Source organism: Streptomyces sp. 63XJN7_1_ISO-PGPR-S23-121 (assembly GCF_056173025.1).
The window spans coordinates 7,566,683-7,792,982 of record NZ_CM149653.1; the positions used below are offsets into that span (position 1 = coordinate 7,566,683).

Genomic DNA, 226,300 nt, shown 5'->3' on the forward strand with positions numbered 1-226,300 from the left:
CTCGTCATGGGAACACCGACCGGCTGCGTGTTGCGCGGACGGCAGGGAATTCCGGACGACACGCCTGCGCCTGGCGGTCCTGGACGTCGGGTTACGCCTTTCAATCCCTGTGGGTCACTCTTCTGCCTGCATGCTGTGGCCGGTCGGGACTGCGAAGTTCTAGTGGATGTTCCCTGACGGAAGGAGTGGCAGTGGTAACGACACAGACCAAAGAAAAGGTGCAGCTGGAGCCTGAAGATGTGGCACGGCTGCGTCGACTCCAAGAAGAGGTCACCGGGCGACTGGAGGAGATGGCTCTGATCGTGAGTCGCTACCTCGGCTTCGATGCGTCGGAGCCCAGGACCGTGAAGTTCGAACCGTCACCGGACGGCGGAAAGCGGATGCGCAACATCCAAGTCGTGTGCACGAAGACGGGCTGCGGCTGCTGGGCCTACGACAACGGCACCTGCTGGCCCTGTTGACGGGAAAGTGACACCGCAAGGAAAATCCTCACGCAACTCAGACGCCGTGACGGCTCCGAGTCGAGCTCGGCGCCGTCACAGGTTCCCTGGAGCATCCCCCCAGGGGAATCCGGTCACGCCTCAGCCGGTACCCGGCCGACTTCTCCGTAACTGAGGGCGCGCCCTGATCAGGGGTCCCACGTCTTGTTGCCGATTCACCATCCTTTCCCCAAGTGGCACCGCTCTCAACCGGGTGTGACGATAGGAGTAAGAAGCTTGGAAGGAGGGCGAGATGACGTCCCAACAAGCGGGTGACGGCAACGCCCTGATGCCCAACATGTGCGTCTCCAACGCTGACGTTCGACAGTCCACGTGGTACAAGTCCGCGTTCCGCGGTTCGTTGTTCGCCGAGTCCCTCATGGACGACTCCCAGTTCCTCTGGGTCAACACCCGACGATCAACATTCGCCGGTCTCAATATGGACGGCAGTCGTCTGGTGGGCTGCTCGATGCGCGATGTCGTCATGGAGGACTGCGACCTCCGGGGTCTGACCATCAACGGCGTGAAAGTTGAGGATTTGATCGCCTCGCGGGAAGGGGCACAGTGATGTCCACACCCATGATATTCATTCGTCCAGAGCTGCGTCCCGAATTGGCTGGCACATACGGCATTGAGCCGGTCGGTATCGAAGACGCGATCCGCGACGCAGTGGCGCGCGGAGAACGTCTGGACGACAAGAAGGACGGTGTAGACCGGCGCTTCCTGGAGGACGGCGGCACGGAGACCCGCGGCTCCGGCAAGGTGTTCCTCGCCGGCGGCACAGGCAAGGAGACCTGCGACACCGGCAAGGAGGCCTGCGATCAGTTGCGCGTCGTCGTCTACGGCGAGATCGAGGCCGTGCACGACTTCATCCGTCCGATCATCTAGCGAGACGACGTGATCCTGCTGCTGGGCGCCGATCCAGGGGATGCGGCAATGGCAGGATTCGCCGACTACCTGGCGAGTCATTCGATCCCGCATCTGGTTTGCAGTGATCTCGGTCAGCTCGGATTCGGTGTGTATCTGGATGCCTGCGGCCGGACGGGTGTCCGGCTGCACGTGCCAGGACACGGGACCCTACGTGGCGACGAGGTGGCGGTGTTCGTCCGTAATCCGTGGATGTTCGCGCTGGCCGAGGAGGTCAGCGCTGATGCCCGCTTCGCCGCCAACGAGTACTACGCGGCGTTGTGGGCTGTGTGCGCCTTGCTCCCCAAGGTGATCAACCGGCCCGGTCCGCAGGCATGGCAATACGATCGCGAAGTGCGCCGCAGCCTTGAGCGGTCGTCACTGCTGCCGGAGTACTGGACTACCGACCCGGGGCAACTGCTCGATCGGCGGGATGCCTGCACGTCACCCGAGGTGCATGTCGAGGACCTGCTCACCCATGAGTGCCGGATCATCGAAGACCCCGGCAATCTCGGCGGGCGGCTGAACCCGGGCGCCTCTCACCTGCGAGCGGTATTCGCACCATCGAGCCGATACGTAGTCCACGTATGTGTCGGGCAGAAGTCGTTCACCGTCCTCAACGAGCCCGATGTCGATGTCGACGAGGAGCGGCACAGGACGCTCCTGCGTGACCTCGCCGACACCCTGAGCCAACGTGGCATTCGCTTCTTCGCGGTCGCTCTGGTCACCGACCACCAGCAGAGGCCCATGGTGAGCCGCATCCTGACCGACCCTCCATTCTCCTGGTACCGCGCGCACGCCGACGCGGTGCATGAGCAGCTGTGTGTGGAGCTTGCCCGCCCATTCCCGGTGGTCTTGGAGGCCGCTCGGTGAGCGTTCTTATCGTAGGGTCCCCACATGACCGCACAACGGTCCACACTGTGCGCGCCGCACGACAGAGCCGCGTGCCCCACATCTTTTTCGACATCGTAAGATTTCTGCGGTTCGGCACCTACTGCTGGGACTTTCAGAGCAGATGCGGTCGATTGAGCGACGGCACCCTGAGGGTTGACCTTCCCGACACCGGTATCACCGGCATCTACGTTCGCATGGTCGACATCATCGACAATCTCGACAGCCGGGAACGCGCCGCAGCATCGGCGCGACTTACCGCGCTCACGGAAATTCTCGCCACCGTCGACACTTTCGTAGTCAACCGCCCTGGCTCCGACATGAGTAACTGGTCGAAGGTTTATCACCTCAGCCTGCTCAGCCGCTGCGGCTTCACCGTGCCCGAGTCGCTGCTCACCAACAACGAGAACGAAGCACGCGCATTCCTAGCCGCGACACCGAGCACTGTCTTCAAGGGGGCCAGCGGCGAGAAGACGATCGCGTCGGCGCTCGAACACGATCAGGTGAGCGAATTGCGACTGCTGCCCCACAGCCCAGTCCTGTTTCAGGAGCGTGTGCGAGGTGCCGACGTGCGCACGCATCTGGTCGGCAAGCAGCACTTCTCTGAACGGATCGACAGCGAAGGCGTCAACTACCAGTACTGTGAGGGCGTCAAGACCTTCACCCCGGCACGTGTGCCGCCGGACGTCGTCGAAAAGTGCCTGGCATACCAGGCGATGAGCGATTTGACCTTCATCGGGTTCGACTTCATGGTTGGTGAGGATGGCCGCCACACGGTCCTGGAAGCCAACCCGATGCCCGGTTACGACGGATACGATCGGCGCTTGGGTCTCCGCATCTCCGGCGCTCTGCTGAATCTATTGCAAGGATGCTAGACACCATAACCACACGACCGTCGGCACTGAGCCGTTTCCAACCTGATCCCTGTACTGCTCATCGACCTATGGTCAGCGGCGCTGACAGCCGGGTTAGCAGGGGCCTAGCCCTCCGGCAGCTCCCGTGAGGCGAACCAGTGGGGGAACGGTCCGGCGGAAGGCGAACGGCGGGGTGCGGTCGGTGAGCTGGCGCAGCACGAACTCACCGGTGCCGCAGTCGAAGCGCTGCCACTCACCGTCGTACCGCACCAGAACCGGCCAGTCGTCGGGATCGGCCGGTCCGGTCAGCCAGTGGAAGGTCAGCTCCTGCTCGGTGGTCCCCCATATGAGCACGCCGCCGGGCGCGGGGTGGACCGGGTATGGCCGGTACAGGTCGGCGTACCGCGCCATGTCCTGGCCCCAGGCGACTAGATCCGTGCCCAGCGCACCCGGTACCAGCAGGTCCAGGTACTCGTCGAAGCTGCCCGCACCGAAGGCGTCGACGATGTCCTTGTAGTCACCGGGCAGCGCGGCGCCCAGCGCTGCCTCCGTCGCGGCCCAGTCGACGCCGCACCGATCGGGCTCCGTCCGCCCGGTGGCCTCCCGCAGCAACGCCACCCACCCGACCCCGGGCGGGCGGGTGAACGCGCGCCGGGCGAGGATCACGACGCGGCGCGGGCCATCGGCGGTGGCCGTCACGCCGTATCCGAACCAGTGCTCGTACCAAGCCGCGCGGCTCAAGGGGGTCGAGCTGTCCCCGTCCGCGTACGTCTTCACCACCCGCACCGGCCGCCCGATCGACCCGCAGAACATCAACCGGTCGTTCTTCCGCATCACCGACACTGCCGGCCTTCGCGCATCGGACGTCACGTCGTGGATGTCGAACGCCCCGGACCGATCATCGGCCGGGGCGTTCTCGCTGTTCAGCGACAGAGCCCCCTGTCGGATTCGAACCGACGACCTTCGCTTTACAAGAGCGGCGCTCTGACCAGCTGAGCTAAGGAGGCAGGCATCGCGCGGCGGCGCGCGCGGAGGCTGCTCCACTGTACACAGAGCCGGTGAACGATGGGATTCGAAAAGATCGGCGAAGTTCACAGGCCCGCAGGTACTGACAGATCAGGTGAACGCCGGGTACCGTCCTGAGCCAGTTCACTCGTGTGGACTACACCAACCACCTTCCTACAACGGATCGTCCGGCACGTTCCTGCCGGTAGAAGGGGGCCCATTCATCATGGCCACAGTCCAGTTCGACAAGGCGACCCGCGTGTACCCGGGTTCCGACAAGCCCGCCGTCGACGGTCTCGACATCGACATCGCGGACGGCGAGTTCCTCGTCCTGGTCGGCCCGTCCGGCTGCGGCAAGTCCACCTCGCTCCGCATGCTCGCGGGGCTCGAGGACGTCAACGGCGGCGCCATCCGCATCGGCGACCGCGACGTCACCCACCTGCCGCCGAAGGACCGGGACATCGCCATGGTGTTCCAGAACTACGCGCTGTACCCGCACATGACCGTCGCCGACAACATGGGCTTCGCGCTCAAGATCGCCGGCGTCAACAAGGCGGAGATCCGGCAGAAGGTCGAGGAGGCCGCGAAGATCCTCGACCTCTCCGAGTACCTGGACCGCAAGCCGAAGGCGCTCTCCGGCGGTCAGCGCCAGCGTGTCGCGATGGGCCGCGCGATCGTGCGTGAGCCGCAGGTGTTCCTCATGGACGAGCCGCTGTCCAACCTGGACGCCAAGCTCCGCGTCTCCACGCGTACGCAGATCGCCTCGCTCCAGCGCCGCCTGGGCATCACCACCGTCTACGTCACCCACGACCAGGTCGAGGCCATGACCATGGGCGACCGGGTGGCGGTGCTGAAGGACGGTCTGCTCCAGCAGGTCGACTCGCCGCGCAACATGTACGACAAGCCCGCCAACCTCTTCGTCGCCGGCTTCATCGGCTCCCCGGCCATGAACCTGATCGAGGTCCCGATCACCGACGGCGGTGTGAAGTTCGGCAACAGCGTCGTCCCGGTCAGCCGGGACGCCCTGCAGGCCGCCGCCGACAAGGGCGACCGCACGGTCACCGTCGGCGTCCGCCCCGAGCACTTCGACGTGGTGGAGCTGAACGGCGGCGCGGCCGCGTCGCTGACCAAGGACTCCGCGAACGCCCCGGCCGGCCTCGCCGTCACGGTCAACGTCGTCGAGGAGACCGGCGCCGACGGCTACATCTACGGCACGGTCGAGGTCGGCGGCGAGACGAAGGACCTCGTGGTCCGCGTCAGCAGCCGCGCGGTGCCGGAGAAGGGCGCGACCGTCCACGTCGTGCCGCGGCCGGGCGAGATGCACGTGTTCTCGTCCTCCTCCGGTGAGCGCCTCTCCGACTGAGGACCCGTGCGCACCGGGGACTCGCGTCCCCGGCACGGGTGAATTCGCCCCGCGTCGACCAGAAGGGCCCCGCAACCTGCTGCGGGGCCCTTTTCGATGTCGACAAATACCCCGCCACAACGGACGTTTCGAGCAGTGTGCGTCAACCCGTTACCCATTTTCCGGCCCTTTCCCATCCCCCGAACCGGTGACTAAATGTCGCCAAATCATCACCGGGCGCTACCCTCACTCGCGTGAAGCACTCCGTGAAGCACTCCGCCTCCCAGCAGACGCGCAGCGGCCGGGGCCCCGCCCGCCGGATCGGCCGTTCGCTCGCCTTCGTCCTGCCCGTCGTCCTGGTGCTCTCCGGGACCCTCGCGGTCACCCGGGTCAACTGGTCGGGGGACCCCTCCAACTCGGTGCTCACCGCGTCGGACGCCTCCGCCGCCGGGGCCTCCACGCACGCCGCGCCCCGCGCCCCGCACGAGGTGCTGCGCGACCGGCTGCTGACCGAGCTTCAGGAGGAGGACCCGGGCGTCGCCCTCACCCACCTCCAGCAGGCGGTCGACGACCGCCCCTCGCTCGCCCGGCACTGCGCGTCCATCGCCCGAGCCCTCGGCCGGGCCGCGGTGAAGGTCTACGGCCCGACGCGTGCCCAGTCGTACGCGCGCCCCGTCTGCGACACCACCTTCGCCTCGGGCGTGCTGGCCGCGCACCGCTGAGCACCCCCGGCCGAGCACCCCCACGGGGCCGACGGGACGCCACGTACAGTTCGGGGCATGACCGATCCGAACGCCGCGTCCCGCCGCCCCGTTCAAGCCGTCGTCCTGGCCGGCGGGCAGGGTTCCCGCCTGCGCCCCTACACCGACGACCGGCCCAAGCCGATGGTCGAGATCCCGGGTACCGGAACCCCGATCATCGGCCATCAGCTCGCCTGGCTCGCCGAGGAGGGCGTGACCGACGTGGTGGTCTCCTGCGGCCACCTCGCCGAGGTGCTCCAGAAGTGGCTGGAGACCGCCGACCTCCCGCTCTCCGTCACGACCGTGGTGGAGCCCGAGCCCCTCGGCCGCGGCGGCGGCCTGAAGTACGCCGCCGCGCGTCTCCCCCACCCGGACCGGCCCTGGTACGCCACGAACGGCGACATCTGGACGCGCTTCTCCCTGCGCGACATGGCCGACTTCCACGCCGAGCGGGACGCCGTCGCGACCCTCGCCCTGGCCCGCCCCCGGCTGCCGTGGGGCGCCGTGCAGACGGACGGCTTCGGGCACATCACCGACTTCATCGAGGCACCCCCGTCGACCTTCGAGATCAACGCGGGTGTCTACGTCTTCTCGCCCGCCTTCGCGGAGATGCTCCCGGAGCGCGGCGACCACGAGCGGACGACGTTCCCCCGGCTGGCCCGTGAGCACCGGCTGGCCGGTTTCCCGATCCCGCAGGGCTCCTACTGGCGGGCGATCGACACCGCCAAGGACCTGACGGAAGCGGCCCGGGAGCTGGCCGCGCTCAGCCGCTGAGCCACGGCCGCCGGGCCACCGGGCGTACACGTGGACGGGTCCCGCACGGATGACGTGCGGGACCCGTCGTCGTAGGTGCCCGGGCCGGCGGTCCGGCCCGGCCCGGGGCGGGGCCTAGCCCAGGAGGCCGCCCACCAGGCGGCTGCCCGGCTGTCCCCCGGAGGAGGAGCTGCCGCCGTCGCCGTCGTCGTCGCTTCCGGTGGAGCCGGCGGAGCCGTCGCCGCTGCCGCCGGTGGCGGTGCCGCCGGAGGTCGGGCCGGCGGTGGTGCTCGGGGCCTGCCCGGCCGGGGAGGTCCGCTCGGGCGGTGCCTGGCCCGTGGTGCCCTGGGGCTGGCTGGGGGCGTCGCCGGGCGTGGTGCCGCCCTCGTCGGTGGCGCCGGGGGTGGTCCCGTCCTTCTCGGCGGGGGCGGTCGCGCCGGAGGTGGCGCCCTCGGTGGACGCGGAGGAGGAGACCTCCGGCGTCTCCTGTTCCCGCTCCCCGGACTTCCGGGGCAGCGGGGTGCCGGGGAGTTCGTTGCGCGGGCCCTCGCCGGGCCCCGGGACGACCACGCGGTCGGCGTCGCGCACGGCACCGCCGAGCAGCGAGCCGACGAGGAGGGTGACGCCGGCGACGAGGAAGGTGACCAGGGCGCCGCGGCGCAGCACGTACCGGCGCAGGTCCCAGATGTCGGCGCGGGGGCCGAGACGGCGCCACGCACCCCCGGCGAGGCGGCCGTCGACGGAGTAGACGGGTGCCCCGGCGATGATCAGCGGGGACCAGGCGGCCAGGTAGATGATGTCGGGGGCGTCGTAGACGGGCGTGCTCTTCCAGCTGACGGTGACCAGCAGCGCGGCGGACAGGATCGCGCCGATGACGGCGGCGACGCGCTGCCAGCAGCCCAGGACGGTCAGGACGCCGACGACGACCTGCAGGAAGGCGATGACCAGGCCGGAGCCGACGGGGTGCGCGAGGGCGAACTGGCGCAGCGGTTCGGCCACGTCCCAGGGGTGCAGGGTGTTGAGCCACTTCACCATGGACCCGCGCTCGCCGCCGTCGAAGTAGACGGGATCGCAGAGCTTGCCCATGCCGGCGTAGACGGAGATGAAGCCGAGGAAGACGCGCAGGGGCAGCAGCACGACACCGAGGTTGATGCGGCGGCCGGGGTAGTAGGCGTGCCGTGCCGGGTCGTCGGCGTGGCGCCTCGAGCGCGGCTCGGGGTCCGTGCCGTCGCCGTACTCGGGGGACGGGTCGAAGTCGTCGTCGCCGTAGGCCGGTTCGTCGTAGGCGCTGCCGACGGTGCGCATCGCGGGCAGCAGCCGGCCCCCGTCGCGGGCGAGGCCGCGCTGGGCGCCGACGAGAGGGGCCTGGAGGGGCTGGGTGTCGAAGTCGTCGTACGGGTCGTGGCCGGGGCGGCCGCCCCCGCCGACGCGGGGGATGACCTGGGTGGCGCCGGCGTCGGCGGAGGTGCCGGCGAGCGGGTCCTCGGCGTGCCGGCCCGCTCCGGCCCGCACCGCCTGGAGCAGCCGGTGGGCGCCGGTGTCGTCCGGGTCGGACCGGCCGCTCCAGACGACGGGGCGGCGCCGGGCGGGCGTGGGGACCCCGGTGCCGGCGACGGGCATGCGGGCGGCGTCCTGGGTGGCGCTCAAGTGCCGCGCGATCCGCGGGGACCGGGTCCGCCGCGCGGAGGCACCGAGCTGCACGCGGAAGCTCGCGTGATTGACGATGACCTGGGCCGGATCGCTCGGCACCTTCACCATGCTCAGCGCGGGAGCGTCGTCGTATCCAGACGAGCGGTCCCCCGTGGGTGTGCGGGGTGTTCTGGTGTCCACGCTCAACTAACCGAGTGATGTGTCGTTAGGACACTGCCTCCGCCCGCCGGATGTGTCCGGACCGCGTCAAGCTTGTCCGGACCACCCGGAACGCCCCGTTCGGGGGACCGCACCGAACGTACGATCCCCCGCGGCGGTCACCCGCTCAGGCGCGCCGGCGCGCGGCCTCGTAGAGCACGATGCCCGCCGCCACACCGGCGTTCAGCGACTCGGCGCCGCCGGGCATCGGGATCCGGACCCGGAAGTCGCAGGTCTCGCCGACCAGGCGGGACAGGCCCTTGCCCTCGCTGCCGACCACGACGACCACGGGCCCACCCAGGGCCTCCAGCTCGCCGAGCTCGACCTCGCCGTCGGCGGCGAGACCCACGACGACGATCCCGGCCTTCTGGTACGCCTCCAGCGCGCGCGTGAGGTTGGTGGCGCGGGCCACCGGCGTCCGGGCGGCCGTGCCGGCCGACGTCTTCCAGGCGCCCGCCGTCATGCCGGCCGCGCGCCGCTCGGGCACGACGACGCCGTGGCCGGCGAAGGCGGAGACGGAGCGGACGACCGCACCGAGGTTGCGCGGGTCGGTCACGCCGTCGAGGGCGACGATCAGCGGGTCCGCGCCCTCGTCGTGGGCGGCGGCGACCAGGTCCTCGGGGTGGGCGTACTCGTACGGCGGGACCTGGAGGACGAGCCCCTGGTGGTTGAGCCCGTTGGTCATCCGGTCCAGTTCCGGGCGCGGCGCCTCCATGAGGTTGATGCCGCCGCGCTCGGCCGCGAGCTGGAGCGTCTCACGCACCCGCTCGTCGTTGTCGATGAACTGCTGGACGTAGAGCGTCGTGGCGGGCACGCCCTCGCGCAGCGCCTCGTAGACGGGGTTGCGGCCGACGACGAGTTCGGACGTCGACCGGCCGCCCCCGCGTCGCTGCTGGGGGCGCCCCCCCGTGGCACGGCGGGCCTTCGCGTTGGCGGCGCGCTGCTTGGCGTGCCCCTTGCGCATCTCGGCGGGAGGCGTCGGCCCCTTGCCTTCCAGGCCCCGGCGTCGCTTGCCGCCGCTGCCGACCTGCGCGCCCTTCTTGCCGGACATGCGGCGGTTGTTCGCGGCCATGAGTTACCTGTCTCCGCTCTCTGCGTCTGCACGGGGTGTGCGTGGTGCTTGCGTCGTATGCAGTGTGCCGCCCGGGAGGCCGGGCGGCACACTCGATCTTCCCGGGACCGCGGGGGCTCAGCGGGAGCCGAGGCTCCAGCGGGGTCCCTGCGGGCCGTCCTCGATGGCCAGGCCCGACTCCTTGAGCTGGTCGCGGATGGCGTCCGCGGTGGCCCAGTCCTTCCGCGCCCGGGCGGCCTCCCGCTGGTCGAGGACGAGGCGTACGAGGCTGTCGACGACGTCGTGCAGGTCCTCGCCCTTCTCGCCCTCGCCGGCCCAGTGCGGCGCCTGCGGGTCGAGACCGAGCACGCCGAGCATCGCCCGGACCTCGGCGAGGCGGGCGACGGCGGCCTCCTTGTCGTCGGCGGCCAGCGCGCTGTTGCCCTGCCGGACGGTGGTGTGCACGACGGCGAGCGCCTGCGGGACGCCCAGGTCGTCGTCCATCGCCTCGGCGAAGGCCGGCGGCACCTCGGCGGCGGGCTCGACGGTCCCGGCCAGCTCGGTGACACGCTGCGCGAAGCCCTCGATCCGCGCGAACGCCGACTCGGCCTCGCTCAGGGACTCCTCGCTGTACTCGATGGTCGAGCGGTAGTGCGGCGTGCCGAGGTAGTACCGGAGCACGACCGGGCGCCACTGCTTGACCATCTCGCCGACGAGGACGCTGTTGCCGAGCGACTTCGACATCTTCTCGCCGCTCATGGTGACCCAGGCGTTGTGCACCCAGTACCGGGCGAAGGCGTCGCCGAAGCCCCTGGCCTGGGCGATCTCGTTCTCGTGGTGCGGGAAGATCAGGTCGATCCCGCCGCCGTGGATGTCGAACTCGGTGCCCAGGTACTTGTGCGCCATGGCGGAGCACTCCAGGTGCCACCCCGGCCGCCCCCTGCCCCACGGCGTCTCCCAGCTCGGCTCCCCGGGCTTGGCCGCCTTCCACATGGCGAAGTCCCGCGGGTCCCGCTTGCCGGTCTCGCCCTCGCCCGCGGGCTGGCGCAGCTCGTCGATGTCCTGGTTGGACAGCGACAGGTACCCGGGCAGGGAGCGCACGTCGAAGTAGACGTTGCCCTCGGCCTCGTAGGCGTGCCCGCGCTCGATGAGGCCGCGCATCATCTCGACCATCTCGGTGATGTGCCCGGTGGCGCGCGGCTCGTAGGTCGGTGGCAGGCAACCGAGCGCGGTGTAGGCGTCGTTGAACGCCCGCTCGTTCTCGTAGCCGATGGACCACCAGGGGCGGTTCTGCTCCGCCGCCTTCCGGATGATCTTGTCGTCGATGTCGGTGACGTTGCGGATGAACGTGACGTCGTAGCCGCGGTACGCGAACCAGCGGCGCATGATGTCGAAGTTCAGGCCGGAGCGGATGTGCCCGATGTGCGGGGCGGCCTGCACGGTGGCACCGCACAGGTAGATCGAGACACACCCGGGCGTGAGGGGGGCGAAGTCACGGATCTGCCGGGCGCTGGTGTCGTACAGGCGAATAGTCACGAGTCCAGGGTAGTGGGCCCCGGGCAGTGCCACGGGCGCACGGCCCGCCTGTCGCCGCACCGGTTCCGATTCGCGCCGCCGCCCGTCCGGCGGGAGCCACCGCTCGGCCCGGTGGGTGGGCGCGGCCCGGGGCCCGGGGGCGGAACCCCCGGCGGCCGGACGCGCGCCACGCCCGTCAGCCCACCCGCGCCACGAGCGCCGTGGCCACCGCCATCAGCCCTTCCCCCCGGCCGGGGAACCCGAGCCCGTCCGTCGTCGCCCCCGACACGGACACCGGCGCCCCCGCCGCCTCGGACAGCACCTTCTCCGCCTCCGCGCGCCGCTTGCCGATCTTCGGCCGCGGCCCGACCACCTGCACCGCGACGTTCCCGATCCGGAAACCGGCCGCGCGCACGATCCGCGCGGCCTCCGTCAGCAGGGTCACCCCCGACGCGCCGGACCACTCCGGCCGCCCGGTGCCGAAGTGCTGTCCCAGGTCTCCGAGCCCCGCCGCGGAGAACAGCGCGTTGCACGCCGCGTGCGCCACGACGTCCGCGTCGGAGTGCCCGGCCAGCCCGGTCCCCTCGCCCTCCCACTTCAGCCCGGCGCACCACAGCTCGCGCCCGTCCTCGAAGGCGTGGATGTCGGTACCAATGCCGACCTGGGGCAGCACCGGGGGGACGTCCGTCTCAGAAGCCATCGTTCAGCCTCCTGCGTGCCAGTACCGCCTCAGCGAGCACCAGGTCGAGGGGGCGGGTCACCTTGAACGCCTCCTCGTGCCCCGGCACGACCACCACCGTCCGGCCCAGCCGCTCGACCATGCTCGCGTCGTCGGTGACGTCACCGGTCACCGTCTCGTGGGCCCGCACCAGCGTGGCCCGGTCGAAGCCCTGCGGGGTCTGCACCGCCCGCAGTCGCGCCCGCTCCGGTGTCGCCACCACCGGCTCCGGCTCGCCCGGCACCGCGGCGGGCTCGACCTGCTTGACGGTGTCGGTGAGCGGCAGCGCGGGCACCACGGCGGGCGCGCCGTCCCGTACGGCCTCGATCACGCCGTCCACCGTGTCCACCGGCACCAGCGGCCGGGCCGCGTCGTGCACGAGGACGATGTCGTACTCGGGCGGCAGCGCGTCCAGGCCGAGCCGGACGGACTCCTGCCGCGACTCGCCGCCGGGGACGACGAGGAAGTCGGTCCGCTCGGGCAGCGCGTGCACGTCGAGGAGGTTCTTGACCTCCGCGGCGCCGTCGGGCGGGGCCACGACGACGACCAGGGAGACCGCGCGGGACGCGGCCATCGCGCGGACCGCGTGGATGAGCATGGGCGTGCCGCCCAGGGCGCGGAGGGCCTTCGGGGCCCCCGGGCCGAGGCGTACACCGCGGCCGGCGGCCGGGATCACGGCCGCGGTCCGGGCGTTCGTACGGGTTCCGGCGGGCGGCTGCGCGGGCGTGGGGCGCGATTCGTCAGACATCGGTTCCTGTCAGGTTTGTGTGCTCGACCTAGTTGGGTATGGCCTCACCGTGCCGGGCGCGACGCCTTGACCGGACCCTTCCGTGACCCTGGTCGAGCCTGCAGCCCGGGCCCGGCACGCCAGGACCGGGGGGAAGCCCCCGGGAGGAGCGTACGAAGGCGTTCGGCGTCGGGGTATGAAGATGCCGCAGCGCCCGGCGACAGCAAAGATGTCATCGGGCACCGCGGCATTTCGTGCGCTGTACCGAGTGGGCCTGAGCCGAGCGGCCGGTGGGCGGCCGTGCGTGTCAGGTCCCGCGCGGGTCTCGCCTCAGGAGGCGAGCACCTCGTCGAGCAGGGCCTCCGCCTTGTCCTCGTTGGTGTTCTCCGCGAGGGCCAGCTCGCTCACCAGGATCTGGCGGGCCTTGGCGAGCATGCGCTTCTCACCTGCGGAGAGTCCGCGCTCGCGCTCACGGCGCCACAGGTCACGCACGACTTCCGCGACCTTGATGACGTCGCCGGAGGCGAGCTTCTCCAGGTTTGCCTTGTAACGACGCGACCAGTTCGTGGGCTCCTCGGCGTACGGCGCGCGCAGCACCTCGAAGACCCGGTCCAGCCCGTCCTGACCGACCACATCACGCACGCCGACGAACTCCGCATTGTCCGCTGGCACACGTACCGTCAGGTCACCCTGGGCGACCTTCAGCACCAAGTAGGTCTTGTCCACGCCTTTGATCTGGCGAGTTTCGATAGCCTCGATCAGCGCGGCCCCGTGATGGGGATAGACCACGGTGTCGCCAACCTTGAACGTCATGTGACAGGTACCCCTTCCGTGGCTATCCAGGGTAACACGGATACGGCGTCTTCTGAATGGCGTTTTCGCAGGTCAGGGCATATCTCGGGGCTTGACAACAGCAACAGGAACGTGCTGCGCCGGGTGAGCGGAAGAAGGTATTCGCAGGTCGGAGCGGCTCTTCAGGCCGGACGAAACAGACACGTCACACACGCCGACAGGGGTCTCCAGACGCCTGAATATCCCCATATGTCTGGTTCCATGCGTGCGACTTCCGCTACTCCGTTCGGTCCCCGGCGCGGGCTTCCGGACGATTCCGGAATTGATCACTGGTCCTCCCGACGCGCCCCCGTCGTTGATCAATTTCGGCTCGGTCCGCGCATTCCTTCACACGGAATTCGCGTGCGGGCGGGCACCGGTATGGCGGTGCTTCTTATCCGAATGGCGGATCGGGGTGTGTCGACTCCGCACACCAATGCGACTCCTGATGCCAGTGCGCCCGACGCCCTCCCGAAGCGGCCGGCCGGGCCCCGGATCTACCGCCTGCCGGGCTAAGCCGAGCCCCTCCGGGGAGGGTCGGGTGCGGCGGCCCGGGAACGGCTCGGTAACCTGAGGCCGCTGACAGTCACTTAGGGCGGCTTTATCCGTGCCGCCGCCTCGCTCGAGTCCAAGGAGTTGCCGCCGCCGTGAGCAGCAGCCTTCGACGCGGTGCCCTCGCCGCCGCCGCCATCGCGTTCTCGATCGCCTCGCTCGCCGCGTGCGGTGCCGGTCACAACGCCCAGACCCTGAATATCAAGCCGGACAACGCCGCGACCTCCGTCGGCGACATCAAGATCCAGAACGCGGTCGTCATCACGCAGCCCGACCTGGAGTCGACCGGCCCGGCCGTGGTCTCCGGCACCGTGTTCAACAGCAGCTCGACCGACCAGACGCTCGACTCCATCACCGTGGCCGGCAAGTCCGCCGAGCTGAAGCCCGCCAAGGGCGGCAAGGGCCTGACCGTCCCGGCCGGCGGTTCCCTGATCCTGGGGGGCAAGGACAACGCCTCCGCGGTGCTGCCCAGCAGCCGCGAGGCCATCCAGGACGGCGACGTGCAGAAGGTCACCTTCGCCTTCAGCGAGACCGGCGACGTGAGCCTCAACGCCTTCGTCGTCCCGGCCGGGAGCTACTTCTCCTCGTGGGGCCCGAGCGAGGTCCCGTCGGCGCCGGCCGCGGAGACGCCGTCCGCGGAGACCTCCGGGGAGCCGGCCGCCGGTGAGGGCTCGGGCGCCCCGGCCGACGGCGCGTCCGCGGACGCGACCGGCGCGGAGGCCGACGCCGGCACGCAGGAGTCGGCCGGCCACTGAGCCCCGTACCCCTCGGCTCGCAGCACGGCGAAGGGCGGGACCTCCCTCACGGGGGTCCCGCCCTTCGCGCTGCGTCCCGGGGGCCGGAGCCGGTCCGGTTACGGCTCGAACTTGTAGCCGAGGCCGCGCACCGTCACCAGGTAGCGGGGCGCGCCCGGGTCGGGTTCGATCTTGGCGCGCAGCCGCTTGACGTGGACGTCGAGGGTCTTGGTGTCGCCCACGTAGTCGGCGCCCCACACCCGGTCGATCAGCTGCATGCGGGTCAGCACGCGGCCGGCGTTGCGCAGCAGCATCTCCAGCAGGTCGAACTCCTTCAGCGGCAGGTCGACCTTGGTGCCGCCGACGGTCACGACGTGCCGGTCGACGTCCATACGGACGGGGCCGGCCTCCAGCGCGGCGGGCGTGACCTCCTCCGGCTCGCCGCGGCGGCGCAGGACGGCGCGGATGCGGGCGACCAGCTCGCGGGAGGAGAAGGGCTTGGTGACGTAGTCGTCGGCCCCTATCTCCAGCCCGACGACCTTGTCGATCTCGCTGTCCTTGGCGGTCACCATGATCACGGGGACGTTCGAGCGGCCGCGCAGCTGACGGCACACCTCGGTGCCCGGCAGTCCGGGCAGCATCAGGTCGAGGAGGACGAGGTCGGCGCCGTTGCGCTCGAACTCGTCGAGTCCGTCGGGCCCGGTGGTCGCGACAGCGACCTCGAAGCCCTCCTTGCGGAGCATGTAGGACAGGGCGTCGGAGAAGGACTCCTCGTCCTCGACGACGAGCACACGGGTCACGGAAGGACCTCCGGGGAGGGAAGCGTTTCGTACGGGGATGTGGAGGGGGTGGCGGAGGACCGTCCGCCGCCGGCGATCTCGCCGTGCTCCACATGGCCCAGGTCGAGCTGTTCCACCTGGTCCACGTGGTCGGCGTCGTGGGGGGCCCGCCGTGCCGCGCGGTCGCGGGCGGTGCCCGACTCCGGCAGCCGCAGGGTGAACGTGGAGCCCTGTCCTTCGGCGCTCCACACCGTGACCTCCCCGCCGTGCGAGGCGACCACGTGCTTGACGATCGCGAGACCCAGACCGGTGCCTCCGGTGGCCCGGGAGCGGGCGGGGTCGACGCGGTAGAAGCGCTCGAAGACGCGCTCCTTGTCCTTCTCGGAGATGCCGATGCCCTGGTCGGTCACGGCGATCTCGATCAGGTCGCCGCCGGGAGCGCCGACGCGCCGGGCCGCGATGCCGACGCGGGTGCGGGCGGGCGAGTAGTTGACGGCGTTCTCGACGAGGTTGCCGAGCGCGGCGGCGAGCTGGCCGCGGTTGCCGCGGACGTGCAGGTCGGCGGAGCCGCCGGCGGCCATGGTGATCTGCTTCGTACCGGCCGCCTGCCGGCAGCGGTCAATGGCCTCGGCGACCAGTTCGTCCACGCGGACGGGCTCGGCGTCGTCCAGCGGATCGTCGTTCTGGACCCGGGACAGGTCGATCAGCTCCTGCACCAGGTTGGTGAGCCGGGTCGCCTCGATCTGCATGCGCCCGGCGAACCGCTCCACGGCCTCCGGGTCGTCGGAGGCGTCCATGACGGCCTCGGAGAGCAGGGAGAGCGCGCCGACCGGCGTCTTCAGCTCGTGGCTCACGTTGGCGACGAAGTCGCGCCGCACCGCCTCGATGCGGCGGGCCTCGGTCAGGTCCTCGACCAGCAGCAGCACCAGCCGCGACCCCAGGGGCGCGACGCGCGCGGAGACGGCGAGTGCCTCGCCGCGCCCGTTGCCCCGCCTCGGCAGGTCCAGCTCGACCTGCCGTATCTCCCCGTCCCGCCGCGTGTCCCGCGCCATCTGCAGCATCGGTTCGACGGCGAGCTTGCCGCCCCGGACCAGGCCGAGGGCGTACGCCGCCGAGCTGGCCTTGACGACGCCGTCGGCCTCGTCGAGGACGACGGCGGAGGACCGCAGCACCGACAGGACGGTGTCCACGCCGGGCGGGAGCACCGGGTCGGTGTGCAGGGAGGTACGGGTGGGGCGCTTCTGGTCGCGCTCGCTCCAGCGGAACGCCAGCATGGCGATGACGCCGGTGAGTACTCCGGCGATCGCTGCCGCTGCGGCGACCGCCGCGTTCACGTCCATGCGTCAAGGTTAGGCATGGCGAACCGCCCCGCATCAGCCATCGGGGTGCGACCTCGGACACTCGTCGCCCAGAGTTCACCTTGGAGCCAGGGTCGGTTCACTCGGGGTGCCGGAATCGGACGCGTACGGGCCGGAACGTGTAAGCGTGGGGGTGCGGAGAGGGACCCGAGCCCCCTCCCAGGACGCACGAGAGGGAACCTGATGCGGGACGCGTACCACGAGGAACTGGACTCGATCGGCGACGGTCTGGTGGAGATGGCCCGGCTGGTCGGGTCGGCGATCGGGCGCGCCACGACCGCCATCCTCGACTCCGACCTGAAGCTGGCCGAGCACGTGATCGAGGCCGACCAGAAGGTCGACGAGCTCCAGCACGAGCTGGAGGCGAAGGCGATAGCCCTGCTGGCCCGGCAGCAGCCGGTGGCGACGGACCTGCGCATCGTCGTCACCTCGCTGCGGATGTCGGCGGATCTGGAGCGCTCGGGCGACCTGGCCCAGCACGTGGCCAAGCTCGCCCGGCTGCGCTACCCGGCGCGTGCGGTCCCGCACGACCTGCACGCCACGATCCTGGAGATGGGCCAGCTCGCGCAGCGCCTGATGGCGAAGGCGGCCGAGGTGATCATCACCAAGGACGTGGACCTGGCGCTCCAGCTGGAGCAGGACGACGACGAGATGGACCTCCTGCACCGCACCCTCTTCCAGCACCTGATGGACGACCGCTGGAAGCACGGCATCGAGACGGCGGTGGACGTGACCCTGCTCGGCCGCTACTACGAGCGCTACGCCGACCACGCGGTCGCGGTAGCCAAGCGGGTGGTCTACCTGGTCACGGGCGAGCACGCGGACGAGCTCCAGGCGGACATCCAGCCGGTGACGGGGGTGGAGGGGGCCTGACGAGGGGCTCGACCGGCGCCCGGTGCCGTCCCCGCCGGGTGCCGGGGCGCGCGGGAGCGCCCCAGTGCGCCGTTGATGCGACCGGGGCTTCGGGCGTCCAATGGGCTCAGGCACCAGCCTCGAGGAGGGACCCATGGCCGATTCCCCCAGTACGACGCCCGACCCCGCGCAGGAACGCCGGACCGAGCAGCCCACCGACCTGCGCAGCCTGCCCCTGATCGCCGCCTGCGGCTGCGGTTCGGGCTGCGGCTGCGGCTGCCAGTCGGGCAACCCGTGCCAGTGCGGCTGACGGGACGATGACGCGGTGACCGTAGGACGGCCGGGGTGCACCCGGCCGCCCTACGGTCTTTCGCTGCCCGCGCCGGCGGGCGATGTCCCCGCGTCCCGCAGGTCAGATGCCGAACGCCGGGGCGTAGCGGACGGTTCCTGCGGGGAGCGGGTGGCGGGCGTCGAGGCTGAGTGCCATGAGGGCCTCGTCCGGGACGTCGATGGTCACGCCGATGCCGTACCGCGAGGCCCGGGAGAACCCGAACCGGGGGTAGTACGACGGGTGTCCGAGGACGACCACGTGGCGTTCGCCCTGTGCCCTCGCCGCGGCCAGGGCCGCGCGGACGGCCGCGCCGCCCGCGCCGGTCCGCTGCCGTTCCGGGTGGACGGCGCACGGCGCCAGGCACAGGGCCGGCGTGGTGCCGATGTGGCAGCGGGTCAGGAGGGCGAAGCCCACCGGGCGGCCGGTCCCGTCCACCGCGATGAGGGAGAGGCCCTCGATCCAGGCGTCCGGGTCGGCGCGCAGGGCGTCGACAAGGTCGGCCTCCATGGCGGTGGGGAAGGCGGCGAGGTTGATGTCGCGGACGGCGGGGATGTCGGAGCCGGTTTCGGCGCGCGTGATCCAGGTGTTGCCCATGACGACGGATGATCCGTTCCAGGAGAGTTTCGTGTGGTCGCCCCGCGAGTTCACGCGCTCGGCGGGGGAGGGCCCGAGGGTCAGGCCACGGCCCGGGACATGAGGGAGACCCGGACGCTGCGCACGGCGTCACTGAACGCGGCCATCAACCTCACCTCCCTGATCCTCGACCCTGCTCACACGAGACGGAACAACCCTACAACGACCGCGGCGCCCAACGCCGTTGCTCACACCGGCTTCCGGCCTACTGGCTGACGCGCCTCTGCCGCATGTACCGGAGGATCACGAAGACGATCGCGGCGAGCTGTGCGACGAACCAGATGCTGATCTCCACCGCTCCCATGCCGCTGCCGACTGCCAGCAGCACCAGGGCGAACACGACGATGACCAGTAGAAGATTCACGATCAAGCTGCGCAACGTCCCGCCCCCGGACTCATGGCCTTGTGCCTGGGTGAGCGTGATCGCAGGTGGTGATCATCATGTACAGATCATCGCGGACCACCGGTGCGCAGCGGTCCCCTTACCTGTCAGGTCATCGACTCCCCTGCTCGGGGCATGCCATCCTCCCGGCGTACGGAGCTCGACCGACCGGAAGGACGCCATGCCCGCCTACGTCATAGCTCACCTGCGAGAAGCCGCTCCGCACCCGGAGATCGTCGAGTACATCGAGCGCATCCCGGCCACCTTCGAGCCCTACGGCGGACGCTTCCTCGTGCACGTCACGCCGCACGAGGTGAAGGAGGGCGACTGGCCCGGGCACGTGGTGATGATCGGCTTCCCCGGTATCGCCGAGGCACGGGCCTGGTGGGACTCGCCCGCCTACCAGGAGATCGCACCGCTGCGCTCGCGGCACATCCAGGGCGACATCATCCTGGTCGAAGGCGTCCCGGCCGGCTACGACGCGACCGCCACCGCGAAGGCCCTGCGAGAGACCCTGCCCACGGAGTAGCCCCGCCGGGCCGCAGCAGCGGCCCGCCACCGCTGCGAACCCCCAGGGGGCACCGGCCGGCCGGCACGCGGCGACGCCCGCCGCCTTCGGACCCCGTACCGCCTCCGAGTGACACATGCCCACCGCCCTGCGCTCGTCGGACGGGGAGTCGACAACGACCGCCCCAACTTCTAGGAGGCTGCTTCAAGTTGCGCATGCACAAAGGCACGTCCGTCGCAGTGGCAGCGGCACTGCTCGGCTCGCTGACCCTGCTCGGGACCGGGACAGCGACCGCCGTGGCCGAAGAGACGAGCGTGGCGCTGCCCAGCGCCTCGTTCCGGGACATCGTCGTCGACGGAGTGCACGACCGGGTGTTCGTCAGCGACCCGGACGGCGGCAGCGTCGTCGTCACCGACTACGAAGGCACGGTCGTCCAGCGGATCACCGCCGAGGAAGGGGCCGCGGGCCTCGTGCTCTCGGCGGATTCCAGCAGGCTGTACGTGGCCCTGTCGACGGCCGACGCGATCGCCGAGATCGACACCGCCACCCTCACCGAGACCGACCGCTACCCGACCGGCGCGGACACCTCGCCCCAGACACTGGCGATGGCGGGCGGCAAGCTGTGGTTCGGCTACGCGGTCGGCAGCAGCGGTGGCATCGGCTCGCTCGACGTGGCCTCCCCGGCCCCGGTGGCGACGCTCGTCCCGAGCGGCCGTTACTGGTACTACGCCCCGGCTCTGGCGTCCTCCCCCGCCGACCCGGACGTCCTGGTGGCGGGCGAGGAGGGCGTCAGCCCGGCCACCCTGGCGGTCTACGGCACGGCGGACGGCGGCCTGCAGAAGCGCACCGAGCGCCTCTTCACCTCGTCGCCGTCGATCTCGTACCTCAACGACTTCGCGGTGACGGCGGACGGCCAGAACATCGTCGTGGCGGCGAACAACCCGTACGACCACCAGATCGTCCGCCTGTCGGACCTGTCCTCGAACGGCTCCTACTCGAGCTGGCAGTTCCCGAACGCGGTGGCCGTGGCGGCCGACGGGACGGTGGCGACGGGCGCGACCGACGACTTCGTGAAGACCTACCGCCCGGGTTCCACCTGGCCGGCGTTCCGCGAATACGCCGTGAACGACCTCCAGCGCGACGGCCTCGCCTGGGCCCCGGACGAGAACCGGCTCTTCGCGATCACGGGCCTGTCCTACGGCAGCGCCCCCACGCTCCACGTCCTCCCGGACGCCGGCAAGCTGGACACCACCCTCAGCCTCGAGGCCCCCGCGACCTCCCGCAAGGGCAAGGACCTGACCGTCACCGGCCGGCTGTCGGCAGCGGAGCCCCTTCCGGCGGGCACGACGGTGGAAGTGACCCGGACGGACGCGGAACACCCGACCGGCACTCCGGTCGGCACCTTCCCCGTCGCCACGGCGACGGGCGAGTTCACGTTCACGGAAAGCCCGCGCGAGACGGGTGACATCACCTACACCGCCACGTACGCGGGCGACGGCGGGCACCTGCCCGCGACGGCCCAGGCGACGGTGACCATCACCAAGTAACCAGCCCGAGGACCGCGACCGGAGGCCTCGGACCGTGATCGCGTGATCGGTCCGAGGCCTTCCGGCTGCCGCGTGCCACCCCGAGCGGGGCAGTGCTTCACCGGCCATGGCACACCCTTCCGGATCCTCCACAAACTGAGCCGGGTGGGACGGCGTGGGTGACGGAATCCGGGGACGGCCTCGCCGAAGATTCATCCGGAACGTTTCCACGACGCGGCCGACGACACGCTTCCGCGGTCACGCGGGACCGGAGGACCCACCATGCAGTCGGACGACCAGATCATGCAGGGCCCCGGGGAACGACGAGTCGCCGAGGCCGCGGAACGAATCGTGGCCGAGGGCCGGCCGCGGCTGCACCGCACCTGGACGTCGCTGGCAGCCACCTCGCTGCTCGGCGGCATCGACGTGGGTGTCGGCATCATGGTGCTGCTGTTCGTGCGGCACGAGAGCGGCAGTGAACTGCTGGCCGGACTGGCCTTCTCCGTGGGGCTCATCGCCCTGCTGCTCGGCCACAGCGAGCTCTTCACGGAGGGCTTCCTGGTACCCGTCACCACCGTGATCGCCGGCGCGGCCACCTGGCTCGACCTGGCGCGGATGTGGGCGACGGTCCTGATGATGAACCTGATCGGCGGATGGGTCTTCACCTGGATCGTCATGCAGGCATTCCCCAGCCTTCACCGCACCGCGGCCACGGCGGGCGCGCACTTCGTCGACGGCGGGTACACACTGAGCACCTTCTGCCTGGCCGTGCTGGGCGGCAGCGTCATCACGCTCATGACCCGTATGCACCACGGCACGGATTCCATGACCGGGAAGATCACCGCATCGGTCATCGCCGCGTTCGTCCTGGCCGGACTCGGGCTGTGGCACTCGATCCTGGACTCACTGATCGCGTTCGCCGGCCTGCACACCGGCCGGACGCCGTACGGTTACGCGGACTGGCTGGTGTGGCTGGCCTGGGCGGTCCTGGGCAACGTCGTCGGCGGCCTCCTGCTGACGACGGGACTGCGTCTGGTGCGCAGTGCCCCGATGTTGCACGACGACGGGCCACCGGCCGAATCCGGTTCCTGAAGGTCGTACGAGTGCCGACGTGACCGCCGCCAGCCACGAGCCCCCTGCTCGCGAGGAGTTCGCGAGCAGGGGCTCGAAGCGTTCGGGCTACTTCTTCTTGCCCTGGTTCTTCACGGCCTCGATCGCCGCCGCTGCCGCGTCCGGGTCGAGGTACGTGCCGCCCGGGTTCAGCGGCTTGAAGTCGGCGTCGAGCTCGTAGGAGAGCGGGATGCCCGTCGGGATGTTCAGGCCCGCGATGTCGGCGTCGGAGACGCCGTCGAGGTGCTTGACCAGGGCGCGCAGGCTGTTGCCGTGGGCGGCGACCAGGACCGTGCGGCCGGTGAGGAGGTCGGGGACGATGCTGTCGAACCAGTACGGCAGCATGCGGACGACGACGTCCTTGAGGCACTCCGTCTGCGGGCGCAGCTCCGGCGGGAGCGTGGCGTAGCGCGCGTCGGAGAACTGGGAGTACTCGGCGTCGCGGTCCAGCGGCGGCGGCGGGGTGTCGTAGGAGCGGCGCCACAGCATGAACTGCTCCTCGCCGAACTCGGCGAGGGTCTGGGCCTTGTCCTTGCCCTGGAGGGCGCCGTAGTGGCGCTCGTTCAGGCGCCAGTGGCGGTGGACGGGGATCCAGTGGCGGTCCGCGGCCTCCAGCGCGAGCTGGGCCGTGCGGATGGCGCGCTTCTGCACGGAGGTGTGGACCACGTCGGGCAGCAGGCCGGCGTCCTTGAGCAGCTCGCCGCCGCGCGTCGCCTCCTTCTCGCCCTTGGGGGTGAGGTTGACGTCCACCCAGCCGGTGAACAGGTTCTTCTCGTTCCACTCGCTCTCGCCGTGGCGGAGGAGGATCAGCTTGTACGGTGCGTCGGCCATGGCTCCGAGCGTAATCGACCCCTTCGGCCGACCGCGCGCCGCGCCCGGTGGGCGGACGGTTGACGGGAAGTGTTAATCGAGTGGCCTGCGGCAACCCTCCACTCGTAAGTTGTGCTCACCACTTGAGCCACTTACACGCCATCGGGGGTCCCCATGTCCGTCGCCGGGCTGAGACATGCCGCGCGCGAGTCCGTCTCCGGGCTCCCGCGCGAGTTCTGGTGGCTGTGGACCAGCACCCTGGTCAACCGGCTGGGCGCCTTCGTCGCCACCTTCATGGCGCTGTACCTGACCCTCGACCGCGGCTACTCCGCCTCGTTCGCCGGTCTGGTCGCCGCCCTGCACGGGCTCGGCGGGGTCGTGTCCTCGCTGGCGGCCGGGGTGATGACGGACCGGCTCGGGCGGCGGCCCACGCTGCTCGTCGCGCAGATCTCCACCGCGGCGTCCGTCGCGCTGCTCGGCTTCGTGCGCGACCCGGCCGCCATCGCCGCCGTCGCCTTCCTGGTCGGCATGGCGAGCAACGCCTCGCGACCGGCCGTGCAGGCGATGATGGCGGACATCGTGCGGCCCGAGGACCGCATCCGGGCCTTCTCGCTGAACTACTGGGCGATCAACCTCGGCTTCGCGGTCTCCTCCATGGCCGCCGGCTTCATCGCAGAGTTCAGCTACCTCGCCGGCTTCCTCATCGAGGCCGGCATGACCCTGGTCTGCGCGGTCCTCGTCTTCCTGAAGCTGCCCGAGTCGCGGCCCGCGAAGACCGCCGTGCACGAAGCCTCGGCGCCCGAACCGCCCGTCTCCCTGATGACCGTCCTGCGCGACGGGCGCTACATGAGCGTCGTCGGGCTGTCCTTCCTCGTCGCCCTGATCTTCCAGCAGGGCTACCTGGGCCTGCCGGTCGCCATGGGCGAGGCCGGGTTCACGCCGGCGGACTTCGGCCTGGCCATCGCCGTCAACGGACTGCTGATCGTCGTCCTGCAGCTTCCGGTCACCCGGTTCATCGAGCACCGGGACCCCCGGCGGCTGCTCGTCGTCTCGTCGCTGCTCGCCGGGTACGGCTTCGGCCTCACCGCGTTCGCCGGGTCGGTCGGGGTGTTCGCCCTCACCGTGTGCGTGTGGACGCTGGCCGAGATCGTCAACGCGCCGACGCAGACGGGGCTGGTCGTGCGCCTGTCCCCCGTGCACGGGCGCGGGCGCTACCAGGGCATGTACACCATGTCCTGGGCCGTCGCCTCGCTCGTCGCCCCGCTGATGTCGGGCTTCGTCATCGACCACTGGGGCGCGGAGTGGCTGTGGGGCATGTGCTCGGTCGTCGGCACGGCGGCCGCCGTCGGGTACGGGGCGCTGATGCGGCGGCTGCCGGACGAGGAGGCGGCGCCCGTCGGGTCGCCGGTCGCCGGGAAGCCCGCGGAACCCGAGGTCAGCGCGGCCTGACGGCCACCCGCCCGGCAGCCGGCGCCCGGCGCCCGCCGTCCGTCACGGGTGCATCCGCGCCCCCTTCAGCACCTTGTCCACCGCGTTCCTCGGGCCGTACACCGCCAGTCCGACGAGGTCCAGCCCGGCGGTCGCCACGGCCCGGACCGCCGCCCGGTTGTCACGGTCGTTGCCGGTGCCGAAGAGGTCGGAGGTGAACACCGCCCGGGGCAGGGCACGGGACAGCGCCCGCGTGTGGGCATGGGTCAGCGTCTCCTTGGTGCCCTCGAAGACCAGCACCGGCTGCCGGAACATCGGCAGGTAGGCGGTCGCGTCGGCGTCCTCGTAGGGCTCGCCGATCACCTCGGGGACCTGGGTGCCCAGGCCGCTGACCAGGAAGGCGGTGACGTTGAGGCGCTGCCAGGTCTCCAGGTCCTCGCGGAGCAGGACGGCGATCCTGGTGTCGAAGCGGACGGGGCTCTCGGTGGCGTGCGTGCTCATACCGTGAGACTGCCGGTCGCCGCCCGGCCCGGTCTTGTACGTTCTTTGCATGGCCGACCAGCGGAGAGTCTCCGCCTGGCGTCCCCGGGTGCCGGGCGTCGTCGAGGTCTTCCACGCCCACTACACCGAGTACAGCTACCCGATGCACGTCCACGACGCCTGGACGCTGCTCATCGTGGACGACGGGGCCGTGCGCTACGACCTGGACCGGCACGAGCACGGCACGCCGCACGACACGGTGTCGCTGCTGCCGCCGCACGTGCCGCACAACGGCTCCCCCGCCACCGCGGACGGCTTCCGCAAGCGCGTCCTGTACCTGGACGCCTCCCGGCTCGGCGAGGAGCTGATCGGGCGCGCGGTCGACGCCCCCGACCTGCGAGACCCGGTGCTGCGGCGGCGGGTCGGGCAGGTGCACGCGGCGCTGGCCCGGCCCGGTGACGAACTGGAGGCCGAGAGCAGGCTGACGCTGATCGGGGAGCGGCTGCACGCCCACCTGCGGCCCCGGGGCGCACCCCTCGCCCCGCGGCCCGACCCGGTCCTCGCCCGCCGGCTGCGCGAGCTGCTGGACGAGCGGGTCGTCGAGGGCGTCGGGCTGGAGGAGGCCGGCGGGCTCGTGTCCGCCCATCCCGCGCACCTGGTGCGGGCGTTCGGCGCGGCGTACGGCATCGCCCCGCACCAGTACCTGATGTCCCGTCGGGTGGACCTGGCCCGGCGGCTGCTCCTCGAGGGACGCGCGCCGGCCGACGTGGCGGGCGCGACCGGGTTCTACGACCAGGCCCATCTGACCCGGCACTTCAAGAGGCTGGTGGGGGTCACGCCGGGGCGCTACCGCACCGGAGCACGGGGGCGCTGACCGGGCGTCAGTCCCCGGAGCGCTCGATCAGGTGCTGGAACGCCTCCAGGTTCCGCGTCGACTCCCCGCGCGAGGTCCGCCACGCGTACTCCTTGCGGATCGCGGACGCGAAGCCCAGCTCCAGCAGGGAGTTGAAGGCGCCGTCGGCGGCCTCCAGGACCTGTCCGAGGAGGCGGTCGACCTCGTCGGCGGTGACGGCGGCCAGCGGGAGCTTGGCGGTGACGTAGACGTCGCCGAGGCGGTCGACGGCGTAACTCACCCCGTACAGCTTGAGGTTGCGCTCCAGCAGCCAGCGGTGCACGGCGGGTTCGTTCTCGTCGGGGTGGCGTACGACGAAGGCGTTGAGGGAGAGGGAGTGCCGGCCGACCAGGAAGGAGACCGTGGTCGACAGTTTGCGGGTGCCGGGGAGCTTCACGACGTAGTTGCCGGACTCGGGGCTCTCCCACTCCAGCTCGGCGTCCTTCAGGGCGCCTTCGAGGATCCGCGCTGCCTTCTGTGCCTCAGCCATGGTGGGAGCGTACGCGACGGCGGTGGGACTGGACCGCGGCCGTGTACACGTCGGCCGTGGCCGCGGCGGCGCTGTCCCAGCCGAAGGACTGGGCGTGCCGGGCGGCGGCGTCGCCCATGCGGGGGACAAGGTCCGGCCGGTCGGCGAAGTCGCGCAGCACGCGCGCGTAGGCGGCGGGGTCGTGGCCCTGGACGAGCCGGCCGGTGCGCCCGTCGCGCACGGCGACCGGGAGGCCGCCGACCGCCGCGGCGAGCACGGGCGTACCGGCCGCCTGGGCCTCGATGGCGACCAGGCCGAAGGACTCGCTGTAGGACGGCATGACCAGCACGGACGCGGCCCGGAACCAGTCGGCGAGCTGCTCCTGCCCGACCGGCGGGCGGAAGAGCACGACGTCGGCGATGCCGAGCCGCGCGGCGAGCTTCTGCAGGCCCTCCGGCTTGGCGAGGCCGCTGCCGCTGGGGCCGCCGACGACGGGGACGACGATGCGGGAGCGCAGCTCGGGGCGTTCGTCCAGGAGGACGGCGACGGCGCGCAGCAGGATGTCGGGGGCCTTCAGCGGCTGTATGCGGCCGGCGAAGAGCGGGATCAGCGCGTCCTGCGGCAGGCCGAGGCGGGCGCGGGCGGCGGCGCGGCCGTCGGCCGGGCGGAACCGCTCGAGGTTGACGCCGGGGTGGACGACGGCGACCTTCGCGCGGTCGGCGGAGTAGTGCCGGACGAGTTCGTCCGCCTCCTCGGCCGTGTTGGCGATCAGCCGGTCGGAGGCGGCGACGACCTGGGTCTCGCCGATGACGCGGGCGGCCGGTTCCGGGGTGTCGCCGTCGGCCAGGCTGGCGTTCTTGACCTTGGCCATGGTGTGCATGGCGTGCACCAGGGGGGCGCCCCAGCGCTGGGCGGCGAGCCAGCCGACGTGGCCGGAGAGCCAGTAGTGCGAGTGCACGAGGTCGTAGTAGCCGGGGCGGTGCCCGGCCCAGGCCTGCATCACGCCGTGGGTGAAGGCGCACAGCTGGGCCGGCAGCTCCTCCTTGGCGAGCCCCTCGTAGGGGCCGGCGTCGACGTGCCGGACGAGGACGCCGGGGGCCAGTTCGACGGCGGGCGGGAGGGCGGCGGTCGTCGCGCGCGTGAAGATCTCGACCTCGATGTTGATCGCGGCGAGGCGCTGGGCGAGCTCCACGATGTAGACGTTCATGCCGCCGGCGTCGCCGGTGCCGGGCTGGTGGAGCGGTGAGGTGTGCACGGAGAGCATGGCGACGCGGCGGGGCCTGCGGTGCAGCCGCAGCCGCGGGGGTGCCGCCGGTGAGCGACGCCCGAGCCTGCTGACGTACTGGCTCACGAGCCGATCCTCCTCGCTGCGGGCATGCCGGTCGGAGGACACGCGCCGCCCTCCACCGTGGGGGAACACCGGATGCCTGCGCTCCATTTCCGGTTTCGCGCCCTTTGCCGAATCATTACCGGCTTTCGCTCAACCGTTCGAGGACTGTGCGCGTACGGGCTCGCGCGCACGGAAGCCCCCTAGGGGCGCAGCGCCCGTACGCCCTTCTCCCACGCCGGTGTCAGGTCCGCCCCGGGGGGAAACCGGCCGTGGATCTCGAGGACCACCATCCCGTGGGCGAACGCCCAGAACGCGCGCGCGAGATCCCCGTCCCCGGCGCAGACCCGCAGCACCGGGGCGGCGGTCCGGTCCTCCAGGCCGGCCGGGAGGGACGCGCGGGGCAGGGGGCGTTCGTTGGCCAGGCAGTACAGGTAGGGGTGCGCGAGCGCGTAGGCCCGGTACGCCCGTGCCAGCTCCTCCGGCGAGCCGGGCTCCCGCTCCTCGGCGGCCTCGAACGCCTCGGCGGCCTCGGTGAGAAACTGGACGACCAGCTCGACCTCGACGGCCTTCTTGTCCGGGAAGTGCTTGTAGAGGGAGGGCGCCTTGATGCCGAGCCGGTCGGCGAGCGCCCGCAGGGTGAGCGCGGCGGGGCCGGCCTCCTCCAGCAGGGCGCGTGCGGCCGCGACGATCTCACGGGCCCGTGGGGACAGGCGGTCGGTCACGCGGGGGCCCTCCTTGGTACGCGGTCCATTGACCGCACCGTAAGGCTAACGCCGTTAGCCGTCAAGTGGCGGCCCACGCCCCCGGCTCGGGGACGGCACGCTCCGCCCGGCCGCATACCCTCGTACGCATGACAGCCCGCGCCACCTCCCGCCCCGTGGGCACGGTCACGCGCGGCACGACGAATCCGAACCGGCTGCGCCGCATGGACCGCTGGATCGCCGCCGCGCACGGGGCCGAACTGCGCCGGGCCGCCGATCCCGTCGCCGTCGACCTCGGCTACGGCGCGGCCCCCTGGACCGCCGTCGAGCTGCTGCACCGCCTGCGCACGGTCGCGCCGCACACGCGCGTGGTGGGCGTGGAGATCGATCCGGCGCGGGTGGCGGCGGCCGAGCCGTACGCGCGCGAGGGACTCGTCTTCCGGCACGGCGGCTTCGAGGTCCCGGTGCCCCGGCCGCCGCTGCTGATCCGCGCGGCGAACGTGCTGCGCCAGTACGACGAGAGCGAGGTCGCCGCCGTCTGGCAGCGGCTGTGCGCGCGGCTCGCGCCGGCGTCGGCGCACTCCCGCGGCGGGCTCCTGGTCGAGGGCACCTGCGACGAGATCGGCCGACGGCACGTATGGGTCGCGCTCGGCCCCGAAGGGCCGCGCACGGTCACCTTCGCGACCCGGCTCGGCTCGCTCGACCGCCCCTCCGACCTGGCCGAACGGCTGCCCAAGGCACTCATCCACCGCAACGTCCCCGGCGAGCCGGTGCACGCCTTCCTGCGCGACTTCGACCGCGCCTGGGCCGCCGCGGCACCCTACGCCTCCTACGGCGTCCGCCAGCGCTGGATGCGGGCGGTGCGGGACCTGGGCGCCGACTGGCCGGTGACGGACGGTCCGGCGCGGTGGCGGCAGGGCGAAGTGACGGTGCGCTGGGAGGCGCTGGCCCCTCGCGGCTGAGAGGTGAGCCGTACCGCGGGAACGATCTTCGTGCGGCGTTCGTCACACAGCGGGAAGGGCGCCCGCGCGGGAGACGGCGGGGGGAGGCGGCCGGAGCAAGCGGGGGGAAGCCCTCCACAACCCCCGGAAGTATCCCCTCTGTCGCTTTCCGCGCCGGCATGGCACGATCCCTCGAGCGACCGTAAGTTACTGACGGTAAATCAGATGTGGGGGCGAGGTATGCGTACGGGGAAGCGTGGCTTGACGACCGCCGCCGTGACCGTGGTCTGCGCGGTCACCGTGCTGGCCGCCCCGGGCACGGCCTTCGCGGCCCCGGACCCCACCCCGTCACCGACCGCCTCCTCGACGGCCCCGCCCGCGCCGGCCCCCGGCAAGGACCTGGAGGCCGTACGCAAGAAGCTCGACTCGCTCTACCGCTCGGCGGCCTCGGCCACGGACGAGTACAACGCCGCCGAGGAGAAGGCGCGGCAGCAGTCCGCCGAGCTCGTCGAACTGGCGAAGAAGATCGTCGAGGGCCAGGCCGAGCTGGACCGCCTCAAGGACCGCGCGGGTGCCGCGGCCCGCGCCCAGTACCGCACCGGCGGGCTGTCCGACGAGGCCAGGCTGGTACTGAGCGAGGACCCCGAGGAGTTCCTCGACGGCACCGGCCGGGTGATGCAGGGCCAGCGCGCCACCAAGGGCCTGCTCGGCGAGCTGGCCCGCGCCCAGGAGGACCTGAAGGCCTACCAGGCGGACGCCTCCGCCCAGTGGAAGCGGCTGGAGGCCAACCGCAAGGCGAAGGCCGCCGCCCAGAAGAAGATCGAGAAGCAGATCGCGGAGGCCGAGAAGCTCGAGTCCGAGCTGGAGCAGGAGGAGAAGGAGCGCCTCGCCCGGCTCGAACGGCTGGCCCAGGAGAAGGCCCAGGCCGCCTGGCTCGGCTCCGGCGCCGTCCAGGACCTCGACGCCGGCACGACCGAGCAGGGCAGGAAGGCCGTGGAGTACGCCACCGCCCAGATCGGCAAGCCGTACCAGTGGGGCGCCGAGGGCCCGAAGGCGTACGACTGCTCCGGCCTGACCTCGCAGGCGTGGGTGGCCGCCGGGCAGGCGATCCCGCGCACCTCGCAGCAGCAGTGGCAGCAGCTCGGGCACGTCGACATCAAGGACATGCGCCCCGGCGACCTGATCATCTACTTCGACGACGCCAGCCACGTCGGGATGTACGTCGGCGACGGCAAGGTCGTCCACGCCCCGCGCCCCGGCCGCACGGTGACCATCACGGGCGCGGGCACGATGCCGATCCTCGGCGTGGTGCGGCCGGACACGGCGGCCGCGCCCGCGCGGTGACGCGGACCACGCGGCCCGCGCCCGGGGCGTGACACCGCCCACGTGACCCAGTCCACGCCGGACGCCCGCCCCGCGTGACGTTCGTCATCCCCGCACCGCGGTCGACGTGTCCAACTGCGCCACGGAACGCGGCATATGACAATGGCCGATGGCCGTCCGACGTGTGGTGGACCATTCCGCAGCGGCGCCGTCACCCGCTATGGTCCCCGTCGTTGGGTCGAGGTCCCTCGCCCCACCATGCCCTCGGGGGGAGGGAAGGAACCCAGACGATGCCCGTACCCGTACCGCGGCAGAGGGCGATCCCGGCCGCGGAGTGCGGTCAGGCGCCCGCCGCGTCCCCGCGGAGCGGCCGCTCCCAGGAGCAGGCCCCGCCCGGGACGAACCCGGCCGAGAACCCCACCGACCGGCGCGAGAACCCGACGGAGAAGCGCGAGAAGACCACGGACCAGCGAGAGAGCACCACTCCGACGAACCTGACGCTGCTGCTGATCGAGGACGATCCGGGCGGCTCGCCGATCGTGCCGGACCTGCTCGACCAGTCCGGCAAGCCGATCCGCGTCCGCACGGCCCGCAACCTCACCGAGGCCGAGCGGCTGCTGACCGACGACGTCCACTGCATCCTGCTGGACCTCGCGCTGCCCGCCCCGGCACGGACGGGTGACGGCGAGGACGACGACGAGCTGGTGGTGCTCAAGCACGTGCTGGAGCTGGCGCCCCGGCACGCGGTGCTCGCGCTCACCTCCTCCAGCGACGCCGAGCGCGGCGCGGAGGCGGTGGCGGTCGGCGCGCAGGACTACCTGTTCCGCGACGAGCTGGACGGCCGGCTGCTGAGCCGGGCCATCCGCTACGCCGTCGAGCGCAAGCGGTCCGACTCGGCGGAGCGGCGCCTGGCCGAGGGCCGGCTGCGCGCGCAGGAGAACGCGCGCCTGGAGCGCGGCCTGCTGCCGACGCCCCTGCTCGAGGGCTCCCCGCTGCGCTTCGCCGCCCGTTACCGGCCGGGCCGTTCGCGCGCCCTGCTGGGCGGCGACTTCTACGACGTGGTCCGCACCCCGGACGGCACCGTGCACGCCATGATCGGGGACGTCTGCGGGCACGGCCCGGACGAGGCGGCGCTCGGCGTGGAGCTGCGGATCGCCTGGCGCGCGCTGACGCTGGCGGGACTGTGCGGTGACCAGCTGCTCGGCACGCTCCAGCAGGTGCTGGAGCACGAGCGCTCGGACGACGAGATCTTCGCGACCCTGTGCACCGTGGACATCGCGCCGGACGGCCGCCGCGCCGGCCTGTGCCTGGCCGGGCACCCGGCGCCCCTGGTCGCCGGCCCCGGCCTGCCCGCGCGTCTGCTGCCGTACGACAACAACGGCCCGGCGCTCGGACTGCTGCCGGGCGCCCGCTGGCCGCGCATGCAGGTGGAACTGGGCGCCGAGTGGAGCCTGATGCTCTACACCGACGGCCTGATCGAGGGCCACATCGGCGAGGGGCGCGAACGGCTCGGCCAGGACGGCATGGTGGAGATGGTCCGCCGCCGCTTCGCGGACGGGCTGCGCGGCGAGGAACTGCTGCAGACGGCGGTGAACGAGGTCCGCGACCTCAACGGCGGCGAGCTGACGGACGACGTGGCCGTCCTGCTGCTGGACCGGATTCCCTGACCGCCCCGCGGGGCGGCACGGGGGTCAGCGCCCGCCGTTCCACGGTCCGTACGGGCCGTCGCTGCTGGAGCCGCGGCGGCTGTTGCGGCCGCCGCCCGGCAGGCCACGCAGCACGGGCCGTACGTCGACCATGTACACGATCGTCGCGATGAGGCCGATGACCGGGAGGAACGACAGGATCGGGAAAAGCAGGTTCACCACGAACGCCAGCCCGAGGACGATCAGCCAGAACGGCTTGGTCTTCTTGTCGGCCGCGCGGTAGGCGTCCTCCCGGCGCGTGGCGGCGTCGATCAACGCGAAGCCGCTGAAAACGATCAGGGCGGTGCTCAGCAGCCACATGAAGCCTGCGAACCCCTGCATCAGCACAACGTCCACCACCAGACTCGGGTCGTCTCTACGCGGTCACCGTACCCGGAGAACGGGCCGGACACCCCAAGGGTGCCCGGCCCGCGTGTGCTTCCGCTCTCCTACTTGGCGGGCGGCGTCGTCTTCTTGGCGGTGACGGGGGTGACGGTGGTGGGGGTGGGCTTCTTCGCCGGAGCCTTGCGGGCGGCCGGGGCGGCCTTCTTCGCCGCGGCCGGCTTGTCCTCCGTGACCGTGACGGGCTCGCGCTTCGGCTCGACGGCCACGGCCACCTCCTCCACGCCCTCGGCGATGTCCTCGATGCCGTCGGCGGCCTGGCCCCGCCAGGTGCGCACGGCCTGCTCACCGTGCTCGGCGACCTTCTCGTAGGTCTCCCGGGCCTTGACGGCGTACTCGGCGGCGACGCCGACACCGCGCAGCGCGAGGTCCTGGGCGGTCTCGCCGAGCTTCTTGAAGTCGGCGTCGAGGGACCCGAGGAGCTCGTTGACCTTGGTCTGGAGGGTGCCCTGCGTCTCCTTGACGCGGGCCGTCGCCTTCTCCTGGACGGCCTTCGGGTCGGTGTTGCGCACGGCCTCGATGCGCGCCGGCGCCTCGGTGCGCAGCTGCTCGACCAGCACCGGCACCTTCTTGGCCTGCTGGAAGGCCAGGTCGGCGGTGCCGGCGGCGAAGTAGAGGGGGGTGGGGTCGCTGAAGGTCTTGCGCAGGTCGTCGGTGATGGCCATGGTGCTGGTCCTCCCGGAATGCGTGGCTGAGGGTTGGGTGGTGGTCCCGCGCCCGGCCGGCTGCTCGCTCCTGCTCAGCCTGCCGTCTGCCGCGGGGCGGCGTCGCTGCCGCTCGTACGGGGGTGGCGGCCGGGTATGGAGCCGCCACCGCCGGGGCCGCCCTCGGCGGCGTCGCCGGCGGCTTCGCCCGGGGTGTCGTCGGTCCCGAACCCGTTCTCCTTGCGGAAGGACTCGTAGATCTGGAGCAGCACCTGCTTCTGCCGCTCGTTCAGCGTGGGATCGGCGAGGACGACCGCACGCGTCGCGCCCTCCCGTCGGCGCTCCTCCCCGTCCCGTTCCGCGTCCAGGATCCCGGCGCGCACGTACAGCGTCTCGGCGGAGATGCGCAGCGCCTTGGCGACCTGCTGGAGCACCTCCGCGCTCGGCTTGCGCAGCCCGCGCTCGATCTGGCTCAGGTACGGATTCGACACCCCCGCGGCCTCGGCGAGCTGCCGCAGCGACAGCTGCGCGTTGCGCCGCTGCTCGCGCAGGTACTCACCGAGATTGCCGACGTTGAGCGAAGCCATGACTCCACCATGCACCAGCGTGCTAACTATTGCAAGCGGGTGCTTGCAAGAGTGTTCCTGCCGTCGGCCGGCTCACACCAGCTCGGGCTGGGGTCGCGCCGGCGGTGCCGGTACCGGCGCGGCGCCGGTGTCCCACGGTCTGGTGGTCCGCAGGTACCCGTGGACCACCGACGCCATCGCGAGCAGCAGCAGCGGCCCGGCCACCCACGGACGCGCGGCCATCTCCACGGGCAGGTACCGGTACGCGAGCAGCAGGGCGGCGAAGACCGCCGTGCCGTGGGCGACCAGCCGGACTCCCGGCCAGTCGAGACCGCGGTCGAACGTGCGCAGCGCCGCCTCGACCGTATACGCGAACACCACGCCGGCCACCAGGTCCACGCCGTAGTGGTAGCCGAAGCCGAGGGTCGCGGAGAGCGTGGCGACCAGCCAGGCCGTGCCCGCCCACCGCAGGGCGCGCGGGGCCGTTCGGGAGTGGATGAAGATCACGACGGACCAGGCCGTGTGCAGGCTGGGCATGCAGTTGCGCGGGGTGAACTCGTCGTACGGCATGTGCCGCGGGGCGCCGGCCGACGGCAGCGTGTGCGGCCACAGGTGGGCCAGCGCCCATTGTCCGCCGCCGGTGCCCCAGGCGCCGTCGCCGTAGGCGAAGATCGGCCCGACCACCGGGAAGACCATGTAGACGGCCGGTCCCAGCAGGCCGACGGCCAGGAAGGTGCGCACCAGGTGGTGGCGCGGGAAGCGGCGCTCGGCCGCCACCCCGCGCAGTTGCCAGACGGCGATGACGACCGCGGCCACGGGGAGCATGACGTAGACGAAGTCGAGGACGTGGTGGCCGACCGGCCCGGTGGCCTCGACGATCCGGCCGGCCACCCACGACGGGTTGCCCAGCGCGTGGTCGGCGCTCGCCAGGTACTGGTCGAGCACCATGGGGCGGGTCTTCGACGTGATGAGCAGCCAGGTGTCGCCGGTCTTGCGGCCGGCCACCAGCAGCAGCCCCAGCCCGACGCCCTTCAGCAGCAGGACGCGTTCCCGCCCGGTGCGGCGGGTGAGGGCGAGGACCGCGTGGCCCAGGATCACCCACAGCGCGCCGTTGCCGTAGTTCACCTCGGCGCCGGCCGCCCACCGCACCAGGACGAGGACGACGTCGATGCCGATCGCGACGCCGGCCGCGACGAACCGCTGGCGCCAGGTGAGCACCACCATCATCAGCGCCATGCTGGCGTACAGCAGCGGTCCGGAGGCGGGCGCGAAGACCACCTCACGAGCCTGGTTGGTGATCGGCCCCGGCACACCGTAGTGGCGGGCGGCGATCTCCAGCGCGACCATGAACCCGAGGACCGCCACCGCCGCCGCGGTCCACAGCATCACCCGTGGCCCGCGCCACGCGGCGAACGTTCTTCTGACGCTTATTCGCGACAACAGGCGCGACGCTGCAGGTATCAATTTTGGGCCGATGTGTGAGGTATAAGACGGTTAACACCACTCGAACGAGTGATGGGCGGTCATCGTAAGTTCGGACATGCTAGCGAATCGGATGTGGGGTACGTCGACGGCTTCCGGCCGTGCTCAGAACGGCAGGGGCCGCGAGTGCACCACGTCCAGCCGGGACACCGCCCGGGTCAGCACGACGTACAGCCGGTGCGCGCCGCGCTCCTCGGCCTCGGCGATCGCCGCCGGTTCGACGGCGACGACGTGGTCGTACTCCAGGCCCTTGACGAGGCTCGCCGGGACCACGGACACCGGGGCGCCGAGTTCGTCCGGGCCCGCCGCGACGATGCCGGCCGCGTCGAGGGCGGCCCGCACCCGGTCCACGTCGGCGTCGGCGGCGACGACCCCGACGGACCCCTCCCGGGCCAGGGCCTGCCGGACGGCGTCGGCGACCTCGTCCGGCACGCCGTCGGGCGCGGCCGGACGCAGCGTCAGTTCGCCGTCCTCGCGCAGGGAGCGGGCCTCGGGCACGTCCACGTCGAGCCGGGAGAGCAGCCGGTTGGTGAGGCCGACGACCGCCCGCGGCACCCGGAATCCGGTGGTCAGCGGCACCACGGCCGCGTCCGGCCGGCCCAGGTGGGCGAGGAGCTCCGGCCACGACCGCGCCGCCCACGGGGTGGTGCCCTGGGCCAGGTCGCCGAGGACGGTGAGCGAGCCGAAGGCCGCACGCCGCGCGATGGCCCGGCACTCCATCGGGGACAGGTCCTGGGCCTCGTCGACGACGATGTGGCCGTAGCCCTCGGGGTGTTCGAGGAGCCCGGCGACCTCGTCCAGGAGGACCAGGTCGGCGGCCGACCAGCGCGCCGACCGCCACGACCGGGCCGCCCCCGCCGTGCGGCACAGCGCCCGCTGCTCGTCGGCGTCCAGCAGCCCCTCGGCGGCCCGCGCCAGTTCCGCCGGGTCGCCGAGCAGCCGGACGACGACCTCCTCCGGCCGCACCCTCGGCCAGACGGCGTCGAGGCACGCACCGACCGGCCGGGCCCGTTCCGCCCGGCGCACCCAGGCGCCGCCGCGCGGCCCGCTGCGCCGTTCGGCCAGGTCCTGGACGTACCGCACGATCCGGGACCGCACCCGCTCGCGCCCGACGGCGTACGGCGGCTGCTCCTGGCGTACGTCCGTCACGATCCGCGCGAGCACGTCGCCCGGCACCCGCCAGCGGTACGAACCGTCCGGCACGATGAGGGACTCGGCGGCATCGGCGGCCACGCGCGCGTACAGGGCGCGGCGCAGCACCTCGGCCATGCGGACGTCGTGCTTGACGGCGGCGGCGCGCTCGCCGTCACGGGAGGTGACCGGGTGCCGGGCGATCTCCCGGGGGAGCGTGGACTGCCGCACGCCGGTCTCGCCGAGCGCGGGCAGCACCTCGGCGATGTAGGAGAGGAAGGTGGGGTTGGGGCCGAGGATCAGCAGGCCGTCGCGCCGGATGCGCCGCGGGTGCGTGTAGAGCAGGTAGGCGGCCCGGTGCAGGCCGACGGCGGTCTTGCCGGTGCCGGGGGCGCCCTGCACGCAGATCGAGGCGGTCAGTCCGGCGCGGACCAGGTCGTCCTGCTCGGGCTGGATGGTGGCGGCGATGTCCCGCATGGGCCCGACGCGGGGCCGTTCGATCTCGCGGGCGACGATGCCGCTCGGGCCGGACTCCCCGCGGCCGAGGTGCTCGTCCTCCAGCCCAGTGAGGTCGGCCGAGTCCCCGCGGCTGCCGGGTGCCCAGCCGAAGCGGCGGCGGACGGCGACGCCCCGCGGTTCGCGGGCGGTGGCCTGGTAGAAGGCGCGGGCGACGGGGGCGCGCCAGTCGACGACGAGCGGCGGCGCGGCGACGTCCTCGGTGATCCGCAGCCGGCCGATGTGCAGGGTCCGGCCCTCGTCACCTTCGCCGTCCTCATCACCTTCGCCGCCCTCGGCGCCCGCTCCGCCGGCGAGATCGAGCCGCCCGAAGAACAGCGGCCCCTCGGGCAGTTCGCCCAGGGCCTTCGCCCGGCTGCGCAGCCGGTGGCCGAGGACCTCGGCGTCCGCGCCGGAGGCGGAGACGTCCTCGCCGGTGACGACGTGCTCCCGGGCTCCGTCAACCATGGCGGCCAGGGCCGTCCGGCAGTGCTCGTGGTGGGCGCGTTCGCGGGCGAGGGCATGCCGGAGGGCGGGGTCGGGTGAGGTCATGGCGGCGAGCGTAACCGAGAAAGCGTTACTCGGTTAAATTAATTACCCAGTCCTGATCAGGCGAGGTGCGGCAGACCCGCCGCCAGCCGCCCGAACGCGCGCTCCGCCGCCGCCACGGCGTCCGCCCGCACGTCCGCCACCCGCTCCCCGGCCTCGATCCGCCGCCAGTTCTCCTGGGCGAGGACCCGCTGCACGGCGATGATCTGCCCGGCGGCCAGCCTGGCGTCCAGGTCGCCGCCGAGGGCCCCGGCGAGCGCGGCCTCCGACCGTTCCAGGTGGCCGTGGAGCCGGGCCACCAGGGCGGGGGTGCCGTAGAGCAGCCGGTGGAAGGCGAGCACCTCGGGGCGGTCGTCGAGGCCGGTCACCGGGTCCGACCGCTCCAGCCCCGCCAGGAAGTGCCGCCGCAGCGCGGTGAGCGGCGCGGGCCCCTCCCCCGCCACCCGGGCCGCCTCGCCCTCGTGATCGGCGATCCGGTGCAGGACGAGGTCCTCCTTCGCCGAGAAGTACCGGAAGAGCGTCGGCTTGGAGATCTCGGCCGCGGCGGCCACCTCCGCGACGGACACCGCGTCGAATCCCTTCTCCAGGAAGAGCCCGACGGCGATGTCCGACAGCCGCTGGAACATCCGCTGCCGCTTGCGCTCACGCAGGCCGATCTCGCTCATGGCGCGAGCCTACGCACCGCTCCCACCGGCCGCGGCAAGCGGCTCCGGCCCACCCGTAGTGCCCGGTGTCCGGTGCCGGTACCGGGAGGAAGAGGGGGGCGCGGGCTACGCGGGCCGCCGGGCCGGGCGCGAGGGGGCGCCGTCCGGCCGGCCGTGCGCGCCGTGCCACGCCCACAGCGCGTCCAGGACCTGTTCCCGGCCCGGTACGTCGACCAGCCGGAGCGGCTCACGGGCCAGCCGTGTCGCACGCCGGACACGGTCGGCGGCCGCGCCGAAGTGCTCCGCGGACGCGTCGGCGGGCAGGCCGATCGCCGCGCGCATGACGTCCGGGAAGACGGACTGCGCGTGCTCGAACGCCAGGTAGACGGGAAGGTCGTCGTCCAGCCCGGCGGTCAGCTCCGCGAGCCCCGCCTCCTCCATCGCCCCGGTCCACAGCTCCGTCATGCGGACCTGGTCGTGCTTCTCGTACCCCATGCGGACGAGGTGCGTCGCGAGGTCGTGCAGGGGGTCACCGAATATCGCCAGTTCCCAGTCGATCACCGTCAGCCGCTTGCCCCACAGCACCGTGTTGGCGCGGTGGACGTCCGTGTGCAGCAGCCGGAACGGCCTGGCCGCCCGGCAGCGGTGGTGCGCGGCGAACCGGGCCATCGCGTCCCGGGGGACGCCGACCGCGTCGAAGAGCGCCCCGAAGCGGTCCCGGTTGGGGAGGTGCACCCGCTCCTCGGTGAAGCGGACGAGCCACTCCAGGAAGCCCTGGGTGTCGCCGTCCCCGGGCCAGTCGCCGGGGCGGGGCGGCAGTTCCGCGACGGGAACCCGCGCGGTCCTGACGAAGAACGCGGCGAACTCACGCATGAGCGTCTCGTCCGCGCCCCCGGTCCCGTCGGGCCGGATCTCGCTGAGGGCCCGGCCCGTCCGGTACCGGTGCACGGAGCGGTCGCCGAGGTCGGCGAGGCAGGCCGGCACCTCGCGCAGGTGCCGGCACACGACGCGGAGCACCTCCGACTCCCGCGGCCAGATGCGCGGCACGACCTCGACGGTCGTCAGCGGGACGCGGTACTTGAACCTGGTGAACGGCACCGCGCCCAGCAGCAGCGCCAGCACCGGCCCGGCGCGCAGCACGTAGTTGGTGTTGTGGTGTCCCCGCAGCACCTCGCCCCTGCCGCGGAGCCTCCGGGACTCCACGAAATGGCGCACGAGCGCCTTGCGCGCTCGGTGGGGCAGACGGTGCATGGCCGGAGAGTAACGCCTGCGGCCCGTCACCGGCGGACGCGTCCGAACGGTGTCCGCCGAACGCCGGAGTCAGCCGTCGGACGTCCCGCCGGTGCGAAGCAGTGCCAGCAGCGGTTCGAAGGAGCCGACGACGGTGCCCGCGCCGGCGTCCCGCAGGGACTTCTCCTTGCGTTCGTCGCGGGCGTAGCCGAGGAACGGGACCCGGGCCCGCTGGGCCGCCTCGCAGTCCGAGGGCGAGTCGCCGATGAACAGGGAGGCGGACGGAGCGGCCCCCATCGCGCCGAGCGCCCGGACGAGGGTGTGCGGGTCGGGCTTGAGGAGCCTCAGCTCCTGGGTGCGGCCGTAGATGTGCGGCGCGAAGCACGGCAGCAGGCTCCGGCCGGTCAGATAGGCGCGCACCACGCCGGGGGCGTTGTTGGTGGCGACGGCCAGCCCGACGCCGACGGCCGTCCAGGTCCGGATCAGCGGATCGGCGTAGGCGGTCGGCATGGCGGAGGCCGTGGCCCGCAGCTCCTCCTGGGTGAGGCGTTCCTCCAGTTCCGCCACCAGGTCGCTGTCGGGGTGCCGGCGGTCGACCGCGCGCAGGACGGCGTGCGGATCCGCCGACTCCCTCTCCTCCTCGGTCAGCAGGCCGCGCAGCCCGCGCCGTTCGAGCCAGTCGACGAGGCCGGCCGCCACCCGCTCCGCCGTGTGCCCGGCGAACAGCCGGCAGATCGGCCCGTCGAAGTCCCAGAGGACGAAGCGGGCGCCGCGCACCACCCGTCCGAGGTTCTCCGTGTCCGCCGCCACCCGCTCCGTCTGCTTCGTATCAGAGGTCACTAGGAGAGTGTCATGTCCGTGGTGATGGTTTCCCAGAGGGCGTCGAACCACTTCTGTGATTCCTTCACGAACACCTCGTCCCGCTGTCCCGTGCGCTTCAGGAAGGAGAACAGCAGCGACTGGGAGCCGAGGGCGTCGTACATCTCCAGCGTCCGGCTCTCGTACTCCTCCTCGCGCCGGGTGAGCATGTAGTAGCCGAGGAGCGCCTCCTCCCCGTTGAGCAGGTACAGCTTCATCGGCGGGGTGAAAGGCAGCGCGCGGAAGTCGATGCGCACGTCGACCCGGTGGGTGGAGCGCACGGCGTACAGGTTGTGCTGGAGGACGCGGGCCTGGGCGTTGCGCATCTGCAGCCAGCGCGTGTGCACCGGGTCGTCCTCCTCGTCCGCGACCAGGACGGGGAAGGCCAGTTCGATGTGCCGCGACGGCATCAGCACGCGGAAGGCGATCGACTCCGGGCGGATACGGCCCTCGTGGATCAGCCGCAGCGGCTCGCTGAGCGCCAGCATCAGTGTCTCCGACGTGTGGCAGACGACGTCCACCCGCACGTGGGGCGCCGAGAACGCCTCCGCCAGCCGGGGGCCGAGCGCCACCATCGTGGGCAGCGGCTCGCCCCGGGCGGGAGGGGGCTCGGCGATGCGGGGCGGGCTGCCCTTGCTGACGTTGGTGAGCAGGCCGTCCTCCTGGAGGGCCCGCAGTGCCTGGCGGACGGTGCCGCGCTCGACCTTGAACTCGTCGGCCAGCTCGGCCTGGGTGGGCAGGCGCTCGCCCGCCCTGAGCTCACCCCCGCGGATCCGTTCCCGCAGGATGTCGGCGATCTCCTGGGACGAGAGCCTTCTGCTGCCGTTCACGGACACGTTCTCCTGAGTCACGACCAGACGCTACAACTCCGACCTACCTAACGGGAGTTGTTTGAAACTTGTTTATAACTAGTAGCCAAGTGGGGACAACATAGGCAGAGTTGGTTGCCAACTTACCCAAGTTGGCGGAGGTTTAGGTCCCGAAGCTTCCGAAGGGGGAAAACGACCATGCCCGTCCTCGCTCTCGTCTCCGCGGTCTTCGTCGTCGCCTTCGAGCAGATCGTCCAATGGAAGTACGGCGCCACCGGTGTCGTCGGCCTTCTCCTGCTCACCATAGGCATCAAGGCAAAGAGCCCGTCCCTCAGCTCCGCCGGCGCGGTGGTGCTGGCCCTGCTGGTCGCGGGGCCCGCCCTGTGAGGGGCCGGCCCCCGGATCCGCACGGGGGACACCCGACATGGGAGGCGGTCAGTCCGTGAGCACCAGCTCCGAACTGATCGTCTCCCACAGTGCGTCGAACCACAGCTGCGACTGCCGCACGAACGCCGTGTCACGGCGGCCGGCCCCCTGCTCGAAGGCGAACAGGGTGGAGCGGGTGCCCTCGGCGTCGTACATCTGCACCCGCTCGTCACCGACCTGTCGTTCGTGCCGGTCGAGCGTGTAGTAGGCGAAGAGCGCCTCCTCGCCGTTGAGCAGGTACAGCTTCATCGGCGGGGTGAAGGGCAGCGCGCGGAACGAGACGCTCACGTCGATGCCGTGCGTGGCGCGCAGCGACCGCAGGTTGTGCTGGAGCACCTGCCCCTGGGCGTTGCGCATGGACAGCCACCGCTCGTGCACCGCGCCCTCGTCACCGCCGCCCGTCACCGGTACCGGGAAGGCCAGGTCGATACCGCGGCCGGGCAGCAGGACCCGGACGTCGACCTTGGCCGGTTTCCGTCGTCCGGTGTGGATCTGGCGCAGGGCCTCGCCGATGGCGAGCGTGAGGGAGACCGCGGTCAGGCACAGCGCGTCGATCCTGACGTGCGGGGCTGCGAAGGCGTCCGCGATCCGCGGGGCGAGGGCCACCGTGGTGGGCATGGGAAGCGCATGAGGGCCGGTCAGGGCCGCTCCGGGGTCGGGCGCGACGGTCGCCGGGCTCCCCTTGGACACATTGGTGAGCAGCTGCTCCGACTGCAGGATGCGCAGGGCCTGACGAACGGTGCCGCGCTCCACACCGAACTCGTCCGCCAACTGCGCCTGGGTGGGCATGCGCTGCCCCGACTGCAACGTCCCCGACCTGATCCGGGCGCGCAGTTCGTCGGCCACCTCGCGGTGCGTACGCGCAGGCCCCTGCGGCTTCTTCCGACCGTTGACGACGACGTGATCCCGTTCCACGACCAAACAGTACAACTTCCCGCCATCTTTGGGCAGTTCACGGGAAGGTGGTTATGCATCGCCCCCAAGCGGAGATAACTTCAGAGAAGTTGGCTGCCAACTTGGGCAACGTGGTCCTCCCCTTCCAAGGGTTGGTCACCACGCTGACAGCAGAAGGGACCCGTCCCGCCCGGGACGGCCCGAAGGGGGATCGCCATGCCGTTCGTCGCCATCGTCGTCGCCGCTCTGGCCATCGGGTTCGAGCAGCTGGTGCAGTGGAGGTACGGGCCGATGGGAATCATCGCGTTCGTCGCCCTGTCCATCGGCATCAAGGCGAAGAACACCGCCGTCGGCGGTGTGGGCGCGGTGATCCTCGTGATGCTGCTCGCCCAGTCCGGCTGAGCAGGCGTACCGCCGGCCGGGCTCCCGTTCCGGAGGGGAGCCAGGAGCCCGGACAGCGGTCCGTACCACCGCACGACAACCACAACCGAACAGCGTGCGCCCGCTACGGACGGCGCGCGCCCACCCGACGCCGGCAGAAGGGAGCGGGGTCAGAACAGGTCCGGGCACCAAGGCCGCCTGGACGTACGCAGCAGGGCGTCGGCCAGCCGGGCGGCGCCCGCTCGCTCTTCCCGGACCCGGCCGAGCGCCGCCAGCCGCACGGTCGACTCGTCACCCAGCCACAGCGCCGCCAGCTCGGCGACGTCGAGCACCAGCGCGGCGCTCTCCGTGGTCGGCGTGCAGGACGCCCCGTTCCCGGAGGCCTCCAGCCGCCACCGCCCGCCGGTCAGCCCGTCCCGGTCCACGACCTCCAGCACCAGCGACCCCTCGGCGCCGTACGTACGCGCCTCCAGCGCCCGTACGACGTCCAGGATCCGCACCCACAGCCAGTCCGCCTGCGTGAGGATCCTGGCCGCGCGCGGGTCCGGCAGGAGGTGCGGGAGCAGGTCGTCGGGGGCCCGCCAGCCGCTCTTCACGGTCGTGATCCAGTCGATCGAGCACAGGTACCGCCACAGCGCCCGCTCGGCGGCCGGCGTCACGCCGAGCAGCCAGTCGACGGTCGCCGTGTTCAGCGGCTGCTTGGCGTCGCCCCACGTGTCGTCCGCCCGGTAGCAGACCATGCCCTCGACCTCGCCGCCCGCCGATCGGTACACGGCGTAGAAGGGCTCGGTCCACGGGGTGCCCCGCATGTTCACCACACCGGTGCGCAGCTGCCACCACAGGTCGGTCCGGCTCACCGCGCCCGGCTGCGTCCGGCGCAGCCGCTCGTGCAGCTCGGGGCCCAGCTTGCGGACGTCCTCGCCGTCCACGAGGTCGATCCGGCCGCCGTCCTCCGGGGCGGCCCAGCGCGGGTCGAGACCGGCCCGGGGCACGTCGACCGTCCACTCGGTCATGGTGGTGGCGGGGCCGAAGCCGTAGCGGCCGTAGATCCGGTACTCCGCCGCGATCAGCGTCGCGACGACGTCTCCGCGTTGCTTCGCCGCCGCCAGGTCCTGCGCCATCATGCGGGTGAGCAGGCCGCGCCGGCGGTGGGTCGGGCTGACGGTGACGTTGGAGACGGCGTCGGCGCGGACGGGCGCCCCGCCGACGGCGGTGATCTCCTGGTCGAAGGACCGGAAGGTCGCCACGCAGCGGTCGCCGTCGAAGGCGCCGAGGAGCCGTCCGGGGACGAACTCGTGGCGGCGGGCCTCCAACTGCTCCGCGGAGACGGCGGGCGGCTGGAGGAACCCGGTGCTCATGGCCCGGCTCCAGTCGGAGAGCTCGGCCTCGGATATGGGGCGTACGTCGATGTCGGTGCGGCGGGTCATGCGCTCACGGTAGGTCGGCGACCGCACCGGCGTCGCGGGTATTTGCCGCGCCCCGCACGGGCCGGCGCCCCGGACGGCCCCCGGGAAGCCGGCCGGGCGTCCGGCGTCTCCCGGCGGCCCGCCGGCCTCGTGCGCCCGCCGGCCTCGTGCGCCCGCCGGCCTCGTGCGCCCGCCGGCCTCGTGCGCCCGCGGGTCTCGTGCGCCCGCGGGTCTCAGAAGGCCGCGCGGATCTCCCCCACCTCGTGGCCGCCGCCCAGCAGCGGGGCGCGGCCGATGCGGTCCACCACCGGGGCGTCCACGCCCAGCAGCGTCAGCGCGCGGGCCAGCACCGGGCCCAGCGCCCGGCTCGCCCCGTCCTCGACCTTGAAGGCCAGCGCGCGGCCGTCCGGCAGGGCCACCGCCTGGACGGCCTCCGCGCCCATCTTGGAGAGCGTGCCGGGCACCTCGTGCATCAGCCAGGTGTCGGCGCGGCGGGTACCGGCGACGTACTCGGGGTGGGCGCGCATCGCGTCGGCGACCCGGCGCTCGGCGGTGCCGGGCTCGGCACCCACGAAGGCGCGGAAGGCGCGGGCCAGCCCCACCAGGCTGATCGCCATCAGCGGCGCCCCGCACCCGTCCGTGCCGACCGCGGCGACCGGCTCGCCCGCCGCGTCCTCCACCACCCGGTGGATGAGGCGCTGGAGCGGGTGGTCCGCGTCCAGGTAGGTCTCCAGGGGCCAGCCGCGCTGGGCGCAGACGGCCAGCATCGCGGTGTGCTTGCCGGAGCAGTTCATGGTGATCCGGTCGGGCCCGGCGCCCGAGGCCAGGTACGTGTCGCGCTCCTCCGGGTCCAGCGGCAGGTCGGGCGGGCACTGGAGCAGGGCCGGGTCGAGACCGTGCTCGTCGAGCATCTTGCGGACCAGGTCGCGGTGGAAGGGCTCCCCGGAGTGGCTGGCGGCGGCCAGCGCGAGCCGCTCCCCCGACAGGTCCAGGCCGGCCCGCAGCACGCCCGCCGCCTGCATCGGCTTGTTGGAGGAGCGCGGGAAGACCGGCGCCGTCACGTCCCCGAGCGCCAGCTCCACGGCTCCGTCGGCGGCCAGGACGACCAGACTGCCCCGGTGCCGCCCCTCGACGAAGCCGGACCGGACGACCTCGGCGAGGACGGGCGGTGCGGCGGGCGAGAGGGCGGACGTGGGCGCGGACGGGGACGCGGGCATCGGCGGTGGCCTTCCGAACGGGTGACCCGCCGCCGTGACGGCCCGGGTTCACCGGGCTCTGCGGGGCGGCTGGAGGAAGCCGCTCCCGCGTCACACGAGCAGGTCGTCGACTTGTGCTTCCCCCTCACGGTACCGGCGTGCGATCTCCGCGCTGCAGTCGTCGGCCGTCCGCTGCAGGTGCTGGCGCCGCAGGGAGACCCGCTGCTCGTAGCGCACGAGGCGGCCCATCGCGGCGGCCAGCTCCGGGTCGGTGCGGGCCGTCAGGTCGGACAGCTCGACCTCGCCGAGCATCTCCGCGGCCAGCCGCCGGCCCTCCTCGCTGCGCGGCGTGCCCAGCGTCACATGGCGTGCGGAGGACCGCTGCCGGGCCGGCGCGTCGGTCAGGATCTCCGACAGCCGCTCCACGACGGACGCCACGGACTCCGCGGCCGTCACGTCCGGATCCACCGCGGACGCCGGCCCGCGCCGGGCCAGCTCCGCCCGCAGGATGTCGATCCGCCCCTGCAGCAGCCGCCGTACGTAACTGAGGTCGGCCTCCTCGTGCCGGGCGTCCCGGCGCAGGGCGCGCAGCTCGGGCAGGCTCAGCACGGGCAGGCCGGGCTCCGGCGGGCCCACGGGCAACTCCGGGCTGTCCGTGCGCTGCACGGGCGGCCGGGGTGGCTCCAGGCCCCCCGGGCAGGTCCACGCGACAGTCCCGGTCGGCTGCCCCGTACTCGGTGTGCTCATATCCCTCAACCGTCCCCTCGACCGGCGTCCGGCAAGCATCGTGCCACCCCAAGTGGCCACTATGTGACCGAGTGCCCCCGATCGGCCCCAGATGGGGGGTTACGGAGCGAAAAGAAGCCCCCGTACGGCCCGCCCGCCGGGCTCCCCGGGCGGCACGGCATCATGGCGGCATGCGTGCGGTGGTGCAGAGGGTGGACGGCGCGAGCGTCGTCGTGGACGGCGAGACGGTGGGCGCGATCGAGGGCGAGGGCCTGTGCGTCCTGGTCGGCGTGACCCACGAGGACACCGCGGAGAAGGCGGCGCAGCTCGCCCGCAAGCTGTGGTCGGTGCGGATGCTGCACGAGGAGAGGTCGTGCAGCGACGTCGGCGCCCCGCTCCTGGTGATCAGCCAGTTCACCCTGTACGGCGACGCCCGCAAGGGCCGCCGCCCCACCTGGAACGCCGCCGCCCCCGGTGACGTCGCCGAACCACTCGTCGACGAGGTCGTCGCGCGGCTGCGCGCGCTGGGCGCGACCGTGGCGACGGGCCGCTTCGGGGCGCGGATGCGGGTGTCCCTGACGAACGACGGCCCGTTCACGGTGCTGATCGAGGTCTAGGGCCCGGTCCGGACGACGGGCCCCAGGAGCCTCCTACGGCTCCACGACCGTCTCCTGGGCCGCGGCCGTGGTCTCGGCGAGCAGCGGGGCGTCCACGGGCACGTTCCGCTTGACCAGGGCGAGGGCGACCGGGCCGAGCTCGTGGTGGCGTACGGACGTGGTGACGAAACCGATCCTGCGGCCGTCGGGCCCGTCGTCGGCGAGGCGCAGCTCGGCGCCGGCGGGGGGCAGGTGGACCTCGCTGCCGTCCAGGTGCAGGAAGACCAGCCGGCGCGGCGGCTTGCCCAGGTTCTGCACCCGGGCGACGGTCTCCTGCCCCCGGTAGCAGCCCTTCTGGAGGTGCACGGCCGTGCCGATCCAGCCCAGCTCGTGGGGAATGGTGCGGTGGTCGGTCTCGAAGCCGAGGCGGGGCCGGTGCTGCTCGACGCGCAGTGCCTCGTGGGCGAGGATCCCGGCCGGCGGACCGGCCTCGGCGGCGAAGGCCTCCAGGTCCTCGCGCGGCAGGAAGAGATCACGGCCGTACGGCGTCTCGCGTACGACGGCGCCCTCGGGGGCCGTGGCGATGGACCCGGCCGGCAGGTGCACGACCGCGGTGTCCGCGGTGCGGTCGGCGACCTCGACCCGGTAGAAGAACTTCATCGACTCCAGGTAGGCGATCAGCGCCTCCTGGCTGCCGGGCTCCACGTGGGCCCAGACGGTCCCGCCGTCGTCCACGAGGTACAGCGCGTGCTCGATGTGACCGTTGGCCGAGAGGATCAGCGCCTCGGTGGCCCGGCCGGCCGGCAGCTCGCTGACGTGCTGGGTGAGCAGCAGGTGCAGCCAGGCCAGCCGGTCGTCGCCGGTGACCGTCACGACCCCGCGGTGGGAGAGGTCGACGAAGCCGGTGCCGGCGGCGAGGGCACGCTGCTCGCGGAACAGGTCGCCGTAGTGGGCGGCGACGCCTTCGTCCACGCCCTCGGCGGGGACGGCGCCGGGCAGGGACAGCAGGGGGCTCTTCATATGCCTAGCCTACGACTCGGCGGCGGGGCCCTCCGGAGCGCAGTCCCGGCACCGGCCGAAGATCGCGAAGTGCTTCATGTCCGTGTCGAAGCCGAACTGTTCGCGCAGCTTGGCAGTGAACTCGGCGGCCACCGACAGGTCGGCCTCGATGACGTTGGTGCAGTCCCGGCAGACCAGGTGGATGTGGTGGTGCCGGTCGGCGAGGTGATAGGTGGGCGCCCCGTGCCCGAGGTGGGCGTGGCTGACCAGCCCGAGCTCCTCCAGGAGTTCCAGCGTGCGGTACACGGTGGAGATGTTGACCCCCGACGCCGTCTTCCTCACTTCGCCGAGGATGTCGTCGGGGGTCGCGTGTTCCAAAGTGTCGACGGCTTCGAGCACCAGCTGCCGCTGCGGGGTCAGCCGGTAGCCGCGCTGCCTGAGGTCGCTCTTCCAGTCGGTGCTCACCACACCCAAGAGTCTAGGACTACTTGAAGAAAGCGATCCCGTCGTCCGGCATGTCGTCGGGGAGGGCCTTGGCCCAGCGCTCGACGTCCTCCGGGGTGACGACCTTCTTCAGGTGCGCCGACATGTAGGGGCGCAGCTCGACCTCGGGGGTCTGCTTCTCGCCGACCCACATCAGGTCGCTCTTGACGTAGCCGTACAGCCGCTTGCCGCCGGTGTAGGGCTGCGAGGCGGCCGTGCGGGCCACGGCGTCGGTCACCAGGTCGATCTGCGGCTTCTGGTCGGCCATCTCGCCGTACCAGATCTCGATGACGCCGTCGTCGCGGGTCATCGTGACCTCGACCTTGCGGTGGGCGTCGATGCGCCAGTAGCCGTGCTCGGACTCCAGCGGGCGGACCTTGTTGCCGTCCTGGTCCAGCACCCAGGTGTGGGACTGGTACTCGAGGAAGTCCCGGCCGTCGTGGCCGAAGGTGACCTCCTGGCCGAAGTTGCACTTCTCGGCACCGGGGAAGTCGTGCACGCCGGCGCCCGCCCAGTCGCCGAGCAGGAAGGCGAGCGGGACGAGGTCCTTGTGGAGGTCGGACGGGATCTCGATCATGAGCAGAACTTCCTGGCGTGAGGGGTCAGCGCTGGCCCTGGTACAGCTTCTTCACGGTCAGTCCGGCGAAGGCGAGGACGCCGACGCAGACCAGGACCAGCAGGGTTTCGAAGAAGATCTCCACGGGTGCTCCTCGATTGAGCGGGGTGCGGTGCGTGCGCTGTGTGCACAGGGCCGGGGCCCAGCTTACGCGGCCGGGCCGGAGGGCACCGGACGAGGTGTGCCCTCGCGGCGGCCGTACGATGCGGCCATGGCGAAGAAGCTCGTGATCAAGGTGACGGCGGGGGCCGATGCGCCCGAGCGGTGCTCTCAGGCGTTCACGGTGGCGGCGGTGGCCGTGGCCAGCGGGGTCGACGTCTCGCTGTGGCTGACCGGCGAGTCCGCCTGGTTCGCCCTGCCGGGCCGCGCGGCCGAGTTCGAGCTGCCGCACGCCGCGCCGCTGCCCGACCTGCTCGACGCGCTGCTGGCGGGGGGCCGGGTGACCCTGTGCACGCAGTGCGCCGCCCGCCGCGACATCACCGAGAAGGACGTCCTGGAGGGCGTGCGGATCGCGGGGGCCCAGGTCTTCGTACAGGAGTCCCTGGCCGACGGCACGCAGGCGCTCGTCTACTGAGCCCGCGTCCACCGGGCCCGCCGGGGCGCCCCCGTCAGCGGCCGCGGCGCTTGCCGTCCAGCTCGTCCCACCACTCGTCGGACTTCGCGTCGCCCGAGGGGTCGTCCCACCAGCGGTCGTCGGGGCCACGGCGGTTGGCGACCATCGCCGCCAGCGGGGGGATGACCATGGCCACCACGCACATGCCGACGGCCGCCGGGACGGACCAGAGGCGGACGACTCCCCAGGCCAGCACGAACAGCGCGATGCAGGTGCCCATCATCACGAAGTAGACGTGCCGCCGCCGTGCGTACATACGTCCAGCGTAGGTCCGTGCACGCCGAAGGGGCCGCACCCCAGGTGTCCAACCCGGTGGGTGCGGCCCCTCGGCCGTGGTGTGCCGCGTCCGCCGTCAGACGGCGATCGCGACCTCCGCCAGCCCGCCCTGCTGGGCGACGACGGTGCGGTCGGCGGTGCCGCCCGGCACGAGCGCCCGTACGGTCCAGGTGCCCTCGGCCGCGTAGAAGCGGAACTGGCCCGTCGCGGAGGTCGGGACCTCCGCCGTGAACTCGCCGGTGGAGTCCAGCAGACGGACGTAGCCCGTCACCGGCTCGCCGTCGCGGGTCACCTGACCCTGGATGGTGGTCTCACCGGGCTTGATCGTCGAGGCGTCGGGGCCGCCGGCCTTCGCTCCGCACATGTCGTACTCCTGAGGGGGTTGGTCGGTCGGGGTGGTTACTTCGCGGCGCCGAGCTCGATCGGCACGCCGACGAGGGAGCCGTACTCGGTCCAGGAGCCGTCGTAGTTCTTGACGTTCTCCACGCCCAGCAGCTCGTGCAGCACGAACCAGGTCAGGGCCGAGCGCTCACCGATGCGGCAGTAGGCGATGGTGTCCTTCGCCAGGTCGACCTGCTCGTCGGTGTAGAGCTGCTTGAGCTCCTCGTCCGACTTGAAGGTGCCGTCGTCGTTGGCGTTCTTGGACCACGGGATGTTGCGGGCGGACGGGACGTGGCCCGGACGCTGCGACTGCTCCTGCGGGAGATGGGCCGGGGCGAGCAGCTTGCCCGAGAACTCGTCGGGGGAGCGGACGTCGACCAGGTTCTGCGCGCCGATCGCCTCGACGACGTCGTCGCGGAAGGCGCGGATCGACGTGTCCTGCGGCTTGGCCTTGTAGTCGGTCGCCGCGCGCTCGGGCACCTCGGTGCCGTCGACCAGCTCGCGGGCGTCCAGCTCCCACTTCTTGCGGCCGCCGTCGAGGAGCTTGACGTTCTCGTGGCCGTACAGCTTGAAGTACCAGTAGGCGTAGGACGCGAACCAGTTGTTGTTGCCGCCGTAGAGGACCACGGTGTGGTCGTTGGAGATGCCCTTCTTCGACAGGAGCTTCTCGAAGCCCTCCTGGTCGACGAAGTCACGGCGGACCGGGTCCTGGAGGTCCTGGGTCCAGTCGATCCGGATCGCGTTCTTGATGTGGTTCTTGTCGTACGCGGACGTGTCCTCGTCCACCTCGACGATCGCGATGGTCGGGTCGTCCAGGTGGTCCTGCAGCCAGTCGGCGTCGACCAGGACGTCGCTGCGGCTCATGCTTTCTCCTCCGGGGCAGTTGCGGCGGGGCGTGCGAGTGAGAGGGTGTGCGCGCTCATGCCGGAGCGGCGCGCGGGTGCCCTGAGCAGGGCGGTGAGGGGAACCGGACGGCGGTGTCGCCGTCCGCTCAGAAGGTGCGACAGAGCATGGCGGCAACGCGGCACAGGTCCACTGCCCGCCGCTTCGTGAGATCCGCCTGTCGCTTCATAGCCCCGATCGTAGGGACGGATACCGGGCCATGTCACCGGCGTGTCGCATGATGAGACACGATCGTCCGCACTGTGGGATTCGAACCCTGCCCGAGCGTCGCCCGGCGGCCCCGCGGCCCGCCGCGTCCGCCGTCACATCTGCGGTACGGACATCGGCGTCTCGCCTGTCGGACGCCGGCTCGCCGCCGTCGGCCGGCGAGGCGCTCCGTGGGCCTCCCCGGAGGGCCGACCGTCGTCCTACCCGGCCAGCTTGACGCCCGAACCCCTCACCGAGATCTCGACGCCGTTCTTCGCCGCCTCGACCTTGTCCAGCTTGATCCCGCCGGGCAGCTCGTCGATGGTCTGCTGGAAGTCGGTGATGGCCCGGATCCGGGACTCGGCGAACTGCTTGCCGCCTATGGTCGGCAGGCCGTCGGCGACCACCTCGACGTTGTCGTCCTTGACCTTGACCGAGCTGAGGACGTCGACCGGCTCGGGCAGTTCGACGCCCAGGACCGTGGCCTGGAGGGCGACCTTGATCTTGCCGTTGCCGCCGTCGGAGAGGCCGACGACCTTGGCGGTGATGCCGGGCCCGATGTCCGTGGGCTCGGACTTGGCGGCCTTCATCAGCTCGTCGTAGCCGATCGTCGCGGTGCCGGTGGCCGTGGCCGCGGTGGCGGAACTGAAGTCGCCGGAGAACTCGACGCCCTTCATGTCCGCGCGCAGGTCGTCGATGCGGATCTTCTCGGTGCCGTCGCCGGTGGCGGCCTCGTAGTCGTGGATGCCGACCTCGACCTCGTCGAGTTCACCGCCGGCGAGCTGCGTGAGGAAGGGGAAGCCGTTGATGGACACGTCCGGCGTCGAGGCCAGGTTCTCCGTGGTGCGCAGCTTGTCCGCCGCCCGGTCCTCCGCGAAGTTGACCGCGATCCGGTCGGCGATCACGAAGAGGCCGCCCAGGATCACGACGACGACCAACAGTATTCGCAGTGCGCGCATGCGAGTGTTCCCCACCAGTAGGCGTCAACGGCAGCGGTTTCCCGACGACCGGCGGCCGTCCAGCGCGAGCCTAACGCGGTGGATGACGGCCGCCGGATTTTGTCGATCACCTGTGACAGGAGGAACGCGAGTGCCTCGGGGGCCGGCTCAGCCGAGCGCCCGTCCGAGCACGTACACGGCCGGTGCCGAGGCCGCCAGCGGCAGCGCCACACCCGCCGTGAAGTGCACGAACCGGGACGGGTAGTCGTAGGCCGCGACCCGGTGCCCGATCAGCGCGCACACGGCCGCGCCCGCTCCGAGCAGCGCCCCCGCCGTGCCGAGGTCCGTCACCGCGCCGGCCGCGAACCCGGCGCCCGCCGCCGCGAGCAGTGCGACGAGCACGGACGCGGGCGTCGGCAGCGGCAGCGCGCGGGCCACGACGGCCACCGCCACGGCGACCGCGCCGGCCGTCACCGCGTCCGCGTCGGCCGCGAGGTACCCGCCCGCGACGACGGCCAGGGCCGTCGCGGCGACGGTCGCCATCAGGCCGTACATCCGCTCGTCCGGGTCGGCGTGCGACCGCAGCTGCAGGACGAGGGACAGCAGCACCCACACGCCGAGCGTGCCGAGGAGCGCCGCCGGGGAACGGTCCGACGCCAGCATCGCCGCGTCCGCGGCCAGCGCGCCCGCGAAGCCCAGCGCGATGCCCTGCCGGGCGGGCCACATGCCGTTCAGCCGGAACCAGCCCGCCGCGGTGACCGCCTGGAGGACGACCAGCGGGACGAGCAGCGCGTATGTGCCGACCGCGGCCGCGCCGGCCAGCAGCAGCCCGAGCAGCGCGGTGAGCGCGGCCGGCTGCATCCCGGGGTCGATGATCGGCGAACGCCCCTCGGCGCGGGCCCGCTGCGCGTCGGTGATCCGGGCGTTGCCCGCGAGGGTGGCCGGCCCGTACTCGGGCCCGCCGGCGGAACCGGCGGAACCGGCAGCCGCCGGGGAAGCCGGGGCGGCCTGGGGCTCGGGGGCGGCGGAGGCCGCGGGAGGCTCGGGGGCGTAGGGCTGCGGCTGCGGCTGCGGGGTGTACGCCTGGGGCTGGTACGGCTGCGGCCGGGGCTGCGCCTGGTATGGCTGCGGCTGCCCCTGGTACTGCTGCTGGGGCTGTGCCTGCTGCTGCGCGTGCTGCGGTGCCTGTGGCTGCTGCGGCTGGTACTGCTGCTGCGGCTGCTGCTGGTACTGCTGTGGTTGCGCCTGGTACTGCTGCTGCGGCTGCGGCTGGTACTGCTGCGATCCGTGGGTCTGCCCGCCGTACCCGCCGCCGTACGAGCTGTCCCCCTGCGGCGGCAGGTAGGCCGTCTCCTCCGCCGGCACGGGCGGTTGCAGCTGGGTCTCCCAGGTCTGTCCCTGCCACTGCTGCGTGTGCTCGCCGCTGTCCGGGGCGTCGTACGCCCGGTGGCCCTGCTGGTGCTGTCCGGGCCACACCTGAGCGTCGTACCCCTCGTGTCCTGCGTACGGCTGATGCGGCTGCTGCGGCTGCTGTCCCTGATACGGCTGGTCGGTCATCGTCACCCTCCCGCGAACGGCGGGAGCACCTCGACCGTGCCGCCCTCGGCCAGCCGCACCGTCTCGTGCGCGCGCGTGCCCACCGGGTCGCCGTCGACGAGGAACGAGCAGCGCGACAGCACGCGCGTGAGTTCGCCGGGGTGGCTCTCGCGCACCGCGTCGAGCGCGTCGGCGAGGGTGGCCGCCTCGTACGGCTCCTCGGCCACTCCCGCCGCGGCCTTCGCGGCGGCCCAGTAGCGCACCGTGACCTTTGCCATCTGGATCCTTCGTCGCCGGTGCCGGTCGGCGTCGGTGCCGACCGGCGGTGAACACCGTCAGGCTAGCCCGCCCGCGACACGGCCCAGTCGCCGATCCTGCGCAGCAGCTCCTCGCCGGAGGCGTGCTCGGCGTGGCCCATGCCGGGCTCCACCCAGAGTTCGCCGTGGTCACCGGCCGCCTCGGCCAGCATCCGGGGGTGGTCCAGCGGGAAGTAGCCGTCCCGGTCGCCGTGCACGACGAGCAGCGGCGTCGGCGCGATCCGCGGCACCGCCTCCACCGGCGACAGCGGCACCGGGTCCCAGTCGCGGTGGTGGATACGGGTGCGCAGTCCGTAGCGGCCCACCAGGCGCCCGGCGGGGCGCATCACCAGCCAGTGCAGCCGGCGCATGGGCGCCGTGCCCCGGTAGTACCAGCGGGCGGGGGCGCTCACCGAGACGACGGCGTCCGTACGGGCCGCGCTGTCGCCGCCGTACAGCGCGGCGTGCCGCAGCACCACCGAGCCGCCCATGGAGAAGCCGACGGTCACCACGCGCGCGTGCCCGAAGCCGCGCGCCCAGGCCACCGCCGCCGCCAGGTCCAGCACCTCGCGGTCGCCGACGGTCGAGCGCCCGCCGGAGGCACCGTGGCCGCGGAAGGAGAACGTGACGACGGCCCCGTGGTGCGCGAACGCCCGCGCGATCCGGCGCACGTGCGGGCGCCCGGCGTCGCCGGTGAACCCGTGCGCGACGACGAACACCAGGTCGGCGGCGTCCCGCCGGGCCGGGCCGGGCTCGTACACCGCGTCGATCCGCACCTCGTCGGACGTGCGCAGGAACGTCCGCGCGGGCGTGCGGCGGGGTCTCCGTCCCGCCGTCTCCCGGGGCGTCCCGGGATGCGGACGAATGGTGGAACGCGCCACATGACCTGCCCGACCGTCGCTCATGTCGGCTATTCTGCTGGGCAGAGGACTCGGGCAACGTAGCCCCCGGGTCCTTTTGTGCTTTCGGGAGCGTTCACCAGCGTTCACCTCCCGGACCCGCAGCGGACCCCGCGGGCGTGGGATCCGCACCGTTCGAAGCAGTGCCGTAAACGTCCTCGCAGGGACCGAGGAGGAACCAGACGTTATGGGCGAGCGAAACGTGCACGACCGCAGGACGACCCAGGCAGGTGGGGCGCGATGAGTTCTCTGCTGCTCCTGACCAACGCCCTCCAGCCGTCGACGGAGGTGCTCCCCGCCCTCGGCCTGCTGCTGCACAACGTCCGCGTGGCCCCGGCGGAGGGGCCCGCTCTCGTCGACACCCCCGGCGCCGACGCGATCCTCGTCGACGGGCGCCGCGACCTCCCCCAGGTCCGCAGCCTGTGCCAGCTGCTGCGCTCCACGGGCCTCAGCTGCCCGCTGATCCTCGTCGTCACCGAGGGTGGCCTCGCCGCCGTCACCGCCGACTGGGGCATCGACGACGTCCTGCTGGACACCGCCGGCCCGGCGGAGGTCGAGGCCCGGCTGCGGCTGGCCACGGGCCGCCGGCAGATCGTCGGCGACGACTCCCCCATGGAGATCCGCAACGGCGACCTGTCGGTCGACGAGGCGACGTACTCCGCCAAGCTCAAGGGCCGGGTCCTGGACCTGACCTTCAAGGAGTTCGAGCTGCTGAAGTACCTCGCCCAGCACCCGGGCCGGGTCTTCACGCGCGCCCAGCTGCTCCAGGAGGTGTGGGGCTACGACTACTTCGGCGGCACCCGCACCGTCGACGTCCACGTACGGCGGCTGCGCGCCAAGCTCGGCCCCGAGCACGAGTCGCTGATCGGCACCGTCCGCAACGTCGGCTACCGCTTCGTCACGCCCGAGAAGCCGGAGAAGAAGGAGCGGCCCGCGGAGGAGACGACGGCGAAGGCCGGGTCCGGGGCGAAGGCGGACGCCGTGGAGGCGGCACCCGCCACGGCCGAGGCACGAACGTGACCGGGCGGACCGAGGGCTGATACGCCCTGCCCGGAGCGGGTCCATCCGCGTAGACTCCGCGCGTGGCCAAGGTGACTCGGGATGATGTGGCGCGGCTGGCGGGGACTTCGACCGCCGTCGTCAGCTATGTCATCAACAACGGACCCCGGCCGGTCGCCCCGGCCACGCGCGAGCGTGTCCTCGCCGCGATCAAGGAGCTGGGGTACCGGCCCGACCGGGTCGCCCAGGCCATGGCGTCGCGGCGCACGGACCTCATAGGCCTGATCATCCCGGACGCCCGCCAGCCCTTCTTCGGGGAGATGGCGCACGCCGTCGAACAGGCCGCGTCCGAGCGCGGCAAGATGGTCCTCGTCGGCAACACCGACTACGTCGCGGAGCGCGAGGTCCACTACCTGCGGGCCTTCCTCGGCATGCGGGTCTCCGGCCTGATCCTGGTCAGCCACGCCCTGAACGACCTCGCCGCGGCCGAGATCGACGCGTGGGACGCCCGGATCGTCCTGCTGCACGAGCGCCCCGAGGCCATCGACGACGTCGCCGTCGTCACCGACGACCTGGGCGGCGCCCAGCTCGCCGTGCGCCACCTGCTGGAGCACGGGTACGAGTACGTCGCCTGCATGGGCGGCACCGCCGACACCCCGTCCGTCGGCGACCCGGTCTCCGACCACGTCGAGGGCTGGAGGCGGGCGATGAAGGAGGCCGGGCTCTCCACCGAGGGCCGGCTCTTCGAGGCGCCGTACAACCGCTACGACGCGTACGAGGTGGCCCTGGAACTCCTCGCCGGGCCGCACCGCCCGCCCGCGATCTTCTGCTCCACCGACGACCAGGCGATCGGCCTGCTGCGCGCGGCCCGCGAGCTGCGCCTCGACGTCCCCGGCGAGCTGGCGGTGGCCGGCTTCGACGACATCAAGGAGGCGGACCTGGCCGACCCGCCGCTGACCACGGTCGCCTCCGACCGGTCGGCGATGGCACGGTCCGCCGTGGACCTGGTCCTGGACGACGGGCTGCGGGTCGCGGGCTCGCGGCGGGAGCGGCTGAAGGTGTTCCCGTCGCGGCTGGTGGTACGGCGGTCCTGCGGCTGCGAGTAGCCTCCGGCGGCTGTACGGCCACGGGCGCCCTCCGGCGGCCTCTCGGCTGCGGGACGGGCCTCTTCACGGCGGCTCGGCGACTGCGGGGCGGGCCTCTTCATATCGGGCATACGAGGTTCTGCCGGGCTTCTCAGGCGGGACTCAGAAAGCTCTCATCCGCGAGCGGGAAGCTCATGAACATGACCGAGAGCTTCCGCCGCAGCGGCGAGTACGAGAACGCGAATCCGTACGTCACCCCCTACGAGGGCGCCGGGCAGCACGCCTCCTCTCCGGAGCCGGAGAGCCGCACGAGCCCGGTGAACCCGGAGTGGCCGCCCCCGCCGGCCCTGCCGCCCCACCTTCCGGCGGCCGCGGCACCGCAGGAGCCCCGCCGGCCGCCCCGCCGCAGGAGCCGGCGCGGCCCGGTCGCCCTGCTCGCGGCCGTGGCGATCGTCGCGGCGGCCGTCGGCGGCGGCACCGCCTTCGGCATCCAGGAGCTGACCGGCGGCGACACCGTCGCCTCCAGCTCCACCAGCACCACCGTGGTGCCCTCCAGCCAGAAGGGCACAGTCGCCGGCGTGGCCCGGGCGGTCAGCCCGAGCATCGTCGAGATCAGCGCGACCTCGAACGCCGGCTCCTCCACCGGTTCCGGTGTGATCATCACCGGCGACGGCGAGATCATCACCAACAACCACGTGGTGTCCGGCGCCTCCTCGGTCAAGGTGACGACCAGCGACGGCAAGCAGTACGGCGCGCAGGTCGTCGGCACCGACAGCAGGAAGGACCTGGCGCTGATCAAGCTGGAGAACGCGTCCGGCCTGACGACCGCCACCCTCGGCGACTCCGACGGCGTCCAGGTCGGCGCCCAGGTCGTGGCGATCGGCTCGCCCGAGGGCCTGACCGGCACCGTGACCAGCGGCATCGTCTCGGCCCTGAACCGCGACGTGACCGTGTCGACCGACGAGGGCCAGCAGCAACAGCAGCAGCAGGGCGGCCAGTGGCCGTTCGAGTTCGGCGGCCGGCAGTTCAACGGAGACACCGGCTCGTCCACGACGACGTACAAGGCGATCCAAACGGACGCCTCCCTCAACCCGGGCAACTCCGGCGGCGCGCTGATCGACATGAACGGCAACATCATCGGCATCAACTCGGCGATGTACTCGGCGGCCGGTTCCTCCTCCTCGGCGGACGCCGGCAGCGTCGGCCTCGGCTTCGCCATCCCGGTCAACACCGTCAAGGCGGACCTGGCCACGCTGCGGGCGGGCGCCCAGAACTGAGCGAAGGAGCACAGTCCATGATCCAGCGGATCGCCCACGCGGCGACGTCCACCGGCGGCGGCCCGGCCGCACTCGCCCTCGCCCTCGAGGTCGCCGCCGCGCTGCACCCGCCGGCGCCCCGGCCGCCGGAGGTCTCGGCCCGCGCGGCCACCCGTGCCCCCGCCCGCCGGGTGGCGCGCCGCTCCACGCACCGCCGTCGCGCCGCCCGGGGCTGACCCGGACGCACGACGCCGCACCGCCCGGCGCCGCGCCCCGGGGCCCGCCCCGACGTGCGACGCTGAAGGCGTCGGCAGCCCGTACCCACCGCACCCGAGGAACCCGAGACCATGAGCCCCGCAGAAGGCGACCGTGACCCCCAGCGCATCCTGATCGTCGACGACGAGCCGGCGGTCCGCGAAGCCCTCCAGCGCAGCCTCGCCTTCGAGGGGTACGGCACCGAGGTCGCCGTCGACGGCGCCGACGCCCTGGAGAAGGCGGCGGCGTACCGGCCCGACCTGGTCGTCCTCGACATCCAGATGCCCCGCATGGACGGCCTGACCGCCGCCCGCCGGATCCGCGGCGCGGGCGACACGACCCCGATCCTGATGCTCACGGCCCGCGACACCGTCGGCGACCGGGTGACCGGCCTCGACGCCGGCGCCGACGACTACCTGGTCAAGCCCTTCGAGCTGGACGAACTCTTCGCCCGCATCCGGGCGCTGCTGCGCCGCAGCTCCTACGCGGCGGCGGTCGAGGCCACCGCCGGCGACGACGACACCCTCCGCTTCGCCGACCTGACCATGGACCTGGCGACACGGGAGGTCACCCGGGCGGGGCGCCCGGTGGAGCTGACCCGCACGGAGTTCACCCTCCTCGAGATGTTCATGGCCCACCCGCGCCAGGTCCTCACCCGGGAGCAGATCCTCAAGGCCGTCTGGGGCTTCGACTTCGAGCCGTCGTCCAACTCCCTCGACGTGTACGTCATGTACCTGCGCCGCAAGACCGAGGCGGGCGGCGAACCGCGCCTCGTCCACACGGTCCGCGGCGTCGGCTACGTCCTGCGGCAGGGCGGCGCGGAGTGATCCGACGGTTCCGCAGCCTGCCCCTGCGCTCCCGCCTGGCCCTGCTGGTGGCGGCGGCGGTGGCGTTCGCGGTGGCGGCGGCCTCGGTGACCTGCTGGTTCGTGGTGCGCAACCAGCTCTACCACCAGCTCGACGACCAGCTGCGCGGGGAACAGGTCTCCAGCCAGCTTCTGCAGAGCATGCTGGCGAACTGCCGGTCGGCCGACCCGCAGGCGCTGCCCCAGGCACCGAACGCGCCCATCGTCACGATCCTCTACTCGGACGGCTCCACGTGCGTCGACCCGGGCAGCGAGCAGATGCGCGTGCAGGACGCGGACGTGGCCGTCGCCGACGGACTGGCCGAGAGCACCCTGCACACCGGCAGGACCACGGACGGCACCACGGTCCGCGTCTACACCCGGCCGGTCGTCGACCGGCTCACCAAGCAGGTGCAGCCCGGCATCGCCGTGTCCGTCGCCAAGCCGGTGAAGGAGGTCACCGAGCCGCTGTCCTCGCTGGTCTGGGTCCTCCTGCTCGTCTCCGGCATCGGCGTCGTGGGCGCCGGGGCCGCCGGGCTCGCCGTCGCCCGTGCCGGGCTGCGCCCGGTGGACGACCTCGCTCAGGCCGTCGAACACGTGGCCCGCACCGAGGACCTGAACGTCCGCATCCCGGTGGAGGACGACAGCGAGGACGAGATCGCCCGCCTCTCCCGCTCCTTCAACTCCATGACCTCCTCCCTGGCCAGCTCCCGCGACCTGCAACAGCAGCTCATCGCCGACGCCGGCCACGAACTGCGCACCCCCCTCACCTCCCTGCGCACCAACATCGAGCTGCTGTCCCGCAGCGAGGAGACCGGCCGCCCGATCCCCGAGGCCGACCGCCGGGCCCTCCTCGCCTCCGTGAAGGCGCAGATGACGGAACTCGCCGCGCTGATCGGCGACCTCCAGGAGCTGTCCCGGCCGGACACCGGCCAGCACGCGGGCAAGACGCAGATCCTCGCCTGGCAGGACGTCGTCGAGGCGGCGCTGCGCCGGGCCCGCCTGCGCGGCCCGGAGCTGACGATCACCGCCGACGTCCGGCCCTGGTACGTCCGGGCGGAACCCTCCGCGCTGGAACGCGCGATGGTCAACATCCTGGACAACGCGGTGAAGTTCAGCCCCGAGCGCGGCACCGTCGACGTACACCTCCAGGACGGCGTCCTCACCGTCCGCGACCACGGCCCGGGCATCCCCGCCGAGGAACTCCCGCACGTCTTCGACCGCTTCTGGCGCTCACCGTCGGCACGCGCGCTGCCCGGCTCGGGCCTCGGCCTGTCGATCGTGGCGCGCACGGTCCAGCAGGCGGGCGGCGAGGTGACACTGACTCCGGCGGAGGACGGTGGCACGACGGCCACGGTGCGGCTGCCGGGGGCGCCCGTGCCGCCGCCCGGCCCGGACGCGGCGGACGGCGACGGCTGACCCGCCGCGCCCGGGAGCCGGCGGCCGGGACCGGCGGTCGGGACCGGCGGTCGGGTCCGGCGCCCTCGTGGGCGAAGACGGCACGAGGCCCGGGACGCGTACCGTGTACGCGGCCCGGGCCTCGGAGCGGAGGAGCCGGGAGATCCCTACTGCACGATCGTGATCCGGTCCGCCGCCGGCGGCGCGATCGGCGCGGACGCCGACGAGTTGGCCGTCAGGTACTGCTCGAGGGCCGACAGGTCGTCGGTGCCGACCACCTCGTTCGTGCCCTGGCCCAGCGTGGTGAAGCCGTCGCCGCCGCCCGCGAGGAAGCCGTTCATCGCGACGCGGTAGGTGGCCGCCGGGTCGATCGGGGCGCCGTTCAGGCGGATGGAGCCGGTGACGACCCGGTCCGCGCCCGTCTTCGTCAGGTCCAGGGTGTAGGTGAGACCGGACGAGATCTGGAGGATCTTCGGCGCCGCCTCGTTGCCGCCGCTCACCTGCTCCTTGAGCGCCTGGACCAGCTGGGCGCCCGTGTAGCTGCGCAGGTTCACCGTGTTGGCGAAGGGCTGGACCGTGAAGCCCTCGGCGTACGTCACCACGCCGTCGCCCTCACCGTCCTTCGCCGCGTACGTGAGCGACGCCCGGATGCCGCCCGGGTTCATCAGGGCCAGGTCGGTCTCCGGGTCCAGGGTCCTGCCGTAGGCCAGTTGCGCGTCGGCGATGAGGTCGCCGAGGGGGGACTCGGTGCCGTCGCGGTTGATGTCGCCGGAGATGTAGCCGATGGGGCGGTTGCCGATGGGGGCGGCCAGGGCGTTCCACCGGTCGATCAGGCGCGTGATGTCGCACGCCTTCCGGACGTCCCGCGTGACCACCTGGTTCGCCGACTTCACGGCCGTACGGGCGATGTCGCCCGTCGCGCGGTCGTACGTCAGCGTGGTGTCCGTGTAGAGGCGGCCGAAGGAGGCGGCCGACGTGACCATGCGGGGCTTGCCCGCGGGGTCGGGGATCGTGCAGACGTACGCGTTGTGGGTGTGGCCGGTGACCAGCGCGTCCACCTGGGGCGAGACGTTCTTGGCGATGTCGACGATCGGTCCGGAGATGCCGTCGCCGGCGCCCGGGGAGTCGCAGCCGTAGTTGTAGGACGACGACGCCGGGAAGCCGCCCTCGTGGACGAGGGCCACGATCGACTTCACGCCCTGGCGCTCCAGCTCCTTGGCGTACTTGTTGATCGTGTCGACCTCGTCCTTGAAGCGCAGGCCCTTCACGCCGTCCGCCGAGACGATGTTCGGGGTGCCCTCCAGGGTCACGCCGATGAAGCCGACCTTGACGCCGTTCCGCTTCCACACCCAGTACGGCTTGAGGATGGGCTTGCCGGTCTTCTCGTCGAGGACGTTCGCCGCGAGGTAGGGGAAGTCGGCGCCCTGGAACTCCTTGTCCGTGTAGCAGCCGTCGGTGGGGTGGCAGCCGCCGTTCTGCAGGCGGGCCAGCTCCTTGGCGCCCTCGTCGAACTCGTGGTTGCCCACCGACGTCACGTCGAGGTCGAGCTTGTTCAGCGCCTCGATGGTCGGCTCGTCGTGGAAGAGACCCGACATCAGCGGGGAGGCGCCGACCATGTCGCCGCCGGCGGCGGTGATGGAGTACGGGTGGCCCTTGCGGGCCTGGCGCAGGTGGGTGGCGAGGTACTCGGCGCCACCCGCGTCGATCGTCTTCGTGGTGCCGTCCGGCTGGAGCTCGGTGACCCGGCCGGAGGAGCCGGCCGGGGGCTCCAGGTTGCCGTGCAGGTCGTTGAAGGACAGGAGCTGGACGTCCTGGTAGCGGCCCGGCTGGTGGTGACCGCGGTCGCTCTCGCCCGCGCTCGCCGTTCCCGGCAGTGCGGCGGCGGCGAGTGCCCCGGCGGTGGCCACACCGGCGGCCACCGCGAGGAGGCGGCGGGCGGCGCGGCGTCTGCGGCGCGGTTCGTACGACTGTGCTGTGGCTGGCATGCGCCCCCCTGTGGGTCTGCCTGCGGATCTGCCTGGATACGGGTCGTCGGGAGAGGAACGGCCCGTCGGCGCAGCCTAGGGTCAACGCGCGTAGCGCAACAGGGGTTTCCGGGTTACATCCTGGTTTACCTTCCCCGTCCCGTGCCGCCACTTTGCCGGGCCCGCCCCTTACCCTCGTACGCATGACCAGCGACGACACCGTGCGACCCGGCCGCCCCCGCTCGATCGAGACCCTCGCCGCACTCACCCCGGAACAGACCGAAGCCGTGCTCGCCCTGCTCGGCGAGGCCGCCCGGAACGACGGGCAGCACGCCGTGTCCGAGCAGGGACGACTGCAACTGCGGGGTGAAGCACGGGAGGGCATCGCACACCTGCTGCTCACCGTGGACGGCCAACTCGTCGGGTACGCCCAGCTGGAGGACACCGACCCGGTGGAGCCGCCGGCCGCCGAACTGGTCGTCCACCCCTCCTACCGCGGGCAGGGGCACGGGCGGGCGCTGGGCTCCGCGCTGCTCGCGGCCTCCGGGAAGCGGCTGCGGATCTGGGCCCACGGCGGCCACTCCGCCGCCCGGCATCTCGCGCAGGTCCTCGGGCTGACCCTCTTCCGCGAACTGCGGCAGATGCGCCGCCCCTTGGCCGACCTGGACCTGCCGGACCCGCGCCTGCCCGACGGTGTGGGCGTACGCACCTTCGTGCCCGGTCAGGACGACGCGGCATGGCTCGCCGTGAACGCCGCCGCCTTCGCCCACCACCCCGAGCAGGGCTCCCTCACGCAGCGGGACCTCGACGACCGCAAGGCCGAGGCGTGGTTCGACCCGGCCGGGTTCTTCCTCGCCGAACGCGGGGACGAACTCATCGGCTTCCACTGGACCAAGGTGCACGCCGAGGAACGGCTCGGTGAGGTGTACGTCCTCGGCATCCGCCCCGACACCCAGGGCGGCGGCCTGGGCAAGGCCCTGACCACCATCGGCCTGCGGCACCTGGCGGAGCAGGGCCTGCCCACGGCGATGCTGTACGTCGATGCCGACAACAAGGCGGCGGTGTCCGTCTACGAGCGCCTCGGCTTCGTCACGCACGAGACGGACCTGATGTACCGCACGGAGACCTGAGGCGCCCTCGGCACCCCAGCCGCGCCCTGGCCGTGCCCGAGCCGTGCCCTAGCCGTGTCCGCCGGGAAGCTCAGGGCGGGCCGGGCACGGTGACGGCACCCGGCCGTCGCCGCCGCCCCCGCCGGCCCAACGGCTCCGGCCCGGACACCGCCCACACCACCACGACCGCCGCCAGCAGCACCGCCCACCGGTCGTGCGCCGCCGGCCACCGCGGGTCGTCCGGCACCACGAGCAGCGCCCAGTCCGCGGGTATCAGGAAGGGCGCGAGGACGGCCGTGACCAGCAGCGCCGCCGCGACGCCCGGACCGGGGCGCGGTTCGTCCGTCAGGCGTACCGCCGCCGCGGCACCGGCGAGCGCCAGCCCGCAGATCGCCGCGGCCTCCAGCGTGATGTCGCCGGCCGGGGGCCTGATGCCGGTGGGCGTGAGCAGCAGCACCGCCGTCCACCACAGCACGGCGGCCGGTGCCACGAGGGCCGCTCGCAGGGCCTGCCGGAGGGGACGCCGGGTCGGGACCGGCGCGGTGAGGTGCCGGGCCCGGTCGTCCAGCAGGAAGACCAGGCCGAGCGCGCCGACCAGGGCGACGCCCCGCAGCAGGGTGAGCGTCTGCCAGGGGCTCGGCTCGGCGCCCGTCAGCCTCGGCGTCCCGGCGAGCAGCAGCCCGAGGGCGCCCGCTGAACCCAGGGCCCGCCACGGCAGCGTGCGCCACACGGGGCCGGCCAGCGCGCGCGTCAGTCCTCGCACGAGTCCGCCTTCTCCGGCACGGTCACGCCCAGCAGCCGGGCGGCCTCGGCCGTCGTGACGCCCGGGGAGGTCAGCTCGGCCCAGTGCGCCTTCACCCGCTCGGCGACACCGGGGTCCGGCTTCTCGAGCAACTGCCGCACGACATCGGTCTGGCCCTCCTCCATGGTGAGCGGGTCGGTCGGCGACAGGACGACCGCGGACCCCTCGACGCTGTCGTCGAGACGGACTCGGCGCAGGGCGCTCATCGGGTCGTCCTGCCAGCTGAGGGAGAGCCACATGATGGTGACCATGCGCCCGTCGCACAGCGTGCTCCCCGCCTCCTCGCTGCCCGCGACCAGCACGGCGGCGACGGCGGTGGAGAACTCCGGGACCCGGTTGCCGCCCCAGGCGGTGCCGACGGTCACCTGGTGCGGCGCGATCAGCGCGGGGATCGCGGTGTCGCCCCCCAGCCCGTACCGGGCGTCTATCCGCTGCCGTACGACGAGCCGCTGATCGTGCGCGGCGCCGCCCGCCAGGGACTGGACGCGGTCCACCACGTCCGCCCAGGTGCCGGTCCGGGCCACCCACTCGGGGAACGCGCAGTACGTCGACCGGCCCCGCTCGACGCAGGTCTGCTCCTTCTCCGGGCTCACCGAGGCCCGGTCCCGGGCCGCGGTCAGCTCCGGAGACGGTGCCGCGCCCCGGGCCTGCAGTATCCCGCCGGCGACCGCCACCGCGAGGGTCAGGGCGACGCCCGCCCGGACGGCGGCTCCGCGTCCGCCGGCGGCCAGCACCGCGACGAAGCCCACGCACGACGCGACGCCCGCCAGGTACAGGGCGTGCCAGGCGGCGGGCCGCCCCAGCAGGTCGGAGGGCAGGGACTCGGCGCCCCCTCCCTCGACGACCACCGGGGACAGCCACGACAGCCCGTCCGTGCTGTCCGGACCGGTGCCGAGGACGAGCGTGAACAGCAGGCAGGCCACCAGCAGCGGCGCGCCCGCCGGCGACCGCAGCACCCGGGCCAGCAGCACCCCGAGGACGCCGAACAGCAGGACCGTCAGCGGACCGACGAGCAGCTCGGCCGGCGAACCGTCCCCGACCGCGCCCGCCTTGGCCGCCTCCCAGGCGAACTGCCCGCCCACGCAGACCGCGGTGAGCAGGACGGCCGGCAGCACGGACAGCGCGTGGGCCGCCGTACGGCGCCAGGGCGCCACGGCCAGGACCGCGAACTGGCCCTCCGTACCGTGCCGCCCGGAGCGCAGCACGGCGGCGTTGGCGTGGAGCAGGACGGCGAGGCCGACGAGCAGGGGCCCGCCCTGGGTGGCGCGGTCGGCGTCCTGGAGGGCCGGATAACCGTCCCAGGAGTCCCGCGTACGCCAGACGATCCAGGCGATGTACGCGACGAAGGCGATGACGACGGGGATGCTCAGCAGCAGTTGGCGGGCCTCGAACCGGGCGAGGGCGAGAACCGCCCGGGCTCCGCCGCCGCGCGGCCCGGTGTCCTCGGCGGGCCGGGCCGCCGTCGTCAGGGCACTCATGCCGCCACCTCCGCACCGGCGCCATCGAGGGTCAGCAGGTACCCGTCCTCCAGCGTGGGGGCGAGCAGGTGGGCGCCGGCGGGCGGGTCGCCCACGTTCCGGAAGGAGCCGGTGCCGGTGCGCCACCCGGCCTTCGCGTGCGGGTCGCGTTCCGTACTGCTCCACACGCGTCCGTCGGCCCGGGCGGTCAGCTCGTCCGGGGTCCCGTCGAACCGCACGGCCCCGGCGGCCAGGACGATCACCCGGTGGCAGAGCATCGCCACGTCCTCGGTCTGGTGGGTGGACAGCAGCACGGTCCGCCCCTCCCCCGCCCCGGCAATCAACTCTCTGAAGCGCATTCGCTGTTCGGGATCGAGCCCGACCGTCGGTTCGTCGAGGACCAGGAACCCGGGGTCGCCGACGAGCGCGGCCGCGAGCGCGACCCGCTGCCGCATGCCGCCGGACAGCTTCCTGATCCGCTTGCCGCGCACGTCGCCCAGTGCGACCTCGTCCAGGACGCGCCGCACCTCGCGGTGCCGTCCGGCCCGGTCGGTGAGCTCCTTCAGGATCGCGACGTAGTCGACGAACTCGAAGGCGGTGAAGTCCGGGTGGAAGCCGGGGGCCTGCGGCAAGTACCCGAGCCGCCGCCGCACCTCCTGCCGTCCCCGCGCGGTGCCGGGATCGTGTCCGAGCACGGTGAAGGAGCCGCGGTCGGCGGGCACGGCGGTCGCCAGCACGCGCAGCAGGGTGGTCTTCCCGGCCCCGTTCGGCCCGAGGAGCCCGGTGACGCCCGGCGTCAGCCGCAGCGACACCTCGTCCAGGGCCCGGGTGCGCCCGAAGTGCAGGCTGAGCCCGGCGGCGGAAACGGTGGGGGTCATGCGCCACTCCCGTACAGAGATCGGAGGAAGAAGGAAGAAGGACTCACGCGGCACCCCGCGGAAACACGTCGAACCGGTCGCGGAACAGGACCAACAGCCCTGCCCCCAGCACGGCCACGGCCGCGGACACGCCCTGCCCCGCCGCGGTGAACGGCGCCAGCGGGCCTCCCCCGGGGGCCTGCGCCGCGTCCGCGGCGAGCAGCACCGCGCCCCACGCCCCGGCGACGACCGAGGGCGCGGCCACCGGACCCAGCCGGGGCGTCAGCGCCAGCCCCGACGCGGTGAGGGCGAGCGCGGGCAGCAGCCAGGCCAGGGCACGCAGCCCGTACCCCGGCAGGGCGAGCGTCGCGAGGCCGTTGACACCGAGCCCGACGGTCAGGACGGCGACCGTACGGATCATCAGCAGGCGGAAGCCGTGCAGCGGCGAGACGACCGCCATCTCGTACGTCGGATCCAGCGTGGGCCCGTAAGCGAGCGCCACCCCGGCCAGCGGCAGCAGCGGCGCGAAGGCGAGGAAGACCGTCGGCCGGTCGGTGACGCCGGACGTGAAGGCGACGGCGAAGGTCATCACGAGCACGGCGACGACCGCGCCCAGCCAGGACCGGCGCAGCACGGGCGTGGCCGCGAGCAGCCGCGCGGTGTGGTCGGCGACCCCGAACCGCACCAGCAGACCCTCGAGCCATCCCGGCCGGGGTGCGTCCAGCTCGGCGTCGAGCCGCTCCCACCCCGCCTCCAGGGCGGCGGCATCGCTCACCTCGGCGAGGACGCCCCGGCACCGCGCACAGGCGGCCAGATGGGCGTCGGCGGACCACAGCACGGGCGCCGCGAGCTCGCCGAGGGCGTACGCCCGCAGGTCGTCCTCGTCCACGTGCCAGCCGTTGTCGGTTCTCATGCCAGCGCCTCCCTCAGCTGCCGGCGGGCCCGCATCGCCCGCGTCTTGACGGTGCCCGGCGGGATGCCGAGCAGGACGGCCGCCTCGCGGGTGGTCAGCCCGTCGATGACCGTCGCCTGGAGCACCGCGCGCAGCTCCGGCGAGAGCCGGACGAGTGCGCCGGCGAGGTCCCCGTGCTCCACCCCGGCGAGCACCCGCTCCTCGGCGGACGCCTCGTCCCGGTGCCGGAGGCGGGCCAGCGCCTGCCGCAGCCGCCCCCGGGCGCCGTCGCCGCGCAGCGCGTCGACCAGCCGCCGGGAGCCGATCCGCCACAGCCAGCCGGCCACGTCCCCGTCCTCCCGATACCGCGCGCTGCCGCGCCACACCGCGAGGAACGTCTCCTGCACGACGTCGTCGACGACACCGGGGTCGGCGCAGCGGCCACGCATCCGGGCGGCCAGCCAGGGGGCGTACCTGCGGTACAGCTCCTCGAAGGCGCCCCGGTCGGCGTCCGCCGCGACGGCCCGCAGCAGCTCGCCGTCGGTTCTCGTTTCGCTCACATCTCCTCATCGGACGAGCGGGTGCGACCGGTTCACGAGATCACGTAGCGATTTCCCGACGGGGTGGGGGTGGAACGCCGCCCGGCCCTCACGGGGTCCCGGCGCGGGTGCGTGGCGGGGGTGGACCCGCGCGGCCCGGCGCTGCCGGGGTGCCTCCCCCACTCTCGGCTTCGCTCGAGCGGGGGCCCCCACCGCCCGGCGTAGCCACCGCCGGAGGCATCCCGCTATCCCACACGTCATGTCCCCGTAACCATCGATTCAGACAGCCTTGCGACCCTCGCCGAATGAAACCGACCGCGCGGCCAGGAGCAGAGCATTCCGCGCCGTCCGACGCGCCTGTCCTGCGCTCGGCGCGGAAGAATGGGTTCATGAGGCAGCCGAACACCCAGGCAGAGGTCCAGCACCCCCAGCCCTCCGTGGGCTCCATCGCCGCGCACCGCCCGCACACCGTGGCCGCGGCCGTCTCCGACCTGGAGCCCGACCTCGACGCCGACCTCGACGCGTACGAGGACGCCCCGGAGCCCGGATCCGACGGCATGGGCGCCGCGCTCCCGCAGGGCCGCTTCCTGGACCGCGAACGCAGTTGGCTCGCGTTCAACGAACGCGTCCTGGAACTCGCCGAGGACCCGACCACTCCCCTCCTGGAGCGGGCCAACTTCCTCGCGATCTTCGCCAGCAACCTCGACGAGTTCTTCATGGTCCGCGTCGCCGGCCTCAAGCGCCGCATCGCCGCCGGCGTGGCCACCCGCTCCGCCTCGGGCCTGCAGCCCCGCGAGGTCCTGGACATGATCTGGGCGCGCTCGCGCGAGCTCATGGCCCGGCACGCCGCCTGCTTCCAGGAGGACGTCGCCCCGGCCCTCGCCGAGGAGGGCATCCACCTGGTCCGCTGGAGCGAGCTCGCCGAGAAGGAGCAGGCCCGCCTCTTCACCCTCTTCCGGCACCAGATCTTCCCGGTCCTCACCCCCCTCGCCGTCGACCCCGCGCACCCCTTCCCGTACATCTCGGGCCTCTCCCTGAACCTCGCGGTCGTCGTCCGCAACCCCGTCACGGGCCACCGCCACTTCGCCCGCGTCAAGGTCCCCCCGCTGCTCTCCCGTTTCCTCGAGGCGTCCCCCGGCCGTTTCGTCCCCGTCGAGGACGTCATCGCCGCGCACCTGGAGGAGCTGTTCCCGGGCATGGAGGTCCTGGAGAGCCACGCCTTCCGCGTCACCCGCAACGAGGACCTGGAGGTCGAGGAGGACGACGCGGAGAACCTCCTCAAGGCCCTCGAGAAGGAGCTGATGCGGCGCCGCTTCGGGCCGCCCGTCCGCCTGGAGGTCGAGGAGTCCATCGACCGCGAGGTCCTGGACCTGCTCGTCCGCGAGCTGAAGATCGGCGAGTCGGAGGTCCACCCCCTCCCCGGCCCCCTCGACCTCACCGGCCTCTTCCGCATCCACAGCCTCGACCACCCGGAGCTGAAGTACCGCAAGTTCGTCGCCGGCACCCACCGCGACCTCGCCGAGGTCGAGTCGGCGTCCGCGCCGGACATCTTCGCCGCCCTGCGCAGCCGCGACGTCCTGCTCCACCACCCGTACGACTCCTTCTCCACCTCCGTGCAGGCCTTCCTGGAGCAGGCGGCGGGCGACCCGGACGTCCTCGCGATCAAGCAGACGCTGTACCGCACCTCCGGCGACTCCCCGATAGTCGACGCGCTCATCGACGCGGCCGAGTCCGGCAAGCAGGTCCTCGTCCTGGTCGAGATCAAGGCCCGCTTCGACGAGCACGCCAACATCAAGTGGGCCCGCAAGCTGGAGGAGTCCGGCTGCCACGTCGTCTACGGCCTGGTCGGTCTGAAGACCCACTGCAAGCTGTCCCTGGTCGTCCGCCAGGAGGGCGAGACCCTCCGCCGCTACAGCCACGTGGGCACGGGCAACTACCACCCGAAGACGGCCCGTCTCTACGAGGACCTCGGTCTGCTCACCGCGGACCCGCAGGTCGGCGCGGACCTGTCCGACCTGTTCAACCGCCTCTCCGGCTACTCGCGCCGCGAGACGTACCGCCGCCTCCTCGTCGCGCCCAAGTCCCTGCGCGACGGCCTGGTCTCGCGTATCCACAAGGAGATCCAGCACCACCGCGCCGGCCGCCCGGCCCACATCCGCATCAAGGTCAACTCGATGGTCGACGAGGCCGTGGTCGACGCGTGCTACCGCGCGTCCCAGGCGGGCGTCCCGGTCGACGTGTGGGTGCGCGGCATCTGCGCGCTGCGCCCGGGCGTCGCGGGCCTGTCGGAGAACATCCGGGTCCGTTCGGTCCTCGGCCGCTTCCTCGAGCACTCGCGCGTCTTCGCCTTCGGCAACGGCGGTGAGCCCGAGGTGTGGATCGGCAGCGCCGACATGATGCACCGCAACCTCGACCGCCGTATCGAGGCACTCGTCCGGGTCACCGACCCGGCCCACCGGGCGGCCCTCAACCGGCTGCTCGAGACCGGCATGTCCGACGGCACCGCGTCCTGGCACCTCGGGCCGGACGGCGAGTGGACCCGGCACGCGACCGACGCGGACGGCCAGCCCCTGCGCAACGTCCAGGAGATGCTCATAGACGCCCGGAGGCGCCGGCGTGGCACAGCGACACCTTGACCCGACGAACCCCCTGGCCGAACCGGCCCGCGCGACCGCCACCGAACCCGCGGCCCGCCCGGCGAGCCCGGCCCGCCCGGCGAGCCCGACCCGGCCGGCGAGCCCGACCCGGCCGGCGGGCCCGCCCGAGCCGGTGCCCGCGGAGGCCCTCGCGCGCTACCTCCGCGCCCAGGCCACGGAGTTCCTCCGCGCCCTGCGCCTGCACCGCGAGTCGGGCGCGGGCGCGAACCATGCCGCCGCCGGAGCCACCGCCAACGGCTCCGCGGGCCCCGTGGACGCGGCCCGCGCCCTGCGCCGCGCGGCCCGCCGCCTCAGCGGCACCCTGCACACCTACCAGCCCCTGCTCGACGCCGACTGGGCGGAGGGCATGCGCCCCGAACTGGCCTGGCTGTCCGGCACGCTGGCACTGGAGCACGCCTACGCCTCGCGCCTGGAACGCCTGCTCCAGGCCCTGCACCGCCTGTCCGGCTCCTCGGCGTCGCCGGCCCGCCGGCAGGTGGCGGCCGCGGCCGTGTCCGCGAGCGTCCCCGCCGCCCCGGCGCCCCCGCCGGCCCCCGTGCTCCCGGACCGCGGCAATCTCACCGTGGGCGCGGCCAAGGCGGGCGCCCTGCTCGACCGCCAGCTGACCCTGGCCCGCACCCGGGCCCACTCCACCGCCCTCCAGGCCCTCGGCAGCAGCCGCTTCCACGCGGTCGCCGACAAGGTCGCCCTACTGGCCAGCGAGGTGCCCCTGCGGGCGGCCGCCGGCGCCGGCGCCGACCTTCGCCCGCTGGCCGGAGCGGCGGAGGGCCGCCTCGCCGACGCGGTGGCCGCGCTGCCCCTGGTCAGCGCGGGCCACCCGTACAACGCGGAGGCGCTGATCCACGGCCTGTCCCCGGACCCGGCACCCCACCCGCAGGACGCCCCCTGGCACCAGGTCCGCCTGCTGCTGCGCCTGCACCGGTACGCCCGCGAGGTCCTGGCCGGCGAGGACGGCCCGAGCGGTGAGGACGCGCGCCTGCTCACCGCGGGCCAGTCCCTCGACCGCCACCGCGACGCGTCGGAGGCCGCCGCCGCGGCGGCCCAGGCCGCCCGCACGCCCCGCATCGCCCCGGCCACGGCGTACGCGCTCGGCGTGCTCCACGCCGACCAGCGCCACGAGGTGGAGGCGGCGCGGTACGCGTTCCAGCACGACTGGCGGCACAGGACCGTCCGACCGGCACCGGCACAGTGACCCGCGAAGGGACGGCGAGCCCCGCATGAGCACTCCCGAGGACACCACCGTCCACGCCGCCGGCTGCGTCCTGTGGCGCCGCGCCCAGGGCACCGGCGAGCCGCGGCTCTGCCTGGTCCACCGGCCCAAGTACGACGACTGGTCGCACCCCAAGGGCAAGCTCAAGCGCGGCGAGGACCCGCTCGCCGGCGCCCTGCGCGAGGTGGCGGAGGAGACGGGGTACACCGCGGTGCCCGGCCCCGGGCTGCCCACCGTGCGCTACCTGGTGGACGGCCGCCCCAAGGAGGTCCGGTACTGGGCGGCGGAGGCCGTGTCGGGCGGCTTCGCGCCGAACGACGAGGTCGACCGCATCGTCTGGCTGCCGGCCGCTGCCGCCCGCACCCGCCTCACCCAGCCCAGGGACCGCGACCTGGTCGACGCGCTGCCGCTCGCGCTGCGCCGGGACGAGGACGGCCCGCACGACGGGTGACCGGGACGGCTACGGCCCGCAACCCGGGACGGAAAGGCCCGCACGACGGACGACCCGGGCCGGAAACGGCCCGCCCCACCGGTGCCCCGGGGCTGGAACGACCCCTACGACGGATGCCCCGGGACCGCGTCGTGTCATCGACGTAAGCATTCCGTGACCTCACCGCACCGTCCACAGGGGTTCACCCCTCGTTCATTCACGCCCATCGGCGGCTTCACCTGATCTGCCTAATTTCGGCCGTAGACAGTCCTCGCACGCCGCCGGATTCAGGACGGCGGCTCCTGGAAGGAATTCCCTCAAGTGAAGCTTCAGCGCGTGAACCGGCGGGCCCTCGCTCTCGGTGCTCTCGCCGTCTCCGGCGCCCTGGCCCTCACGGCGTGCGGTTCCGACGACACCGGCGACGCCGGCAACGGCGGGGGCTCCGGCGCCACCACGGCCAACAGCAACATCAAGTGCGACGACGCCAAGGGCCAGCTCCAGGCCTCCGGCTCCTCGGCCCAGAAGAACGCGATCGACGCCTGGGTCAAGCAGTACGTCGCGGCCTGCAAGAGCGTGCAGATCAACTACAACCCCACGGGTTCCGGCGCGGGCATCACCGCGTTCACGCAGGGCCAGACCGCGTTCGCCGGTTCGGACTCGGCGCTGAAGCCGGAGGAGGTCGCGGCGTCGAAGAAGGTCTGCAAGGACGGGCAGGCCATCGACCTGCCGATGGTCGGCGGCCCGATCGCCGTCGGCTTCAACGTTCCGGGCGTGGACACGCTCGTCCTGGACGCCCCGACCCTGGCGCAGATCTTCGACAGCAAGATCTCCAACTGGAACGACCCGGCGATCGCCAAGCTGAACCCCGGGGCCAAGCTTCCCGACCTCAAGATCCAGGCGTTCCACCGCTCCGACGAGTCCGGCACCACGGACAACTTCACCAAGTACCTGAAGGCCGCCGCGCCGAAGGACTGGACGTACGAGCCGGGCAAGTCCTGGGAGGCCAAGGGCGGCCAGTCCGCGCAGGGCTCCTCCGGTCTGGCCGCGCAGGTGAAGCAGACGTCCGGCGCCATCTCGTACTTCGAGCTGTCGTACGCCAAGGACGGCATCAAGACGGTCGACGTGAAGACCGGGGCCGCGGAGCCGGTCAAGGCCACCGTCGACAACGCCACCGCCGCCATCGGCGCGGCCGAGGTCGTCGGCACCGGCAAGGACCTCGCGCTGAAGCTGAACTACACGCCGACCGCCGACAAGGCCTACCCGATCGTCCTGGTGACGTACGAGATCGCCTGTGACAAGGGCAACAAGGCGGAGACCCTGCCCGCCACCAAGTCCTTCCTGAACTACGTCGCCTCGGAGGACGGCCAGGGCCTGCTGGCGGAGGCCGGCTACGCCCCGATGCCCACCGAGATCATCACCAAGGTCCGCGAGACCATCTCGGGCCTGAGCTGACCCGAGTGCGGTCCGGACTCCGCACGGGGGCCGGACCGCACCGTCCGGTGCACCGCCGCCAGGAGCCCCCGCACGGGACGGCTCCGCCCGAGCCGCCGCGTACGACGGCTCCGCAGACCGGAGAACCCGATGGACATATCCACTGACCCCCAGAAGCCAGCAGCAGCCCCCGTACTTCACCAGCCCCCGGCCGAGGACGACAGGCGCCCCGGGCGCGGCGCCGTCCGCCCCGGCGACCGGATCTTCGTCGGGCTCTCCCGCGGTTCCGGCATCCTGGTGCTGGTCATCATGGCCGCCATCGCGGCCTTCCTCACGTACCGCGCCACCCTCGCGATCAGCAAGGACGAGGCCAACTTCTTCACCAGCTTCGACTGGAACCCCAGCGGCGTCCCGCCGCGGTTCGGCATCGCGGTCCTGGCCTTCGGCACCGTCGTGTCGTCGATCGTCGCCATGGCCATCGCCGTCCCGGTCTCGGTCGGCATCGCCCTGTTCATCACGCACTACGCGCCCCGCAGGCTGGGCGGCGCCATCGCGTACGTGATCGACCTGCTCGCCGCCGTGCCCTCGATCGTCTACGGCCTGTGGGGCGCGCTCTTCCTCGTGCCGCACATGGACGGGCTGTTCGGCTGGCTGGACGCGTACCTCGGCTGGACCGGCATCTTCGAGTGGAACGGCGGAGCGCCGCGCTCGCTGCTCACCGTGGGCGTCCTGCTCGCGATCATGATCCTGCCGATCATCACCAACGTCAGCCGCGAGGTGTTCCGGCAGGTCCCGCGCATGCACGAGGAGGCCGCCCTGGCCCTCGGCGCCACGCGCTGGGAGGTCATCCGGATGTCGGTGATCCCCTTCGGCCGCTCCGGCGTCATCTCCGCCTCGATGCTCGGCCTCGGCCGCGCGCTCGGCGAGACCATGGCCGTGGCCATGGTGCTCTCGCCGACCTTCGACATCGACGCCAGCCTGCTCGACCCGGGCGGCGGCACCTTCGCCCAGAACATCGCCAGCAAGTTCAACGAGGCGACCGTGATGGGCCAGGACGCGCTGATCGCCTCCGGTCTGGTGCTCTTCGTCATCACGCTGCTGGTCAACGGCGCGGCCCGCATGATCATCGCTCGCCGCAAGGAGTACTCGGGGGCCAACGCATGAGCAACGCAACCCTCATCCCCAAGAGCAGCGGCTCCCTGCGCGGCGCCACCCTGCCCACGTGGTTCCCCTGGGCGGTCGCGGCCGGCTCGGTCGTCGCCGGCCTCGGCATCAGCACCGTGGCCGGGCTGAACAGCAGCATCCAGTGGGCCCTGATCGCCGTGGTCCTCTTCGTCGGCGGTACCTACGCCATCTCGGCGCGCGTCGAGGGTGGCCGGCAGGCCAAGGACCGGGTGGCGACCAGCATGGTCTGGGTCGCGTTCCTCCTGGCCCTGATCCCGCTGCTCTCCCTGATCTGGGAGACGCTCAAGCGGGGCGTGCGGATCCTCGACGGCTACTTCCTCACCCACTCGATGGGCGTGGTCGCCGACAGCGAGCCGGGCGGCGGCATCTACCACGCCATCCTCGGCACCCTGGAGCAGGTCGGCCTCGCCACACTGTTCTCCGTGCCGATCGGTGTGCTCACCGCGATCTACCTGGTCGAGTACGGTCGCGGCCGGCTCGCCAAGGCCGTCACCTTCTTCGTCGACGTCATGACGGGCATCCCGTCCATCGTCGCGGGCCTGTTCGTCCTCAGCCTGTGGGTGCTCATCCTGGACATGGGCCCCTCCGGCGTCGCCGGCTCGTTCGCCCTGTGCATCCTGATGATCCCCGTGGTCGTCCGCTCCACCGAGGAGATGCTCAAGCTCGTCCCGAACGAGCTGCGCGAGGCATCACTGGCGCTCGGCGTGCCGAAGTGGCGCACGATCCTGAAGGTGGTCCTGCCGACGTCGCTCGGCGGCATCATCACCGGCGTCATGCTGGCCGTCGCCCGCATCACCGGCGAGACGGCCCCCGTGCTGCTGCTGGTCTGGGGCACCGACTTCATCAACGCGAATCCCTTCCAGGATCCGCAGGAGTCGCTGCCGATGTACATCTACCTGCAGTACGGCGCGGGCTCCGACGCGGCGTACGACCGTGCCTGGGCCGCGGCCCTGACGCTCATCGCGTTCATCATGATCCTCAATGCGGTGGCCCGCGGCATAGCCCGCTGGAAGGCCCCGAAGACCGGTCGCTAAGGCCCCGGACCGAAAGAAGCAGTGATTCACATGGCCAAGCGCATCGATGTCAGCGGCCTCAACGCCTACTACGGCTCCTTCCTGGCCATCGAGGACATCTCGATGACCGTCGAACCCCGCTCCGTGACGGCCTTCATCGGCCCCTCCGGCTGCGGCAAGTCCACCTTCCTGCGCACCCTCAACCGCATGCACGAGGTCACCCCCGGCGGCCGGGTCGACGGCAAGGTCATGCTGGACGACGAGAACCTGTACGGCGCCGGCATCGACCCGGTGGCCGTGCGGCGCGAGGTCGGCATGGTCTTCCAGCGGCCGAACCCGTTCCCGACCATGTCGGTCTACGACAACGTCGCGGCGGGCCTCCGGCTGAACGGCAAGTACAAGAAGTCCCAGCTCGACGACATCGTGGAGAAGTCGCTGCGCGGCGCCAACCTCTGGAACGAGGTGAAGGACCGCCTGAACAAGCCGGGCTCCGGTCTCTCCGGCGGCCAGCAGCAGCGTCTGTGCATCGCGCGCGCGATCGCGGTGGAGCCGAACGTCCTGCTCATGGACGAGCCCTGCTCCGCCCTCGACCCGATCTCCACCCTCGCGATCGAGGACCTGATCGGCGAGCTGAAGGAGCGCTTCACGATCGTCATCGTGACGCACAACATGCAGCAGGCGGCGCGCGTCTCGGACCGCACGGCCTTCTTCAACCTGGCCGCGGTCGGCCAGCCCGGCAAGCTGATCGAGATCGACGAGACGGAGCGCATCTTCTCCAACCCGTCGGTCCAGGCCACGGAGGACTACATCTCCGGCCGCTTCGGCTAGGCCGGATCCGATCCCCTCGCGGTGCTGCATGGCGGTGCCACCGCGAGGCGCACAAGGGCCCGCCCCCGAGGACGGGGGCGGGCCCATTGCCTTGCACAGCGGCGCCTACAGGAACGCCAGATCCACCAGCCAGTACGAACACGCCGCCACCAGCGCGGCCGCCGGCATCGTGATGAACCACCCAAGGATGATGTTCTTCGCGACGCCCCAGCGCACCGCGTTGACCCGCTTCGTGGCCCCCACGCCCATGATCGCCGACGTGATCACGTGCGTCGTGGAGATCGGCGCGTGGAACAGGAACGCCGAGCCGAACATGATCGACGCGCCCGTCGTCTCCGCGGCGAAGCCCTGCGGCGGGTCGAGCTCGATGATCTTCCGTCCCAGCGTCCGCATGATCCGCCAGCCACCCGCGTACGTCCCCAGCGACAGCATCAGCGCGCAGGCGATCTTCACCCACACCGGGATCGGGTCGCCGTAGTCCTCGACGTCGGCGATGACCAGCGCCATCACCACGATGCCCATGGTCTTCTGCGCGTCCTGCAGACCGTGGCCCAGCGCCATGCCCGCCGCCGACACCGTCTGCGCGATTCGGAAGCCGCGCTTGGCCTTGTGCGGGTTGGCCCGGCGGAACATCCACATGATCGCCGTCATGACGAGGTAACCGACGACCAGGCCGATCACCGGCGACACGAACATCGGGATGACGACCTTGTCGACCACGCCGTTCCAGTACACGGTCGTGCTGCCCGCGAGCGCCGCGCCGACCATGCCGCCGAACAGCGCGTGCGACGACGACGAGGGCAGGCCGAAGTACCAGGTGATGAGGTTCCACACGATGGCGCCGATCAGCGCCGCGAAGAGGATCCCCATCCCCTTCGAGCCCTCGGGCGTCTCGATCAGCCCCTCGCTGACGGTCTTGGCGACCCCGGAACCGAGGAAGGCGCCTGCGAGATTCATCACGGCTGCCATCGCGAGCGCCGCCCGGGGGGTCAGCGCCCGCGTCGACACGGACGTCGCGATCGCGTTCGCCGAGTCGTGGAAACCGTTGGTGTACGTGAAGAAGAGCGCGACCCCGATGGTCACGATCAGAGCGAAGGTGTCCATGAACGGCTCAGGACTCCTTGACGGCGATGGTCTCCACCGTGTTCGCCACGTGCTCGAACGCGTCGGCCGCTTCCTCCAGCACGTCCACGATCTGCTTGAGCTTAAGCACCTCGATGGCTTCGTACGAGCCGTTGAAGAGGTGGGCGAGCAGCTTGCGGTGAACCTGGTCGGCCTGGTTCTCCAGCCGGTTGACCTCGATCCAGTACTCGGTGAGGTTGTCCATGGTGCGCAGGTTCGGCATGGCTTCGGCGGTCAGCTCGGCGGCCCGCGCCAGCACCTCGATCTGCTGGTCGACGCCCTTGGGCAGTTCCTCGACGTTGTAGAGGACGACCAGGTCGACGGCCTCCTCCATGAAGTCCATGATGTCGTCGAGGGAGGAGGCGAGGTTGTAGATGTCCTCGCGGTCGAAGGGCGTGATGAACGAGGAGTTCAGCTGGTGGAAGATCGCGTGCGTGGCGTCGTCACCCGCGTGTTCGGCGGCCCGCATACGCTCTGCGATCTCGGCCCGGGCGGAAGCGTCCGCCCCGAGCAGTTCCATCAGGAGCTTGGAGCCCGTGACAATGTTGTCCGCGGACGCGGCGAACATGTCGTAGAAGCTCGTCTCCCTGGGGGTCAGACGAAAGCGCACGTGGGGTCCTCGGGGTGCATCGGTTTCGGTCAGGCTGATGCTAGGCGCATCATCCGGCCACGGCTAACGGGCCGTCCCCCAGTGTCGCGCATGAGGCAGGCTGATGAGCAGGGGGGCGACCCGGGGCCGTGCCCGACGCTGCGCCCAGGACTCCCCTACCCCGGAAAATTCGGTATCATATACCCAGTAGGGGTATACGTCGGCACACTGCCCAACAGGAGGACGCGATGACGACCACCGAGGCCGGCGCGGACGCGCCCTCCGCCGCCGTGGACACGGTGGAGACGGACGGCACGGACGTCGTCACGGACCACGACCGCGGCGTGCACGGCTACCACAAGCAGAAGAGCGAGCACCTCAAGCGGCTGCGCCGCATCGAGGGCCAGATCCGCGGCCTGCAGCGCATGGTCGACGAGGACGTCTACTGCATCGACATACTGACCCAGGTCTCGGCCTCGACGAAGGGCCTGCAGTCCTTCGCCCTGCAGCTCCTCGAGGAGCACCTGCGCCACTGCGTCGCCGACGCGGCCGTCAAGGGCGGTGCGGAGATCGACGCGAAGGTCGAGGAGGCGACGAAGGCGATCGCCCGCCTGCTGCGCACCTGAGTCCGGGGCCGGCCTACTGGCCGGCGCCGGCGCCGCGCTCCTCGGCGACCCTGAGCACCTCGTCGATGCTCTCCAGGCTGAGCCGTCCCCGGGCTGCCGAGGCCGCGATGATCAGCTCTCCGCAGAGTTCTATCTCGGCGAGCGCCACGTGGTCCTGAACTGCCGTACCGCCGACCGGAGCCACGCGCGTCACCTCGTCTCTGCCGTCACCGGCTTCCTAGAGTAGGGAGCGGCCTACGTACCGCGCATGGCACGGAAGGGCTAGTTCTTGCCGTCCGTGCCTTCCTCCGCGCCGTCGCCCGGCGTCCCACCGGCCTCCTCGGCGATCCTCCCGGCGTAGATGTCGTCCTCCTCGGGCAGTCGTACGCGCACGGCGGTGCCGAAGTCGTAGAGCAGTGTCGTGGAGGCGACGGCCACGGTGCCCGCGCCCTGCCCGTTCGCGAAGCTGAACCGGTGACGGACCTTGCGGACGCGGCCCGCGTCGTCGAGATAGGCGTCGAACGGCACCTCGGCGGTGGCGAACCCCTCGGCCGCCGCGGCCAGCGCCGCCCTGTTCCCCTCCGAGGCGTCCCGCGCCGCCCGGGCGAGGTCGGCGGTCCCCCGGTAGTGCCGCACCGCGGTCCCGGCCACCTCGGTGCGACCCACGTACGTCGCGGTCCGCGTGCCCCGCAGCACCTCGGCGGCGGCGAACGGGTCCGTCGCCCCGCCGGTCACCAGGTTCCCGTCGGAGAGTGTGGCGGTCGCCACCCGCACCCACTTGTCGTCGGGCACGCCGGCACCCCGGTTCTTCATGAACAGGGCGCCGGGCGTCAGCAGCTCGGTGATCGGCCGGTGCCCGCTCGTGCCCGCGGGGTCCTGCGGCAGCTTCACCTTCAGCCTGCCGAGCCGCTCGCGGAAGTCGTACACCCCCTCGCCGCGGATGGTCACCCGGGTCCCGCCGCTGGCCATCTCCATGGCCGTGCGGGCCTTCGAACTGCCGGCGGCCACCAGACGGTCCGCGGCCCCGTGCAGCACGCGGACCGGATCACCGGGCCGGGCGTCCTGCACGGCGGCCCCCTGCCCGGAGCACCCGGCCGCGGCCAGTCCCGCGCCGACCACGGCCCCGGCGACGCGGGTCGCCCCCGCCCTCCTGCCCCGTCGCGCCCTCTCCCGCCCGCCCATCGCCACCTGCCCCAGCCGGCACGGCCCGTCCCGGGCCCCCTGTCGTCCCGGTTAACGACGGGCGGGCGACCCCGGTAACGTGGTCCCGTGGCTCAGCCGGACGCTAGTGAAGCTCCCCAGGACATCCCGGAACACCGCACCAGCACGGTCGAACAGGGCGCCTTCTGCACGGCCCGCTGCACCTGCGGCTGGCGAGGCCCGGCCCGCAGAGCCAGAAGCCAGGCCCGCACAGACGCCCAAACCCACCCGACCCCACCCTGACAACCCCCGCGCCCCGTCAGCCGCGGGCAAGCGTGCCGTCGACCGCGGGCATCGTGCCGCCAAGGGCGGCACGGGTGGGCGCGGCGGCACCCCGCCAACGCCGGGCCGCGCACCCGACCCCGCGCACACCCTCCGCCCGCCACCCGGTCGGCCCCGCCCGTGGAACCCGCATCCCCGCCGCCTCGTCTCCCCCCAAGACCCCCCACGGGCCCCACGGGACGCGGAGACGCAGATGAACCGGCGCACCTTCCTCGGCGGCACCACCACCGCCGCCCTCGCCCTCACCACCGCCACGACCGCCTGCTCGGGCACCCCCCTCGACGCACCCCCGGGCGGAGACAAGAACCCAGCCCCCACCCACACCCCCCGCCTCACCCGCACGGCCACCTCCACCAGGCCGGCATCGACCCCCACCCCCGCCACGTGGACCGCGCTGGCCGCATCCCTGGACGGCCTCCTCGTCCGCCCCGGCGACCAGCCCTGGCAGACGGCCCGTCAGCTCTACAACACCCGCTTCGACACCCTCCGCCCCACCGCCGTCGCCTACATCTCCCACCCCGGCGACATCCGCACCGCCCTCTCCTGGGCCCGCGCCCACCACGTCCCCGTCGCGATCCGCAACGGCGGGCACTCCTACGCCGGTTGGTCCTCCGGCGACGGCCGCCTGATCATCGACGTCTCGCGGCTCGACCGCGTCCGCACCAGCGGCAACCAGGCCACCGTCGGCGCCGGCGCCAAGCTGATCGACGTCTACCGGGCCCTGACCGCCAAGGGCGTGACCGTCCCGGCCGGCTCCTGCCCCACCGTCGGCATCTCCGGCCTCACCCTGGGCGGCGGTCACGGCGTCGTCTCCCGCGCCTACGGCCTCACCTGCGACAGCCTCATTCAGGCCACCCTGATCACGGCGGACGGCAAGCAACTCACCGCCGACGCCACCGCCAACAAGGACCTGTTCTGGGCCCTGCGCGGCGCCGGCAACGGCAACTTCGGCGTCGTCACGGAGCTCCGCTTCCGCACCCACCCCGCGCCCCAGGCCGTGTCGGCGTACCTGACCTGGCCCTGGGCGAAGGCCGCCGCGGTCGTCCGCGCCTGGCAGGAATGGGGCCCGGGCCAGCCCGACGAGATCTGGTCGTCGCTCCACCTGGAGGCCGGGCCCCGCGGCACCCCGACCGTGTCGGTCTCCGCCTTCTCCCTCGGCACCTACGGCGAGCTGCAGAACGCGGTCGACCGCCTCGCCGCCCGTATCGGCGCCTCGGCGAGCAACGTCTTCCTGAAACGCCGTTCGTACGAGGCGTCGATGGAGATGTACGCCGGCTGCTCGTCCTTCGCGACGGACGCCCGCTGCCATCTCCCCGGCGCCACTCCCGGCCGGTCGCCGCAGGGCGCGCTGCACCGCGAGACGTACGCGGCCCGCTCCGACTTCTACGACCGTTCCCTGCCGCCCGCCGGCATCCGGGCCCTGCTGTCCCAGGTCCGCCCGGTGAGCGGCGGCACCACCAGCATCGCGTTCACGGCGCTCGGCGGGGCGGTGAACCGGGTCGCACCGACGGCCACGGCGTTCGTGCACCGCCGGTCCCGGATGCTGGCCCAGTACCTCGCCTCCTGGCGGCAGGGCACGAACGGCACGGCGGCCCAGTCCTGGCCGGCGTCCGCGCACGGTGCCATGCGCCCGTACGCCTCGGGCGCCGCGTACCAGAACTACGCGGACCCGGCCCTCAAGGACTGGCGGCGGGCCTACTACGGAGACGCGGCCCCGCGCCTGGCGAAACTCAAGCGCCAGTACGACCCGGACCGCGTCTTCACCTACCCCCAGGCTCTGTAGTCCTAGGCGGCGAGGTCCCGCTCCTCCGCCCCGGCGTTCTCCTGCCGGGCACCCGGGATCACGGAGCGCCCCGCTTCGCCTCGCCCCCGCGCACTGACCAGCCATCCCGCCCGCGGCGACCGCTCCACGGCCTTGACGAGCGGCGTCAGCAGGGCCATGGCGACCGGCGACAGCAGCAGCGCGACGGCCGTGCCGAGGGCGAAGCCGCCGATGACGTCCGTCGGGTAGTGCACGCCCATGTAGACCCGGGCGAAGCCGCCGAACAGGGCCAGCACGATCGCGCCGATCCCGAACTTCCGGTTGGCGACGAACAGCGCGACGGCCAGCGCCATCACGAGCGTGGCGTGGTCGCTGACGAAGGAGAAGTCGTCCTTGCCGGAGACGAGCACCTCGAGCCCGTCGTGGTCCTTGAAGGGCCGGGGCCGCTCCACGAAGCCCCGTATCGGCACGTTGACGAGTACGGCGATGCCGGCCGCCAGCGGCGCCCACACCAGCGCGGCCACGGACGATGCCGCGTCCGCGCCGCCCCGCCGCCGCACACCCCACCAGCACCACAGCACCAGCAGCACGATCGCGAACAGCAGTCCGTACTCACCGACGAACTCCATGACCCGGTCGAACCAGTGCGGCGCGTCCTTGGCCAGTCCGTTGATGTCGTAGAGCAGCTCGACGTCGGGGTTCGACCCGGATTCGGCGAGTCCAGCCATGGTGCTGCGGCCCCTTCGTCATGTCCTCCGGCGCACCTTGCGCACGCCTCTCCTGCCACCCCCGTGGTCGTAGATCCGCCCGCTCTCCTCGTGCGCCGCACACCTACACGACAACAGGAACGCACGGTCCCCGTTGATACGTTCCACGCTCCACCGAATGATCACGCAGACGTTATCGAAGAGAGATACGTCATCGCAGCTCAGGGGATGGGTTCACGCTCGGTTCACACCGTCGTGGGCAACGCTTTCGCGCCATCTTCGGTCACCCGGGTCGCGCCGAAGTAGTCGGGCGTGTCGACCGGGTCGAACCGGATCACGGCCCCCGACCGAGGCGCGTCGATCATGTAGCCGCCGCCGACGTAGATCCCCACGTGCCGGATGGCCCGGGAATTGGTCAGGTCGTCGGAGAAGAAGACCAGGTCCCCCGGCAGCAGCTCGTCCCGCGCGGGATGCGCCCCCGCGTTGTACTGGTCGTTGGCGACCCGGGGCAGCTTGATCCCGACACTCTCGTACGCGGCCTTGGTCAGCCCCGAGCAGTCGAACCGCCCGCCCTGGTCGGCGGTCCCGTTCCCACCCCACAGATAGGGCGTCCCCAGCTTCTTCTGCGCGTACGCGATGGCCCCGGCGGCCTGCTCGGAGGGATCGACCCGCGTGGTGGGCGCGGTGAAGCTCTTCTCCAGCGTCGTGATCACCCTGACGTAGTTCTGGGTCTCCTTGTACGGCGGCACACCCTGGTACTTGATGACCGCGTAGGCGCCCGCGTTGTAGGACGCCAGCATGTTTTCGGTCGCGTTCCCGGGAACGTCCTTCACGTAGGACGCGAGGGAGCAGTCGTACGACGCCGCGGACGGGATCGCGTCCGCGGGGTCCCACACGTCCCGGTCACCGTCCCCGTCCCCGTCGATGCCGTGCGTGGCCCACGTCCCGGGGATGAACTGCGCTATGCCCTGCGCGGCCGCCGCGCTCCGGGCCTGCGGGTTGAACCCACTCTCCTGGTAGAGCTGTGCGGCCAGCAGCGCGGGGTTGATGGCGGGGCACAGATTGCCCCACTTCTGCACGAGCCCTTGATACGCCGCCGGCACGGACCCCTTGGCCAGGTTCTTGACCCCGCCGCCCACGCCGCCCGCGAGGTTCCCGGCGACGATGTAGACCCCGACGACCAGCAGCAGCACGAAACTGACGCCCAGCCCGACTGCGGCGCCGCCGATGAACCACACTTTGCGCACGGCCCAACCCTTCCCCATCCGACCGGTCCCCAGGCCACGTCATCCGAGTGTGACGCTATTTCACCTGGCCCGCAGGACACCCGACTCGACGCGGGCGCGCCCCCACCGGAGCGGCGGAGCCGCAGGAGTGGCCGGTGACGGACCGCACGGCACCATGCGGACCCACCTCGTTGCCCACCGTGACCCAGCGTGATACACAGAGTGACGATACGAATCTTTGCATACCGGTCCGCGCCACCCTACGAGGGTCCGGCGCGGTCCGGTGGCAAGCTATTCCTACGAAACCCGCCAATCAATGACGCCAAGTCGACATACGACGGCGCCGTTGTCGGCGACAATGAGGCCTGACCTCTGCACGAAGGCAGAGGGCGCGGAACTACCCAACAGGGGCGGTGACTTACATGCTCTTTGCGGCCGACGAGGGAGACATCAACACCATCATCGGGGGGATCGCTCCGGACTGGGGCCCCTTCGGCAGCCTGGGCAACGAGGCGAAGGTGATGATCGAGGTGGTGATGGCCGTCGCCATCCTGCTCTGCCTGGGCATCGCCATCTGGGGCGCCGCCAAGCAGCGCATCGGTGCCACGGCCCTCCGGGACACCTTCAGCGCCGAACAGGGCAAGGGCCTCATCATCGCGGGCCTGACGGGCGTGTTCATCATCGGCTCGCTCGGCACGCTCTTCACCATCGTGTACGGCATGGCCGTGTAGGCGGGCGCGCGGTCCACCGGCCCCGCCGGGCGCGCCCGGCTCCCCCTCCATCCCACCCGCCCGTCGTGCCCACCGCCTGAGGTTGCGTCTCCCTGATGTCCAGTCACCACACCGCGCCCGAACGGGAGCCAGCACCGCTACCGTCATACTTCTACGGCATGGGGTACGAGGTGTTCCCGCACGACGTCGAGGGGGCGTACGCGGCATGAGTCTCGGAGACGACCACCAGTCCTCCGGCGGTTACGGCGGCACGGGCCAGACGCGGACGCGGCTGCCCGACAACGGCGGCGACGCCTACGGAGGCGCCCGCCGCGGTGGACGCACGTCCTCGCGGAGCCTGGTCACCGTGGTCGGGGTGGTCATCCTGCTGATCGCCGCGATCGCCTTCGCGAACCGTGGAGGAGACGATTCCGCGGGCTCCGACGAGGCGACGACCGGCGACAAGCCGAAGACCTCGGCGACGGCGCCCTCCGGCCGGCAGCCGACGACCACGAAGACGGCCGGCATCCCCTCGGGCTTCCCCCACGACCAACAGGGAGCCCAAAGCGCGGCCGCGAACTACGCGGTAGCACTGGGCTCCGACGGGATGTTCAACACGGCCCGCCGTCACGAGATCGTGCAAGCCATCTCCGATCCCGGGTCCGTCAATCAACTCCAGACTGGTTTCGACGCTGACTACTCGGCGAGCTTCCTGAAGAAGATCGGCCTCGGTGAGGACGGTAGAGCACCTTCGGGCAGCACGTTCGTCAATCGCACGCTACCTGCCGGCACCAAGGTCACCGCCATCAGCGACAGTGCAGCCACAGTCGAGGTGTGGTGCAACGGCCTTTTCGGGCTGGCGGGTGAGAAGACGACCAACCCGGTGACGAGCAGTTGGTTCACCGTCGTCATGAAACTGAAGTGGAGCGGCAACGACTGGAAAGTTCTCAAGACCAGTCAGAAAACCGGCCCGACCCCCGTTCCTGGAGACAGTCCAGTGTCCGGGGCCGATGAGATGAGCAAGGCGGTCCAGGAATTCGGAGGCTTCAGCTATGCCCGGTAGCCGATACCGCACGCTCAAGCTCACCGGCTTGGTGCTCGCCACACAGACAGCTGCTGTTCTGGGGGCGACGCACGCCTTCGCCGATCCCACTCCGACACCGACGAAGTCCGAGGATCCCTGCTCGCTCATCGCCGGCCCCGCCAAGAAGTACTGCGAGCGCGGGGAATCCGGTGGCGGCTCCACCGGAGGTACCGGTGGGGACGCCCCCAGCCTCACCTCCACCCTCGACCCCCTCTCCTCCCTCGCCAAGGGCTGCGCCGACGCCGCGTCCTGGACGATCGACAAGCTCAGTGCCGCCGTACAGGACACCGCGAAGGTCGACTTCACGAACCCGAAGTTCCTCCAGCAGTACGCCGTCGTCTTCGCCGCGTCGACGATCCTCACGCTGCTCCTCTGGCTCCTCGCGGTGGCGAAGCGGGCCGTGCGCGGCGCCCCCCTCACCACCGCGCTCTCCGAGGCCATCGGGTTCCTCTGGCTCACCGTCCTGGCGTCGGCCTTCACGCCGCTCATCCTCTACACGGTCGTCTCCGCCACCGACGGCGTCACCGAAGTCCTCGCCAAGGCCACCGGCGACCAGACGGACACCTTCTTCGGCACCTTCTCCGGCGCCCTGAAGAAGGGCGAGGACATCGGCGGCGGCCCGATCATGCTGATCGTCGTCTCCCTGGTCTCCATCCTCGCCGCCGGCATCCTGTGGCTGGAGCTCGTCATCCGCGCCGCCCTGCTCTACGTCGGCGCCCTGCTCGGCACCGTCGTCTACGCCGGGCTGGTCGACAAGAACCTGTGGGGCCACGTCCGCCGCTGGGCCGGGATCATGATCGCCGTGATCCTGGTCAAGCCCGTCATCGTCATCGTGCTGGGACTCGCCGGGGCCCTGTCCGCCGACGACGGCCCCGACGCCTTCTCGGCCGTCGTCTCCGGCCTCGCGATCATCCTGCTGGCCATCTTCGCCTCCGCGATGATCTACCGCTTCGTGCCCGGCTTCGGCGACGAGCTCGCCGGCTCCCGCAACAACCGCATCATGCAGGGCGCCGAGGGCAAGGCCGCCGCCGTCATCAGCTCGCCGGCCAACCTCGTCGCCCAGGGCATCAGAACCCACAGCACCCGGAACAACGGCAGCGGCGGAGGCGGGAGCCAGTCCAGCTCCTCCTCCGGGTCCCGCCCCTCCAACCCCGCGTCCGGCGGGGTCGCCGCGCACAGCTCGCGCCCCTCGAACGGCGGCGGAAGTGTCCCCTCCGCCGCACCCGCACCGCGCTCCGGCAGCCCGGTGAACACGCCCCATGCCAGTAACACCCGCAACAGCGGCACCAGCAACAGCTCAGGAGGTGACGGGCGTTGACGACCGAGTCCCACATGTCCCATCCGGTCACGCCCCGCCGTACGTATCTGATCGGCCGCGCCCGGCCGAACGCGATCGTCGGCCGCAACCGCGAGACCGGCGAGATCGCGCTGATCATCGCGGGCGCGTTCCTCGGCATGATGTGCGGTCTCCTCGTCCCCGTCCTGACCCTGCGCATCGTGCTGCTCATGGGCTTCCCGACGATCGCGCTGGCGGCGGTCTACGTGCCGTACAAGCACCGCACGTTCTACAAGTGGTTCGAGATCAACCGCAGCTTCAAGCGGACCCTGCGCAACGGCACCACCTACCGTTCCGGTGCCGTCGAGGCCGGCACCCGGCTCGACGGCCGGGAGATCGAGGTCGGCCCGCCGCCCGGCATCGGCCGCATCGCCTGGCTGGCCGCGCCCTTCGGGCCGGACGAGATCGCCGTGCTGCTGCACGCCGACCGCAAGACCGTCACGGCCGCGATCGAGATCGAGGGCCCCGGCGTCGGCCTGCGCGACTCCGAGGACCAGGAGGCCCTCGTCGACCGCTTCGGCACGCTGCTGAAGCACGTGGCCAACGGCGACGGCTTCGTCACCCGCATCCAGATGCTCGCCCGCACCCTCCCGGCCGACCCGGACGCGCACGCCAAGGACGTCGCCCAGCGCGGCGACGACAAGGCGCTGCCGTGGCTGCAGCAGTCGTACGACCAGCTCCAGTCCATGGTGTCCACCAGCAGCGAGCAGCACCGCGCCTACCTCATCGCCTGCATGCACTACACGCGTGAACTGGCCGCCGAGGCCCACACCATGGCCCGGGCGGCCCGCGCGCAGAACGGGCGCAAGGTGGACCGGGACGCGGGTCTCGCGGTGGTGATGGCGCGCGAGCTGACCGACATCTGCTCGCGCCTCCAGGAGGCCGACATCCGCGTGCGCCAGCCGCTCGGCCAGGGCCGGCTCGCCTCCCTCATCCACTCCATGTACGACCCGGACCACCCGATCGACCACATCCAGGCGATGACCAAGCGCAACGCCTGGCCGGCCGAGCTGGACGCCATGGAGCCCACCTACCTCCAGGCCAAGACGCGCGAGTCCTCCACCCGCGCCCCCTGGTGCCACGCCACGGCGTGGGTCAAGGAGTGGCCGATGACCCCGGTGGGCGTGAACTTCCTCGCCCCGCTGCTCGTGCACACCCCGGACGTCATCCGGACGGTCGCCGTGACGATGGACCTCGAACCCACCGAGGTGGCCATCGAACGCATGCTGACCGAGAAGACGAACGACGAGGCCGAGGCCTCCCGCGCCGCCAAGATGAACCGGACCGTCGACCCGCGCGACATCGCCGCCCACAGCCGCCTCGACCAGCGCGGCGAGGACCTCGCCAGCGGCGCGGCCGGCGTCAACCTGGTCGGCTACATCACCGTCTCCTCCCGTTCCCCCGAGGCGCTCGCCCGCGACAAGCGGACGATAAGGGCCTCCGCCGGAAAGTCGTACCTGAAACTGGAATGGTGCGACCGTGAGCACCACCGCGCCTTCGTGAACACACTTCCGTTCGCCACCGGCATCCGAAGGTAGGGGCTGAGCCTGATGCGGGACCCGCTGTCCGTCCTCACCGACGCCTTCACGTCCTTCCTGTTCGGGAAGGTCGAGACGACCCGCCTCCCGGTCCGCACCTCCACGGGCCAGGCACAGGCCGTCTACCTGCCCACCGCCGCACCCGGCCTCGGCGACTCCGGCGTGATCATCGGCCGCGAGGTCTACTCCGGCAAGGGCTACATCTACGACCCCTTCCAGCTCTACGGCCAGCAGCTCCCCGCTCCGCACTGGCTCGTCCTCGGCGAGTCCGGCAACGGCAAGTCGGCGCTGGAGAAGACCTACGTGCTGCGCCAGCTCCGCTTCCGCGACCGCCAGGTCGTCGTCCTGGACGCCCAGGGCGAGGACGGCGTGGGCGAGTGGAACCTGATCGCCGAGGAGCTGGGGATAACTCCCATCCGGCTGGACCCGATGGCCGCCCTGGACCACGGCATCCGGCTCAACCCCCTGGACCCGGCGATCACCACGACGGGGCAGCTCGCCCTGCTCCGCACGATCATCGAGGTCGCCATGGGGCACGGCCTCGACGAGCGCTCCGGCTTCGCGCTCAAGGTCGCGCACGCCTACGTCAACGAGACCATCGTCGAGCGCCAGCCCGTCCTTACCGACATCGTCGAGCAGCTCCGCCACCCCGAGCCGGAGTCGGCCGAGGCGATGAACGTCGACATAGACGACGTACGGGCCTGGGGCCTGGACGTGGCGCTGGTACTGGACCGGCTCGTCGACGGCGACCTGCGCGGCATGTTCGACGGCCCGACGACCGTCGGCATCGACCTCGACGCGCCGCTCATCGTCTTCGACCTGTCGCACATCGACCGCAACTCCATCGCCATGCCGATCCTCATGGCCATCGTCGGCGTGTGGCTGGAGCACACCTGGATCCGCCCCGACCGGAAGAAGCGCATCTTCCTGGTCGAGGAGGCCTGGCACATCATCAACAGCCCCTTCGTGGCGCAGCTGTTCCAGCGGCTGCTGAAGTTCGGGCGCCGGCTGGGTCTGTCGTTCGTGGCGGTGGTGCACCACCTGTCGGACGTCGTGGACGGCGCGGCGGCCCGGGAGGCCGCGGCCATTCTCAAGATGGCGTCGACACGGACGATCTACGCCCAGAAGGCCGACGAGGCCCGGGCGACCGGCCGGGTGCTCGGCCTGCCCAGGTGGGCGGTGGAGATCATCCCCTCGCTCACCCCCGGCATCGCGGTGTGGGACGTCAACGGCAATGTCCAGGTGGTCAAACACCTGATCACCGAGACCGAACGCCCCCTGGTCTTCACGGACCGGGCGATGACCGAGTCCTCGGCCGACCTCGCGGACGACGCCCTGCGCGCCGCCGAGCTGGAGGCGGAGGAGCGCGCGGCGGCCTTCATGGAGCAGCACATCGGCGACTCGTCCGAATCGACGGTGGCGTAGGCGCGGCGGGAGGGACCCATGAGACCGGACGACCGCCGCGACCAGCGGCCCGGGCAGCAGGGGGGCGTTCCCGACGGCCTGCTGGTCGGCATACTCGCCTTCCTCCTCGGCATGACCCTGCTGGTGTGGTCGGCGACGGGCCTCGCCGGCCTGTTCGCCCACGGTTCCTGGCCCGCCGGCATCACCTTCGCCGGTACGCCCCTGGCCATGCGCCACCTGATCGCCGAGCCCCACGACATCACCGGCGCCTGGCCGGACGCCCCCGCGGAGGGCCTCTCGGGATACGGGCTGTTCTGGGGGCTGTTCATCGGCCAGCTGATGATCCTCGTGGTCCTGGCCGTGTTCGTGATGGGCACGGTGGCCCGCTGGAGGGCCGTTCGGCAGCGGCGACGGGCCGCGCAGTCACCGGCGGGCCAGGTGCCACCGCCGCCCGTTCCCCGGACGCCGTCCGGACCGCCGCAGGCCGCGGGGCCCGCGCCGACCGCCCCGGCCTGGACCCCTGCCCCGTCGGCGCAGGCACCCGCGGAGCCGCCCCGCCACGAGGTGCCGCCTCCGAGGACCGCCCCGGAGCCCGCACCGGCCGACGCTCCGCAGGCCCGGCCGGCGACGGAGCGGACGCCCACGGCCTCACCCCTCGACGGCGGGCACGGCGGACGGGAGAAGATCCTGCTGGGCACGCGGGAGAGCCGCCGATCCACCGCCGCGCAGGCCGTGAGCGACGCGGACGGTCCCGCCCTCGTCGTCACGTCGAACCCCGCCCTGTGGCAGGACACCAAGGACGCGCGCGCCAAACTGGGTCCAGTCCTCCTCTACGACCCCACGCACCTCTGCGACACCCCGGCCCGCCTCCACTGGTCCCCCACCGCGGGCTGTGAGGACAAGCCGACGGCGGTGGCCAGGGCGACCGCGCTCCTCACCCCGGTCCGGCCCACCGCACGGCTCGACCAGGCCGTCAGCGACACCGCCACCACGCTCCTGCGCAGCTACCTGCACGCGGCCGCCGTCGACGGCCGCACCATCCGCCACGTCCACCGCTGGTCCCAGGGCGGCCAGATCCAGGACGCCGTACGCATCCTCCGCACCAACCCCAAGGCCGCCCCCGGCGCCGCGGGCGAACTGGAGGCGGCCCTCACCGCCCATCCCGAACGCCGGGACATGGCTCAGCAGCTGACCACGCGCGCTCTGGCCGCCCTCTCCGTGGTCAACATCCGCGAGGCGTGCACTCCCAACCGAACTGATGCCCTCGCCTTGGATTCCTTCGTCCACGAACAGGGCACGCTCTACGTGGTGGGGGAATCCATCGAGGACCCCCGGACGAGCCCGGGCGCCATGCCGCTGCTGACGGCGCTCGTCTCCAGCGTGGTCGAGCGCGGCCGGCGCATGGCCGAACGGTCATCCTCCGGTCGGCTCGACCCACCACTCCTGCTCGTCCTGGACGACGTCGCCGCCGTGGCCCCGCTGCCCCAGCTCCCCGAGCTGCTGGCCACCGGCGCGGACCGGGGCATGCCGGCCCTGGCCCTGCTCCGCTCCCGGGAACAGGGCCGCGCCCGCTGGCCGCACGACGAACTGCCGGTGTAGCGGCGCCGGAAGCGCCGAGGACCCGGGGCGAGGGCCGCGGGAGCGGTGATCAGCGTTCGACGGCGAACTCCAGCTCCATCTCCTCCGGCCGGCCCGCCAGCGGCACGGTCCGGCCGCTCGGCGCGAAGCCCGCCTTGAGATAGAAGCCCTGGGCCCGTCCGTTGTCCTCGTGCACGATCAGCCGCACCCGCTCGGCCCCGGCGGCCCACGCCCACTCGAGACCGGCGTCGAACAGGGCCTTGGTCAGTCCGCTCCCCCGCCACTCGGGCCGCACGAACACGCCGACGACGTGCCCCTGCCTGCGGTCCACGGGGAGACCGGCCCAGTCCGTCGTCCCGGCCTCCTCCATCAGCACGGTCAGCGTGCCGAGCCACTGCCCGCCCGGCCCCTCCGCGACGATCTGCTGCGCCCCGGACGCCCCCTCGGCGGCACCTGCCGCCCTTTCCTGCCAGTAGGCGTCCGACCGGCCCACGGCGTCGTCGTAGGTCTCAAGGAAGGCCAGGTGCGCGACCGGGTCCCGCAGCGCGCGCAGCCGCAACTCCTTCACGGCGGGCCATTCGTCGGCACGTATGGACCGGATCACGTAGTCACCGGGAACCGAGGCACTCATGCGGGCCACCGTAATACCCCGGTACCACGCCCCTCATCTCATATACGGTCCCGGACGGACGCCCGCCGCGCCGGCGGGCCCGACCATGGTCGGATGGAGCCCGTGGGGGAAGAGCGAGCGGCCGAGCCGCTCACCGAGTACGTGCAGCGCGTGAACCGGCGGGTGCGTGCGTTCGACCGACGCAGACCGCTCGTGTGGGACCTCCATGTCACCGGCTTCTGGGTGACGGCCGCCCTGATCGACTACGCCGGCGGCGGCTGGCGCAGCGTCGCCCAGGACCCCGGCGTCCCCGGGGGTCTCGTCCTCGCCCTGAGTCTCGGCCTCTCCGTCCCCCTGCTCTGGCGTCGCGGTCACCCCCGCGCCGCGCTCCTCGCCGTGGCCCCGGTCGCCGTGGTGAACGCCTGGACGGGCGCCGCCCTCCAGGTCTCCATGCTCCAGCTGGCCCTGCTCTTCCACATCACCCTGCGCCTGCCGCTGCGCAACCTGTGGTGGGCCACGGTCCTGATGACCGTCCCGACGTGCGTCACGCTGGTCCGGTACGGAGAGGAGGTGGGCCCCTGGAACCAGCAGGTCGGCTCGCAGTTGCTGTCCATGGGCGTGGTGGCCCTCATCGCCGTCACGGTCCGCACCCGGCGCAACTACACCGAGGTCCTCGAGGACCGTGCCCGCCGCCTGGAGATCGAGCGCGACCAGCAGGCACAGCTCGCGGCCGCCGCCGAACGGGCCCGCATAGCCCGGGAGATGCACGACATCATCGGCCACAACCTCTCCGTCATCACGGGCCTCGCCGACGGCGGCCGGTACGCCGCCGCCAAGTCCCCGGAACGCGCCGCCCAGGCCCTCGACGCCATCGGCACCACCAGCCGCCAGGCCCTGGGCGAACTGCGCCGCCTCCTCGACGTCCTGCGCGACGAGGAGAAGAAGCAGGCCGAGCTGGCCCCGCAGCCCGCCCTCACCGACCTCGACCGGCTCTTCGACGGTGTCCGCAAGGCCGGCCTGCCCGTCCGCACCTCCGTCAAGGGCGACGCCGCCCTGCCACCGGGCCGCCAACTCGCCCTGTACCGCGTCATCCAGGAAGCCCTCACCAACACCCTCAAGCACGCCGGCCCCGACGCGACCGCCCGGATCGACCTCGCCTACGAGGCCGGTGGCGCCGTCACCCTCACCGTCACCGACACCGGCCGGGGCGGCCCGGCCCCCGCGCTCTCCGACGGCCGTGGACTGACGGGGATGCGGGAGCGAACATCCCTGTACGGCGGCACACTTGAGGCCGGCCCGCGTCCGCGCCCCGACCGGGGCTGGCGTGTTCACCTGTACCTACCGGAGGAACCCCCGCAGTGACCACCGTCCTCATCGCCGACGACCAGCCCCTTCAGCGCTTCGGTTTCCGGATGCTCCTGGAGAGCCAGGACGACATGACGGTGGTGGGCGAGGCCACGGGCGGCGCGGAGGCCGTCCGTCTGACGGCCGAACTCCACCCCGACGTCGTCCTCATGGACGTCCGCATGCCGGGTCTCGACGGCATCGAGGCGACCCGCCGCATCATGGCCGCCGGCCACCGCACCCGGGTGCTCATCCTCACCACCTTCGATCTCGACGAGTACGCCTATGCCGGCCTGCGGGCCGGTGCCTCCGGTTTCCTGGTGAAGGACGCCCAGCCGGAGGAACTCCTCTCCGGCATCCGCGCGGTGGCCACGGGCGACGCCGTGGTGGCCCCGAGTCTGACCCGCCGTCTCCTCGACGCGTACGTGCACCATCTGCCGGCCGGGACCGCGGCCGATGCCCCGTCCGACGACGCCTCCCACCCGAGGCTGGCCTCGCTCACGGACCGCGAGCGCGAGATCCTCATGGTCATGGGCCAGGGCTGGACCAACACGGAGATAGCGGAGCGCTTTCATCTGGCCGAGTCGACGGTGAAGACGCATGTGGGCCGCATCCTGGCCAAGACGGGCTCCAGGGACCGCGTCCAGGCGGTGATCCTGGCGTACGACACGAAGCTGGTGCAGCCGTCCTGAAAGGGCCCTGAAACGCAGAAAACCCCGCACCGTGAGGTGCGGGGTTTTCCCAATATTTGTTCGGCGGCGTCCTACTCTCCCACAGGGTCCCCCCTGCAGTACCATCGGCGCTGAAAGGCTTAGCTTCCGGGTTCGGAATGTAACCGGGCGTTTCCCTAACGCTATGACCACCGAAACACTATGAAACAGACAACCAGCCGCCCCTGTGACCGGGGACGGGTTGTTCGTGGTTTCAGAACCAACACAGTGGACGCGAGCAACTGAGGACAAGCCCTCGGCCTATTAGTACCGGTCACCTCCACACCTCACGGTGCTTCCAGATCCGGCCTATCAACCCAGTCGTCTACTGGGAGCCTTACCCCATCAAGTGGGTGGGAGTCCTCATCTCGAAGCAGGCTTCCCGCTTAGATGCTTTCAGCGGTTATCCCTCCCGAACGTAGCCAACCAGCCATGCCCTTGGCAGGACAACTGGCACACCAGAGGTTCGTCCGTCCCGGTCCTCTCGTACTAGGGACAGCCCTTCTCAAGACTCCTACGCGCACAGCGGATAGGGACCGAACTGTCTCACGACGTTCTAAACCCAGCTCGCGTACCGCTTTAATGGGCGAACAGCCCAACCCTTGGGACCGACTCCAGCCCCAGGATGCGACGAGCCGACATCGAGGTGCCAAACCATCCCGTCGATATGGACTCTTGGGGAAGATCAGCCTGTTATCCCCGGGGTACCTTTTATCCGTTGAGCGACGGCGCTTCCACAAGCCACCGCCGGATCACTAGTCCCGACTTTCGTCCCTGCTCGACCCGTCGGTCTCACAGTCAAGCTCCCTTGTGCACTTACACTCAACACCTGATTGCCAACCAGGCTGAGGGAACCTTTGGGCGCCTCCGTTACTCTTTAGGAGGCAACCGCCCCAGTTAAACTACCCATCAGACACTGTCCCTGATCCGGATCACGGACCCAGGTTAGACATCCAGCACGACCAGACTGGTATTTCAACGACGACTCCACCCATACTGGCGTATGGACTTCAAAGTCTCCCAGCTATCCTACACAAGCCGAACCGAACACCAATATCAAACTGTAGTAAAGGTCCCGGGGTCTTTCCGTCCTGCTGCGCGAAACGAGCATCTTTACTCGTAGTGCAATTTCACCGGGCCTATGGTTGAGACAGTCGAGAAGTCGTTACGCCATTCGTGCAGGTCGGAACTTACCCGACAAGGAATTTCGCTACCTTAGGATGGTTATAGTTACCACCGCCGTTTACTGGCGCTTAAGTTCTCAGCTTCGCCCCACCGAAATGGAGCTAACCGGTCCCCTTAACGTTCCAGCACCGGGCAGGCGTCAGTCCGTATACATCGCCTTACGGCTTCGCACGGACCTGTGTTTTTAGTAAACAGTCGCTTCTCGCTGGTCTCTGCGGCCACACCCAGCTCAGAGTGCAAGACTCGTCACCAGACGTGGCCCCCCTTCTCCCGAAGTTACGGGGGCATTTTGCCGAGTTCCTTAACCATAGTTCACCCGAACGCCTCGGTATTCTCTACCTGACCACCTGAGTCGGTTTAGGGTACGGGCCGCCATGAAACTCGCTAGAGGCTTTTCTCGACAGCATAGGATCATCCACTTCACCACAATCGGCTCGGCATCAGGTCTCAGCCACAAGTGCGACGGATTTGCCTATCGCACGGCCTACACCCTTACCCCGGGACAACCACCGCCCGGGATGGACTACCTTCCTGCGTCACCCCATCACTCACCTACTAACCGCTTGGTTCAGCGGCTCCACCACTTTCCTTTCCCCGAAGGGTCCGGAACGGCTTCACGGCCTTAGCATCACGATGCTCGATGTTTGACGCTTCACAGCGGGTACCGGAATATCAACCGGTTATCCATCGACTACGCCTGTCGGCCTCGCCTTAGGTCCCGACTTACCCTGGGCAGATCAGCTTGACCCAGGAACCCTTAGTCAATCGGCGCAAACGTTTCTCACGTTTGTATCGCTACTCATGCCTGCATTCTCACTCGTCAACCGTCCACAACTACCTTCCGGTGCTGCTTCACCCGGCAGACGACGCTCCCCTACCCATCACAGCGCCCGTTGGGGCTACATGCTGCAATGACACGACTTCGGCGGTACGCTTGAGCCCCGCTACATTGTCGGCGCGGAATCACTAGACCAGTGAGCTATTACGCACTCTTTCAAGGGTGGCTGCTTCTAAGCCAACCTCCTGGTTGTCTGTGCGACTCCACATCCTTTCCCACTTAGCGTACGCTTAGGGGCCTTAGTCGATGCTCTGGGCTGTTTCCCTCTCGACCATGGAGCTTATCCCCCACAGTCTCACTGCCGTGCTCTCACTTACCGGCATTCGGAGTTTGGCTAAGGTCAGTAACCCGGTAGGGCCCATCGCCTATCCAGTGCTCTACCTCCGGCAAGAAACACACGACGCTGCACCTAAATGCATTTCGGGGAGAACCAGCTATCACGGAGTTTGATTGGCCTTTCACCCCTAACCACAGGTCATCCCCCAGGTTTTCAACCCTGGTGGGTTCGGTCCTCCACGAAGTCTTACCTCCGCTTCAACCTGCCCATGGCTAGATCACTCCGCTTCGGGTCTTGAGCGTGCTACTGAAACGCCCTGTTCGGACTCGCTTTCGCTACGGCTTCCCCACTCGGGTTAACCTCGCAACACACCGCAAACTCGCAGGCTCATTCTTCAAAAGGCACGCAGTCACGAGACATCAGCAAGCTGATGTCCGACGCTCCCACGGCTTGTAGGCACACGGTTTCAGGTACTATTTCACTCCGCTCCCGCGGTACTTTTCACCATTCCCTCACGGTACTATCCGCTATCGGTCACCAGGGAATATTTAGGCTTAGCGGGTGGTCCCGCCAGATTCACACGGGATTTCTCGGGCCCCGTGCTACTTGGGTGTCTCTCAAACGAGCCGCTGATGTTTCGACTACGGGGGTCTTACCCTCTACGCCGGACCTTTCGCATGTCCTTCGCCTACATCAACGGTTTCTGACTCGTCCTGTCGCCGGCAGACGACAGAAGAGAGATCCCACAACCCCCACGACGCAACCCCTGCCGGGTCTCACACGTCGTAGGTTTGGCCTCATCCGGTTTCGCTCGCCACTACTCCCGGAATCACGGTTGTTTTCTCTTCCTGCGGGTACTGAGATGTTTCACTTCCCCGCGTTCCCTCCACACTGCCTATGTGTTCAGCAGCGGGTGACAGCCCATGACGACTGCCGGGTTTCCCCATTCGGAAACCCCCGGATCAAAGTCTGGTTGACGACTCCCCGGGGACTATCGTGGCCTCCCACGTCCTTCATCGGTTCCTGGTGCCAAGGCATCCACCGTGCGCCCTTAAAAACTTGGCCACAGATGCTCGCGTCCACTGTGCAGTTCTCAAACAACGACCAACCACCCATCACCCCGGGACAACATCCCGAGTGCACTGGGGCCGGCACCGAAGACCCAGCCATACGGCCGTGCCCTCAGACACCCAACAGCGTGCCCGACACCCTCGCCACCCGATCCCGTTCCACGCCGAAGCAGTACTAGGAGACCGAGCTGGTCAAGTGTGCCGAGTAGTCAACGTTCCACCCATGAGCAACCAGCATCAGACATTCGCTGATGTACTGGCCTCTGACCTCACCCCGAAGGACTCGGTAAGAAGTGCTCCTTAGAAAGGAGGTGATCCAGCCGCACCTTCCGGTACGGCTACCTTGTTACGACTTCGTCCCAATCGCCAGTCCCACCTTCGACAGCTCCCTCCCACAAGGGGTTGGGCCACCGGCTTCGGGTGTTACCGACTTTCGTGACGTGACGGGCGGTGTGTACAAGGCCCGGGAACGTATTCACCGCAGCAATGCTGATCTGCGATTACTAGCGACTCCGACTTCATGGGGTCGAGTTGCAGACCCCAATCCGAACTGAGACCGGCTTTTTGAGATTCGCTCCACCTCGCGGTATCGCAGCTCATTGTACCGGCCATTGTAGCACGTGTGCAGCCCAAGACATAAGGGGCATGATGACTTGACGTCGTCCCCACCTTCCTCCGAGTTGACCCCGGCGGTCTCCCGTGAGTCCCCAGCACCACAAGGGCCTGCTGGCAACACGGGACAAGGGTTGCGCTCGTTGCGGGACTTAACCCAACATCTCACGACACGAGCTGACGACAGCCATGCACCACCTGTACACCGACCACAAGGGGGGCACTATCTCTAATGCTTTCCGGTGTATGTCAAGCCTTGGTAAGGTTCTTCGCGTTGCGTCGAATTAAGCCACATGCTCCGCCGCTTGTGCGGGCCCCCGTCAATTCCTTTGAGTTTTAGCCTTGCGGCCGTACTCCCCAGGCGGGGCACTTAATGCGTTAGCTGCGGCACGGACAACGTGGAATGTTGCCCACACCTAGTGCCCACCGTTTACGGCGTGGACTACCAGGGTATCTAATCCTGTTCGCTCCCCACGCTTTCGCTCCTCAGCGTCAGTATCGGCCCAGAGATCCGCCTTCGCCACCGGTGTTCCTCCTGATATCTGCGCATTTCACCGCTACACCAGGAATTCCGATCTCCCCTACCGAACTCTAGCCTGCCCGTATCGACTGCAGACCCGGGGTTAAGCCCCGGGCTTTCACAACCGACGTGACAAGCCGCCTACGAGCTCTTTACGCCCAATAATTCCGGACAACGCTTGCGCCCTACGTATTACCGCGGCTGCTGGCACGTAGTTAGCCGGCGCTTCTTCTGCAGGTACCGTCACTTTCGCTTCTTCCCTGCTGAAAGAGGTTTACAACCCGAAGGCCGTCATCCCTCACGCGGCGTCGCTGCATCAGGCTTTCGCCCATTGTGCAATATTCCCCACTGCTGCCTCCCGTAGGAGTCTGGGCCGTGTCTCAGTCCCAGTGTGGCCGGTCGCCCTCTCAGGCCGGCTACCCGTCGTCGCCTTGGTGAGCCATTACCTCACCAACAAGCTGATAGGCCGCGGGCTCATCCTGCACCGCCGGAGCTTTCGAACGTCACAGATGCCTGTGACGGTCAGTATCCGGTATTAGACCCCGTTTCCAGGGCTTGTCCCAGAGTGCAGGGCAGATTGCCCACGTGTTACTCACCCGTTCGCCACTAATCCCCACCGAAGTGGTTCATCGTTCGACTTGCATGTGTTAAGCACGCCGCCAGCGTTCGTCCTGAGCCAGGATCAAACTCTCCGTGAATGTTTACTCGGCCAGTGAATTAACACCGCCGGTGCGACACACACGGGAGCGGAACAGTCGGAGGAATGATCCGACCGTTCACAGCGTCCTCGCTGTGTTTTTTCAAAGGAACCTCGTCCCAGCCTGACGGCCGGAGACGGGGTATCAACATATCTGGCGTTGACTTTTGGCACGCTGTTGAGTTCTCAAGGAACGGACGCTTCCTTTGTACTCACCCTCTCGGGCTTTCCTCCGGGCGCTTCCCTTCGGTCTTGCGTTTCCGACTCTATCAGATCCTTTTCCGATCCGATTTCCTCGGTGCTTTCCAGGTTCCCGCTTTCGCGTTTCCCTTTCCGGCGGTTCCGACTCTATCAGATCCTTTCGGGCCTGATTCCCAGTCAGAGGGGGTTGCCTTCCCGGCTGTTGGGCCGTTCCGACGTCTCAAACCTTAGCGGACTCTCTCGGCGTTTCCCAATCGGTGTCGACCGGGGCGACGAGACCCATCGGAATTGAATTCGGACACGCCGAAACAGTTCCCATGGGGAGGTCGTGCTGGTGGTTTGGTGTGCCGCTGTCGCGGCGGGAGTTGCTGCCGCAGAACCGTTACGGCCCGGTGGCAACCCGAAGAACCTTACGGATCTGTCAGGGGGGTGTCAAGCGTCCCTGTCAAGATCTTTAATCCAGGTCGCTGAGCCGACCGCCGGCGTCGGGCTGCGCGTGTTCGACCCTGCGCAGGAGGCGGGTGAGGACCTCGCCGAGAGCCGACCGCTCGTCGGCAGAGAGGTCCTGGAGGAGGTCTCCCTCGAAGACCGTGGCGAGGCGCATGGCCTCCAGCCACTTCTCGCGCCCGTCGCTCGTCAGCTCGACGATCACGCGGACCCGGTTCGACTCGTCCCGCTCCCGGGTGACCAGCCCCTCCGTCACCATGCGGTCGATGCGGTGGGTCATGGCGGCCGGGGTCAGGCCGAGGCGCTTCGCGAGGTCACCGGGGCCCAGCTGATAGGGGGCACCGGACAGGACGAGCGCCTTGAGCACCTCCCAGTCGGTGTTGCTGATGCCCAGCTCGGCCGTCTGCCGGCCGTACGCGACGTTCATGCGGCGGTTGAGCCGGGAGAGAGCAGAAACGATCTTCTCCACCTGCGGGTCCAGGTCCTGGAACTCGCGCTGGTAGGCGGCGATCTGTTCTTCGAGTGGCGGCTCGCCGGCGCCGGAGGTGTCGCCCATGGCCGCAGTATGGCACGCCGCTCCTTTGCCTTGAAGTCCTTCGGTATGTACTCTTTACCTTCGAACTTTAGCTTCTAAGTCTTCAGCCCTAACGGGTTGAAGCCGACTACCCAAGAGAGGGTGAACGTGACCAGGGCAATGGGCGCGGCGATGCGCCGGATCCACGTGGGCAACGCACTCAGCGCGTTCGGGCTGGGCTTCACCGTTCCGTACCTGTACGTCTATGTGGCGCAGGTGCGAGGACTGGGGTCTGTGACGGCGGGTCTCGTACTCGCCGTCTTCGCCGTGGCCGCGCTGATCGTGCTGCCGTTCGCCGGGCGGGCCATCGTCCGGCGGGGCCCGCTGCCGGTGCTGCTGGTCGCCCTGGTCACCGCCGCGGTCGGCGCGCTGAGCCTCGGGCTCGCGACCACGGCCGCCGCCGTGCTGCTGTCCGCCGCCGCGCTGGGGGCCGGGCAGGCGGTGATGCAGCCGGCGCTCGCCACGATGATCGTGGACTGCTCCCCGTCGGAGTCGCGGTCGCGGGCGTTCGCGATGCAGTTCTTCCTCCAGAACCTGGGGCTCGGTGTCGGCGGCCTCATCGGTGGTCACCTGGTGGACACCACGAGCGCCGCGTCGTTCACACTGCTGTTCGCGATCGAGGCGGCGATGTTCCTGCTGCTGGTCGTGGTGATGGCGACGGTGCGGATGCCGCGTGCGCCGCGAGTGGGGGGCACGCCGGGGCAGGCCTCCGGCAGCGGCTGGAAGCAGCTGCTGGGCAACCGGGCCATGGTGCAGCTCTGCGTGCTGGGGTTCGTGCTGTTCTTCGCCTGCTACGGGCAGTTCGAGTCGGGGCTGAGCGCCTACGGCGTCGAGGCCGCCGGGATCTCCACGTCCGCGCTGGGTACGGCGCTGGCGGCGAACACGCTGATGATCGTGGTCGCGCAGTTCGCGGTGCTGAAGTTCGTGGAGCGGCGGAAGCGGTCGCGCGTGATCGCCGCCGTGGGTCTGATCTGGGCCGTGGCGTGGGCGGTGGCCGGGTACGCCGGCCTCGGGCACGGCAGCCAGACGATGGCGACGGCCGCGTTCGTCTCGACGTACGCGCTGTTCGGGCTGGGTGAGGCGATGCTGTCGCCGACGCTGGCCCCGCTGGTGGCCGACCTCGCTCCGACCGGGATGGCGGGCCAGTACAACTCCGCCTTCGCCCTGGTGAAGCAGCTCGCGCTGGCGATCGGGCCGGCGGTGGGCGGTCCGCTGGGGGCCTCGCTGCACGGGCCGTACATCGTGGCGTTCCTGCTGTTCTCGCTGGGCATCACGGTGCTGGCGGTGCGGCTGGGACGGCAGCTCACGGACGTGCAGAACCAGCCGGCGCTCGCGCGGAGCCGGGTGGTCACGCAGGGCGGGACGCCGGCGGGCGCCGTGGCGGCCGCGGAGGCGTGAGCGAGGCCGTGACGGGTGCCGCACCCGTCACGGCTCACGGCTTCGGCAGGACGAACTCGCACCAGACCGACTTGCCGCCGCCGGGCGTGCGTCTGGAACCCCAGTTGGAGGCGATCGTCGCGACGATGGCGATGCCCCGGCCGGACTCGTCCCCCGGTTCCGCGCGACGGCGCCGGGGCAGGTGGTCGTCGCCGTCGGTGACCTCGATGATCAGGCGGCGGTCCGTGCGGCGCAGGCGCAGGCGCATGGGGGGCGTGCCGTGCTGGAGGGAGTTGGCGACGAGTTCGCTGGTGGCCAGGACGCCCAGGTCGTGCAGGTCGGCGGGGAAACGCCAGCTGGCGAGGACGCCGGAGGCGAAGGCACGCGCGCGGGGGGCCGCTTCGACGCCGCCCAGCAGTTCGAGGCCGGCGTTGCGGAAGAGCTCGGCCTCCGGGCCCTTGCGGGCGGGGTGCTGGAGGACCAGGACGGCCACGTCGTCGTCGTGGTCGGGGGTGACGCCGGCCGAGCGGACCAGACGGTCGCAGATCACCTGAGGGCTGCCGGTCGCCCCCGACAGGGCGCGTTCCAAGGCGGCGATGCCCTCGTCCAGGTCCTGGTTGCGGCGTTCCACCAGGCCGTCGGTGTAGAGGACCGCGGTCGAGCCGGGGGTGAGGGCGATGGAGCCCGACGCGTGGATCCAGCCGCCCGTGCCGAGCGGGGGTCCGGTGGGTTCGTCGGCGCGCTGGACGGTGCCCGTCTCGTCGCGGACCAGGATGGGCAGGTGCCCGGCGGAGGCGTACACCAGGCGGCCCTCGTTCGGGTCGTGGATGGCGTAGACGCAGGTGGCGATCTGGTTGGCGTCGATCTCGGTGGCGAGGCCGTCGAGGAGCTGGAGGACCTCGTGCGGGGGCAGGTCGAGGCGGGCGTAGGCACGCACGGCCGTGCGGAGCTGGCCCATGACCGCGGCCGCGCGCACGCCTCTGCCCATGACGTCGCCGATGACGAGGGCGGTGCGGCCGCCGCCGAGGGTGATCACGTCGTACCAGTCGCCGCCGACGGCGGCCTCGGTGCCGCCGGGGTGGTAGGTGGCGGCGACGCGCAGGTCGTCGGGCTCCTCGAGCTCCTGCGGGAGCAGCGAGCGCTGGAGGGTGACGGCGGTCTCGCGCTGCCGGCGTTCGCTCGCGCGCAGGCGTGCGGCGGCCTCGGCGTGGTCGGTGACGTCGGTGGCGAACACGAGGACACCGTGGTCGCCGCGGTCGCCCTCGGTGACCGGGGTGCAGGTGAAGGTGTAGGAGCGGCCGTCGGGGGCCTTGCGGGACTTGAGGGTGCGGGGTCTGCCGCTGCGCTGGACCTGGTCGAGGAGCGGGAAGAGCCCGAGTGCGTCGAGTTCGGGGAGGGCCTCGCGGGCCCGTCTGCCGAGGGGGCGTGTGCCGAAGGCCGTGGCGTAGGCGTCGTTGACGTAGGCGACGCGGTGGTCGGGGCCGTGGACGAGGGCGACGAGGGCCGGGACGCGGTCGAGGACGTCGCGCGTCGGCAGGTCGTCGACGGCCGGTACGGGCGGGGCCTCGTCGGTCAGCTGTTCGGCGCGGGCGGCGGGTACGGAGCCGTCTCCCCGTCCGTCCGGGGAGAGGGCGGGGGCGGTCCGCGCTGCGGCGCGGCGCTGCGTTCCGGGGAGTCGGGCGCTCCAGCGCGTGAAGTTCACGAATCCTTGCCTCGGGTAGTCGTCGGCGGCCGGTACCGGAACCGGCAGGGCCCGGGAGCCGCGCGGGGTGAGCGGCGGCCCGCCCGCGGTGGTGGACCAGTCTGGCAGGGTGCCGGCCGGGCCGACATCCGTCAGACGCCGGGCCGGCCCGGGGAGTTCCTGACTCCGGGCCAGGACTACCCCTTCGGGTTGCGCGGAGGTTCCTGAGAAGGCTTTCCACCGGCCGCGAGTTCGAACTCCGCGCGAGGATGTTCGAGTGATCCCAGGGAGACGATCTCCCGTTTGAAGAGTCCGGCGAGCGCCCATTCGGCCAGCACGCGTGCCTTGCGGTTGACGGTGGGGACGCGGCTGAGGTGGTAGGCGCGGTGCATGAACCACGCCGGGTAGCCCTTCAGCCTGCGTCCGTAGACGTGGGCGACGCCCTGGTGGAAGCCGAGGGAGGCGACGGAGCCGACGTACTTGTGCGCGTACGTGTCGAGGGGTTCGCCGCGCAGGGCGTGCGCGATGTTGTCGCCGAGGACCCTGGCCTGGCGGACGGCGTGCTGGGCGTTGGGGGCGCACTGCCCTCCGGGTCCGGGGGCGGTGACGTCGGGGACGGCGGCGGCGTCGCCCGCGGCCCACGCGTGCGGAGCGCCGTCGACGGCCAGCTGGGGGGTGCACACGAGCCGGCCGCGGTCGTCGAGGGGCAGGTCGGTGGCGGCGAGGACGGGGTGGGGTTTGACGCCGGCCGTCCAGACGACCGTGCGGGTGGGGAAGCGGGCGCCGTCGCTGAGGACGGCGACGCGGTCCGCGCAGGACTCCAGGCGGGTGTGGAGGCGTACGTCGATGTTGCGGCGGCGCAGTTCGGTGACCGTGTAGCGGCCCATGTCCTCGCCGACCTCGGGCAGGATGCGGCCCGAGGCCTCCACGAGGATCCACTTCATGTCCTCGGGCGTGACGTTGTGGTAGTAGCGGGCGGCGTAGCGGGCCATGTCCTCCAGCTCGCCGAGCGCCTCGACCCCGGCGAAGCCGCCGCCGACGAAGACGAAGGTGAGGGCGGCGTCGCGGATCTCGGGGTCACGGGTGGAGGAGGCGATGTCCAGCTGCTCGAGGACGTGGTTGCGCAGGCCGATGGCCTCCTCGACGGTCTTGAAGCCGATGCCGTGGTCGGCGAGGCCGGGGACGGGGAGGGTGCGCGAGACCGAGCCGGGCGCGAGGACCAGTTCGTCGTACGTCAGCCGGCGGGCTCCGGTGCCCTCCTCCGCGGTGGCGAGGGTGGTGACGGTGGCCGCGCGGCGGGTGTGGTCGATGCTGTGCGCCTCGCCGACGACGACGTCGCAGTCGCCGAGGACGCGGCGCAGCGGCACGACGACGTGGCGCGGGGAGATGGAGCCGGCCGCCGCCTCGGGGAGGAAGGGCTGGTACGTCATGTAGGGGTCGGGGGTGACCACCGTGATCTCCGCCTCGCCCCGCCGGAGTTCGCCTCTCAGGTTCCGCTGGAGGCGCAGGGCCGTGTACATCCCGACGTAGCCGCCGCCGACAACGAGAATGCGCGCACGTTCCTTCACCATCCCATGACGCACCCGGCGCTTGCGTTTGTCCACAGGCTCGGCAATTTGTGTGACCGGAGACCACTCGGGCGCGGGGTTGGCCGGATCGCCGTGGTGCGGGTCGCCGACCCAGGTCAGCGCGGGTGGGGCGGCGAACGGGCGGGGGCATATTCCGGACGGATACCGCCCGTGGTCCGATCGGGGGACGCTCCGTGCGGAACACGCCTCTTCTGAATTGACTCCCGCTCAACTATGTTCGTCCCCACGGAGTGTAGGGGGATGTGCTCACGGGGTCCGCGACGGGCGGGCCGCGGACCGGGTCCGTCACACACGCTCCGCTTTCGATGGCGGGGAGAGTCTCCGGGGGGAGACGTCATTACCGGGGGATTGTCTATGCATGTTCAGGACTCTCATTGGTCGTCCGCGTCCGCTGTCGCGCCCGGCGGCGCGATGGGTGCGGTGGCGGGCGGCGGACGCGGTGACGGTGGGCGTACGGCGCCCCTGCGCGTGGACGCCCAGCGCAATCTGGAGCACGTACTGCGCGCCGCGCGCGAGGTGTTCGGCGAGCTGGGGTACGGCGCGCCGATGGAGGACGTGGCGCGGCGCGCGCGGGTCGGTGTCGGCACGGTGTACCGGCGCTTCCCGAGCAAGGACGTCCTGGTGCGGCGGATCGCCGAGGAGGAGACGGCCCGGCTGACCGATCAGGCCCGGGCGGCGCTCGGGCAGGAGGACGAGCCGTGGTCGGCGCTGTCGCGCTTCCTCCGCACGTCGGTGGCCTCGGGCGCCGGCCGGCTGCTGCCGCCGCAGGTGCTGCGGGTGGGGGTGGCCGACGACGGTGACGGCGCTGCCGGTGGTGGCGCGGCCGGTGAGCCGCGGGTGCCGCAGCAGCGGGTGCAGCCGGGCTCCGGTGAGCTGCGGCCGATGCCCGAGGAGGCGGTGTCGCTGGGGGCGGGTGCGTCCACCGCCGTCGCGACGTCCCTCGGCCCGGGGGTGGATCACGGGGCGGCGGCGCTGCTGGAGGTCGTGGGCCGGCTCGTGGACCGTGCACGTGAGGCGGGCGAGCTGCGGCCGGACGTGTCGGTCTCGGACGTGCTGCTGGTGATAGCCACGGCGGCGCCCTCGCTGCCCGACGCGGCGCAGCAGGCGGCGGCCTCGGCACGGCTGCTGGACATCCTGCTGGAAGGGCTGCGCTCGCGGCCCGCGTGAGGCCGGTGCCGGCGTCGGGCGGGCCGCGGGGGAGTCTCCACGCGTCTCGCCCGGTGCCCGTCGGGTCCGGGGCGTGATGCCGGCCTCAGGGGCGGGCGACGTGGCCCGGCCGTCGGGCCGGGGTGCGCATGTCCGGGCCGTCGGGGCGCCCGAGGCAAGGGAGTACCCCTTCCCCGAACGGGTGGCCTCCAGTACCGCGTTGCCGCACGGGGCCACGGGCGAGTGACCGTCCGCGGTACGGGTCCCCGGCGATGGGCCCCCATGGCAGCCCGACCCGGTGTTCGGGTCTGGGTGGGCAGGTGTCGGGGGCTTTCCGCGATGAGCGTTGACGGGCGCGACGGCGCACTCGGTGACGGCGGCACCGGACCGGGCGACCCGCCGCGGGTACCGGGCCAGGGCGGCCCCGCGTCCGTCCCGCGGGGCGGCGTCCCGGCACAGCGGGAGCTGCACGAGGACGGCGTGCTGCCGCCCCCGCGCGGCGTGCCGCCGTCCGACGCCGAGCTGATCGGGCTGATGCGCTCGGGCGACGGCTCGGCCTACGAGGAGCTGTACGGACCCTTCGACCCGGCGGCGCTCGCGGACTGGGCGGGGTCGCGCTTCACCTGCGCGTAGGGGCCCGCCGCACCACGGCCCCCGCGCCGCCCAGCGCACCCCGTTGCGGCGCGATGCCCGCGGGAACCGCGCGTTGCCGTGCCGGGGTGCCGGTCCAGCAGGTGCCGCGGCGGGCGAGGAGGCGGCGGAGCCAGAGCTCCAGGGAGATCAGGTCGGCCAGCCCGTCCAGCGGCAGCGGTTCGCCCGCGGCCGCCCCGCGCACCGCCTTGCGCACGACCCGCGCCTCGACCAGCCCCGCCTCCGCGAGAAGCGGCGTGTCGAACAGGGCCAGCAGGGAGTCGGTGGCGACCCGCAGCCCCGTCCGCGCGGCGGAGGCGGCCAGTGCCTGCGTCGGCGCCCCCCACCCGCTCGGCAGCTCGCTCACCCCGGCGCCCTCCAGCACCGTCCGCAGGATCGCGGCCCGCGCCCCCGGCTGGACGCGCAGCGCCTCCGGCAGCGCGCGGCAGGCGCGGACCACCTGGTTGTCGAGGAAGGGCGCGTGCAGCCGCTGGAAGCGGATCTCGGCGGCCTGCTCCAGCACCCGCACGTCGGCCGCCTGCCGGGCCAGTGCCGCACGCGCGCGGAAGTCACCGGGCCGCTGCCCCGGCCCGACCCCGGACCGCTGGGTGGACGCCTGAAGGCGAACCGATACTTCAGCGAGTGCCTCTCCGGTCAGCCACCGCGCGGCCGGCCCGGGCCCGGCCCAGGTGAGCACGGCGAGCGACGCCTCCATCGCGCCACCGCCCCCGCCGGCCGACTCGTCGAAGCGCCGGCGCAGCAGCCGTTCGGCGAGGCCCTCGACGCCCGCGCGGTAGGGCATGCGCGACAGGCGCCGGGCGGCGGCGTACACCCGCGCGGGCACCAGTACCGAGCCGTCGGCCTTGGCGAGCGCGGCGACCGGGCGAACCAGATGGCGCCGTTTGCGGTCCATCAGCAGGTCGGCCAGCCGTGCCGGATGGGCGTCCAGCACCTGCCGCGCCCCGTAGCCGGTGAAGTGGTCCGCGCTGCCGGCGGCCAGCCGCGCCCGGTGCCGTGCCGCCGACACCAGGCAGGAGCCGGGCTCGTCGGTCAGGGGCCCGTCGAGCGCGGCGTACGGCAGGACCTCCTCGCCGCCGGTGACGACCACGTGGTGCAGCCGCGGGTTGGCGGCCAGCGCCCCCGCCCGCTCCAGCTCGGACTCCCGTCCGCCGACGGCCAGGTCGTTGAAGGTGACGGCGAGCAGCCGCTCCCCGGCGCCCGTGCCGTGCCCGAGCACGGTGCCCGGCATCCCCGGCAGCCCGGCGGCCAGCAGCGCCAGCGTCCCCGAGGCCAGTCCGCCGGACAGGTCGGCGCCGATCCCGGGCACCGGCATCCCGCGCGCGGCCCGGCGCTCGGCCGGACCCATGCCCGGCACCGGCCCGGGGTCGATGCCGTCACCGGGGACGTGCCGGGGCGCGGCGAGGCGGGTCCGTACGGCTTCCACGAGCGCGTCCCGCACGCCGTCCACGGCCCGGTCCGGGTCGGCGGCGGGTGCCGCCACCGCCAGCGAGGCCACCGGTTCGTACCCGGCGATCTCGCGTGCCCCGGCGCGCAGGATCAGGGCGTGCCCCGGCGGGATGCGCCTCACGCCGTCGTACGGGGTGGAGTCGTCCAGCGCGGCCGGTACGTCCGGGGCGGCGAGCAGCGCGGCGAGGTGCCCGAAGTCGAGGTTGGCCTCGACGAGGTCGGCCAGGGGCAGCGCGGCGGTCGCGTAGGCCGTGCCGCCCGCCCAGGGGGTGTGGAACACCGGCCGCGCGCCCGCGAGGTCGCCGCAGACGGTGATCCGCCGGCCGACCTGGACGACCGCCGTGTAGCTGCCGGGCCAGGCGGTCAGGTGCCGCAGGGCCCCGCCGCGCGCGGCGAAGAGCCCGACGCGCAGCTGCTCGTCGGTCGCACCGCAGATGCCGAGGACGGCGATCCGCGTCTGGGGGTCGGCGGTGACGACGCGCACCTCGTCGGGGCGCCAGTCGCCGACCGCCCACAGGGGGTCGGGGTCGCCCCACAGGAGCTGGGACCCCACGGGCTGCACCGTCTCACCGTCGTACCCGGTGGCCCCGGCGGAGCCGACGCCACTCACGCTTCCCGCGGCTCCCACGGCGGTGCTGCTCCACCCCACCAACCACCGCATCGACGCCTCCACAGGCCGGGGAACCAGTGCACCGTACGAACTGGTTCCCCATGCTGCCATGAAGGGCGCGCCGCAGAGCGTCGGCGGAGCCGCGTGTGCTCCCATGAATGCGCCCCCGCGGATACCCACGCGAGGACGTCAACTCCCGGTGGCCGTACACCGGCCACGGCGCGGTGCCTCCCGGGGGGCTCGCACCGGCGACGCGAATGCGCCCCCGGAACGCGCCCTTTGGCTCCCCGATGCGCCCTCAAGTCCCGTGGTGAGGGCGTCGGCACCCCCTAAACGCGGGGGGCTTCTTTTGGCCAAATCGGCGTCACACGGACGGTCTTGAACACGCTCCGTACAGGTTCTGCGCACCGCCCGGCGGTGCACGGTCCGGGAGACGGGCCACGCCTCCCGGACCGGTCCGCCGCCCGCGGGGATGTAGGCGGCGGCGTCCCCCAGCCCACCGGATCCAGTACAGCGGGCCGACCCACGCACCGCCATGGAACCGCTCCCCGGGTGGCCGGAGAAGAGCGCACGGACGGGCGCACGGCCACACACCGGGAGCACGCGGCGACGTTCCGTACAGGCGCCGCGCTTCTGTACGGACCACAATCCCGCCATCCGGAACAATGCCTCTTAACGCATGGGATGCGGCGAACTACGCTGGGTTTACGAATGCCGCGTGGTTATGCCAGTGCGGCAGCCGTCTGTGTCGAGGGGTGGCGCATGTCCAGGGAGCTACGCGGGCCGAACGAGAAGCTCGGCGCCGTTCTCGCCCTCGCGGGAATCAGCAACGCAGGACTCGCCCGGCGCGTCAACGACCTCGGCGCCCAGCGCGGGTTGACGCTTCGCTACGACAAGACGTCGGTGGCGCGCTGGGTGTCGAAGGGCATGGTGCCGCAGGGTGCGGCCCCGCACCTGATCGCCGCCGCCATCGGCCAGAAGCTCGGCCGTCCGGTGCCGCTGCACGAGATCGGCCTGGCGGACGCGGATCCCGCCCCCGAAGTGGGTCTCGCCTTCCCTCGGGACGTCGGCCAGGCGGTCAGGTCCGCCACCGAGCTGTACCGCCTCGACCTCGCCGGACGCCGGGCCGGCGCCGGCGGCATCTGGCAGTCGCTGGCCGGATCGTTCGCAGTGAGCGCATACGCAACGCCCGCCTCGCGGTGGCTGATAACCCCGGCCGACAGCTCGGTGGCGCGCGAAGCGGGCCCGGCCGAGGGCTCCGGCGCACCGCTCAAAGTCGGCCACAGCGATGTGCGCAAACTGCGGGAGGCCGCCGAGGACGCCCGCCGCTGGGACTCCAAGTACGGCGGCGGCGACTGGCGCTCGTCCATGGTGCCCGAGTGCTTACGCGTCGAGGCGGCACCCCTGCTCCTCGGCTCCTACTCCGACGAGGTCGGCCGTGCCCTCTTCGGCGCCTCGGCCGAGCTGACCCGGCTGGCCGGCTGGATGGCCTTCGACACCGGCCAGCAGGAGGCGGCCCAGCGCTACTACATCCAGGCCCTGCGCCTGGCCCGCGCGGCGGCCGACGTCCCCCTGGGCGGCTACGTCCTCGCCTCCATGTCCCTCCAGGCCACCTACCGCGGCTTCGGCGACGAGGGCGTGGACCTCGCCCAGGCCGCGCTGGAACGCAACCGCGGCCTGGCGACGGCCCGCACCATGAGCTTCTTCCGCCTGGTCGAGGCCCGTGCACACGCGCGCGCGGGCGACGCGCCGGCCGCGGGGGCCGCCCTGAAGGCCGCCGAGAGCTGGCTGGAGCGCGCCCGTCCGGGTGACAACGATCCGACGTGGCTGGGTTTCTACTCCTACGACCGGTTCGCCGCCGACGCGGCCGAGTGCTACCGCGACCTGAAGGCACCACGCCAGGTGCGCCGCTTCACCGAGCAGGCCCTGTCGCAACCGACGGAGGAGTTCGTACGCTCGCACGGACTGCGGCTCGTCGTCTCGGCGGTGGCCGAGCTGGAGTCCGGCAACCTGGACGCGGCCTGCGAGCAGGGCGTGCGGGCGGTCGAGGTCGCCGGGCGCATCTCCTCGGCCCGCACCACCGAGTACGTCAAGGATCTCCTGCACCGTCTGGAGCCGTACGGCGACGAGCCCCGGGTGGTCGAGCTCCGCGAGCGGGCCCGGCCGCTGCTGGTGACCCCGGCCTGAGTCCGGTGCCGCGCGGGTTTGAGGGCATTGTCAGTGGCGCAGTGCACTATCGAAGCCGGGCGACGAGCCGGGAAGGGACCGGGAGGTGGAACACGTGCGGACCGGGATCGCGTACGACTGCGACGTGCTGGTGATCGGCGGCGGGATCGTCGGCCTGTCGACGGCGTACGCGATCACCCGCACCGCGCCCGGCACCCGCGTCATGGTGCTGGAGAAGGAACCGGGACCGGCCCGGCACCAGACCGGCCGCAACAGCGGCGTGATCCACAGCGGCGTCTACTACCGCCCGGGCTCGCTGAAGGCCCGCTACGCGGTGCGGGGCGCCGCCGAGATGGTCAAGTTCTGCGCGGAGTACGGCATCGACCACGCGGTCACCGGCAAGCTGATCGTCGCCACCGACCGGGCGGAGCTGCCCCGGCTGCACGCGCTCGTCCAGCGCGGCCGGGAGAACGGCATTCCCGTGCGGGAGCTGGGCGCGGCCCAGATCCACGCGTACGAACCGGAGGTCCGGGGCCTGGCGGCCATACACGTCGGGACGACCGGCGTCTGCGACTACACCGGGGTGGCACGGCAGCTGGCCCGGGCCTCGGGCGCGGAGATCCGCTACGGCGCGGAGGTCCTGCGCGTCGACCGGCGCCCGGACCTCGGGGTCGCCGTCCGCACCCGTACCGGTGACGTGGTCCGGGCCCGGGTCCTGGTCAACTGCGCCGGTCTGCACTGCGACGAGGTCGCGCGGATGACGGGTGACGACCCGGGAATGCGGATCGTCCCGTTCCGGGGGGAGTACTACGAGCTCGCGCGGCCGGAGCTGGTGCGGGGCCTGGTGTATCCGGTGCCCGACCCGGCGTTCCCGTTCCTCGGCGTGCACCTGACCCGCGGCATCGACGGCAGCGTGCACCTCGGCCCGAACGCGGTGCCGGCGCTGGCCCGCGAGGGCTACGGCTGGGGCGTGGTCCGGCCCCGCGAGCTGGGTGCCACGCTCGCCTGGCCGGGCTCGTGGCGCATCGCCCGGCGCCACTGGAGGTACGGCGCCGGGGAGCTGCGCCGGTCGGTGTCCAGGGCGGCGTTCACGTCGGCTGTGCGCAGGCTGCTGCCGGCGGTGACGGAGGGCGACCTGGTGAAGGCGCCGGCGGGGGTGCGGGCGCAGGCGGTGCTGGCGGACGGGACGCTGGTGGACGACTTCCTGATCAAGGAGGGGGCGCGTGCGGTGCACGTCCTGAACGCACCGTCCCCCGCCGCGACCGCGGCGCTGCCGATCGGCCGGGAGGTGGCGCGGCGGGCGCTGACGGCACTGGGCGCGGGATGAAGCGGCCCGGCCGTAAAATCGACTCACTGTGTCTGATTCACGCCATGCCCCCGAAAGCCCGCAGCCGCCCCTCGGCACCCCCGACCGGCATGCCCGTGCCAAGGGCGAGCCCCGGTTCCCCGACGGGCCGAAGGCCGATCCCGCCGGGTCGCACTTCGAGCGCCGTATCCGGAGCTTCCAGCCGCGCCGCAGCCGGGTGACCACCGGGCAGGCGGACGCGCTGCAGCGGTTGTGGCCGAAGTGGGGCCTGGACATCGACGGGCAGCGGGTCATCGACCTCACCGAACTGTTCGGGAACACCGGCCCCGTCGTCCTGGAGATCGGCTTCGGCATGGGCGAGGCCACCGCCCGGATGGCCGCCGCCGACCCGGACACCAACATCCTCGCCGTGGACGTCCACACCCCCGGCCAGGGCAATCTGCTCGCTCTCGCCGACCGGAACGGGCTGTCCAACATCCGCGTGGGCAACGGCGACGCGATCATCCTGCTGCGCGAGATGCTCGCCCCCGGCTCCCTCGCCGGACTGCGCGTCTACTTCCCCGACCCCTGGCCGAAGAAGCGGCACCACAAGCGCCGCCTGATCCAGCCGGAGTTCCTGACCCTGGCCGCGTCCCGCCTCGCGCCCGGCGGCGTCGTGCACTGCGCCACCGACTGGGAGCCGTACGCGGAGCAGATGCTCGAGGTCCTCACCGCGCACCCCGACTTCGAGAACACCGTGCCCGGCGGCGGCTTCGCGCCGCGTCCCGGCCACCGGCCGCAGACCCGTTTCGAGGGCCAGGGACTGGAGAAGGGACATGTGGTGAACGACTTGCTCTTCAGCCGCGTCCAGCCCCCCGTGCCCGACCGCGAGCAGCACGGCGAACAGCACGAGGAGCAGCCTCCCACCGGTTAGGGTCCATGCCGTGGCCACCAGTCCCCCGTATCCGACGCGTCCGCCCACGCAGCCCCGTACGCGTCCGCACTGGTGGCAGCGCACCTGGGTGCGTTACGGCGCCCCGGCCGTCCTGCTCGCGCTCGCCGGCGCGGTGATCCTGGCCCTGGTGCGCGAACAGACCGGTACGCAGGGGCTCCTGGTGGGGCTGGGGCTGGCGGTCTTTCCGGTACCGCTGCTCGTGGCCGCCTTCCGCTGGCTGGACCGGGTCGATCCCGGCCCCTGGCGGAACCTGCTGTTCTCCTTCGCCTGGGGCGCCTGCGCGGCGGCACTGATAGCGATCGTCGCCAACAGCTTCGCGACCAGGTGGATAGCGACGGCCACCGCCGACCCCGGCGGCGCGGACACCCTGGGCGCCACGGTGATAGCGCCGGTCGTGGAGGAGTCCGCCAAGGCCGCGGCGGTGCTGCTGGTCTTCCTCTACCGCAGACGGCACTTCACCGGCATCGTCGACGGCTTCGTCATAGCCGGTGTCACCGCCACGGGCTTCGCCTTCACCGAGAACATCCTCTACCTGGGCACCGCCTTCGGCACCGACCAGCTCACCGGCGACCGGGGCCTCGCCTCGGTGACCGCGGCGACCTTCTTCGTCCGGGTCGTCATGTCGCCGTTCGCCCACCCGCTGTTCACCGTGCTCACCGGTGTCGGCTTCGGCGCCGCCGCGCTCTCCCCCGGCCGCCGGCGCCTGCGGCGCGTGCTGCTCCCCCTGTCCGGGCTGCTGCTCGCGATGGGCACGCACGCGCTGTGGAACGGCTCGGCCTCGCTCGGCGAGTACGGCTTCTTCGCCGTGTACGCCGCTTTCATGGTGCCGGTTTTCGGCCTGCTGACCTGGCTCGCGGTGTGGACCCGGCAGCGCGAACTGGGCGCCGTGCGGGCCGAGCTGCCCGTCTACGCGGTGGCCGGCTGGCTGACGCCGGCCGAGCCGTTCGCGCTCGGCTCGATGCGGGCGCGCCGCGTCGCCCGGCAGTACGCCCGCCGTCACGCCGGGAAGCCGGCCGCGCGGACGGTGGCGGAGTACGCGGCGTACGCGACCTCGCTGGCGTCCCTGCGGCACCGGGGGCGCCGGGGCCGGGCGGGCGCCGACTACGTCGTACGGGAACGGGAGTTGCTGACCGAGCTGTGGCGCCGGCGGGAGGTGGCGCGCCCGGCACTGGACCACGCGGCCCGTGCCACGGCGCCGCCGCTCCCGGTGGCCGTGCCCCCGTGGCCGGCGTACGGGACGTACGGCGCGTACGGGGCCGGTGTGGCGCACACGGCACCCGCCCCCTACGCCACACCGGCCCCGTACGCCGCGTACGCCCATGCCCCCGGCACCGCGTACCCGTTCCAGAACCCGTACCGGTCGTAGCGGCGGCGGAGCGGTCCCCCGGCGGGTGCCTCAGGCGGACGCCTCCGTCAGCCTGCGCACCTCGGCCTCCGTCAGCTCCAGGTCCGCCACGCCCAGCAGCGCCGGAAGCTGCTCGACCGTCCGCGCGGAGGCGATCGGCGCGGCCACCGTCGGCCGGGCCGCCAGCCAGGCCAGGGCCACCGTGGCGACCGGCACGCCGTGGGCCTCGGCGATCTCGTCCAGGGCGGTGAGCACCCGCCGGCCGCGCTCGCTCTCCAGGTGCTTGGCGGCACCGCCCGCCCGGGGGCTGTCGACGGTCGTCCCGGGCCGGTACTTGCCCGTGAGGAAGCCGGCCGCGAGGGCGTAGTACGGCACGGCGGCGAGACCGGCCCGCTCGGCGACGTCGCGCAGCCCGCCCTCGTACGTGTCGCGCGAGACCAGGTTGTAGTGGGGCTGGAGGGCCACGTACCGGGCGAGGCCCTCGCGGTCGGAGAACTCCAGGGACGCCGAGAGCCGCTCGGCGGTGATGTTGGAGGCGGCGATGTACCGGACCTTGCCCGCGCGCACCAGTTCGTCGAGCGCGCCGATGATCTCCTCGACCGGCACCTCGGGCTTGTCGAAGTGGGTGTAGTAGAGGTCGATGTGGTCGGTGCCCAGGCGGCGCAGCGAGGCGTCAGCCGCGGCCTTGATGTTGGCGGCGGACAGGCCGGGGTACTCCGGGTGCTGGCTGACCTTGGTGGCGATGACGACGTCGGCGCGGTTGCCGCGCGCCGCGAGCCACTTGCCGATGAGGGTCTCGGACTCGCCGCCGCTGTTGCCGTCGACCCACGCGGAGTAGGAGTCGGCGGTGTCGACGAAGTTGCCGCCGGCGGCGGTGTAGGCGTCGAGGACGGCGAAGGAGGTGTCCTGGTCGGCGGTCCAGCCGAAGACGTTGCCGCCCAGGGAGAGCGGGAAGACCTCGAGGTCGGAGGAGCCGAGCTTGCGCAGAGAAGTCATGTACGACGACAACAAGCGCTCCGGAACCGGTCATTCCAGGGCGACGCAAAGTTCGCGCAAACCGGCAGCCCTGACGTCGGGGGGCGCCGTCAGGGCTGCCGGGATCCGAAGGTGTGCGCCGCTGCCGGACGCCCCGGTCTCAGAGGCTGAGGCCCTTGCCCTGCAGCCAGGCCGCCGGGTCGACGCCGCCCTCGGCACCGCCGACGTGGACCTCGAAGTGGAGGTGCGGTCCGGTGACGTTGCCGGTGGCGCCCACGCGGCCGATGACGTCCCCGGTGCTGACCTTCTGTCCGACTCCGACGCTGATCGACGACTGGTGGCAGAACCACAGCTCGGTGCCGTCGTCCAGGGTCAGGATGGTGCGGTAGCCGTAGGAACCGGCCCAGCCCGCCTCGGTGATCGTGCCCGAGTGGACGGCCTTGACGAGGGTACCCGTGGGCGCGGCGAAGTCGAGGCCGGTGTGGTGGCCGGAGGACCACATGGAACCGGCCTGACCGAAGGTGGAGGTGATCGTGTACGAGGAGGTCGGCAGGGTGAACTGCTTGGCCAGCTCGGCGAGCCGCTCGGCCTCGGCCTTCTTCGCGGCCTCCTCCTCCGCCTTCTTCTTGGCGGCGGCGGCCTTGGCCTCGGCCTCCTTCTCCGCCTTGGCGGCGGCCTCGGCGGCCTGCTTCTCGGCGGCGGCCGCGGCCTCGGCGGCGGCCTTGTCCTCCACCTGGACCTGCTGCTGCTCAGCCTGCTGCATGATGCGCGCCCGCAGGACCTCACCGGCGTCGGTGGTGCCCTCGGCGGTGTCGCCGGCCGTCACGCCGATGCCGCTGAGCGGGGTGGCGGAGCCCTCGGGCTCCGGCTCGTCGTCGGAGATCAGCGAGCCGACGTTCGGCAGATCGGGCATCGAGATCGACACCGGCGGCTTGCCGGTCTGGGCGCTGGCCATGCCGCCCGCTCCGACGGCCGCGATGACGCCGACGCCGAGGACGGTGGAGCTGCGGGCGAGTCCGCCGCGCTGCTTGGCGACGCGGTGCCGGCCGCGCACGGGACGGATGGACTCCGCGGTGGGGTTCCACTCCTCCCAGGGGCCCTCTTCGGCGCGATGGCCGTCGTAGCCGAAGGATGCGGTGTCGTGCGTGCTCGGCACGAACGGGGCCTCGGGGGCAGGCCGGTTGGACGCCACGTGGGCGTACTCCTTTCCTTCCTTCCGCCTACCGGGTTAGCTGACGGGTTCGGAGCAGGAAGGTCTCCTACGCGCGTATACGTGCCGTGTCTCCACGGCGGCATACGCCCGATTCACCCCAAGTGGTGGTTCCCCGGTTCCCTCACGGGATTCGGCGCGTGCGCACGGAGCCGCCTTCTGTGACGGCTGGGACGACCGCGCTGCGTTATCGAACGTTAATAGACGCGAGGCGCCGATTCCAAGCCGTTCCTCTTGATCGTTAAGGAATCGGGCCCGGACGTACACCTCGTGAAGGGCCAAATGCGGTCCAGTCGACCGCCCCTCAGGCCGAAAGGTCACAACACACATTTCTGACGGTGTGTCAGTTGTTATGCGGAGGGCGCTCACTTCGTCACCTCCCGTGACTCTGTTCGAGGCGGTCGTCCGGCTCAGTGCCGGTGTACGGCGAGCAGGGCCATGTCGTCCGCCATGCCGCCCCCGGAGTGCCGTCGCACCTCGTCGGCGAGGGTGTCGAGCAGGTGCGCCGGGTGCCGGAAGACCCGGCCGGTCAGCCGGGCGTGGGGATCGTAGAAGCGGCCGTGGGCGTCGCGGGCCTCCGACAGCCCGTCGGTGTACAGCAGCAGCGTGGCACCGCCGGGGAAGCCGGTCGGCACCGCCCGGTCGGGCCACACCCCCAGCTCGCCCATCCCGAGCGGCAGTGCGGACTCCGTGGCCTGCACCGGGTGCACGGTGCCGTCGGGGTGCAGCAGCAGGGGCGGCGGGTGGCCGCGGTTGACGACGCGGACGATCCCCTCGCCGTGCGGGAGTTCGGCGAGGACGGCAGTGGTGAACCCCTCGAAGGCGTCCAGCCCGTCGCGCCGGGTCCCCTCGCGCGCCAGCGCCCGCTCCAGCCGCTGCGCGACCGCCTCCAGCGTCGCCTCCTGCTCGGCGGCCTCCCGGAAGGCGCCGATCACCACGGCGACGGCGGCCACCGCGCCCATGCCCTTGCCGCGCACGTCGCCGACGATGAGCCGCACGCCGCGCGCGCTGTCCTGCACCGCGTACAGGTCGCCGCCGATGAAGGCGCCGGCCTGCGCCGCCTCGTAGCGGGCGGCGATCTCGAAGCCGCCGATCCGCCCGGCGGGCTCCGGCAGCACGGCGCGCTGGGCGGCCTCGGCGATCTCGCGGGCGGAGGCGAGCCGTTCGTCGGTGCGGCGGACGAAGGCGTTCACGAAGACGGCGAGGCCGGCGACCGTCGCGATGGTGATCAGCTCGGTGAGCGAGTCCACGTAGTGGATGACGCCCTTGCTCAGCTGGAGCCCGACGACGGAGGCGACCACGGCGAGGCCGGTGAGGGCGGTGCCGCGCCGCGAGTAGACGGGTGCCGCGACCAGGGGCGCGGCCGTGTAGAGGGGACCGGCGGTGAAGTACCGGGGGGTGAAGAGGTCGTACAGGATGGCCACGACGATGAGCAGGACGGGGAGCAGCCGCACGAGGGCCCGGCCGTACGGGGTCCGCCGCCGCTCCCGCGCGAGGGTGGGCACGGGCACCGGGCCGGCGCCGAGGCCGGGATCGGGCACGGGGTCGCCGGGCAGCCGACCCCCGGACCTGGCATACGGGCCCTCGCCGTCCACCTCACCTGGCCGCACCACTCGTCTCCCGCCGCCCCTGCACGTCCACGCCGCTTGCCGTCCCGTCCTCCAGGTTTCCCGGAGGAGGGGCGGGGAGCGAGCCGTGCGGGCCGGCCGGGTGACGGGGGCGGACACACCGAAGGCCGGAATCCTTGAGGATTCCGGCCTTCGGCCTTGAGTAGCGGGGACAGGATTTGAACCTGCGACCTCTGGGTTATGAGCCCAGCGAGCTACCGAGCTGCTCCACCCCGCGTCGTTGTGTCACCAGTGTACGTCATGTCGGGGGTGGAACGCACACGCGTATCTCAGTGGCCCGCCAGGTGACGGTTCGGGCCCTTCGCCGCCGCCTCGAACTCCGGCAGCAGGACGACGACGGCGCCCCCGTCGGTGAGCACCCCGCTGCCGTCGGCGCCCGGCACGAAGGTGTCCGGCTCGCTCCAGGCCGTGACCACGCGGCGCACCCCGGCGTCGAGGATCAGCCGGGCGCAGGGGGCGGGCCGGGAGGCACGGCGGGCGCACGGTTCCAGGCTGCTGTACACCGTGGCGGTCGCGAGCCGCGGATCGGACGGGTCGACCTTGGCGAGGGCGGCCTCCTCGGCGTGCACGACCGGGTCCCCGCCCTCCCGGGAATGGCCGCGCGCGAGCTCCGTGCCGTCGGCGGCGACGACCACGGCGCCCACGCTGAACGCCGTGCCGGACGGCGGGCACAGCTCGGCCAGCTCGCAGGCGAGCGCCAGCCAGTGCCGGTCGGCGGCGGACACCCGGCCGGCGGAGCCCGGGGCGGTCGGCCGGTACCGCATGAGCACCACGTCCTCGATCCGCCGCGTCTCCACCAGCCTGAGCCGCCCGCGCTGGTAGTCGCCGGGCCCGAACAGCCGGGGGGCCTCCGGGTCACCGACGAACACCGGGGCGAGGACGAGCTGCAGCTCGTCGGCGAGCCCCTGCCGCATCAGGCTGCTGTGGACGGTTCCCCCGCCCTCCACCATCAGCCGCCGCACATCCCGCCGGTCGTGCAGGTACTCCAGCGCCGCGCGCCATTCGAGCGTGTCCCCGAGCGGCACGACGTCGGCGGCGATGCCGAGCGCGTGGGCCCGCCGGGCGCCCTCGTCGGTGGTCAGCAGGACCTTGTCCCCGCCGGTGTGCCAGAAGGCCGCCGCCGGGTCCAGCTCGCCCGATCCGCTGACCGTGACCTTCAGCGGGTACTCCGGCTTCCCCGCGGCGACCCGGGCGGCCCGTCGCCCGGACGCGTTGACCAGCAGCCGCGGGTTGTCGGCCCGGATCGTGCCGGCGCCGACCAGGATCGCGTCGACGGACGCCCGCACCTCGTCGACCCGGTCGAAGTCGGCCGGGGAGGACAGCAGGAGCCGCTCGGGACCGGTGTCGTCCAGGTAGCCGTCGAGTGACACGGCGGCGGAGAGGAGGACGTACGGGAGGGACATGGGCGTACTCCGGTGAGGGCGGGCGGACGGGCTGAAGAGAGCGTGGCCGCGTGCCCGCCTGGGGCACCGGTACGGGCGGCTGATACGGCTTGGGCCTTGAGCGTCCGGCCCATCTGCCGGGTGGGAGGCCTTCTTCGACGATAGCTGCCCTCGAGCGCGGGCCTGGTTCCGCTACGGCTCAGCGGACTCACCGACCGGATCGTCGTCGGGCTCGGGCAGGCGCCGGCCTCGGGACGCCGCGACCCGGAGGGCGTCGGCAAGGCACTCGGTCAGGCGAATCGCGGTGTAGCGGACCTCGGCGTTCGGCGTCAGCGCGTCATCGAGCAGCCGCCGGGCGGAACGGCACGCCCAGGCCCCTCCTTGCCGTATGGCTACTCCGCAGCCTTCTCGCGTCCGTCCCGCCTCTTTTCTGGGTGTGATTCGCCTGAGTACCCGTACTCAGACGCGCTGGTGGCCGACACTGATGACCGGTGAGATGACAGGTCATTACTGTACGGACCCGACCACCACCATTACGCGCTCGTATCGACGTACACGTCCACTCGACAGCGCACAACAGGGGGGCCACTCATGGCATGGGACGAATGGGAGCAGTTGAAGGCGGCAGCGGCCGAACGCAACAGCGCACAGATGCAGCTGAACCAGCTACCTGCTGAGCAGAGCGGCGGCACGGGCGACCTCATCTCGAACAAACCGGCCTGGACCAAGAGCGGCACGGACATCGGCTCGCTGCGTGAGGACATCAGCAAGGCCACAGCAAAACTCAAGGACGGCCAAGCCGGTCTCGGCAGCGACGCCGGCTGCCTGACCGCTGCCGCCCAGAAGGACGTCTACGACTCCTGGGATACCTATGTCGCAAAGGTCGGCGGGCGCTGCGGGAAGCTCTCGGGTCTGCTGGTGAAGGCGGGCAACGACCAACTGAAGACGGACCAGTCGGTCGAAGCCGAGATCGCCAAGCTCGTGGTGGCGTACTCGGACACGTCGGCTGTCGGTGGCCAGGACAAGGGGCGGTGACCGGACGTCATGGACCTCGCGACGCTCAAGGCGCTCAAACCGACCGAGTACTCCGAAGCGGCAGACGGTTACCGCAGCACCTCCGACATGGCGAGCGCGGTCAAGGACCGCATCGACAACCAGATAGCAGTGGCCATGAGGAACCAGCTGAAGGGCAAGGCCGCCACCGCGGCAGGCACGCAGCTGGGTGGACTGAGCCAGAACTTCCACTACGTACAGACGCAGTGCGGCCTCATCAGCACCGCTCTCGAAGCGTTCTCCTACGAGATGGAAGCGGCCAAGCGAAAACTCGATACAGCCCTGGAGAACGCCAAGGCCGCCAACCTCACCGTGAACTCCGACGGATCGGTCACCTACCCGCCTGGTGGCGAGAAAGGCGAGGACGGCAAGACCCCCGACGGCGGCACGGTGAACGGCCTGACGGACAGCACCGCCTCCGCCGTCGGTCGGCAGGCGGCCAACTTCGACCCCAACCCCCACCACCGCCTCGCCCAGGACTGCGCCGACCTGATCGCCACCGCCCTCAAGGAGGCGACCGAGGCGGACGGGAAATGGGCACCCAAGCTCCGGGCACTCAAGGCGGACGACGACCTCACCGTCTCCGACGCGGACTGGTCCGACGCCCACTCGGACATGGCCGGTGTACGCGAGGCCGGCAAGAAGTACCTCGACACCCTGCCGCAGCCCCCGAAGGAGGGCAGCGCCGAGGACAACGCCGAATGGTGGAAATCACTCAGCCCCGAAGAGCAGAGCGCATGGATTTCCGCCAATCCCAAAACTGTGGGAGAGCTGAACGGGCTTCCGTCCGCAATCCGAGACGAGGCCAACCGGATCGTTTTCGATGAGACGCGTGCACAACTTCGCATGGAGTTGAACTCAATACCAAAGCCTCCAGCCAACGAATGGACTTGGATCACCTCAGGCCCTTACCCGGCCAAGGTGCACACCAACGAATGGATGGACTGGCACAGAGAGTACGGGGATCGCTCCAAGCAACTGAACCAGACGCTGAAAGGCATGGGCTACATCCAAGACCGCTTTGACAGGACCGGCGTAAGGGGCCTGCCCGAGGCATACCTGCTCGGATTCGATCCCAACGGGCTTGGCGACGGCAAGGTCATCATCGCCAATGGAAATCCCGACACGGCTGACCATGTGGCTGTCTATGTGCCTGGAACGTACGCCGGTCTCGAAAAGATCGGGGAAGGCGGAGATCACGGGGACATCGGCCGCGGGGAGAAATTGTGGACAGAGACCAGTGCACTCTCACCGGGCCAGAACGTTTCCACGATCACCTGGCTCGACTACAACGCCCCAGATAATATCGTCCCGCAAGCGACCAGCGGGAAGTTTGCCGAAGAAGGTGGTCCGCGCCTGTACGACTTCCTCCAAGGAAACAGGGAAGCCCACGAGAACGCGTCAGGAAGCACCGCCCACACCACGGTTATCGGTCACAGTTATGGAAGCACGGTTGTCGGCGTATCGGCACAGACCGGAAGCTGGAAGGATCCTGAGGCCGTCGACGATTACATCTTCGCAGGAAGCCCTGGCGTCCAAGCGGACCATGCAGCCGACCTGGGGGCAGGGGCGGATCACGTTTGGGCGATGGGTGGGCCAGGGGACGATCAGGTCGTCCGCCAGGGGGGTCGCCTGATGGGGCTTGGCGACAACCTGACTATTCCCACCGACGAATCGTTCGGCGGGAACATCATGAAAAGCGACTCAGATGGACACAGTGGATTCTGGGACGACAGTTCTCAGAGTCTACGAAATCAGGCCGCCGTAATCTCGGGCAAGTACCATAGGGTTGAACTTGAATAGGCGATCTCCGGAACTTCTGTATATTTTCGTGGCCAGCATTCTTCTGGCCGCCTGTTCACAGGGAAGTGACTCGGCCAACATGGAAGTGCGCAACGAAGAAGCCGTCAAGACACAGGTTGAGCAAGCATCCAGCAGTATTCTGGAAATAATGGCACTCAACGGAAAGGTGACGGACACCGGTGCCATGACCATTCGGTGTTCGGATTACGAATCGGATGAGAATGTCTACCGTGCCCGCCATCCATGGAGTGTGTACCAGGTCCCCGTATCCGACATGGAAAAGGCCATGGCCCGCCTCCGTGACGGACTGCCGGAGAAGGGCTGGAAGATCGTGAAGGACGGCGTGGACGACAGCCCCGCCAAGAGCCCGCAGATCGTCGCCGAGTCCAAAGGACAGGAGTACGCAGTGGATGTGCGACTGCTCGATGAACGAAAGTACGGCGACGACCCCTCACTTATTGAGGTAACGGTCCAGTCAGCCTGCTATCGAGCCAAGTAGCCGTTCTCATCCCACATCAGCGCAGCATCAACGGCTCCTCCGCCGTCGTCCATTGCCACACAGTGGGGTGCCCTCACCGTCGAGCAGGGATCCGACGGTAAACGCGCCGCAGGCCCGCTGCGTACAGGAGGAAGCCCGGTTCCGCCGCCTCGGCGGGACTGACTGCGGCCTCCTCATTGTTCCCGACGGTCAGCCCGACCGTGGCAGGCATAGTGGCCGGGGCGCCTTCTCCGCGGTACGGAACAGGCGGCGGGCCACAGCCCGTCGCGGTTGTCGTCATGGGCCGGGGCTACGAGGCGTAGGGTCGCGGTCGGGGTTGTAGACGACATCGCTGCCCACAAGGACGGGATCACGTTTCAGTGTTCTACGTCACCTCTGTGTGCATCCCCGTGATGTTCGTCGTGCGCAACACGCTGTAGGAATGAGCCATCCGTGTGACGGGTGTGCCCTCACATTTTTCCGAGGCCTTTGCCGGCTTTCTCTGGGGTGGGTTTGTCATGAGTCGTCGTCGTACGTCACACGCGTACAGACCGCTGAGTTTGAAGAAACGGGCGTGGCTGACGCTCGGTGCCGTGGTGCTGGGGGGCGGGGGTGTGGTGACGTACGCGGTCGCCAGTCCGTCCGACGATCCCGCAACGGCGGGCCGGGCCAAGCGGCCCGTGAAGGTCTACGACCTCGCGCTGAAGGGGTCCGCGCGCGGCAAGCGGGAGCTGCCGCGCACGGAGACCAGGCAGTTCTCCCTGGTCGGCGTGTCCTGGGCGGGGCCCGTCGAGGGGCTCGACGGCAGGGCGCAGGTGCGCACCCGCGATCTGGTGAGCGGCGAGTGGAGCACCTGGCACGACCTGGAGGTGAACATCGACCCGCCGGAGGACCCGGAGGCCGGGATGCGCGGCGCGTCCGAGCCGCTGTGGGTCGGTCCCTCCGACGGCGTCCAGGTCCAGGTCCTCCACGAGGACGGCACCACCGGCACGCTGCCCAAGGGGCTCGAGGTCAACCTCGTCGACCCGGGCGTGGTGACCAAGGCCGAGACCCAGGCGACCGGCCCGGCGGCGTTCGTCGCCGAGGAGAGCAGCCCGGCGGCCACGCCCACCGATTCCACGTCGCCCTCCGACGGTACGACCGTGACGCCGACGGACGGGCAGACCGGCACGGCCCCCGCGCCGGCCGAGAGCACGTCCCCGGCGGCCACCGGCACCACCGCCGCGCCGACGCCCACCGGCTCGCCGTCCGGCTCCGTGTCGCCGAGCCCGACGGCCACCACGCCGTCGGCCCCGCCGTCGACCGTGCCCAAGCCGCCGGTCACCTCGCGTGCCGGCTGGGGCGCAGACGAGTCGCTCAGCCCCGACCCGTCCGAGTACAACACCGACGTGAAGGCCGTCTTCGTCCACCACACCGACGGGGCCAACGACTACTCCTGCGCCGACTCCGCGTCGATCGTGCGGGGCATCTACGCGTACCACACGCAGGTCAACGGCTGGAACGACGTCGGCTACAACTTCCTGGTCGACAAGTGCGGCACCGTCTTCGAGGGCCGCAAGGGCGGCGTAGACCTGCCGGTGCTCGGTGCTCACACCTACGGCTGGAACCGTGAGTCCGCCGGCATCGCCGTGCTCGGTGAGTTCAGCTCCACCGGTACCACCAACGCCGCGCTGGCCTCCGTCGCCCGCGTCGCCTCCTGGAAGCTCGGCCAGTACGGCGCCGATCCGGCCGGCACGGTGCAGCTCACCGCCGGGGCGAGCCAGAAGAACTACTTCGGTACCAGCTTCACCGCGGGCACCAAGTACACCTTCAACCGGATCTCCGCCCACCGCGACGGCTACAACACGCAGTGCCCCGGCAACACCCTCTACTCCCAGCTCGCCACCGTCCGCGCCTGGGCGGCCGGTCCGGTGCAGGGGCTGAAGGTGGCCTCGGTCGGCGGCGCGAACCTGTCCGGCACGACGTACTACACGAGGGGCGCCCTCAGCGTGAAGTGGCAGGCCGCCACGCCCGCGTCGCTCATCAAGAGCTTCCAGCTGCTGGTCGACGGCAAGGTCGTCGTCACCGCGTCCGGTACGGCCACCTCCGCGAACGCAACCGTGCCCCTCGGCAGCCACACCGTCGCGGTGCGGGCGGTGCACCAGTCCGGCAGAACCGTGACGACGGCAGCGCTGAAGGTCCTCGCGGAGACGACCGCACCAGTGTTCACCTCCACGCCGAGGCTTTCCCTGCGCACCGGCACGGTCAACACCACCGCCGTCCCGGTCACCCTCGGCTGGAAGGCGACCGACGACAAGGCGCTGCGCGGGGTGAAGCTGCTGTCCCCGACGGCCGCCGTCTTCACGCCGATCACGACCGCCTCCAGCCGGACCGCCAAGTCGGGTACGGCCACCACCTGGTCGATGCAGGCGTACGACTACGCCGGCAACTGGCGCAACGCGTCCGCCTCCTACACCCCGGTCATCCTCCAGGAGACGTCGGCGGTGCGGTCCGGCAGCTGGACGGCCCGTTCCTCCACCAGCTACCTGGGCGGCAAGTCGTACTCCAGCGGGAGCAAGGGCGCGGCGCTCACCTGGACCTTCACCGGCCGTTCCGTCTCCTGGGTGGTCTCCCGGGCGTCCAGCTCGGGTCAGGCGTACGTCTACGTCGACGGCGTCAAGGCCGCCACGGTCGACCTGAAGTCCTCCGCCACCCTCTACCGGCAGGCGATCTGGACGAAGACCTGGTCCGGCAGCGCCAAGCACACCGTGAAGGTCGTCGTGGTCGGCACCAGCGGCCGTCCCACCATCACCACCGACGGTCTCGTCTACATCAAGTAGGGGCCGGACAACGGCACAGCGCCCGGGCCGGCGGAAGCCGGCCCGGGCGCTGTTTCGCGGTAGGCCCTGTGGGACTCGAACCCACAACCAATGGATTAAAAGTCCACTGCTCTGCCAATTGAGCTAAGGGCCCGCGGCGTGGTGCGTGATGTTGCCACACCGAGCATAGCCCGATGCGGCCGGGACGCCGATCGGGTATCGGGGACTCGGCCGCGTCGGCGGGCACCGGGGGGGGGGAACTCCGCTACGGGTCCACCGGCTCGGGGGCGTTCGCGCGGGTCGCCGCCCGGGCCCGGGTGCGTTCGTGGTCGGGGTTGAGGAACCAGTGCCGGGCCGAGGCCAGCCACCAGGCCGCCGCGAAGCCCAGGACGGCCAGGACGGCGATCGGCGCGTAGTTGAAGGTCTCCCAGGTGACCGGGGACACCTGCGGCAGCATGAACAGGACCGTGATGACGCCGACCCACGTCACCGCGACCACTCCCACCGCCCGCGACCAGCGCCCCAGGTGCCAGGGCCCGCGCTCGAAGGCGTCGCCCTTGCGCAGCCGCAGGAAGGTCGGCACGACGTAGGCGATGTAGAGGCCGATGACGGCGATCGACGTCACCGCCGCGTACGCCGTCACGTTGATCAGGTACGGCAGGCCGAGGGCCAGGGCGCCCAGCGCGGCCAGCCAGACCGCCGCGACCGGCGTGCGGGTGCGCGGGTTGACGGAGTGCCAGACGTGCGAGCAGGGCAGTGCGCCGTCGCGCGAGAAGGCGTAGATCATGCGGCTGTTGGCGGTCACCGAGGCCATCCCGCAGAACAGCTGCGCCCCGATGACGACGAGCAGCAGCAGCTTGCCCGCGGTCGCGCCGAGCGCGTCGAGCAGGATCTGGGCGGGCGGGGCGCCGGTCGGGGAGGCGAGGGCGCCCTCGTAGGACTGGATGGCGAAGGTGAAGCCGAGCAGCAGGACGAAGCCGGCGATCCAGGAGGTCCAGATGGAGCGGACGATGCCCTTGGGGCCGGCGGTGGAGGCGTCGCGGGTCTCCTCCGTCATGTGGGCGGAGGCGTCGTAGCCGGTGAAGGTGTACTGGGCCATCAGCAGGCCGATCAGGACGACGTAGACGCCGCTGCCCCAGCCGGTGTTGTTGACGAACTCGCCGAACACGAAGGACGCCGGCCGGTGGTCGTCTGGGGCGAAGGTCAGCGCGCCGACGATGACCGCCACGCCGACGACGTGCCACCAGACGCTGACGCTGTTCAGCAGGCCGACGATGCGGACGCCGAAGGTGTTCAGCAGGCCGTGGAGGACCAGGATCGCGGCGAAGAGGAGGATCGTGCGGCCCGGCGTGACCTCGAAGCCGAACTGGAGGTTCAGGTAGGCGCCGAGGAAGGACGCCGCGCCGAAGTCGATGCCGGCGGTCACCGCCACCTGGCCCAGCACGTTGAACCAGCCCGTGAACCACGCCCAGGCCGCCGCCGTACGGGGCGGCGCGAGGCGGTGCGCCCAGAAGTACAGGCCCGCCGACGTCGGGTACGCCGAGCAGATCTCGGCCATCGCCAGGCCGACGAAGAGGGTCATCAGGCCGACGGCGACCCAGCCCCACGTGATGACGGCGGGACCGCCCGTGTTCATGCCGAACAGGTAGAGGGTCAGGCAGCCGGAGAGGACGGAGATGATCGTGAAGGAGACCGCGTAGTTGGAGAACGCCGACATGCGGCGGGCCAGGACCTGGGTGTAGCCGAGCTGGGCCAGCCGTTCCTCGTCCGAGAACCCGCTCGCCTTGGCGTCATCTGTCATGCCCCCAGCAATTCCCATGCCGCGGGCGTGACATGCGTCACAGCGCGGCCGGGTCGGCTGGAACAGGCCCTTGTAGCCCTGCCGGCCGGACGCGCCACAGCGTCCCGGCCCTGTCGCGGGTCGGCAGGCGACCGTACCCGTGAGGGAACGCGGAAGGGCCCGCACGACGGGAGTCGTGCGGGCCCTTCCGGTGAGCCGGTCGGCGTCAGCCGTTGCGCTTCCAGCGCGGCTTGTCGTCGCGGCGGCCGAAGGAGGAACCGCGGTGGTCGTCACGGCGGCCGTACGGGCGGTCGTGGCCACCGGTGCGGAAGCCCGGACGGTCGCCCTGGCGGTCGCGGTTGAACGGACGGTCGCTGCCGGGGCGGTCGCCCTGGCGGTCGCGGTTGAACGGACGGTCGCTGCCGGGGCGGTCGCCCTGGCGGTCGCGGTTGAACGGACGGTCGCTGCCGGGGCGGTCGCCCTGGCGGTCGCGGTTGAACGGACGGTCGCTGCCGCGGTGGCCCGGACGGTCGTCGCGACGGAAGCCGCCACGGTCGTCACGGCGGTCGTCACGGCGGAACCCGCCGCGGTCGCCGCGGTCGCCGCGGTCGTCACGGCGGAAGCCGCCACGGTCGTCACGACGCTCGAACGAACGGCCACCGCGGTCGTCACGACGGTCGTCACGGCGGAACCCACCGCGGTCGCCACGGTCGCCACGGTCGCCGCGGTCGTCACGGCGGAAGCCGCCACGGTCGTCACGACGCTCGAACGAACGGCCGCCACGGTCGTCACGACGGTCGTCACGGCGGAACCCGCCACGGTCACCACGGTCGTCACGACGCTCGAACGAACGGCCGCCACGGTCACCGCGGTCGTCACGGCGGTCGAAGGAGCGCCCGCCGCGGTCGCGGTCGTAGGAGCGGTCCCGGTCGGCGAAACGGCCGTTCCCGGCCCGCTCGGTCCGCTCGGTCTGCTCCACCTCACGCGGGCCCGACTGCGCCGGCACCGTGACCTCGGCCTCGGCCTCGGCGGCCGCGGCAGTGGCCGTGGCCACCTCGGCCTGCACCGCCTCCGGGTCCTCGCCCCGCTCCCGCGCGACCCTGGCGACCAGCCGGTCCGCCTCCTCGCGCAGCTCCGTGGCACGCCGCTGGGCCCGCTCCAGCTCCTTGGTGAGCTGGGCGACCTCGCGCTCGGCCTGCTGCGCCGCGTTGCCCGCGGACTCGGCCTGGACGTCGGTCATCGACCGGGCACCGGTGATCTCGGCGACCTCCGGCTCGAAGGCCGCGCCGCCCTGGATGATGTGGCGCGTGGCGTCGACGCCCGCGTCCTCCATCAGCCGGAAGATCTGGCGGCGCTGGTGCGGCAGGGACAGGGAGACGACCGTGCCGGTGCGGCCCGCACGGGCCGTACGGCCGGCGCGGTGCAGGTAGTCCTTGTGGTCGCCGGCCGGGTCCACGTTCAGCACCAGGTCGATGCCGTCGACGTGGATGCCGCGGGCGGCGACGTCGGTGGCGACCAGGACGTTGACGTAACCGTCCTTGAAGTCGGCCAGCGTGCGGGTGCGCGCGCCCTGGGTCATGCCGCCGTGCAGCGCGTCCGCCTTCACGCCCGACTCGCGCAGCTGGTCGGCGACACGGTCGGCGCCGAGCTGGGTGCGGACGAAGATGATGGTGCGGCCCTTGCGGGAGGCGATGGCCGCGGTGACCGGCGCCTTGTCCTTCGGCTTCACGACCAGGATGTGGTGCGACATGGTCGTCACCGCGCCCTGGGCCGCGTCGACCTCGTGGCTGACCGGGTTGTTCAGGTACCGGTCGACGAGGGTCTTGATCTCGTTCTCCATGGTCGCGGAGAACAGCATCCGCTGACCGCCCGGCGGCACCTGGTCGAGCAGCTCGGTGACCTCGGGCATGAAGCCGAGGTCGGACATCTGGTCGGCCTCGTCGAGAACGGCGATCTGCACGTTCTCCAGCGAGCAGGCACCGCGGTTGATGATGTCGCGCAGCCGGCCCGGCGTGGCGACCAGGATGTCGACGCCCTTCTCCAGGGCGTAGATCTGGTTGCCCATGGACGTACCGCCGCAGACGACCTTCATCCGCAGCCCGACGACGTCGCCGTAGGGCTGGAGCGCGTCGGCGACCTGCATGGCCAGCTCGCGGGTCGGCGTCAGGATGACGGCGCGCGGCTTGTGCTTCTCGGTGCGGCCGCCGGCCAGCGTGGCCAGGGCCGGCAGACCGAAGGAGAGGGTCTTGCCGGAACCGGTGCGGCCCCGGCCGAGGATGTCCTTGCCCTCCAGCGCGTCCGGGATGGTCGCGGCCTGGATCGGGAAGGGGGTGGTCACGCCGTTTTGCGCGAGCTTGCGCACGAGGCCCTCGGGGAGGCCGAGGTCGGCGAAGGTCGTCTCGGGGGCCTCGACGGCCTCGACGGCCTCCTGGCCCTCGGTCACGCCCTCGGCGTTCTCGGGCACGACGACGTGATCAGTACTGATGATGGACATGCGAATGCGAAACCTTCCGGAGTCTCTCAGTCGGCACGCGCCCGTCAACTCCGTGAATCGCGATTCGCAATACGACCGCCTCGATGCGGTCCATCACGGCAAGGGAGAGTACGCGCCACACGGCGCGCTCTGCGGTGGCGCCGGGCAAATGGGATCAAACGATCTACCACCATACGCACCTACCACCCCTGAAGGCAAACCGGGTAACACATGCCCAGCTCAGCCGGTCCGCCGCCCCGCGTCGGGACCCCGTCGCGGGCCCGGCAGCCGGCCTACACCGGCACGCCGGCCTCGGGTGCCGGCTCCCGGTGCGCGAGCTGCGTTGCCGGCGGCTCGTGCGCCGAGGACGACGGCTCCGGTGTCGGCTCCGGCGTCGGAGAGGCGGGCGGCTCCGGGGGCGGGGTCGGCTCCGGGTCCACCGTGCGCGGGGGCTCCGGGTCGGCCGTCCGCGGGGGCGTCGGCCCGTCCGGTCCGCCCTTCGCCGGGGCGGATCCGCCGGCGTGCGCGGACGGCGGCCCCGAGGGGGACGCGTCCTCGCCCTCACCGTCCTCGCCGCGACCGTCGCCCTTCCCCTTGCCGCGGTCGTCCCCGCCCTTCTTCCCCCGGCCGTGTCCGCGCCCCTCGCCGGCCGCCGCCGGGCCGTACCCGGCCGCGCCGCCCGACACCGCGGGACCGTCCCCCGGCGCCCCGCCACCCCGCTCCCCGGCCGAGTGCGACGGCCTGGCGTCCCCGCCGGACTCGTCACCGACGCTCATGCAGCCGGCTGCGGCGGCGACGGCGACGACCGCGGCGGCCAGACGGACGGGTACGTACAAGGGGCGCACGGCGGCCACCTCCGGGGATCAGGAGTCGCCGTGCCCAACTCCCGTCACCCGCAAGAGGACACGCGCGCCGCGCCGAAGGCCGTCACCCGGTCACCGCACCACCGCGTCTCACCCGTACCCGAGGGCGTGCAGGCGCGCGTCGTCGATCCCGAAGTGGTGCGCGATCTCGTGCACCACCGTCACCTCGGTCTCCGCGACCACGTCCTCACGGGTGTCGCAGAACCGCAGCGTCGGCCCCCGGTAGATGGTGATCCGGTCCGGCAGCACACCGGCGTACCACTCCCCGCGCTCGGTCAACGGCGTCCCCTCGTACAACCCGAGCAGCTCGGGATCGTCCGCCGGCGGTTCGTCCTCGACGAACACCGCGACGTTGTCCATCAGCCGCGTCAGCTCCGGCGGAATCCGGTCCAGCGCCTCGGCGACCAGTTCCTCGAACTCCTCGCGCGTCATCTCCAGCACAGGCCCATTGTCGGGTACGACACATCGGGTACGACACCGCCGCCGCCCACCACCACCCGCTCGCATATCAGCCCGAGGACATGGGCATACGGGACCAATGGCCCGCGTCCCCGCCGCAGTCCTGCACGTCCTGGCCGAGGAGATGAACCGCATCCGCAGCGCCCCGCGCGCCCTCACCCGCCGCCACCGCGCCCGCCCGGCCCCCACGACGGCGGAGCTCACCGCCCGCTCACGCCCCTGGACCCGCGCCCTCGGCCTCGTCGCCGTCGTCCTGCTCGGGGCCTGGCTCGGCCTGCTGATCGTGGGCAATGTGCGCGTCCCGGTCGGCCCCATGAACACGACGATGACCCTGCGTCCCTCCCTGACCGGCGGCACGAAGATCAACGTCTCACCGCTGGGCGCCCTCGAGCTCGACAGCCACGTCGCGCCCGTGCGTCTCGACGTCAACGTCGACCAGCTCGACCCGGAGCGCGCCCAGGCCCTCGTCGACCACCCCGAACGCCTCTCCGGCCTCCAGGACGAGGTCGCGAAGGACGTGGAACACGGCACCCTCGACCTCGCCGCCCGTTCCTGCGTCGCCGTCGTCACCGGCGCCACCGCCCTCGGCCTCGCCGTCTACCGCCGCCCGCGCCGCGCCATGGCGGCCGGCGGGCTGGCCCTCACCCTCCTGGTCGCCTCCGGCGGCACCGCGTACGCGACCTGGAACCCCGACTCGGTCCTGGAACCGCGGTTCTCCGGCCTGCTCTCCTCCGCGCCGTCCCTGGTCGGCAACGCGCGCAGCATCGTCACCGAGTTCGACGTCTACCAGAAGGAACTGGCCCGCCTGGTGACGAACGTGACCAAGCTCTACGACGTCACGTCCACGCTCCCCGCCTATCAGCCCGACCCGACCACGATCCGCGTCCTGCACGTGTCGGACATCCACCTCAACCCCGCGAGCTGGAAGATCATCGGCTCGCTGGTCGAGCAGTACCGGGTGAACGTGATCGTCGACTCCGGCGACACCATGGACCACGGCACGGCGGCGGAGAACGGCTTCCTGGATCCCATCGAGGACCTCGGCGCCCCCTACGTCTGGGTCCGCGGCAACCACGACTCGCGCGTCACCCAGGACTACCTCGAGGGGTTGAAGAACGTGCAGGTCCTGGACGACGGCCGGGCCCGCACGATCGCCGGCCTGCGCTTCGCCGGCATCGGCGACCCGCAGTACACGCCGGACCGCTCCGGCAAGCCCGGCGCCGAGGCCTCCCAGGAACTGGCCGGCGCCCGCCTGGCCTCCGCCCTGCGCGACCAGACCAGGGCCGGCACCCCCGTGGACGTCGCCATCGCGCACGAGCCGTCGGCGGCCCGCGAGGTCGACGGGACGGTCCCGCTGGTCCTGGCGGGCCATGTCCACCACGAGGACATGGAGGTCATGAAGTACGGCACGCGGCTCCGCGTCGAGGGCTCCACCGGCGGCAGCGGCCTGCGTGCCGTGGAGGGCAAGCACCCCGACCCGGTGCAGGCGTCGATCCTCTACTTCGACCGGGACAGCCGGCGCCTCCAGGCCTGGGACGAGATCGAGCTCGGCGGCCTGGGTCTGACGACGGCCGAGGTCCGCCGCCATCTGCCGAAGGAGAACCAGCCGGGCGCGGAGCCGTCGCCGAGCGGGACGGCCCCGTCACCGACGGGCTCCGCCGGCACCCCGGGCAGCCCGGCCCCCGGCGCTCCGTAAACCGTTTTGGTGATAGCTCCCGCCATCCCATATGCTTCTCACGTCCCCGACGCGCTGAGAAGCGCGCAGGCGGGCCGATAGCCCTCATCGTCTAGCGGCCTAGGACGCCGCCCTTTCAAGGCGGTAGCACGGGTTCGAATCCCGTTGGGGGCACGCAGTACCGTGTGCGACACTTGGTTCGCTGGTTCGCACACAGCCACTTGGTCCTGTGGAGCAGTTTGGAGTGCTCGCCACCCTGTCAAGGTGGAGGCCGCGGGTTCAAATCCCGTCAGGACCGCTGAGGTTTCACGTGAAACCTCGCGGCTGGGTAGCTCAGTTGGTACGAGCGATCGCCTGAAAAGCGATAGGTCGCCGGTTCGACCCCGGCCCCAGCCACAGTGAGGCCCCGATCTCCGGATCGGGGCCTTGTTGTTTCCGGTCCCAGCCCGATCCCAGCCCGGTGCCGTTCCGGCCCGCTCCGGTCCCGCGCGTCCCACACCCGCCGGGCCCGGGCAAAAGCGTTCGCCAGTAATTTCCCGGGGATGCGATCCTGGAACCCGTATGTCTACGCATCCCGCCCCCGCCCTCGGCGCCCTCGCTCCCCGCCTGACCGAGCTGTCCCTGCGTGACGCGCATCGGCTCGGCCGGAGGCTGGAGGGTGCGCGGAAGATCCGCAAACCGGAAGCCCGTGCCGCCGTTCTCTCCGAGATCGAGGCGGACGTGGCCAAGGCCGAGCAGCGCATCGGTGAGCGCCGGGCCCGCGTGCCCGCCGTGAGCTATCCCGAGCAGCTTCCGGTCAGCCAGAAGAAGGACGTGATCGCGGAGGCCATCCGCGACCACCAGGTCGTCATCGTCGCCGGTGAGACCGGGTCCGGGAAGACCACGCAGATCCCGAAGATCTGCGTCGAGCTCGGCCGGGGCGTCCGCGGCATGATCGGGCACACCCAGCCCCGCCGGATCGCCGCGCGCACCGTCGCCGAGCGGGTGGCGGACGAGCTGGACACGCCGCTCGGTGAGGCCGTCGGCTGGAAGGTGCGGTTCACCGACCAGGTGAATCCGGACGCCACGTTCATCAAGCTGATGACGGACGGCATCCTGCTCGCCGAGATCCAGACCGACCGCGAGCTGCGCGCCTACGACACGATCATCATCGACGAGGCCCACGAACGGTCCCTCAACATCGACTTCCTGCTGGGCTATCTGGCCCAGCTGCTGCCGAGACGGCCGGACCTGAAGGTCGTCATCACGTCGGCGACCATCGACCCCGAGCGCTTCTCCCGGCACTTCGGCGACGCGCCGATCATCGAGGTCAGCGGGCGGACGTACCCGGTGGAGGTGCGTTACCGCCCGCTGCTGGAGGAGGACGGCGACGACGCCGACCGGGACCAGATCACCGCGATCACCGACGCCGTCGAGGAGCTGATGGGCGAGGGGAAGGGCGACATCCTCGTCTTCCTCTCCGGTGAGCGGGAGATCCGGGACACCGCGGACGCCCTGGAGAAGAAGAAGTACCGGTTCACCGAGATCCTGCCACTGTACGCCCGCCTGTCCCATGCCGAACAGCACCGGGTGTTCCAGCAGCACACCGGGCGCAGGATCGTGCTCGCCACGAACGTCGCCGAGACGTCGCTGACCGTGCCGGGCATCAAGTACGTCATCGACCCCGGCTTCGCCCGGATCTCGCGGTACAGCCACCGCACCAAGGTGCAGCGGCTGCCGATCGAGCCGATCTCGCAGGCCAGCGCCAACCAGCGCAAGGGCCGCTGCGGACGCACCAGCGACGGCATCTGCATCCGGCTGTACTCCGAGGACGACTTCGAGGCGCGGCCGGAGTTCACGGACGCGGAGATCCTCCGGACGAACCTCGCCTCCGTCATCCTCCAGATGACCGCGGCCGGCCTCGGCGACATCGAGAAGTTCCCGTTCATCGACCCGCCGGACCACCGCAACATCCGCGACGGCGTGCAGCTCCTCCAGGAGCTTGGCGCGCTCGACCCGGCGCAGAAGGACGCGCGCAAGCGGCTGACCGACACCGGCCGCAAGCTGGCCCAGCTGCCCGTCGACCCCCGGCTGGCCCGGATGGTGCTGGAGGCCGACAAGAACGGCTGCGTCCGCGAGGTCATGGTCATCGCGGCGGCCCTGTCCATCCAGGACCCGCGGGAACGCCCCTCCGAGAAGCAGGCACAGGCCGACCAGCAGCACGCCCGGTTCAAGGACGAGACCAGCGACTTCCTCGCGTTCCTCAACCTCTGGCGGTACGTACGCGAGCAGCAGAAGGAGCGCGGCTCGTCGTCCTTCCGCCGGATGTGCAAGCAGGAGTACCTCAACTTCCTGCGCATTCGCGAGTGGCAGGACATCTACACGCAGCTGCGCACGGTCGCCAAGCAGATGGGCATCCACCTCAACGACGCCGACCACGCCGCGCCCGACGACCGCGTGCACGTGTCGCTGCTGGCGGGCTTGCTCTCCCACGTCGGCATGAAGGACGTGAAGGACGCCGGGGGCGAGGGCGGGAGGGGCACAGCGAAGAACGAGTATTTGGGGGCCCGCAACGCCAAGTTCGCGATCTTCCCCGGCTCGGCGCTGTTCAAGAAGCCGCCGCGTTTCGTGATGTCCGCGGAGCTGGTGGAGACCTCCCGGCTCTGGGCCCGCGTCAACGCGAAGATCGAGCCCGAGTGGGTGGAGCCGCTCGCCGGGCACCTCCTCAAGCGCACCTACAGCGAGCCGCACTGGGAGAAGGACCAGGCGGCGGTCATGGCGTACGAGAAGGTGACGCTGTACGGCGTGCCGATCGTGGCGCAGCGCAAGGTGAACTACGGGCGGATCGACCCGGAGGCCAGCCGCGAGCTGTTCATCCGCAACGCCCTGGTGGAGGGCGACTGGCGTACGCACCACAAGTTCTTCGCGGACAACCGCCGGCTGCTGACCGAGGTCGAGGAACTGGAGCACCGCGCGCGGCGCCGGGACATCCTGGTCGACGACGAGACGCTGTTCGACTTCTACGACCAGCGGGTCCCCGAACACGTCGTCTCCGGTGCGCACTTCGACTCGTGGTGGAAGCACAAGCGGCACGAGCAGCCCGACTTCCTCGACTTCGAGCGCGAGATGCTCATCAACGAGAAGGCGGGTGCGGTCACCAAGGACGACTACCCCGACTCCTGGCGCCAGGGGCCGCTGAAGTTCCGTGTGACGTACCAGTTCGAGCCGGGGGCGGACGCGGACGGCGTGACCGTCCACATTCCGCTGCAGGTGCTCAACCAGGTCACCGACGAGGGCTTCGACTGGCAGATCCCGGGTCTGAGGGAGCAGGTCGTCACGGAGCTGATCCGGTCCCTGCCCAAGCCGATCCGCCGCAACTACGTACCCGCGCCGAACTACGCCCAGGCGTTCCTGGAACGGGCCGTGCCCCTTCAGGAGCCGCTGACGGTGACCATGGCGCGGGAGCTCAAGCGCATGGTGGGAGTGCCGTTCGAGCCGGAGGACTTCGACTGGTTCAAGGTCCCCGACCACCTGCGGATCACCTTCCGGATCGTCGACGAGCGACGCCGCAAGCTGGCCGAGGACAAGGACCTGGAGGCCCTGAAGCTCCGGCTGAAGCCGAGGGCGCGCAAGGCGCTGTCGCAGGCCGCGGCGGCCACCGCCGAACGCAGTGGCGGCGAGTCGGTGGAGCGCGCCGGCCTGACGGACTGGACGATCGGCACGCTGTCCCGGGTCTTCGAGACACGCCGGGCCGGCCAGCCGGTGAAGGCCTACCCGGCCCTGGTCGACGACGGGGACACGGTGTCCGTGCGCCTCTTCGACACCGAGGCCGAGCAGGAGCAGGCGATGTGGAAGGGCACGCGCCGGCTGATCCTGCGCAACATCCCGGTCAACCCGGCGAAGTTCGCATCCGAGAAGCTGACCAACCAGCAGAAGCTGGCCCTGTCCGCGAATCCGCACGGTTCCGTCCAGGCCCTGTTCGACGACTGCGCGACGGCGGCGGCGGACCGCCTGATCGCGGACTTCGGCGGCCCGGCGTGGGACGAGGAGTCGTACCGGAAGCTCTACGACAAGGTCCGCGCGGAGATCGTCGACACGACGGTCCGCACGGTGGGGCAGGTGCAGCAGGTGCTGGCCGCCTGGCAGGCCTGTGAGCGCCGGCTGAAGGCGGTGCGGAGTCCCGCGCTGCTGCCGAACCTCCAGGACGTGCGGGCCCAGCTGGACGGCCTGGTGAAGCCCGGCTTCGTGACGGAGACGGGCATCGGGCGGCTGCCGGACCTGATGCGCTATCTGGTCGCCGCCGACCGCCGCCTCCAGCAGATGCCGGCCAACGTCCAGCGGGACACGACCCGCATGGAGAAGGTCCACGAGATGCGGGACGAGTACGCCTGGCTCCTTGAGCAGATGCCCCGCGGGCGGCCGGTCCCGCGCCAGGTCCTGGACGTCCGCTGGATGATCGAGGAGCTGCGGGTCAGCTACTTCGCCCACGCGCTGGGGACGGCGTACCCGGTCTCCGACAAGCGGATCGTGAAGGCGATCGACGCGCTGGCGCCGTAGGGACGACGCCGTGACGAGGAGCGTACGGAGGGTGAGTTCGACCCCGGGCCCACCCTCCTGTAGAGTCTCATCTCGCAGCGCAACGCAGCAGAAAGCGCCGCAAACACCTGGTCCTGTGGAGCAGTTTGGAGTGCTCGCCACCCTGTCAAGGTGGAGGCCGCGGGTTCAAATCCCGTCAGGACCGCAGCAGAGAAGACCCGCACCGTTCGGTGCGGGTCTTTTCGTTCCCCTCCTGCCGCGACGTGCGCGCCTCCCCGGCACCGACCCGGGGCCCGCCACCCGCGGTGCGGCCCCGGAGGCTCTCAGCGGCTCTCTCGCGGCCTTGACGGCGTCACATTCGCTCGGTACTCCAAAGGCAGGGCACGTTCTGCGTGCGGCCCCTGGAGGTGGCGTATGGCGGCATCGGTCAGGCACGAGACGCGGGCACTGCTCCGCGCGCATCTGTCGGCCGCGTCGTCGTACGGCCACCTGACGAGCCGCTGTCCGGTCTGCCACCGGCTGCTGCGGCTCGCGTGGGACTCCGCCGCGCCGCCGGCCCCGCCCTCGCGTCCGGCCCCGCCCCTGACGAGCCGTCAAGAGGGTGTCGAGGGCGGGAGCGCCGCCACCACGTGAACCTGCGCCGGCCCCAACGCCCGTGCCGCTGCGGGACGGTGGAACCATCAGCTCCTCTAGCGCACATATGCCAGAGCCAACAAGCGCCAGCACGTGTGACGGGTGTCACCGCATGAGTTTTTGAAACTGCGGCACTTACACCCCGCCTACAACAGGTCGATTTAATATGTGCAATTGCACTCTCTCGGAGGGTGCTCCCGCACCTTCCCCCGCGGCCCGCCCACAGCGGATCCGACAGCCTCGCCCAGACTCCGACAAGGCCGCTCTCGGCCGACCGTGAGCCGACACAAAAAAATCGCGCTGGACCCGGCGGAGTCCAGCGCGATCCACGACGTACCCGGCCGGTCGTTCAGACCTGGTCGAACGGCTTGGGCGTGGGGCCTGTTGGGGCAGGACCCGCGTCGGTCGGAGCTGAGGTCCAGGCGCTTCGGCAGGTTGGGGGACCTGCCGTTGTGCCCGGTTATGCGGTTGTTCAGGCCTCGCTGCGCTGCTGCGGAATGCCCGCGAGCAGAGCGCGGACCTCGGCCTCGCGGTAGCGGCGATGCCCGCCGAGCGTGCGGATCGACGTGAGCTTGCCGGCCTTCGCCCAGCGCGTGACCGTCTTCGGGTCGACGCGGAACATGGTGGCGACCTCAGCCGGGGTCAGCAGCGGCTCGGCATCAGGGGTGCGAGCGGTCATGAGCGGCCTCCTCGGGAGAACCGAACCTTCTCGGTTCTTTCCTCTAAATTCTGCACCTTGACCCGCGTTGCCCGAAATGGCGGACGCGAGTCGAGTCGGTTATAGGACGAACGGCTTGTCCTCGGCACTACAACTACACCATCTGTCCAGCCGCGTCGGCCAAACCGATGGAATTGCCCTCCCAGGTGTTCATCAGCGACGGATGCCGATGGACCATGCCATAGCGGACAGTCACGCCACTGTGACGATCAGTCACAGTGGCGATCAAGAGTCACCAGACCCCCCAAAGCGTGCAATGCTGAGATTCCGCCCACAGTGCACCACAGCAGGACGGATGGAGCCCTCCCCGGACTCCTTGTCCTATTTTGGCATGAGGAGGGGGAAGCGGCGCAAGAGTGGCGTACGTGCGGTCCGTCACGCTTGACGCATACGCCCGGATCGGGACCTACGTCCCCTGGTGACGAAGTATCAGGTCACACCGAACAGGTGTCTGAGCGAGAGACGAAACCCCAAATCGGGCGGTACGTCAAACGTCAGTTCGCCGACCGCCGGTCGCGCACCGACCGCCACCGCTCCACCAGCCGCCCGTACGCGGCACCCGCGGTCGCCCCGTCGCCGTGCCGCAGGGCCTCGATGCCCTCGGCCACGTCCGCCGCCGAGTGGTCGTCCTCCAGCTCTCCGGCCGGCAGGGCGTGCACCAGACCGCCGTAGTCCAGCTCCACCAGCGAGCGGGGGTGGAACTCCTCGAGCCAGCGCCCCACGTCCACCAGGCCGTCGATCAGCGGCCCCTCGTCCACGGCCTCCTTCAGCGCCCGCAGCCCCCGGGCCACCCGCCGCCGCGCCTGCACCATCGGCGTCCGGTAGCGCAGCACCGGCGCCGCCGTCGCCGTGCTGTCGCCACCCTTGTCGTACTCCCGCTCCGCGTCGGAGACCAGCACGAACCAGTTGATCGGCACCTGCCAGGTGGCCGTGCGGATCCAGGGGCGGGCGTCGGGGTTGCCCTCCCGCCAGCGTTCGTAGTCCTGCGTGGTCTGGCGGCGGACGACGGGAGGGAGCAGGGCGTTCAGGACGGGCTCGGGGAAGTCCTCGGCCAGCTCCCCGAGGGCCTGCCAGCCGCGCAGCCGGGTCCGCCAGGGACACACGCACACCACTCCGTCGACCTCGGTCACGAAGGCGTCGCCGCTCTCGTGCACGGGGACCGGCACGGGCGGGGTGGGCAGCAGGTCGGTCAGGGACCGGCGCAGTTCGTCCTGGTACGAGGGCAGGTCGGTGCGGCGGGCGTAGCGGGCCCAGTGGCCGCGCTCGGGCTCGGGGAAGGCGGCCAGCGGCTCGTACACGCGCAGGTACGCCGCGTAGGGGACGATCACCGAGGACACCTTGGGCACGCCTGCTCCCTCCCCCGCGCACCGCCTCGAAAACCTGCGGGAGCCGATCACAAAAACGCGGGAATCTCTGCAAATCGTCGCACGCCTGTACTCCGTGCGGAGGTGATCCTGAGCACTGTGCGGCGGGCGGGCACCACCAGGCTCTAATCTCATGCCACAGTCCCCGCCACCCGCACGGGGACCCGTCTCACCCGCCGCACCTACACAGGAGTCACCACCGTGACCGACGTAACCGGCGCACCTGCTGATGTACTGCACACCCTGTTCCACTCGGATCAGGGGGGTCATGAGCAAGTCGTGCTCTGCCAGGACCGTGCCAGCGGTCTCAAGGCCGTCATCGCCCTCCACTCCACCGCCCTGGGCCCCGCGCTCGGCGGTACGCGCTTCTACCCGTACGCGAACGAGGCGGAGGCCGTCGCCGACGCGCTGAACCTCGCGCGCGGGATGTCGTACAAGAACGCCATGGCCGGTCTCGACCACGGCGGCGGCAAGGCCGTGATCATCGGCGACCCGGAGCAGATCAAGAGCGAGGAACTGCTCCTCGCCTACGGCCGGTTCGTCGCCTCGCTCGGCGGCCGGTACGTCACCGCCTGCGACGTCGGCACCTACGTGGCCGACATGGACGTCGTGGCGCGCGAGTGCCGCTGGACGACCGGACGCTCCCCCGAGAACGGCGGCGCGGGCGACTCGTCCGTGCTCACCTCCTACGGCGTCTACCAGGGCATGCGGGCCGCCGCCCAGCACCTGTGGGGCGACCCGACGCTGCGGGACCGCACGGTCGGCATCGCCGGCGTCGGCAAGGTCGGGCACCACCTGGTGGAGCACCTGCTCGCCGAGGGCGCGCACGTGGTCGTCACGGACGTGCGCAAGGACGTCGTGCGGGACCTCACCGAGCGGCACCCGTCGGTGATCGCCGTCGCCGACACGGACGCGCTGATCCGGATCGAGAACCTGGACATCTACGCCCCCTGCGCGCTCGGCGGCGCCCTGAACGACGACACGGTGCCGGTGCTGACCGCGAAGGTGGTGTGCGGCGCGGCCAACAACCAGCTCGCCCACCCGGGCGTCGAGAAGGACCTCGCCGACCGCGGGATCCTCTACGCGCCCGACTACGTGGTGAACGCCGGCGGTGTCATCCAGGTCGCCGACGAGCTGCACGGCTTCGACTTCGAGCGCTGCAAGGGCAAGGCCGCGAAGATCTACGACACGACGCTGGCCATCTTCGCACGTGCGAAGGAGGACGGTATTCCGCCGGCCGCCGCGGCCGACCGGATCGCCGAGCAGCGGATGTCGGAGGCACGCGCGCGGCTCTGATCGCGCGCGGCGCCCCGCACGCTCCGGGGCGTGATCCGGAGGCGGTCTTCGAAGGTTTGAGCGGTACCCGTCGGCGGGCAGTTGGAGAGAACTCTCACTTCTCCCGGCGGGTCGACCGTCGAAAGGTGGTTAAAATCGCCTCTGACCAGCGAGGACGGGGCGCCTCGAAGGTCCTGGGCGTAGCCACGTCCTGCGGGCGACGTACCGTATGGGCGTGGGCTCAGGTACCGTGGAAGCCCTACGGACCGGTCTCTCCACGGAGAGCCCGTTCCGGACCATGAACGCGTGTCAAGACTCTGGGGCCGTCGAGCCCCGTCGTTGAGGGGGTCGAGCCATGGGGCGCGGCCGGGCCAAGGCCAAGCAGACGAAGGTCGCCCGCCAGCTGAAGTACAACAGCGGTGGGACTGATCTCTCCCGCCTGGCCGAGGAGCTGGGCGCATCGACGTCGAATCCGCCACCGCCTAACGGCGAGCGGTTCGAGGACGATGAGCAGGACGACGAGCTGTACGCAAAGTACGCCGACCTCTACGAGGACGACGAGGACGAGGACGGCCAGTCCCCGCAGCATCGTCGCGGCGCTTGACCCTGCACTGAACACTCACCCGGTCGGTGACTCCCGTCACCGACCGGGTTCTGTGCTACCCGCATCGCCGTGCCGGGCTCGGCTCAGCCGGCGTAGTCGCCGGTCATCGTGGCACCCGTCGCCTGGTCGCCGCGGGCGGTGATCCCGCCGGCCACCCAGGCGTCGACGCCGCGGTCGGCGAGGGTCGCCAGGGCCACGTCCACGGACTCCTGGGGCACGACGGCGATCATGCCGACGCCCATGTTGAGGGTCTTCTCCAGCTCCAGGCGCTCGACCCGGCCCGTCCGTCCGACGAGGTCGAAGACCGGCGCCGGGGTCCAGGTGGAGCGGTCGACGGTCGCGTGCAGGCCGTCGGGGATCACGCGGGCCAGGTTGGCCGCGAGACCGCCGCCGGTGACGTGGCTGAAGGCGTGCACCTCGGTGGTGCGCGTCAGGGCCAGGCAGTCCAGCGAGTAGATCTTCGTCGGCTCCAGGAGCTCCTCGCCGAGGGTGCGGCCGAGGTCGTCCACGTGCGCGTCCAGGGCCAGGCCGGCCTCGTTCAGCAGGATGTGGCGGACGAGGGAGTACCCGTTCGAGTGAAGGCCGGAGGCGGCCATCGCGACGACCGCGTCGCCTTCGCGGATGCGGTCCGGGCCCAGCAGCCGGTCGGCCTCCACGACACCCGTACCGGCGCCGGCGACGTCGAAGTCGTCCGGGCCGAGCAGGCCGGGGTGCTCGGCCGTCTCGCCGCCCACCAGGGCGCAGCCGGCCAGCACGCAGCCCTCGGCGATGCCCTTGACGATGGCGGCGACCCGCTCGGGGTGGACCTTGCCGACGCAGATGTAGTCGGTCATGAACAGCGGCTCGGCGCCGCACACGACGATGTCGTCCATGACCATGGCGACCAGGTCGTGGCCGATGGTGTCGTAGACGCCCAGCTGCCGGGCGATGTCGACCTTGGTGCCGACGCCGTCCGTGGCGGAGGCGAGCAGGGGGCGCTCGTAGTTCTTGAGGGCGGAGGCGTCGAAGAGGCCGGCGAAGCCGCCGAGGCCGCCGAGGACCTCGGGACGCTGCGTCTTCTTGACCCATTCCTTCATGAGCTCGACGGCGCGGTCGCCCGCCTCGATGTCTACGCCCGCGGCTGCGTAGCTGGCACCAGTTGTGTCAGGCATGACGATGAGAACCTTTGTGTCGTACGGCAGGTATTGCGGACGGACGGCTACGGGCGACGGATGGCGTCGGAGGCGGCCGTACCGGCGGGCCCGGCGGCCAGCTCGGTCTCCAGGAGCTGCTTGCCGAGCAGCTCGGGGTCGGGCAGCTCCATCGGGTACTCGCCGTCGAAGCAGGCGCGGCACAGGTTCGGCTTGGCGATGGTGGTCGCCTCGATCATGCCGTCGATGGAGATGTACGCCAGGGAGTCGGCCCCGAGCGAGGTGCCGATCTCGTCGATGCTCATGCCGTTGGCGATGAGCTCGGCCCGGGTGGCGAAGTCGATGCCGAAGAAGCAGGGCCACTTCACGGGCGGGGAGGAGATCCGGATGTGGACCTCGGCGGCGCCGGCCTCGCGGAGCATGCGGACCAGGGCCCGCTGGGTGTTGCCGCGGACGATGGAGTCGTCCACGACGACCAGCCGCTTGCCCTTGATGACTTCCTTGAGCGGGTTCAGCTTCAGGCGGATGCCGAGCTGGCGGATGGTCTGCGAGGGCTGGATGAAGGTGCGGCCCACGTAGGCGTTCTTCACCAGGCCGTTGCCGAAGGGGATGCCGGAGGCCTCGGCGTACCCGATCGCGGCGGGGGTGCCGGACTCCGGGGTCGCTATGACGAGGTCGGCCTCGGCGGGGGCCTCCGCGGCGAGCTTGCGGCCCATCTCGACGCGCGAGAGGTAGACGTTGCGGCCGGCGATGTCGGTGTCCGGGCGGGCCAGGTACACGTACTCGAAGACGCAGCCCTTGGGCTTCGCTTCCGCGAATCGCGACGTGCGCAGACCGTTCTCGTCGATGGCGACGAACTCGCCCGGCTCGATCTCGCGGACGTAGGAGGCGCCGCAGATGTCGAGGGCGGCGGACTCGGAGGCGACCACCCAGCCGCGCTCCAGCCGGCCGAGGACCAGCGGGCGGATGCCCTGCGGGTCACGGGCGGCGTACAGGGTGTGCTCGTCCATGAAGACGAGGCTGAAGGCGCCCATGACCTGGGGAAGGACCCGGTGAGCGGCCTCTTCGATGGTCAGCGGCTTGCCGTCCTCGTCGACCTGGGCCGCGAGGAGCGCGGTCAGCAGGTCGGTGTCGTTGGTCGCCGCGACGCGGGTGGAGCGGCCCTCCTGCTTGGGCAGGTCGGCGACCATCCCGGCGAGCTGGGCGGTGTTGACGAGGTTGCCGTTGTGGCCGAGCGCGATGGAGCCCTGCGCGGTGGCCCGGAAGGTTGGCTGGGCGTTCTCCCACACGGACGCGCCGGTGGTCGAGTAGCGGGCGTGACCGACCGCGATGTGACCCTGGAGCGAACCGAGCGAGGTCTCGTCGAAGACCTGGGACACCAGTCCCATGTCCTTGAAGACGAGGATCTGGGAGCCGTTGCTGACCGCGATTCCCGCGGATTCCTGGCCCCGATGCTGGAGGGCGTAGAGCCCGAAGTACGTGAGCTTTGCGACCTCTTCGCCCGGAGCCCAGACACCGAAGACGCCGCAAGCGTCCTGGGGGCCCTTCTCGCCGGGGAGTAGATCGTGATTGAGTCGACCGTCACCACGTGGCACGCTCCCGAGTGTAGGCGAGATCGACCACTGGTCCGAATTGGGGATCCCGGCCCGACCTGCGGATCACTCGGCGGCGACGGCCCGGACGACGGTGCCGTCTTCGCTGGTCAGGGTCAGGGTTTCGGCATCGGTCCGGTAGTCGATCCGGCCTTCGAAGAAGCGGAGCATCCGCTTCTCGGCGTTCATGAGTGAGCCTTCGCACATCATTCGGGTGGTGGTCGCGCCGCTCAGGGCGATATGTCCGTCGCGGACGGTGGCCCTGGCGTCGACGTGGTTGCAGGGGAGGCGGCCGGACACGGTGCCCGCCTCCTTGTCGAAGGTGAGGTGGGCGCGGCCCTGCCCGCCGGGGGCCGTGACGACCCACTCCGTGCCGTAGAGGGACGCGTTCCCGGGCCGGCTCAGCCGGACGGTGTCGCCGGCGGGGGTGGTGAGGGTCAGGCGGTCGCTCCCGGTGTCGGCGGTGAGGGAGCCGTCGGAGAGGACGCGGCCGAGGGACTTCTCGAAGTCCACGGGCGTCTTCTCGCAGGCCTTCTCGGTGAACGCGGCGTCGCTGAGCCGGACGCGTTCGCCGTCGACGTCGGCGCGGGCGCTGAAGGTGTTGCACCCGGTGCTGCCCGCCGCCTCGCCGGTGTCGTCGATCCGGACCCGTGCCGTGTCCGGCGCGTTGTGGGTGGTGCCGTCGACGGTGACGCTGTCGATGCTCCACCGGACGCCGGTGAAGGGCCGGTCCGCTCCCACGGAGCCGCTGCCGCCGTCCGCCTTCTCACTGCCGCAGGCCGCGGCGAGCGGGACGAGCACGGCGACGGCGGCCACGGTCAGGGTCATGCTGCGCTGCTTCCTCTGCCTGTACATGCCCATTCGACGGAGGTGCGGAGGATCTGGTTCCCCCTCAGCTCAGCAGCGGCAGCAGGCCCCCGAGGTCGGCCCGCTCGCCGCTCGCGCCGACCTTGGCCTCCGTCACGGCGTCCGCCCAGGCCAGCCGCCCGGTCGCGAGCCGGATCCAGGTCAGCGGGTCGGTCTCGACGACGTTGGGCGGGGTGCCGCGGGTGTGCCTGGGTCCCTCGACGCACTGCACGACGGCGTACGGCGGCACCCGCACCTCCGTCGACCCGCCGGGTGCCTTCACGGCGAGCGCGTCCGCGAGCAGCCGGGTCGCCGCGGCCAGGGCCTGCCGGTCGTGGGGGATGCCGAGGCCGGGCACGGCGGCGTTGAGGTCGTCGGTGTGGACGACGAGTTCGACGGTGCGGGTGACGAGGTAGTCGTCCAGCGGCAGCGCGCCCGCGTTGGTCTCCAGGAGGCGGCCGCCGGGGTGCTCGGCGAGCAGCGCGCGCAGGCGCTCCTCGATGTCGGCGAGGTGGGCGCCGAGGTCGGGGTGGTCCGCGGCGAGCCGCCGGGTGAAGTCGTCGATCGCGGCCGCGTTCGACGAGGTGGCGAAGACCCAGTCGACGACCTGGGTGTCCCGCTTGGGCGGGGCGGGCCGGTCCACGGCGCGGTGCACGGCGGTCAGGGCCATCCCGATGTGCGCCACCAGTTCCCGTACGGTCCAGTCCCCCAGGCGCGTCGGCAGCGCGAACTGCTCGGGGCCGAGGGTGCGGACGGCGTCCCGGACGTGCCCGAGCTGGGCGAACACGGCGGCGCGGGTCCGGGCGGGGTCGTAACTGCGGGGGCGCTTCCTGGGAGTGGCCATGGGGGCGAGCCTATGCGGGAGCGGCGCCGGTCCGGCGGGGATTTCCCGACGGTGCCGCGCGAAGGAGCCCCCGTCCGGTGGTCCGGGCGGGGGCTCCGACTGCCGTACGGGGGCCGGTCAGGCCAGCAGCGCCGGGATGGTGCCCTCGTGGGCCTCGCGCAGGACGGTCAGCGGCAGGGCGAACTCGTCCTGGACCTCCACCGCGTCCCCGTCCACGACACCGATGCGGGTGACGGGCAGGCCGCGCGCGCCGCACATGTCGTTGAAGCGGAGCTCCTCCGAACGCGGGACGGCGACGACCGCGCGGCCCGCAGACTCCGAGAACAGGAAGGTGAAGGCGTCCAGGCCGTCGGGGACGACCAGACGCGCGCCCTTGCCACCGAGCAGCGCCGACTCCACGACCGCCTGGATCAGACCGCCGTCCGACAGGTCGTGCGCGGAGTCGATCATGCCGTCGCGGGAGGCGGAGATCAGGATCTCCCCGAGCAGCCGCTCGCGCTCCAGGTCGACCTTCGGGGGCAGGCCGCCGAGGTGGTCGTGGATCACCTGGGACCAGGCCGAGCCGCCGAACTCCTCGCGGGTGTCGCCGAGGAGGTACAGGAGCTGGCCGTCCTCCTGGAAGGCGACCGGCGTGCGGCGGGCCACGTCGTCGATGACGCCGAGGACCGCGACCACGGGGGTCGGGTGGATGGCGGCCTCGCCGGTCTGGTTGTAGAGCGAGACGTTGCCGCCGGTCACCGGGGTGCCGAGCTGCCGGCAGCCGTCGGCGAGACCGCGCACGGCCTCGGCGAACTGCCACATGACGGCCGGGTCCTCGGGCGAGCCGAAGTTCAGGCAGTCGGAGACCGCGAGGGGCTTCGCACCGGTGGTCGCGACGTTGCGGTACGCCTCGGCGAGGGCCAGCTGCGCGCCCGTGTACGGGTCGAGCTTGGCGTACCGGCCGTTGCCGTCCGTGGCGATCGCGACGCCGAGGCCGCTCTCCTCGTCCACGCGGATCATGCCGGAGTCCTCGGGCTGGGCGAGCACGGTGTTGCCCTGCACGAAGTGGTCGTACTGCTGGGTGATCCACTGCTTGGACGCCTGGTTCGGCGAGGACACCAGCTTCAGGACCTGGTCCTTCAGCTCCTCACCGGACCCCGGCCGGGGCAGCTTGCCCGCGTCGTCGGCCTGGAGGGCGTCCTGCCACTCCGGGCGGGCGTAGGGGCGCTCGTAGACCGGGCCGTCGTGGGCGACCGTGCGCGGATCGACGTCGACGATCTTGCCGCCGTGCCAGAAGATCTCCAGGCGGTCGCCGTCGGTCACCTCGCCGATGACGGTGGCGATGACGTCCCACTTGTCGCAGATCTCGAGGAAGCGGTCGACCTTCTCCGGCTCGACCACCGCGCACATGCGCTCCTGCGACTCGCTCATGAGGATCTCCTCGGGCGAGAGCGTGGAGTCGCGCAGCGGGACGTCGTCCAGGGTGACGCGCATGCCGCCGGAACCGTTGGAGGCCAGCTCGGACGTGGCGCAGGACAGGCCGGCCGCGCCGAGGTCCTGGATGCCGACGACGAGCTTCTCCCGGAAGGCCTCCAGGGTGCACTCGATGAGGAGCTTCTCCTGGAAGGGGTCGCCGACCTGCACCGCGGGGCGCTTCGACGGCTTGGCGTCGTCGAAGGTCTCCGAGGCCAGGATCGAGGCGCCGCCGATGCCGTCGCCGCCGGTCCGGGCCCCGTAGAGGATGACCTTGTTGCCCGCGCCGGACGCCTTGGCGAGGTGGATGTCCTCGTGCCGCATGACGCCGATGGCGCCGGCGTTGACCAGCGGGTTGCCCTGGTAGCAGGCGTCGAAGACGACCTCGCCGCCGATGTTGGGCAGGCCCAGGCAGTTGCCGTAGCCGCCGATGCCGGCGACGACGCCGGGCAGCACGCGCTTGGTGTCGGGGTGGTCCGCGGCGCCGAAGCGCAGGGGGTCCACCACGGCGACCGGGCGGGCGCCCATGGCGATGATGTCGCGGACGATGCCGCCCACACCGGTCGCGGCGCCCTGGTAGGGCTCGACGTACGACGGGTGGTTGTGCGACTCGACCTTGAAGGTGACCGCGTAGCCCTGGCCGACGTCGACGACACCGGCGTTCTCGCCGATGCCGACGAGGAGGGCGTCGGACTCGGGGGCCTTCTCGCCGAACTGGCGGAGGTGGACCTTGGAGGACTTGTAGGAGCAGTGCTCCGACCACATCACCGAGTACATGGCGAGTTCGGCACCGGTGGGCCGGCGGCCGAGGATCTCCACGACCCTCTCGTACTCGTCCTTCTTCAGGCCCAGTTCGGCCCAGGGCAGCTCGACGTCGGGGGTCGCGGCCGCGTGCTCGACCGTGTCCAGAGGCGTCCGGCTCATGCGTTGACCAGCTTCTTGAGGATCGAGGTGAAGAACGGGAGACCGTCGGTGCGGCCGGTGCCGATCAGCGGCTCGACGGCGTGCTCGGGGTGCGGCATCAGGCCGACCACGTTGCCCGCGGCGTTGGTGATGCCGGCGATGTCGTTGAGCGAGCCGTTGGGGTTGACGTCCAGGTAGCGGAAGGCGACGCGGCCCTCGGCCTCCAGCTCGTCCAGCGTGCGCCGGTCGGCGACGTAGCGGCCGTCCATGTTCTTCAGCGGGATGCGGATCTCCTGGCCGGCGCTGTAGTCGCTGGTCCAGGAGGTGTCCGCGTTCTCCACCCGCAGCTTCTGGTCACGGCAGATGAAGTGCAGGTGGTCGTTGCCGAGCATGCCACCGGGCAGCAGGTGGGCCTCCGTGAGGATCTGGAAGCCGTTGCAGATGCCGAGCACCGGGAGGCCGGCCTTCGCCTGGTCGATGACGGTGTCCATCACCGGCGAGAAGCGCGCGATGGCGCCGGCGCGCAGATAGTCGCCGTACGAGAAACCGCCGCAGAGCACCACGGCGTCGACCTGCTTGAGGTCCTTGTCCTTGTGCCACAGGGAGACGGGTTCGGCGCCCGCCACACGGATCGCGCGCTGCGTGTCCCGGTCGTCCAGACTGCCGGGGAAAGTGACGACGCCAATACGAGCGGTCACTTCACGGCCTCCGCGGCCGCATCCGCGGACTCGACCTTGACGGTGAAGTCCTCGATCACGGTGTTGGCGAGGAAGGATTCCGCAAGATCATGGATGCGGGCGAGGGCGGCCTCGTCGACCGGCCCGTCAACTTCCAGTTCGAAACGCTTTCCCTGGCGGACGTCCGAGATCCCTTCGAAACCCAGTCGCGGCAGTGCGCGCTGCACCGCCTGGCCCTGGGGGTCGAGGATCTCCGGCTTGAGCATGACGTCGACTACGACGCGTGCCACTGGCACTCCCGGTGTGTGGTGCTGAGCAGGTTCCTTCAGACTACCCGTACAAAATTTCTACGCGCGTAGCCTTGGAGGAAAGTACGTGAGCCCTGTCACGATCGGGTATCGGGGAGAGGTCCGCACGAAAATCTTCGGGAAAGATCTCCGATCCCCCGCGGATGTCTATTGCGCAACAGACACGCGGAGAGATTTAGTCGGGCTTCCCATTGCAATGCCGGGCACTGTACAAATGAAATGTCATTAGCCGATACTTTGCCCAATTACAGGCGAACAGTCGGCATCCTCGCCGTGTCCTGGCACGTCATCGCGGAGATGCCGCACGAAGGGACCGATATTCGTGGCGCAGCGTGTCGTGGTCACTCTCTTTGACGACATCGACGGCTCGGAAGCGGCGGAGACGATCGCCTTCGGAGTCGACGGCCGGATGTACGAGATCGACCTGAACGAAGCCAATGCCCGGGAACTGCGCAAGGCTCTCGAGCCCTACGTGTCGGCGGGCCGGAAGCGCTCGCGATCCGGGAAGGCGTACCGGCAGACGGAGGTCGCCCCCGACCCGGCGGCCGTCCGCGCCTGGGCCCAGGCGAACAGGATGGACGTGCCCGCGCGGGGCCGGATCCCCAAGAAGGTCTACGAGGCGTTCGCCGAGGCGCAGTGAGCCGGCGCGCGGTGAGCCGTGGGCGGTGAGCCCGTGGCGCGGTGAGCCGTGGCGCGCGCCGGTCGCACGCCCGCCGGACGCCCCGGCGCTCCGGCGGCCGGCGGTCCCGCGCGGATCACCGACGGCCGCTCAGCCGCCCCCCGCGGCAACCGACTTGCGCAGCACCCCGGGTGATCAGCTAAAGTCTGGAGCACGCCGAGGGGCGAGGCCGAAAGGCCCAGCTCACGGAACATGCGGGTGTAGTTCAGTAGTAGAACATCCCCCTTCCAGGGGGAAGGCGCAGTGTGCAATTCCTGTCACCCGCTCTGCATCGCCGTACCGGCCACTCGATTGGATCAGGTAGGCTGGTGCTCGCACCGATCGGTGAAAGCCGGTCGGCGGCAATGCGGACGTAGCTCAGTTGGTAGAGCGCAACCTTGCCAAGGTTGAGGTCGCGAGTTCGAGCCTCGTCGTCCGCTCGGGAATCAGACCCCGGTCCTCCGAGGACCGGGGTCTTTTCGTGTGCCCCGGACCGGAACCGCCCCTGACATTTGTCACGCCGAGCGATGACACTCCGCACTGCCGCGCGGTCCGCGGCGCCGGGATGCTCGGAGCATGCAAGCAAACGGACACGAACACGTGATTGAGGTCACCGACCTGCGGCGTGTGTACGGGGGCGGGTTCGAGGCGGTGCGCGGGATCGACTTCTCCGTGCGCCGCGGGGAGATCTTCGCGCTGCTGGGCACGAACGGAGCCGGCAAGACCTCGACGGTCGAACTCCTCGAGGGCCTCGCGGCACCGGCCGGCGGCCGGGTACGCGTCCTCGGGCACGACCCGTACACCGAGCGGGCCGCCGTACGCCCCCGCACCGGGGTCATGCTCCAGGAGGGCGGCTTCCCCTCCGAGCTGACCGTCGCCGAGACCGCGCGGATGTGGGCGGGCTGTGTGAGCGGGGCCCGGCCCGAGGCGGAGGTGCTGGCGCTGGTCGGGCTGTCGGGCAAGCGGGGCACCCGCGTGAAGCAGCTCTCCGGCGGCGAGCGGCGCCGGCTGGACCTGGCGCTCGCGCTGCTCGGCGAGCCCGAGGTGCTCTTCCTCGACGAGCCCACCACCGGGCTGGACGCCGAAGGCCGCCGCGACACCTGGGAGTTGGTGCGCTCGCTGCGCGACGGGGGGACGACGGTGCTGCTGACCACGCACTACCTGGAGGAGGCCGAGGACCTCGCCGACCGGCTCGCGATCCTGCACGAGGGCCGCATCGCCGCCACCGGGACCCCGGCCGAGGTGACCGCCACCCAGCCCTCCCGGATCTCCTTCGAGCTGCCCGACGGCTGGTTCGTGGGCGACCTGCCGCCGCTCGGCGAGCTCGGCGTCGGCGAGCACCGGGTCGACGGCCGCACGGTCCGGCTGCGCACCCGGGAGCTGCAGCGGGCGGCCACCGCGCTGCTCAAGTGGGCCGACGGCGCCGGTGTCGAACTCCGCGGACTGGACGTGCGGTCCGCGTCCCTGGAGGAGGCGTTCCTGCGGATCGCGGAGGACGCGTCCGCGGGGACCACGGCGACGAAGGAGTACGCGGCATGAGCGGCACCGCCATCGGTACCGAGGGACGCACGGCGCGGGCCGGCCGGGCGGGCGCCACCACGCCGCTGGGCCGGATGACCGCGCTGGCCCGGGCCGAACTGACCCTGCTGGGACGGAGCAGGGGCACGCTCGTCGCCGCCCTGTTCGTGCCGCTGGTACTGCCGCTCAGCGTGCGCTCGGCGGCCAAGGAGATGGACCTCGCCGGGGCCGGACTGACGGTCGGCACCGTCGTCCTGCCCGCCGCGGTCGGCTTCTCCCTGCTGTTCGCCGTCTACTCGGCCCTCGTCGGCGTCTTCGTCGTCCGGCGCGAGGAACTCGTGCTCAAGCGGCTGCGCACCGGCGAGCTGCGGGACGCCGAGATCCTGGGGGGCGCGGCGCTCCCGGCCTCCGTCATCGGGCTCGTGCAGTGCCTGCTGCTGACGGCGGGCTGTGCGGTCCTGCTGGACCTGCCCGTGCCGCCCGCGCCGCATCTGGCGGTCGCCGGCGTGCTGTTGGGCCTCGTGATGTGCGCCGGCCTCGCGGCGGTCACCGCCGGCTTCACCCGGACCGGCGAGAGCGCGCAGGTCACGCCTATGCCGTTGATGATCGTCTCGATGCTCGGCTCCGGCGTGGCCGTCCCGCTGGAACTGATGCCCGACCGGCTGGCCGGCGTCTGCGAGCTGCTGCCGCTGACGCCCGTCGTCACTCTGGTGCGGGGCGCCTGGACCGGCGACCTGTCGGCGTCCGCGGCCCTGGGCGCGCTGGCCACGGCGGTGGCCTGGACGGTGGTAGCGGTGTTTGCTGTACGGCGGTGGTTCCGCTGGGAACCGCGACGCTGAGGCACGGACGGGCCCGGGCCGGGGAGACGGGGTGAGCGGGGACATGCGCGGAACGCGGCACTGGTGGCGGCGGAAGAGCACGCCGGCGAAGGTGGAGACCTACACCCGGTGGTCGTTCCACTTCTTCGGCGTCCTCGAGGTCCTCGCGCTGGGGGTGCCGAACTTCCACCAGGTCGGGCCGCGGCTCGCGACCGTTCTGTGCTCGCTGGTCGTCGTGCACGCCGGGCTCTGCATGCTGGTCGCGTCGCGGGCACTGGACTGGACGCGCGGGCGGCGGGCGCAGCCGGTCCGGCTGCTGTGGGCGCTCGCCGCGCTCACCGCGGTGATCGCCGTCGGCGCGATCGGTGTCGCCGAGCGCGGACCGGCCGGGCCCGGTGCGGACTCCGCGGCGGGCGGGGTCTTCGGCGGTGTGCTGTGCTTCGGTGCCGGCATGATCACCCTCGGCGTGCACAACCGGCGCCGGGTGGTCGCCGTCGTCAGCGGCTTCGCGTTCGGTGCCGGGGTCGTGTCCTTCCCGCTGGGCATGCCGGGGCTCGGCTCGCTCGTGGTGGCGTGCGTCGTCCTGCTGGGCGGCGGGTTCCTCGCCTTCACCTCGATCTTCTCCGTGTGGCTGCTCAACGCGGTCTACACGCTGGACGAGGCCAGGGAGACGCGGGCCCGGCTCGCCGTCGCCGAGGAGCGGCTGCGGTTCGGCCGTGACCTGCACGACGTGATGGGGCGGAACCTGGCCGTGATCGCGCTCAAGAGCGAGCTGGCCGTGCAGCTGTCCCGGCGGGGGCGGCCCGAGGCGGTGGAGCAGATGATCGAGGTGCAGCGGATCGCGCAGGAGTCGCAGCGGGAGGTCCGCGACGTCGTCCGCGGCTACCGGGAGGCCGACTTGGAGGTCGAACTCGCCGGTGCCCGGGGCGTGCTGGGGGCGGCCGGGATCTCCTGCGAGGTCCGCGGCGACCCGGCCGGGCTGCCCGCCGAGGTGCAGTCGGCGCTCGGCTGGGTGGTGCGGGAGGCGACCACGAACGTGCTCCGGCACGGGGACGCGGGAAAGTGTGCCGTGGTGGTGCGGTTGTCGGAGGGGCATGTGGTGCTGACGGTGGAGAACGACGGGGTGACGGAGCCGGCCGGGGCGGATTCGCCCGGTGCCCCGGGCGGCGCTGCCGCCTCCGACGGCTCGGGACTCGCCGGGCTGCGGGAGCGGCTGTCCGCCGTCGGCGGCACGCTGGAGGCCGGGCCCGTCGGCAGGGGCGTGTTCCGGCTCACGGCCGAGGTGCCGCTGCCGCAGGCCGCCGGCGTCGTGCTGGAGGCCGCGTCGTGACGGCCCCGGTGCGCGTGCTGCTCGCCGACGACGAGCACCTGATCCGCGGCGCGCTGGCCGCCCTGCTGTCCCTGGAGGACGATCTCGTGGTGGTCGCCGAGGCGGCCACCGGTCCGGAGGCCCTGGCGATGGCGCGGGCGCACGCACCGGATGTCGCGGTCCTGGATCTCCAGATGCCCGGCGCCGACGGTGTGAAGGTCGCCACATCCCTGCGCACCGAGCTGCCCGGCTGCCGGGTGCTGATCGTGACCAGCCACGGGCGGCCCGGGCATCTGAAACGGGCGCTCGCGGCGGGTGTGCGCGGGTTCGTCCCCAAGACCGTCAGCGCGCAGCGGCTGGCCGAGCTGATCCGCACCGTGCACGCCGGAAACCGCTACGTCGACCCGGAGTTGGCCGCGGACGCGATCTCCGCCGGGGACTCGCCGCTGACCGCGCGGGAGGCCGAGGTGCTGGAGCACGCGGCCGACGGGGCGCCCGTCGCGGAGATCGCCGAGCGGGCCGCGCTCGCCGAGGGGACCGTGCGGAACTACCTGTCGTCGGCCGCCACGAAACTCGGCGCGGAGAACCGGCACGCGGCGGTGCGCCTCGCACGGGAGCGGGGTTGGGTATAGTTGCTCTCGCACCACGGCGCAGCCCGCGGCGCAGGCGAACGTAGCTCAGTTGGTAGAGCGCAACCTTGCCAAGGTTGAGGTCGCGAGTTCGAACCTCGTCGTTCGCTCCACGAAGGAAGCCCCCGGTCCAGGCCGGGGGCTTCCTTCGTGTCTCCGTGTCTACCAGCGCACGCCCGTCAGTCGCTCGTAGGCCTCGACGTACTTGGCGCGGGTCGCCTCCACGACCTGCTGCGGCAGCGCCGGCGGGGGCTGCTCGCTCTTCCGGTCCCAGCCGGAGGCCGCCGAGGTCAGCCAGTCCCGCACGAACTGCTTGTCGTAGGACGGCTGCGCGCTGCCCGGCTGCCACTGGTCGGCGGGCCAGAAGCGCGAGGAGTCCGGGGTGAGGACCTCGTCGGCGAGGACGAGCTCCTCGCCCTCGAAGCCGAACTCGAACTTGGTGTCGGCCAGGACGATCCCGCGCTCGCGGGCGATGTCCCGGGCGCGGGAGTAGACGGCGAGGGTGGCCTGGCGCAGGGCGGCCGCGGTGTCCGCGCCGACCTGGCGGGCGACCTCCTCGTAGGAGACGTTCTCGTCGTGCTCGCCGACCTCGGCCTTGGTGGCCGGGGTGAAGATCGGGGCGGGCAGCTCCGAGCCGTCGACGAGACCCTCGGGGAGGGCGAGGCCGCAGACGGTACGGGTCTCCTTGTACTCGGCCAGGCCCGAGCCGGTGAGGTAGCCGCGGGCCACGCACTCCACGGGGACCATCCGCAGCGACTTGCAGACCAGGGTGCGGCCGCGCCAGTCGGCGGGGGCGCCCTCGGGCAGCGTGGTGCTCAGGACGTGGTTGGGCACCAGGTCGGCGAGCTGGTCGAACCACCACAGGGAGAGCTGGGTGAGCACCCGTCCCTTGTCGGGGATCTCGGTGGGCAGCACCCAGTCGTAGGCGGAGATGCGGTCGCTGGCGACCATCACGAGGTCGCCCGCCTCGTTCCGGTACAGGTCGCGCACCTTGCCGGTGTGCAGATGCACCAGGCCCGGAACCTCAAGCGGCTCGGGCTTTTCGACGAATCCGGACACGGTTCCTCCCCGTGGTTCTGTCCAAGTACGTCGATTCTCCCGTATGCGGCGATCGGTCTCCGCCCGGGGTGGCCGCGGACGCGGTCAGTCGCGTTTGCAGATGCGGTCCAGGAGGTTGGCGGTGGCCCGCTGGACACGCGGGTCGACGTGGTCGGGGCGGTCCAGGGCCGGGGACCAGGCGAACGTCCCGGACGCGAACACCCAGGCGCCGGACGGCGCCCGGTACAGGGACGTCTCCTGATGGCGCCGGGCACCGTCGACGTCGGTGTACGGGGAGTGGGCGAGGAGGACGCGCTCGTCGTGCCGGGGGAGCGGGGCGCGCGGGAAGTAGCGGTCGGCCTCGCCGGCGACCAGGTCCTCGATCTCGTCGCCCTCCTGGGCGCCGGTCGCCTCCCAGAGCCAGTGGCCGGCGTTGCGGACGATCAGCGGGTGCGGTTCCGGGACGCGTCCGGCGTACTGGATGCCGAGCAGCTGCTGCTCGGCGCGGTCGACCTCCCGCCACAGCACCGGCCGGCCGGGGCCCTGGCGCTTGCGGCAGGTCAGCAGGCGGTCGGGGACGCCGGAGGGGGAGGGCGCCAGCTCCACCTGCCAGTACATGGTGTTGGCGGAGAGGAAGACCAGGGACGTGCCGTGCTCGCGGGCCAGCTCGGTGGTGCGGCGCATGGGCACGGACCAGTACTCGTCGTGGCCCGGGAAGACCAGGCCCCGGTAACGGGTCGGGTCGACGCGGCCGGAGTGCAGATCGCGGGCGTCGGCGTAGGCGAGGTCGTAGCCGTAGCGCTCGGCGAAGCGGATGAAGTCGTAGGCGTGGCCGACGTGCAGGGGCAGCCCGGCACCCGCGTAGGGGCGGTCGAAGGAGACGGTCGTCGCGGCGTCCGCCTCCCCCAGCAGCCGGCCCTCCTCGTCCCAGGCGTGGTAGAGGCTGGCGCCGGTACGGCCGTCCTCCGGGTAGAGGTTGTACGCCTGCCAGGTGATGTCCGGCAGGAGCAGCAGGAGGTCGGCCGGGTGGTCGTCGCGGACCGTGAAGGGCACGTGGGAGCGGTAGCCGTCGGCGGTGGTGAGGACGGCGACGTACGCGCCGATGTTCCAGTACGACGGGATCTGCAGCCGCCAGGACAGCCACCAGTGGTGGCAGGAGACGGTGCGGTCGGCGGTGAGCGGCGCGGGCTGGACGATGCCGGACAGCCGGGGACTGGTGGTGATCTTGGCCGCGCCGTCTCCGCCGTAGTGACCGATCCGGTAGACGTCGACGGCGAACTCCTGCGGCGGGTCGACGGTGATGTGGAAGTCGATGGCCTCGCCGGGGGCGGCGGCTCCGGTGGCGGTGAAGCCCTTGATCTGGCGGCGGACGTCGTCGGCGGCGCGGGGGCCGCCACCGGTGGTGCGCCGCTCGGAACTCCGCCGGCCCGTCCGGGTGCCCGACCCGGCTCCGGCCGGGTCGGGGTCCGGGTCCACGTACCAGGGGACGACCTGACCGGTGTCGCCGAAGTAGGCCTCGTCTCCGCGCAGCCAGGGCACGGGCCCCTGGCCGAAGGGATCCGTCACGGCGTGCGCGAGTGCTCCCGACTCCCAGCGGCGGATGTGCTCGGGCCCCATGGGACTGCCCCCTCCCTCGTGCCCCCGTGGTCGTGCGTATGACGAACGCTCTTGCCATGTGCGCGATCGGTCCCAGCACATCACATTCAGCGCGTGTGCTGTCACTGTTCGTCGCGAAGTGACCGAAAGTGGAGTACATGAATCCGCTTCCAGGGGATCGCGGTGTCAGACCAGGCGCACCGGCTTCTCCGCGCGTACGCCGAGCTCCGTCAGCCAGGCGCGCAGGGGGGCCGGGTCGCCGGTCTCGACGAGGCTGCGGACGCGGGGGGCCAGGTCCGCGGCGCGGACGCCGTTGACCAGCAGGGACGGGCCGTCGAGCCAGTCGAGGCCGGGAGCGGCGCCGGCGGTGTCCATCGCCGCGCAGCACACCATCGCCGTGATGTGGTCGGTGAGGACCTCCCGGCCGGTGCGCGGGGGCTGGAGCGGGAGGAGAGGCAGCGCGCGGTCGTCCCAGAGGACGCTGTCGGGGCCCGCCTGCCCGGCGGCCGCCGCTCCCGGGGCGGGGGCCGGGGCTCCGGCGGTCCCGGCCTCCTCGCGGGCCAGCTGCGCACTCAGGCCGGCGGCCAGGGCGGCGCCGCGGGGCGTGGTGTCGGCGAGGTCGTCGTCGTCGCCGGGGGCGGGGGTGCCGGGCTCGGGGTCCCGGTTCGGGCCGGTGTCGGCGGGGGGCAGCGGGTCGGGGACGTCCGACGCGGCTTCCGTGCCGGGCTCGGTCCGCGTCCCGGGCCGCGTCTCCGGCCGTGTCTCCGGCCGCGGGGGTCCGTCACGGTCCGGCGACGGGCCGGACGCGAGCTGGGCGGAGCGGCCGGTGAGGTGGTCCAGGACGCGGGCCAGGGTGGGGCCGTCGGTGCCGGGCGCCGTCTCCTCGGCGGTGCGGCGGACGCCCAGGGTGTCGAGGACGCGGTGGAGACGGGCCGCGTTCGTGCGCCAGGTCCGGTCGACGACCTCCTCCGGATACTCGTCCCACCCCACCGGCGCCCAGTCCGGGCCTCTCTCCGCCGGTCCGCCGTGGAAGAGGCGCGCGGCGAGCAGGGAGACCGACTCGTCGATCAGCCCGGGTTCCTCCAGCAGGTCGCAGGCGGGACGCTCGCCCAGGCGCGAGGTGAAGCCCTCGGCCAGGCGGTCGCGGCGGGAGAGTTCCGTGAGGGCCGCCACGACGCCCACGTCCAGCCGGGCGGGCCAGCGGCCCATGCGCCAGGCGGGCAGCGCCACCCGGGTCAGCAGCCGGTCCCAGCCCGCGTACGCCAGCCCGACCTGCTCCTGGGCGACGATCCGCAGCCCGTAGTCCACGGCCTGCGCGCGCTCGGCGGCCGCCGCCGCGACCCCCCGCTCCATCTCGGCGGCGTGGACCCGGCAGCCGCGCAGCAGCAGCCGGGAGACCCGGCCGAGGCCGGCGCACACCGCGCGGGACAGCAGACAGCGGTCCCGGGCCGCGGCCACCGCCACCGCCGCGTCCAGGCCCCGTACGAAGCGCCGGGCGGCGGCTATGTCGGGGTGCGCCGACGGTCCCGTACCGGCGACGACCGGGGCGAGGACCGCGCGCAGCTCGCCCACGCGCATCCACCACAGGAAGGGCGAGCCGATGACGAGGACGGGCGCGGCGGGGGCGCGCCGGCGGCCGGGCCCACCCGGGACGTCGTCGTGCCGCTCCCCGGAGGGCGGGCCGTGGGCGGGGTGGGTGCGGTCCTCCAGCCAGCTGTCGCAGTCCGGGGTGAGCGCTATCGCGGACGGGGCGGGCACCTCGAGCCGGTCGGCGAGGTCGCGCACCATCCGGTAGAGGTCCGGCGCCGACTCCTCGGCGACGGGGACCGTCGGGGTCATGGCGGGCCGCGCGCGGGCGACGACCAGGGCGATCCCCGCGGCGGCCGCCAGGACGAGGAGCGCGAGCGCGGACACGGTCCAGCGGGCGGCGTCCCAGCCCGTGCCCACGAGGTGGCCGGTGGCGCCGCCCGCGAGCAGGATCACCGCGGCGGCGGCGGGCAGCAGGGCGACGGCCAGTGCCCGGCCGCGGACGCGCAGCACGGCCAGCGCCCGGGAGCGCGCCGCACGCGCGCCCATCTCCACACCACCGGTACCGGTCACGACCGGACCTCACCCCCTCCTCGCTGCCCTGGGACTGCGCTCCCGCTGTTGCTCACTCCCCCACTGTGGCACCCGACACCGACATCGCAATGCCGGTGGGCCAAGTGCCGGAACGCTTGCGCGGCACCCTAGTTGGGGCCTTCACGCCCGTCAGCCGTATGGCGGATCGGTCACTCGATGGAATGGCTTTGGGGAAAGGTGGATGACGGACAGCAAGGATCAGGCCCCGGCTCCTGGGTCGGAGCCGGGGCCTGTCGGGCGGCGTGCGGCGCGGACGCCCGCCGGGGCGGTCAGGCCCCGGTCGTGCTCTCCGCCGCCGCCTTCGCCGCGATGTCCGTACGGTGCTGGGACCCTTCGAGGCCGATGCGGGCGACGGCCCGGTAGGCACGGTCGCGGGCCTCGGTGAGGTCCGCCCCGATGGCCGTGACGGACAGGACGCGACCGCCGGCGCTGACGACGGCGTCGCCCTCGCGACGGGTGCCGGCGTGCAGGACGTAGGCGTGCGGGGCGTCCTCGGCGGCCACCTCGTCGAGCCCGGTGATCGGGTCGCCGGTGCGCGGGGTGCCGGGGTAGTTGTGGGAGGCGACGACCACGGTGACGGCCGCGTCGTCGCTCCAGCGCAGGGGCTCGAGGTCGGCGAGGTTGCCGGTGGCGGCGGCCATCAGCAGACCGGCGAGCGGGGTCCTGAGACGGGCCAGGACGACCTGGGTCTCGGGGTCGCCGAAGCGGGCGTTGAACTCGATCACCCGGACGCCGCGCGAAGTGATCGCGAGTCCGGCGTACAGCAGGCCGGAGAAGGGGGTGCCGCGGCGGCGCATCTCGTCGACGGTCGGCTGCAGGACGCTCTCGACGACCTCGTCGACCAGCTTGGGGTCCGCCCACGGCAGCGGCGAGTAAGCGCCCATGCCGCCGGTGTTCGGGCCCTCGTCGCCGTCGAGGGCGCGCTTGAAGTCCTGGGCGGGCTGGAGCGGGCGGACGTTCTCGCCGTCGGTGACGGCGAAGAGGGAGACCTCGGGGCCGTCGAGGTACTCCTCGACGACCACGCGCTCGCAGGCGTTGGCGTGCGCCCGGGCCGCCTCGATGTCGTCGGTGACGACGACGCCCTTGCCGGCGGCGAGCCCGTCGTCCTTGACGACGTACGGGGCGCCGAAGGCGCCGAGGGCCGCGTCGACCTCGGCCGGGTTCGTACAGACGTACGAACGGGCCGTGGGGACTCCGGCGCCGGCCATCACGTCCTTCGCGAAGGCCTTGGAGCCCTCGAGCCGCGCGGCCCGACCGGAGGGGCCGAAGACCGGGATGCCCGCCTCGCGCACGGCGTCGGCGACCCCGGCGACGAGGGGCGCCTCGGGCCCGACCACGACCAGGTCGGCGCCGAGCTCGGTGGCCAGCGCGGTCACGGCCGCGCCGTCGAGGGCGTCGACCCGGTGCAGTTCGGCGACCTCGGCGATACCGGCGTTGCCGGGTGCGCAGTGCAGCGCGGTGACGTCGGGGTCGAGGGACAGGGAACGGCACAGGGCGTGTTCGCGGGCGCCGCCGCCGATGACAAGGACCTTCACGGGGGCCAGCCTAATGCGCAGGGGCCCGGCCGGTTTGTGCGGGCTTCCGAAGGGGCGGGCGGCGGGCGCTCGTGCGTTCCTCCAGTCGCCGTCCTCCTGTACCGCCCGCCCGGTGCGCCCGGGGCGGGCGGCGGACGGCGTCTACTCGTGCGCGATCTCCTCGACCACCGTCGCTCCCAGCTCCCGCACGAGCAGGTCCTTGCCGGAGAGCGCCGACTCGTCGAGGTCCGGGTCGTCGTCCTCCGGGATGTCGTCCTCCGGGGAGACCGGTGGCGGCGGTTCGGGCGCGGCGGGCCGGGGAGCGGGGTCGGCCGCCGGGGCGGACGCCGCCGAGCCGTGCGCGGAGGGCGCCGCGGACGAGCCGGGACCCCGGGACGGCGGGCTCGCGGGGGCCGGTGCCGCCGGACGCTGAGCGGGCGCACCGCCGGCCGGCCCGCCGTGGCCGCCGGAGCCGCCGTAGCCACCGCCGCCGTAACCGCCGGGCGGGCCGGCGGGGGGCGGGGGTGCCGAACCGCCGGAGGGGTCGACGACCGCGTCGACCTTCCACTGCACGTTGAACTGCTCGGCGAGGGCCTGCCGCAGGACGTCCTCGCTGCCGCTGCTCAGGAAGTTGTCGCGGGCCCCGGCGTTGACGAAGCCGATCTGGAGGGTCGTGCCGTCGAACCCGGTCACCTGGGCGTTCTGGCTGAGCAGGATCCAGGTGAACCGGCGGCGGTTCTTGACCGCCTCCAGGATGTTGGGCCAGAGCGAGCGCGGGTCGGGGCCGCCGCGCGGGGCCACCGGGGCCGCGGGCGGCACGGCGGCGGCCGGCGCGGGTGCCGGGGCGGACGCGGCCGGAGCCTGGGCCGGGGCGGCCGGAGCGGTCGGGGCGGGGGGCTGTCCGCCGCCCGCCGGAGCTGCCGTGGGCCATCCTCCGGGCCGCCGCCCACCGCCCGCCGGAGCCGCGGTGGGCCAGGCGCCCGGCGCGGGCGCCGAGGCGGGGGGCGGCGCGGGCGCGGTGGGAGCCGGGGCGCCGGGGGCGGGTGCGGACGCCGGAGCGGGAGCGGGCGCGGGCGCGGGCGTCGGAGCAGGGGCGGGGGCAGGTGCGGACGCCGGGGCAGGGGCGGGAGCGGGACCGGCGCCCGGCATGGAGGGCGCGCCCTCGCCGGCCGCCGCGCCACCGCCGGCACCCGGCCCCCGTACCGCCGCCCGGGCCGCGGCCGGACCGCCGCCCGGCGGGACCGGCGCGGCGGCCGCCGGGCTCGCGGCACCGGCCGGACCGGCATGGGCCTCGGGCCCGGGCACGTACCCCGTGGCGGGCGCCCCGGCCCCCGCCGAGAACTGCACCCCGCGCTCGATCCGGTCCAGCCGGGCCATCACCGACCGCTCGTCGCCGTACGCGGCGGGCAGCAGCACGCGGGCGCAGATCAGCTCCAACTGAAGGCGGGGCGAGTGGGCGCCGCGCATCTCGGTGAGGCCCTCGTTGACGAGGTCGGCGGCGCGGCTCAGCTCCGCGGCACCGAAGGACCGCGCCTGGGCCAGCATCCGTTCGATGACGTCGGCGGGGGCGTCGATGAGCCCCTTCTCCGCGGCGTCGGGCACGGCGGCGAGGATGACGAGGTCGCGGAGCCGCTCCAGCAGGTCGGTGACGAAGCGCCGCGGGTCGTTGCCGCCCTCGATCACCCGGTCCACGACCTCGAAGGCGGCCGAGCCCTCTCCGGAGGCGAACGCCTCGACGACGGAGTCGAGCAGCGAGCCGTCCGTGTAGCCGAGGAGGGCGGTCGTCATGTCGTACGTCACACCGTCGGGACCGGCGCCCGCGAGCAGCTGGTCCATGACGGACATGGAGTCACGCACGGAACCGGCGCCCGCCCGCACGACCAGCGGCAGCACGCCGTCCGCGACGGGGATGTCCTCCTTGCCGCACACCTCGGCGAGATAGTCGCGCAGGGTGCCGGGCGGCACGAGCCGGAACGGGTAGTGGTGGGTCCGCGACCGGATGGTCCCGATGACCTTCTCGGGCTCGGTGGTCGCGAAGATGAACTTCAGGTGCTCCGGAGGCTCCTCGACGACCTTCAGCAGGGCGTTGAAACCCTGCGGGGAGACCATGTGGGCCTCGTCGATGATGTAGATCTTGTACCGGCTGGAGGCGGGCCCGAAGAAGGCCTTCTCCCGCAGGTCACGGGCGTCGTCCACACCACCGTGCGAAGCGGCGTCGATCTCGATGACGTCGATCGAGCCCGGCCCGTTCCTCGCCAGGTCGCGGCAGGACTGGCACTCGCCGCACGGCGTCGGCGTGGGGCCCTGCTCGCAGTTCAGGCACCGGGCCAGGATGCGCGCGCTGGTCGTCTTGCCGCACCCGCGCGGACCGCTGAAGAGGTACGCGTGATTGACCCGGTTGTTCCGCAGCGCCTGCTGCAGCGGGTCGGTGACATGCCCCTGCCCGATGACCTCGGCAAAGGACTCCGGGCGGTAACGGCGGTAGAGCGCGAGAGACGACACGCATACGAGGTTATAGGCGCCCACCGACAACCGGACCGCCCCGCGAACGCAGGCGCCCCCCACGCACCCGCCAGAGCCGACCTACCCTTGCTGCCTTCCGGCCCTGGGGGAGTTCAGTCAGATAGCGCCGCGTGAGGGGCTGGCCCACACGTTACCCGATCCGGGGCCCAGAGAACGAGTTCGCAAGCACTCTCCGGCGTCATGTAATGTTTGCCGCGGAGGATTCGCCTAGAGGCCTAGGGCGCACGCTTGGAAAGCGTGTTGGGGGCAACCCCTCACGAGTTCGAATCTCGTATCCTCCGCCAGTGCCTCACCGGGCACGAAGTCGAAGGGCCCCACCGTTCGCGGTGGGGCCCTTCGACGTTGCCGCCCGCTGCGCACCGGTTCAGGGCAGGATCCTGATCCTTCGCGACTCGCTCACCTGGTCCACCTCCGTCACGCGGACCGTCGCCTTCATGGTCCAGGTGCCCGGGAGGGGAAGGGTCAGGGAGTTGGCGCTCCAGTAGCCGCCCCGGTCGACGAGCTCGGCGGCGATCGGGCCGATGCCCCGGTCGGGGAGGGTGAAGGAGAGGCGCAGTTCGGGAACGGCGGCGAGGCTCCCGTCGGGGCCGAAGACGACGGCCTGGACCGCGTTGTCGCCGGTGCGGCCGGGGTCCAGGGTGATCTGGACCGTGCCCCGGCCGCCGGCGGTGCCCGTGTCGAAGGGGATCGTGGTGACCGACGCGGGCAGCACCCCGCCCGCCGGTGCGGACCGAGCCGCCTCGACCGCCGCCCGGCCCGGCACGGTGCCGGCGAGGAGGGTCGTGAGCACCAGAACGACGGCCGCGACGACGGCCTCGGCCAGGACGGACCGGCGCAGGCCCCGGCGGTGGGAGGCGACCGGGTCGGCGGCCTCGTCCCCGGCGGACGGACCGGCGGGCCCCGGTCCCGGCCCGGCCGGCGAGGGGGCGGGCGCCGGTGGTGGCAGGGGCGCGGCGGTCCGCGGCGAGGCGCCCACCGGCACGGGAGCCTCCACCGCCCGGGTCGGTGCCGCCTCCGGCCGGTGAGCCCGTGCCGCCTCCGTCGTCACCAGCGCGGCCGTCCACCGCCGTGACACCGCCGCCGCCGGCAGCAGCAGTACGGACACCCCGGCCAGCTTGACGAGCAGCAGCCGTCCGTACGTCGTCCCGGTGAGCGCCGGCCAGGAACCGAGGCCGCGCCAGGACTGGAAGACGCCGGTGACGGCCAGGACGGTCACGCAGACGAGGGCGACGCGGGAGAAGCGGGCGACCGTGGCGGTGTCCGGGGACCCGCGCAGGGTGGTGAGCAGGGCCACGAGGCCGCCGAGCCAGACGGCCGTGGCCAGCAGGTGGAGCACGGCCGACGTCACCGCCAGGGGGACCAGGGGACCGGCGACGGCGTGCTCGGCGGCGGCCCAGGTCAGGGCCAGTCCGACGGCCAGGGCGGCGCCCGCCGCGACGGTGAGGGGACCGTGCTCGCGGCGGCGGGGGACGCGGGCGAGGAACAGGGCGGCCGGTGCGAGCAGCGCCAGCCGGGTCAGCAGCAGCGCGCCGGGACGGCTCGTGAGTGTGCGGCCGAGGGCGTCCGCGTTCAGGGCCGTCGCGGGGCCGGTGCCCGCCTCGTACGGGGCGCGCAGCACCAGCAGCGCCACGGTGGCCGCCAGCAGGGTCCACCAGCCGGTCACCAGGAGGCGGCGCAGCGGGGCGGGGTCCGGCGGGCGGCACAGGGCGGTGAAGGCGGCCGTGCCGACGAGCAGGGCGGCGGCCAGGTGGGCGAGGTAGCGGGCGATCCGGTGGAGGGTGGCGGTGAGCGGGTCCTCGGTGGGGCCGGCGGCGTTCGCGGCGGTCGTCGCGGAGGGCTTGCCGACGGAGAAGGTGAAGGCGCCGGAGACGGGGTGACTGTCGGCCGAGACCACCCGCCAGGCCACGGTGTAGGTGCCCTCGCCGAGCGCGTCCGGCAGGGTCACGCGGGCCGTGTCGGAGCGTCCGTCCGCGTGCCCGGCGTCCTCGGTGCGCAGGCGGTGGCCGCCGGGGTCGAGGACGCGGAAGGAGTCGTCGCGCAGGCCGACGGACTCGGTGAAGGTCAGGGTGACGGCGCGGGGCGCCCGCCGGAGGACGGTGCCGTCCCCGGGGTCGGTGGAGCGGAGGGCGGCGTGGGCGGACGCCGGCGCCGCGCCGCCGAGGACGAGCAGGACCAGCACGGCCGCCAGCAGCGCCGGCCCCCGCACCGGCCGGCGGCCACGGGGCCGCCGGGGACTTCGGACCGTGCCGCCGGTCCCGCCGGTGACACCCGTGCCACCCGTGCCGCCACGCCTCACGTCACATCTCCGTCGCCGGGACTCGCCGTCGTCGATGTGTACGGACGCGGACGCCGTCCCGCTCACCGGGGAGCGGGGCGGCCCTCACCGCGTCGTGTTCGCCCGGGGCCGTGCGGTCGCCGGGGGCGTCACGGCCGGGACAGTGCCGCGATCCGCGCGGCCTCGGCCGGCCAGCGTGCCGTGAGGGCGGCCGCGTCGCCGTGCTCGTAGTCCCCGTAGGTGAAGCCGGGTGCCATCGTGCAGCCGAACAGCGTCCACGCGCCGCCCGTCGCCACCCGGCCGCCCATCCAGGTGCCGGCGGGGACGGTGCACTGCACGTGCTGTCCGCCCAGGACGTCCGGTCCGAGCACCGCCGTGCGCGCGCTGCCGTCCGGGGCGAGGAGCAGCAGCTCCAGCGGATCGCCGAGGTAGAAGTGCCAGACCTCGTCGGTGGGCAGGCGGTGCAGGGCGGAGAAGTCGCCCGGCCGGGCGGTCAGCAGGGCGACGATCGCGGTGCCGGCGGGGCGTCCGTCCGGACGCGGCGGGCCGGCCCAGGTCTGCCGGAACAGGCCGCCCTCGCGGGGGATCGGCTCCAGCCCGTAGTGCGCGACGAGGTCCTCAGGAGTCACCGGGGTCACCCCGGGAACGCTACCTCCCGGCGGAGGAAGGCGAGCTGCGCTCTCTTCTCGGGCAGGTAGACGTCCGGCAGGTCGATCTCCGGCAGCACGACCCGCGGGCCCGCGGTGAAGCCCTGTCTGGCGAAGCGGGCGATGGCCTTGTCGTTGCGCACGTCCGGGTCGACCACGACCCGCTCGCGGTCCAGGCCCAGCAGGACGTACGCGAGGAGGGCGCCGGTCAGCGCGGCGGTCCAGCCGGGCCGCGTGCCGCCCGGCCCGGTGGGCGCGACCAGGAGGTGGACTCCGATGTCGCCGGGTTCGGCGTCGTAGCACTCGCTCACCCGGTCGGCCTCGGGCTCGTAGGTCTGGAACAGCGCGACGGGGACGTCGTCCGTGACCACCAGGAAGGCGTGATGCGTGTCGAGGCCGGCCATGTGGGCGTAGATCCCGGCCACCTGATCCCGCGTGAGGCCGTTCATGCCCCAGAAGGCGGCCCGCTCCTCGCTCACCCAGCCGTGGATCACCCCGGCGTCGGCGGCGGGGTCGAGGGGCAGGACCCGGACGGTGCCGAAACCGTCGAGCGCCTGCTCGTGGACGGCGCTGCGGGAGAGGTACGGGTCAGACATCGGTCTCCTTCACGAGCCGGTCGAAGTCGGTGACCACCAGGGCGAGTTCCCCGTCGAGCCACAGGGGCAGCTGGTCGCGGTGGTGGGGCGAGCCGGGGACGCCGGAGGCGCCGTGGGGGACCACCCAGCGGCTGTCCTGCCGGTCGGCCAGGTCCCAGACGTAGCGGGCGGCGGGGCCGCGCGCGGCCCGGTCGGTGAGGCCGGGGACGGCGGAGGTGCACAGCACGCAGTCGTGGTCGCCGGAGAGGCCGGGCTCCTCCGGGGAGGCGTCCGGCAGTGCCCGCCAGGGGGCGAGGCGGTGGGTGTCGCCCCAGGTGCCCGAGGGCTCGCTCGCGGCCACCTCCTCCAGCGCCGCGCGGACCGCTCCGGCGCGGTCGATGCCGTACAGGTCCTCGGCCCGCAGCAGGTGTTCGAGGGCGTAGGCGACGCGCGGCACGAGCGCGAGCCAGGGCTGGAACACCTCGGGGTAGGCGGGCGGGACGGCGGCCGCGCCGAGGGCCGGGTGGGCCGCCAGACGCCGGACGACCGCGCCCCGCACGGCCGCGTAGGCCGCCGCGCCGGTGCTGCCGGCGTCCATGCGGCGGTCCCAGGCGAGGAGGCGGTCGCGCAGGGCGCCGGCCTCGGGGGGCAGGTCCCCGAGGGCCGCCAGGTGGTCGAGGAGGGGTCCGGCGGAGGCGAGGTGGGTGTCGGTGTGGATCGCGGGCATGTCGGCGGCCGACCAGCGGTCCTTGGCGGCGAGCAGGGCGGCGATGCGCTCGGCGCGGTGCGGCGGGGCGAACTCGACGCCGAGGGGGCCGGCCGGGCCCCGCTGGTTGGCCATCACGGCGACGCCGTCGGTGAACCCGGCGCGGGGCGGGGTGTGCCAGCCGGTCCACTCGTGGCCGGGTTCCCACGCGGGTACCGGGCCCGCGCCGTTGGCGGCGGCCCGCACCGGCACCCGGCCCGCGACGCGGTGCAGCAGCCCGCCCTCGGTGTCGGCGGCCTGCACCACGTTGACCGGTTCGGTCCACTCGTCCAGGGCCCGGTCCACGTCGGCGGCCCGGCGCGCCCGCAGCAGCGGCAGCAGGGCGGAGAAGCCCAGGTCGGCGGTGACGCGGGGCGGGTGGCGCAGGCTCAGGGCGAGGGGGGTGCCGTCGTCCAGGCCCTCGGGTCCGCCGGCGATCACCGGACCCCGGTCGGTCTCGACGACCTCGACCTCGACGGGCTCCTCCCCCGCGACCGTGATCAGCTCGGTGTGCCGGGCGGCCCGGTGCCAGGCGCCGTCCGGGCCCAGCGCCTCGATGCCGGCGCCGGTGCGGCGCAGCCGTTCGCGGTACAGGTCCTGGTAGTCGGCCATGGCGTTGGTGATGGCCCAGGCGACCGTGCCGGTGTGGCCGAAGTGGGCAATGCCGGGGACGCCGGGCACGGCGAGGCCGACCACGTCGAACTCCGGGCAGGACAGGTGGATCTGCTGGTAGACGCCGGGTTCCTCGATGTAGCGGTGCGGGTCGCCGGCGATGACCGCGTGCCCGGTCACGGTCCGCTCGCCGCTCACCAGCCAGCCGTTGCTGCCGGCGGTGCCGGGCCCGTCGGTGGCGAAGAGGGCGACGGCGTCCGGGCCGAGGTGCCCGGCGACGTGCGCGCGCCAGAGCTTGGCGGGGAAGCCCGCGAAGAGGATGTGCGTGGCGAGCCAGACGGCGAGTGGCGTCCAGGGCTCCCAGCGGCCGGGCGCGAGGCCGGCGCGCGCGAACTCGGGGGCCGGGCCGTCCGCCGTGAGCGACTCGTTCACCCCGTCGGTGTACGCCCGCACCCAGGCGGCCGTCTGCGGGTGCCGTTCCTCCAGGGCCGCGTGGCAGCGGCGGGCGGTGTCGGCCAGCAGGGCGCGGCGCGCGAACCGGTCCCAGGGCAGGGCCTCGGGGCCGAGGAAGGACGCCGAGGTGCCCTGGGCGCGGTGCCGCTCGACCTCCAGCTGCCAGGCCCGGTCACGGGCGGTCACGCGGCCCTGGGCGCGGGCGAGTTCCTCCGCGCTGTCCGCGCGCAGGTGCGGAATCCCCCAGGCGTCGCGGTAGATCTCGGCGCTCACCCTGTGCCCCTACTTTCCTTTAGGTTAGGCTCACCTAAGTCATACGTCGTGGCGGAATCGTACGTGAAGGGTGAAGGGCCGATGGGGCAGGGGCGGGGCTGGGAGGGCGCGGTCCTCAGGCTGATGCGGGCGAAGGACTTCCGGCTCACCGTGACGGACGCCGAGGACGTCACCCCGCGGTACCGGCGCCTGCGCCTGTCCGACGGCGGCCTGCTGGCGGCGACCGGCGTCCACCCCACGATGTGGGTGCGGCTGTGGTTCGACAACGCGGGCAGGCCGCACCAGCGGGCGTACACGCTGGTCGACCCGGATCCCGCGACCGGCACCTTCGGCATGGAGTTCGCCCTGCACGAGGGGTGCGCCAGCGACTGGGCACGGGCCGCGAAGCCCGGGGACACCGTCGAGGCGACGGTCCAGGGCACCGGCTTCCAGCGGCCCGACCCGGCACCCTCGCGTCTCTTCGCCGTCGCCGATCCGGCGTCCCTGCCGGCCCTGAACTCGCTCCTCGACGCGCTGGACACGGTCCCGGCGACCGTCTGGTTCGAGGGCGAGACCGCCGGCCTGCCCCTGCGCGCCGACCCGGCCCGGCACGAGATCCGCACGGTCCCGCGTCACGACGGGGGCGCCCGGCTGGTCGCCGAGGTGCGGGAGGCACTGCCCGCACTGCTCCGCGACACCCCCCACCCGTACGTCTGGATCGCCTGCGACACGGCGACGACCCGGGCCCTGTCCACCCACGTCCGCAAGGACCTGGGCGTGCCCAGGCAGCGGGTGAACGCGCTGGGGTACTGGCGCGCGACCTGAGCCCGCACGCGCGATCATCGGGGCATGGACGTCACTCTTCACCTCGCCCAGGACCCCGAGGCCGACGAGCTCCTCGGCCGCAGTCCGCTCGCCGCGCTGGTCGGCATGCTGCTGGACCAGCAAGTCCCCATGGAGTGGGCGTTCAAGGGCCCGTCGACCATCGCCCGCCGCATGAACGCCGAGGACCTGGACGCCCACGACATCGCCGCCTTCGATCCCGAGGGCTTCGCGGCCCTGCTCTCGGAGAAGCCCGCCGTGCACCGCTACCCCGGCTCCATGGCGGGCCGCGTCCAGCAGCTGTGCCGGTACCTCGTCGAGAGCTACGACGGTGACGCCGAGGCCGTCTGGCGGGGCGTCGGCACCGGCAGGGAGCTGCTGAAGCGGCTTCAGGAGCTGCCGGGCTTCGGCCGGCAGAAGGCCCAGATCTTCCTCGCCCTGCTGGGCAAGCAGCTCGGCGTCCGTCCCGAGGGCTGGCGGGAGGCGGCCGGCGCCTACGGCGAGCCCAAGTCCTTCCGCTCGGTCGCCGACATCACCGGCCCCGAGTCGCTCGCCAAGGTCCGCGCGCACAAACAGGAGATGAAGGCGGCCGCGAAGGCCGCGAAGACCGCCGGCGCGTAGCCGGGGCGCGGAGCCCGGTCCGCCCCGCGGGGTCAGTCCGGTGGACCGCTCCGGGTGGCGGGAACGGCGCGGCCGTTTTCAGCATGGACCATGACCGAGCCACCGTTCGGCTCCTCCGGGGGCCCGCAGTACGACGACCGCGGAGTGCACGCCCGGCAGGGGACGCACGGCCGGGCGGCCGGCGGGTACGAGCCCGAGCCGCCCGTCGAAGGCCCCCTCCACGTGCTGGCCCGCACCGCCTGGCAGACGGTCCTGGTCACCGGGATCGCCTCGCTGGTCCTCGGCGTGCTGGTGCTGGTCTGGCCGGGGGTGACCCTGCGCGTCGCCGGCGTGCTGTTCGGCCTCTACCTCCTGGTCAGCGGCGTCCTGCAGCTCGCCTCCGCCTTCGGCACGCACGGCAGGACCTCGCTGCGGGTCCTCGCGTTCGTCAGCGGTGCCGTGTCGATCCTGCTGGGTCTGTTCTGCTTCCGCGGCACGCTCCAGTCGGTCCTGCTGCTCGCGCTGTGGATCGGCATCGGCTGGCTCTTCCGCGGCATCACCCAGACCGTGGCCGCCGCGCACGACCCGGCCATGCCCGCGCGCGGCTGGCACGTCCTCCTCGGCGTCGTCACCGTCCTCGCCGGCATCGTCCTGATCGACTCGCCGGTCGAGTCGGTCACCGTCCTCACGGTGGTCGGCGGCTGGTGGCTCGTCGTGGTGGGGGTGGTCGAGATCGTCACGTCCCTGCGCGTCCGGGACCGGGTCCGCCGGGTCCCGCACACCGTGTGAACGGCGCGCCCCGCCCCCGGCCCTGCGCCGGGCGAGTGGTTCCGGCCCGGGGCGTGCTGAACGGCGTACGCCGGGCGGGGACACGACCTGTGTGAGGCCCGCATCGCGCACCACCGCCACGAACCCCGCCGGACGCGCTCCACGCGCCGTCCTCGCCGGGCGCCGCGGCACCTGGGTGCGGGCCCTGGTCCTGTTCCTCGCCCTGCTCGTGCCGTGCGCCCACGCGGCCCCCGCGGTGCCGCCCCCGGTGGTGGCCGCCGAGAGCGGCGGCCCGGGCGGCACGTCCGCCGAGTACGACCACCTCGACGCCGCCCCGAGGGCACCGGCCCGGCTCGCCCGGCGTCCGGCACCGCCCCGGCGCACCCCGCCGCCCGCCACCGCCGGGCACCCCCGCGCCGACGGGCACCGTGCACCGTCCGCTCCGCCGCGCGCCCCGCGCGGCACGCGCTCCGTGGTCCTGCGCTGCTGACCGGACCGGCCACTCCGGTCCCCAGCCCCCGACGGAACGCACCACAGGAGCACAGCCATGCCCGACGATCCCTACGCCGTCCTGCGCGCCCTCCTGCGCGCCGAGGCCGCCCGCCGCACCCCGGCCGGGCCCGGAGCCGAGCGGGACGCCCCGCGCGAACAGCGGGCGCCCGCACGGGAAGAGAGGCGTGACTGACGGGAAACCGCGGTCACCGTGCCCGGTGGGACGCCCGCACGGCCGTCCCACCGGGGCCCCCTTCCCGTTTGCCCTCGTTTACGGCGTCTTTTCCGGCGCCGCGCTGCGCCGTCATGGCTGCGCCCGCGACGCCCGGGCCGGTAGGCTTTCCGTGTGATCTTCAAGCGCATCGGAAACGGCCGGCCGTACCCCGACCACGGCCGGGAAAGCACCCGGCAGTGGGCGGACGTCGCGCCGCGCCCGGTCCGCCTCGATCAGCTCGTGACGACCAAGGGCCAGCTGGACCTGGAGACCCTCCTCGCCGAGGACTCCACGTTCTACGGCGACCTGTTCGCACACGTCGTGAAGTGGCAGGGCGACCTGTACCTGGAGGACGGCCTCCACCGCGCGGTCCGCGCGGCGCTGCAACAGCGTCAGGTGCTGCACGCGCGCGTCCTCGAACTCGACTGACCGGACCCGCGCCGCCCCTCGCCGGGCCCCGCGACGCCGTGGCTTGACCCATTCGGGTGGCATTGCACCGAACCGCGGAACGTCGACTGATCATCTAATAGGCATCGCCGCTCCGGCGCACTACGCTGCGCCCATGAGCATGCTGACTCCCCCTGGCATGGGCGGCCAGTACAAGATCACGGGGGACAAGTACCCACGGATGCGACCGGCCCGCCGACGCGGACGGCTCGCGTTCGCCGGCGTCGCCTGCGCCACCGTCCTCGGAGTCCTCGGCTGGGGCACGCTGCAGCTCATCGACGTCTTCACCGGTGGCGACGAGGCCTCGGCGGCCGGCACCGCGGCGGGCTGCCGGGTCACCCCGGCCCGCGCGAGCGCCTCGCCCGCGGCCGTGGCCGTGCCGAAGCCGGCCCAGATCACCGTCAACGTGCTGAACGCCACCACCCGCAAGGGCCTCGCCCAGCAGACCGCCGACGAGCTGAAGAAGCGAGGCTTCCGCATCGGCGACGTCACCAACGCGCCCGCGCAGTTCGACAAGAAGGTCGACGGCTCGGGGGTGCTGCTCGGACCCGCGGCGGCCCTGAAGGGCGCGCTGCCCGTGCTCGGCACCCAACTGCCGGCCGCCGAGCGGCGCACCGACGCGGCCCGCAAGGGGGCCACCGTGGACCTGATCATCGGCAATGGCTTCAAGGGCCTGGCGAAGCCGGCGGACGCCGACGCGGCGCTGGCCGGGCTGGCCACGCCGCGGCCGACGCCCGCCGCGGAGAAGAAGGGCTGCTGAGCAGCCGTACGGACGCGCCGCGAGCCGCTACTCGGCGGCTCCGTACATCCGGTCGCCCGCGTCGCCGAGGCCCGGCACGATGTAGCCCTGGTCGTTGAGGCGCTCGTCGACCGAGGCCGTCACGACCGTCACCGGGGTGCCGGCCAGCTCGCGCTCCATCACCTCGACGCCCTCGGGGGCGGCGAGCAGCACCACGGCCGTGACGTCGTCGGCACCGCGCTTGATCAGCTCCTGGATGGCGGCGACCAGCGTGCCGCCGGTGGCCAGCATCGGGTCCAGCACGTACACCTGACGCCCGGAGAGGTCGTCCGGCATGCGGGTGGCGTAGGTGGAGGCCTGCAGCGTCTCCTCGTTGCGCACCATGCCGAGGAAGCCCACCTCGGCGGTCGGCAGCAGCCGGACCATGCCGTCGAGCATGCCGAGACCGGCGCGCAGGATCGGCACCACCAGCGGGCGCGGGTGGGAGAGCTTGACGCCGGTGGTCTTCGTGACCGGCGTCTGGATGTCGACCTGTTCGGTGCGCACGTCACGCGTGGCCTCGTAGGCGAGCAGGGTGACCAGTTCGTCGGCGAGACGGCGGAAGGTCGCGGAGTCGGTGCGCTGGTCGCGCAGCGTGGTGAGCTTGTGGGCGACCAGGGGGTGGTCGACGACGTGGAGACGCATGTCCCCCACAGTAACCGGGCCCCGTCACACCGGCGTCCCCGCGGCCGGTCGAGCGCGCACCGGGGCCCTCGCCCGGCTCGTGGGCGTCGAAACGCCCGTCCGGGGGAAGGCGGGAGGGACGGACGCGGGGTGGTGAGACTGTGCCTGACCGGGACATTCACGACATGTCGTCCCCGGGCGAGGAGCCGGGGACACGGCAGAGGACGGGGACGGAGAACAGGCCGAGAACGGAACGCGGACCGGGGACGGAGCGCGGACCGGGGACAGCACGCGGACGCGGACCCGGCGCGGAGCGCGGACCCGGCACCGGACGCGGACCCAGCACGGAGCGCGGACCCGGGATGGGACGAGGGCCCGGCACGGACCGCGCCCCCGGCACGGAGCGCGGGCCGGGGGCGGAGCGCCGGTCGGGGGCGGAGCGTTGGTCGGCCGCGGACGCGGAGGCCGAGCGCCGTCGGCGCCGCGCCCAGTTCCTGCGCGACCTCGCGGAGGCCCGGGAGCTGCGGGACCGCGTCCAGCCGCGCCGCGCGAAGGCCGCCCGGCTGCGCCACGCGATGCGCATGCGCACGTTCCGCTGGTAGCGCCGGGGGCCCAGAGCCCGTCGGGGGAAGATCGCGCGCCGCGCCGACGGCACGGGAACGGCTGTGCACGGCCCCGGGCGGAAGCCGCGTACGATCCGCGAGTGGCGGCAAGGACTGCGCCGCCGGACCGGGCTCGGACACGCACGCACGGACCGCGATCAAAACGGCGGGACACAGGGCGCGGAAGACATCGCCCGAGGGCCTTGTTTCTGCCACGATTCCGAGTGGGTGGGGTTCACGGCACCGCTTGCCCCGCCCACGACCTCCGCCGGGGGGAACCCCAACCGGCACGCCTACGACCAGTGGGAGAGTCACGGTGTACTTCACCGCACTGCTCGCGCGCACCGAAGACGGGTGGGAAGCGAGCGACACGGAGCTGGACGATGTGGAGACCCTGTCGGATCTGACCGACCTGGCCCGGGAAGCCTCTCCCGACGAGGACACGGTGCTCGTGCTGATTGAACAGGAGGACGCCTGGTTCGGCGTCGTCCGCGTGGACGGCGAGGAGGATCCCCGCATCTACGTCTCGGACGCCGCCGCGGCCGCCCGCAGCAGCTACGGGGAGATCCTGCTCACCGACGAGCTGCTCGGCCGGGACCCCGGTGACGACGGCCCCGACCTCGACGCCCTCGACCTCGACGGCACCGAGGACGGCGAGCCCGACGACGCCGTCGAGGACGACGCGGACGCCGGCTCCGGCGAGTCCTCCGTGCCGCACGGCCCTGTCGGCGACGCCCAGGTCCTCGACGACTTCGGCGTGAGCGAGAAGGAGCTGCGATCGATGTCCGGGGACGCGGTCGGCGAGATCGCCGAGGCGCTGGGCGCCTCCGAGGTGCTGGAGACGGTCCGCTGACCGCACCGATCGACGAGGGCCCGGGGCGGATGCCGCCGGGCCCGGACCGGGACCCGGCCGGGTCCGACCCGGTGCGCGACCGGTGGCGGCCCGCGATGCGGCTGGCGCTGGCCGAGGCCGGTCACGCCGCCCGCGGCGGGGACGTCCCCGTCGGCGCCGTCGTACTGGCCCCGGACGGCAGCACGGTGCTGGCGTCCGGGCACAACGAACGCGAGGCCACCGGCGATCCGACGGCCCACGCGGAGGTGCTGGCGATCCGGCGGGCCGCCGCGCGGCTCGGCGACCGGTGGCGGCTGACCGGCTGCACGCTCGTCGTCACCCTGGAGCCGTGCACGATGTGCGCGGGCGCGGTGGTGCAGTCCCGGGTGGACCGGGTCGTCTACGGCGCCCGCGACGACAAGGCGGGCGCGGCCGGCTCCCTGTGGGACGTCCTCCGCGACCGGCGGCTCAACCACCGGCCCGAGGTGATCGAGGGCGTGCTCGCCGAGGACTGCGGCCTGCTGCTCACGGACTTCTTCCGCGACCGCTGACACCCGTCCATGGAGCTGCCGGATACCGATTTCGAACCATGCCGCACTGTGCGGTAAGGTCTCTCTCGGTAGCGTGTCCGAGCGGCCGAAGGAGCTCGCCTCGAAAGCGAGTGTGGCGCAAGTCACCGAGGGTTCAAATCCCTCCGCTACCGCAGCAGAAGGGCCCAGTCCTCGGACTGGGCCCTTCGTCGTGTCCGGACGTCGGCGCGGCTCGCCACCGGAACGAGGCATTGATCGCACACAGGAGCGGACAGTTACACTCACCGCCGGTAGCGCAGAGTCCGAGGAAGTCCCAGGGGGAGGCCGCGGTGGCGGTGAACGCGAAGAAGATCGCCGTCTACGTGCTCGTGGTCTTCGTGCTGTACGTGATCATCACGGACCCGGCGAAGGCCGCCGACTACGTCCAGATCGGGTTCCAGGGCATATCCGACGCCGCGGGAGCCGTCGGGGACTTCATGACCTGGGCCGCCAACGGAGGAAAGTGATGATCCGTCACCTGGTGCTGTTCAAGCTGAACGAGGGCGTCGCGCGTGACGACCCGCGCGTCGTGGAGGGCGTCGAGGCCTTCCGGGCCCTCGGCGGCCAGATCGAGGAGCTGCGCTTCTGGGAGTGCGCCTGGAACATCAGCGACCGCCCCATCGCCTACGACTTCGCCATCAACTCCGCCGTGGACGACACCGACGCCCTGCGGCGCTACGTGGACCACCCGGCGCACCAGGCGGGCGTCGCGCTGTGGCGGGAGTTCGCCACCTGGGTGATCGCCGACTACGAGTTCTGAGGCACCGTGCACCCCCAGCCCCCCGCCGGAAACGTCGGGGGGCTGGTCCGCGTGCGGGGACGGCCACGCACGGCACGTCCCTTATGCCCTCAACACGGGGCTATGGGGTGCTTGCACACCGTGCGGATGTCTTGTGATGCTATGACCGCTTTTGACGGAGAGTTGACGGATGAGTTGACGGATCACGAGGTGGAGTTGACCGTGCCGGCCAGTACTGCGCCTCAGGCACCGCCCGCACCCCCCGCACAGGCCCAGGAGCCCCCCTCGGGGCCCACCGCGCCGCAGCGCAGCCGGGGCGCCGACACCCGGGCCCTGACCCAGGTGCTCTTCGGAAAGCTCAAGGGACTCGAGCCGGGCACGCCGGAGCACGACCGCGTGCGCGCGGCGCTCATCGAGGCCAACCTCCCGCTGGTCCGCTACGCCGCCGGGCGCTTCCGCTCGCGCAACGAGCCGATGGAGGACGTGGTCCAGGTCGGCACCATCGGGCTGATCAACGCCATCGACCGCTTCGACCCGGACCGCGGCGTGCAGTTCCCGACCTTCGCCATGCCCACGGTGGTCGGCGAGATCAAGCGCTACTTCCGCGACAACGTCCGCACCGTGCACGTACCGCGCCGGCTGCACGAGCTGTGGGTGCAGGTCAACAGCGCGACCGAGGACCTGACGACCGCCTTCGGGCGCTCCCCGACCACCGCCGAGATCGCCGAGCGGCTGCGCATCGGCGAGGACGAGGTGCTCTCCTGCATCGAGGCCGGACGGTCGTACCACGCCACCTCGCTGGAGGCGGCGCAGGAGGGCGACGGACTGCCCGGGCTGCTCGACCGGCTCGGCTACGAGGACCCGGCGCTGGACGGCGTCGAGCACCGCGACCTCGTCCGCCACCTGCTCGTGCAGCTCCCCGAGCGGGAGCAGCGCATCCTGCTGCTGCGCTATTACAGCAACCTCACCCAGTCGCAGATCAGCGCGGAACTCGGCGTCTCGCAGATGCACGTGTCGCGGCTCCTGGCGCGCAGTTTCCAGCGGTTGAGATCCGCCAACCGGATCGACGCGTGAACCGGACGCGCGACCCGGACGCGCAACCCGGCGTACAACCGAAAGCATGACCGAGCGGTCACCGGTGCGAGCGAATCGCCCACCAGGGCCGTTGCGGGCGGAATCCGTCCGACAGTCCGTCAGACCCCCTCTTTCCAGGGGGTTTTCGCGTCTTGCATGTCGACATGTCACTACAGCGCGTTGCCGACATGTGACATTCTGCCGGAAGCGCGTTTGCCGGAGCTCCGGCTCCGGTATTCAGGTGAAGGCTGCGCTCCCACCGTGGGAGCGTCCGCCGTGACCGTCCCGCGACCCAAAGGGGGTGGCATGTCCGTAGACCAGGGCAGCTCGAAGGTGCTCGCGCTCGCGGAAAGCGAGACCGCGCCCGACGCGCTCCAGGCGCTCGGCTCCATCGATGACGTCCCGACCCTCGACGCCGTGCCGGCTCAGGCCCTTCCGGCAGCCGAAGCCCCCGTCCTGGCGGCCTCGACGAACATCGACACCCGCACCCTGTCCCGCTCCCTGTTCCTGCGGCTCGCCGCACTCGACCAGGACAGCCCCGAGCGCCCGTACGTCCGGGACACCCTGATCGAGCTCAACCTCCCGCTGGTGCGCTACGCCGCCGCGCGCTTCCGCTCCCGCAACGAGCCGATGGAGGACATCGTCCAGGTCGGCACCATCGGCCTGATCAAGGCGATCGACCGCTTCGACTGCGAGCGGGGCGTGGAGTTCCCGACCTTCGCGATGCCGACGGTCGTGGGCGAGATCAAGCGGTTCTTCCGGGACACCTCGTGGTCGGTGCGCGTCCCGCGCCGGCTCCAGGAGCTGCGCCTGGCGCTGACCAAGGCGAGCGACGAGCTCTCCCAGAAGCTCGACCGCTCCCCGACGGTCGGCGAGCTGGCCGCCGTGCTGGGCGTGTCCGAGGAGGACGTCGTCGACGGCCTGGCGGTGGGCAACGCCTACACCGCCTCCTCGCTGGACTCACCCGCCCCGGAGGACGACGGCGGCGAGGGCTCGCTGGCGGACCGCCTCGGGTACGAGGACACGGCACTGGAGGGCGTGGAGTACCGCGAGTCCCTCAAGCCGCTGCTGGCCAAGCTGCCGCCGCGGGAGCGGCAGATCATCATGCTGCGCTTCTTCGCCAACATGACCCAGTCGCAGATCGGCGAGGAGGTCGGCATCTCGCAGATGCACGTCTCGCGGCTGCTCACCCGCACCCTGGCGCAGCTGCGCGAGGGCCTCATCTCGGACTGAGCCCGCCCCGCCGCCGTCCGGCGGCACTCCACGACGGCAAGGCGACCGCCGCGGCACCCCCTGGGGGCCGCGGCGGTCGCGTCGTACGCGGGCGTGGTCCCCGGTCTACTTCAGCGCCAGCCAGGCCACGGCCGCGACGACCACCACGGCTGCGACGATGCCGACGATCAGCCCGATGCGGGGGCCCGAGGAGGCGACGGGGTCCGCCTGCCGGGACTGGGGGGCGCCCTCGTCGACGAACGCACGGAACATCTGGGTGCTGCCTGCGGGGTCGTGGTTGCCCTGGGGGCCCTGGTTGTTAGCCATGGGCCGAGACACTAGCGAATCGGCGAGTGGGGCCCAAGTGCGGGGCTCCGGAGACCCGTTGTTCCAGGTCACCGCCCTTCACCTGGACGTTTACTACCGCAATACTTGCCTTTGCCAACTTTTTATTCCGGGACCCCCGTTTTTATTTGCCTGTAGCAACCAACCGCTCCTATGGTTGCCCTAAGCAACGAATGCGGGAGGTGCGCATGGCCGAGAAGGCGCAGTACGAGGAGCTGATCCGCCAGTTCAGCGCCTTCGGCGCCGTCAAACGGGAACTCGGCCGCATCCTGCCGGCCGACTGTCCCGGCGGATCGGCCGCCGTACTGACGCTGCTGGGCCGCCATGGGGACATGCGCATGAGCAAGCTCGCGGAGCTGCTCGCCGTGGACATGTCGGTGACCAGCCGCCATGTCGCCCACATCGCCGAGCGGGGCTGGATCGAACGCTCCCCGGACCCGGCGGACAAGCGCTCGCGCATCCTGCGTCTGACGCCCGAGGGCCAGGCCCAGCTGGACGATCTGTCCGAACGGACGACCCAGCTGCTGGCCCACCGCCTGAGCGACTGGACCGACGAGGAGGTCGGCCAGCTCACCCGGCTCATGACCAGGCTCCGGGCGAGCTTCGACGACTGCCGGTCCTCCGTGGGCCGGCCCGCCGTACCACCCGCGGTCGATCAGACCACCCGTACACCCGCAGTCACCACGTAAGCAAAGGAAGTCCATGGCAACGACCACACCAGCCGGTGTGCGGGCTCATGCCAAGCACGGGGGAGGCTCCGCCGGAGACGCTCCGATGTCTCACCGGCAGATCATGGAGGCGCTGTCCGGGCTGTTGCTCGGCATGTTCTGCGCCATCCTGTCCTCGACCATCGTCACCAACGCCCTGCCCGAGATCGTGGGCGATCTCGGTGGCGGCCAGAGCGCCTACACCTGGGTCGTCACCGCCTCGCTGCTGACGATGACCGCCTCCACCCCGCTGTGGGGCAAGCTCGCCGACCAGATCAGCAAGAAGGCTCTGGTCCAGACGGCCCTCGTCGTCTTCGTCATAGGTTCCGTCGTGGCCGGTCTGGCGCAGAACCCGGGGATGCTCATCACCGCCCGCGCCATCCAGGGTCTCGGCGGTGGCGGTCTGTCCGCCCTGGCGCAGATCATCATGGCCGCGATGATCTCCCCGCGTGAGCGCGGCCGGTACTCCGGCTACCTCGGCGCGACCTTCGCCGTCGCCACCGTCGGCGGCCCGCTGCTCGGCGGCGTCATCACCGACACCAGCTGGCTCGGCTGGCGCTGGTGCCTCTACGTCGGCGTGCCCTTCGCGATCATCGCGCTGATCGTGCTGCAGAAGACGCTGCACCTGCCGGTGAACCAGCGCAAGGTCAAGGTCGACTGGGCCGGTGCCTTCTTCGTCACCGCGGCCGTCTGCCTGCTGCTCGTCTGGGTCACCTTCGCCGACGACAAGTACTCCTGGATGTCCTGGCAGACCGGCGTGATGGTCGGCGGCGCCGTCGTCCTGACGCTGATCTTCCTGTTCGTCGAGTCCAGGGCCAGCGAGCCGATCATCCCGCTGCGCCTGTTCCGCAACCGCACCATCGCCCTGGCCTCGCTGGCCTCGCTGTTCGTCGGTATCGCGATGTTCGCGGGCACCGTCTACTTCAGCCAGTACTTCCAGCTGGCCCGGGACAAGTCCCCGACGATGTCGGGCGTCATGACCATCCCGATGATCAGCGGCCTGTTCATCTCCTCCACGGTCTCCGGTCAGGTCATCACCAAGACCGGCAAGTGGAAGGGCTGGCTGCTGGCCGGCGGCGTGCTGCTGACGGCGGGCCTGGGCCTGCTGAGCGGCATGCGCTACGACACCCCGTACTGGCACATCGGCATCTTCATGGCGCTGATGGGTCTCGGCGTCGGCATGATGATGCAGAACCTCGTGCTGTGCACGCAGAACCAGGTGGCCCCGAGCGACCTGGGTGCCGCATCCTCCACGGTGACCTTCTTCCGGTCCCTCGGCGGTGCGGCCGGCGTCTCCGTGCTCGGCTCGATCATGTCGAGCCGGATCAGCCACTACGCCACCGACTCCATCGGGCAGCTCAAGCCCGAGGAGCGGATGGCGGCCGGCAAGGCCATGAGCTCCGGCCAGATCCCCGACATGGACCTGCTGCCTCTGCCCATCCGCACCTGGCTGGAGAGCGCCTACGGGCACGGCATCGCGGACATCTTCCTGTACGTCGCGCCGATCGCCGCCCTGGCCTTCATCGTGACGCTGTTCATCAAGGAGGTGCCGCTGCGCACCACCGGCGCCCTGGCCCAGGCGGCCGAGTCCGCCGCCACGACCGCCTCCCCGGCGGCCCCGGTCCCGGCCGAGGCCGCCCGGGTCGCCGACGAGCCCGTCCCGGCGGCCGTGGCCGCCACCGCGCCGGCCGCCGGCACCGCCGCCCGGCCCGAGGCCACCCAGCGGCTCGCCGCCGTCGCCACGGCGACCGGCTCGGAGGCCCCCGTCTCCGGCGGCATCCCGGTCCGCGGCTTCGTGCGCGGCGCCGAGTCCGCGCCGGTCGGGCAGGCCGCCGTCACGCTGATCTCGCTGGCGGGCCGGCAGCTGGGACGCTCGGTCGCCCAGGCCGACGGCTCCTACGCGATCGACGCGCCGAGCGCCGGGTCGTACGTCCTGATCGCCTCCGCCGACGGCTTCCAGCCGCAGGCGTCCACGGTCGTCGTCAACGACGAACCGGTCGCCTACGACATCCTGCTCAGCGGCACCAGCGGGCTCACCGGCCTGGTCCGGTCCCTGGAGGGCGGGCAGCCGGTCAAGGACGCGATGGTGATCGTGACCGACGTGCGCGGGGACCTGCTGGCCTCCGCCGCCACCGGGGAGCAGGGCGACTTCTCCTTCGCCGAGCTGGTGCCGGGCACGGTGACCGTCGCGGTGAACGCCGCCGGGTACCGGCCGCGCGCCCTGCCCGTCGAGGTGGGCGGCACGGGTGTCACCCGCGTCGAGGTCGACCTGCAGGCCGGCGCCGAGGTCCAGGGCGTCGTGCGGGCCCCGCACGGTCCGCTGGCCGACGCCCGCGTGACCCTGGTCGACGCGGCCGGCAACGTGGTCGGCACGGCCACCACCGGCTCGGACGGGGCGTACGCCTTCACCGACCTGGACGCCGGTGAGTACACCGTCATCGCGACCGGCTACCCCCCGGTGGCGACGGCCCTCACGGTCGCCGGCCAGGGCGTCGACGACCACGACATCGAACTCGCCCACCCCGGCGAGTAGCGACACCCCGGCCCGTGGCGGCCCGCGCGCTCCGAGCGGAGGCGCGCCGCCGCCACGGGCCGGTCTCTTTGCGACCGATATACAAGGCTTTCCGGGCCTGTGCAGACCTATGGGCCCGCTTTCCGGGGAGAACAGGGGACAACGGGATGGGACTGACCGCGAGGATCCGCACGCGGGACGGATGGGCCGTGTCGCACGCGGTCGTCACGGTGACCGACATGACCGGCACGCAGGTGCTGCGCGCCGAGGCGGACGCCGAGGGCGCCGTCCGGGACACCGCACAGCTCGCGCCGGGGGCGTACACCGTCATCGTCACGGCCGTCGGGTACGCGCCCGCCGCCTCCAGCGCCATCGTCACCGCGAGCGGCCGGGCCGAGGTCGGCACCGTGACGCTGGCCCGCCAGGGCGGCACCGAGCTGCCGCCGCCCGGGCCGTGGACCATCGACCCGGCGCACTCCAGCGTGGCCGCGGTGGCCCAGCACCTGGGCATCTCCAGCGTGCACGGCCGCTTCACCGACTTCGCCGGCACCGTCGAGATCGCGCCGGACGACGTCACCAAGTCCCGGGTGGAGGCGGTGATCAAGGCGTCCTCCATCGACACCGGCAACGGCATGCGCGACACCCACCTGCGCTCCGCGGACTTCCTGGACGTCGAGCGGCACCCGGAGATCACCTTCCGGTCCACCGGGGTGACCCAGGCCGGCACCGACCGCTGGACCGTCCACGGCGAGCTGGGCCTGCACGGCGTCGTCCGCCCGGTCGACCTGGACCTGGCCTACCTCGGCACCGGCGCCGACCCGTGGGGCGGCACCCGGGCGGCGTTCCGCGCGACCACGGAACTGCGGCGCGAGGACTTCGCCATGAACTACAACCAGGTCCTCCAGGCGGGCATCGCCGCCATCGGCACGACGCTCAGGGTCGAGCTGGACATCCAGGCGGTCCAGGGGGAGTCACTGCCGGCCGTGTGAGGCGCCGCCGGACGTCCGGGCCACCAGCTCGTCGCACAGGTCCCGGAGCTTGACGTTCGTGTGCTGCGAGGCCCGGCGCAGCCGTTCCATGGCCCGCTGGGCGTCGATCCGCTCCCGGGCCATGAGGATGCCGACCGCCTGGTCGATGACGCTGCGGGAGAGCAGGGCGGTCCGCACGTCGGCCGCCGAGGACCGCTGCCGCTCGATGCCCAGCGCCTCGTTCACCGCGTCCGCGGCCCGCACCGCGAAGGTGCGGGCCGCTTCGCGTCCCTCGCCCAGCGAACCGGGTTCGCGGCCGTAGAAGTTGAGGGCGGCGCCCGTCTCGCCCTCGACGGCCAGCGGCAGCGCCAGCACGCAGCGCACCCCGATGGCCAGCGCGTACTCCGTGTACGCGGGCCAGCGGGTCTCCTCGGCCAGGTCGGGGCAGTACCGGGGGCTGCCGGATGCGGCGGCGTCCACGCAGGGGCCCTCGCCGTTCTCGTACTGGCGCAGGTCCAGGCCGCTGGGGAGGCCGGTGCTGCCGGCCAGGGTCATCAGCCGGTCGGCGCGGCGGACCGTGACCGAGCAGGCGACGGCGCCGGGCACCGCACGCACCGCGCGGTCGGTCAGATCGCGCAGCAGGGTGTCGAGTCCCTGGCTGCGTGCCAGTGCCCCGTCCAGCGTCTCGGGGCTTTCGGAGCTCTGAGCGGTCATGCCCCTACGGATATCCCGTCGGCGCCCGAAGACGCCTCGTCACCCGGACGGGTTGTTCGCGTCGACGATGCGGCGGGCCAGGTCGCGCAGTTTGACGTTCTCCCGCTGCGAGGCCTTGACCAGGGAGTCGAAGGCGCCGGCCGCGTCGATGGTCATGCGCTCCATGAGGATGCCGGTGGCCTGGCCGATCAGGTCCCGGGTGCGCATCGCCTCGGTGAGCTGCTGGCGGACGGTCGCCGAGTCCAGGGCGAGGCTGACGTGGGCGGTGAACAGGCGGCCGACGCGGGTGGCGTCCTCGTCGAAGGCGCGCGGCTTGCGCGCGTAGGCCGTCAGCACGGTCAGGCGACGCCGGTCGGCGCGCAGCCGGAGGGACAGCGCCGAGCGGAGGCCGAGGCCGGACAGGGCGTTGCCGCCGCCGTCGGTCTCGGTGTCGTCTATCCGCACCACGGGCGCGGTCCACAGCCGCTGCCAGTCCGGGTGCGGCTCACGGCCGGGCTGCCGGGACTCGGCGGAGCGCACGGCCTCGTCGGTCCAGGCGAGGGCGCGGCCCCTGCCGCCGCGCTCGATCTCCGAGATGCCCGCGTGCTCGGCGCCGGGCATGAGGTGCACGGCCAGCTCGACGGCGGTGCGCAGTGTGTCGTCCGCGGTGCCCGTCCCGTGGAGCCGCCGGGCCGCCGTGGTCAGCGCCTCGGCCAGCTCGAAGCCCGCCGGAAAACGCGGCAAATCGGTAAATTCGGACGCAGTCACACGAACCTCTTCGGCATGCACGGCCGTACGGCCGTGCGCAGGAGAGCTCCGCAGCACATTCCCGACTGCGAGCACAGGACGAACAGCACTTTAGCCGTTCGGTTGCGGGGCGGTGACGCCCGGCCGACGGAGCGGGTGGGCACCTTTCACGGCCCGCTCCCGCGTGGTGGAATGAGGGCCCGGGTCAGGAAGCGGCCTCGCCGGAAAGCCGGACGGACGTCTGTCAGGTGAGTGACGTGACCTTCCCTCCCCGCCCCTGCGAGCCGGGCGAGCCGCCTGGCTGCGCCGTACTGTCACTGCCCCCCGAGATCGACTTCTGCAACGCCGCGGGGCTGCTGCCCATGATCATGACGGCGGTGGACCATCACTCCGGCGCCCTGCGTCTCCTCGTCCTCGACCTGACCTCGACCCACTTCATGGACTCGCAGGGGGCCTGCCTCCTCGACGAGGTGCGCGACCGGCTGCGCGGCCGGGCCCTGCTGCGGGTGGTGGCGGCACCGGCGAGCGTGCCGAGCCTGGTCCTGGAGCTGACCGGCCTGCGCCGTGACGTGCCGGTCCACGACAACCTCGAGGAGGCGTTGCGGTCCGGCGGCGGGTCTCCGGCCTAGGCTGGCGGCATGGCACCGAACATCGCGACCAGCACCCGCGTGACCCTCGACGAGTTGCTGGACTTCGTACGCCCGCGGCACCGCGCGATCCTGCTGACCCGGCGGTCCGACGGCAGCCCGCAGGGGTCACCGCTGACCTGCGGGGTCGACGACTCCGGCCGGATCGTGGTCTCGACGTACCCGGAGCGGGCCAAGACGCGCAACGCCCGGCGGGACGAGCGGGTCAGTCTCGTCGTGCTCAGCGACGACTGGAACGGCCCCTGGGTCCAGGTCGACGGCACGGCGGAGGTCATCGACGCGCCCGACTCCGTGGAGCCGCTCGTGGAGTACTACCGCAACATCGCCGGCGAGCACCCCGACTGGGACGAGTACCGGCGGGCCATGGTCGAGCAGGGCAAGTCGATCATCCGGGTGACGCCCGTGACGTGGGGGCCGGTGGCGACGGGCGGCTTCCCGGCCCGGCTGTCCGAGGACGACTGAGCGGCCGTCAGGCGCGCGCCACCATCGCCTCGATGCCCGCGACGAGCAGTTCCAGGGCGAAGTCGAAGTCCCGCTCCAGCATCTCCGCCACGGTGTCGCCGCCGCGGGCCGCCACGATGTCCCGTGACTCCTCGACGACGCCCGCGGTCTCCGGCGACCCGGTCACCGCGCTCAGGGAGTGCTGGTAGTACTCGTCCGGGCTCAGGCCGGTGTCCGCCGCGCGGCCGAGGAAGTGGCCCTCGATCGTGCCGTAGCCGTAGACGAACTGGAAGACGGCCGAGATCGCGCCGGTCACCCGGTGCGCGGGCAGGCCGGTGCGGCGGATGACGCGCTGCACCGACCGCGAGAAGGCCCGCGCGTTGGGGCCGATGTTGAGGTAGGTCCCGATCAGCTGGGACAGCCAGGGGTGGCGCACCAGCAGCGCGCGGTTCTCCCCGGCCAGCGTGCGCAGCTGGTCGCGCCAGTCCCCGTCGGACTCGGGGCCGGGCATCCGCAGCTCGCCGAAGACCGCGTCCAGGGCGAGTTCGAGCAGTTCGTCCTTGGTGTCGACGTACCAGTAGACGGACATCGCCGTCACGTTCAGCTCCGCGGCCAGGCGGCGCATGGAGAATCCGGGCAGGCCCTCGGCGTCCAGCAGCCGGACGGTGACCTCGGTGATCCGCTCCCGGTCGAGTCCGGACGGCTGCCCGCCGCCCCGCCCGCCGCGGCGAGTCCCGCCGCCGAGCCAGACACTGGCCCTCGGCCCCTGCCGGTCTGCCTTCGCCATGCGCACCTGCCTCGGTCTCCCCGTCGCCGGTCATGCTAGACGCCCCCTGGAGGGAGCGAGGGGCGGCAGCGCGGCGCACCGGGGCTCCCGCACGGCGCACCGCACCGTGCGGGAGCCCCTGGCGTCGTCCCGGGCCGGCCGGTCAGTTTCCGACGGCCGGCTGCGTGAGGTCGTAGAACGTGGCCGACCCCGCGGTGACCTCCTTGAAGTTGGCCTCGACCCAGGAGGTGATCTGCGACGAGCTGCCGGAGTCACCGCCCATGCCGCCGCCCGTGCCGCCACCGGAGACGAAGTAGTGGATCCTGCCGTCCTCCACGTACTTCTTGAACTGGGCCGGCGTGGGGGACGGGTCCGTGCCGTTGAAGCCGCCGATCGCCATCACCGGGTCGCCGGTGCCGAGCTGGTAGCTCGCGGCGTTCTGCGAGCCGATCGCCGCCGCGACCCAGGTGTACCGGTCGGCGTCGGTCTCCAGCAGTTTCCTGGCCTCGGCGTCGACCTGGGCGCCGTTCAGCAGGCCGCCCATGCCGCCGTCCGTGCGGCCGCCCTCGCCGGTGGCGCCCTGACCGTTCGGGGCCGTCCCGCCGTTCCGGCCGCCGCCGGGGAAGCCGCCGCCCGGCTGGTTCTGGCCCGGCGCACCGCCCGGGAAGCCGCCGGTGCCGTTGCCCGGACCGCCCTGCCCCTGGCCCTGCCCCTGCTGACCCTGCCCCGGCACGTTGCCGCCGCCCGGGAAGCCGCCGCCGGGACCGCCGCCCCGGCCGCCGCCGCCCGGGCCGCCCATCATGCTCGCGCCGGCCGGGCCGGCCGTGACGATGGAGCCGCTGTGCCCCTCCCGCACGGTGCTGAGGGTGTACGCGGTCGGCCCGGCCAGCGCCGCCACGACGCCCAGCCCCGCCACCGCGAGCGCGGTCCGCCGCCCCAGCCGTCCGGCGAAGACGAGCCCGAGCGCGGCGGCCAGGCCTCCGACGAGGACCAGCCACCTCAGCCACGGCAGGTAGTCCGGCGTGCGGTGCAGCAGCACGTATCCCCAGGCGGCCGTCGCCGTGACCGCCGCGGCGAGCGCCAGGGACGCCAGGATCCGCTCGCGCCGCTCCCACAGGGCCGCCGCGCCCATGCCGACCACGGCCGCCAGGTACGGGGCGAGGGCCACCGTGTAGTACTGGTGGAAGATGCCCGCCATGTAGCTGAAGACCGCCGCCGTCGTCAGCAGCGAGCCGCCCCAGACCAGGAACGACGCCCGGGTCGCGTCGGTGCGCCCGCGCCCGCGCGTCACGATCAGGCCCGCAACGAGCAGGATCAGCGCGGCCGGCAGCAGCCAGGAGATCTGGCCGCCGATCTCGGAGTCGAACATCCGGTCCCAGCCGGTCGCGCCCCACTGCCCGCCGGCCCCGCCGCCGGGGCCGCCCCCGCCGCCGACGCTGCCGGTCTCCTCGCCGTTGAGGCGGCCGAGGCCGTTGTAGCCGAAGGTCAGCTCCAGGAAGCTGTTGTTCTGCGAGCCGCCGATGTACGGCCGCGACGAAGCGGGCCACAGCTCGACGACCGCGACCCACCAGCCGCCGGAGACGACGATCGCTGCGGTCGCCAGCGCCAGCTGGCCCAGCCGCCTCCGCAGCCGGACCGGGGCGCAGACGCCGTAGACCAGGGCGAGCGCGGGCAGGATCAGGAAGGCCTGGAGGGTCTTCGCCAGGAACGCGAGGCCGATCGCCGCGCCCGCCCACACCAGCCACTTGGTCCGGCCGTCCTCCAGCGCGCGCACCACGAGGTAGCAGGCGACGGACATCAGCAGCGCCAGCAGCGCGTCCGGGTTGTTGAACCGGAACATCAGCGCGGCGACGGGCGTGAGCGCCAGCACCGCGCCGGCGATCAGTCCGGCGGCCGGGCCGAAGCGGCGGCGCACGGCCGCGTACACGACGGCGACCGTCGCGACGCCCATCAGCACCTCGGGGACGAGGATCGCCCAGGAGCCGAGCCCGAAGATCCGCACCGACAGCGCCATCGGCCACAGCGCGGCCGGGGGCTTGTCGACGGTGATGGCGTTGCCGGCGTCGAGCGAGCCGAAGAAGAACGCCTTCCAGGACTGGCTGCCCGCCTGCACGGCCGCCGAGTAGAAGGAGTTGGCGTAGCCGGACGCGCTCAGGTTCCAGAGGTAGAGCAGCGCGGTGGCCAGCAGCAGGCCGAGGAAGGCCGGGCGCGCCCAGCTCGGGTCCTCGGGGCGGCCCCGCCACAGTCTGCGCGGCAGGGCCTGTGCGGGTGGCCGGGGAGGCTGTGCCGGGGGCGTCGCGCCGCTGTCGGCGGGACGCGCATCCCCCTCGTACGTCGTCCGGTCGTAGTGCGTCGTCATCGTCCGTCCCTCGGGTCGGTGTCGGCGGGGCGTACCGGCGCCAGTCGCACGGTGGCGTCGCCCCGGGTGTGCTCCGCGACGTCACCGGCGCGGAACGAGGTCGTCGGGCAGGGGGGCGTGGCGTACGGGGTCGTCCCGTACGGCCGCGGAGCCTGCCGCGTCCCCCGGGGGGCCGGGGCGGGCGGCGTGTCCGGGAACACCCAGGCCCGGAAGAGCAGGAAGCGGAGCACGGTGGCGGCGAGGTTGGCGGCGATCAGCACCGCCAGCTCGGTGGAGTGGGCCGGGTCGGCCGTCGCGGCGCTCAGCGCGGCGAGCGAACCGCTGGTCAGGGCCAGACCGATGCCGAAGACGACCAGTCCCCGCGCCTGGTGGCGCACCGCACCGCCCCGGCCGCGCACCCCGAAGGTCAGTCGCCGGTTGGCGGCGGTGTTGGCGACCGCGGAGACCAGCAGGGCGAGCGCGTTGGCGAGCTGCGAGCCGGCGAAGACGCGGAAGCCGCTGTAGAGCAGCAGGTAGAAGAGGGTGGACAGGGCGCCGACGACGCAGAAACCGACGAGCTGGCGGGCGAGCCCCTGCGGTACGTCCTTGATGTCCCGGTCGCGCGGGTCGTCGCCGAACGGCCGGGCCAGCCGGTCAAGCGGCAGCGAACCCGTGGCCAGGGCCCTGCCGACCCGCCACACGCCCCTGAGGTCGTCGGTCGCCGTCCGCACGATGTGCACGGTGGAGTCCGGGTCGTCGATCCAGTCGACCGGCACCTCGTGGATCCGCAGCCCGGCCCGCTCGGCGAGCACCAGCAGCTCGGTGTCGAAGAACCAGCCGGTGTCCTCCACCAGCGGCAGCAGCACCTGGGCCACGTCCCGGCGGATCGCCTTGAAGCCGCACTGGGCGTCGGAGAAGCGGGCCTGGAGGGAGCCGCGCAGGATGAGGTTGTAGGTCCGGGAGATGAACTCCCGCTTGGCGCCGCGCACGACCCGTGAGCTGCGGGCGAGCCGGGAGCCGATCGCCAGGTCCGAGTGACCGGAGATCAGCGGGGCCACCAGCGGAAGCAGCGCGTTGAGGTCGGTGGACAGGTCGACGTCCATGTAGGCGAGGACCGGGGCGTCGGAGGCCGACCAGACCGTCGTGAGGGCCCGGCCCCGCCCCTTCTGCTCCAGCCGGGCGGACCTGACCTCGGAGAGCTCCGCCGCCAGCCGGGCCGCCACGTGCGGGGTGGCGTCCGTGGAGGCGTTGTCCGCGACCGTGATGCGGAACGCGTACGGGAAGGTGCGGGTGAGGTGCTCGTGCAGTCTCAGGACGCACGGCCGCAGGTCCTTCTCCTCGTTGTAGACGGGGATCACCACGTCCAGGACAGGCGTACCGGCTCCTGCGGCCGGGAGGTGCTCCCGCGCCGGCAGGGAGCCGGGAGAAGAGTCGGTTCGCATGGCACCGACTCTTCTCAATCCCCCTGTCGCGTCCGTGTGGTGAGGCTGTGCCGTGCCTGTGAGTGCGGCCCCGCGCTCCCGTGCGCCGGCACCGCGGGCAGGGCCGGGACCGCGGGCAGGTGCACGGTGAAGACCGTCCGCCCCGGCACGCTGTCGACGGTCACCCCGCCGCCGTGCGCGGCCGTCACGGCCTGCACGATGGCGAGTCCCAGGCCCGTCGAGCCGGTCGCCCGGGATCGTGCCGAGTCGCCGCGCGCGAAGCGTTCGAAGACGTGCGGCAGCAGCGCGGGCGGGATGCCGGGCCCGTCGTCCTCCACGTCCACGCACAGCCAGGACCCGCTGTGCCGCACGCGCGCGGTGACGGTCGTGCCGGGCGGGGTGTGGTTGCGGGCGTTGGCCAACAGGTTGACCAGCACCTGCTGGAGCCGGGCGGCGTCCGCCGACACCCGCGCCGGCTCGTCGGGCAGGTCGAGCCGCCAGACGTGGCCGAGGCCGGCCGCCCGGGCGTCGCTGACGGTGTCCACGACGAGCGGGACGAGGTCGGTCCGCTCGAACCGCAGGGGCCGCCCGGCGTCCAGGCGGGCGAGCAGCAGCAGATCCTCGACCAGCAGGGTCATGCGGCCCGCCTCGGACTCGATGCGGCCCAGCGCGTGCCGGGTGTCGGGACCGACCTGCTCCCGCCCCCGGCGGGTGAGTTCGGCGTACCCGCGGATGGAGGCGAGCGGCGTGCGCAGCTCGTGGCTGGCGTCCGCGACGAACCGCCGTACCCGCGTCTCGCTCTCCTGCCGTGCGTGCAGGGCTCCGTGCACATGGTTCAGCATGCGGTTCAGCGCGGCGCCGACCCGGCCGACCTCGGTGTGCGGGTCGCACTCGGACTCCGGGACGCGTTCGTCGAGGTTCACCTCGCCCGCGTGCAGCGGCAGTTCGGAGACGCGGGTGGCGGTGGCCGCGACCTTGCGCAGGGGGCGGGTGGCGACGCCGACGATGACGGTGCCCGCGAGGGACGCGGCGACGAGACCCGCGGCGGTGACGCTGGCCTCGACGAGGATCAGGGTGTTGATGGTGCCGGTGACGTCGGAGGTGGGGAGGGCGGCGTAGTAGCCGTCGTGGTACTCCACGCGGTAGTCGCCCAGACCGGGGATCTCGACGCCGTGCGCCTCGCCGTCCCGGGGCACGGAGGCCAGCGCGGCACGTCCCGCCGCCTCGACGGAGACCGCCTTCGTCCTGCTGAAGTCGGTGCTCTCGTCGTCCTTCTCGCCGTACTTGGCGTCGACGACGGCACCGTCGCGGACCTCGGCGACGATCGTGCCGCGCGGTTGCGGGCCCCCGTGCGTGACGAACTCGTCGAGGTCCATGCGAGGCGGGCCCACGCCGCCGGCCTTGAGGTCGCCGGGCGGCCCGAAGCCGGACACCCGGGCCGCGACCTCGCGCACCTGCCCGTCCAGCTGCTCGTACAGATGCGACCGCAGCGCCACCGTCGTCACCGTGCCGATCACCGCGCAGACCACCGCGATCAGCGCCACGGACGCGACGACGAGCCGCGTCCGCAGGGTCCGCGGCCGCGGTCGTCGCCGTCGGCTCATGACACCGCGGGCTTGATCAGGTAGCCGGCGCCGCGCCGGGTGTGGATCATCGGCTCGCGTCCGGCGTCGATCTTCCGGCGCAGGTAGGAGATGTACAGCTCGACGACGTTGGCCTGGCCGCCGAAGTCGTAGGACCACACGCGGTCCAGGATCTGCGCCTTGCTGAGCACGCGCCGCGGGTTGCGCATCAGGAAGCGCAGCAGCTCGAACTCGGTGGCGGTGAGGTGGATGCCGTCGCCGCCGCGGGTGACCTCGTGGCTGTCCTCGTCGAGACTGAGGTCGCCCACGACCAGGACGGAGTCGGAACGCCGGTCGGCGGCGCCGGAGCGGCGGATCAGGCCGCGCAGCCGGGCGACGACCTCCTCGAGGCTGAACGGCTTGGTGACGTAGTCGTCCCCGCCCGCGGTCAGTCCGGCGATGCGGTCCTCGACCGCGTCCTTCGCGGTCAGGAACAGCACCGGCACGTCGGGCAGGTCGCGGCGCAGCCGCCCCAGCACGCTGAGCCCGTCCATGTCCGGCAGCATCATGTCCAGCACGACGGTGTCGGGCCGGAACTCGCGCGCGGCCTGGACGGCACCGTGCCCGTCGCCCGCACTGCGGACCTGCCAGCCCTCGTAGCGCAGGGCCATGGACAGCAGTTCGGTGATGGACAGCTCGTCGTCCACCACAAGCACCCGGACGGGGCTCCCGTCCGGCCTCAGCAGTTCGGCGCGCCCCTGGGGCGAGGTCGTGGTCATACCGGACACGATGTCGGGGCGCTCTGAGAGCACCCTTTTCCCGAGCTGTGATTTCCCTGAGAAACCCACAGGGGCCCCTCAGGAACCTCCTGGACACGTCCCGGGACCGGCCCCGGCCGGGCTCTTCCGGCCCGGGTCAGCCTTCGGGCAGCCCGAACAGCCGCGCCCCGTTGTCGTGGCACACCGCCCGCAGCCACGCGTCGCCCAGCCCCAGCCGCTCCAGCGCGTGCAGCTGGTGCAGGTAGGGATACGGGATGTTGGGGAAGTCCGACCCGAGCAGGACGCGGTCGCCGAGGGCGGCCAGCCGGGGCAGGGCCCGCCGGGGGAAGGGGGCGAGCCGCTCGCTGAAGTCGGTGAACGCCATGGTGGTGTCCAGCCGCACCTCGCCGTACCGTTCGGCGAGGTCCAGGAAGTCCTCGTACTCCGGCATCCCGAGGTGCGCGACGACCAGCCGCAGCCGGGGGTGCCTCGCCAGCACCCGCGCGATCGGCCCGGGCCCGGTGTGCTTGCCCGGCGCGGGCCCGGAACCGCAGTGGATCACCACCGGGACCCCCGCTTCGGCGAGCAGCCCCCAGGCCCCGTCGAGCAGCTCGTCGGCCGGGTCGTACGCGCCCACCTGCACATGCGCCTTGAAGACCCGGGCCCCCGCCTCGACGGCCCGGCCGACGTACGCCTCGGCGCCGGGCTCCGGGAAGAGGGTGGAGGTGTGCAGGCAGTCGGGGGTCCGGCGGGCGAAGTCCACCGCCCAGTCGTTCAGCCACTGCGCCATGCCGGGCTTGTGCGGGTACAGCATGGCGGTGAAGGCGCGCACGCCGAACTCCCGCAGCAGCGCCGTCCGTTCCTCCCCCTCCCTCCGGTAGGTGATCGGCCACTCCACCCCGCCGGTCAGCGGGCCGAGCGCGTCGAAGTACCTCCAGACCTTGCGCAGCACCCGCTCGGGCATGAAGTGCGTGTGCACGTCGACGAGGCCGGGCAGCCCGAGACCTTCCCAGAAGCCACGGACCTGCCGGAGCTCCTCCGGACCGGCCCCCGATATGCGCTGATCACTCATGCCGACCACGATCTCCCCGGAGGCGGGGCCGGGTCCACCTCCCGGCCGAAGGGAACGCCGGCTCAGAACAGGCCGTCCTGGACCCCGGCGGCCGCGGTGAAGTCCCGCACGGGGACGGTGCACCGGTCCCCCTCGGCGGCCACCAGCTCCCACCCCGGCATCAGCCGCGTGTCGAGCACGACGACCCCCCGCTCCGTCGCAAGGTGGAGGTCCGGCCCGGCGACCGCCACCAGCTCACCCCCCACCGCGGCTCCCGCCACCAGCCCGGTCACCTCCCCCACGGCTCCGGGCCCCCGGCCCCCCTCCTCGAGTCCGAACGCCCGCACGTGGTCCACGGCCCGGAACGGCTCCGGCGCCAGCGACTCCGGCCAGCCCACGAGGGCCACCGCCCGCCCGTGCAGCTCGGCGATCTCGGCCGCCCGTTCCCCCTCCGTCCCGGGCAGCACGGAACGCACCGCACGCTTCCGGGCGTACGGGATCCGGTCGGGCACCCGCAGCGCGGCCCGCAGCAGTTCCTCGGTCCGCCGCGCGGCCATCAGCGGCCCGGTCCCCAGCCAGCTGAAGCACACCGCCCCCTGTTCCAGCAGCCGCGCCGACCCCCTTTCGGCCCCGGTGATCCCCACCTTGACGAGTCCGGGCCCGAACCACGCCAGGTACACCCGGTACGGCCGGGGGTCGTCGGCGATCGTGTCGGCGGCCACCGAGTGCGCCCGGTCCAACCGCGCGCACTCCTCGCACCGCGCCCCCGTGCTCCGCCCCGGCACGGCCTCCCCGGCCGGACAGGCATGCCCCCGCGCCCCGACACACGTCCGCACACCCCCTGCCGCGACGTCGAAGGCCACCCGTTTTCCCCTGGTCAGCGCGCTGCGCCGGCCACCGAGCCACGTCAGCACAGGACTGCCCTCCACCCACCGCAGCCCCGCGCACTTCCATGCCTGTGCCATCGCCCCGAGCGTACGAGCCACCACTGACAACGCCGCCGGGATGACATGCATCACAGAAATAAACGAACGTCTGGAACAACCGTCCCCGTCCGTCCACTTTATCCCGGCGGAATCCTCCGGAAGGGAAGGCGGAGGGAAAGGGTAATCCGGAAAAAATAAGCCCCCATTTTACGTGGCCTATAAACTCGTCGGAATTCCGGCCATCCTGCGCGATGCGCGGTGGCCATTCCCCCTTTCTCCCGCCAGGTCCGCAGGAAAGGTCCTCAGTGAAGCTTCGCCGTTCCCTCGTCGTGGCCGCCGCCGTCGCGGTGGTCACGCCCGTCGCGCTCCTCGCCGCCACCCCGGCACTCGCCGCCGGGACGCCCACGGCGCAGACGCAGAACCAGCCGACGTACGCGGAGTTGGTGAAGGCCGCCACCGACACGCAGAAGGCGTACGAAGAGGCCGTCACCGCCAGGGAGGAGGGACGGAAGAAGCTCGAGGCCACCCTGGACTCCCTGGATTCCGACACTCACCCGCTCAAGGCGGCCGCGATTACCGCGAAAAAGGCGGCCAAGGACGCGGCGGACGCCAGAACCGCCGCCGAGCAGGCCGTCGCGGACGCCGAGGCCGCAAGCGAAGCGGCCGAGAACGACACCGAGAAGGCCGAGGCGCGGCAAGCCCTCGAAACCGCCGAGGCCGACCTGTCGAAGGCCGTCGAGGCCAAGCGGAAGGCCGACGCGACGGCCGAGGCGGCCCAGACCGCGCTGGACGACGCCAGGGTGGCGGCCGTCCGCGAGTACGGCGCCCTCAAGGACACCCTCGACAAGGCCCTCGAGGCCAAGAACGCCGCCGAGGCCGCGCTCGCCGCCGCCAAGAAGTGCGTCCGCGAGAACGGGCTGACCTCGCTCGCGGTGGGACTGCCGTCCGAGGTCGTCGCCGGGACCACCGTCGACTTCACCCTCCGCGTGACCAACGGCACCGCGCGCACGCTGACGGTCGACCCCCTGGTCTTCTTCCACTTGGAGGGCGAACGGGCCGACGCGAAGGGCGCCTTGGAGGTGGAGTGGTCCAACGGCTCGGGCTGGCAGCCCCTTCCCGCCGGCGGGTCCGTCCACATCGCGCACATCGACGTCATGAAGCCGGGCGGGCGGAACGACGTGAAGCTGCGGATGAAGGTCGGCGCCGAGGCCCGGACCGCCGACGCCTTCGCCCTGTTCGCGGGCGACGCCTCCGACGCGTACAACCCCTGCGTCCTGGGCCCGATGAAGCGCTACGACTTCGAGGTCCTGCCCGCGGGCAGCGAACCCGGCCCGGTCGACGAGGCCGAACCCGGCCGGCCCGACGAGAACGACGACGAGCGTCCGGACACCGCGAAGCCCGGCACGGACACCGCGAAGCCCGGCACGGGCACCGGCACCGGCACCGGCACCTCGGCGCAGGGTGGCACGTCCACGCAGTCGGTGGCCACGGACACGAGCACGAGCACGAGCACGAGCGGCAGCCTCGCCGAGACCGGAGCTTCCTCCACGACGACGCTCGCCCTCACGAGCGCCCTCACCGCCGCCCTCGGCGCCGGCGCGGTCTTCGCCGTACGCCGCCGCAGGGCCGCGGACGACGTCTGATCACTCGCTCACCGAGCCACGAAGGTCCGGGCCCCGGGGAATTCTCCGCGGGGCCCGGACCCGGCAGCGCCGCTGCCCGAAGTGAAAACGACGAAGGCCCCGGATCGCTCCGGGGCCTTCGTCCTGTGTGCACTCGGCAGGATTCGAACCTGCAACCTTCTGATCCGTAGTCAGATGCTCTATCCGTTAAGCTACGAGTGCTTGTATTTTTCTGTTTTCCCGCCGCTCCCGGTCCTTTCGGCCCCGCTCGCGGCGACAGGAAGAACATTACATGACTGCCGCCGTCATGTGAAATCCGATTGCCACACCCCTTGTGACCTGCGGAAACGCCACCACAGGCACGACGGAGCGCCGACCGGACCCGGACGACGACGAAGCCCCGGCCGTCAGGGCCGGGGCTTCGTCGGTCAACTGCGGAGGCGGAGGGATTTGAACCCTCGATGGGCTTTAAGACCCAAACCGCATTAGCAGTGCGGCGCCATAGACCGGACTAGGCGACGCCTCCAGACAACATCACCTCTCGCGTGCGAGCGCGGGTGGTGCGTGCCGATGATGACACAGATGAGCGCGCTGTCACCAATCGACGTCCACGGTACTAGGCAGGCGGGCCGCAGGGCAAAGCCCTTGGGCGTGGTCGCGCAACGTCCGGCCGGACGGGGCGTTAGTCAGGTCATGCTGCTGATCACCCGACCCCTCGCCGCCCGCCTCCTCGGCGCGGCCGCCGTGTCCGTCGCCGCCTTCGTCTCCCTGGCCGCCGCACCCGCGGCCGCGTCCGCCGGCACCGGCACCGGCACGCTGATGCCACCGCCGGTCCGCGACGAGGACCGGGCCGGCGACCACCTGACGGTCACCGTCCGGGACGCCGGGGCGGGCGCGGACGGGACGTACGAGCTGTACTGCCACCCCGGCGGCGGCAGCCACCCCGACCCGGCCGGCGCCTGCGCCGTGCTCGACCGGGACACGCGCTGGGGACGGGACACCTTCGCGGCGGTCCCGGAGGGCAGCGTCTGCACCCTGCAGTACGGCGGACCGGCCACCGCGCACGTCACCGGCACCTGGGCCGGGCGCCCCGTCGACGCGCGCTACGACCGCGGCAACGGCTGCCAGGTCTCCCGCTGGGACCGCATGGTGCCCCTGCTGCCCGATCTGCGGGCGCCCGCGGGGGCGTAGCCGGGCCCGGGGCGGTACCCGGTCACACGTTCTACTTCACTTCCTCGTGCGACCTCCCTGCCATCCCGACCCGCCGACCGGGCCCAGCGCATAGACTCCCTCGCGTGACACGCTGCGGGCCGATTGGCAAGATGGCCCAGGCGGTCGGCAAGTGCGGTAACAGGAGGGAAGCGTCTCGTGAGCAGCAGGCCATCCCGAGGCGCTGCTCGCCTCGCAGCCATACTGGACGCCCTGCCCGACGCGTTGGTCCTGGTCAACGCCAACGGCACCGTCGTCAACGCGAACACCATCGCGCTGGAGGCCTTCGAGGCGCCGGGCACCGCCCTGGTCGGGCGCGGGCTGCTGGACCTGCTGCCGCAGTTCGACTCGCGGCTGATCCCCGGGTCCATGCGGCGGCCGGACCACATCGACCCGCGCGCGCGCACCAAGCCGACGCGGATGGTCGCCCGGCGCACGGACGGCACCGAGTTCCCCGTCGAGGTCGCCAGCGCCAACCTCGAGAACGGGCAGCAGGCCTACGACGGCTACGGCTACACCGGCGACGAGCTGCTGATGCTCGTCGTCCGCGACCTCACCGGCACCGTCGACACCGAGGCCGAGCTGGCGCGTTCGCAGCGGCAGACCGAGATGATCCTGCGGGCCGCCTCCGAGGGCGTCGTCGGCACGGACACCGACGGGCGCATCGTCCTCGTCAATCCGGCCGCCGCCCAGATCCTGGGCTACCGGGCCAGCGACCTCGGCGGCCGTGAGCTGCACACCCTCGTCCTGCACTCGCGTGCCGACGGCTCCCCCTTCCCGTACGACGAGTCCCCGCTCGCCGACACCCTGCGCTCCGGGCGCAAGCACCGGGTGCGCGGGCAGGCGCTGTACTCCAAGAGCGGCGACAAGCTGCCGGTCGACCTGACGACCGCGCCCGTGCGCGACGGCGACCAGCTCGTCGGCGCCGTGATGACCTTCACCGACCGGCGGCCGTACGACGCCCTCGTCAAGGAGCACGAGGAGGCGGAGCAGCGGCACGCCGAGGAGCTGGAGCGGCTCTCCGAGGAGCACGGTTCCGAGCTGACCGCGCTGCGTCAGCAGCACGTGACCGAGCTGGAGGAACTGCGCGAGAAGCACGCGGAGGAACTCGCCGCGAACGAGGACCGCTACGCCGCGCTCGGCGAGCGGGAGAAGGACCGGTACGAGGCGCTCGCCGCCCGGCACGAACAGCTGCTCACCCTCCTCGGGACCTCCCTGCGGGGGCCGCTGGAGGAGCTGCGCCAGGAGCTGGCCGCGCTCGCCGCCGACGACGCGGGCCAACTGTGGCCCGAGGCGAACCAGGTGCTCCACCACCTGTCGGCCGGCTACACGCGGATCACGACCCTCATCGACAACGTCCTCGGGTACCAGCGCCTCGACGTCGGGAACGAGAGCGTCTCCCGTACGAAGGTGATGCTGGACGCCGTCGTCGCCTCCGGTGTCGACGGGGCCGTCGAGCTGATCGGTCCGGGACGGGTGCAGTTCGCCGTGCACGCGCCGCCCATCGAGGCCGAGGTCGACCCCCGGTTGCTGGCGACCGCGCTGGCGCATCTCGTCGCGGACGTCGCGGGCGTCGACGCGACCGGCAACACGCCGGTGTCGGCGGGCGGTTACCTGGACAACACCGTCGTCGTGGCGGCGGCGCAGCGCGGCGAGGTCGTGCGGATCGAGGTGCGCGGGCCGTACGCCGGGGGAGACCCGGTGCACGAGCCGATCGTGCGCGGGATCGTCCGGGCGCACGGCGGTGTGCTGCAGACGCACGAGGTGCCGGGCATGAGCGGCAGCGCCTACGTCCTGGAGGTGCCGATCGGGGGCGGGGCGGGTGCCGTCGCGGTCGCCCCGGCCGCCGAGGCGCCGGCCACCGCGGACGTGGCACCGGACACGCCGGCCACTCAGGAGGGTCCCGCCGCCGGCGGGCGGCGACGGGCCCGTCGGGCTTCCGTCGACGCCTTCCTGGAGAGCGAGGTCGAGGGCCCGTCAGCCGAGGGTGCCGACGGCGCCGCCGGCCCCGAGGCGGAGAACGGCACGCCCACCGGGCGGCGCAGGCGGCGGGCGGCCGGGGAACCGGCGCCGGCTCCCGTCGCGCTTCCGGCCCAGGCGGCCCCGGCCGACGGTTCCGGCGGTACCGGACGAAGGCGGGGACGGCCCGCGGAGGGCGGGGGCGCCGACGGGGACGGCCCCGGGCCCGAGGCGTCCGCCGGTGTGTCCGAGGGTGCCGTCGTCATGGCCGCCGAGCATGCCGCGGGCGCCGCGGCCTCCAACACCGGTCTGGGCGGGACCGTACCGCCGCAGGGCGTGCCCGCGTCCCCGCAGGGCGTGCCCGGCGGTCCGCAGGCCCTGCCCGCGCCCGCCGGACGGCGTGCCCGGCGGGCCGGGGACGAGCAACACGCGCTGCCCCCCGCGCTGCCCGCGCAGGCCGGCGAGCCGGATCCGGACGACGCGTCGCGGCCGACCGGACGCCGGCGGCGCGCGCTGGCCTCCGCGAACGAGCGTGCCGCCGCGCAGGAGGCGGCGCCGCGCCAGGTGTTCGCCCTGCCGCCCGCCGAGGCCGACCGGCCGTCCGACGACGCGCCGGAGGCGACCGGCCCCGCGGCCGCCGCGAACGCCGGGCAGGCCGCCCAGGTGCCGGGCCCGGCCGTGTCCGGCGACGCGCTGATCGACGCCGGCCGGCACGACGCCGTGCCGCACGACCAGGCCGACGACCACACTCCGCCGCAGCCGCACCCGACCGAGGCACCGACGGGACGCCGCCGCCGGGCGGTCGCCGCACCGCCGGCACAGACGGCGCAGGCGCCAGGCATTCCCGTCCAGGGCGGTCCGGTGCAGGGTGCGCCCGTGCAGGGTGCCCCCGTGCCCGGGCAGGGTGCCGTGGTGCCCCCGCAGGGTGCCGCCACCGGTCGGGGCGCGCCCGCGCCGGAGGCCACGCGTGAGCCGGCCGCCCCCGCCGCACCGGCCCAGCCCGCCGGACCCGCCCAGCCCGCCGCCCCCGCCGAAGGCGACGAGGTCATCGCGGCCGAGGCCGCCGGGCCCCCTGCCGGTGCACAGGCCGCCACGTCCGCCCCTGCCCCCGCCCCGCAGCCGTGGCCCGCGGTCGCCGTGCCGCCGGCTGCCCCCGTGCCGCCCGGCGGCACGCCCCCCTCGCCCGCCCCGTCGGGCGCCACCGACACGCCCGCCCCCGTGCCCGCCCCCGTGCCCGCTCCCGTGCTCGCGCCGGCCGTCCCGGTCTCCACGCCGAGCCGGGGCACCCCGCTGCCGCCGGAGAACGCGCCGCGCGTGGCCCAGCCGCTGCCCGCGGAGGCCTCCGCCCCGGCCGACCCGAACTCCACCCAGGGACGGGCCATCAGCGTGCGGACGCTCGGCCAGGGCGTGCCGTTCAACCGGCAGGCGCTCCAGGTGCAGCAGACGTCGGCCACGCCACCGCCGCACCAGCCGGGCGGCTCCGGCCGGCGCCGCAAGCTGGGCACCCCGCCCGACCCGGCGGCCGCGGCCCGCCCGGAGCAGGCGGCCCGCCCGCATCCGGCGGCGGACCAGCCGGCCGTGCCCGCACAGCCGAAGGCCCCCTCCCCGCACACGCAGACGCAGACGCAGGAGCAGCCGTCGCCGGCCGGCGGACAGCCCCGGCGCGCCCCGACGACCGAGGGCGCCGGACGGTCGTACGCCATAGGGGCGCCGGACCGGAACGCCGCCGAGGGGCCCGAACCGCTGGACGGGCCCGGCGGAGCCGTGGAGGTGGCCGACCCGCCGCGTCCGCAGCCGATGGACGACGAACTCCCCCCGGAGCCGCTGGACAACCCGCGCCGGCTGCTGGTGTGGCCCGCGCCGGACGTCTCCACCCAGCAGGCGCTCAGTGACCGCGGCTACCGGCCGGTGATCGTGCACTCGCGCGAGGAGGTCGACGCGCAGATCGCGGCGTTCCCCGCCGCGCTGTTCGTGGACCCGCTGACCGGGCCGATCACGCGTACGGCGCTCCAGTCGCTGCGGCAGGCGGCGGTGGCGGCCGAGGTGCCGGTGCTGGTCACGGCCGGGCTCGGGCAGGCGTCGCGCGACGCCGCCTACGGCGCCGACCCCGCCGTGCTGCTCAAGGCGCTCGCGCCCCGGGACAGCGAGCAGCATCCGCCGCGCGTCCTGCTGATCGAGGAGCACGCGGAGATCGCGCTGGCGCTGACCTCGACGCTGGAGCGGCGGGGCATGCAGGTGGCGCGGGCGGCGAGTGACGCCGACGCGGTGACGCTGGCGGGCCAGTTCCGGCCGAACCTGGTCGTGATGGACCTGATGCGGGTGCACCGGCGCCAGGAGGGCTTCGCCGGGATCATCGACTGGCTGCGCGCGAACGGGCAGCTCAACCGCACCCCGCTCGTCGTCTACACCGCCGCCGTCGACCAGGCCGACCTGCCGCGGCTGGCGTCCGGGGAGACCGTGCTGTTCCTGGCGGAGCGGTCCACCAGCGGCGAGGTGCAGTCCCGGATCGTCGAGCTGCTCGCGCGGATCGGGACCAACTGACGCCGCGCTAGCCGGAGACGATCCTGCGCGCCGCCTGCTTGATCGAGGCGCGCAGGCGGTCGGCGTCCGTGCCGTCGCCGCCCACCAGGATGCGTTTCATCTGGGGCACGACGGTCGCCCAGTTGGCCAGGGCGACCAGCAGGAACAGCAGGTCGGGGGCCGGGATGGCGTCGGTGATCACGCCGCGCTCCTGGCCGTCCCGCACGGCGGCGACCTTGCGGGCGTAGTGGGCCTGGCGTTCGGCCTCGTGGGGCAGTTCGGCGGCGCCGTACTCCATGCCCTCCCAGAAGAGCAGGCGCAGCAGCTCGGGGTGGGCGGCGTGGTAGTCCAGCAGGCGGTCGATCCAGCCCTCGATGTCGTCCGGGTCGACCGGGACGGAGATCGCGAGGTCGAGCATCTTCTTCTCGAGGACGGACGCGAACAGCTCGCCCTTGCTGCCGTAGTAGGCGTAGATGAGCTGCTTGTTGGCCTTGGCCTCGGCCGCGATGCGGTCGATGCGGGCGCCGGCGATGCCGTGGCGGGCGAACTCGGCGACCGCCGCCTCGAAGATCCGTGCCTTGGTGGCCTCGGGGTCTCTTGCTGCCATGGGGACAGGGTAGCGGGACGGTGGCGGTAACCAACCGTTTGGTTGACAGGATCGGGGAATGCCGAGCAGACTCCGGGAGTTCCTTCCAACCAACCAGTTAGTTGCCAGTGCTCGAAGGAGTCGCTCCGCTCATGTCGTCACCGTCAGCCACCGCCCGGACCGCGCCGGAGGAGACCCGCGTCGCGTCGCGGGAGACGCCACCCGCCTCCTCCCGCCTCCTCCTCCCGCTGATCGCCGTCTGCACCGCCGTGACGGCCGCCAACATCTACCTCGCGGCGCCGCTGCTCCCCCTCATCGCCCGCGACTTCGGCTCCACCCCGTCGGCGGTGGCCTGGCTCGCCTCGGTCGCGCAGTTCGGGTACGCGGCGGGCCTGCTCTTCTTCGCCCCGCTCGGGGACAGCGTGAACCGGCGGCGCCTGGTCGCCGTCCTCGCGCTGGTCGCGGCGGCCTCCCTGGTCGCCGGCGCGGTGGCGTCCGGGACCGGTGCGCTCGCGGCCGCCGTCCTCGTCGCCTCGGCCGCGACCGTCGTCCCGCAGCTACTGGTCCCGCTGGTCGCCGAGCGCGCGCCCGCCGACCGCAGGGCGCGTCACGTCGCGGCCGTCATCGCGGGCCTGTTCACCGGCATCGTGGCGGCCCGGGTGCTCGGCGGACTGGCCGGACAGGCCTTCGGCTGGCGTGCCGTGTTCGTGGGGGCGGCCGTGCTGACCGCCGTCCTGGGCCTGGCGACCGCCCACGTCCTGCCCGCCGAGCGGCGCCGGCGGCAGGGCGCGCTGTTCTCGGGGCTCACCTCGCTGCCCGGCGTGGTGCGCCGCTCCCCGGACCTGTGGCGGGCGTGCGTGCGCCAGGCGGGGATGTACGGCGCCTGGAGCGCCCTGTGGACCTCGCTGGCGCTGCTCCTCACCGAGGACGGCGGCTACGGTCTCACCACGGCCGCGGCCGGCCTGTTCGGCCTGTTCGGGCTGGCGGCGAGCGTCGTCGCGCCGCTCGCGGGGGGCCTGGTCGACCGGTTCGGCGCCGCCAAGGTCGTCCGGACCGCGTATCTGCTCGCCGCCCTGTCGGTGCCGCTGTTCTGGCTGGGCGGGCAGGTGATGGCGGCCCTGTGCGCGGCGGCGGTCCTGGTGCACGCCGCCCTGGTCGCCTCCCACGTCGCCAACCAGACCGTCGCCCTGACCACCACGTCCGCCCCGGCCACCGCCAACACCGCGTACGTCGTGGCCGGCTTCGCGGGCGGCGCGCTGGCCTCGGCACTCGCGGGGCCCGCGTTCGGCCACTGGGGCTGGGGCGGGGTCTGCGCGGTGGCCGGGGCGTGGCTGGCCCTGGGGTGGTCGGCGGCGGCCGTAGGGAAGCGGTGAGCGGGGACGACCGGACCGGACCGGCGTGCGAGGCCGGCCCCGCCGGGCGGCGCGGAAGGTCCGGATGCGGGGAGACCGGGCGGGCCGTCCGGTCTCCCCGGCGGGCGTCAGAGCCGGGTGACGTCCAGGCCGCCCTCGGCGTACTGCCTGCGCAGCACCTTCTTGTCGAACTTGCCGACGCTCGTCTTCGGCACCGACTCGATGACCGTCCAGCGCTCCGGGAGCTGCCACCTGGCGATCCTGCCGTCCTCGGCGAGAAAGGTGCGCAGGGCCTCGAATCCGACGCTCGCGCCCTCCTTGAGGACGACGGTGGCCAGCGGGCGCTCGCCCCACTTGTCGTCGGGGACGGCGACGACCGCGGCCTCGGCGACGTCGGGGTGGGACATCAGGGCGTTCTCCAGCTCGACGGAGGAGATCCACTCGCCGCCGGACTTGATGACGTCCTTGGCCCGGTCGGTGAGGGTGAGGAAGCCGTCGGGGGAGATGGTGCCGACGTCGCCCGTCTTCAGCCAGCCGTCCTCGCTGAACTTGTCGGCGGGGCGCAACGGCTCGGCGCCCGGGCCGTTGTAGTAGGCGCCGGCGATCCAGTTGCCGCGGACCTCCAGCTCGCCGGCGGACTCGCCGTCCCAGGGGAGGCGCTCGCCGCCGGGACCGGTGAGGCGGGCCTCGACGCCGGCCGGGAACCGCCCCTGGGTGAGGCGGTAGGCGAACTCCTCCGGGGTGCCGACCGCGTGGGCCGGCGGCCGGGCGATCGTGCCGAGCGGCGAGGTCTCCGTCATGCCCCAGGCGTGGCAGACCCGCATCCCGAGCCGGTCGAACGCCTCCATCAGGGACGGCGGGCACGCGGAGCCGCCGATGGTGACCTGGGTGAGCGAGGAGACGTCCCGGGGCCGCGCGGTCAGCTCGGCGAGCAGGCCCTGCCAGATGGTGGGGACGGCGGCGGCGTGCGTCGGACGCTCGCCCTCGATCATCGCGGCGAGCGGCGCGGGCTGCAGGAAGCGGTCCGGCATCAGCATGTTGACGCCGGTCATGAAGGTGGCGTGCGGCAGGCCCCAGGCGTTGACGTGGAACTGCGGGACCACGACCAGGGAGGTGTCCTGGTCGGTCAGGCCCATCGACTGGGCCATGTTGACCTGCATGGAGTGCAGGTAGATCGAGCGGTGGCTGTAGACCACGCCCTTGGGGTCGCCGGTGGTGCCGGAGGTGTAGCACATGGCGGCGGCGGCCCGCTCGTCCAGCTCGGGCCAGTCGTACACGGCCGGCTTCCCGGCGATCAGGTCCTCGTACTCGTGCACCTGGACGGAGGCCCCGGCCAGCGCGGAGCGGTCGCCGGGCCCGGAGACGACGACGTGCTCGACCGTCTTCAGGTGCGGCAGCAGCGGGGCGAGCAGCGGCAGCAGCGACCCGTTGGCGATCACCACCCGGTCGGCCGCGTGGTTCACGATCCAGGCCAGCTGCTCGGCCGGGAGGCGGAGATTGAGGGTGTGGAGAACCGCGCCCATGGAGGGGATCGCGAAGTAGGCCTCGACGTGCTCGGCGTTGTTCCACATGAGGGTCGCCACGCGTTCGTCGTCGCCGACGGCGAGGTCCTCGCGCAGGGCGTGCGCCAGCCGGGCGGCGCGGGCGCCGATCTCGGCGAAGGAGCGGCGGTGCGGCTCGTCCTCACCGGTCCAGGTGGTCACCTGCGAGCTGCCGTGGATCGTCGACCCGTGGGTGAGGATCCTCGATATCAGCAGCGGTACGTCCTGCATCGTGCTCAGCACGGTGTCCTCCCGGGGCGACATTGCCTACGCGGCGGTAAGGGTTGCGCTGATTCTGCGCACATACCGCGCGGTATGTCACTACTCTCCGGTGATCGATCAGTGCCCGGTGCCCGACGGATCCGCCCGCCGCTCCGCCACAAATCCTCCCATCACCGAACAATCCCCAGCTCAGGGTCGTCACGGAGCTTGCCGAGCGCCCGGGAGACCGCCGACTTCACCGTGCCCACGGAGACGCCCAGCACTTCGGCCGTCCGGGCCTCGCTGAGGTCCTCGTAGTACCTCAGGACGACCATCGCCCGCTGCCGGTCCGGCAGCTTCATGACGGCCCGCCACATCGCGTCGCGCAGCGCCTGCCGCTCCGCCGGGTCGTCCCCGCCGGGCGCGGGCTCCGGCTCGGGCATCTCGTCGCACGCGAACTCGTCGACCTTGCGCTTGCGCCACTGCGACGTCCGGGTGTTCACCAGCGCCCGGCGCACGTAGCCGTCGAGGGCGCGGTGGTCCTCGATGCGCTCCCAGGCCACGTACGTCTTGGTGAGCGCGGTCTGCAGCAGGTCCTCCGCGTCGCTCGGGTTCGCGGTCAGCGACCGGGCGGTACGCAGCAGGACCGGCTGGCGGGCCTCCACGTACGACGAGAACGACGGGTACGGGAAGGTCTGCGTCATTGCCGTGGCGGCGTTCGAAGCGCTGGTGCAGACAAGTGCGGTCATGGCTCAACGCTATGAGCGAAGGGAGGCGCGGCGGATCGGCCGCAGGTCCCGAAGCGGAGTCCGCCTCAGGTTGTAGGGGTGGGGCCCGCCCCACCTCCTCTGGGTGGAGGTGCGCACGGAGGCCCTGGGGGTTCGCCCCTGAGGGTCCCCGGTCGGCGCGGTACCGGGCCGGGGAGGAACGCCTGGGCGGCGGTACCGGAGTACCGCCGCCCGGACGCCCTGCGACCCCATGAAGCACACCCGCACGAAGACCGGGGGGCCGGCGCCGGAGCGCCCGCGGCCCCTCAGCTCACCACCACAGCGGCGAGAAGGTGACGACCACGTTCGCGTTGCCCTGGTTGACGGTCGTGAAGGCGGAGTCCTCGACCTGCGCGGTGTTGCTCTGGTTCGAGGCGCCCGAGCCGACCGCCTGCTGCTGCGTGGTGGACGAGTTGCCGTTGTTGTCGTCGCCGACGCCGCTGCCGACGACGCCCGCGAAGGCCTCCGCGGAGGTCGCACTCGATCCGTCGTTCGCGAGGGCGCCGTTGTCCGCGGCCGCGACGCCGCCGAAGAGGGCGACGGCCAGCGGGAGCGCGGCGACGGCGGCGATGACGCGAGCGGTACGGATGCTTGCCATGTAATTCCTCCAGAACACGGTGCGCACCGGCTTTTGCCGACAACGCGAGAGATGCCTGTACTGACGAACCAGCCTGTGTGCCGGGACAGTTGGCCGACCACCCCGACGCTGTGCACGACGTCGCGTGACCAGAGTTGCCCAGCGGATCACCGGCGAACCATCCCGGAAGCACCGATTCGCCCTCAAGCGTGAGGACAAGTCGATAAACCCCTTTGGCCTCACTTGTGGCGCACCACGGGCAGCACGGACACCTCCGAACCAAGCACCACAAGAGGTGAAGCGTTCCGCCACTTTCTCCGTCCGCCGCCCCGCCCCGGCGCGCCGCATGCGGCCACTCTTCCCTTTTTCGAACGTACGTACGAACATAGAGTCATGGCCACCACCGACCGGCAGGCCACGACGCTGGCCCTCGCCCACGCCCTGTCCGCCGCCGAACGCGGACTGGCGGTCATCCCCCTGTCCCGCACGAAGCTCCCGGCCCTGCGCTCCCCCCACCGCGACGACCCGGCGCCCTCCCGCTGCCACGGCGAGTGCGGCCGCTTCGGCCACGGGGTCCACGACGCCTCCACCGACCCCGCCCGCATCCGCGCCCTCTTCGCCGCGGCGCCCTGGGCCGCGGGCTACGGCATCGCCTGCGGGCTGCCGCCGCACCACCTCATCGGTGTCGACCTGGACACGAAAGGGGACACGGACTCCTCGGCCGCCCTGCGCGAACTGGCCCTGCGCCACCTGTTCACGATCCCGCCCACGGTGGTCGTCGTGACCCCCAGCGGAGGCCGCCACCTCTGGCTGACCGGCCCGCCCGACGCCGTCGTCCCCAACTCGGCCGGCCGCCTCGCCCCCGGCATCGACATCCGCGGCGCCGGCGGCTACCTCGTCGGTCCCGGCTCCCGCACCCGGCACGGCGCCTACACCGCCGCGCCCGGCACCGCCCACCTCGCGCCGGCCGCCTGCCCGCCCGCGCTGCTGCGCCTCCTGCTCCCCCCGCCCCGCGCGCACCGGCACTCCGCCGCCGCGACCGACGCGCACGGCCGGGGTCTCGTCCAGTTCGTCCTCGCCGCGCACGAGGGCCAGCGCAACACCCGCCTCTTCTGGGCGGCCTGCCGCGCCTACGAGGACGGCATCGGCGCCGCCCTCGTGGATCCCCTGGTCGAGGCGGCCCGGGACACCGGCCTGACGGAACACGAGGCCCGCGCGACCATCGCCTCGGCGGCCCGCATGACCGGCCACCGCCCCTGACCGGAGCGCGGTGGACGTCTACGGCGCCTCGGGCGCGCTCGCGGTGTCGTCCTCGCGCCACGCGCTCACGCCCAGCTTGCCCGTGGTGCCGAGGTCGAGGCCGGGTGCCACGACCACGGGGACGGCGCCGGCCCGCTCCCGGACCCGGACGTACGGCACGGTCACCGACTCGCCGAACTCCGTGGTGTTGCGCCACATCAGGCCGGCCCTCGCCGACTCGCCCGGCCGCAGCGTCACCGGCCGGGGCGGTGCGTCGAACCCGTCCAGCAGGGCCACGCCCTCGCCGCCCGGCACGATCCGGATCCCGTCGACGGGCGCCAGCTCGTCGTCGAGCAACTGGAGCGCCGGGTAGCCCTCCAGGGAGTGCGGCCGGCTTCCGCAGTTCTCCAGGTGCAGGCCCACCACGCGCAGCCCCATGGCCGCGTCCCCGTCGTCGGCGAAGATCCGCAGCCCGGACGCCGGGCAGGTCCCCGCGGGCGCCGGCGCCTCGTCGGCGGGCACCCGCTTCACGTCGGTGATCCGCACCCGCTCCGGGGCCAGGGCGCTGTCGCCGGGCAGGTACCCGTGGTCCTCGAGGGTGCGCCGCACGGTCCGCCCCGCGCCCACGGACGCCACCGTCTCCTCGACGCCGGACATCGCCCGGCCCTGGTCATCGGTGAGGGTGAAGCCGACGGTGTACGTGAAGGCCTCGGCCTCCCGGTTGGTCACGGTGTACGCGACCACGCACGGCGACCTGCCACCCGCGCCGGGGGAACTCCCCGCCGGCAGACCCTCCGACGTGACGGACGCCCCCGGCCGCCCGTCCACCCGGACACCGGGGCCGGATCCGGCGTCCCCGCCGGCCCTCTCGGCCATACCGGCGATCCGCACCCCGTCCTTCTCCTGCCCGGCACCGGAACCGGCGTCATCACCGGCCCCGCACCGGCCCTCCGGCCCGCTCTCCTCCCCCGCCCCGGACACGGCGGTCCCGGTGCCGCAGGCACCGAGCAGGAATGCGGCGACGAGAGCACCGGAGACCGCGAGGGGCCTGCGGAGCGGGAAGATACGCATCGCCCCACCTCACCAGCCCCGCACCGCCCCGACCGTGGCGGAGGCCACACCTCCGGTCACAGCCGTGTCACAGCCCGCCCCTCCGCCGCACCGCGGCGATCAGGGCGACCAGCGCGGCGGTCACCGCGAGGCTCCCCACCATGACCATGCCCACGCCGACCACGAAGAGCCTGCTTGCGTCGTCCGACCAGTCGTAGGCGGCGGAGACGGTCAGACCGGCGGTGACCCCGGCCACAGCGCCCGCGCCGTGCCCCCGGAACGCCGCCCAGCACACCGGCACCAGCAGCGTCAGCACCAGCCCGATCACCTGCCAGGCCTCGTACGGCCCGGTGGTCGAGCCGTCGGGGTGCACGTCACGGTGCTGGTCCCACCCGAGCCACGCGGCCCACAGCCCCGCCGCCACCGCGGCGAGCCCGAGCCCCCACACCCACCGCGCGGCGTTCTTCGGTCGTCGATTCTCCATGCCCCGAGCGTCCCCGCCCGCCCACCGGCCGACCAGGGTGCCCGTACTCAGTCCCACCCGAGTACGAACACCGGGCAGCCGGCGCGCACGACGACGGCCCCCGACCGTGTCTCCGGTCGGGGGCCGTTCATCACCGCGGTGGGTGTGGGATTTGAACCCACGGTGACTCGCGCCACGACGGTTTTCAAGACCGTTCCCTTAGGCCGCTCGGGCAACCCACCCCGCGGCGGCCGTGATCGGCCGCGCGGGACCAGGGTAGCGGGTCCGTGCGGGGGCGGGCGGGTCAGTCGTCGCCGGTCTTGGAGCCGAGGGTGAGTTCGGCCGTCTGCTGCTTGCCGCCGCGCTCGTAGGTGACCGTGACCTTGTCGCCGGGCTTGTGGGTCCAGATCTCGCCGATCAGGGTCGGGCCGCTGTCGATCACCGTGTCGTCGAGCTTGGTGATGACGTCACCGGGCTTGAGGCCCGCGGCGGCGGCGGGGCCGCCCGGCTCGACGGGCTGGGAGCCGCTGACGCCCTGCTCGGTGATCTTCGCGCCGTTCGTCGTCTCCTCCAGCGAGACGGAGGCGCCGATCCTGGCGTACACCGGCTTGCCGGTCCTGATGAGCTGCTTGGCGACGAACTCCGCCTGGTTGATGGGGATGGCGAAGCCCAGACCGATCGAGCCCGCCTGGCCGGCGCCGCCGAAGCCGCCGCCCCCGCTGGTGGACTGGATCGCGGAGTTGATCCCGATGACGTTGCCCTGCGCGTCCAGCAGCGGGCCGCCGGAGTTGCCCGGGTTGATCGAGGCGTCGGTCTGCAGGGCGCTCATGTAGGACGCCTTGCTGCTCGCGCTGCCGTCACTGGAGGCCACCGGACGGTTCTTGGCGCTGATGATGCCCGTCGTCACCGTGTTGGACAGGCCGAAGGGGGCGCCGATGGCGATCGTCGAGTCGCCCACGGCCACCTTGTCCGAGTTGCCGAGGGGCAGCGGGTTCAGGTCCGACGGGGCGTTGCGGAGCTTGATGACCGCCACGTCGTAGCCCTGGGCGTGGCCGACCACCTCGGCGTCGTACTTCTTGCCGTCGGGGAAGGTCGCGCTGAGCTTGCCGCCGTCGACCGCCTCCGCCACCACGTGGTTGTTGGTGACGATGTGGCCCTGCTTGTCGAAGACGAAGCCCGTGCCGGTGCCGCCCTCGCCGTTGCTGCCCTCGGCCTGGATGGTGACCGTGCTGGGCAGCGCCTTGCCGGCCACGCCCGCGACCGTGCCCACGTCGCGCTTGACCGAGCCGCCGGTGTCCGAGGCGGAGACCGTCGTGGAGCCGGACTCGTCGTTGTTCTTGGCCAGCGTGTAGCCGAGGCCGCCGCCCAGACCGCCCGCGACCAGGGCGGCGATCAGGACCGCGGCGACCATGCCGCCGCGGCCGCGGCCGGACTTCGGCGCGGGCGGCTGGTACGAGGCTCCCCAGCCGCCACCGGAACCGTCCCCGCCTCCGCCGCCGTAGGACGCGCCGCCCGGCGGCGGGGGCGGCGGCCAGGACGCGTCGGGGGCCGACGGGCTCTGGGGCGCGGCCTGGTGCGGCCCGTGCGCGGAGGCCGCGGGTGTCTGGAAACCGCCCTGCGGTTCCGCGCCGGCGGGCGCCGGTGCCGGCGGCTGGTGCGGGTGGGGCGGCGGGGTCGGTTCGGAGGCTGCGGGAGATGCCGCCGGCACGGGAGGTGCGGGCGGGGCCGGGGGTACCGCGGTGCCCTCGTTCTCGGTGCTCACAGCTTCTCTCCTCGATCCACGACTGCTGCTCGGGCGCACTGGTCGCGCTCGGCCACGCTCACGCGGGCCGTGCCACGGCCCGGCGCGACGCGGCCGCGCATGTGATGGTGCATGTGTATGTGTAGGCCATCAGCTTTTCCCACGAGCCGTCAGAGCACCATAAGCGGATCCTGTGGGTCGCGGTCGTTCCTCATACAGGTCATCCAAGACTAAACGGGCACGAGGCGATGACTCCGACGGCACGTCTACCCGGACACGGTGGCACCATGACGCGGTGACCCACGTACGACAGCACCCGATTCAGGTCGTCGCCCACCGCGGGGCCTCGGAGGAGGCCCCCGAACACACCCTGGCCGCGTACCGGAAGGCGATCGAGGACGGGGCGGACGCCCTGGAGTGCGACGTGCGCCTCACCGCGGACGGCCACCTGGTCTGCGTCCACGACTGGCGCGTCAACCGTACGTCCAACGGCCGCGGCGCGGTCTCGGCGCTGGAGCTGGCCGATCTGGCGGCGCTGGACTTCGGTGCCCGCAGGACCCGGGAGTTCTGGCGTACGCGCGACGAGCAGCCCGAGTGGGAGCACCGGCCCGAGGACCGGGAGGAGACCTCCGTCCTCACCCTGGAGCGGCTGCTGGAGCTGGTGTCGGACGCGGGGCGGCGGGTGGAGCTGGCCATCGAGACCAAGCACCCCACGCGCTGGGCGGGACAGGTGGAGGAGCGGCTGCTGCTGCTCCTGAAGCGGTTCGGCCTCGACGCGCCCGCCTCGGCCGCCGAGTCGCCGGTGCGCGTCATGAGCTTCTCGGCCCGCTCGCTGCACCGGGTACGGGCCGCGTCGCCGACGCTGCCGACGGTCTACCTGATGCAGTTCGTCTCGCCCCGGCTGCGCGACGGGCGGCTGCCCGCCGGCGTCGGGATCGCGGGCCCCTCGATCCGCATCGTCCGCAACCATCCCGCCTACATCGAGCGGCTGAAGGCGGCCGGGCACCGGGTGCACGTGTGGACCGTGAACGAGACCGCCGACGTGGATCTCTGCGCCGGACTGGGAGTCGACGCCGTCATCACGAACCGGCCACGTGCCGTCCTGGAGCATCTCGGCCGCTGATTCGCCCGGAGGCCTTGACCCGGCGGCCTTTCTGCCCCATTCTCCGGTCTCGGCCACACCGACGAAATCAAGCCACACGACTACGGGGAGTGCTCCGGCGCGTTCGGTGCGTGTTCGACCGTGTCGAATGCGTCACTGGGCGGAGACCGGCCGGTTTCCGGTACAGGCCAGAAGGGCATCCACACCGTGGCGTGGGGCGAAGGAGGTCTCGGGGGTGGCGTTGGTGGTGGCACAGGAGGTGCCCACGTCGTCGAGCATGGCCGTTCCCCATGGCCCTGCGGGCGTGGGGAAAGCACGGCACCGGATGCGCGAGCAGCTGCGCAGCGGTGGTGTGGCGGAATCGGTCATCGACGACGCAGTACTGGTCCTTTCCGAACTGCTCAGCAATGCGTGCAAGCACGGACGTCCGCTGGGCGAGGCCCTGGCCGGGGACGGTGACGTCCGCGCCGCGTGGCAGGTGGACGCGCGCGGCCGGCTCCTCGTGGAGGTCACGGACGGCGGCGGTCCGACGCGGCCGGCCCCGGCGACACCGTCGGTCACCGCGCACGGCGGACGCGGACTGAACATCATCACGGCGCTCGCCGACGACTGGGGCGTGCGGGACGGGGCGTGCGGAGAGGTCACGGTCTGGGTCGTCGTCCACGACGACGTGCACGATCCGGACGCGGGTCACCGGCGCGACGACTTCGCCACGCGGGTCGCGGCACCGGCGGTGTCCCGGATTCCCGGACTGGGCTTCGCGGACGCGTTCGACGACGTGGGCTGACCCCGGCGGCACACGGGCCGGGCGGTGCACGGCGGGCGGTGCACGGCCGCGAGGTGCGTGCCGCCGCCGCGGGAGGCGTGCGCGCGGCCCCCTCCCGCGGGGAGGCTCCCGGCGCGGCGCGCCGGGGGAGTTGTCCACACGCGGCCCGTCGCCCACAGGGTCCCGTCGGCCGGGGGGCGAACGGCTAGGCTCGCGCCCGTACGAGTAGAGCCGTAACCGGGAGACACCCACGATGGCCAAGAAGCGACTCCAGACGAAGGCCAAGCGGCCCCAGCTCACCGACGGAGAGGTCCCGGTCGTCGGCGCCCGCGAGCCCTGCCCCTGCGGCAGCGGCCGCCGCTACAAGGCCTGCCACGGCCGCGCCGCCGCGCAGGCCACGACCGCGCTGGTGCAGCGCCCGTTCGAAGGGCTGCCCGGCGAGTGCGACTGGGTGGCGCTGCGCGAGCTGGTGCCGGCCGCCACGGCCGGGCTGACGCTGAAGGACGGCCTGCCCGAGGGCGTCCCGTCGGTCACGCTGGCCACGGTGCTGCCGATGGCCTGGCCGGCCCTGCGCCGCGACGACGGCTCGGTGCTGCTCGGCCTGCAGAACGACACGGCGTCGGGCGACATCAGCCGCGACCTCGCGGACACCCTCCAGCGGGCCCTGACCGCCGCGCCGGGAACGCCCGTGCAGGGGCGTCGCGCGCCGGCCGACGGTCCGCGGCTGCAGGACCTGCTCGCGCCCGAGGGTGCCTTCGAGCCGGTCGTGCACGAGGGCTTCGAGTTCTGGGTCCCGGACCCGGAGAACGCCACGCCGGAGGTGACCGCCTCCCTGGAGCGGGCCAACGCCGCGGCCATCCCGACCGTCCGGCTCCAGGGCGTGGACGCCGCCTACTGGTGCGAGACGCCGGAGAAGAACCACCTGCGGTGGGTCATGCCGCACGAGGAGGAGCGGCTTCTGGACGCTCTGGCCCGGCTGCACGCGGCGGGCCGGTCGAGCCTCGGCGAGGGCACCCGGCTGGTGGGCTCCTTCCGTGCTCACGGACTCACGGTGCCGGTCTGGGACCTGCCGAGCGGGGTCACCGCCGAGGACGTGGAGAAGCCCGCGGCCGAGTTCGCCGAGCGTCTCGCCGAGGCACTGGTCACGGACGCCCCGCTCACGCCCGACGAGCGCCGGGCGCGCGGCGGCCTGACCAACCGGCAGGTCACCCTCAGCTGAGGCCGCGGCCGGCGCACGGCGCCGGCCTGCCGTCCGGCTGACCGACCGGTCAGCCGGACCAGGGGCCCGGAAGAGGTGACTCCAGTCACAACTCCCCGTGGTGGCACGCCAGTCGGTGACCGGAAAACAAGAGATCGAATTTGCTAACAGCCGATCTCTTGTTACCGTTCGGATAGCCCGGTTGCTGGTGCATCCCCCGTCGCCAGCAACCGGGTCTTTCCATGTGCCGCGACAGCCGGGCGGTACGGCCGCCCCGTCAACGGGCGCTTCGCGTCGGCACGTTGCCCCCGGTGCGCAACAGCGGCGGTCCGTGACCGGCCCGGGCCGCGAACTCCGCGACCGCGCTGTAATCGGCCGGCTCGCCCCGCATCCGCGCACGGGGTGTCTCGCACATGCCCGCCGCGTCCTCGGCGCCCACGGCACAGCGCGTGCCGAGGCTGCGGCCGCCGGGTCCCAGGAGAGTCAGCACGGCTTCCAGTGCCTCGCCGGTCGCGTTGCGGTAGTAGGTCCGCGCCCAGGTCCCGGTCCCCTGCGTCACCACGCAGGTCTGCGCCTCGACCCCTTCGGGCGAGGTGAGTCCGGGGCCGCAGCGCACGGCGGTGGCCAGGCCGAGCGGCAGCGTGCCGCGGGCGGGATCGGACGCGGCCGGCACGGGGTCGCCGCCGGCCCGTGCGGGCGCCTTGCCGTCACCGCCCCGCGCGGACAGGCGTGTGCCCGGGGACCGCCCGTCCTTCCCCCCGTCGTCCGCGGGCCCCCCGGACGCCACGGCGAACGGCAGCACGACCGCGCACACCACGACGCCGGCCAGACCGTACAGACGGACCCGGCGGCCGGTCCGGTGGCGGTGCGATCCACCGTGGCGCTGCCTCGCGGCACGGTGCTCCCCAGCATGAAGCGGCATGGAGCGGACGATAACGACCCCGGGCGGGCGCCGGCCCGCGCGCGCGCCCGACACCCCTACAACTCGGGGGCGCTCACACCCGTACGGGTGAGGGCGTCGACCACCGCGTCCACCACGGCCTCCACGTCGGGCACCCAGGGCGAGGCCGAGCCGGGCAGCGGCGCGCGCTCCCAGCGGACGGCGCCCCGGCCGGTCTCCGACGGGGGCAGGGCGAGGTAGCCGCCCTCGCCGTGGAAGCGCAGGGAGCCGGGGACGAAGTCCTTGGCGTAGAGCAGCTCGCCCAGCTGCTCCATGGAGTACGGCCGGACCAGCAGCGCCCAGCGGGCCGGTGAGGCGACGACCGGGCCGAGCCGCAGGCCCGCGCGGTCCATCGCGGCCAGGGCGTGGGCGGCCGGCAGGGCGGGCAGGGAGACGGCGCACGGTGCGCTGCCCCCGGTGGCCAGGACGATCGGCGCCGTCGGCCGGTTGGTCCACCACCAGCGCACCATCCGCTCGTCGGTGGAGGCGGCGAGGAGGCCGGGGTCGAAGGGGTGCGCGCCCGGCACCGTGCACTCGGGGTCGGGGCAGCCGCAGCGCGAGCGCGCCTGCGGGTCCGGCGCCACGCCCGGGAGGACGGGCCACCGCCACTGTGTCGCATAGGTCAGGGCCGCGCCGATCAGCTCAGGCCGCCCGTCGCCCCGCCGGGACAGCAGCCTGCGTCGCCTTCCGAGGATCTCGCGCATGAGCGCTCGTTCCTTTCCGTTGCACGCCTGGCAACACCGTGGTCGTCTCACATCATGTGTCGATCACTTCGCTGTGCGTAGCTGGTGGCGCATCACACCCCTGCCGCGGGCAGGGGGACCCCTGTGGGACGGTCTTCGACTGCGTCCGCGGCGGTTCGCGTCCATACTGCGTCCATCGGAAGCATGGGCGTGGCGCGGGGTGGCGAAGTCTGGCGTTTGCCGTCCCGCGTAGTTCTCTCCGCCTCCGCCACGGGAGGATGGGGCACGGTCGTCGGTGGATAGGACGCCCGGGTCCGCCGCCAGGTTCCGGGTGGCCGCCAGCCACCCCTGGCCTTCACCGAGTACGTACCCATCACGACCGCTGTGACGCTCCGTGGAGCACCCCCAGAAGACCGCAACAAGACGTCCTCTGGGGCAGTTTCAAGCCAACTTGGCTTTTCCGCAAGGGTTCGGGCGGAAGGCCGCTCACACCCCACGGACACCAGGAATCCCGGCAGGACAATGCTGGACATCTCCTTACGAGTGCGTGTACATGTGGAGGCACTGCCGGCGGTGCAGAATGACATGGGGGTTTGCGATGCTTTTTAGCAGTAAGCACCGGTCGGAAAGCCGGACGCCATGAACGCCCCGCACCCTGCGAAAGTGGCCGGAATCGATTCAACCGTGCCGTCCCCCGCCCACACTGTCGCGCCCGCCACCGCGGGCACCTCCCCTGCCGCCCCGCCGAACGACCCGGGCACGCCTGATCCGCCGGGCGCCCTCCTGCAGGACCGGCTCGCCGGCTGGGTGTCCGACCTGACGACCCTGCACGAGCTGACCGAGCGTCTCACCCGCACGGACTCCCTCGCCGAGGCGCTCCAGGAACTGCTCCGCGCCGGTGCCGCCCTGGTGGGCGCCCGGCGCGGTCTCGTCGTCATGGAGCCGGCCGACGGGCTCGGCCCGGACAGCACCACCGGCCTCGGACTGGCCCGCGCCGACCTCGGCCACCTCGAGACGGTGCCGCGCAGCTCGCTGGCGTACGGGCGGATCCTGGAGGGCCTGCCCGTCGCCGAGGGCGGGATCGCCGAGCCCGACCTGTTCGCCGAGGAGGGCCTCGACCCGCGCCACCGCGAGGTCGCCGCCCGCCTCGGGTACGCCGCCAGCTACGCCCTTCCCCTGTCCACCGAGCGCGCCGGCCGCCTCGGGGCCGCCGTGTGGCTCTACGACGAGCCCGCCGAGCCGCGCGAGCGGATGCGCCACCTCGCCGGGCTGTACGCGCGGTACGCCGCCGAGCACCTGGCCCGGGTCCTGGAGACCGAGCGCACCCGCGCGTGCATGGCGACCATGGCGGAGGAGCTGCTGCCCTCCCGCCTGCCCCGGGTGCCCGGCGTGCGGCTCGCCGCCCGCCGCCGCACCGGCCCGCACGGCGGCGGCGACTGGTACGACGCCCTGCCGCTGCCGGACGCCGCGCTCGGCCTGGCCGTCGGCTCCGTCACCGGTTCCGGCCCCAGCGCGGTGGCCGCCACCGGACGGCTGCGCGCGTCCCTGCGGGCGTACGCCGTGATGGAGGGCGAGGACCCGGTCGCTGTCCTGTCCGACCTGGAGCTGCTGCTGCGGCTCACCGAGCCCGCCCGCTCGGCCACCGCCCTGTTCGGCTACTGCGAGCCGGCGCTGCGCCGGATCACCCTGGCCGGCGCCGGACACAGCCCGCCGCTGCTGATCGGCGAGCGGCGCACGGAGTTCGTGGAGACCTCCGTCTCCGCGCCGCTGGGCATGCTCGCCTGCTGGGAGGCGCCGAGCGTGGAGCTCCAGGCCGAGCCCGGCGAGACGGTTCTGCTCTACACCGACGGCCTGCTGCACCGCACCGGCGACCCGATCGACCGCGCCTTCGCCCGCCTGCACGCCGCGGCGGCCGGCGTACCGCGGGCCAAGCGCCACGACCCGGACGCCGTCGCCGACCACGTGCTGTGCACGGTGCTGCCCGACGGCGCGGACGAGGCGGACTCCGAGGAGGACGTGGTGCTGCTGGCGGTCCGCTTCGACCAGTGAGGGCCGGCGCACGGTGTAACAGGTCCTTCGGCCCTGGGCCCCCTTCCGTACGACCGTACGATGGGAGTGGTCCAGTGCCGTAACAAGGAGGATGACCGTGGCGGAGGAGCTCACCCCGGAGACCCCGGACGAGGCCGACGAGCCGATCAAGCAGCGCAAGAACGGCCTGTACCCGGGCGTGTCCGACGAGCTGGCCGAGAGCATGAAGTCCGGCTGGGCCGACACCGAGCTGCGCGACCTGCGGCCGATCGCCCAGGCCGCCGAGACCGCCGCCCGGCGCTCCGCGCTCTCCGCCCGCTTCCCGGGTGAGCGCCTGGTGATTCCCGCGGGCAACCTGAAGACCCGCTCGAACGACACCGAGTACTCCTTCCGCGCGTCGGTCGAGTACGCCTACCTGACCGGCAACCAGACGGAGGACGGCGTCCTGGTCCTGGAGCCCGAGGGCGACGGCCACGCCGCGACGATCTACCTGCTGCCGCGCTCCGACCGCGAGAACGGCGAGTTCTGGCTGGACGGCCAGGGCGAACTGTGGGTCGGGCGCCGCCACTCCCTCACCGAGGCGGAGAAGCTGTACGGCATCCCCGCCTCCGACGTGCGCGAACTCGCCGGCCGGCTGCGCGAGGCCACCGGCCCGGTGCGCGTCGTGCGCGGCCACGACGCCGGCATCGAGGCGGCGCTGACCGACAAGGTCACCGCCGAGCGCGACGAGGAGCTGCGCGTCTTCCTCTCCGAGGCCCGCCTCGTCAAGGACGAGTTCGAGATCGGCGAGCTGCAGAAGGCCGTCGACTCCACCGTCCGCGGCTTCGAGGACGTCGTGAAGGTCCTCGACAAGGCCGAGGCGACCAGCGAGCGCTACATCGAGGGCACCTTCTTCCTCCGCGCGCGCGTGGAGGGCAACGACGTCGGCTACGGCACCATCGCCGCCGCCGGCCCGCACGCCTGCACCCTGCACTGGGTGCGCAACGACGGCCCGGTCCGCTCCGGCGACCTGCTGCTGCTCGACGCGGGCGTGGAGACGCACACGTACTACACGGCGGACGTCACGCGCACGCTGCCGGTCAACGGCACGTACAGCGAGCTCCAGAAGAAGATCTACGACGCCGTGTACGACGCCCAGGAGGCCGGCATCGCGGCGGTGAAGCCGGGTGCCAAGTACCGCGACTTCCACGACGCCGCCCAGCGTGTGCTGACCGAGCGGCTCGTCGAGTGGGGCCTGGTCGAGGGCCCGGTCGAGCGGGTGCTGGAGCTGGGCCTCCAGCGCCGCTGGACGCTGCACGGCACCGGCCACATGCTCGGCCTGGACGTCCACGACTGCGCCGCGGCGCGCGTGGAGTCCTACGTGGACGGCACCCTGGAGCCCGGCATGGTCCTCACCGTCGAGCCCGGCCTGTACTTCCAGGCCGACGACCTGACCGTGCCCGAGGAGTACCGGGGCGTCGGCGTCCGCATCGAGGACGACATCCTCGTCACCGAGGACGGCAACCGGAACCTGTCCGCCGGCCTGCCGCGCCGGTCGGACGAGGTCGAGGCGTGGATGGCTTCGCTGAAGGGCTGACCTTCGGACAGCTGGCCGGGTACCGCACCGGGTACCCGGCCATCGACGTGCCCGGGGGGCCTCGCCGTCGGCCGGTTCGGCGACCACGGGCACCCACTGCCCGTCACACCGCGATCAACGGTGCGTCCTTGCGCCACTTGAGGAGCTTGTCGAAGCTCACCACGGCCCCCGCCCGGCCCGGCGTGCCGCCGAAGTGCACGTGGTCGGCGAGCTCCCGGATGAGGCACAGGCCGCGCCCGTGCTCGGCGTCGGCGGGCGCCGCGCCCGTCGGCCGGACGGGCACTTCCGCGTCGAAGCCGGGGCCCGTGTCCGCGACCTCGATGCGGCACCGCTCGCCGTCGAGGTAGGCCGTGACGCGGTACGCGGCCGAGGCGCTGCCGGGCCCGGCGTCGCCGCCGTGCTCGACGGCGTTGGCGCAGGCCTCGCTGAGGGCGACGGAGAGGTCGAAGGAGATGTCGGGGTCGACGCCCGCGGTCTCCATCGTGCCGAGCAGCAGGCGCCGGGCCAGGGGCACGCTCGCAGCCTCGCGCCGCAGATGGAGTGACCACCAGATGCTCATGCTCCAGCCTCCCGGCCGCGGCTCGACATACCGTTACGTATTGCCCCTCGTGCCCGGACGTAAGCGCAGTGTGCGCATCGGACCGCCCGTACGGCGGACGCGACCTCCCCGGCGAACGGTGTATGTGGGGCGGCTCGCACCAGGAGTGACCATCCGGTCGTACGGCATCTTGCGGACCTGCCGTACGGCGCGGGTGCCGCCAGTGCGATGATGAGCCCGCCATGACTGCCCCCCACCCGCCTTCGGCGCGCTCCGGGATCGATCTCCGGATCCTGCGGGCCGCGGTGTTCGCCGCGGTCTGCGTCGTGCTGGCCGCGGCGGGGCACACGCTGGCCTCCTGCGCCACCGTCCCCCTGTGGTCGCTGGGCGCGGGATTCCTCGGGGCGGTCGTGGTCGCCGTGCCCCTCGCCGGGCGCGAACGTTCACTGCCCGGCATCGCGGTGCTGCTCGCGGTCGGCCAGACCGCCCTGCACACCGTGTTCGGGCTGGGCCAGCACGGAGCCGCGGCGGTCAGCACGGCGGCGTCCCCCGGCGGGCCGGGCCCGCTGTCCGACGCCTCGCTGGTCCAGCAGGCCGCCCGTCTGGTGTGCGGGACCACCGCCGCGGCGATCAGCCCGGCGCAGGCCCAGCGGATCCTCACCGACGCGCGGCTCGCACCGGCCTCCGGCGCCCACCCGGGCGCGGCCCATCACCCGGCGGACGCCCTGGCCGGCGCCGCCGGCTCCTCCGCCCCACTGCTGCCGTCCCTGCCGATGCTGCTCGGCCACGTCCTCGCGGCACTCGCCGCCGGCTGGCTGCTGCGGCGCGGGGACCTGGCCGTGGCGCGGCTCGTCGCGCTGTCGGCGCACTCGGCCCAGTCGATGGCCGAGGGAGCGTCCGTCCGTGCCCTGCGTGCGGCGCTCGCACTGGTGCGGGCCCTGCACCGCGGGCTCGCGGGCGCGCCCCGCACGGGTCCGCGTCCGCCGCGCACCGCGCTGCTCGTGCCGGCGCGGCCGCGCACCAGCGCCCTCCAGCACACGGTGATCAGACGGGGTCCGCCGAGCGCCTTCGCCCTCGCCGCCTGACACGACGCGACCACCGACCGCGCCACCCGCTTCCGCCTCACGGCCCGGGTGACGAGGAGGGGCCGCCGTCGTGCGGCACGCGCGCGTGCGCGCATCCCTCTCGTCACTCCCGACCCGGCTTCCCGCCGGTCATCACACGAAGCGGAGTACTCCGTTCATGAAGGTTTCCCGTATCACCGCCGTCGCTTCCGCGGCCGGCATCGCCGTCCTCGCCCTGTCCGCCCCCGCCTTCGCGCACGTCAGCGTCCAGCCGGAGGGCCCGGCCGCCAAGGGCGGCTACGCGGTCGTCGCCTTCAAGGTCCCCAACGAGCGTGACGACGCCTCCACCACCAAGCTGGAGGTCACCGTCCCCGCCGACCACCCGCTGGCGTCCGTGATGCCGCAGCCGGTCGCCGGCTGGAAGGTCGAGGTGACCCGGTCCAAGCTGGACAAGCCGCTGGAGTCGCACGGCGAGAAGCTCACCGAGGCCGTCTCCAAGGTGACCTGGACCGCCGAGGGCAAGGGCATCGAGCCCGGCTACTTCCAGAAGTTCCCGCTGTCCGTCGGCGCGCTGCCCGAGGACACCGACCAGCTGGTCTTCAAGGCGATCCAGACGTACTCCAACAAGGAGGTCGTGCGCTGGATCGAGGTGCCGCAGGAGGGCCAGGAGGAGCCCGACAACCCGGCGCCCGTGCTCGAACTGACCGCCGCCGAGGGCGACTCCCACGGCGCGGCGGGCGCGAAGGCCGGCGCCGACGCCGAGTCCGCCGCGCCGAAGACCGCGGCCGGCGACTCCACCGGCTCCGGCGACGACAGCGACACCACCGCCCGCGTCCTCGGCATCGTCGGCATCGTGATCGGCGCCGCGGGCGTCGCCTACGGCGTCCTCGCCGGCCGCCGCCGGGACACCGGCGCGACGGCGTAACAGCACCCCCCGCCGGTGTGCGCCGGGGCTCCGTCCGCGGACCCCGGCGCCACCGGAGCACATCACATCTGGGACATATCTCTATGCGCAAGAAGACCTTCGCCGCGGCGGCGCTGCTCGCCGCCGCCACCCTGACCCTCTCCGCCTGCGGCAGCGACGGCGACGGCGACAAGCCCGTCACCGTGGTCTCCGAGGACACCGCCAAGCAGGCGGCCACCGTCCTCGACAGGCCGTTCGACAAGCCGGACCTGGTCCTGACCGACACCCGGGGCAAGCAGTACGACCTGCGCGAGCAGACCGCCGGCAAACCCACCCTGGTCTACTTCGGCTACACCCACTGCCCCGACGTGTGCCCGCTGACCATGAACAACGTCGCGGTGGCCAAGAAGCAGCTCCCCCAGGCCGAACAGGACAAGCTGCGCATCGTGTTCGTCACCACCGACCCCGAGCGGGACACCCCCGCCGCGCTCGGCAAGTGGCTCCAGGGCATCGACCCGCAGATCGTCGGCCTGACCGGCGACTTCGACACCGTCCAGGCCGGCGCCCGCACCCTGGGCATCTCCATCGACCCGCCGACCAAGGACAAGGACGGCAACGTCGTCTCGACGCACGGCACCCAGGTCATCGCCTTCTCCCCGAAGACCGACGCCGGCTACGTCCTGTACGGGGAGGACGCCACCGTCGACGACTACACCGAGGACCTCCCCGAGCTGATCAAGGGGGAGAACCCGTGACGGGCCGTCCCGCCCTGGTCGCCGCGGCGATGATCGGCGCCCTGGTCCTCACGGGCTGCGGTGACGGCTCCGACGCGTCCTCGGCCGCCGAACTCTCCGTCGGCGCGGCCTACATACCGCAGCCCGTCTCCGACACCATGGCCGCCGGGTTCCTCACCATCACCAACAAGGGCGGCGCCGACGACGAGCTCACGTCCGTCACGAGCGCGGTGGGCGAGGTCACCGTCCACGAGACCGTCGGCGGCGCGATGAAGGAGGTCGACCGCCTGCCCGTCCCCGCCCACGGTGAGCTCGTCCTCGAGAGCGGCGGCAACCACCTGATGTTCGAAAAGCTGAAGCACCGGCCCGAACAGGGTGAGACGGTCTCCATCGAGCTCCACTTCGCCCACTCCGGCCCCGTCACGGTCGAGGTGCCGGTGAAGCCGGCCACGTACCGGCCCACCGCCGGACACACCGGACACTGAGGGAGGGACCACCTTGACGCAGACCACCGCCCCGCGCGTGCGGACCCTGGTGCTGCTGCTCCTGGCCGCGGTCTGCGCGCTGTTCGCCGCCGCCGGCCCGGCCTCCGCGCACGCCGCGCTGACCGGCAGCGATCCCCAGCAGGGGGCGGTGGTCGACCGGGCCCCGGCCCAGGTGTCGCTCACCTTCTCCGAAGCCGTCTCGCTCGGCGACGACTCGCTGCGCGTCCTCGATCCCCAGGGCCGGCGCGTCGACGAGGGCCGCCCCGCCGGCACGAGCGGCACGACGTACGCCGTGAAGCTGCACGCGGGCCTGCCCGACGGCACCTACACCGTCGCCTACCAGGTCGTCTCCGCCGACAGCCACCCGGTCTCCGGCGCCTACACCTTCTCCGTCGGGGCCCCCTCCCGGACCACCGTGGAGGTCGGCGGACAGGAAGCGGGCGGCGGCGCCGTCGGCCTGCTCTACGGCCTCGGACGGTACGTGTCGTACGCCGGGTTCGTCGTCCTGGCCGGCGGCGCCGCCTTCGTCCTCGCCTGCTGGCCGCGCGGGTCCGGCGTGCGGCCGCTGCAGCGGCTCGTCGTCTCCGGGTGGCTCGCGCTGACCGCCGCCACCCTCCTGCTGCTTCTGCTGCGCGGCTCCTACACCGGCTCGGGAAAACTCGGCGACGTCTTCGACCTGGGCCTGCTCGGTGAGGTCCTGCAGACCAAGAGCGGCGCCTCGCTGGTCTCCCGGCTGCTGCTGCTCGCGGCGGCGGCCCTGTTCATCGCCGTGCTCTTCGGCGCCTACGACAAGCGCCAGGACGAGGATAAGCGGGACCTCACCTTCGGTCTCGCGGCCGGCGGGACCGTCGTGGCCGCCGGGCTCGCGGCGACCTGGGCGCTGTCCGAGCACGCTTCCGTCGGCCTCCAGGCGGGCCTCGCCATGCCGGTCGACGTCGTCCACCTGCTGGCCGTCGCCGGCTGGCTCGGCGGACTCGCCACCCTGATCGTCGCCCTGTACCGGGCACCCTCCGACGCCCCCGTCCCCGCGTCCGCCGTGCGCCGCTTCTCGCGCATCGCCTTCGGCAGCGTGGTCGCGCTCGTGGTGACCGGTGTCTACCAGTCCTGGCGCCAGCTCGGCTCCTGGTCCGCGTTCACCGACACCCGCTACGGACAGCTGCTCCTCGCCAAGATCGCTCTCGTGGCGGTGCTGGTCGGCGTCGCGTACTTCTCTCGGCGATGGACCGCACAGCTCGCCGGGACGACGTCCGCCGACGCGCCGCGGCGGGAGAAGGAGCGAGTCTCCGTGGCCGGTGGCCGCGGGAAGGAGACGGCGGACGCCTCCGGAGGGGCGAAGACGTCGGG

Annotated in this window: 206 protein-coding genes, 15 tRNA genes, 3 rRNA genes, 1 other RNA gene, 1 pseudogene and 1 riboswitch (1 of these 227 only partly in view); of the genes and pseudogenes, 111 read left to right on the plus strand and 115 right to left on the minus strand. The window is 72.3% G+C overall.

From position 1 onward, the window contains the following. Positions 1-191 precede the first annotated feature (191 nt). From AC0VYN_RS33780 to AC0VYN_RS33800, 5 genes are all read left to right on the plus strand, one after another. The gene (locus AC0VYN_RS33780) at positions 192-461 is read left to right on the plus strand and encodes a hypothetical protein (protein ID WP_475534031.1); all 270 of its coding nucleotides are present in this window, start codon (positions 192-194) and stop codon (positions 459-461) included. Between the two features lie 271 nt (positions 462-732). Next, positions 733-1,047: a pentapeptide repeat-containing protein gene (locus AC0VYN_RS33785; protein WP_475534032.1), complete on the plus strand. Its 315-nt coding sequence runs from the start codon at positions 733-735 to the stop codon at positions 1,045-1,047. Next, positions 1,047-1,367 (plus strand): hypothetical protein, encoded by a 321-nt coding sequence (locus AC0VYN_RS33790; RefSeq protein WP_475534033.1) that lies wholly within the window; start codon positions 1,047-1,049, stop codon positions 1,365-1,367. Before AC0VYN_RS33785 ends, AC0VYN_RS33790 begins: the two co-directional genes overlap by 1 nt. 9 nt (positions 1,368-1,376) lie before the next feature. Then, entirely contained in the window at positions 1,377-2,258 is an 882-nt protein-coding gene (locus AC0VYN_RS33795; protein ID WP_475534034.1) for a hypothetical protein, read from the plus strand. 152 nt (positions 2,259-2,410) lie between these two features. Further along, complete coding sequence (locus tag AC0VYN_RS33800; RefSeq protein ID WP_475534035.1) at positions 2,411-3,151, plus strand: ATP-grasp domain-containing protein; 741 nt, start codon at positions 2,411-2,413, stop codon at positions 3,149-3,151. Between the two features lie 93 nt (positions 3,152-3,244). Here AC0VYN_RS33800 and AC0VYN_RS33805 read toward each other — a convergent pair whose 3' ends face one another. Then, entirely contained in the window at positions 3,245-3,964 is a 720-nt protein-coding gene (locus AC0VYN_RS33805; RefSeq protein WP_475534036.1) for a hypothetical protein, read from the minus strand. Positions 3,965-4,063: 99 nt separating this feature from the next. Continuing rightward, a tRNA-Thr gene (locus AC0VYN_RS33810) sits at positions 4,064-4,137 on the minus strand. 224 nt (positions 4,138-4,361) lie between these two features. Here AC0VYN_RS33810 and msiK point away from each other — a divergent pair. From msiK to AC0VYN_RS33825, 3 genes are all read left to right on the plus strand, one after another. Then, positions 4,362-5,498, plus strand: a complete 1,137-nt coding sequence (gene msiK, locus AC0VYN_RS33815) for a diacetylchitobiose ABC transporter ATP-binding protein MsiK (RefSeq protein ID WP_475534037.1) — start codon at positions 4,362-4,364, stop codon at positions 5,496-5,498. A 245-nt stretch (positions 5,499-5,743) separates the two neighbouring features. Beyond that, entirely contained in the window at positions 5,744-6,199 is a 456-nt protein-coding gene (locus AC0VYN_RS33820) for a hypothetical protein (protein WP_475537038.1), read from the plus strand. A 57-nt stretch (positions 6,200-6,256) separates the two neighbouring features. Beyond that, positions 6,257-6,991, plus strand: a complete 735-nt coding sequence (locus tag AC0VYN_RS33825; protein ID WP_351023082.1) for a nucleotidyltransferase family protein — start codon at positions 6,257-6,259, stop codon at positions 6,989-6,991. 114 nt (positions 6,992-7,105) lie between these two features. Here the strand turns inward: AC0VYN_RS33825 and AC0VYN_RS33830 are convergent, their stop codons facing one another. From AC0VYN_RS33830 to AC0VYN_RS33855, 6 genes are all read right to left on the minus strand, one after another. Then, positions 7,106-8,800, minus strand: a complete 1,695-nt coding sequence (locus AC0VYN_RS33830; RefSeq protein WP_475534038.1) for a DoxX family membrane protein — start codon at positions 8,798-8,800, stop codon at positions 7,106-7,108. Between the two features lie 145 nt (positions 8,801-8,945). Next, a complete protein-coding gene (gene rlmB, locus AC0VYN_RS33835) occupies positions 8,946-9,890 on the minus strand; it encodes a 23S rRNA (guanosine(2251)-2'-O)-methyltransferase RlmB (RefSeq protein ID WP_475534039.1) in 945 nt (314 codons plus the stop codon). A 117-nt stretch (positions 9,891-10,007) separates the two neighbouring features. Continuing rightward, complete coding sequence (cysS, locus tag AC0VYN_RS33840; RefSeq protein ID WP_475534040.1) at positions 10,008-11,405, minus strand: cysteine--tRNA ligase; 1,398 nt, start codon at positions 11,403-11,405, stop codon at positions 10,008-10,010. A 175-nt stretch (positions 11,406-11,580) separates the two neighbouring features. Further along, positions 11,581-12,084: a 2-C-methyl-D-erythritol 2,4-cyclodiphosphate synthase gene (ispF, locus tag AC0VYN_RS33845; protein WP_475534041.1), complete on the minus strand. Its 504-nt coding sequence runs from the start codon at positions 12,082-12,084 to the stop codon at positions 11,581-11,583. Then, the gene (ispD, locus tag AC0VYN_RS33850) at positions 12,074-12,850 is read right to left on the minus strand and encodes a 2-C-methyl-D-erythritol 4-phosphate cytidylyltransferase (protein WP_385458192.1); all 777 of its coding nucleotides are present in this window, start codon (positions 12,848-12,850) and stop codon (positions 12,074-12,076) included. Before ispD ends, ispF begins: the two co-directional genes overlap by 11 nt. 309 nt (positions 12,851-13,159) lie before the next feature. Next, on the minus strand, positions 13,160-13,642 hold the full coding sequence (locus AC0VYN_RS33855) for a CarD family transcriptional regulator (RefSeq protein WP_003953493.1): 483 nt from the start codon (positions 13,640-13,642) through the stop codon (positions 13,160-13,162). Positions 13,643-14,307: 665 nt separating this feature from the next. Between AC0VYN_RS33855 and AC0VYN_RS33860 the strand changes: the two genes are divergently transcribed. Then, positions 14,308-14,967, plus strand: coding sequence for a copper chaperone PCu(A)C domain-containing protein (locus tag AC0VYN_RS33860; RefSeq protein ID WP_475534042.1), 660 nt, complete (start codon positions 14,308-14,310; stop codon positions 14,965-14,967). A gap of 98 nt (positions 14,968-15,065) precedes the next feature. Here AC0VYN_RS33860 and phoP read toward each other — a convergent pair whose 3' ends face one another. Then, positions 15,066-15,737, minus strand: a complete 672-nt coding sequence (gene phoP / locus AC0VYN_RS33865; RefSeq protein WP_465270560.1) for a two-component system response regulator PhoP — start codon at positions 15,735-15,737, stop codon at positions 15,066-15,068. A 5-nt stretch (positions 15,738-15,742) separates the two neighbouring features. Further along, entirely contained in the window at positions 15,743-17,065 is a 1,323-nt protein-coding gene (gene phoR / locus AC0VYN_RS33870; RefSeq protein WP_475534043.1) for a two-component system sensor histidine kinase PhoR, read from the minus strand. 201 nt (positions 17,066-17,266) lie between these two features. Between phoR and phoU the strand changes: the two genes are divergently transcribed. Beyond that, on the plus strand, positions 17,267-17,956 hold the full coding sequence (phoU, locus tag AC0VYN_RS33875; protein WP_475534044.1) for a phosphate signaling complex protein PhoU: 690 nt from the start codon (positions 17,267-17,269) through the stop codon (positions 17,954-17,956). Between the two features lie 133 nt (positions 17,957-18,089). Next, entirely contained in the window at positions 18,090-18,245 is a 156-nt protein-coding gene (locus tag AC0VYN_RS33880) for a hypothetical protein (RefSeq protein ID WP_225635208.1), read from the plus strand. A gap of 102 nt (positions 18,246-18,347) precedes the next feature. Here AC0VYN_RS33880 and AC0VYN_RS33885 read toward each other — a convergent pair whose 3' ends face one another. Next, positions 18,348-18,860, minus strand: coding sequence for a GNAT family N-acetyltransferase (locus AC0VYN_RS33885; RefSeq protein WP_475534045.1), 513 nt, complete (start codon positions 18,858-18,860; stop codon positions 18,348-18,350). Positions 18,861-19,104: 244 nt separating this feature from the next. Further along, positions 19,105-19,269: a hypothetical protein gene (locus tag AC0VYN_RS33890; protein WP_475534046.1), complete on the minus strand. Its 165-nt coding sequence runs from the start codon at positions 19,267-19,269 to the stop codon at positions 19,105-19,107. A gap of 193 nt (positions 19,270-19,462) precedes the next feature. Here AC0VYN_RS33890 and AC0VYN_RS33895 point away from each other — a divergent pair, with 193 nt between their 5' ends. The 3 genes from AC0VYN_RS33895 to AC0VYN_RS33905 all read left to right on the plus strand — a co-directional run bounded on the left by AC0VYN_RS33895 (position 19,463) and on the right by AC0VYN_RS33905 (position 22,407). Next, positions 19,463-19,810, plus strand: a complete 348-nt coding sequence (locus tag AC0VYN_RS33895; RefSeq protein ID WP_475534047.1) for a DUF1330 domain-containing protein — start codon at positions 19,463-19,465, stop codon at positions 19,808-19,810. 188 nt (positions 19,811-19,998) lie between these two features. Continuing rightward, a complete protein-coding gene (locus AC0VYN_RS33900) occupies positions 19,999-21,336 on the plus strand; it encodes a hypothetical protein (protein WP_475534048.1) in 1,338 nt (445 codons plus the stop codon). Positions 21,337-21,597: 261 nt separating this feature from the next. Further along, positions 21,598-22,407: a formate/nitrite transporter family protein gene (locus AC0VYN_RS33905; protein ID WP_475534049.1), complete on the plus strand. Its 810-nt coding sequence runs from the start codon at positions 21,598-21,600 to the stop codon at positions 22,405-22,407. Between the two features lie 87 nt (positions 22,408-22,494). Here the strand turns inward: AC0VYN_RS33905 and AC0VYN_RS33910 are convergent, their stop codons facing one another. After that, positions 22,495-23,256 (minus strand): phosphoglyceromutase, encoded by a 762-nt coding sequence (locus AC0VYN_RS33910; RefSeq protein WP_385458173.1) that lies wholly within the window; start codon positions 23,254-23,256, stop codon positions 22,495-22,497. A gap of 153 nt (positions 23,257-23,409) precedes the next feature. On the opposite strand from AC0VYN_RS33910, the gene AC0VYN_RS33915 reads away from it, so the two are divergent. Continuing rightward, positions 23,410-24,684, plus strand: a complete 1,275-nt coding sequence (locus AC0VYN_RS33915) for an MDR family MFS transporter (protein WP_475534050.1) — start codon at positions 23,410-23,412, stop codon at positions 24,682-24,684. 42 nt (positions 24,685-24,726) lie between these two features. On the opposite strand, the gene AC0VYN_RS33920 is transcribed toward AC0VYN_RS33915, so the two are convergent. Beyond that, entirely contained in the window at positions 24,727-25,164 is a 438-nt protein-coding gene (locus tag AC0VYN_RS33920) for a DUF2000 family protein (RefSeq protein ID WP_475534051.1), read from the minus strand. Between the two features lie 49 nt (positions 25,165-25,213). Between AC0VYN_RS33920 and AC0VYN_RS33925 the strand changes: the two genes are divergently transcribed. Next, entirely contained in the window at positions 25,214-26,017 is an 804-nt protein-coding gene (locus AC0VYN_RS33925; RefSeq protein WP_475534052.1) for an AraC family transcriptional regulator, read from the plus strand. Positions 26,018-26,024: 7 nt separating this feature from the next. Here the strand turns inward: AC0VYN_RS33925 and AC0VYN_RS33930 are convergent, their stop codons facing one another. The 3 genes from AC0VYN_RS33930 to AC0VYN_RS33940 form a co-directional block, all read right to left on the minus strand. Then, positions 26,025-26,525: a type III secretion system chaperone family protein gene (locus tag AC0VYN_RS33930; RefSeq protein ID WP_475534053.1), complete on the minus strand. Its 501-nt coding sequence runs from the start codon at positions 26,523-26,525 to the stop codon at positions 26,025-26,027. Next, positions 26,518-27,855 (minus strand): D-inositol-3-phosphate glycosyltransferase, encoded by a 1,338-nt coding sequence (gene mshA, locus AC0VYN_RS33935; protein WP_475534054.1) that lies wholly within the window; start codon positions 27,853-27,855, stop codon positions 26,518-26,520. The genes AC0VYN_RS33930 and mshA overlap by 8 nt, the downstream gene beginning before the upstream one ends. A 179-nt stretch (positions 27,856-28,034) precedes the next feature. Then, positions 28,035-28,556, minus strand: coding sequence for a TetR/AcrR family transcriptional regulator (locus AC0VYN_RS33940; RefSeq protein WP_475534055.1), 522 nt, complete (start codon positions 28,554-28,556; stop codon positions 28,035-28,037). 128 nt (positions 28,557-28,684) lie between these two features. Here AC0VYN_RS33940 and AC0VYN_RS33945 point away from each other — a divergent pair, with 128 nt between their 5' ends. The 3 genes from AC0VYN_RS33945 (at position 28,685) to AC0VYN_RS33955 (ending at position 32,466) form a co-directional block, all read left to right on the plus strand. Then, positions 28,685-29,497, plus strand: coding sequence for a class I SAM-dependent methyltransferase (locus tag AC0VYN_RS33945; RefSeq protein ID WP_475534056.1), 813 nt, complete (start codon positions 28,685-28,687; stop codon positions 29,495-29,497). 219 nt (positions 29,498-29,716) lie between these two features. After that, positions 29,717-30,820 carry a C40 family peptidase gene (locus AC0VYN_RS33950; protein WP_475534057.1) on the plus strand — a complete coding sequence of 368 codons (1,104 nt, stop codon included), beginning with the start codon at positions 29,717-29,719 and terminating at the stop codon, positions 30,818-30,820. 269 nt (positions 30,821-31,089) lie between these two features. Next, positions 31,090-32,466 (plus strand): PP2C family protein-serine/threonine phosphatase, encoded by a 1,377-nt coding sequence (locus AC0VYN_RS33955; protein ID WP_475534058.1) that lies wholly within the window; start codon positions 31,090-31,092, stop codon positions 32,464-32,466. Positions 32,467-32,490: 24 nt separating this feature from the next. Here AC0VYN_RS33955 and AC0VYN_RS33960 read toward each other — a convergent pair whose 3' ends face one another. From AC0VYN_RS33960 to AC0VYN_RS34000, 9 genes are all read right to left on the minus strand, one after another. After that, positions 32,491-32,826, minus strand: a complete 336-nt coding sequence (locus tag AC0VYN_RS33960; RefSeq protein ID WP_475534059.1) for a DUF2516 family protein — start codon at positions 32,824-32,826, stop codon at positions 32,491-32,493. Between the two features lie 107 nt (positions 32,827-32,933). Next, on the minus strand, positions 32,934-33,551 hold the full coding sequence (locus tag AC0VYN_RS33965; RefSeq protein WP_475534060.1) for a hypothetical protein: 618 nt from the start codon (positions 33,549-33,551) through the stop codon (positions 32,934-32,936). A 74-nt stretch (positions 33,552-33,625) separates the two neighbouring features. Then, entirely contained in the window at positions 33,626-34,117 is a 492-nt protein-coding gene (locus AC0VYN_RS33970; RefSeq protein WP_475534061.1) for a helix-turn-helix domain-containing protein, read from the minus strand. Positions 34,118-34,189: 72 nt separating this feature from the next. Then, entirely contained in the window at positions 34,190-35,482 is a 1,293-nt protein-coding gene (locus tag AC0VYN_RS33975) for a phosphatase PAP2 family protein (protein WP_475537039.1), read from the minus strand. A 201-nt stretch (positions 35,483-35,683) separates the two neighbouring features. Continuing rightward, positions 35,684-37,756, minus strand: a complete 2,073-nt coding sequence (locus AC0VYN_RS33980; RefSeq protein WP_475534062.1) for a HelD family protein — start codon at positions 37,754-37,756, stop codon at positions 35,684-35,686. A 56-nt stretch (positions 37,757-37,812) separates the two neighbouring features. Then, on the minus strand, positions 37,813-38,418 hold the full coding sequence (locus AC0VYN_RS33985; protein ID WP_475534063.1) for a TetR/AcrR family transcriptional regulator: 606 nt from the start codon (positions 38,416-38,418) through the stop codon (positions 37,813-37,815). Positions 38,419-38,523: 105 nt separating this feature from the next. Continuing rightward, complete coding sequence (locus tag AC0VYN_RS33990) at positions 38,524-39,648, minus strand: phosphotransferase family protein (RefSeq protein WP_475534064.1); 1,125 nt, start codon at positions 39,646-39,648, stop codon at positions 38,524-38,526. 69 nt (positions 39,649-39,717) lie between these two features. Beyond that, entirely contained in the window at positions 39,718-40,467 is a 750-nt protein-coding gene (locus AC0VYN_RS33995) for an HAD family hydrolase (RefSeq protein ID WP_475534065.1), read from the minus strand. Then, positions 40,467-41,342 carry a GntR family transcriptional regulator gene (locus tag AC0VYN_RS34000; RefSeq protein WP_475537040.1) on the minus strand — a complete coding sequence of 292 codons (876 nt, stop codon included), beginning with the start codon at positions 41,340-41,342 and terminating at the stop codon, positions 40,467-40,469. The genes AC0VYN_RS33995 and AC0VYN_RS34000 overlap by 1 nt, the downstream gene beginning before the upstream one ends. Positions 41,343-41,492: 150 nt before the next feature. On the opposite strand from AC0VYN_RS34000, the gene AC0VYN_RS34005 reads away from it, so the two are divergent. Continuing rightward, positions 41,493-41,681, plus strand: a complete 189-nt coding sequence (locus AC0VYN_RS34005) for a hypothetical protein (protein ID WP_385458139.1) — start codon at positions 41,493-41,495, stop codon at positions 41,679-41,681. 48 nt (positions 41,682-41,729) lie between these two features. Here the strand turns inward: AC0VYN_RS34005 and AC0VYN_RS34010 are convergent, their stop codons facing one another. Continuing rightward, the gene (locus AC0VYN_RS34010) at positions 41,730-42,641 is read right to left on the minus strand and encodes a winged helix-turn-helix domain-containing protein (protein ID WP_475534066.1); all 912 of its coding nucleotides are present in this window, start codon (positions 42,639-42,641) and stop codon (positions 41,730-41,732) included. A gap of 189 nt (positions 42,642-42,830) precedes the next feature. Between AC0VYN_RS34010 and AC0VYN_RS34015 the strand changes: the two genes are divergently transcribed. Next, positions 42,831-43,016 (plus strand): hypothetical protein, encoded by a 186-nt coding sequence (locus AC0VYN_RS34015; RefSeq protein WP_385458137.1) that lies wholly within the window; start codon positions 42,831-42,833, stop codon positions 43,014-43,016. A 149-nt stretch (positions 43,017-43,165) separates the two neighbouring features. Here the strand turns inward: AC0VYN_RS34015 and AC0VYN_RS34020 are convergent, their stop codons facing one another. The 3 genes from AC0VYN_RS34020 to AC0VYN_RS34030 all read right to left on the minus strand — a co-directional run bounded on the left by AC0VYN_RS34020 (position 43,166) and on the right by AC0VYN_RS34030 (position 46,344). Then, complete coding sequence (locus AC0VYN_RS34020; protein WP_475534067.1) at positions 43,166-44,422, minus strand: GNAT family N-acetyltransferase; 1,257 nt, start codon at positions 44,420-44,422, stop codon at positions 43,166-43,168. 212 nt (positions 44,423-44,634) lie between these two features. Continuing rightward, entirely contained in the window at positions 44,635-45,618 is a 984-nt protein-coding gene (locus AC0VYN_RS34025) for an asparaginase (protein ID WP_385458133.1), read from the minus strand. Positions 45,619-45,708: 90 nt separating this feature from the next. After that, positions 45,709-46,344, minus strand: coding sequence for an RsiG family protein (locus AC0VYN_RS34030; RefSeq protein WP_475534068.1), 636 nt, complete (start codon positions 46,342-46,344; stop codon positions 45,709-45,711). Between the two features lie 170 nt (positions 46,345-46,514). On the opposite strand from AC0VYN_RS34030, the gene dtd reads away from it, so the two are divergent. After that, positions 46,515-46,940, plus strand: a complete 426-nt coding sequence (gene dtd, locus AC0VYN_RS34035; protein WP_475534069.1) for a D-aminoacyl-tRNA deacylase — start codon at positions 46,515-46,517, stop codon at positions 46,938-46,940. A gap of 33 nt (positions 46,941-46,973) precedes the next feature. On the opposite strand, the gene ygfZ is transcribed toward dtd, so the two are convergent. From ygfZ to AC0VYN_RS34050, 3 genes are read right to left on the minus strand one after another with little or no spacing between them, the layout of a single operon-like run. Beyond that, positions 46,974-47,939, minus strand: coding sequence for a CAF17-like 4Fe-4S cluster assembly/insertion protein YgfZ (gene ygfZ / locus AC0VYN_RS34040; protein ID WP_475534070.1), 966 nt, complete (start codon positions 47,937-47,939; stop codon positions 46,974-46,976). A gap of 9 nt (positions 47,940-47,948) precedes the next feature. Then, on the minus strand, positions 47,949-48,386 hold the full coding sequence (locus tag AC0VYN_RS34045) for a Fur family transcriptional regulator (RefSeq protein WP_451686666.1): 438 nt from the start codon (positions 48,384-48,386) through the stop codon (positions 47,949-47,951). Positions 48,387-48,402: 16 nt separating this feature from the next. Continuing rightward, positions 48,403-48,978, minus strand: coding sequence for a heme-binding beta-barrel domain-containing protein (locus tag AC0VYN_RS34050; RefSeq protein WP_385458124.1), 576 nt, complete (start codon positions 48,976-48,978; stop codon positions 48,403-48,405). Positions 48,979-49,228: 250 nt separating this feature from the next. Here AC0VYN_RS34050 and AC0VYN_RS34055 point away from each other — a divergent pair, with 250 nt between their 5' ends. Further along, on the plus strand, positions 49,229-49,591 hold the full coding sequence (locus AC0VYN_RS34055; protein ID WP_451686668.1) for a DsrE family protein: 363 nt from the start codon (positions 49,229-49,231) through the stop codon (positions 49,589-49,591). Positions 49,592-49,625: 34 nt separating this feature from the next. Here AC0VYN_RS34055 and AC0VYN_RS34060 read toward each other — a convergent pair whose 3' ends face one another. The 8 genes from AC0VYN_RS34060 to AC0VYN_RS34095 form a co-directional block, all read right to left on the minus strand. Further along, complete coding sequence (locus AC0VYN_RS34060) at positions 49,626-49,886, minus strand: DUF3099 domain-containing protein (protein ID WP_362489740.1); 261 nt, start codon at positions 49,884-49,886, stop codon at positions 49,626-49,628. Positions 49,887-49,982: 96 nt separating this feature from the next. Further along, positions 49,983-50,270 carry a DUF1416 domain-containing protein gene (locus tag AC0VYN_RS34065; RefSeq protein ID WP_004986406.1) on the minus strand — a complete coding sequence of 96 codons (288 nt, stop codon included), beginning with the start codon at positions 50,268-50,270 and terminating at the stop codon, positions 49,983-49,985. A 35-nt stretch (positions 50,271-50,305) separates the two neighbouring features. Continuing rightward, complete coding sequence (locus tag AC0VYN_RS34070) at positions 50,306-51,151, minus strand: sulfurtransferase (RefSeq protein ID WP_385458119.1); 846 nt, start codon at positions 51,149-51,151, stop codon at positions 50,306-50,308. Between the two features lie 127 nt (positions 51,152-51,278). After that, entirely contained in the window at positions 51,279-51,359 is an 81-nt protein-coding gene (locus AC0VYN_RS34075; RefSeq protein ID WP_350310325.1) for a putative leader peptide, read from the minus strand. Positions 51,360-51,597: 238 nt separating this feature from the next. Next, positions 51,598-52,335 (minus strand): LmeA family phospholipid-binding protein, encoded by a 738-nt coding sequence (locus AC0VYN_RS34080; RefSeq protein WP_475534071.1) that lies wholly within the window; start codon positions 52,333-52,335, stop codon positions 51,598-51,600. Positions 52,336-52,482: 147 nt separating this feature from the next. Continuing rightward, entirely contained in the window at positions 52,483-53,871 is a 1,389-nt protein-coding gene (locus AC0VYN_RS34085) for a hypothetical protein (RefSeq protein WP_475534072.1), read from the minus strand. A gap of 2 nt (positions 53,872-53,873) precedes the next feature. Then, positions 53,874-54,128 (minus strand): MoaD/ThiS family protein, encoded by a 255-nt coding sequence (locus tag AC0VYN_RS34090; protein ID WP_475534073.1) that lies wholly within the window; start codon positions 54,126-54,128, stop codon positions 53,874-53,876. Between the two features lie 62 nt (positions 54,129-54,190). Continuing rightward, a complete protein-coding gene (locus tag AC0VYN_RS34095; RefSeq protein ID WP_475534074.1) occupies positions 54,191-55,051 on the minus strand; it encodes an alpha/beta hydrolase in 861 nt (286 codons plus the stop codon). A gap of 234 nt (positions 55,052-55,285) precedes the next feature. Here AC0VYN_RS34095 and AC0VYN_RS34100 point away from each other — a divergent pair, with 234 nt between their 5' ends. The 6 genes from AC0VYN_RS34100 to AC0VYN_RS34125 all read left to right on the plus strand — a co-directional run bounded on the left by AC0VYN_RS34100 (position 55,286) and on the right by AC0VYN_RS34125 (position 60,903). Then, complete coding sequence (locus AC0VYN_RS34100; RefSeq protein ID WP_475534075.1) at positions 55,286-56,065, plus strand: winged helix-turn-helix transcriptional regulator; 780 nt, start codon at positions 55,286-55,288, stop codon at positions 56,063-56,065. A 62-nt stretch (positions 56,066-56,127) separates the two neighbouring features. Beyond that, the gene (locus AC0VYN_RS34105) at positions 56,128-57,150 is read left to right on the plus strand and encodes a LacI family DNA-binding transcriptional regulator (RefSeq protein WP_475534076.1); all 1,023 of its coding nucleotides are present in this window, start codon (positions 56,128-56,130) and stop codon (positions 57,148-57,150) included. A 179-nt stretch (positions 57,151-57,329) separates the two neighbouring features. Continuing rightward, the gene (locus AC0VYN_RS34110; RefSeq protein ID WP_475534077.1) at positions 57,330-58,406 is read left to right on the plus strand and encodes a S1C family serine protease; all 1,077 of its coding nucleotides are present in this window, start codon (positions 57,330-57,332) and stop codon (positions 58,404-58,406) included. Between the two features lie 17 nt (positions 58,407-58,423). Next, positions 58,424-58,621 (plus strand): hypothetical protein, encoded by a 198-nt coding sequence (locus tag AC0VYN_RS34115; RefSeq protein WP_475534078.1) that lies wholly within the window; start codon positions 58,424-58,426, stop codon positions 58,619-58,621. 111 nt (positions 58,622-58,732) lie between these two features. Beyond that, positions 58,733-59,467, plus strand: a complete 735-nt coding sequence (locus AC0VYN_RS34120) for a response regulator transcription factor (RefSeq protein ID WP_385458103.1) — start codon at positions 58,733-58,735, stop codon at positions 59,465-59,467. Next, a complete protein-coding gene (locus AC0VYN_RS34125) occupies positions 59,464-60,903 on the plus strand; it encodes a sensor histidine kinase (RefSeq protein ID WP_475534079.1) in 1,440 nt (479 codons plus the stop codon). Before AC0VYN_RS34120 ends, AC0VYN_RS34125 begins: the two co-directional genes overlap by 4 nt. A 146-nt stretch (positions 60,904-61,049) precedes the next feature. Here the strand turns inward: AC0VYN_RS34125 and AC0VYN_RS34130 are convergent, their stop codons facing one another. Then, positions 61,050-62,867: a bifunctional metallophosphatase/5'-nucleotidase gene (locus tag AC0VYN_RS34130; protein ID WP_475534080.1), complete on the minus strand. Its 1,818-nt coding sequence runs from the start codon at positions 62,865-62,867 to the stop codon at positions 61,050-61,052. 182 nt (positions 62,868-63,049) lie between these two features. Between AC0VYN_RS34130 and mshD the strand changes: the two genes are divergently transcribed. Then, positions 63,050-63,976, plus strand: a complete 927-nt coding sequence (gene mshD / locus AC0VYN_RS34135) for a mycothiol synthase (RefSeq protein WP_475534081.1) — start codon at positions 63,050-63,052, stop codon at positions 63,974-63,976. A gap of 70 nt (positions 63,977-64,046) precedes the next feature. Here mshD and AC0VYN_RS34140 read toward each other — a convergent pair whose 3' ends face one another. Genes AC0VYN_RS34140 through AC0VYN_RS34160 form a run of 5 tightly spaced genes read right to left on the minus strand, consistent with a single transcriptional unit; the run spans position 64,047 to position 68,523 of the window. Beyond that, positions 64,047-64,718 (minus strand): ABC transporter, encoded by a 672-nt coding sequence (locus AC0VYN_RS34140; protein ID WP_475534082.1) that lies wholly within the window; start codon positions 64,716-64,718, stop codon positions 64,047-64,049. Continuing rightward, positions 64,706-66,235 (minus strand): ABC transporter permease, encoded by a 1,530-nt coding sequence (locus tag AC0VYN_RS34145; RefSeq protein ID WP_475534083.1) that lies wholly within the window; start codon positions 66,233-66,235, stop codon positions 64,706-64,708. Before AC0VYN_RS34145 ends, AC0VYN_RS34140 begins: the two co-directional genes overlap by 13 nt. Continuing rightward, a complete protein-coding gene (locus AC0VYN_RS34150) occupies positions 66,232-67,092 on the minus strand; it encodes an ABC transporter ATP-binding protein (RefSeq protein ID WP_475534084.1) in 861 nt (286 codons plus the stop codon). Before AC0VYN_RS34150 ends, AC0VYN_RS34145 begins: the two co-directional genes overlap by 4 nt. Before the next feature lie 43 nt (positions 67,093-67,135). Next, positions 67,136-67,984, minus strand: coding sequence for a zf-HC2 domain-containing protein (locus AC0VYN_RS34155; RefSeq protein ID WP_475534085.1), 849 nt, complete (start codon positions 67,982-67,984; stop codon positions 67,136-67,138). Continuing rightward, positions 67,981-68,523 (minus strand): RNA polymerase sigma factor, encoded by a 543-nt coding sequence (locus tag AC0VYN_RS34160; RefSeq protein WP_475534086.1) that lies wholly within the window; start codon positions 68,521-68,523, stop codon positions 67,981-67,983. The genes AC0VYN_RS34155 and AC0VYN_RS34160 overlap by 4 nt, the downstream gene beginning before the upstream one ends. A 368-nt stretch (positions 68,524-68,891) precedes the next feature. On the opposite strand from AC0VYN_RS34160, the gene AC0VYN_RS34165 reads away from it, so the two are divergent. The 7 genes from AC0VYN_RS34165 (at position 68,892) to pstB (ending at position 77,256) form a co-directional block, all read left to right on the plus strand. Beyond that, positions 68,892-71,138, plus strand: coding sequence for an RNA degradosome polyphosphate kinase (locus AC0VYN_RS34165; protein WP_475534087.1), 2,247 nt, complete (start codon positions 68,892-68,894; stop codon positions 71,136-71,138). Positions 71,139-71,271: 133 nt separating this feature from the next. Next, positions 71,272-72,351: a CHAD domain-containing protein gene (locus AC0VYN_RS34170; RefSeq protein ID WP_475537041.1), complete on the plus strand. Its 1,080-nt coding sequence runs from the start codon at positions 71,272-71,274 to the stop codon at positions 72,349-72,351. 25 nt (positions 72,352-72,376) lie between these two features. Next, on the plus strand, positions 72,377-72,820 hold the full coding sequence (locus tag AC0VYN_RS34175) for an NUDIX hydrolase (protein WP_475534088.1): 444 nt from the start codon (positions 72,377-72,379) through the stop codon (positions 72,818-72,820). Positions 72,821-73,120: 300 nt separating this feature from the next. Next, positions 73,121-74,251 (plus strand): phosphate ABC transporter substrate-binding protein PstS, encoded by a 1,131-nt coding sequence (gene pstS / locus AC0VYN_RS34180; RefSeq protein WP_475534089.1) that lies wholly within the window; start codon positions 73,121-73,123, stop codon positions 74,249-74,251. A gap of 129 nt (positions 74,252-74,380) precedes the next feature. Continuing rightward, positions 74,381-75,394: a phosphate ABC transporter permease subunit PstC gene (gene pstC, locus AC0VYN_RS34185; RefSeq protein ID WP_475534090.1), complete on the plus strand. Its 1,014-nt coding sequence runs from the start codon at positions 74,381-74,383 to the stop codon at positions 75,392-75,394. Then, on the plus strand, positions 75,391-76,449 hold the full coding sequence (gene pstA / locus AC0VYN_RS34190; RefSeq protein WP_475534091.1) for a phosphate ABC transporter permease PstA: 1,059 nt from the start codon (positions 75,391-75,393) through the stop codon (positions 76,447-76,449). The genes pstC and pstA overlap by 4 nt, the downstream gene beginning before the upstream one ends. Before the next feature lie 30 nt (positions 76,450-76,479). Then, complete coding sequence (gene pstB / locus AC0VYN_RS34195) at positions 76,480-77,256, plus strand: phosphate ABC transporter ATP-binding protein PstB (RefSeq protein WP_030191650.1); 777 nt, start codon at positions 76,480-76,482, stop codon at positions 77,254-77,256. Positions 77,257-77,361: 105 nt separating this feature from the next. On the opposite strand, the gene pitH is transcribed toward pstB, so the two are convergent. Together pitH and AC0VYN_RS34205 are read right to left on the minus strand one after the other, a co-directional pair. Beyond that, entirely contained in the window at positions 77,362-78,360 is a 999-nt protein-coding gene (gene pitH, locus AC0VYN_RS34200) for a low-affinity phosphate transporter PitH (protein ID WP_475534092.1), read from the minus strand. Positions 78,361-78,367: 7 nt separating this feature from the next. Continuing rightward, positions 78,368-78,988, minus strand: coding sequence for a DUF47 domain-containing protein (locus AC0VYN_RS34205; protein ID WP_007451048.1), 621 nt, complete (start codon positions 78,986-78,988; stop codon positions 78,368-78,370). A gap of 227 nt (positions 78,989-79,215) precedes the next feature. Here AC0VYN_RS34205 and AC0VYN_RS34210 point away from each other — a divergent pair, with 227 nt between their 5' ends. Then, positions 79,216-79,593, plus strand: a complete 378-nt coding sequence (locus AC0VYN_RS34210; RefSeq protein ID WP_475534093.1) for a metal-sensitive transcriptional regulator — start codon at positions 79,216-79,218, stop codon at positions 79,591-79,593. Positions 79,594-79,606: 13 nt separating this feature from the next. On the opposite strand, the gene AC0VYN_RS34215 is transcribed toward AC0VYN_RS34210, so the two are convergent. Both AC0VYN_RS34215 and AC0VYN_RS34220 read right to left on the minus strand, forming a co-directional pair. After that, positions 79,607-79,786 (minus strand): hypothetical protein, encoded by a 180-nt coding sequence (locus tag AC0VYN_RS34215; RefSeq protein WP_385458069.1) that lies wholly within the window; start codon positions 79,784-79,786, stop codon positions 79,607-79,609. Positions 79,787-79,854: 68 nt separating this feature from the next. Continuing rightward, positions 79,855-80,754 (minus strand): SCO4651 family lipoprotein, encoded by a 900-nt coding sequence (locus tag AC0VYN_RS34220; protein ID WP_475534094.1) that lies wholly within the window; start codon positions 80,752-80,754, stop codon positions 79,855-79,857. Between the two features lie 493 nt (positions 80,755-81,247). On the opposite strand from AC0VYN_RS34220, the gene AC0VYN_RS34225 reads away from it, so the two are divergent. Then, positions 81,248-82,837 carry an FAD-binding oxidoreductase gene (locus tag AC0VYN_RS34225; RefSeq protein WP_475534095.1) on the plus strand — a complete coding sequence of 530 codons (1,590 nt, stop codon included), beginning with the start codon at positions 81,248-81,250 and terminating at the stop codon, positions 82,835-82,837. 2 nt (positions 82,838-82,839) lie between these two features. Here the strand turns inward: AC0VYN_RS34225 and AC0VYN_RS34230 are convergent, their stop codons facing one another. Beyond that, positions 82,840-83,544 (minus strand): phosphatase PAP2 family protein, encoded by a 705-nt coding sequence (locus tag AC0VYN_RS34230; RefSeq protein WP_475534096.1) that lies wholly within the window; start codon positions 83,542-83,544, stop codon positions 82,840-82,842. 224 nt (positions 83,545-83,768) lie between these two features. Beyond that, positions 83,769-84,788, minus strand: a complete 1,020-nt coding sequence (locus tag AC0VYN_RS34235; protein ID WP_475534097.1) for a C40 family peptidase — start codon at positions 84,786-84,788, stop codon at positions 83,769-83,771. A gap of 383 nt (positions 84,789-85,171) precedes the next feature. Here AC0VYN_RS34235 and AC0VYN_RS34240 point away from each other — a divergent pair, with 383 nt between their 5' ends. The 6 genes from AC0VYN_RS34240 to AC0VYN_RS34265 all read left to right on the plus strand — a co-directional run bounded on the left by AC0VYN_RS34240 (position 85,172) and on the right by AC0VYN_RS34265 (position 92,420). After that, entirely contained in the window at positions 85,172-85,480 is a 309-nt protein-coding gene (locus tag AC0VYN_RS34240; protein ID WP_019526682.1) for a hypothetical protein, read from the plus strand. A gap of 205 nt (positions 85,481-85,685) precedes the next feature. Continuing rightward, positions 85,686-86,522, plus strand: coding sequence for a DUF8175 domain-containg protein (locus AC0VYN_RS34245; protein ID WP_475534098.1), 837 nt, complete (start codon positions 85,686-85,688; stop codon positions 86,520-86,522). Beyond that, positions 86,512-87,861: a hypothetical protein gene (locus AC0VYN_RS34250; protein WP_475534099.1), complete on the plus strand. Its 1,350-nt coding sequence runs from the start codon at positions 86,512-86,514 to the stop codon at positions 87,859-87,861. Before AC0VYN_RS34245 ends, AC0VYN_RS34250 begins: the two co-directional genes overlap by 11 nt. Before the next feature lie 14 nt (positions 87,862-87,875). Beyond that, on the plus strand, positions 87,876-89,417 hold the full coding sequence (locus AC0VYN_RS34255) for an SCO6880 family protein (RefSeq protein WP_475537042.1): 1,542 nt from the start codon (positions 87,876-87,878) through the stop codon (positions 89,415-89,417). Positions 89,418-89,429: 12 nt separating this feature from the next. After that, a complete protein-coding gene (locus AC0VYN_RS34260; protein WP_385458056.1) occupies positions 89,430-90,842 on the plus strand; it encodes an ATP-binding protein in 1,413 nt (470 codons plus the stop codon). An 18-nt stretch (positions 90,843-90,860) separates the two neighbouring features. Further along, positions 90,861-92,420 carry a TraM recognition domain-containing protein gene (locus tag AC0VYN_RS34265; RefSeq protein WP_475534100.1) on the plus strand — a complete coding sequence of 520 codons (1,560 nt, stop codon included), beginning with the start codon at positions 90,861-90,863 and terminating at the stop codon, positions 92,418-92,420. A gap of 49 nt (positions 92,421-92,469) precedes the next feature. Here the strand turns inward: AC0VYN_RS34265 and AC0VYN_RS34270 are convergent, their stop codons facing one another. Then, positions 92,470-93,030 (minus strand): GNAT family N-acetyltransferase, encoded by a 561-nt coding sequence (locus AC0VYN_RS34270; protein WP_475534101.1) that lies wholly within the window; start codon positions 93,028-93,030, stop codon positions 92,470-92,472. Positions 93,031-93,123: 93 nt separating this feature from the next. Between AC0VYN_RS34270 and AC0VYN_RS34275 the strand changes: the two genes are divergently transcribed. Together AC0VYN_RS34275 and AC0VYN_RS34280 are read left to right on the plus strand one after the other, a co-directional pair. After that, positions 93,124-94,371, plus strand: a complete 1,248-nt coding sequence (locus AC0VYN_RS34275; protein ID WP_475534102.1) for a sensor histidine kinase — start codon at positions 93,124-93,126, stop codon at positions 94,369-94,371. Then, entirely contained in the window at positions 94,368-95,045 is a 678-nt protein-coding gene (locus tag AC0VYN_RS34280; RefSeq protein ID WP_475534103.1) for a response regulator, read from the plus strand. Before AC0VYN_RS34275 ends, AC0VYN_RS34280 begins: the two co-directional genes overlap by 4 nt. A gap of 58 nt (positions 95,046-95,103) precedes the next feature. On the opposite strand, the gene rrf is transcribed toward AC0VYN_RS34280, so the two are convergent. The 4 genes from rrf to AC0VYN_RS34300 all read right to left on the minus strand — a co-directional run bounded on the left by rrf (position 95,104) and on the right by AC0VYN_RS34300 (position 101,466). Then, a 5S ribosomal RNA gene (rrf, locus tag AC0VYN_RS34285) occupies positions 95,104-95,220 on the minus strand. Positions 95,221-95,307: 87 nt separating this feature from the next. Then, positions 95,308-98,428: ribosomal RNA gene (locus AC0VYN_RS34290) — 23S ribosomal RNA — on the minus strand. Positions 98,429-98,737: 309 nt separating this feature from the next. Further along, a 16S ribosomal RNA gene (locus AC0VYN_RS34295) occupies positions 98,738-100,263 on the minus strand. Together the 16S, 23S and 5S rRNA genes form the textbook arrangement of a ribosomal RNA operon. A gap of 654 nt (positions 100,264-100,917) precedes the next feature. Beyond that, entirely contained in the window at positions 100,918-101,466 is a 549-nt protein-coding gene (locus AC0VYN_RS34300; RefSeq protein ID WP_475534104.1) for a MarR family winged helix-turn-helix transcriptional regulator, read from the minus strand. 138 nt (positions 101,467-101,604) lie between these two features. Here AC0VYN_RS34300 and AC0VYN_RS34305 point away from each other — a divergent pair, with 138 nt between their 5' ends. Next, positions 101,605-102,882 (plus strand): MFS transporter, encoded by a 1,278-nt coding sequence (locus AC0VYN_RS34305; protein ID WP_475537043.1) that lies wholly within the window; start codon positions 101,605-101,607, stop codon positions 102,880-102,882. A gap of 34 nt (positions 102,883-102,916) precedes the next feature. Here the strand turns inward: AC0VYN_RS34305 and AC0VYN_RS34310 are convergent, their stop codons facing one another. Next, positions 102,917-104,563 (minus strand): ATP-binding SpoIIE family protein phosphatase, encoded by a 1,647-nt coding sequence (locus tag AC0VYN_RS34310; RefSeq protein WP_475534105.1) that lies wholly within the window; start codon positions 104,561-104,563, stop codon positions 102,917-102,919. Between the two features lie 176 nt (positions 104,564-104,739). Next, entirely contained in the window at positions 104,740-106,113 is a 1,374-nt protein-coding gene (locus AC0VYN_RS34315) for an NAD(P)/FAD-dependent oxidoreductase (RefSeq protein ID WP_475534106.1), read from the minus strand. A gap of 372 nt (positions 106,114-106,485) precedes the next feature. Between AC0VYN_RS34315 and AC0VYN_RS34320 the strand changes: the two genes are divergently transcribed. Together AC0VYN_RS34320 and AC0VYN_RS34325 are read left to right on the plus strand one after the other, a co-directional pair. Then, positions 106,486-107,298 (plus strand): TetR/AcrR family transcriptional regulator, encoded by an 813-nt coding sequence (locus AC0VYN_RS34320; RefSeq protein WP_475534107.1) that lies wholly within the window; start codon positions 106,486-106,488, stop codon positions 107,296-107,298. A gap of 318 nt (positions 107,299-107,616) precedes the next feature. Beyond that, positions 107,617-107,850: pseudogene (locus tag AC0VYN_RS34325) on the plus strand (sigma-70 family RNA polymerase sigma factor); the annotation flags it as partial. A gap of 46 nt (positions 107,851-107,896) precedes the next feature. Here AC0VYN_RS34325 and AC0VYN_RS34330 read toward each other — a convergent pair. Continuing rightward, positions 107,897-110,035 (minus strand): asparagine synthase-related protein, encoded by a 2,139-nt coding sequence (locus tag AC0VYN_RS34330; RefSeq protein ID WP_475534108.1) that lies wholly within the window; start codon positions 110,033-110,035, stop codon positions 107,897-107,899. Positions 110,036-110,746: 711 nt separating this feature from the next. Here AC0VYN_RS34330 and AC0VYN_RS34335 point away from each other — a divergent pair. The 4 genes from AC0VYN_RS34335 to AC0VYN_RS34350 all read left to right on the plus strand — a co-directional run bounded on the left by AC0VYN_RS34335 (position 110,747) and on the right by AC0VYN_RS34350 (position 115,756). Beyond that, positions 110,747-112,171 (plus strand): MFS transporter, encoded by a 1,425-nt coding sequence (locus tag AC0VYN_RS34335; RefSeq protein ID WP_475534109.1) that lies wholly within the window; start codon positions 110,747-110,749, stop codon positions 112,169-112,171. A gap of 85 nt (positions 112,172-112,256) precedes the next feature. Beyond that, positions 112,257-113,477, plus strand: a complete 1,221-nt coding sequence (gene lhgO, locus AC0VYN_RS34340) for an L-2-hydroxyglutarate oxidase (RefSeq protein ID WP_475534110.1) — start codon at positions 112,257-112,259, stop codon at positions 113,475-113,477. A gap of 28 nt (positions 113,478-113,505) precedes the next feature. Then, on the plus strand, positions 113,506-114,369 hold the full coding sequence (trmB, locus tag AC0VYN_RS34345) for a tRNA (guanosine(46)-N7)-methyltransferase TrmB (RefSeq protein ID WP_475534111.1): 864 nt from the start codon (positions 113,506-113,508) through the stop codon (positions 114,367-114,369). Between the two features lie 10 nt (positions 114,370-114,379). Further along, a complete protein-coding gene (locus tag AC0VYN_RS34350; protein ID WP_475534112.1) occupies positions 114,380-115,756 on the plus strand; it encodes a PrsW family intramembrane metalloprotease in 1,377 nt (458 codons plus the stop codon). A 30-nt stretch (positions 115,757-115,786) separates the two neighbouring features. Here AC0VYN_RS34350 and AC0VYN_RS34355 read toward each other — a convergent pair whose 3' ends face one another. The 5 genes from AC0VYN_RS34355 to AC0VYN_RS34375 all read right to left on the minus strand — a co-directional run bounded on the left by AC0VYN_RS34355 (position 115,787) and on the right by AC0VYN_RS34375 (position 120,951). Next, positions 115,787-116,731: an aldo/keto reductase gene (locus tag AC0VYN_RS34355; RefSeq protein ID WP_475534113.1), complete on the minus strand. Its 945-nt coding sequence runs from the start codon at positions 116,729-116,731 to the stop codon at positions 115,787-115,789. 139 nt (positions 116,732-116,870) lie between these two features. Then, positions 116,871-117,902, minus strand: coding sequence for a M23 family metallopeptidase (locus AC0VYN_RS34360; RefSeq protein WP_385468897.1), 1,032 nt, complete (start codon positions 117,900-117,902; stop codon positions 116,871-116,873). A 10-nt stretch (positions 117,903-117,912) separates the two neighbouring features. Beyond that, positions 117,913-118,069: riboswitch (cyclic di-AMP (ydaO/yuaA leader) on the minus strand. A 261-nt stretch (positions 118,070-118,330) separates the two neighbouring features. After that, positions 118,331-119,530, minus strand: a complete 1,200-nt coding sequence (locus tag AC0VYN_RS34365; protein ID WP_475534114.1) for a PP2C family protein-serine/threonine phosphatase — start codon at positions 119,528-119,530, stop codon at positions 118,331-118,333. A 161-nt stretch (positions 119,531-119,691) separates the two neighbouring features. Next, positions 119,692-119,765 (minus strand) — tRNA-Met (locus AC0VYN_RS34370). A 52-nt stretch (positions 119,766-119,817) separates the two neighbouring features. Then, complete coding sequence (locus AC0VYN_RS34375; protein ID WP_475534115.1) at positions 119,818-120,951, minus strand: dihydrofolate reductase family protein; 1,134 nt, start codon at positions 120,949-120,951, stop codon at positions 119,818-119,820. A gap of 570 nt (positions 120,952-121,521) precedes the next feature. On the opposite strand from AC0VYN_RS34375, the gene AC0VYN_RS34380 reads away from it, so the two are divergent. The 4 genes from AC0VYN_RS34380 to AC0VYN_RS34395 all read left to right on the plus strand — a co-directional run bounded on the left by AC0VYN_RS34380 (position 121,522) and on the right by AC0VYN_RS34395 (position 127,083). Continuing rightward, positions 121,522-121,965: a hypothetical protein gene (locus AC0VYN_RS34380; protein WP_475534116.1), complete on the plus strand. Its 444-nt coding sequence runs from the start codon at positions 121,522-121,524 to the stop codon at positions 121,963-121,965. A 9-nt stretch (positions 121,966-121,974) separates the two neighbouring features. Next, positions 121,975-123,786, plus strand: coding sequence for an alpha/beta hydrolase (locus tag AC0VYN_RS34385; protein ID WP_475534117.1), 1,812 nt, complete (start codon positions 121,975-121,977; stop codon positions 123,784-123,786). Between the two features lie 28 nt (positions 123,787-123,814). Continuing rightward, positions 123,815-124,285, plus strand: coding sequence for a hypothetical protein (locus AC0VYN_RS34390; RefSeq protein WP_475534118.1), 471 nt, complete (start codon positions 123,815-123,817; stop codon positions 124,283-124,285). Between the two features lie 539 nt (positions 124,286-124,824). Continuing rightward, complete coding sequence (locus AC0VYN_RS34395) at positions 124,825-127,083, plus strand: peptidoglycan recognition protein family protein (protein ID WP_475534119.1); 2,259 nt, start codon at positions 124,825-124,827, stop codon at positions 127,081-127,083. Between the two features lie 60 nt (positions 127,084-127,143). Here AC0VYN_RS34395 and AC0VYN_RS34400 read toward each other — a convergent pair. The 5 genes from AC0VYN_RS34400 to AC0VYN_RS34420 all read right to left on the minus strand — a co-directional run bounded on the left by AC0VYN_RS34400 (position 127,144) and on the right by AC0VYN_RS34420 (position 132,619). Beyond that, positions 127,144-127,216: transfer RNA gene (locus AC0VYN_RS34400), tRNA-Lys, on the minus strand. Positions 127,217-127,327: 111 nt separating this feature from the next. Then, positions 127,328-128,863 carry an amino acid permease gene (locus AC0VYN_RS34405; RefSeq protein WP_475534120.1) on the minus strand — a complete coding sequence of 512 codons (1,536 nt, stop codon included), beginning with the start codon at positions 128,861-128,863 and terminating at the stop codon, positions 127,328-127,330. Positions 128,864-129,068: 205 nt separating this feature from the next. After that, positions 129,069-131,336, minus strand: a complete 2,268-nt coding sequence (locus tag AC0VYN_RS34410) for a DEAD/DEAH box helicase (protein WP_475534121.1) — start codon at positions 131,334-131,336, stop codon at positions 129,069-129,071. 272 nt (positions 131,337-131,608) lie between these two features. Beyond that, entirely contained in the window at positions 131,609-132,160 is a 552-nt protein-coding gene (locus tag AC0VYN_RS34415; RefSeq protein WP_475534122.1) for a hypothetical protein, read from the minus strand. A gap of 108 nt (positions 132,161-132,268) precedes the next feature. Beyond that, the gene (locus AC0VYN_RS34420) at positions 132,269-132,619 is read right to left on the minus strand and encodes a metallopeptidase family protein (protein ID WP_161165491.1); all 351 of its coding nucleotides are present in this window, start codon (positions 132,617-132,619) and stop codon (positions 132,269-132,271) included. Positions 132,620-132,716: 97 nt separating this feature from the next. Here AC0VYN_RS34420 and AC0VYN_RS34425 point away from each other — a divergent pair, with 97 nt between their 5' ends. From AC0VYN_RS34425 to AC0VYN_RS34455, 7 genes are all read left to right on the plus strand, one after another. Then, positions 132,717-134,333, plus strand: a complete 1,617-nt coding sequence (locus tag AC0VYN_RS34425; RefSeq protein WP_475534123.1) for a metallophosphoesterase family protein — start codon at positions 132,717-132,719, stop codon at positions 134,331-134,333. 80 nt (positions 134,334-134,413) lie between these two features. Next, positions 134,414-134,486, plus strand: a tRNA-Glu gene (locus AC0VYN_RS34430). A gap of 49 nt (positions 134,487-134,535) precedes the next feature. Continuing rightward, a tRNA-Asp gene (locus AC0VYN_RS34435) sits at positions 134,536-134,610 on the plus strand. A gap of 24 nt (positions 134,611-134,634) precedes the next feature. Beyond that, positions 134,635-134,708, plus strand: a tRNA-Phe gene (locus AC0VYN_RS34440). A 165-nt stretch (positions 134,709-134,873) separates the two neighbouring features. Beyond that, positions 134,874-138,848 carry an ATP-dependent RNA helicase HrpA gene (gene hrpA, locus AC0VYN_RS34445; RefSeq protein ID WP_475534124.1) on the plus strand — a complete coding sequence of 1,325 codons (3,975 nt, stop codon included), beginning with the start codon at positions 134,874-134,876 and terminating at the stop codon, positions 138,846-138,848. Between the two features lie 109 nt (positions 138,849-138,957). Continuing rightward, positions 138,958-139,032, plus strand: a tRNA-Asp gene (locus AC0VYN_RS34450). Between the two features lie 209 nt (positions 139,033-139,241). Continuing rightward, positions 139,242-139,460: a DUF6274 family protein gene (locus tag AC0VYN_RS34455; RefSeq protein ID WP_475534125.1), complete on the plus strand. Its 219-nt coding sequence runs from the start codon at positions 139,242-139,244 to the stop codon at positions 139,458-139,460. A gap of 472 nt (positions 139,461-139,932) precedes the next feature. On the opposite strand, the gene bldC is transcribed toward AC0VYN_RS34455, so the two are convergent. Together bldC and AC0VYN_RS34465 are read right to left on the minus strand one after the other, a co-directional pair. After that, positions 139,933-140,139, minus strand: coding sequence for a developmental transcriptional regulator BldC (gene bldC / locus AC0VYN_RS34460; protein WP_003949541.1), 207 nt, complete (start codon positions 140,137-140,139; stop codon positions 139,933-139,935). 533 nt (positions 140,140-140,672) lie between these two features. After that, positions 140,673-141,524: a DUF8083 family protein gene (locus AC0VYN_RS34465; protein ID WP_475534126.1), complete on the minus strand. Its 852-nt coding sequence runs from the start codon at positions 141,522-141,524 to the stop codon at positions 140,673-140,675. Between the two features lie 219 nt (positions 141,525-141,743). Between AC0VYN_RS34465 and AC0VYN_RS34470 the strand changes: the two genes are divergently transcribed. Both AC0VYN_RS34470 and AC0VYN_RS34475 read left to right on the plus strand, forming a co-directional pair. Continuing rightward, positions 141,744-142,838 carry a Leu/Phe/Val dehydrogenase gene (locus tag AC0VYN_RS34470; RefSeq protein ID WP_385466803.1) on the plus strand — a complete coding sequence of 365 codons (1,095 nt, stop codon included), beginning with the start codon at positions 141,744-141,746 and terminating at the stop codon, positions 142,836-142,838. Between the two features lie 334 nt (positions 142,839-143,172). Then, positions 143,173-143,421 (plus strand): DUF3073 domain-containing protein, encoded by a 249-nt coding sequence (locus AC0VYN_RS34475; RefSeq protein ID WP_385466799.1) that lies wholly within the window; start codon positions 143,173-143,175, stop codon positions 143,419-143,421. A gap of 83 nt (positions 143,422-143,504) precedes the next feature. Here AC0VYN_RS34475 and purM read toward each other — a convergent pair whose 3' ends face one another. From purM to purS, 7 genes are all read right to left on the minus strand, one after another. Further along, complete coding sequence (gene purM, locus AC0VYN_RS34480) at positions 143,505-144,572, minus strand: phosphoribosylformylglycinamidine cyclo-ligase (protein ID WP_475534127.1); 1,068 nt, start codon at positions 144,570-144,572, stop codon at positions 143,505-143,507. 47 nt (positions 144,573-144,619) lie between these two features. After that, complete coding sequence (purF, locus tag AC0VYN_RS34485; RefSeq protein WP_475534128.1) at positions 144,620-146,146, minus strand: amidophosphoribosyltransferase; 1,527 nt, start codon at positions 146,144-146,146, stop codon at positions 144,620-144,622. A 63-nt stretch (positions 146,147-146,209) separates the two neighbouring features. Next, a complete protein-coding gene (locus AC0VYN_RS34490) occupies positions 146,210-146,971 on the minus strand; it encodes an META domain-containing protein (RefSeq protein WP_475534129.1) in 762 nt (253 codons plus the stop codon). 64 nt (positions 146,972-147,035) lie between these two features. Then, on the minus strand, positions 147,036-147,833 hold the full coding sequence (locus AC0VYN_RS34495) for a maleylpyruvate isomerase family mycothiol-dependent enzyme (RefSeq protein WP_475534130.1): 798 nt from the start codon (positions 147,831-147,833) through the stop codon (positions 147,036-147,038). Positions 147,834-147,950: 117 nt separating this feature from the next. Further along, on the minus strand, positions 147,951-150,209 hold the full coding sequence (purL, locus tag AC0VYN_RS34500) for a phosphoribosylformylglycinamidine synthase subunit PurL (RefSeq protein ID WP_385466784.1): 2,259 nt from the start codon (positions 150,207-150,209) through the stop codon (positions 147,951-147,953). Continuing rightward, on the minus strand, positions 150,206-150,886 hold the full coding sequence (gene purQ, locus AC0VYN_RS34505) for a phosphoribosylformylglycinamidine synthase subunit PurQ (protein ID WP_475534131.1): 681 nt from the start codon (positions 150,884-150,886) through the stop codon (positions 150,206-150,208). Before purQ ends, purL begins: the two co-directional genes overlap by 4 nt. Continuing rightward, the gene (gene purS, locus AC0VYN_RS34510; protein WP_385466778.1) at positions 150,883-151,155 is read right to left on the minus strand and encodes a phosphoribosylformylglycinamidine synthase subunit PurS; all 273 of its coding nucleotides are present in this window, start codon (positions 151,153-151,155) and stop codon (positions 150,883-150,885) included. Before purS ends, purQ begins: the two co-directional genes overlap by 4 nt. Before the next feature lie 340 nt (positions 151,156-151,495). Here purS and AC0VYN_RS34515 point away from each other — a divergent pair, with 340 nt between their 5' ends. The 8 genes from AC0VYN_RS34515 (at position 151,496) to AC0VYN_RS34550 (ending at position 156,218) form a co-directional block, all read left to right on the plus strand. Beyond that, on the plus strand, positions 151,496-151,813 hold the full coding sequence (locus AC0VYN_RS34515; protein WP_385466775.1) for a histone-like nucleoid-structuring protein Lsr2: 318 nt from the start codon (positions 151,496-151,498) through the stop codon (positions 151,811-151,813). A gap of 233 nt (positions 151,814-152,046) precedes the next feature. Continuing rightward, positions 152,047-152,118: transfer RNA gene (locus AC0VYN_RS34520), tRNA-Gly, on the plus strand. Positions 152,119-152,198: 80 nt separating this feature from the next. After that, a tRNA-Gly gene (locus AC0VYN_RS34525) sits at positions 152,199-152,271 on the plus strand. A 136-nt stretch (positions 152,272-152,407) separates the two neighbouring features. Then, positions 152,408-153,370: an ABC transporter ATP-binding protein gene (locus tag AC0VYN_RS34530; RefSeq protein WP_475534132.1), complete on the plus strand. Its 963-nt coding sequence runs from the start codon at positions 152,408-152,410 to the stop codon at positions 153,368-153,370. Continuing rightward, entirely contained in the window at positions 153,367-154,188 is an 822-nt protein-coding gene (locus AC0VYN_RS34535; RefSeq protein WP_475534133.1) for an ABC transporter permease, read from the plus strand. The genes AC0VYN_RS34530 and AC0VYN_RS34535 overlap by 4 nt, the downstream gene beginning before the upstream one ends. Positions 154,189-154,231: 43 nt before the next feature. Next, a complete protein-coding gene (locus AC0VYN_RS34540) occupies positions 154,232-155,497 on the plus strand; it encodes a sensor histidine kinase (protein ID WP_475534134.1) in 1,266 nt (421 codons plus the stop codon). Then, positions 155,494-156,108: a response regulator gene (locus tag AC0VYN_RS34545; RefSeq protein ID WP_385466763.1), complete on the plus strand. Its 615-nt coding sequence runs from the start codon at positions 155,494-155,496 to the stop codon at positions 156,106-156,108. The genes AC0VYN_RS34540 and AC0VYN_RS34545 overlap by 4 nt, the downstream gene beginning before the upstream one ends. Before the next feature lie 34 nt (positions 156,109-156,142). Further along, positions 156,143-156,218 (plus strand) — tRNA-Gly (locus AC0VYN_RS34550). A gap of 49 nt (positions 156,219-156,267) precedes the next feature. Here AC0VYN_RS34550 and AC0VYN_RS34555 read toward each other — a convergent pair. The 6 genes from AC0VYN_RS34555 to ffs form a co-directional block, all read right to left on the minus strand. After that, positions 156,268-157,164 (minus strand): phosphoribosylaminoimidazolesuccinocarboxamide synthase, encoded by an 897-nt coding sequence (locus AC0VYN_RS34555; protein ID WP_385466760.1) that lies wholly within the window; start codon positions 157,162-157,164, stop codon positions 156,268-156,270. A gap of 84 nt (positions 157,165-157,248) precedes the next feature. Further along, a complete protein-coding gene (locus AC0VYN_RS34560) occupies positions 157,249-158,760 on the minus strand; it encodes a N,N-dimethylformamidase beta subunit family domain-containing protein (protein ID WP_475534135.1) in 1,512 nt (503 codons plus the stop codon). 165 nt (positions 158,761-158,925) lie between these two features. Next, on the minus strand, positions 158,926-160,839 hold the full coding sequence (locus AC0VYN_RS34565; RefSeq protein ID WP_475534136.1) for a M48 family metalloprotease: 1,914 nt from the start codon (positions 160,837-160,839) through the stop codon (positions 158,926-158,928). Between the two features lie 290 nt (positions 160,840-161,129). Continuing rightward, the gene (gene purD / locus AC0VYN_RS34570) at positions 161,130-162,395 is read right to left on the minus strand and encodes a phosphoribosylamine--glycine ligase (protein ID WP_475534137.1); all 1,266 of its coding nucleotides are present in this window, start codon (positions 162,393-162,395) and stop codon (positions 161,130-161,132) included. A 141-nt stretch (positions 162,396-162,536) separates the two neighbouring features. Next, complete coding sequence (locus AC0VYN_RS34575) at positions 162,537-164,876, minus strand: DNA polymerase III subunit gamma and tau (protein ID WP_475534138.1); 2,340 nt, start codon at positions 164,874-164,876, stop codon at positions 162,537-162,539. A 48-nt stretch (positions 164,877-164,924) separates the two neighbouring features. Further along, an RNA gene (gene ffs, locus AC0VYN_RS34580) (signal recognition particle sRNA small type) lies at positions 164,925-165,019 on the minus strand. A gap of 74 nt (positions 165,020-165,093) precedes the next feature. Here ffs and AC0VYN_RS34585 point away from each other — a divergent pair. Further along, positions 165,094-165,181 (plus strand) — tRNA-Ser (locus AC0VYN_RS34585). An 80-nt stretch (positions 165,182-165,261) separates the two neighbouring features. Here AC0VYN_RS34585 and AC0VYN_RS34590 read toward each other — a convergent pair. From AC0VYN_RS34590 to AC0VYN_RS34605, 4 genes are all read right to left on the minus strand, one after another. Beyond that, positions 165,262-167,103, minus strand: coding sequence for a copper resistance CopC/CopD family protein (locus tag AC0VYN_RS34590; RefSeq protein WP_475537044.1), 1,842 nt, complete (start codon positions 167,101-167,103; stop codon positions 165,262-165,264). A 218-nt stretch (positions 167,104-167,321) separates the two neighbouring features. After that, positions 167,322-167,801, minus strand: a complete 480-nt coding sequence (locus AC0VYN_RS34595; protein WP_475534139.1) for a cupin domain-containing protein — start codon at positions 167,799-167,801, stop codon at positions 167,322-167,324. Between the two features lie 5 nt (positions 167,802-167,806). Further along, positions 167,807-168,415: a GNAT family N-acetyltransferase gene (locus tag AC0VYN_RS34600; protein WP_475534140.1), complete on the minus strand. Its 609-nt coding sequence runs from the start codon at positions 168,413-168,415 to the stop codon at positions 167,807-167,809. Then, on the minus strand, positions 168,408-170,477 hold the full coding sequence (locus AC0VYN_RS34605) for a penicillin acylase family protein (RefSeq protein ID WP_475534141.1): 2,070 nt from the start codon (positions 170,475-170,477) through the stop codon (positions 168,408-168,410). The genes AC0VYN_RS34600 and AC0VYN_RS34605 overlap by 8 nt, the downstream gene beginning before the upstream one ends. Before the next feature lie 81 nt (positions 170,478-170,558). Here AC0VYN_RS34605 and AC0VYN_RS34610 point away from each other — a divergent pair, with 81 nt between their 5' ends. The 7 genes from AC0VYN_RS34610 to AC0VYN_RS34640 all read left to right on the plus strand — a co-directional run bounded on the left by AC0VYN_RS34610 (position 170,559) and on the right by AC0VYN_RS34640 (position 174,559). Then, positions 170,559-171,281 (plus strand): siderophore-interacting protein, encoded by a 723-nt coding sequence (locus tag AC0VYN_RS34610; RefSeq protein ID WP_475534142.1) that lies wholly within the window; start codon positions 170,559-170,561, stop codon positions 171,279-171,281. Between the two features lie 24 nt (positions 171,282-171,305). After that, the gene (locus AC0VYN_RS34615; protein WP_475534143.1) at positions 171,306-171,899 is read left to right on the plus strand and encodes an HhH-GPD-type base excision DNA repair protein; all 594 of its coding nucleotides are present in this window, start codon (positions 171,306-171,308) and stop codon (positions 171,897-171,899) included. A gap of 90 nt (positions 171,900-171,989) precedes the next feature. Beyond that, on the plus strand, positions 171,990-172,667 hold the full coding sequence (locus tag AC0VYN_RS34620; protein WP_475534144.1) for an HdeD family acid-resistance protein: 678 nt from the start codon (positions 171,990-171,992) through the stop codon (positions 172,665-172,667). A gap of 91 nt (positions 172,668-172,758) precedes the next feature. Beyond that, positions 172,759-173,136 (plus strand): hypothetical protein, encoded by a 378-nt coding sequence (locus tag AC0VYN_RS34625; protein ID WP_475534145.1) that lies wholly within the window; start codon positions 172,759-172,761, stop codon positions 173,134-173,136. 57 nt (positions 173,137-173,193) lie between these two features. Then, on the plus strand, positions 173,194-173,331 hold the full coding sequence (locus AC0VYN_RS34630) for a hypothetical protein (RefSeq protein ID WP_385470671.1): 138 nt from the start codon (positions 173,194-173,196) through the stop codon (positions 173,329-173,331). A 153-nt stretch (positions 173,332-173,484) separates the two neighbouring features. Continuing rightward, entirely contained in the window at positions 173,485-173,781 is a 297-nt protein-coding gene (locus tag AC0VYN_RS34635) for a type II toxin-antitoxin system VapB family antitoxin (protein ID WP_003999914.1), read from the plus strand. 157 nt (positions 173,782-173,938) lie between these two features. Further along, the gene (locus tag AC0VYN_RS34640; protein ID WP_385470690.1) at positions 173,939-174,559 is read left to right on the plus strand and encodes a LytR C-terminal domain-containing protein; all 621 of its coding nucleotides are present in this window, start codon (positions 173,939-173,941) and stop codon (positions 174,557-174,559) included. Positions 174,560-174,586: 27 nt separating this feature from the next. Here the strand turns inward: AC0VYN_RS34640 and upp are convergent, their stop codons facing one another. Then, on the minus strand, positions 174,587-175,222 hold the full coding sequence (gene upp, locus AC0VYN_RS34645; RefSeq protein ID WP_475534146.1) for a uracil phosphoribosyltransferase: 636 nt from the start codon (positions 175,220-175,222) through the stop codon (positions 174,587-174,589). 341 nt (positions 175,223-175,563) lie between these two features. Here upp and AC0VYN_RS34650 point away from each other — a divergent pair, with 341 nt between their 5' ends. The 8 genes from AC0VYN_RS34650 (at position 175,564) to AC0VYN_RS34685 (ending at position 180,250) form a co-directional block, all read left to right on the plus strand. Then, a complete protein-coding gene (locus AC0VYN_RS34650) occupies positions 175,564-175,803 on the plus strand; it encodes a hypothetical protein (protein WP_475534147.1) in 240 nt (79 codons plus the stop codon). A gap of 316 nt (positions 175,804-176,119) precedes the next feature. Continuing rightward, positions 176,120-176,656: a tRNA adenosine deaminase-associated protein gene (locus AC0VYN_RS34655; RefSeq protein WP_475534148.1), complete on the plus strand. Its 537-nt coding sequence runs from the start codon at positions 176,120-176,122 to the stop codon at positions 176,654-176,656. A gap of 29 nt (positions 176,657-176,685) precedes the next feature. After that, positions 176,686-177,186: a tRNA adenosine(34) deaminase TadA gene (tadA, locus tag AC0VYN_RS34660; RefSeq protein ID WP_475534149.1), complete on the plus strand. Its 501-nt coding sequence runs from the start codon at positions 176,686-176,688 to the stop codon at positions 177,184-177,186. A gap of 67 nt (positions 177,187-177,253) precedes the next feature. Further along, a tRNA-Ser gene (locus AC0VYN_RS34665) sits at positions 177,254-177,338 on the plus strand. Positions 177,339-177,494: 156 nt separating this feature from the next. Next, the gene (locus AC0VYN_RS34670; protein ID WP_077801305.1) at positions 177,495-177,671 is read left to right on the plus strand and encodes a hypothetical protein; all 177 of its coding nucleotides are present in this window, start codon (positions 177,495-177,497) and stop codon (positions 177,669-177,671) included. Beyond that, the gene (locus AC0VYN_RS34675) at positions 177,671-177,964 is read left to right on the plus strand and encodes a Dabb family protein (protein WP_475534150.1); all 294 of its coding nucleotides are present in this window, start codon (positions 177,671-177,673) and stop codon (positions 177,962-177,964) included. Before AC0VYN_RS34670 ends, AC0VYN_RS34675 begins: the two co-directional genes overlap by 1 nt. Positions 177,965-178,105: 141 nt before the next feature. Beyond that, on the plus strand, positions 178,106-179,017 hold the full coding sequence (locus AC0VYN_RS34680) for an RNA polymerase sigma factor SigF (RefSeq protein WP_385472946.1): 912 nt from the start codon (positions 178,106-178,108) through the stop codon (positions 179,015-179,017). 306 nt (positions 179,018-179,323) lie between these two features. Then, positions 179,324-180,250 carry an RNA polymerase sigma factor SigF gene (locus AC0VYN_RS34685; RefSeq protein ID WP_475534151.1) on the plus strand — a complete coding sequence of 309 codons (927 nt, stop codon included), beginning with the start codon at positions 179,324-179,326 and terminating at the stop codon, positions 180,248-180,250. Positions 180,251-180,355: 105 nt separating this feature from the next. Here AC0VYN_RS34685 and AC0VYN_RS34690 read toward each other — a convergent pair whose 3' ends face one another. Next, positions 180,356-180,556, minus strand: a complete 201-nt coding sequence (locus AC0VYN_RS34690; protein ID WP_451690293.1) for a hypothetical protein — start codon at positions 180,554-180,556, stop codon at positions 180,356-180,358. A 206-nt stretch (positions 180,557-180,762) separates the two neighbouring features. Between AC0VYN_RS34690 and AC0VYN_RS34695 the strand changes: the two genes are divergently transcribed. From AC0VYN_RS34695 to AC0VYN_RS34705, 3 genes are all read left to right on the plus strand, one after another. Then, positions 180,763-181,263 (plus strand): MarR family winged helix-turn-helix transcriptional regulator, encoded by a 501-nt coding sequence (locus tag AC0VYN_RS34695; protein WP_475534152.1) that lies wholly within the window; start codon positions 180,763-180,765, stop codon positions 181,261-181,263. Between the two features lie 85 nt (positions 181,264-181,348). Continuing rightward, complete coding sequence (locus AC0VYN_RS34700) at positions 181,349-183,814, plus strand: MFS transporter (RefSeq protein ID WP_475534153.1); 2,466 nt, start codon at positions 181,349-181,351, stop codon at positions 183,812-183,814. A 146-nt stretch (positions 183,815-183,960) separates the two neighbouring features. After that, positions 183,961-184,782 (plus strand): YceI family protein, encoded by an 822-nt coding sequence (locus AC0VYN_RS34705; protein ID WP_475534154.1) that lies wholly within the window; start codon positions 183,961-183,963, stop codon positions 184,780-184,782. Here AC0VYN_RS34705 and AC0VYN_RS34710 read toward each other — a convergent pair. Together AC0VYN_RS34710 and AC0VYN_RS34715 are read right to left on the minus strand one after the other, a co-directional pair. Next, positions 184,765-185,475, minus strand: a complete 711-nt coding sequence (locus AC0VYN_RS34710; protein ID WP_475534155.1) for a GAF and ANTAR domain-containing protein — start codon at positions 185,473-185,475, stop codon at positions 184,765-184,767. The two genes, AC0VYN_RS34705 and AC0VYN_RS34710, sit on opposite strands and share 18 nt — an antisense overlap. 39 nt (positions 185,476-185,514) lie before the next feature. Continuing rightward, positions 185,515-186,198 (minus strand): ANTAR domain-containing protein, encoded by a 684-nt coding sequence (locus AC0VYN_RS34715; protein ID WP_475534156.1) that lies wholly within the window; start codon positions 186,196-186,198, stop codon positions 185,515-185,517. Positions 186,199-186,458: 260 nt separating this feature from the next. On the opposite strand from AC0VYN_RS34715, the gene AC0VYN_RS34720 reads away from it, so the two are divergent. Together AC0VYN_RS34720 and AC0VYN_RS34725 are read left to right on the plus strand one after the other, a co-directional pair. Beyond that, positions 186,459-186,830, plus strand: a complete 372-nt coding sequence (locus AC0VYN_RS34720; RefSeq protein ID WP_475534157.1) for an STAS domain-containing protein — start codon at positions 186,459-186,461, stop codon at positions 186,828-186,830. 9 nt (positions 186,831-186,839) lie between these two features. Further along, positions 186,840-187,310, plus strand: a complete 471-nt coding sequence (locus AC0VYN_RS34725; RefSeq protein ID WP_475534158.1) for a PPOX class F420-dependent oxidoreductase — start codon at positions 186,840-186,842, stop codon at positions 187,308-187,310. A gap of 7 nt (positions 187,311-187,317) precedes the next feature. Here the strand turns inward: AC0VYN_RS34725 and AC0VYN_RS34730 are convergent, their stop codons facing one another. The 7 genes from AC0VYN_RS34730 to AC0VYN_RS34760 all read right to left on the minus strand — a co-directional run bounded on the left by AC0VYN_RS34730 (position 187,318) and on the right by AC0VYN_RS34760 (position 196,150). Next, positions 187,318-188,076 carry a TetR/AcrR family transcriptional regulator gene (locus tag AC0VYN_RS34730; RefSeq protein ID WP_475534159.1) on the minus strand — a complete coding sequence of 253 codons (759 nt, stop codon included), beginning with the start codon at positions 188,074-188,076 and terminating at the stop codon, positions 187,318-187,320. 142 nt (positions 188,077-188,218) lie between these two features. After that, a complete protein-coding gene (locus tag AC0VYN_RS34735) occupies positions 188,219-190,414 on the minus strand; it encodes a glycosyltransferase family 39 protein (RefSeq protein WP_475534160.1) in 2,196 nt (731 codons plus the stop codon). Then, positions 190,411-191,835: a bifunctional glycosyltransferase family 2/GtrA family protein gene (locus tag AC0VYN_RS34740; protein WP_475534161.1), complete on the minus strand. Its 1,425-nt coding sequence runs from the start codon at positions 191,833-191,835 to the stop codon at positions 190,411-190,413. Before AC0VYN_RS34740 ends, AC0VYN_RS34735 begins: the two co-directional genes overlap by 4 nt. Positions 191,836-191,849: 14 nt before the next feature. Then, entirely contained in the window at positions 191,850-193,418 is a 1,569-nt protein-coding gene (locus tag AC0VYN_RS34745; protein ID WP_475534162.1) for a sensor histidine kinase, read from the minus strand. Beyond that, positions 193,415-194,155 (minus strand): response regulator transcription factor, encoded by a 741-nt coding sequence (locus tag AC0VYN_RS34750; protein WP_475534163.1) that lies wholly within the window; start codon positions 194,153-194,155, stop codon positions 193,415-193,417. The genes AC0VYN_RS34745 and AC0VYN_RS34750 overlap by 4 nt, the downstream gene beginning before the upstream one ends. 136 nt (positions 194,156-194,291) lie before the next feature. Next, the gene (locus AC0VYN_RS34755) at positions 194,292-195,206 is read right to left on the minus strand and encodes an amidohydrolase family protein (protein ID WP_475534164.1); all 915 of its coding nucleotides are present in this window, start codon (positions 195,204-195,206) and stop codon (positions 194,292-194,294) included. Between the two features lie 62 nt (positions 195,207-195,268). Beyond that, positions 195,269-196,150, minus strand: coding sequence for a DUF2797 domain-containing protein (locus tag AC0VYN_RS34760; protein ID WP_475534165.1), 882 nt, complete (start codon positions 196,148-196,150; stop codon positions 195,269-195,271). 266 nt (positions 196,151-196,416) lie between these two features. Here AC0VYN_RS34760 and AC0VYN_RS34765 point away from each other — a divergent pair, with 266 nt between their 5' ends. Continuing rightward, on the plus strand, positions 196,417-197,754 hold the full coding sequence (locus AC0VYN_RS34765; protein ID WP_475534166.1) for an LPXTG cell wall anchor domain-containing protein: 1,338 nt from the start codon (positions 196,417-196,419) through the stop codon (positions 197,752-197,754). Between the two features lie 128 nt (positions 197,755-197,882). On the opposite strand, the gene AC0VYN_RS34770 is transcribed toward AC0VYN_RS34765, so the two are convergent. Then, a tRNA-Arg gene (locus tag AC0VYN_RS34770) sits at positions 197,883-197,955 on the minus strand. 213 nt (positions 197,956-198,168) lie between these two features. Then, a tRNA-Ser gene (locus AC0VYN_RS34775) sits at positions 198,169-198,259 on the minus strand. Between the two features lie 167 nt (positions 198,260-198,426). On the opposite strand from AC0VYN_RS34775, the gene AC0VYN_RS34780 reads away from it, so the two are divergent. Together AC0VYN_RS34780 and AC0VYN_RS34785 are read left to right on the plus strand one after the other, a co-directional pair. Continuing rightward, on the plus strand, positions 198,427-198,924 hold the full coding sequence (locus tag AC0VYN_RS34780; protein ID WP_475534167.1) for an SSI family serine proteinase inhibitor: 498 nt from the start codon (positions 198,427-198,429) through the stop codon (positions 198,922-198,924). A gap of 177 nt (positions 198,925-199,101) precedes the next feature. Beyond that, a complete protein-coding gene (locus tag AC0VYN_RS34785; RefSeq protein ID WP_475534168.1) occupies positions 199,102-203,442 on the plus strand; it encodes a hybrid sensor histidine kinase/response regulator in 4,341 nt (1,446 codons plus the stop codon). 7 nt (positions 203,443-203,449) lie between these two features. Here the strand turns inward: AC0VYN_RS34785 and AC0VYN_RS34790 are convergent, their stop codons facing one another. Beyond that, complete coding sequence (locus tag AC0VYN_RS34790; protein ID WP_386919781.1) at positions 203,450-204,028, minus strand: TetR/AcrR family transcriptional regulator; 579 nt, start codon at positions 204,026-204,028, stop codon at positions 203,450-203,452. A gap of 131 nt (positions 204,029-204,159) precedes the next feature. Between AC0VYN_RS34790 and AC0VYN_RS34795 the strand changes: the two genes are divergently transcribed. Next, complete coding sequence (locus tag AC0VYN_RS34795) at positions 204,160-205,380, plus strand: MFS transporter (protein WP_475534169.1); 1,221 nt, start codon at positions 204,160-204,162, stop codon at positions 205,378-205,380. A 107-nt stretch (positions 205,381-205,487) separates the two neighbouring features. Here AC0VYN_RS34795 and AC0VYN_RS34800 read toward each other — a convergent pair whose 3' ends face one another. The 3 genes from AC0VYN_RS34800 to AC0VYN_RS34810 form a co-directional block, all read right to left on the minus strand. Beyond that, the gene (locus AC0VYN_RS34800) at positions 205,488-207,164 is read right to left on the minus strand and encodes a long-chain fatty acid--CoA ligase (RefSeq protein ID WP_385470391.1); all 1,677 of its coding nucleotides are present in this window, start codon (positions 207,162-207,164) and stop codon (positions 205,488-205,490) included. Positions 207,165-207,292: 128 nt separating this feature from the next. After that, positions 207,293-207,850, minus strand: a complete 558-nt coding sequence (locus tag AC0VYN_RS34805) for a SigE family RNA polymerase sigma factor (protein ID WP_475534170.1) — start codon at positions 207,848-207,850, stop codon at positions 207,293-207,295. 289 nt (positions 207,851-208,139) lie between these two features. After that, positions 208,140-208,466 carry a hypothetical protein gene (locus tag AC0VYN_RS34810; RefSeq protein ID WP_385470395.1) on the minus strand — a complete coding sequence of 109 codons (327 nt, stop codon included), beginning with the start codon at positions 208,464-208,466 and terminating at the stop codon, positions 208,140-208,142. A gap of 372 nt (positions 208,467-208,838) precedes the next feature. Between AC0VYN_RS34810 and AC0VYN_RS34815 the strand changes: the two genes are divergently transcribed. Further along, positions 208,839-209,705, plus strand: coding sequence for a bifunctional DNA primase/polymerase (locus AC0VYN_RS34815; RefSeq protein ID WP_475534171.1), 867 nt, complete (start codon positions 208,839-208,841; stop codon positions 209,703-209,705). An 18-nt stretch (positions 209,706-209,723) separates the two neighbouring features. Here the strand turns inward: AC0VYN_RS34815 and AC0VYN_RS34820 are convergent, their stop codons facing one another. The 4 genes from AC0VYN_RS34820 to AC0VYN_RS34835 all read right to left on the minus strand — a co-directional run bounded on the left by AC0VYN_RS34820 (position 209,724) and on the right by AC0VYN_RS34835 (position 212,959). Then, positions 209,724-210,755, minus strand: a complete 1,032-nt coding sequence (locus AC0VYN_RS34820; RefSeq protein WP_475534172.1) for a DUF4232 domain-containing protein — start codon at positions 210,753-210,755, stop codon at positions 209,724-209,726. 67 nt (positions 210,756-210,822) lie between these two features. After that, positions 210,823-211,218 (minus strand): hypothetical protein, encoded by a 396-nt coding sequence (locus tag AC0VYN_RS34825; RefSeq protein ID WP_475534173.1) that lies wholly within the window; start codon positions 211,216-211,218, stop codon positions 210,823-210,825. 136 nt (positions 211,219-211,354) lie between these two features. After that, a tRNA-Ser gene (locus tag AC0VYN_RS34830) sits at positions 211,355-211,439 on the minus strand. Between the two features lie 62 nt (positions 211,440-211,501). Beyond that, positions 211,502-212,959: a S1C family serine protease gene (locus AC0VYN_RS34835; protein WP_475534174.1), complete on the minus strand. Its 1,458-nt coding sequence runs from the start codon at positions 212,957-212,959 to the stop codon at positions 211,502-211,504. Between the two features lie 274 nt (positions 212,960-213,233). Between AC0VYN_RS34835 and AC0VYN_RS34840 the strand changes: the two genes are divergently transcribed. Next, a complete protein-coding gene (locus AC0VYN_RS34840) occupies positions 213,234-214,061 on the plus strand; it encodes a glycerophosphodiester phosphodiesterase (protein WP_475534175.1) in 828 nt (275 codons plus the stop codon). A 132-nt stretch (positions 214,062-214,193) separates the two neighbouring features. On the opposite strand, the gene AC0VYN_RS34845 is transcribed toward AC0VYN_RS34840, so the two are convergent. Continuing rightward, positions 214,194-214,319, minus strand: coding sequence for a hypothetical protein (locus AC0VYN_RS34845; protein WP_385470410.1), 126 nt, complete (start codon positions 214,317-214,319; stop codon positions 214,194-214,196). Here AC0VYN_RS34845 and AC0VYN_RS34850 point away from each other — a divergent pair. Beyond that, entirely contained in the window at positions 214,276-214,827 is a 552-nt protein-coding gene (locus tag AC0VYN_RS34850) for an ATP-binding protein (RefSeq protein WP_475534176.1), read from the plus strand. The genes AC0VYN_RS34845 and AC0VYN_RS34850 overlap by 44 nt on opposite strands. A 232-nt stretch (positions 214,828-215,059) precedes the next feature. Next, on the plus strand, positions 215,060-216,025 hold the full coding sequence (locus AC0VYN_RS34855; protein ID WP_475534177.1) for a DUF5926 family protein: 966 nt from the start codon (positions 215,060-215,062) through the stop codon (positions 216,023-216,025). A 256-nt stretch (positions 216,026-216,281) separates the two neighbouring features. Here AC0VYN_RS34855 and AC0VYN_RS34860 read toward each other — a convergent pair whose 3' ends face one another. After that, entirely contained in the window at positions 216,282-216,926 is a 645-nt protein-coding gene (locus AC0VYN_RS34860) for a hypothetical protein (protein WP_475534178.1), read from the minus strand. Between the two features lie 56 nt (positions 216,927-216,982). Then, positions 216,983-217,648: a bifunctional DNA primase/polymerase gene (locus AC0VYN_RS34865; protein ID WP_385472865.1), complete on the minus strand. Its 666-nt coding sequence runs from the start codon at positions 217,646-217,648 to the stop codon at positions 216,983-216,985. 618 nt (positions 217,649-218,266) lie between these two features. On the opposite strand from AC0VYN_RS34865, the gene AC0VYN_RS34870 reads away from it, so the two are divergent. Both AC0VYN_RS34870 and AC0VYN_RS34875 read left to right on the plus strand, forming a co-directional pair. Beyond that, positions 218,267-219,676: a PP2C family protein-serine/threonine phosphatase gene (locus AC0VYN_RS34870; RefSeq protein WP_475534179.1), complete on the plus strand. Its 1,410-nt coding sequence runs from the start codon at positions 218,267-218,269 to the stop codon at positions 219,674-219,676. Positions 219,677-219,773: 97 nt separating this feature from the next. Then, positions 219,774-221,231, plus strand: coding sequence for an aminopeptidase P family protein (locus AC0VYN_RS34875; protein WP_475534180.1), 1,458 nt, complete (start codon positions 219,774-219,776; stop codon positions 221,229-221,231). 103 nt (positions 221,232-221,334) lie between these two features. On the opposite strand, the gene AC0VYN_RS34880 is transcribed toward AC0VYN_RS34875, so the two are convergent. After that, positions 221,335-221,790, minus strand: a complete 456-nt coding sequence (locus AC0VYN_RS34880; RefSeq protein WP_475534181.1) for an ATP-binding protein — start codon at positions 221,788-221,790, stop codon at positions 221,335-221,337. A 221-nt stretch (positions 221,791-222,011) separates the two neighbouring features. On the opposite strand from AC0VYN_RS34880, the gene AC0VYN_RS34885 reads away from it, so the two are divergent. The 5 genes from AC0VYN_RS34885 to AC0VYN_RS34905 form a co-directional block, all read left to right on the plus strand. Continuing rightward, positions 222,012-222,854 (plus strand): hypothetical protein, encoded by an 843-nt coding sequence (locus tag AC0VYN_RS34885; protein WP_475534182.1) that lies wholly within the window; start codon positions 222,012-222,014, stop codon positions 222,852-222,854. 157 nt (positions 222,855-223,011) lie between these two features. Beyond that, positions 223,012-223,758, plus strand: a complete 747-nt coding sequence (locus tag AC0VYN_RS34890) for a YcnI family copper-binding membrane protein (RefSeq protein ID WP_475534183.1) — start codon at positions 223,012-223,014, stop codon at positions 223,756-223,758. An 83-nt stretch (positions 223,759-223,841) separates the two neighbouring features. Next, a complete protein-coding gene (locus AC0VYN_RS34895; protein ID WP_475534184.1) occupies positions 223,842-224,492 on the plus strand; it encodes an SCO family protein in 651 nt (216 codons plus the stop codon). A 29-nt stretch (positions 224,493-224,521) separates the two neighbouring features. Next, positions 224,522-224,956: a copper chaperone PCu(A)C gene (locus tag AC0VYN_RS34900; protein ID WP_475537045.1), complete on the plus strand. Its 435-nt coding sequence runs from the start codon at positions 224,522-224,524 to the stop codon at positions 224,954-224,956. A gap of 13 nt (positions 224,957-224,969) precedes the next feature. Further along, positions 224,970-226,300, plus strand: the 5' portion of a protein-coding gene (locus AC0VYN_RS34905) for a copper resistance CopC/CopD family protein (protein ID WP_475534185.1). The gene runs 658 nt beyond the window's last position; 1,331 of the gene's 1,989 nt are visible here — the first part of the coding sequence; its start codon is at positions 224,970-224,972; its stop codon lies off the right edge, out of view.

Bases quoted from the DNA above. Each gene is read 5' to 3' on its own strand.
- AC0VYN_RS34640 (WP_385470690.1), top strand. From the start codon at position 173,939: ATGGGCGGCCAGTACAAGATCACGGGGGACAAGTACCCACGGATGCGA.
- dtd (WP_475534069.1), top strand. From the start codon at position 46,515: ATGCGTGCGGTGGTGCAGAGGGTGGACGGCGCGAGCGTCGTCGTGGAC.
- AC0VYN_RS33950 (WP_475534057.1), top strand. From the start codon at position 29,717: ATGCGTACGGGGAAGCGTGGCTTGACGACCGCCGCCGTGACCGTGGTC.
- AC0VYN_RS34065 (WP_004986406.1), bottom strand. From the start codon at position 50,270: ATGTGCGGAGCGAAGGCCGGCGGCCCCGACGCCTCGACGATCAAGCCC.
- AC0VYN_RS34155 (WP_475534085.1), bottom strand. From the start codon at position 67,984: ATGAGAACCGACAACGGCTGGCACGTGGACGAGGACGACCTGCGGGCG.
- AC0VYN_RS34675 (WP_475534150.1), top strand. From the start codon at position 177,671: ATGATCCGTCACCTGGTGCTGTTCAAGCTGAACGAGGGCGTCGCGCGT.
- AC0VYN_RS34650 (WP_475534147.1), top strand. From the start codon at position 175,564: ATGGGACGAGGGCCCGGCACGGACCGCGCCCCCGGCACGGAGCGCGGG.
- AC0VYN_RS34705 (WP_475534154.1), top strand. From the start codon at position 183,961: ATGGGACTGACCGCGAGGATCCGCACGCGGGACGGATGGGCCGTGTCG.
- AC0VYN_RS34825 (WP_475534173.1), bottom strand. From the start codon at position 211,218: ATGGAGAATCGACGACCGAAGAACGCCGCGCGGTGGGTGTGGGGGCTC.
- AC0VYN_RS34070 (WP_385458119.1), bottom strand. From the start codon at position 51,151: ATGAGCCGCAGCGACGTCCTGGTCGACGCCGACTGGCTGCAGGACCAC.
- AC0VYN_RS34015 (WP_385458137.1), top strand. From the start codon at position 42,831: ATGCCGTTCGTCGCCATCGTCGTCGCCGCTCTGGCCATCGGGTTCGAG.
- AC0VYN_RS34210 (WP_475534093.1), top strand. From the start codon at position 79,216: ATGACGACCACCGAGGCCGGCGCGGACGCGCCCTCCGCCGCCGTGGAC.
- AC0VYN_RS33805 (WP_475534036.1), bottom strand. From the start codon at position 3,964: ATGCGGAAGAACGACCGGTTGATGTTCTGCGGGTCGATCGGGCGGCCG.
- AC0VYN_RS34890 (WP_475534183.1), top strand. From the start codon at position 223,012: ATGAAGGTTTCCCGTATCACCGCCGTCGCTTCCGCGGCCGGCATCGCC.
- AC0VYN_RS33920 (WP_475534051.1), bottom strand. From the start codon at position 25,164: ATGAGCACGCACGCCACCGAGAGCCCCGTCCGCTTCGACACCAGGATC.
- AC0VYN_RS34745 (WP_475534162.1), bottom strand. From the start codon at position 193,418: ATGAGCCGACGGCGACGACCGCGGCCGCGGACCCTGCGGACGCGGCTC.
- AC0VYN_RS34315 (WP_475534106.1), bottom strand. From the start codon at position 106,113: ATGGTGAAGGAACGTGCGCGCATTCTCGTTGTCGGCGGCGGCTACGTC.
- AC0VYN_RS34885 (WP_475534182.1), top strand. From the start codon at position 222,012: ATGACTGCCCCCCACCCGCCTTCGGCGCGCTCCGGGATCGATCTCCGG.
- AC0VYN_RS34330 (WP_475534108.1), bottom strand. From the start codon at position 110,035: ATGCGGTGGTTGGTGGGGTGGAGCAGCACCGCCGTGGGAGCCGCGGGA.
- AC0VYN_RS34600 (WP_475534140.1), bottom strand. From the start codon at position 168,415: ATGTCTGACCCGTACCTCTCCCGCAGCGCCGTCCACGAGCAGGCGCTC.
- AC0VYN_RS34780 (WP_475534167.1), top strand. From the start codon at position 198,427: ATGCTGCTGATCACCCGACCCCTCGCCGCCCGCCTCCTCGGCGCGGCC.
- AC0VYN_RS33985 (WP_475534063.1), bottom strand. From the start codon at position 38,418: ATGAGCGAGATCGGCCTGCGTGAGCGCAAGCGGCAGCGGATGTTCCAG.
- AC0VYN_RS34020 (WP_475534067.1), bottom strand. From the start codon at position 44,422: ATGACCCGCCGCACCGACATCGACGTACGCCCCATATCCGAGGCCGAG.
- AC0VYN_RS34735 (WP_475534160.1), bottom strand. From the start codon at position 190,414: ATGACGACGCACTACGACCGGACGACGTACGAGGGGGATGCGCGTCCC.
- mshD (WP_475534081.1), top strand. From the start codon at position 63,050: ATGACCAGCGACGACACCGTGCGACCCGGCCGCCCCCGCTCGATCGAG.
- AC0VYN_RS34895 (WP_475534184.1), top strand. From the start codon at position 223,842: ATGCGCAAGAAGACCTTCGCCGCGGCGGCGCTGCTCGCCGCCGCCACC.
- AC0VYN_RS34270 (WP_475534101.1), bottom strand. From the start codon at position 93,030: ATGAGTGCCTCGGTTCCCGGTGACTACGTGATCCGGTCCATACGTGCC.
- AC0VYN_RS33915 (WP_475534050.1), top strand. From the start codon at position 23,410: ATGTCCGTCGCCGGGCTGAGACATGCCGCGCGCGAGTCCGTCTCCGGG.
- AC0VYN_RS34175 (WP_475534088.1), top strand. From the start codon at position 72,377: ATGAGCACTCCCGAGGACACCACCGTCCACGCCGCCGGCTGCGTCCTG.
- AC0VYN_RS34755 (WP_475534164.1), bottom strand. From the start codon at position 195,206: ATGAGTGATCAGCGCATATCGGGGGCCGGTCCGGAGGAGCTCCGGCAG.
- AC0VYN_RS34805 (WP_475534170.1), bottom strand. From the start codon at position 207,850: ATGACCGCACTTGTCTGCACCAGCGCTTCGAACGCCGCCACGGCAATG.
- AC0VYN_RS33975 (WP_475537039.1), bottom strand. From the start codon at position 35,482: ATGCTGTGGACCGCGGCGGCGGTGGCGGTCCTCGGGTTCATGGTCGCG.
- AC0VYN_RS34620 (WP_475534144.1), top strand. From the start codon at position 171,990: ATGACCGAGCCACCGTTCGGCTCCTCCGGGGGCCCGCAGTACGACGAC.
- hrpA (WP_475534124.1), top strand. From the start codon at position 134,874: ATGTCTACGCATCCCGCCCCCGCCCTCGGCGCCCTCGCTCCCCGCCTG.
- AC0VYN_RS34275 (WP_475534102.1), top strand. From the start codon at position 93,124: ATGGAGCCCGTGGGGGAAGAGCGAGCGGCCGAGCCGCTCACCGAGTAC.
- upp (WP_475534146.1), bottom strand. From the start codon at position 175,222: ATGCGTCTCCACGTCGTCGACCACCCCCTGGTCGCCCACAAGCTCACC.
- ygfZ (WP_475534070.1), bottom strand. From the start codon at position 47,939: ATGAAGAGCCCCCTGCTGTCCCTGCCCGGCGCCGTCCCCGCCGAGGGC.
- AC0VYN_RS34710 (WP_475534155.1), bottom strand. From the start codon at position 185,475: ATGACCGCTCAGAGCTCCGAAAGCCCCGAGACGCTGGACGGGGCACTG.
- AC0VYN_RS34250 (WP_475534099.1), top strand. From the start codon at position 86,512: ATGCCCGGTAGCCGATACCGCACGCTCAAGCTCACCGGCTTGGTGCTC.
- ispD (WP_385458192.1), bottom strand. From the start codon at position 12,850: ATGTCTGACGAATCGCGCCCCACGCCCGCGCAGCCGCCCGCCGGAACC.
- AC0VYN_RS34740 (WP_475534161.1), bottom strand. From the start codon at position 191,835: ATGCGAACCGACTCTTCTCCCGGCTCCCTGCCGGCGCGGGAGCACCTC.
- AC0VYN_RS33990 (WP_475534064.1), bottom strand. From the start codon at position 39,648: ATGCACCGTCTGCCCCACCGAGCGCGCAAGGCGCTCGTGCGCCATTTC.
- AC0VYN_RS33930 (WP_475534053.1), bottom strand. From the start codon at position 26,525: ATGGCTGAGGCACAGAAGGCAGCGCGGATCCTCGAAGGCGCCCTGAAG.
- AC0VYN_RS34700 (WP_475534153.1), top strand. From the start codon at position 181,349: ATGTCTCACCGGCAGATCATGGAGGCGCTGTCCGGGCTGTTGCTCGGC.
- AC0VYN_RS34050 (WP_385458124.1), bottom strand. From the start codon at position 48,978: ATGATCGAGATCCCGTCCGACCTCCACAAGGACCTCGTCCCGCTCGCC.
- AC0VYN_RS34245 (WP_475534098.1), top strand. From the start codon at position 85,686: ATGAGTCTCGGAGACGACCACCAGTCCTCCGGCGGTTACGGCGGCACG.
- AC0VYN_RS33960 (WP_475534059.1), bottom strand. From the start codon at position 32,826: ATGCAGGGGTTCGCAGGCTTCATGTGGCTGCTGAGCACCGCCCTGATC.
- AC0VYN_RS33855 (WP_003953493.1), bottom strand. From the start codon at position 13,642: ATGACGTTCAAGGTTGGCGACACCGTGGTCTATCCCCATCACGGGGCC.
- AC0VYN_RS34110 (WP_475534077.1), top strand. From the start codon at position 57,330: ATGACCGAGAGCTTCCGCCGCAGCGGCGAGTACGAGAACGCGAATCCG.
- AC0VYN_RS34095 (WP_475534074.1), bottom strand. From the start codon at position 55,051: ATGAGCGACGGTCGGGCAGGTCATGTGGCGCGTTCCACCATTCGTCCG.
- AC0VYN_RS34760 (WP_475534165.1), bottom strand. From the start codon at position 196,150: ATGGCACAGGCATGGAAGTGCGCGGGGCTGCGGTGGGTGGAGGGCAGT.
- AC0VYN_RS34120 (WP_385458103.1), top strand. From the start codon at position 58,733: ATGAGCCCCGCAGAAGGCGACCGTGACCCCCAGCGCATCCTGATCGTC.
- AC0VYN_RS34535 (WP_475534133.1), top strand. From the start codon at position 153,367: ATGAGCGGCACCGCCATCGGTACCGAGGGACGCACGGCGCGGGCCGGC.
- AC0VYN_RS34800 (WP_385470391.1), bottom strand. From the start codon at position 207,164: ATGTCGCCCCGGGAGGACACCGTGCTGAGCACGATGCAGGACGTACCG.
- AC0VYN_RS34815 (WP_475534171.1), top strand. From the start codon at position 208,839: ATGGCCACCACCGACCGGCAGGCCACGACGCTGGCCCTCGCCCACGCC.
- AC0VYN_RS34560 (WP_475534135.1), bottom strand. From the start codon at position 158,760: ATGGGGCCCGAGCACATCCGCCGCTGGGAGTCGGGAGCACTCGCGCAC.
- AC0VYN_RS34880 (WP_475534181.1), bottom strand. From the start codon at position 221,790: ATGAGCATCTGGTGGTCACTCCATCTGCGGCGCGAGGCTGCGAGCGTG.
- msiK (WP_475534037.1), top strand. From the start codon at position 4,362: ATGGCCACAGTCCAGTTCGACAAGGCGACCCGCGTGTACCCGGGTTCC.
- AC0VYN_RS34080 (WP_475534071.1), bottom strand. From the start codon at position 52,335: ATGCGCGCACTGCGAATACTGTTGGTCGTCGTCGTGATCCTGGGCGGC.
- AC0VYN_RS34025 (WP_385458133.1), bottom strand. From the start codon at position 45,618: ATGCCCGCGTCCCCGTCCGCGCCCACGTCCGCCCTCTCGCCCGCCGCA.
- AC0VYN_RS34530 (WP_475534132.1), top strand. From the start codon at position 152,408: ATGCAAGCAAACGGACACGAACACGTGATTGAGGTCACCGACCTGCGG.
- AC0VYN_RS34680 (WP_385472946.1), top strand. From the start codon at position 178,106: ATGACCGCTTTTGACGGAGAGTTGACGGATGAGTTGACGGATCACGAG.
- AC0VYN_RS33785 (WP_475534032.1), top strand. From the start codon at position 733: ATGACGTCCCAACAAGCGGGTGACGGCAACGCCCTGATGCCCAACATG.
- AC0VYN_RS34260 (WP_385458056.1), top strand. From the start codon at position 89,430: ATGCGGGACCCGCTGTCCGTCCTCACCGACGCCTTCACGTCCTTCCTG.
- AC0VYN_RS33825 (WP_351023082.1), top strand. From the start codon at position 6,257: ATGACCGATCCGAACGCCGCGTCCCGCCGCCCCGTTCAAGCCGTCGTC.
- AC0VYN_RS34335 (WP_475534109.1), top strand. From the start codon at position 110,747: ATGTCCAGGGAGCTACGCGGGCCGAACGAGAAGCTCGGCGCCGTTCTC.
- AC0VYN_RS34795 (WP_475534169.1), top strand. From the start codon at position 204,160: ATGTCGTCACCGTCAGCCACCGCCCGGACCGCGCCGGAGGAGACCCGC.
- AC0VYN_RS34690 (WP_451690293.1), bottom strand. From the start codon at position 180,556: ATGGCTAACAACCAGGGCCCCCAGGGCAACCACGACCCCGCAGGCAGC.
- AC0VYN_RS34610 (WP_475534142.1), top strand. From the start codon at position 170,559: ATGGGGCAGGGGCGGGGCTGGGAGGGCGCGGTCCTCAGGCTGATGCGG.
- AC0VYN_RS34380 (WP_475534116.1), top strand. From the start codon at position 121,522: ATGGCATGGGACGAATGGGAGCAGTTGAAGGCGGCAGCGGCCGAACGC.
- AC0VYN_RS34100 (WP_475534075.1), top strand. From the start codon at position 55,286: ATGAGTTCTCTGCTGCTCCTGACCAACGCCCTCCAGCCGTCGACGGAG.
- AC0VYN_RS34300 (WP_475534104.1), bottom strand. From the start codon at position 101,466: ATGGGCGACACCTCCGGCGCCGGCGAGCCGCCACTCGAAGAACAGATC.
- pstB (WP_030191650.1), top strand. From the start codon at position 76,480: ATGGCCAAGCGCATCGATGTCAGCGGCCTCAACGCCTACTACGGCTCC.
- AC0VYN_RS34240 (WP_019526682.1), top strand. From the start codon at position 85,172: ATGCTCTTTGCGGCCGACGAGGGAGACATCAACACCATCATCGGGGGG.
- tadA (WP_475534149.1), top strand. From the start codon at position 176,686: ATGCCGCCGGGCCCGGACCGGGACCCGGCCGGGTCCGACCCGGTGCGC.
- AC0VYN_RS34055 (WP_451686668.1), top strand. From the start codon at position 49,229: ATGGCGAAGAAGCTCGTGATCAAGGTGACGGCGGGGGCCGATGCGCCC.
- AC0VYN_RS34005 (WP_385458139.1), top strand. From the start codon at position 41,493: ATGCCCGTCCTCGCTCTCGTCTCCGCGGTCTTCGTCGTCGCCTTCGAG.
- pstC (WP_475534090.1), top strand. From the start codon at position 74,381: ATGGACATATCCACTGACCCCCAGAAGCCAGCAGCAGCCCCCGTACTT.
- AC0VYN_RS34860 (WP_475534178.1), bottom strand. From the start codon at position 216,926: ATGCCGCTTCATGCTGGGGAGCACCGTGCCGCGAGGCAGCGCCACGGT.
- AC0VYN_RS34865 (WP_385472865.1), bottom strand. From the start codon at position 217,648: ATGCGCGAGATCCTCGGAAGGCGACGCAGGCTGCTGTCCCGGCGGGGC.
- AC0VYN_RS33955 (WP_475534058.1), top strand. From the start codon at position 31,090: ATGCCCGTACCCGTACCGCGGCAGAGGGCGATCCCGGCCGCGGAGTGC.
- AC0VYN_RS33895 (WP_475534047.1), top strand. From the start codon at position 19,463: ATGCCCGCCTACGTCATAGCTCACCTGCGAGAAGCCGCTCCGCACCCG.
- AC0VYN_RS33945 (WP_475534056.1), top strand. From the start codon at position 28,685: ATGACAGCCCGCGCCACCTCCCGCCCCGTGGGCACGGTCACGCGCGGC.
- AC0VYN_RS34405 (WP_475534120.1), bottom strand. From the start codon at position 128,863: ATGACAGATGACGCCAAGGCGAGCGGGTTCTCGGACGAGGAACGGCTG.
- AC0VYN_RS34085 (WP_475534072.1), bottom strand. From the start codon at position 53,871: ATGACCGACCAGCCGTATCAGGGACAGCAGCCGCAGCAGCCGCATCAG.
- AC0VYN_RS34355 (WP_475534113.1), bottom strand. From the start codon at position 116,731: ATGACTTCTCTGCGCAAGCTCGGCTCCTCCGACCTCGAGGTCTTCCCG.
- AC0VYN_RS34115 (WP_475534078.1), top strand. From the start codon at position 58,424: ATGATCCAGCGGATCGCCCACGCGGCGACGTCCACCGGCGGCGGCCCG.
- AC0VYN_RS33905 (WP_475534049.1), top strand. From the start codon at position 21,598: ATGCAGTCGGACGACCAGATCATGCAGGGCCCCGGGGAACGACGAGTC.
- AC0VYN_RS34730 (WP_475534159.1), bottom strand. From the start codon at position 188,076: ATGGCGAAGGCAGACCGGCAGGGGCCGAGGGCCAGTGTCTGGCTCGGC.
- AC0VYN_RS33790 (WP_475534033.1), top strand. From the start codon at position 1,047: ATGTCCACACCCATGATATTCATTCGTCCAGAGCTGCGTCCCGAATTG.
- AC0VYN_RS34750 (WP_475534163.1), bottom strand. From the start codon at position 194,155: ATGACCACGACCTCGCCCCAGGGGCGCGCCGAACTGCTGAGGCCGGAC.
- AC0VYN_RS34075 (WP_350310325.1), bottom strand. From the start codon at position 51,359: ATGAAGCGACAGGCGGATCTCACGAAGCGGCGGGCAGTGGACCTGTGC.
- AC0VYN_RS34855 (WP_475534177.1), top strand. From the start codon at position 215,060: ATGGCCAAGAAGCGACTCCAGACGAAGGCCAAGCGGCCCCAGCTCACC.
- AC0VYN_RS34630 (WP_385470671.1), top strand. From the start codon at position 173,194: ATGCCCGACGATCCCTACGCCGTCCTGCGCGCCCTCCTGCGCGCCGAG.
- AC0VYN_RS34425 (WP_475534123.1), top strand. From the start codon at position 132,717: ATGGCCCGCGTCCCCGCCGCAGTCCTGCACGTCCTGGCCGAGGAGATG.
- AC0VYN_RS34455 (WP_475534125.1), top strand. From the start codon at position 139,242: ATGGCGGCATCGGTCAGGCACGAGACGCGGGCACTGCTCCGCGCGCAT.
- AC0VYN_RS34495 (WP_475534130.1), bottom strand. From the start codon at position 147,833: ATGGCCACTCCCAGGAAGCGCCCCCGCAGTTACGACCCCGCCCGGACC.
- AC0VYN_RS33965 (WP_475534060.1), bottom strand. From the start codon at position 33,551: ATGGCCATCACCGACGACCTGCGCAAGACCTTCAGCGACCCCACCCCC.
- pitH (WP_475534092.1), bottom strand. From the start codon at position 78,360: ATGGACACCTTCGCTCTGATCGTGACCATCGGGGTCGCGCTCTTCTTC.
- AC0VYN_RS34230 (WP_475534096.1), bottom strand. From the start codon at position 83,544: ATGGCTGGACTCGCCGAATCCGGGTCGAACCCCGACGTCGAGCTGCTC.
- AC0VYN_RS34220 (WP_475534094.1), bottom strand. From the start codon at position 80,754: ATGGGCGGGCGGGAGAGGGCGCGACGGGGCAGGAGGGCGGGGGCGACC.
- AC0VYN_RS34305 (WP_475537043.1), top strand. From the start codon at position 101,605: ATGGGCGCGGCGATGCGCCGGATCCACGTGGGCAACGCACTCAGCGCG.
- rlmB (WP_475534039.1), bottom strand. From the start codon at position 9,890: ATGGCCGCGAACAACCGCCGCATGTCCGGCAAGAAGGGCGCGCAGGTC.
- AC0VYN_RS34150 (WP_475534084.1), bottom strand. From the start codon at position 67,092: ATGACCCCCACCGTTTCCGCCGCCGGGCTCAGCCTGCACTTCGGGCGC.
- AC0VYN_RS34870 (WP_475534179.1), top strand. From the start codon at position 218,267: ATGAACGCCCCGCACCCTGCGAAAGTGGCCGGAATCGATTCAACCGTG.
- phoR (WP_475534043.1), bottom strand. From the start codon at position 17,065: ATGGACGTGAACGCGGCGGTCGCCGCAGCGGCAGCGATCGCCGGAGTA.
- pstA (WP_475534091.1), top strand. From the start codon at position 75,391: ATGAGCAACGCAACCCTCATCCCCAAGAGCAGCGGCTCCCTGCGCGGC.
- AC0VYN_RS34685 (WP_475534151.1), top strand. From the start codon at position 179,324: ATGTCCGTAGACCAGGGCAGCTCGAAGGTGCTCGCGCTCGCGGAAAGC.
- AC0VYN_RS34540 (WP_475534134.1), top strand. From the start codon at position 154,232: ATGCGCGGAACGCGGCACTGGTGGCGGCGGAAGAGCACGCCGGCGAAG.
- AC0VYN_RS34725 (WP_475534158.1), top strand. From the start codon at position 186,840: ATGGCACCGAACATCGCGACCAGCACCCGCGTGACCCTCGACGAGTTG.
- AC0VYN_RS34265 (WP_475534100.1), top strand. From the start codon at position 90,861: ATGAGACCGGACGACCGCCGCGACCAGCGGCCCGGGCAGCAGGGGGGC.
- AC0VYN_RS34235 (WP_475534097.1), bottom strand. From the start codon at position 84,788: ATGGGGAAGGGTTGGGCCGTGCGCAAAGTGTGGTTCATCGGCGGCGCC.
- AC0VYN_RS33980 (WP_475534062.1), bottom strand. From the start codon at position 37,756: ATGACCTCACCCGACCCCGCCCTCCGGCATGCCCTCGCCCGCGAACGC.
- AC0VYN_RS33885 (WP_475534045.1), bottom strand. From the start codon at position 18,860: ATGGGCAACACCTGGATCACGCGCGCCGAAACCGGCTCCGACATCCCC.
- AC0VYN_RS33970 (WP_475534061.1), bottom strand. From the start codon at position 34,117: ATGGCTTCGCTCAACGTCGGCAATCTCGGTGAGTACCTGCGCGAGCAG.
- AC0VYN_RS33925 (WP_475534052.1), top strand. From the start codon at position 25,214: ATGGCCGACCAGCGGAGAGTCTCCGCCTGGCGTCCCCGGGTGCCGGGC.
- AC0VYN_RS34060 (WP_362489740.1), bottom strand. From the start codon at position 49,886: ATGTACGCACGGCGGCGGCACGTCTACTTCGTGATGATGGGCACCTGC.
- AC0VYN_RS34030 (WP_475534068.1), bottom strand. From the start codon at position 46,344: ATGAGCACACCGAGTACGGGGCAGCCGACCGGGACTGTCGCGTGGACC.
- AC0VYN_RS34385 (WP_475534117.1), top strand. From the start codon at position 121,975: ATGGACCTCGCGACGCTCAAGGCGCTCAAACCGACCGAGTACTCCGAA.
- AC0VYN_RS34810 (WP_385470395.1), bottom strand. From the start codon at position 208,466: ATGGCAAGCATCCGTACCGCTCGCGTCATCGCCGCCGTCGCCGCGCTC.
- AC0VYN_RS34845 (WP_385470410.1), bottom strand. From the start codon at position 214,319: ATGCTCGACGACGTGGGCACCTCCTGTGCCACCACCAACGCCACCCCC.
- phoU (WP_475534044.1), top strand. From the start codon at position 17,267: ATGCGGGACGCGTACCACGAGGAACTGGACTCGATCGGCGACGGTCTG.
- bldC (WP_003949541.1), bottom strand. From the start codon at position 140,139: ATGACCGCTCGCACCCCTGATGCCGAGCCGCTGCTGACCCCGGCTGAG.
- AC0VYN_RS34165 (WP_475534087.1), top strand. From the start codon at position 68,892: ATGAGGCAGCCGAACACCCAGGCAGAGGTCCAGCACCCCCAGCCCTCC.
- AC0VYN_RS34255 (WP_475537042.1), top strand. From the start codon at position 87,876: ATGTCCCATCCGGTCACGCCCCGCCGTACGTATCTGATCGGCCGCGCC.
- AC0VYN_RS34615 (WP_475534143.1), top strand. From the start codon at position 171,306: ATGGACGTCACTCTTCACCTCGCCCAGGACCCCGAGGCCGACGAGCTC.
- AC0VYN_RS34225 (WP_475534095.1), top strand. From the start codon at position 81,248: ATGAACCGGCGCACCTTCCTCGGCGGCACCACCACCGCCGCCCTCGCC.
- AC0VYN_RS34695 (WP_475534152.1), top strand. From the start codon at position 180,763: ATGGCCGAGAAGGCGCAGTACGAGGAGCTGATCCGCCAGTTCAGCGCC.
- AC0VYN_RS33880 (WP_225635208.1), top strand. From the start codon at position 18,090: ATGGCCGATTCCCCCAGTACGACGCCCGACCCCGCGCAGGAACGCCGG.
- AC0VYN_RS34790 (WP_386919781.1), bottom strand. From the start codon at position 204,028: ATGGCAGCAAGAGACCCCGAGGCCACCAAGGCACGGATCTTCGAGGCG.
- purL (WP_385466784.1), bottom strand. From the start codon at position 150,209: ATGAGCCGGACGCCTCTGGACACGGTCGAGCACGCGGCCGCGACCCCC.
- AC0VYN_RS34490 (WP_475534129.1), bottom strand. From the start codon at position 146,971: ATGACCCTGACCGTGGCCGCCGTCGCCGTGCTCGTCCCGCTCGCCGCG.
- AC0VYN_RS34375 (WP_475534115.1), bottom strand. From the start codon at position 120,951: ATGTCCCTCCCGTACGTCCTCCTCTCCGCCGCCGTGTCACTCGACGGC.
- AC0VYN_RS34320 (WP_475534107.1), top strand. From the start codon at position 106,486: ATGCATGTTCAGGACTCTCATTGGTCGTCCGCGTCCGCTGTCGCGCCC.
- ispF (WP_475534041.1), bottom strand. From the start codon at position 12,084: ATGGCTTCTGAGACGGACGTCCCCCCGGTGCTGCCCCAGGTCGGCATT.
- AC0VYN_RS34410 (WP_475534121.1), bottom strand. From the start codon at position 131,336: ATGTCCATCATCAGTACTGATCACGTCGTCGTGCCCGAGAACGCCGAG.
- AC0VYN_RS34900 (WP_475537045.1), top strand. From the start codon at position 224,522: ATGATCGGCGCCCTGGTCCTCACGGGCTGCGGTGACGGCTCCGACGCG.
- AC0VYN_RS34145 (WP_475534083.1), bottom strand. From the start codon at position 66,235: ATGAGTGCCCTGACGACGGCGGCCCGGCCCGCCGAGGACACCGGGCCG.
- purM (WP_475534127.1), bottom strand. From the start codon at position 144,572: ATGCCTGACACAACTGGTGCCAGCTACGCAGCCGCGGGCGTAGACATC.
- AC0VYN_RS34090 (WP_475534073.1), bottom strand. From the start codon at position 54,128: ATGGCAAAGGTCACGGTGCGCTACTGGGCCGCCGCGAAGGCCGCGGCG.
- AC0VYN_RS34475 (WP_385466799.1), top strand. From the start codon at position 143,173: ATGGGGCGCGGCCGGGCCAAGGCCAAGCAGACGAAGGTCGCCCGCCAG.
- AC0VYN_RS34130 (WP_475534080.1), bottom strand. From the start codon at position 62,867: ATGCCAGCCACAGCACAGTCGTACGAACCGCGCCGCAGACGCCGCGCC.
- AC0VYN_RS33910 (WP_385458173.1), bottom strand. From the start codon at position 23,256: ATGGCCGACGCACCGTACAAGCTGATCCTCCTCCGCCACGGCGAGAGC.
- AC0VYN_RS34820 (WP_475534172.1), bottom strand. From the start codon at position 210,755: ATGCGTATCTTCCCGCTCCGCAGGCCCCTCGCGGTCTCCGGTGCTCTC.